Below are 192876 nucleotides of genomic sequence, written 5' to 3'. Positions count from 1 at the left end.
TGGTGGACCGGGCCCGTAAGGCGGGTGTGGTGATCACGCCCGCGCAGTTCATCGCGCACCCCACCATCGCCGGCCTCGCGTCCGTGGCCGGTGGGTCGACGACCGCCGGTGCGGGTGGTGACGGAAGCCGGCGTACGGACACCGGTGTGGTGCCGCTCGTCGCGTCGCACGTGGCCTTCGCCGAGCGGAACTTCGCCGACCCGCACAAGTACACGCACATCTTCATGTTCGAGGCGATGCGGTCACTCGACCCGGCGGTGCTGGAGCGGGCCGTGGCGGCGGTCATCACCCATCACGACTCGCTGCGGATCGCCTTCCCCCGGGCCGGGGGCCGGTTGTCGGTCCGGGTCAACGAGCCGTACCAGCCCACGCCGTTCACCAGCGTGGACCTGTCCGCCCTCGACCCGGCGGACCAGGAGGTCGCCTTCCGGCGCCTCGATCGCACCCTGCACCGCAAGCTCGACATCGAGAACGGGCCGCTGCTCCAGGTCGCCCTGGTCCGCTTCGGGGCCGACCGTCCCGAGCTGCTCGTGGTGATCGTCCACCACCAGTTGATGGACAACAGCTCCTGGGACGTCCTGATGGCGGATCTCCAGACCGCATACCAGGCGGTGGAGGCCGGCGAGGAGCCGCGCCTGCCGCTGCCGACGGCGTCGTTCGCCGAATGGTCCCGCAACCTGGACGCGCTCGCCCGTGGCACGGAGTTGACCGAGGACATCGCTTACTGGACGGCGCTGGCCAAGGAACCTGTCCCGACCTGGCCGCTGGACCACCCCGACGGAGACGACTGCATGTCGTCGGAGGAGACGGTGGTGGTCGGGCTCGACGCGGAGGAGACCGCCGCGCTGCGCCGGCTGGTGCCGCAGGAGTACGGCCTGAGCGTCAACGACGCGCTGCTGGCCGCCACCCTCCAGGGCTTCACCGACTGGTCCGGTCAGTCGTCGATCCTGGTCGACCTCGTCGCCCGGGGTCGGGAGATGGGCGGTCAGGACCTCGACCTGTCCCGTGCCATCGGCCGGTTCTCGATGACCTCACCCCGGCTCGTCCGCCGACCCGAGAAGCCCGGCCCGAGGGCGCTGCTGGAGTCGGTCCGCGAGCAGGTCGAGGCGGTGCCCCGGCGCGGCCTCGCCTTCGGCCTGCTGCGCTACCTCGGCGGGCATCCGGAGGTGGCGGACGCGCTCGCCCCGCTCGGCAAGCCGGACATCCTGCTCAACAACTGGGGCGAGTTCGCCCACGAGCCCGAGGAGTCGCCGCTGCTCGGGCCGGCCATGGACGACGTCTGGCCGATGCCGAAGCTGCAACGCATGCACCGGCTCCAGGTGTTCGCGCGGTTCGCCGACGGTGAGCTCAGCCTGCACCTGAAGTACAGCAGCAACCTCAACGAGCGGACGAGCATCGAGCGGCTCGCCGCCCTGACCCTGGCCGCCCTCCGGTCGTTCGTCCGGCCGGACGCCGACTGACCCGGACCACGACCCGACGTACGCGGAAGGACCTCCGACATGGACCACGTGAAAGAGAGCTGCCTGTTCCCGGAGCGCAACCGGGTGGCCTGCATCGAGGCCACCTCGCCCGGCATCTCGCCGGCGGAATGGGCCACCGAGCACCTCGACCTGATCAACGACCGACTGGACAGCCACGGCGCTGTCCTGCTGCGCGGGTTCGACGCCCCGGACGCGCCGGCCTTCTCCGCCTTCGTCAAGGTCTTCGGCGAGGAGATGGCCGAGTACACCTACCGGTCCACGCCGCGCAGCAAGGTCGGCGACGTGTACACCTCGACCGAGTACCCGGCCAGCGAGGTCATCCCGCTGCACAACGAGATGGCGTACACCAGCGTGTGGCCCCGGCGGTTGTTCTTCTACTCGAACATCCCGGCCCAGACCGGCGGGGAGACCCCGCTCGCCGACAGCCACGCCGTCTGGCAGCGCATCCCCGCCGAGGTGCGCGAGCGCTTCGAGCGGCACGGTGTGCGGTACGTGCGCAACTACCGGGTCGGTCTCGGGGTGTCCTGGCAGGAGACGTTCCCCGGGATGGACCGGGAGGCCGTGCAGGAGTTCTGCCGCGAGCGGGGCATCACCTACGAGTGGTTCGACGACGGCGCGCTGCGGACCACCGAGACCTGCCAGGCCGTCACCGTGCACCCGGTGTCCGGGCGGACGGTCTGGATGAACCAAGCCCACCTGTTCCACGTCTCCAACCTGCCCGAGGCCACCCGGGAGGCGCTGCTGGAACTGCTGGCCGAGGAGGACCTGCCGCGTAACGCGTACCTCGGCGACGGCAGCCCGATCACCGACGCCGACCTCGCGGCCATCCGCGCCGCGTTCGACGCGGAGTCCCTGGCCTTCCCCTGGCAGCAGGGTGACCTGCTGGTCGTCGACAACATGGCGATGGCGCACGGCCGGTCCAGCTTCACCGGGCCGCGCAAGACGTTGGTGGCGATGACCGGGTCGTACGGCAGTCGGGAGGCGGCGTGAGCGGGCTCGCCGAGAAGATCGCCTTCCTGGAGTCGCACGGGGTGGCCGAGTTGGCGCACTCGGAGGCCAACCTGCTGGCGCACCTGCGCGGCGTGCACGACCTGCTGGCCCAGTGGGGGTCGCGGCAGGAGCTGTGCGACGCGGGGTTGTTCCACTCGGTGTACGGCACGGAGATCTTCCCGACCGGCGCGATCCCGCACGAGCTGCGGCCCGCCGTGCGGGAGCTGATCGGTGCGGAGGCGGAGACGCTGGCGTACCTGTTCGGCACCGTCACCCGCAGCGCCCTCTTCGACGCCGCCTTCGACGGCCCGCCGTTCCTGCTCGAGGACCGCTCAGGCGGTTGCGTCGGCGTCAGCGCCGGCCAGTACGCCGACCTCGCCGCCCTGACGGTGGCGAACTGGCTGGAGCAACGTCCCCGGTTCGCCGAGTCCAGCAAGTTCAGCCGCGCCCGCGAGTTCGACGCCATGCGCCGCTATCTGCCGGACAGTGTCCGTACCGCCCTGGAGCGCGCCTACGGGTTCGCTCCGCTCGCCCTCGCTGGAAACGAGTAGACGCACCGTGTCGACAACCACCACACCGGTCCGCCCGAGTGCCGAACAGGACGCGGGAGTGCTGTCCCGACTCTTCGTCCAATGGCCCTCGATCCTGGTGAAGGCGTCCCTGCGCCGACCACTGAAGCTGTCGGACAGCCTGACGCCGCCCCGGTACGACCACCTGGAGCGGGTGACCCCGGTCTTCGAGCGTGCCTGGGCCGCCCGGCGCGACCATCCGGACGGGCTGCGGCGGGCCCTCTACCAGACCTACCGTCGGCGGTTCTGGTGGGCGGGCCTGATCTTCCTGGCCTACCAGACCTGCGCGACCGTCGGGCCGCTGCTGGTGCGGGAGCTGATCGCCTGGTTCGAGGGCGACGGCCGGGGCCCGGTGGTGGAGGGTCTGCTGATCGCCGCCGGCCTGGCCGGCTTCTACGTGTTGGACGCGTTGAGCCACAAGCACCAGTGGTCCGAGGTGTGGAAGACCGCGCACTCGATCACCGCGCTGCTGCGGACCGAGATCCTGCGCAAGTACCTGCGGATGGATCGCGGTGCCCGACTGGCCCACCCCTCCGGGGAGGTCATCACCCTCGCCTCGTCCGACGCCCGGAGGGTCGGGCGGGTCGCTTTCACGCACATGGCGTGGGCGGTCCCGCTGGGCATCGCCGGCTCCTGCGTGGTCCTCTGGGTGCTGCTGGGCTGGGCGGCGCTGGTGGGCATCGTCATCCTCATCGCCGGGCTGTGGCTGTCGCACGTGGCCAACGAGAGGGTCTTCGCGCTGGTGCCGGCGATCCGGGACGCGAACGGCGTCCGGATCGGGCTGGTCGGCGAGTATCTGGGGGCCATGCGGACGCTGCGCACCCACGGCTGGGAGGACGTCGCCGAGCGGGCTGTCGGCCGGGAACGCGCGACGCTCAACGCGTTGCTGGTCCGCCGGCAGAAGCGGCTCGCCACGCTCTACCTGGTGAACGCCGCCGCGCCGGTGCTGATGGTGATGGCCACCCTGGTCACGTACGCGGCGCTGGGCAACGAACTGAAGGCAGCGGACGTGTTCGCGGCGATCGCCGTGCTGACCGTCCTCCGGTCCCAACTGCCCGAGCTGGTGCGCTACCTGGACATGCGCAACGAGTGGCGGGTGGCGTTCGGGAAGGTGACGACCTTCCTGCGGGCCCCGGACACCGCCGAGGCGTCGACCGACGGCGACGCGCCGGCCGGGGCGGTCGACCTCGACGGCGCGTCGTTCACCTGGCCCGGGGCCGACGCGGACGCCCGGCCGGTCCTGACCGGCGTCGACCTGCGGGTCGCGCCCGGTGAGTTGATCTGCGTGCTGGGTCGGGTCGGCAGCGGCAAGTCCGCGCTGCTCGCGGCGCTGGCCGGGGCGCTGCCGACGGTCGCGGGTACCGCACGGGTCGGCGGCAGCGCCGTCTACCTGCCGCAGCGCCCCTGGATCATGCAGGGCAGCGTCGTCGACAACATCCGCTGCTTCTCGCCCGACGATCCGGACCGGTACGCGGCGGTCGTCCGCGCCACCGCCCTGGAGGCGGACCTGGCGGCGATGCCGGCTCGCGACGGCACGGCCATCGGCGAGCGGGGCGTGAACCTCTCCGGCGGGCAACGGCAGCGCATCGCGTTGGCCCGCGCCGCCTACGAGGACGCCGACGTCTACCTCTTCGACGACCCGACCAGCGCCGTCGACGACGCGGTCGCCGGCACCATCCTGGAGGCGCTGTTCGACGGGGTGCTGGCCGGGCGTACCCGGATCGTTGCCACCCACCGCCTCGACGTGGCCCGGCGGGCCGACCGGGTGGTGGTCCTCGACGGCGGCCGGGTGGTCGCGGCGGGCCGGTTCGCCGACGTCGCCGCGCAGATGCCCGACCTGCTGCCGGCCGTGGCCGCCGAGGCCGCGACGCCGTCCGATCCGGACGGCGCCGGGCTGGACGAGGTGGCCGAGGAGGTGGCCGCCGAGGAGGAGGAGACGGTCCGTGCCGGTCAGGTCGGTTCCGCCACCTACCGCCGTTACCTGCAGGTACTGACCCCGGGCCTCCTCGCTGTCGTTCTGCTCGGCCTGGCCGTCGGCGGGCAGGCCGTCCTGGGCGGCTCGTCGTTCTGGCTCGGCCACTGGACCGAGCACGCCGGGCAGGACACGCTGTACTACGCGGGGGTGTTCGCCGCCATCGGTCTGTTGGCGCTCGTGCTGGATCGCGGGCTGTTCAGCTTCGCCTTCGCCCGGGGTGTGTCCGCTGGCCAGAACCTGCACGCGTCGATGTTGCACCGGGTCTTCCGGGCCCCGCTGTCGTTCTTCGACCGCAACTCCTCCGGACGCGTCCTGGCGCGGTTCTCCGGTGACATGGAGACCATCGACCTGGAGTTGCCGGAGACCACCATGGACACCCTCCGGGTCGCCGTCGGCCTGGTCGTGCCGTTGGCGGCGCTGGCCTTCACCAGTCCACTGATGCTGGTGGCGGCCCCGCTGCTGCTGGTGGTCTACCTCCGCTGGCAGCGGCTCACCAGGGCCAGCACGGTCGAGGCGTCCCGGCTGTCGAAGCAGGCGAACGAGCCGATGCTCGCGCTGCTCAACGAGGCGGTCGACGGGGTGACCTCGATCGAGGGCCGGAACAGCCGGGTGCGCGGCTACCAGGCTGCGTTCGGTGAGCGGGTCCGCGTCGCGCACCACGCCGACTACACGGTCAACGCGCTGTCGCGGCACTTCAACCTGAAGCTCGACATGCTCGGCGCGGTCGTCCTGCTGACGTACGGGGTGCTGATCGTCGCCGTGGGCGGGATCGGCGCCGGGCTGGCCGGTGTCGGGGTCAGTTTCGTGTACGCGCTGATGGAGGCGCTGGCCATGAGCCTGATGACGGTGCAGATGATGGACCTGTCGCTGGCGAGCTTCGAACGTGTCGACGACTACACCCGGCTGCCGGTCGAGCCGACCGACGGGCGACCGGCCCCGGCCGGCTGGCCCACCGCCGGCGAGGTCCACTTCGAGAACGTCACCCTGCGCTATGCCGAGGGCGGCCCGGCCGCGCTGAACGGCGTGTCGTTCGACGCCCCGGCGGGCAGCAAGATCGGCATCGTCGGCCGGACCGGCAGCGGCAAGTCCAGCCTGTTCACCGCGCTGCTGCGGTTCGTGCCGGCCGAGCAGGGGCGCATCCTCGTCGACGGGGTGGACACCGCCACGCTGCGGCTGGCCGACCTGCGGGCCGCCGTCGAGGTGGTACCGCAGGATCCGGTGCTGCTGCCCGGCACCCTGCGGGACAACATCGACCCGACCGGTGCGTACCCCGACGCGGCGGTCACCGCCGTCCTCACCAAGGTGGGCCTCGCCGACCGGCTGCTCGGCGTGGGCGGTGGCGGTCTCGACGCGGCCCTGTCCGCCGACGGCGGGCAGCTCAGCGCCGGTGAACGGCAGCTGCTCTGCCTCGCCCGGGCGTTGCTGCGGGACGCGAAGCTGGTCCTCATCGACGAGGCCACGTCGAGCCTCGACGCCGAGACCGACGCCCGCATCCAGCGGCTGCTGGCGGTGGACCTCGCCGGCGCGACGGTGCTCACCATCGCCCACCGCCGGGAGACCCTGGCCGGCGCCGACCGGGTGGTGACGCTCGACGGTGGGCTGGTGGCCCGGGTAACCGACCGCGATCCGGCCGGGGTGCTGGCCGGGGCGATGAACCCGGTCGGGCAGCGTGCCGGCCAGCCGAGTCTCGGGGAGCCGGTCCAGTGACCGGATCGCGTGCGGTGGCCCAGGAGATGGACGCGCTCGTCCACTGGCGGGCCAGGCTGGCCGGCGTACCCACCCTGGACCTGGTCACCGACCGGGTCCGCCCGGCCCGTCGACGCCAGCACACCGACCGGGTGACGCTCACCGTCGGCCCGGACACCACCCGACGGCTGCACGCGGTGAGCGCGGCGTTGGGCGTCGCACCCTCCGTGCCGTTGCTCGCCGTGGGGCAGGTGGTGCTGGGCCGGCACGCCGGCACCCGGGACCTGGCCACCGCGACGCCGCTGGACGGCGCCCTGGTGCCGTTGCGCGGCAGGTGGGACGACGACCCGTCGGCCGCCGACCTGTTCGCGCGGGTCGACGCCGAATTGCGGGCGGCCTCGCCGTACACCGGCGTCCCGCTGCACCGGGTGGCCGAGGCGCTCGGCCTACCCCGCGACCCGAGTCGTGCCGCGCTCTGCCCGGTCGTGCTGGGGGTGGGAGCGGCCCCCGCCACCACCGGGGCGGTGCCGCCCGACCTGAGCGTGCTCTGGGACGAGCCGCGGCCCGACGGGGCGTTCGGCGTCCTCGCCTACGACCCGGACCTGTTCGACAGCGCGACGGTGCGCCGGTTCGCCGACCACTACCTGATGTTGCTCGACAACGCCCTGACCGACCCCGAGGCGCCGATCTCCACCCTCGCGCACACGTCGGCGCAGGAGCGCGCGCTGATCGTCCGGTGGGGCACCGGCGGCGGTACGGCAGGTCCGCCGAGTGTGCCGGCGGCGTTCCTCAGCCAGGCCGAGGCGACACCGGACGCCGTCGCTCTGGAGTACGACGGCACCACCCTCACGTACGCCGAGGTGCGCGCCCGGGCCGACGCCCTGGCGACCGTCCTGACCGGACGCGGGGTCACCCCGGGCAGTGCCGTCGGCCTGGCGATGGGCTCGTCCGCCCAGTTCGTCGTGGCGATGCTCGCGGTGCTCGCCACCGGGGCGGCGTACCTGCCCCTGGACCCGTCCTACCCCGAGGCACGGCGGGAGTTCATGCTGCGCGACAGCGGGGCGCGGCTGCTGCTCGCCGACGGTCCGGTGGCCGTCGTCGACGACCTGCCGGTGCTGCGGCTCGACCGGCTGGTGCTGCCCTCGGGACGGTCCGCGCCGACGTGGCCGCTGACGTACCCGACCCAGCGGGCCTGCGTCCTGTACACCTCCGGGTCGACAGGGCGGCCGAAGGGGGTCGAGACCACCCACGGCGGGATCGTCCGGCTGGTTCACCGCGCCGACTACTTCCCCGTCGGGCCGGCCGACGCGGTCGCACAGGCGGCCAACGTGTCGTTCGACGCCGCGAGCTTCGAGGTGTGGGGTGCGCTGCTCAACGGCGCGCGCCTGGTGGGCATCCCCAAGGACGACGTGCTCACGCCGTCCCGGCTGGGTCACCGACTCGCCGAGCACGGCGTCACGGTGCTGATGCTCACCACCGCCCTGTTCCACAGGTGCGTGGACGCCGACCCGGCGATGTTCGCCCCGCTGCGCGCCCTCTACTTCGGCGGCGAGCCGGCCGACGCCCGCCGGGTCGCCACGCTGGCCGCCGCCCTGCCGGGGTTGCGCCTCGTCAACGGGTACGGCCCGACCGAGTGCACCACGTTCTCCAGCACCTGGGACGTGACCGACCTGCCCGGCGACGCGGCGCGGACCCCGATCGGTCGACCGATCGGTGGGGAGCTGCTCTACGTCCTCGACGACCACGGCCGGCTGACCGGCATCGGCGCTCCGGGGGAGCTGTTCATCGGCGGCGCCGGTCTCGCGCACGGGTACGTCGGCAGGCCCGACCTGACCGCCGAGCGGTTCGTGCCGAGCCCCTTCGAGCCCGGCGCCCGCGTCTACCGCACGGGTGACGTGGTGCGGTGGCGCGAGGACGGTCAACTGGAGTGCCTGGGCCGGGCCGACCAGCAGGTCAAGATCCGCGGTGTCCGGATCGAGCCGGACGAGATCGCCAGCACCCTCACCACCTGCCCGGGCGTCCGGGCCGCCGCCGTCACGGTGCACGAGGACGGCGACGAACGTCGGCTCGTCGCCTACGTCGTCCCGGACGACGCCCCGGTCCCGGCGGGTGAGCTGCGCGCCCACCTCGCGGCCCGGCTGCCCGAGGCGATGGTGCCGACCTGGTACGTGCCGCTGGCGGCGTTGCCGGTCACCCCCAACGGCAAGGTGGACCGCCGAGCGCTGCCCGCGCCCGACGCGCACCACGGCGTCCGGGCCGCCGACGGCGCGCCGCCCAGCGGCACGATCGAGGAACTTGTCGCACGGACCTGGCAGGACCTGCTCGGCGTGCCGGTGGTGTCCGCCGCCGACGACTTCTTCGCCCTCGGCGGCCACTCGTTGCTCGCGGCGCAGATGGTGGCGCGGATCGCCGCCGCCGCCGGCGTACGGCTGGGCGTCCGCGCCGCCTTCGAGGCGCCCACCGTCGCCGCGCTCGCGGCACGCGTCGCCGACGCCGGCCCGGACGACGCCCGCCCGCCGGTGCCGGCCGCCGGCCCCGGGCCGCACCCCCTGTCGTACGCCCAGCAGCGGCTGTGGTTCCTCGACCAGCTCGATGCTGGTCAGGCGGTCTACTCGGTGCCGCTGGTGCTCACCGTGGACGGCCCGCTCGACGTCGACGCCCTCGACGCCGGCCTGCGGGGGCTGGTGACGCGGCACGCGGCGCTGCGGACCCGGCTGGTGACGATCGACGGCGAGCCCCGGCAGGTAGTGGACGACGAGCCACCGGTCGTCCTCACCGTGGACGACCTGCGCGACCGGGCCGACCGTGACGAGCAGGCCGACGCCCTGCTGCGCCACGCCGCCGCCCGACCCTTCGACCTCGCCACCGGGCCGCTGGCTCGCTGGCATCTGATCCGGCTGACCGACGAGCACGCGATGCTCCTGATGACGTTGCACCACGCGGTCTGTGACGGCTGGTCGATCGGTGTGCTGATCCGTGACCTCGGCGCGTTCTACGCCGCCCGGACCATCGGCACGCCCGCACCGGTCCCGCTCACCGTCGAGTACGTCGACTACACCCTGTGGCAGCGCGCGCTGCTGGCCGGCGACGCGCGGACGACCCAGCTCGCGTACTGGGTGGACCGGCTCGCGGGCGCGCCCGCGGCACTGGACCTCCCGACCGACCGTCCCCGCCCGGCCACCGCCCGGCACCGGGGGGAGACGTTCGACGTACGGCTGCCCGCCGCCCTGGTCGAACGCCTCGACGCGGTGGGACGGCGGCACGGCGTCACCCGGTTCATGGTGCTGCTCGCCGTGTTCCAGCTGGTGCTGGGCCGGTACGCGGACGTCCGCGACGTCAGTGTCGGCAGCCCGGTGTCCGGGCGCACCCGCTCCGAGTTCGACGACCTGGTGGGTTTCTTCGTCAACACCGTCGTGCTGCGGACCCGTTGGCAGGACACCGAGACGTTCGTCGACGTGCTGGCCCGGGTGCGGGACGCGGTGCTCGGCGCGTACGAGCACCAGGACGTTCCGTTCGAGCAGGTCGTCGAGGCGGTCCGGCCACCACGCGACCCCAGTCGTACCCCGCTGTTCCAGGTCATGCTGTCGGCACAGAACCTGCCCGAGCGGACCGACGCGGTGCCCGGTCTGTCGGTCGGGGTGACCGAGCCACCCGGCCGGGTGGCGAAGTTCGACCTCACGGTGGCCTGGGACGAGGTGCCCAGCGCCACGGGCGAGCTGCGCGGCACCGTGGAGTACGACGTCGACCTGTTCGACAGGGACACCGCCGAGCGGCTGGCGCACAGTTACCGCACCCTGCTGGAGTCGGCGCTGAGCACCCCGGACGCCCCGGTGTCCACACTGGACCTGCTGCCCGGCCCCGAGCTGGTCCCGCCGGTCGGCGGGGCGACCGACGCGCCGACCGCGTCGACTCTGCACGGCCTGGTCGCCGCCGCCGCGGCGCGCTGGCAGCAGCGCCCGGCGCTGGTGCAGGGCGACCGGCAGGTCAGCCACGCCGAGCTGGACAGCCGTGCCGCCGCGGTGCACGCCCACCTGACCGCCCGGGGCGTACGCCCCGGTGACACCGTCGCCGTCCTGCTGGAGCGCAGCCCTGACTGGCCGGCGGCGCTGCTCGGCGTCCTGCGCGCCGGGGCCGCGTACGTGCCACTGGACCCGGCGATCCCGCCGAAGCGGTTGGCGCACATCCTCGCTGACTCGTCGGCAGTGCTGCTGCTCGGCTCCCGCGAGAACTACCCGCCCGCCGCCGACCTGCCGTTCGTCGCGATCGAGGATGCGTTGCTCGCCGCCCCGGCCGCCGCCGGCACGCCGGTGCACCCGTCGGCGCCGGCGTACGTGCTCTACACCTCGGGCACCACCGGGCAGCCCAAGGGCGTCCGCGTCAGCCACGGCAACCTGGTGCACACCCTGGAGGCGGTCGCTGGGCACTACGCGCTCACCCCCGCCGACCGGGTGCTCCAGTTCGCCGCGCTCGGCTTCGACGTGGCCGCCGAGGAGCTGTTCGGGACGCTGATCCGGGGCGGGGCCGTGGTGTTGCCGCCGGCCGGGCCGGTGCCCGGTCTCGACGAGTTCACCGCGCTGATCCGCCGGGAGCGACTCACAGTGCTCAACCTGCCGGCGTCGTACTGGCACGAGTGGGTGGCGGTGCTGGACCGTCACCCGCCCGCCTCCTGTCCGGACCTGCGGCTCGTCGTGGTCGGCAGCGAGCGGGTCGACGCGGGGCGGCTCGCCCAGTGGCGCGCCGCCGCGCCGGAGGTGCGCTGGCTCAACGCGTACGGCCCGACCGAGGCCACCATCACCGCCACCGTGCACGAGCCGGGCGGCGACCGGGAGCCGGTCACCGGCAGCGTCCCGGTGGGGCTGCCGCTGCCGGGCGTGCGGGCGTACGTCCTCGATCGTGGACTGCGGCCGGTGCCGCGCGGGGTCCCGGGGGACCTGTGGCTCGGCGGACCGGGGGTGGCGCAGGGCTACGTCGGGGACCCGGCCCGCACCGCCGTCAGCTTCCTCCCCGACCCGTGGGGCCCGCCCGGCGGCCGCATGTACGGCACCCGGGACCGGGTCCGGCTCGGTGTCGGTGGGGTGCTCGAGTTCCTCGGCCGGGAGGACGGTCAGGTCAAGGTGCGCGGATTCCGGATCGAGTTGGGCGAGATCGAGGCGGCGCTCGGTGCCCACCCAACGGTAGGAGAGGCGGCTGCGGTGCTGCGCGAGGACGTGCCGGGCCGACCCACGCTGGTCGGCTACGTGACGCCCAGCGACGTGGACGTGGCGCTGCTGCGCGCGCACCTGGCCGACCGGCTGCCCGGGTACATGGTGCCGGCCACGATCGTCACGCTGGACCGGCTGCCACGCAGCGACCGCGGCAAGGTCGACCGGGACGCCCTCGCGCCACCCGCCGCCCCGACCCCTGCCGGGGTGGGTGTGCCCGGCAGCGAGTTGGAGCGCGCGGTGGCGGCGATCTGGCGCGACGTGCTGGTGGTCGACGAGGTGGGCGTCGACGACAACTTCTTCGACATCGGTGGGCACTCGCTGCTCGTGATGCGGGTGCAGACGCACCTGTCCGAGCGGCTGGGTCGCACGGTGCCGGTGGTGGAGCTGTTCCGCCACCCCACCGTGCGGGCACTCGCCCGGCACCTGGCGTCCGGGGACCGGACGCCAGCGATGTCCGCGGGGCACCACCGCGCCGAGACACGCGCCGCCATCCAACGGGTGCGCATACCGCGACGTCGGCCGGGCCGGCATCACGACAGGGGGGACGCATGATGACCGAGGAACGTACGCTGCCCGACACCGCCATCGCCGTCGTCGGAATGGCGCTCCGGGTTCCCGGGGCCGCCACCCTCGACGCCTTCTGGAGCAACCTGCGCGACGGGGTCGAATCGCTCACCACCCTCGACGACGCCGACCTGATCGCCGACGGCGTCGCACCCGAGGAGTTCAACCACCCCGACTACGTCCGTGCCCTCGGCGTCCTCGACGACCCGGCCGGCTTCGACGCCCGCTTCTTCGGGTTCTCGGCCCGTGAGGCGCAGCTGCTCGACCCGCAGCACCGGATCTTCCTGGAGTGCGCCTGGGAGGCGTTGGAGCACGCCGGTCACCCGTTCGACTCCACGACACCCGTGACAGGTGTCTACGCCGGGGTGGGGGAGAGCTCCTACCTGCTGCACAATCTGCTGCCCAACGCGGACCTGGTGGCCCGGGTCGGGGCGTTCCAGACCTCCATCGGCAACGACAAGGACTTCCTGCCGACCCGGGTGTCGTACAAGGTCAACCTGCGGGGCCCCAGCATCAGCGTGCAGACCGGCTGCTCCACCTCCCTGGTCGCTGTGCACATGGCCGCGCAGGCGCTGCTGGCCGGCGAGTGCGACGTCGCGCTGGCCGGCGGCGCGACGGTCATCGCCCGCCGCCGTGGCTACCGGCACACCCAGGGCGGCATCCTCTCCGCCGACGGCCACTGCCGGGCGTTCGACGCCGAGGCGACCGGCGCGGTGGCCGGCAGCGGCGCCGGCGTCGTCGTGCTCAAGCGGCTCGCCGACGCGATGACGGACGGCGACCTGGTGCACGCCGTGATCCGGGGCTCGGCCGTGAACAACGACGGCGACCGCAAGGTCGGCTTCACCGCCCCGAGCGTGGACGGGCAGGCCGACGTCATCGCCGAGGCGCTCGCCGTCGCCGGGGTCGACCCCGCCACGATCGGTTACGTCGAGGCGCACGGCACCGGCACCCCGCTCGGTGACCCGATCGAGGTGGCCGCGTTGACGAGTGCCTTCGGTGACCTGCCGCCGGGCCGCATCGGGCTCGGCTCGGTCAAGACGAACATCGGGCACCTCGACACCGCCGCCGGGGTCGTCGGTCTGATCAAGACGGTGCTGGCACTGCGGGCCGGCGAGATCCCACCGTCGCTGCACTTCCGCACCGCCAACCCCGAGCTGGCTCTGGACGCGAGTCCCTTCCACGTCGTCGCGGCCCGCACCCCATGGCCCGGCGGGGTGCGCCGTGCCGGGGTCAGCTCGTTCGGCATCGGCGGCACCAACGCGCACGTCGTCGTGGAGGAGGCCCCGACCCGCGCGGCGGGCCAGGAGAGCCGCCGGCAGCACCTGCTGCCCCTGTCCGCCGCCACACCCACCGCCCTCGACACGGCTGCCGACCGACTCGCCGCGCACCTGAGCGCCCACCCGGACACGCCGCTGGCCGAGGTGGCGTACACCCTGCAACGCGGCCGGCGGACCCTGCCGTACCGCCGGACGGTCGTCGGCGGCAGCCCCATCGAGGTGGTCGAGGCGTTGCGGCGACCGGCGGCCCGGTCGGCCGAGACCGCCACCGACCGCGCGGTGCTGTTCACCTTCCCCGGTCAGGGCGCGCAGCGCACCGGCATGGCGCACGCCCTCTACGTCGCTGAGCCGGTGTTCCGCTCCGAGGTGGACCGGGCCGCGGACCTCCTGACGCCGTTGCTCGACACGGACATCCGGGACCTCCTGTTCCCCGCCGACGACCAGCGGGAGACCGCTGCGGAACAGCTCCAGCAGACCCGGTACGCGCAGCCGGCGCTGTTCGTCGTCGAGTACGCGCTGGCGAAGCTCTGGGCGCACTGGGGCGTACGACCGGCGGGGCTGCTCGGGCACAGTGTGGGTGAGCTGGTGGCCGCCTGCCTGGCCGGGGTGTTTGCGCTGCCCGACGCGGTGCGCCTGGTCGCGGCACGCGGTCGGCTCATGCAGGCGGCGGAGCCGGGCGTGATGCTCGCGGTGCCGCTGGCCGAGACCGAGTTGCTGCCGCTGCTCGACGATGTGCTGGACCTCGCCGCCGTCAACGGCCCCCGGCAGTGCACCGCCTCCGGGCCGCCCGAGGCCGTGGCGGCTCTCGAGGCCCGGCTGCGCGAGCGGGGGGTGGCCTCGACCAGGCTGGCCACCTCGCACGCGTTCCACTCCCGGGCCATGGCCGCCGCCGGGTCGGCGTTCGAGGCGGAGGTGGCCCAGGTGCCGCGCTCGGCGCCGGAGATCCCCTTCGTGTCGAACGTGACAGGTGCCTGGATCACCGCCGAGTCGGCCACCAGCCCCGCGTACTGGTCCCGGCAACTGCGGTCGACCGTCCGCTTCGGCGACGGTTTGGCGGCGCTGCGCGACGCTGACGCCGACGCCGTGGTGCTGGAGATCGGCCCCGGGCGGGTGTTGACCCGCCTCGCCGGTGGGTCGGCCGCCCGCGCGGTGGCGTCGCTGCCGTCGGCCGGTCGAGACGCCGACGCCGAGACGGAGCTCCTCGCCGCCGCCGGTGCGCTGTGGCGGATGGGCGTCGCGATCGGGTGGGAGGCGCTGCACGGTGACGTGCCGCCCCGGCGGACCGTCCTGCCGGCCTACCCGTTCGAGCGGGAACGCTGCTGGGTCGATCCTCCCCGCGACGCGGTGACGAGCCGGGCGGGTGCCGACGGGCTCGTCGTGCGCGGCTACCGCCGGGCCGGCGGTGCCGGGCCGGCGACCACCGGGACCGGTGCCTGGCTGGCCGTCGACGCCGGTCTGCCGGACGGCGTCGTCGACGAGCTACGCGCGGCGGGGGGCCGGATGGTCGCCGCTGACCTCGATCCGGCGACCGGCGCGCTCCACACGTCGCTGTCGCCGCAGGAGCGGATCAGCGGGGTGCTGCTGGCGGTTCCACAGGGCGACCCGGCACCTACGCTCACGGCCCTGGGTGACGCGCTCACCAGGCGCGGCGACGCGTACGCCCGGGTGGTCGTCGTCACCGACGGCGCGCTCGACGTGACCGGCACCGAGACGCTGGTGCCGCCGCGCGGCGTGCTCGCCGGTTGGGCGACCGGCGGCGCGCCCGGCACCCGGACGCTGCTCGACGTGCTCCCGGCCACGACGCCGGTGGCCGCCCGCCGCCTCGCCGCCTCGGTGGTGCGGGAGGTCAGGTGCGCGCACCCCGAGCCGGTGGTGGCCCTGCGTGGCGGGCACCGCTTCCTGCCGCACGTCACCGCAGCTCCGGCTGCCGCCCCCGAGCGGCACACCGGCGCCCGATACCAGGTCGCCGGCGACACGGGGGTCGGTGCCGCGTTCCGGCGGGCCCTCACCACCGCCGGTGCGAGCGTCGACGACCCGGGGGGTGCCGGTCAGCCCGGTCCGGTGACCGTGCTGGTGCCGGTGGACGTCCGCACGTCCGCCGACGAGGCCCTGGCCACGCTGGCCGCCGTGGGCGTCGGCGCGCGGGAGCCGGTCACCGCCGTCGAGGTGCACCTGCTCGGCGGTACGCCGGACAATCCGCTCGCCGGGCACCTCGTGGCGCAGGCGGCGGCGCTGGGCCGGGAGTCCGACGCGGAGTGGGTGACCTACGGGTGGCCGGTGGCGGACCTGTCGGCCGTCGAACGGACAGCCGCCCGGGTGGTGGGCGCGGCGGCCTCCACCGGGCACGTGGTGGTCACCGTGCTCGACGAGACCGAAAGCGGCGCGGCGGAGGACCCCGCCGGGGTCCACGCGGTCGAGGACCCCACCGAGCGCGAGGTGGCGGCGATCTTCGCCGACCTGCTCGGCGAACGGGACGTCGCGCCCACCGTCGGCTTCTTCGAGCTGGGTGGGCACTCCCTGCTCGCCGCTCAGCTCGTCGCCCAGGTCGGCCGGGTGTGCGAGGCGGACGTCCCGCTGCGCGCCTTCGTCGCCGACCCGACGGTCCGTGGTCTCGCCGCCGCGGTACGCGCGGCCCGCGCCGAGGCCGGTGTCAGCGGCCCCGAGCCGTTGCCGGCCGTCGTGCCGGACCCGGCGTCGGCGCACCTGCCGTTCCCGCTGACCGATGTGCAGCAGGCGTACTGGATCGGACGCACCGGCGTGTTCGAGCTGGGCAACGTCGGCATGCACGGCTACGAGGAGTTCGACGTCCCCGAGCTGGACGTGTCGCGGTTGCAGCGGGCGCTGCGCCGGCTGATCCGGCGGCACGGGTCGCTGCGTACCGTCGTGCTGCCGCACGGCGAGCAGCAGGTCCTCGACGAGGTACCGGACTACGTCGTCGTCACCGAGGACGTGCGGGGTCGCCCGGCCGCCGAGGTGAACGCGAGCTTCGAGCGGACCCGCGCCGCCATGTCGCACCAGGTGTTCGTGCCGGACCGGTGGCCGCTGTTCGAACTGCGCGCCACACTGCTCGACGAGGGTCGGGGGCGGGTGCACTACAGCATCGACGGCCTGATCACCGACGCCTGGGCGTCGAGCATCGTGATGCGTGAGTTGACCCTGCTCTACCACGAGCCGGACGCGACCCTGCCCGAGCTGGAGTTGAGCTTCCGCGACTATGTGCTCGCCGCGCGGGCCACGGAGTCGACCGAGCGGTACCAGCGCGCCGCCGCGTACTGGCAGGAGCGGGTGCCGACACTGGCCCTCGCCCCGGAGTTGCCGCTGGCGGCCGACCCGCACACCATCGCCGCGCCCCGCTTCGCCCGGCTCACCGGGCAGGTGCCGGCGGACGAGTGGGACACAGTCAAGGCCGCCGCGTCCCGGCGCGGCCTCACTCCGACCGCGCTGCTGCTGGCCGCGTACGGCGAGGTGGTCGCCACCTGGTCGAAGAACCAGCGGTTCAGCCTCAACCTGCCGATGGCGCACCGGTTGCCGCTGCACCCGCAGGTCGACGCGATCCTGGGTGACTTCACCTCGGTGACGCTGTTGGAGATCGACGCGGGCGGTGCGGCGTCGTTCGAGAACCGCGCCCGGACCATCCGGGACCAACTCCTCGCCGACCTCGACCACGGACTGTTCAGCGGTGTGCGGGTCGCGCGGGAGCTGAAGCGGGTACGCGGTGACGCCGCCGCCGTCATGCCCGTCGTGTTCACCAGCCTGTTCCAGGGAATCGGCGGGCACCCGCAGATCGGCGAGGTGGTCTACTCCATCTCCCAGACACCGCAGATCTGGATCGACACCCAGGTGTACGAGATGAACGGTGCCCTGGTGCTGGACATCGACGCCGTCGAGGGTCTCTTCCCCGAGGGCATGGTCGCTGCCATGCACGCGGCGACGCTGTCGGTGCTGCACTGGCTCGCCGCCGACGAGGCGCACTGGGCCGACCCGGTGCCGTCGCTGGTGCCCCGCGCGGAGCTGGCCGCCCAGGCGGCGTACAACCGCACGGAGGCGCCGTTGCCGGTGGGCATGCTGCACGAGCCGTTCTTCGCCACCGCCGCCCGGGTGCCCGAGCGCCCGGCCGTGATCACGCCGACCCGGACGCTCACCTACGGCGAGCTGGCGGACCGCGCCCGCACGATCGCCGCCCACCTCGTCGGTTTGCGGGTACGCCCCGACGAGCTCGTCGCGGTGGTGATGGACAAGGGCTGGGAGCAGTGCGCCGCCGTCCTCGGTGTGCTCGCCGCCGGGGCCGCGTACCTGCCGATCGACCCGGACCTGCCGGACGAGCGGGTGCGTTTCCTGCTGACGCACGGCCGGGTGCGTGTGGTGCTGACCCAGGGGCGTCTGGCCGGTCCCGGGGCGCAACGGTTCGGCGACGTCGAGGTGTTGCGGGTGGACGAGCTGCGGGTCCTCCCGGCGGGCGCGCTGCCGGCGATCGACACCACGCCCAACAACCTCGCGTACGTCATCTTCACCTCCGGGTCCACCGGCCTGCCCAAGGGCGTGATGATCGAACACGAGGGTGCGTTGAACACCGTCGTCGACATCAACGAGCGCTTCCGGGTGGGCGAGGACGACCGGGTCCTGGCGCTGTCGTCGCTGAGCTTCGACCTGTCCGTGTACGACGTCTTCGGTCCGCTCGCCGTCGGCGGCGCGGTGGTGCTCCCGGAGGCGGCGGCACACCGCGATCCGGCCGCCTGGCTCGACCTGCTCACCAAGGCCAACGTGACGATCTGGAACTCGGTGCCGGCCCTCATGGAGCTGTTCGTCGAGCACCTCACCGTCCGGGAGGCCACCGGCGGCCTGCGACTGGTCATGCTCAGCGGTGACTGGATCCCGGTCGCCCTGCCGGACCGGATCCGGCAGACGCTCGGCGGGCCCGAGGTGGTCAGCCTCGGCGGCGCGACGGAGGCGTCGATCTGGTCCATCCTCTACCCGATCGGGGCGGTCCCGGCGGAGTGGACGAGCATCCCGTACGGGCGGCCCATGGTGAACCAGACCTTTCACGTCCTCGACGACGCGTTGCGACCCCGACCCACCGGGGTTCCCGGGCACCTGCACATCGGTGGTGTCGGCCTGGCCCGCGGCTACCTGCACGACGAGGCGCGGACGGCGGCGAGCTTCGTTGCGGACCCGGCCACCGGAACCCGTCTGTACCGCACCGGTGACCTCGGCCGGTTCCTGCCGAACGGGGAGATCGAGTTCCTGGGCCGGGAGGACTTCCAGGTCAAGGTGCAGGGTTACCGCATCGAGCTGGGCGAGATCGAGACCGCCCTCGCCCAGCACCCCGAGGTGCGCGGCGCGGTGGTGGTGGCGCAGGGCGAGCCGCGTGGCGCGAAGCGTCTCGTCGCCTTCGTCGTCCCCCGGGTCGCCGGTGCCGTGCCGACGGACGTGCGCGAGTTCCTCGCGGGCAAGCTGCCGGGGTACATGGTGCCGGCGGCGTTCCATGAGATCGACGAGCTGCCGCTGACCGCCAACGGGAAGGTCGACAGGCGGCCACTGTTGGAGTTGGCCGACGCGGTAGAGGCGGATGACGTGCCGTACGTGGCACCCCGCTCCACCCTGGAGGAGACCATCGCCGAGGTCTGGGGCGGCATCCTGCGGGTCGACCGGATCGGCGTGCACGACAACTTCTTCGCCCTCGGCGGAGACTCGTTGCTGGCGATGCGGGCGGTGGTGCACCTGCGCAAGGCGTTCGACGTGCAGGTGCCGATCCGGGTGCTGTTCGACAGCCCCACCCTGGAGGCCGCCGCGTTCGCCATCGAGGACCACCTGCTCAGTGAGCTGGAGGAGATGTCCGACGAGGAGGCCAGCGCCCTGCTGGCCGACGAGCCGACGTACTAGGAGAGCCGTTCCGTGAACCGCCTCACCACCCACCCGCCCGGCCGCGCCCAGGGCTGGCTGGTCGCCGGGCCGCGCCGCCGCGTCACCCCCGCCGTCCGACTGATCTGCCTGCCGTACGCCGGTGGTGGGTCCTCGGCGTACCACGGGTGGCAGGAGCTGCTCGGCGACGACGTCGAGGTCTGCCCCGTCGAGCTGCCCGGGCGGCAGTCCCGCTGGCGTGAGCCGGCGTACACCGGGGTGCGGCAGCTGGTGGAGGCCCTCGCCCCGGCGCTGGCACCCGAGCTGGGGGTGCCCTACGCCCTGTTCGGGCACAGTATGGGGGCGCTGGTCTCCTTCGAGCTGGCCCGCGAACTGCGCCGCCGCGCGGTGCCGCCGCCCCGGGTTCTCTTCGCCGCCGGTGGCCTCGCGCCGACGCTGCGGCGTACCTCGCCGAACATTCACGACCAACCGGACGCGGTGGTCGTCGAACGGCTGCGTGAGCTGGGCGGTCTGGACGAGGAGATCCTGGCCGAACCCGAACTGCTCGACCTGCTCCTGCCCGCCATCCGCGCCGACTTCGCGGTCTGCGAAACCTACGAGTACCGGCCGGAGCCGCCGCTGAGCTGCCCGATCGTCGCCTTCGCGGGGGACCGGGACCGGGAGGTGCCGCCGGATCGGGTCGCGCCGTGGCGGGAGCAGACGTCGGCCGGGTCCACCCTGCACGTGCTGCCGGGCGGGCACTTCTTCCCGATGACGGCCCGGGACGCCCTGCTGGGCACCGTCCGGGCCACCCTGGCGGCGGGGAGTTAGACGGAGGGCGGGCCGGTCACCCGGCCCGCCCCGGCGATCAGCGGATCTCGGTGGTGTCCTCGGGGCGCGGTTGGCCGCGCGGTGGGGCGGACCAGGGTGATTCGCCACCCACCCGGCGGGGCAGCGGCTCGGTCGGTGTCGATTCCGCCGGGTAACCCAGAGTGAGGGGCGCGGCGTCGCGCTCCGCGGGCGCGGGGGCCGGCCAGTCGGTCAGCGTGAAGTCGTCGTCGCGGGGGCCTCCGTCCGACGCGGGGGTGGGTGCCGCGGCCGGTTCGGTCGCCGGGCTCGGCCACTGCCGCCAACGCTGTTGGCTGAAGGTCGCCATCAGCAGCAGCAGGCCGAGCAGGAAGAGCGTGCCGTTTTCCACGGGCAGTCGCAGCGGCAGAGGATCGCCGAACACCTTCCACTCGTGCGGGATCGCGTCCCGCACCGAGAAGGGCGCCACGAACATCCCGATGTACGGGGTGACCAGCAGCGCACCGGCCACCAACGGGCCCAGTGGCGAGACGCGCAGCGTGCCGAGCAGGCCCAGCAGGACACCGCCGACACCGAGGTACACGGCCGGCTCGATCAGGTTGGCGGTGTTGAACGTGCCGATCTCCACCCAGCGGTCGACCGTCCGGCTCGACCCGTCCTGCCCCAGTGTCACCAGCACCCAGGTGATGGGCGCCACCACCAGCCCGGCGAGGAAGCTCCAGAGATGTCGCATCCGCGCACCGTACCGTTTTCGACATGACTGAGCACCTCTCCGCCGCTCCAACCGGCAAGCCGACGTCGTACTCGCGCGTCACTCTCAGCAAGATCATGACCGCGGTGGACGTCAACCTCTACGGCACCGTGCACGGCGGGGTTCTGATGAAGTTCGTCGACGACGTGGCCGGGGCCGCTGCCGCCCGACACAGCGGCGGGACCGCGGTGACCGCGGCGATCGACGAGATCGTCTTCTCCGAGGCGGTCCGGGTCGGCGATCTGGTGCACGCGCACGCCCAGGTGAACTGGACCGGCCAGACCTCCATGGAGGTGGGCGTGCGGGTGGTCGCCGAACGGTGGGACTCGGCCGAGGACGCACCGGTCCGGGTGGCCACCGCGTACCTGGTGTTCGTCGGCGTGGACGTGGGTGGGGCGCCGCGGGCGGTCCGCCCGGTGCTGCCGGAGACGGCGGAGGACGAGCGCCGGTACAAGGAGGCGGAGATCCGCCGTGCGCACCGGTTGGCCCGCCGCCGCGCCATCCAGGCCCACCGCGCCGGCTGACCCACATGAGGTGGCGGGTTGGAGTGTGGGACGGGCACGCGTCGGTTGGCCTACCCGGTGCGCAGAATGGCGCTTCGAGGTAGGGCAAGATGGCGCCACGGCCCAGTCACAGTGTCGTGTCGGGCCAGGGGGAGGGTGGAGCAGTGGGTGACATGCTGTGGACGCCGCCGGCGGACGTACGTGAGCGGTCCCGGATCGGCGCCTACCTGCGCTGGCTGCGGGAGCACCGCGGGTTGGACTTCGCCGACTACGACGCGCTGTGGCGCTGGTCCACCACCGATCTGGACGGGTTCTGGCGCTCGATCTGGGACCACTTCGAGGTGATCGCGCACACCCCGCCGACCGCCACCCTGGCCGAGCGGGGGATGCCCGGCGCCCGTTGGTTCCCCGACGCCACGCTCAACTACGCGGAGAACGTGCTGCGGATGCCGGGGCGGGCCGACGACGACCCGGTGGTGATCTCCCACGGGCAGACCCGCTCGCCTGTCACGTTGACCGCCGGTGAGCTGCGCGAGCAGGTCCGCCGGGTGTCGGCCGGGCTGCGCCGGCTCGGCGTCACCGCCGGTGACCGGGTGGCGGCGTACGCCCCGAACATCGCCGAGACGTACGTCCTGCTGCTGGCCACCGCCAGCCTGGGCGCGATCTTCTCGTCCTGCGCGCCCGAGTTCGGCACCCGTAGCGTCACCGACCGTTGGCAGCAGATCGAACCGACGGTGCTGGTCGCCGTGGACGGCTACCGGTACGGCGACAAGCCGGTGGACCGGCGTGCCGAGGTCGCGGCGATCCGGGCCGCCCTGCCGTCGCTGCGCCACACCGTCAGCATCGGCTACCTCGACCCGACGGGACCCGCCCCCGAGGGCGCGCTGGGCTGGGCCGAGCTGGCCGCACCCACCGACGAGCCGTTGACGTTCACGCCGGTGCCGTTCGACCACCCGCTCTACGTGCTGTACTCCTCGGGCACCACCGGGCTGCCGAAGCCGATCGTGCACGGCCACGGCGGCATCCTGCTGGAGCACCTGAAGATGCTCGCCCTGCACCACGATCTGGGCCCGGCCGACCGGTTCTTCTGGTTCACCACCACCGGCTGGATGATGTGGAACTTCCTGGTCTCCGGCCCGGCGGTGGGGGCGGCCATCGTGCTCTTCGACGGCAACCCCGGGGTCCGGGCGGAGCCCGGCCGGCCGGCTGAGCCTGACCTCGGCGGGCTGTGGCGGCTGGCGGCGGAGACCGGTACGACGTACTTCGGTACCTCCGCGCCGTACCTGCTGGCCTGCCGTAAGGCCGGGTTGGTCCCCCGGGACGTCGCCGACCTGTCGGCGCTGCGCGGCGTGGGTTCCACCGGTGCGCCGCTGCCCGCCGAGGGCTTCCGCTGGGTGTACGAGACCGTCGGCGACCACGTCCAGCTCCAGTCGCTCTCCGGTGGCACCGACGTGTGCACCGGTTTCGTCGGCGGGGTGCCGCTGCTGCCGGTGTACGCCGGTGAGATCGCCTGCCGGGCGTTGGGCGCCAAGGTGGAGGCCCGTTCCGCGGACGGCACGCCGGTCATCGGCGAGCTCGGCGAGCTGGTGATCACCGAACCGATGCCGAGCATGCCGGTGGGCTTCTGGAACGACCCGGACGGCACCCGCTACGCGGAGGCGTACTTCGACGTCTACCCGGGCGTCTGGCGGCACGGTGACTGGATCACCATCAACGAGCGGGGTGGCTGTGTGATCACCGGCCGCTCCGACGCCACCCTCAACCGCGGTGGGGTGCGCCTCGGCACCGCCGAGTTCTACTCGGTAGTGGAAGGGCTCGACGAGGTGCTCGACTCGGTCGTCGTGCACCTGGAGGACGACGAGGGCGGCGCAGGTGAGCTGCTGCTCTTCGTGGTGCTGGCCGAGGGCCTGGAGCTGGACGACCCGATGCGCGCGAAGATCTGCCGTGAACTGCGCACGGCGCTCTCACCCCGGCACGTGCCCGACGAGATCCACCAGGTGCGTTCGGTGCCCCGCACCCTCTCGGCGAAGAAGCTGGAGGTGCCGGTCAAGAAGATCCTCACCGGCACCCCGGTCGACCAGGCCGCAGCGAAGGGTGCCCTGGTCAACCCCGAGTCCCTCACCGCCTTCGCCGCCCTGGCCCAGTCCCGTACGACGTCCTGACCCCTTTCCCCGGCGATCTTGCACTTTCTGTCCCGACTTAAGGGGCATCCCACCCATCGCGACAACCGAAACTGCAAGATCGCCGGGGCGGGGCGGGGCGGGGCGGGGCGGGGCGGGGCGGGGTGGGGTGGGGTGGGACGGCGGGTGGTTAGGGGAGGGAGTGCGTGACTCTCTCGGTGGCCAGCCTGTCGGCCAGGCGGGCGGGGTCCTGATTGGCGCAGAGGACCACGGTGGCGGCCCGGGTCAGCGGGGCCAGCAGCCAGTCGACCGGGTCGGGGTGCCGGGCGGCGTCGATGAGGACCCGGGCGCCGGGAAGGATGCCCAACTCGGTGGCGCGAACCTCGGCACGACCCAGCAGGTGCGCGTCGGTGGGGCCAGGGCCGGATTGCGGCGTGAAGTGGTCACCGTGTGCGCGTACCTCGACGACGTAGTCGGCGAACCCGGGCGGCACCTGCCGAAGCGGGGCGGCGAGCGGGGCCAGCCCGAGGGCGTACCGCTCGTCGGCGGACCAGGACTGCGCCTCGTCGAACTGGTCGGCGGCGGCGAAGAGCACCCCGACGTCGCCCGGCGTGTCGACGACGCTCAGCTTGGCCGACCAGCAGGCCAGCAGCACCGCAGCGGTCTGCCAGTGTGGCGGCAGCAGCACGCCGGCCGGGGTGCCCGGCGCGAGGCCGACCTCGTCGACCAGGAGGTTGGCGGTCTTCGCCACCCAGTTCGCCAAGGTGACGCCGGAAAGTTCGGTGCGGTCGCCGCTGGCGTCGTCGTACCAGGTGAGCAGCGGTCGGGTCGGGTCGGTCGCGATCGCGTCGGCGAACACCCGGGCAATGTTGTCGGCCATCGGCGCGAACGATACGCCCCTGCGGGCCGTACTCGATGACGATGACAAGTCGGCGTACCGTCGGGTCGCAGTCAGCGTCGGCCCCGCGCCCCGGCGTAGGCTTTACCCCCGGAGTGTTGTTCCCCACAGCCCGCCAGTACAAGGAGTCGCCCCGTGACCGCCGGTCGCCCGCCCCGCGTGCTCATCGACGCCACGAGTGTCCCCACCGACCGTGGTGGTGTCGGTCGATACGTCGACGGTCTGCTCGGTGCCCTCGGCAAGGTGTGCGGGTCGGGGGTGGAACTGGCGGTGGTCAGTCTCCGCACCGATCTCGAGCGTTACACCCGCATGCTGCCCGGCGCGGAGATCATCCCGGCCCCGGCCGCCGTGGCGCACCGCCCGGCCCGGCTCGCCTGGGAGCAGACCGGCCTGCCGCTGCTCGCCCAGCAGGTGGGCGCAGAGGTGCTGCACTCGCCCTTCTACACCTGCCCGCTGCGGGCCGGGTGTCCGGTCACGGTCACCGTGCACGATGCGACGTTCTTCACCGAGCCGGAACATTACGACAAGTCGCGCCGCACGTTCTTCCGCAGCGCCATCAAGACCTCGTTGCGCCGCGCCGACCGGGTGATCGTGCCCAGCAAGGCCACCCGGGACGAGCTGATCCGGCTGCTCGACGCCGACCCGACCCGGATCGACGTGGCCTACCACGGCGTCGATCAGGCTGCCTTCCACGCTCCCACCGAGGAGGAGAAGGCCCGGGTACGCGCCCGTCTGGGGCTGGGCAACAGCAGCTACGTCGCCTTCCTCGGTGCCAAGGAGCCTCGGAAGAACGTGCCCAACCTGATCCGTGGGTGGGCGCGGGCCGTGGCTGACCGGGTCGATCCGCCGGCCCTGGTGATCGCCGGTGGGCAGGGGCACGACGAAGACATCGACCGGGCGGTTGCCGAGGTGCCGTCGCACCTGCGTCTGCTGCGCCCCGGCTACCTGCGCTACGCCGACCTGCCGGGTTTCCTCGGCGGTGCCCTGGTCGCCGCGTACCCGTCCTACGGCGAGGGGTTCGGGCTGCCGATCCTGGAGGCGATGGCGTGCGCCGCCCCGGTGCTGACCACGCCCCGGCTCTCGCTGCCCGAGGTGGGCGGCGACGCGGTCGCGTACACCTCGGAGGACCCGGAGCAGATCGGCACCGACCTGGCCGCCCTGCTCGACGACGAGCAGCGGCGGCTGTCGCTTGCGAAGGCGGGGTTCGACCGGGCCAAGGAGTTCACCTGGGAGTCCAGCGCCGAGGTGCACATCGCGGCGTGGAGCCGCGCCCGTTCCTGATCCTCCACGCACTGCGGGTGACCCGTGCCACTTTGGGCAGGTACGTCGGGCATGATGTGCGGATGCTCTATGCGGTCATTCCGGCAGGTGGCAGTGGCACGAGGTTGTGGCCGTTGTCCCGCGCTGGCCATCCCAAGTTCCTCCACCCGCTGACCGGCACCAGCGCCTCGCTGCTGCAGGCGACCGTGGAACGGCTCGCGCCGCTGACCACACCGGATCGGACCCTTGTGGTCACCGGTGCCGCGCACGTCGCGGCGGTGGCACGGCAGCTGACCGTGCTGCCGGAGGAGAACATCCTGGTCGAGCCCTCCCCCCGGGATTCCTGCGCGGCGATCGCGTTGGCCGCCGCGGTGATCGCGGCGCGTGACCCGAACGCGGTGATGGGCAGCTTCGCGGCCGACCACCTGATCCGCGACACGGACAGCTGGGTCTGCACGGTCCAGGAGGCGGTCCGCGGGGCCGAGCAGGGCCTGCTGATGACCGTCGGGATCACTCCGACCCGTGCGGAGACCGGCTACGGCTACCTGGAGACCGGCGATCCGACCGAGGGTGTGCCGTGGCGGCCGGTGGCCGAGTTCAAGGAGAAGCCGGCCGCCGAGGTCGCCGAGGCGTACGTCCGTTCGGGCCGGCACCTGTGGAACGCGAGCATGTTCGTGTGGCGGGTGGACGTCTTCCTCGCCGAGCTGGCCCGCCAGCAGCCGGCGCTGCACGCCGGCGTCGCCGCGATCGCCGCCGCCTGGGGCACCCCGGAGCAGGACGACGTCCTGGGCGCGATCTGGCCGACCCTGCCGAAGATCTCCGTCGACTACGCGGTGATGGAGGGCGCGGCCACGGCGGGTCGGGTCGCGACGGTGCCGGGCGACTTCGGCTGGAACGACGTCGGTGACTTCCACACCCTGGGCGATGTGCTGCCGACCGACGACGCCGGCAACGTGGTGCTCGGCACGGAGGCCAAGCCGGGCGTGCTGCTGCGGGACAGCAGCAATCTCGTGGTCGTGCCGCAGTCGGGTCGGTTGGTGGCCGTCCTCGGCCTGCGCGACCTGATCGTGGTGGACACCCCGGACGCGGTGCTGGTCTGCCCGCGCGACCGGGCGCAGGACGTCAAGACCCTGGTCGACGAGCTCAAGGAGCGAGGCGAAGAGGGCTACGTCTGAGGGCGGCCAGGGCCGGTGCGACCAGTTGGACGGTCCCGCCGGCCAGCGGCTCGGGCAGCTGGTCTGGTGGGAACCAGCCCAGCTCCTCGGCCTCGTCGCTGACCTGCTCCACCGCCGAGGGCGGGGCGATCACCGCGAACCGGACGTCGTGGTGCGCCGAGCCGCCCTGGCACTGCACCTGGTGCACGTCCACGTCGATCGGCACCGGGTCGATGCGCAGGCCGGCGATCCCGGACTCCTCGGTAGCCTCGCGCAGCGCGGCGGCGACCAGGGTCTGGTCGACCGGCTCGCAGTGCCCGCCGAGCTGCACCCAACGCCCGAACTTGACGTGCAGGCAGAGCAGCACCCGGGAGCCGGTGGAGTCCAGCACCAACGCGCTGGCGGTGACGTGCCCCGGGCGGTGCTGCCGGCTCATCGCGACCGGGCCGGCGGCGAGCAGGGCGAGGGTGCGGTCCCGCGCGCTGGCCGCGTCCGGGCTGGTGGGCTGCCAGCCCTCCAGCAACGCGGTGGCGTCGGCGTGCAGCGCCTTGTACGTCTCGGGGTCGGTCGTCTGGGCGGTCGGGCCGGTAATCACGGTGTCGGGCACCCCGCCACTGTACGAGCGTGTGCTCCGTACGCTGGCTCGGTGACCCTGCGACTCGTCGAATTCGTGGTGGCCGGTAACGAGGCCAGCGATCTGTTGCCGGTGCGGTCGGCGGCGCTGCTGCGCGCGTACGGTGCCCGGCGAGGCTTCTGGACGGTGCTGGACGAGGGGCCGGTGGAGCGTTGCCTCGCGCTGCTGCTGGAGCGCGACGACGGGGAGTGGACGGCCCTGCACGTGCTGGCGGATGCCGGTGTGGAGAACGGGCGAACCGAGGACGGTGAGGCGCTCGCCCACCACGACGGCTGGGTGTACGTCTTCGGCTCCCACTTCGGCTCGAAGACTGGCCCGCTGCGACCTCGGCGCGCCTTCGTGGCCCGCTTCCGCGAGGACGACGCGACGGCCGGGCCGGTGCCGGTGCACGTGGTGCGCAACTCGTTTCGACTGCACCGGGCGGTGAACGATGCTCTCGCCGCGTCGCCGTTGACCCTCCTGCCGCCCGGGGAGCGGGTGCGGGAACGCTTCATCGTGGAGACGCTGGCCCGGGGGACCGTCCGGGAGAAGAGCTGGGTGAGCCGGTTGGCCCCGGACGACCTGCCGTTGAACGTGGAGGCGGCGGCGTTCACCCCGGCCGGGACGGTGCTGCTCGGGCTGCGTTTTCCGGTCACCGACGCCGGTGAGCCGATCCTGGTCGAGGTGGCCGGTGTGCCGGGCATGTTCACCGCCGAGCGGGCGTGGCCGCGGGCGTTGGGCGCGTACGTGTTGACCGGGGTCACCCCGCCGGGGCAGCTGACCGGCTTCCGCGCGATCACCCCGACTGTGGACGGCGGGTACGCGGCCGTGATCGGCTCGATCGACGCGCTGGGCAAGGGGTCGGTCCTGCTCGACGACCATCCCGGTGGGGGTGAGGTCATGTCCCGGCACGTCCGCTTCCGGCTTGCCGGTGGCGGGGAGGGCGACGGGCGGCGGCTGGTGGGGGAGCAGGTGGCGGACCTGGCCCCGTTCCACAACGTCGAGGGGGTGGCGGAGCTGGACGGACTGTCGTTCTACGCCACGGACGAGGACCATCGGGTCGCGCTCTGGGTCGGCTGAGCCGGCGCGGGAGCGGGATGACCGGACGGCACCTCTGCGGAGCAAGGGCCGCAGACCCTCGTGGTGCCGTCCGATCACCGGGGCCTCCCCGGTCCCGGTGCCCCGGCAGCACGGGCGTCACTGACGCGCGGTGCCGTGTTCGGGCATGGGAAGCATGCCGAACCGGCCCCGGAGGCGTCGAGGTTTTTCAGTCCAGGCTTAAAGATGGAGATTACTGCCGGCCAGGTAGAGTCGAACGGTCATCCGGCATCCCCCTGCCGGCGACACAGGAGCGCTCCATGCTGAAGATCCACTTTTCTGGGGAGGACATCCTCCGGACCCGGGTGGCGCCGGCGGCGGACCCGGTCTGGGAGCTGGTCCTCAGCCTGCACGTGCTGCGCGGCCGCACCCGCGATCCGCTGACGGCCAACTGGCGGCGCAGCGTGGCCCGGGATCTGCGCCAGGACTCCGCCTCCGAGCAGCTCCGCCTGCTCTTCGCGTTGAACCCGCCGCGTGGCTACTTCCCCGACTTCCTCACCCCGTACGCCAGCGTCGAGGGCTTCGAGGCCGGGCTGGACGCGCTCCGCCGTACCCCCACCGAATTGCTGCACCGGGACCTGAGCGTGCTGGCCGCCGAGAATCAGCTGCCCTCCTCGGCGGCCGCGCTCGCTCGGGGTGAGGTGTCGGCACTGCACCACCTGGCCGAGTCGATGGAGCAGTACCGGTCGCTGGCGATCAGCCCGTACTGGAGCCGGATCCAGGCCGCGGTCGCGGCGGACCGCACGCGGCGGGCGCGGGCGCTGCTCGACGGCGGCGTCGAGGGCCTGCTCACCAGCCTCCGGCCAGCGATGCGCTGGGAGAGCGGGGTGCTGGAGGTCCGCAGCTACCCGCACAGCCGGGAGCTGCACCTGGACGGCCGCGGGCTGCTGCTGGTGCCGTCGTTCTTCTGCGCGGCCACCCCTGTCGCACTGCTCGATCCGGCGCTGCCACCGGTGCTGGTCTACCCGGTGGACCGGCTGGGGGCGCTGGTCTCCGCCGACGCCAACGCCGCGTCCGGTGCCGCGCGCGAATCACTCGCCGCGCTGCTGGGTCGCACCAGGGCGGCGGTGTTGCAGGCCACCGACGAGGGCTGCACCACCGGCGAGGTCGCCCGCCAGCTCAACATCTCACCGGCGGCGGCGAGCCAGCACGCCACTGTGCTGCGCAAAGCTGGTCTGCTGGTCAGCCACCGCGAACGCAACAGCGTGCTGCACACGTTGACCCCGCTGGGCCGGGCCATGCTGGACGCGTGACCCGGCCGTTCGCCGGCACTACAGCTGAGGACCGCGCTACAGGGCGAGAGCGGCGCTCGCCGGGCTGCCGGGCGGTGGCGGCAACAGGGTCGACCCGACGCCCTGGGCGGCCAGGGCGACACGCAGTCGGTGCAGGTCGGCGCCGAAGCGGACCAGACCCATCGGCTCGACCGGCGTCGGGGCCGAGCCGAGCAGCAGGTCGGCGCCGTCCGGCCACCCGGGCATCTCAGCGACCAGGCCGGCGCGTACCTCGGCCTCGTCGACCACTGTGAAGACCGTGCCGGGGGCAACCACCCCGGCGACCGCGTCGATCGCCCGTCGCACCGCGGTCAGGTCTGCCGGTGTCGGGCCGGGACCGTCGGTCAGGGTGGCGGCGTCGGAGAGCCCGGCGGTGCGGGCCTCGGCGGTACCGAGCGAGAACAGGTCCTGTGCCGCGTCGCGGATCAGCGCCCGCGCGCCACCGGCATCGTCCGGGTTGGTGGCGGGCAGGTAGCCCCGCACCACCGCGACGGGCACCTGATCGCACTTGCCCTTGATCAGTTCGCCGGCACCGGCCAGCTCGTCCACCACGGCCATCTGGGTCAACTGCAACTCATTGCCGTACGGGTCGACCTCGCCCCGGTGGTCGCGGATCGCCGGCATTCCGGCCACCCCGAGCGCCACGTCGGTGAGCCCGTTGCGCCAGGGCCGGCCCATCGTGTCGCTGATGATCACGGCCAGGTCCAGGTCGTAGCGCTCCCGCAGCGCGTCCCGCAGAGCCCGCGCCGAGGCGTCCGGGTCGACCGGCAGCAGCACCAGTTGGGTCTTGTCCACGTTCGACGCGTCGATCCCGGCCGAGGCCATGACGAAGCCGTGGTGGGTCTGCACGATCCGGGTCGCCCCACGGCTGGCGACCACCCGGGCGGTCTCACCGGCCAGGACCTCGTCCCGGGCGGCCAGCCGTTCCGGTCCGTCCGCCGGCACGTCGACGAGCCGCCCCTCCGCCTTGGAAACGATCTTGCTGGTCACCACCAGCACGTCGCCGTTGCGCAGCCACGGCGCGGCGGTCGCGATCATCGCGGCAAGGTCGTCACCTTCGGTCACGTGGCCGATGCCGAGCACCGGCAGAATCTCCAGCCTCACGTCAACTCCACCGCGGCGCGGATCATGGCCGCCGTCGCCGCCTCGTCGGTCATCCGCAGCGGCACCGCGCGGACCGTCACCTCGGGCACCACAGTGCCCGCGTCCTCCTCGGCCACCAGCCAACCGTCGAGCAGGCCACCGCTCGCCCGGCCGCCGTAGAGCCGACCCACCCCCGCCGCGCTGCACTCCACACCGAGCACGGCCAGGCAACGGTCGGCCATTCCCCGCACCGGCGCGCCGCCGATGATCGGGGAGACACCCACCACCGGCGCCGGGCCGTCCGCCACCGCCGCACGCATCCCGGGTACGGCCAGCACCGGCGCGACGCTCACCACCGGGTTGCTCGGCGCGATCAGCACCAGGTCGGCCGAGGCGATCGCGTCCAGCACCCCGGGGGCCGGCTTCGCCGTCTCCGCGCCGACGAACACGAAACGGTGCGTGAGGATGTCGGCGCGGTACCGCACCCACCACTCCTGGAAGTGGATCGCCCGCTGACCCTGGTCGTCCTCCACCACGGCATGGGTCTCCAGGCGGTCGTCCGTCGCAGGCAACAGGCGTACGCCCGGCTCCCAGCGGCTGGCCAGCGCCTCGGTGACCGCGCTCAACGGGTAACCGCCGTTGAGCATGGTGCTGCGGACCAGGTGGGTGGCGATGTCCTTGTCGCCGAGGCCGAACCAGCTCGGCTCCGCCCCGTACGCGGCCAACTCCTGTTTGACAGTCCAGCTCTCGCCGACCCGACCCCAGCCCCGTTCCGGGTCGGCGCCCCCGCCGAGGGTGTACATGACGCTGTCCAGGTCGGGGCAGATCTTCAACCCGTGTAACCACAGGTCGTCGCCGACGTTGACCACGGCGGTCACCTCCGCGCCGACGTCACGGGCGTACGCCCGGACCCCGAGCAGGAACCGGGCGCCGCCGATGCCGCCGGCCAGAACCACGATGCGCATGTCGACCATCCTCGCGCACGTGACGCCTCCGATCCGTCGGTGGTCCCAGAGACTAGGCTCACGTGCGCCCTGTCCGTTGATGCCCCGAGGGGGAGCTCGTGACCAGCCCCGCCGAGCCCGCGTCCGCCGACGCGACGCAGGCCCGCCAGCTGACCAAGCCGCTACGGGAGCTCGCCGCGCTCGCGCTGCTTGGCGCCAACGCCGTGTTCCTCTTCGTGGGCCTCCTCCGGCTCATCGCCCCGAACGACTACAGCTCCTTCACCGACCGCGCGGGCAGCGCCTTCTACGCGTTCGTCGGGGTGGAGGCGGTGGGCCTCCCACTGCTGGCGGTGCTGCTGGCCACGCACATCTCGCCGGTGTTGGCGAAGGCGAAGCTGATCACGCAGGCAGCTGTCATCGAGTACGCGGTCAGCGCCCTGTTCGGCACGCTGACCATGCTGATCTGGACGGTGGGCCGGCTGGCCGAGGCTGAGGTGCTCGACGCGCTGCTCGGTGTGCTCACTCGGTTCGCCTGGATGGTGATCTTCGCGATCGCCGCCTGGGTGGTCTACACAATCTGGCGCGCCCACTACTACGTGCCGCGACCCAAGCCGCAGCCGGGCGTCTACGGCCAGCCCCAGCCGGGCTGGCCGCAGCAGCAGGGCGGTTGGCCGGCCCCGGGTCAGCCCGGCGGCCAGCCGCAGGGCGGATGGCCCGCTCCCGGCCAGCCCGGCGGATACCCGCAGGCCGGTCAGCCGGGTGGTTACCCGCAGGCGGGCCAGCCGGGTGGTTACCCGCAGGCCGGCCAGTACGGCCAACAGTCACCGCCGTTCCAGGCCCCGCAGTCGGCCCCGCCGGTCCCGCAGTCCGCGCCGCCGCACCCGCAGTCGGCCCCGCCGTTCCAGGCACCGCAGTCCGCGCCGCCGGCGAACCCCGCTCCCCAGTCGGCGCCGCCGTCTCCGGCCGCGCCGCCGCCGTTCGGGCAGCCGCCGTCGGCCGACCCCACTCAGGCGATTCCGCGCCAGTCCGCCGACCCGACCGAGGTCATCTCCCACCCCGCCGACCCGGACACCGACCGCACCCAACACATCAGGCCCAACGACCACCCCGACCAGCCCCGCTGAGCCCCAACCTGTCCGCCCCCGTCACCTCCATCACCCTCGTCGGCCTCGTCGATCATGAAGTTGTTGCCCGATCACACGGCGTGTCGTGGCGATAACTTCATGATCAACCGGGTGGACGGCCGGGGGAGGCCGGGTGGTGCGCTTTCCCACGGTGGGGCTGGGCGTGGCGGGACAGGCTCGGGCTGCGCATAGGGTGAGTGGATGGTTGATCGCACCCACTCCGGCCCGAGCGATGCGAGCGTGCGGCGGGCCCTGGGCCGGGCCGCGAACGGGCGGGCTCTGGATGTCGACGAGGCGACCGCGCTGCTGTCCGCTCGTGGCGACGCGCTCGACGAGCTGCTCCGGCTCGCCGGGGGGATCCGCGACGCGGGGCTGCGGGACGCCGGGCGGCCGGGTGTGGTCACGTACTCCAAGAAGGTCTTCATTCCGCTGACCCGGCTCTGCCGGGACCGCTGCCACTACTGCACCTTCGCGACAGTGCCGCACCGGCTGCCGGCGCCGTTCCTGGACCGCGACGAGGTCCTCGCGATCGCCCGGGCCGGTGCCGCGCAGGGCTGCAAGGAGGCGCTGTTCACCCTGGGTGACCGGCCGGAGGAGCGCTGGCCGGCGGCCCGGACCTGGTTGGACGAACGCGGTTACGACTCGACCCTTGACTACCTGCGCGCCTGCGCGGTGGCCGTGCTGGAGGAGACCGGCCTGCTGCCGCACCTCAACCCCGGCGTGCTGTCCTGGTCGGAGCTGCAACGGCTCAAGCCGGTCGCGCCGAGCATGGGCATGATGCTGGAGACGACAGCGACCCGGCTCTGGTCCGAGCCGGGTGGCCCGCACTTCGGCTCACCGGACAAGGAGCCGGCGGTCCGGTTGCGGGTGCTCGAGGACGCGGGGCGGGTCGGGGTGCCGTTCACCACCGGCATCCTGATCGGCATCGGGGAGACCCCGGCCGAGCGGGTGGACGCGCTCTTCGCGATCCGCCGCGCTCACCGGGAGTACGGGCACCTCCAGGAGGTGATCGTGCAGAACTTCCGCGCCAAGCCGGACACGGCGATGCGCGGCATGCCCGATGCGGAGCTGCACGACCTGGCCGCCACGGTGGCGGTGGCCCGGCTGCTGCTCGGCCCGAAGGCCCGGATCCAGGCCCCGCCGAACCTTATCGCCGGCGAGTACGACCTGCTGCTGCGCGCCGGCATCGACGACTGGGGTGGCGTCTCCCCGCTCACCCCCGACCACGTCAACCCGGAACGTCCCTGGCCGCAGATCGATGAGCTGGCCCGGCACACCGAGCTGGCCGGGTTCACGTTGCGGGAGCGGTTGACGATCTACCCCGAGTACGTGCGCGCTGGTGACCCGTGGCTCGACCCACGGCTGCTGCCGCACGTCGGTGCTCTGGCCGATCCGTCGACGGGCATGGCGGTCGAGTCGGCGATGCCGCAGGGACGACCGTGGCAGGAGCCGGAGGAGGTGTTCGGCGGGCGGGTCGACCTGCACGCCACCATCGACACCACCGGCCGCACCGACGACCGGCGCGGCGACTTCGACAGCGTCTACGGCGACTGGTCCGAGGTCGCTGGCAAGGTCACCCCGGAGGCGACCGCCCGCCGGGAGGGCGTACCCGTGGCACCGGCCGGAAGTGGTGCGGACCGTGACCTGGCGGCCGGCCTGCGGCTCGCCGCAGACGACCCGGCGGCGCTGCTCGACCCCGGGCACACCGATGCCGCGCTGGCGCTGTTCGGCGCGGACGGGCCGGCGCTCGACGAGCTGTGCCGCCTCGCCGACGACGTGCGCCGCTCGGCGGTCGGCGACGACGTCACCTACGTGGTCAACCGCAACATCAACTTCAGCAACGTCTGCTACGTGGGCTGCCGCTTCTGCGCGTTCGCGCAGCGTGAGCGGGACGCCGACGCGTACCGGCTCTCCGTCGACCAGGTCGCGGACCGGGCCGAGCAGGCATGGGCCCTCGGCGCCAGCGAGGTGTGCCTCCAGGGCGGCATCGACCCGAAGATGCCGGTCACCGGGTACGCCGACATCGTGCGCGCGATCAAGGCCCGGGTGCCCGAGATGCACGTGCACGCGTTCTCGCCCATGGAGATCGTCACCGCCGCCGCGAAGGCCGGGGTGCCGGTCCGTGAGTGGCTGCTCCAGCTGCGCGAGGCCGGGCTTGACACCATCCCGGGCACCGCCGCGGAGATCCTCGACGACGACGTGCGTTGGGTGCTGACCAAGGGCAAACTCCCGGCCGCCGCCTGGGTCGAGGTGGTCAGCACCGCCCACGAGCTGGGCATCCGCTCCAGCTCCACGATGATGTACGGCCACGTCGACCACCCCGGGCAGTGGCTGGCGCACTTCCGGGTGCTGGCCGGGGTGCAGGACCGAACCGGCGGGTTCACCGAGTTCGTGGCGCTGCCGTTCGTGCACACGAATGCTCCGATCTATCTGGCGGGTATCGCCCGACCCGGCCCGACCTGGCGGGAGAACCGGGTGGTGCACGCCATGTCCCGGCTGCTGCTGCACGGCCGGATCGACAACATTCAGTGCTCCTGGGTGAAGCTCGGTGACGAGGGCACTGTCGCGATGCTTCAGGGCGGCTGCAACGACCTCGGCGGCACGCTGATGGAGGAGACCATCTCCCGGATGGCCGGCTCCGACAACGGTTCGGCGCGTACCGAGGAGCAGTTGCGGGCCATCGCGAAGGCTGCCGGCCGTCCGGCGCGCAAGCGGTCGACTGCGTACGGTCACGCTCGGCCCTGACGTCGAACCTTTCCCCGCCACCGGCCGTACCACGCGATGCCGGTGGCGGTCGCGGCGAGGACCGCCGCCGGTGTCCCCTCAGGGGCCCGGCGGCGTCGCGAGACGGCACCGGACCCGTCCGTCTCCGCGGGCGCGCTCGCGCCACCGCCGGAAAGGTTGCCCATGACCAGTGATCAGCGGAAGCGGCAGTGGCCGCGACTGACTCGCAGGCAGACGTTGACCGCCGCGGCCAGCGCCACCCTCGGCGCCGCCGCGCTCACCGTGCCGGGCCTGTCGGCCGCGCAGAACGCCCCCGGCGCGGCCGGACGAGCCGACGAACCGATCGTCGTGCACCTGCGTGACGCCGCCTCCGGAACGATGGACGTCTTCGTCGGTGAGACGCGCATCGAGGTACGCGACCGTGGCCTGGCGGACCGGCTGCGGCGCGCCGCCCGGCGCTGAACCGACCCTCCGCCCCGCCATCCTGTCCCCGCCCAGTGAAGTTGGTCCGTCATGTCTTCCCACCGCGAGGCCCCGGAGATAGCCAAGGATCCGGTCGCCGACAGCTCCGACCTGTACGCGTTCGTCAGCCCCGACAAACGCGACACGGTCACGTTGATCGCCAACTATGTGCCGTTGCAGCTCCCCTCCGGGGGACCGAACTTCTTCGAGTTCGGCGACGACGTGCGCTACGAGATCCATATCGACAACGACGGCGACGGTCGTCCGGATGTCACCTACCGGTTCGAATTCACCACCGAGATCACCAACCCGAACAGTTTTCTCTACAACACCGGTCCGATCGATTCGCTGGACAGCAAGAACTGGAACCGGCGGCAGTTCTACAGCCTGACCCGGGTGGCGGACGGCCGCGAGCACCGGCTGGCGCACAAGCTGCAGTGTCCGCCGTGCAACGTCGGCCCGCTGTCCACCCCGAAGTACGCCGACCTGGTGCGGCAGGCCACCTACTCGCTCTCCACCGGGGAGCGGGTCTTCGCCGGGCAGCGCGCCGACGGGTTCTTCGTGGACCTCGGGGCGATCTTCGACCTCGGTACGCTGCGGCCGTTCCAGCAACTGCACGTGGCCGGGAAGAAGGTCTTCAAGGCCGAGGGGGAACCGGTCAACGCCACCGACCGGATGAACGTGCACAGCATCGCGGTGCAGGTGCCGCTGGAGCGGGTGCGTCGGCGTGCCAACCGGTACGGTGCCGCCGATCGGGCGTCGGTGATCGGGGTGTGGACGTCGGCGTCGCGCCGGCAGGTGCGGGTGCTCGGCGACCGGGGAGGGGCGGACACCAGCACCGGCCCGTTCACCCAGGTCTCGCGGTTGGGCAATCCACTGTTCAACGAGGTCATCGTGCCGATGTCCAAGAAGGACCTGTGGAACTCGCTGCCGCCGTCGGAGGACAAGCGGTTCGCCCAGTTCGTCGAGCAGCCCGAGCTGGCCGCGTTGCTGCCGGCGCTCTACCCGGATGTCTTCCCCAACCTGGACAAGCTCACCAAGGCGAAGAAGGCCCGAGCCGACCTGGTGGCCATCCTGCTCACCGGGGTGCCGGCCGGGCTGATCGACGGCTTCACCAACACCACTGGTGAGGTGCAGGCCGACATGCTGCGACTGAACACGGCGATCCCGCCGACCAGGCGTCCGGACCGGTTCGGGGTGCTCGGTGGCGACCTGGCCGGGTTCCCGAACGGGCGGCGGGTGGGCGACGACGTGGTCAGCATCGCGTTGCGGGCCATCGCCGGGGTCACCGTCCCGCTGGTGGACAAGACGTTCCAACCGGACGCGGCGGCCGCCGCGGTCACCCCGGGGCTGAGCGCCGCCGACGTGACCGCGCCGTTCCTCGGAAACTTCCCCTACCTGGGTACGCCGTACGACGGGTTCAACAACCCGCCGGCGGCGTCCTGATCGGGCGGGGGCGAGCGGATGCACGAGCACGCGTACGGGCCGTCGGAGACCGGGACCGTCGTCCTCGATCTGGGCGGCGACACCGGTGCCCTGATCATCTACACGGGTCGGGATCTGCACGGCCGGGAGATTGAGATCAGTCGCGACGACGAACGGCGGGTCCACTCGGCGGTGCGTGAGCGTCGGGTGCGGGACGGCTCGTTCCACAGTGCGGTCTACCCCGATCTGCCGAGCGGAATTTATACCGTCTGGTGGGACGAGCGTACGCCCGCCGGCACGATTTCTGTCCATGGTGGAGAGATAGCCGAGTTTGCCTGGCCCAGCAGCGGTTTTGGGGCCGCCGGCTGACCTCGCCGCATCGGTTTCACCACCGCGCCCCGTCCACACTGTGGACGGGGCGCGAGTGCTGTCCGCAGCTCGACGGGCGGTCTGCGCCGCACCGCGTTAACCTGTCCCCCACCAAGATCAGCTTAGGGGTGGAGGTCTCTGGTGCCGTCCGTTCGACGACTCGTCGGAGAAGCGCCACGGCAGAAAAGTCGGGCAACTCGCCGGAGAGGGCGTTACTCGGCCGGGGTCTGAATCGATAGGGCAGGTTGCGAGGCTGGACGGCCCGAGTGGCCGACCGGGGGTGTCGGGAGGGCGACTCCATTATCAAGTTTGGCTTGACGGCGCACGCATTACACGCGTGTAATTTGAATGGGGTTGTTCGCACGGAACGCAACAAAACGGGACCGGACGGACAAGCACGCCTTTCGCGTGGGGGGTTGCAGCGGCGATGACGCCGGTGCGCGACAAGGAGGCATTTGATGGACGGCCAGCTTGAGGTGGCCGACCTGCTCGGAAACGCGCCGGAGTGGCAGGAGCGGGCGTTGTGCTCGCAGACCGACCCCGAGGCGTTCTTTCCCGAGAAGGGCGGCTCGACCCGCGAGGCGAAGCGGATCTGCTCGCGTTGCGAGGTCAAGACCGAGTGCCTCGAATACGCACTGGGTCACGACGAGCGGTTCGGCATCTGGGGTGGGCTCTCCGAGCGGGAGCGGCGCAAGTTGAAGCGGCGGGCCGCCTGATCGGTGTGAGACCGGTGCGGTGGGCCGCCTGAGCGGTGCAGGTCTGGGCTGGGGCTGCCTGAGCGGTGTGAGGTCGAGGCGGTGGGGGCCGCCCGACTCCCCGGCTCGGGGGTTGGCTCAGGCGAGCTCGTCCGGGTCCACCCCGAGAAGGTTCGCCACCTGTTCGATGATCACGTCGTGGACGAGATCGGCGAGGTCCTCACGGTCCATCGCCCGGAACTCCAGGGGCCGCCGGTACAGCACGATCCGCGGCGGCACCTCCTGCCGGCCCGGGCGGCCGGGCAGCAGCCGGGCCAGCGGGACCTCGCCGTCCTCCAGCACATCGGAGTCGTAGACGTTCAGGTCCGGCGGGACGTCCTCGACCGCGAACTCGACTCCGGCCAGCTCCTTGGCGAACCGACGCTCCAGCGTCTCGACGGTGTCCAGGACCAGGTCGTCGAAGACCTCGGCCTTGGTCCGCGCCAGCGGCACGGTGGCCGGAACCAGCCGTCCGCGCAGGCCGCGCCCGTGCCGGTCACGATGCACACGCCGGCCAGAGCCGGGGCGGCGGTGTTCCGGGCTCGTCATGAGGCAAAGGGTAGCGCCCGTCTCGGGCTGGTCAGCGGCAGCGCCGCTCCCGTGGCGCGGCGCGCCCACGACGGTCGACTGTGATCACCATGACGGGCGTGTCGCAACGCGAAGCGATGCGCCGGACCCGGTAATGGAGATACCCTGCCGCACGTGAGGTCACCACGGCGCTGCTCCCGTAACGGCTGCCCCCGGCAAGCGGTCGCCACATTGACCTATGTCTACAACGAGTCGACAGCGGTGGTGGGGCCGCTGGCGGCGTTCGCCGAGCCGCACACGTACGACCTGTGCGAGCCGCACGCCCGCAGCCTGACCGCGCCGCGGGGCTGGGACGTCGTCCGGCACGAGGGCGAGTTCGAGCCGCCGCCGCCCACCACTGACGACCTGGTCGCGCTGGCCGAAGCCGTCCGCGAAGCCGCCCGCCCGGCCCCCCGCCCCCCGGAGCCGGACCAGAACCGTCCCGAGAACCCCCACCAGACCGGCCGCCGAGGCCACCTCCGAGTAATCCCCCCCAACCACTAACCCCGCACCCGGCGCCCGGCCCCCGTCCCGCCCTGGCCCGCCCCCTCCCCGGGGTTGATCAAGAGGTTTCGGTCATCGGCCAGCGCGTTTTTGACGCAAACCTCTTGATCAACAGCGGTGGGTGGTGAGGTTCGTGGGGTTAGAGCTTGGTCCAGGCCTCGGTTAGGACTGTGCGGAGGATCTGCTCGATCTCGTCGAAGTGTTGCTGCTCGGCGATCAGGGGTGGGGCCAGTTGGATGACCGGGTCGCCCCGGTCGTCGGCCCGGCAGTAGAGGCCCGCCTGGAACAGGGCGGTCGAGAGGAAGCCCCGCAGCAGACGCTCCGACTCGGCCTCGGTGAAGGTCTCCCGGGTGGTCTTGTCCTTGACCAGTTCAATGCCGTAGAAGTAGCCGTCGCCGCGGACGTCGCCGACGATCGGCAGGTCGTACAGCTTCTCCAGGGTGGCCCGGAAGGCGTTCTCGTTGGCGCGTACGTGCCCGACCAGGTCCTCGCGGGCGAACACCTCCAGGTTGGCCAGGGCCACCGCGCAGGAGACCGGGTGGCCACCGAAGGTCACTCCGTGGGCGAACATGCCGGTCTCGGTGAGGAACGGCTCCATCAGCCGGTCGCTGGCGATCATCGCGCCGAGTGGGGCGTAGCCGGAGGTGATGCCCTTGGCGGTGGTGATGATGTCCGGCTGGTAGCCGTAGCGCACCGCGCCGAAGTACTCGCCCAACCGCCCCCACGAGCAGATCACCTCGTCCGAGACGAGCAGCACGTCGTACGTGTCGCAGATCTCCCGTACCCGCTCGAAGTAGCCGGGCGGCGGGGGGAAGCACCCGCCGGAGTTCTGCACGGGCTCCAGGAAGACCGCAGCGACCGTGTCCGGCCCCTCGCGCTCGATGGCCCGACCGATCTCGTCGGCGGCCCAGCGGCCGAACGCCTCGGGGTCGTCGCCGTGCTCGGGTGCCCGGTAGAAGTTCGTGTTCGGCACCTTGATCGCGCCCGGCACCAGTGGCTCGAAGTCGCTCTTGATGCCGGGCAGGCCGGTGATCGACAGGGCGCCCATGGAGGTGCCGTGGTAGGCGATGTACCGGCTGATCACCTTGTACTTGTTGGGCTTTCCGGTGCGCTTGAAGTACGCGCGGGCCAGCTTCCACGCCGCCTCGACGGCCTCGGAGCCGCCGGTGGTGAAGAAGATCCGGTTGAGGTCGCCGGGGGTGAGCGCGGCGATCCTCTCGGCCAGCTCGATGGCCTTCGGGTGCGCGTACGACCAGAGCGGGAAGTAGGCAAGCTCGCCGGCCTGCTTGGCGGCGGCCTCGGCCAGCTCGGTGCGGCCGTGGCCGGCGTTGACCACGAAGAGCCCGGCGAGGCCGTCCAGGTAGCGGCGACCCTGCGCGTCCCACACGTACGCTCCCTCGCCGCGCACGATGGTCGGCACCTCACCGGCGGAGTAGCTCGCCATCCGGGTGAAGTGCATCCAGAGGTGGTCGGTGGCGTTGGCCATGTCAGCCCCATCGGTCGTCGGGCCGGTCAAAGGGGTGAGGCCGGCCGCTCTGCCAACGGTTATCGCACAGTTTCAACCTTCGAAGCAAGTGTTATCGGCGGTATCACGGTCTGTCGGCGACGGATTTAGCGCAGAGGTGTCACAGATGCAACGGAATCCGCACCGCTGTTGGCCGCTTGAGCGGCGGTCGGCAGGAGTCGGAGGTGTGCTGGTGACTGCCTTTGGAGCTGAATCGTTTGCGGCATCACGGCTGCCCTGTGGGGCCGCGCCACGAGCCTTCCCGGATCCGCGCCTTGTCGTCGGCCCGGGGCAGACCGGCTCGTCGCCGGATTCTGCTGTGCGCCGAATCGTTTGCGACATCAGCTCCAAAGGGCCCGTCCGGTGGTAGCGCCTCCATCGCCCGCCGGCTCGATCCACTCCAGTTCGCTGAAATCGCGGTGTCCGGGCGTGGTGGATACCGCGACTTCGGTGAAGTCGAGTGGATCAAGCGCGGGGGCGGGACGCGCGGGCCGGAGACCGGGGAGGGCGGTCCGGGGTCGGGAGGCGCGGACCGGGGACCGGGGAGGGCGGTCCGGGGTCGGGGCGGCGCGGGTCTTGGGACGCTGGTGGGGCACTTCGGGGACGGTCAGGGGGCGTCCTGGTTGCGCGCCAACACGTCCCACCGCAACACGCCGGTAGGTCGCAGACGTGGACACACAGCGTGGCTATCGTCCGCCGCAACGTGCATCGAGCGGCGTCGCAGCGCGCCTGCTGGGCGAACGATCCCGGATCGTCCGCCACGGCACGGAGGAGCGGCGGGAGGTCGGATGGCGAACGAGGCGTTGCGGGTGGCGATGGCCGAGGCGGGGGAGACGGTCGAGTCGTTGGCCGAGAAGGTTGGCGTCGACCCGAAGACGGCGGCGCGGTGGCTCGCTTCGGGGCGCATCCCGCATCCGCGTACCCGGGTGGCGGTGGCCGAGGTTCTGCGCCGGGACGCGGCCGATCTCTGGCCGGAGCCGTTCCGCCGTCGTGACCTGCCGTGGTTCCGGCCGTGGGCCGAGCTGGAACAGGACGCCACGTCACTCCGGTCCTACCAGCCGCTGCTCGTGCCGGGTCTGCTCCAGACCGAGGGGTACGCCCGGGCGATCCTGGGCACCGGTGGGCTGGTCGCACCGTCCGAGGTGGACCAGATCGTGGCGGGCCGCCTCGAACGGCAGGCGGTCCTGTGCCGCGATGTTCCACCGCAGCTCGTGGCGGTGATCGACGAGGTGGTGCTGCGCCGGCCGGTCGGCGACCGCGCCGTGATGGCCGGCCAGTTGGCCCACCTCGCGAGAGTGGCCGAGTGGGAGCACGTGCAGGTCAGGGTCATCCCGGCCGAGAGCCCGTGGCACACCGGGCTGGCCGGCCCCTTCGTGCTGGGCCGGCTGCCCGACGGGACCGAATTGGCGTATCTCGACAACCAGCTCCGCGGTCAGGTCGTGACCGATCCCCTCGACGTCGCTAGCCTGGGACGCAGGTGGGAGAGCGTCACCGGCGAGGCGTTCCCCCAACGCCGGTCGATCGAGCTGATCAGGGAAGTGGCCACGACATGGACATGACCGACGCCCGCTGGCACACCGCGACCCGCAGCAGCAACAACGGTGGCGACTGCGTTGAGGTGGCCGACAACCTGCCCGGCCGGGTGCTGGTGCGCGACAGCAAGGACCGCGACGGAGGCACCCTGACCTTCGCGCCGACCGCCTGGGCGTCGTTCGTTCAAGAGGTCCACACAACGCACCGCTGATCCACTCGGGATCACGGAAACCGGGGCATCAGGGCGGCCCGGACACCCCGACTTCCGGAAAGCCGAGTCGATCAACAGCCGATCACCGACCTCAGGCCGTGCCCCAGGTGTAGGTCTGCTTGCGCAGCTTGAGATAGACGAACGCCTCGGTGGAGAGCACCCCGGGCACCGCCCGCAGCCGTTGCAGGATCTCCAGCAGGTGGTCGTCGTTGCGGCAGACCACCTCGGTGAGCAGGTCGAACGACCCGGCGGTGATCACCACGTAGTCGACCTCGTCCAACTCGGCCAGCCGGTCGGCTACCGCTTCCAGGTCGCCGTCGGTACGCAGGCCGATCATCGCCTGCCGGTTGAAGCCGAGCTGGAGCGGATCGGTCACCGCCACGATCTGCATCACGCCGGAGTCGAGCAGCCGCTGCACCCGCTGGCGGACCGCCGCCTCGGACAGCCCCACCGCCTTGCCGATCGTCGCGTACGGGCGGCGGCCGTCCTCCTGGAGCTGCTCAATGATCTGCTTGGCCACGTCATCCAGCAGAGCGTGATTGGCACCGTCACGGACAGCGACGCGTCGACCGCCATTGCTGTTCTCGTGCTGCCGGTTTGTCATTGCCCGCTCCCCATGTCCCGAATCGTGATGTCGCGCGTGTATCACCGCGTAGTCTGGCGTATTTCGTCGTGCATCGCTATTCCGGCAACGGAATCCCTTGTAAGGGAGGTCACCTCATGTCAGGATCAGTCGTCCATGGCACTTGACCCTCCCGACATTCCCGCCGGCGTGCCTCCCCGTCCCGCCCGCCGACGATGACCCCCTAGGAGTCGTCATGCGTACTCCCCTCCGGCCCCTCTCCCGGCGTGGACTGCTCACCGGCACTCTCGGTTCGGCCGCCCTGCTCACCATGGGTGGCAGCCTCGCGGGCTGCGGCACCAAGGGCGCGCAACAGACCGAAGCTGGCTGCGTCAGCGAGGACCTCTCCGGCACCGAGAAGAAACTGGCCTTCGCCAACTGGCCGCAGTACATGGACGTCGACGAGAAGGACGAGTCCAAGCGGCCGAGCCTCGACGAGTTCATCACGAAGACCGGCATTCAGGTGACCTACACCGAGGACATCAACGACAACAACGAATTCTTCGGCAAGGTGCAGAACCAGCTCGCCGCCTGCCAGAGCACCGACCGGGACATCATCGTGCTGACCGACTGGATGGCCGCCCGGATGATCCGGCTCGGCTGGATCCAGAAGCTGGACCCGGCGAAGATCCCGAACGTGCAGGCCAACCTGCTTCCATCGTTGCTCAACCGCCCCTTCGACGCCGAGAACCGGATCTCCATTCCGTGGCAGTCCGGCCTCGCTGGCCTTGCCTACAACGGCAACGTCACCAAGGAACTGCGGACGGTCGACGAACTGCTCACCCGCCCCGACCTCAAGGGCAAGGTGACAGCGCTCAGCGAGATGCGCGACACCATGGGCCTGCTGCTCGGGTCGAACGGGCACGACCCGGCGAACTTCACCGCCGCCCAGTTCGACGACGCCCTCAACAAGCTCAAGAAGGCCGTCGACTCCGGGCAGATCCGCAAGTTCACCGGTAACGACTACGCGCCCGACCTGGCCAAGGGCGACATCGCCGCGTGCATCGGTTGGTCCGGCGACGTCATCCAACTGTCCGGTGAGGACGAGAAGGTGCGGTTCGTCGCGCCGGACTCGGGCGTGATGCTCTACAGCGACAACATGATGGTCCCCAACAAGGCCACCCACAAGGGCAACGCCGAAGCGCTGATCAACTATTACTACGAGCCGGCGGTCGCGGCGAAGCTGGCCGCGTACGTCAACTACATCTGCCCGGTCAAGGGCGCTCAGGCCGAGATGGAGAAGATCGACCCCGAGTTGGCCGCCAACCCGCTGATCTTCCCCGACGACGCGCTGCTGTCGAAGTCCAAGGTGTTCATGGCCCTGGACGAGAAGCAGGAGAAGGAGTACGAGGGCAAGTTCCAACAGGTCATCGGGGCGTGACGAGGATGGCGCGCGAGACACCCGCCGGCGACCTGCGCCTGGCCGACCTCACCAAACGGTTCGGCGTCTTCACAGCTGTCGACGACCTGAGCCTGACCATCGAGCAGGGCTCGTTCTTCGCGTTGCTCGGCGCGTCCGGCTGCGGCAAGACCACCACGTTGCGGATGATCGCCGGCCTGGAGGAGCCGACCAGCGGCCAGGTGCTGCTCGGTGACCGGGACATCGCCCGGCTGCGGCCGTACAAGCGGCCGGTCAACACCGTCTTCCAGAGCTACGCGCTCTTCCCGCACCTCAACATCTTCGAGAACGTCGCCTTCGGGCTGCGCCGACGCGGCATCCGCTCGGTCGACGACGAGGTCACCAGGATGCTGTCGCTGGTGCAACTCGACGGGTACGGCAACCGCCGCCCCGCCCAGCTCTCCGGCGGTCAGCAGCAGCGGGTAGCGCTGGCCCGCGCCCTGATCAACAGGCCGCAGGTGCTGCTGCTCGACGAACCACTGGGCGCACTCGACCTCAAGCTGCGCCGACAGATGCAGATCGAGCTGAAGCGCATTCAGACCGAGGTCGGCATCACCTTCGTGCACGTCACCCACGACCAGGAGGAGGCCATGACCATGGCCGACACCGTCGCGGTGATGAACGCCGGCCGGATCGAGCAGTTGGGTGCCCCGGCCGACATCTACGAGTTTCCCGCCACCGCCTTCGTGGCGAACTTCCTCGGCCAGTCGAACCTGCTCGCCGGCGAGGCCACCGGCGCCAGTGGCGGCGACGTCGCGGTGACGGCGCACGGCACGCGCCTCTCGGTGCCCGCCGGCCGGGCGCGGGCCGACCACGGCCCGGTCCACCTGGGGGTACGCCCCGAGAAGCTGATTCTGGTCGGCTCCGCCGACCAGGTGCCCGCCGGGCATCAGCACGTCACCGGAGTCGTCACCGACGCCTCCTACGTGGGAGTCAGCACGCAGTACCTGCTGCGCACCGGCTGGGGCACCGAGTTGTCGGTCTTCGCCGCCAACAGCGGGACGTCGACGCCCGTGGCGGTCGGCAGCGAGGCCGTGGCGTACTGGGATCCGCGGCACGCGTTCCTGCTGCCCCGCGACGCCGCCGACACCGACCGGACGTCGCCGGTGCTCGACGAGCCGGTGGGTGCGTCGTCGTGACCCTGCTGGCCCCCACCAGGGCGGGGCACCCACCACCCGCGCCACCGGCAGCCCGGTCCGGGCGACGCCGACTCCTGCCGTACCTCCTGTTGTTGCCCGGTGCGGCCTGGCTGCTCATCTTCTTCGGTGTGCCGCTGCTGCAGTTGGCGGCGGCCAGCCTGTACGACCCCAGCGGCTCGCTCTCCACCGGGTACGCGATGACCTGGGCGGTCAGCAACTACCCGGACGTGCTGCAGGCGTACTGGCCGCAGTTCCTGCGCTCGTTCGGCTACGCCGGGCTGGCCCTGGTGCTGGCGTTGCTGCTGGGCTATCCACTCGCGTACGCCATCGCGCAGAAGGCTGGCCGCTGGAAGAACCTGCTGCTGGTTTGCGTCGTCGCGCCGATGTTCACCAGCTTCCTGGTCCGCACGCTGGCCTGGAAGACGATCCTGTCGGACAACGGCGCGCTCGTCGGTCTGCTGCGCGACGTGCACCTGCTCGCCCCGGACGGTCGGCTGCTGGCCACCCCGTTCGCTGTGGTGCTCGGCCTGACGTACAACTTCCTGCCGTTCCTGGTGCTGCCGCTGTACGCGAGCCTGGAGCGGCTGGATCCCCGGTTGCTGGAGGCGGCCACCGACCTGTACGCGAGCCCGGTGCAGGCGTTCCGTCGGGTGACGCTGCCGCTGTCCATGCCCGGTCTGGTCGCCGGCACGCTGCTGTTCTTCATCCCGGCCAGCGGCGACTACATCAACGCCGAACTGCTCGGCACCCCGAACGAATACATGATCGGCAACGTCATCGACTCGGCGTTCCTGGTCCGACTGGACTACCCGCAGGGCGCCGCGCTGTCGTTCCTGCTGATGGCGGCGATCCTCGCGGTGGTCTTCGGCTACCTCCGTCGAGCCGGCACGGAGGAGGTCCTGTGAGCGCGAGGAGTGCAGCGCAGCGGAGCCCCGCAGTCGCGAACGAAAGGCTGCTCTGATGAGGGTTTCCCGTTGGCTCGCGGACCGCTGGGTGATGATCGTGGCGTTGCTGGTGCTCGGCTACCTGGCGCTGCCGATCCTGGTGGTGGCCGCGTTGTCGTTCAACAGGCCGTCGAGCCGACTGTCGTACGACTTCAACGAGTTCACACTGGACAACTGGCGGCAGCCGTGTGCCACCTCGGACATGTGCGACGCGGTGGTCCGCAGCGTGCAGATCGGCTTTCTCGCCACAGTGGTCGCCACAGTGCTCGGCACCCTGATGGCGTTCGCGCTGGTCCGGCACCGCTTCCGTGGCCGATCCGGGATCAACGTACTGATCTTCCTGCCGATGGCCACGCCGGAGCTGGTGATGGGCACATCGTTGCTGGCCCTGTTCGTGTCGGCGGGCGTACCGCAGGGTTTCTGGACCATCGTGATCGCGCACGTGATGTTCTGCGTGTCGTTCGTGGTGGTGACAGTGAAGGCGCGGCTCGCCGGGATGGACCGACGGCTGGAGGAGGCCGCCATGGACCTCTACGCCAACGAGTGGCAGACCTTCCGGCGGATCACCCTGCCGCTGGTGCTGCCCGGCATCGTGGCCGCCGCGTTGCTGGCCTTCTCGCTGAGCTTCGACGACTTCATCATCACCAACTTCAACGCCGGCACCACTGTCACGTTCCCGATGTACGTCTGGGGCGCTGCCCAGCGCGGCATCCCACCGCAGGTCAACGTGATCGGCACCGCGATGTTCGCTGTCGCGCTGCTGCTCGTGGGGCTCAGTTCGCTGCGCGGTCGACGGGCCCGCCGCGCCAACCTGCTGGCCGGGCCGTCAGGTCACCTGCGTCGGTCGTCATGACCCTCCCGGATGCGGTTCTTCCGACCGGTGTGGCCTCATGACGCTCCCGCATACCGGCCGGGCGTTGGCCGACGCGGCACCCGTGCCGTACTGGCTCGATCGCCCGGACCGCCCCGACCCGCTACCGCCACTGAGCGGTCGGCACTCCGCCGACCTGCTGGTGATCGGCGGCGGTTACAGCGGACTGTGGGCCGCGCTGTTGGCGAAGCAGGCGGACCCGGACCGGGACGTGCTGCTCGTCGACGCCGGGACCTGCGGTTGGGCCGCGTCCGGGCGCAACGGCGGGTTCTGCGCCGCCACGCTGACCCACGGCCTCGCCAACGGCGTCGACCGGTTCCCCGACGAGGTCGGCGAGCTGGAACGCCTCGGCCGGGACAACCTGGACGCCATCGCCGCCACCGTCGCGGCGTTCGACATCGACTGCGACTTCGAGCGCACCGGTGAGCTGGCCGTCGCCGTCGAGCCGTACCAACTCGACGGGCTGGCCGCCGACGCGGACCTGGCCCGCCGGTACGGCCACCGAGTGCGGCTGCTCGACCGGGACGAGGTGCGCGCCGAGGTGCACTCACCGACGTACCTGGGTGGGATGTTCGACGCCGACCGGGTGGCCATGGTGGACCCGGCGAAGTTGGCTTGGGGTCTGCGCCGCGCCTGCCTCGACCTCGGCGTACGCGTGCACGAACACACCCGGGTCACCGGCCTGCGCGCCGACAACGCCGCGGTGCACGCCAGCACGCTGGGCACCGATCCCACCGCCCAGCCGGCCGATTCTGGTCGAGCCGACACCCGGGCCGCCGGCCTGCCCGGCTCGATCCGGGCGCGCCGGGTCGTGCTGGCCACCAACGCGTTCCCGCCGCTGCTGCGTCGGCTGCGGGCGTACCTGGTGCCGGTCTACGACCACGTGCTGATGACCGAGCCGCTCACCCCGGCCCAGCGTGACGCCATCGGTTGGCGCAACCGGCAGGGGCTCGCCGACACCGCCAACCAGTTCCACTACTACCGGATCACCACCGACGGGCGGATCCTCTTCGGCGGTTACGACGCCGTCTACCACTACGGCAATCGGGTCGCGCCCGAGTTGGAGCAACGCCCGGCCACCTTCACCACCCTCGCCCGCCACTTCTTCACCACGTTCCCGCAGCTCGCCGACGTGCGGTTCAGCCACCGCTGGGGCGGGGTCATCGACACCTGCACCCGGTTCTGCCCGTTCTTCGGCACCGCCTACGGCGGTCGGCTGGCGTACGCGGCCGGCTACACCGGCCTCGGCGTCGGGGCCACCCGCTTCGGGGCCCGGGTGCTGCTCGACCTGCTCGACGGCGGGAACACCCCGCTGACCCGGCTCGACCTGGTTCGCCGCAAGCCACTGCCGTTCCCGCCGGAACCCGTCCGCGCGGTCGGCATCAATCTCACCCGCTGGTCACTGGCCCGCGCCGACGCGCGTGAGGGTCGGCGCGACCTCTGGCTCCGTACTCTCGATCGTTTCGGTTTGGGGTTTGATTCCTGATGCGTGTCCTCCTCGTCGGCGCCGGTGGCGTCGGCTCCGCCGCCGTAGCCATCGCCGCCCGACGGACCTTCTTCGAGACCATTGTGGTCGCCGACCACGACCCCGTTCGGGCCGAGCGAGCGGTCGCCGGGCACGGTGACCGGTTCGTCGCCGCCCAGGTGGACGCCGCCTCGGCCGACGCGGTCACCGCGCTGTGCCGGGAGCACCGGATCACGCACGTGCTCAACGCCGTGGACCCGCGGTTCGTCATGCCGATCTTCGAGGGCGCGTTCGCGGCCGGCGCGGACTACCTGGACATGGCGATGTCGCTGTCGCACGTCGAGACCGGCGTGAGGCTCGGCGACGAACAGTTCGCGCTGGCGGACACCTGGTCGGCGGCCGGTCGGTTGGCGCTGTGCGGCATCGGGGTCGAGCCCGGCCTCTCCGACGTGTTCGCCCGTTACGCCGCCGACGAACTGTTCAGTGAGATCGACGAGATCGGTGTCCGGGACGGGGCGAACCTCACCGTCGACGGGTACGACTTCGCGCCCTCGTTCTCCATCTGGACCACCATCGAGGAGTGCCTCAACCCGCCGGTCATCTGGGAGAGGGACCGGGGCTGGTTCACCACCGAACCGTTCTCGGAGCCGGAGGTCTTCCACTTTCCGGAGGGGATCGGGCCGGTCGAGTGCGTCAACGTCGAGCACGAGGAGGTGCTGCTCATCCCGCGCTGGGTCAAGGCCCGGCGGGTCACCTTCAAGTACGGCCTCGGCGACGAGTTCATCGAGGTGCTCAAGACGCTGCACAAGCTCGGTCTGGACGCGGTCTCCCCGGTGCGGGTACGTGGCGTCGAGGTCTCCCCGCGTGACGTGGTGGCCGCGAGCCTGCCCGACCCGGCCACGCTCGGTGCCCGGATGCGCGGCAAGACCTGCGCCGGCACCTGGGTACGCGGCCTCGGCCCGGACGGGCAACCCCGCGAGGTGTACCTGTACCACGTGGTCGACAACGAGTGGTCGATGCGGGAGTACGGGCACCAGGCGGTGGTCTGGCAGACCGCCGTCAACCCGGTCGTCGCGTTGGAGTTGCTCGCCAGCGGTGCGTGGGCCGGTGTCGGGGTTCTCGGGCCCGAGGCGCTGCCCCCGATGCCCTTCCTCGACCTGCTGAACGGTTACGGGTCACCATGGGCGATGGAGGAGCGGTGAGCCTGCCCCGCTGACGGCATCGCGACAGTTCCGTCGTCGCCGTTGGCCTCCGATCCTTGTCGATTCGGTGCGTGGTGATCTGCGGCTTTTGTTGGTGCTGACACCCGCACGATCGGCCCTGCCGTGCCGACCTGGAGGTGTGCCGCACCTGCCGACTCGGCGCCCGCGAGCGCGCCCACCGATCTTTTCCGGGAAGCGAAAGGCGCAGGTGACGAACGCGACGGGGGATATTGCAGACTGTGTTTGCGACGACACTCATCGCCGTGACGATGCAACCACCACAGAACCCGGGGCCGCCGTACCCGCCGTCGTTCGGCCAGACGCCCCGACCGAACTGGTTCCGCCGGGCCACTCCCGCCGGCCAGGTCGCCGTGATCCTCGGCTCGGTGACGCTGTCGCTCCTGCTGCTCTGCTGCACCGGCACCGCCATCGTCGGCGCGTTGACCGGCGAACCGGAACCGACCAAGACCGGCGGCACTGCCGCCGAGCAGCCGCAGCAGCCGATCCTGGCCGCACCCGGCGAGCCGACCGAAGAGGTCCCGGCCCAGGAGGAGTCGCCGATCGCCGCGCCCTCGTCGGTGCCCGCCACTGCGCCCTCGTCGGCGGCAGTCGTGCCAGTGGTGCAGGTGACGACAGTGACGGAGCGGGCCACCATCCGGTACGGCGAGCGGACCGTCAAGGACTCGTCACTGGCCGAGGGCAAGCGGGTCGTCCGGACCAAGGGCGTGAACGGCGTCCGGACCCTGACCTACGAGGTGACCAGCACCGACGGCGTGCGGACGAACAAGAAGCTGGTCAAATCCGCCGTGACGAAGCAACCGGTGACCCAGGTCGTGGCCGTCGGCACCAAGAAGCCGCAGTCGTCAAAGTGCGACCCGAACTACAGCGGCTGCGTCCCGATCGCCAGCGACGTCGACTGCGCGGGTGGCAGTGGCAACGGTCCCGCCTACGTCAGCGGGCCGATCAGGGTGATCGGCGACGACATCTACGACCTGGACCGAGACGGCGACGGCATAGCCTGCGACTAACCCCGCCCCCCCGTCCCCGCCCCCGGTCCCGCCCGCCCCGCCCCGCCCCCGCGATCTTGCATTTTCTGTGCTCACCTTTCGCTGCATATAGGGCGTATCGGCGACAGGAAGTGCAAGATCGCGGGATGGAGGTCGCGGGGCGGACAGTCTGGGGCGTGAGGCGCTAGCACGGCACGAGGTGGGGTTGGGAGTTGTCCACAGGGGGGAGTGTTTTCCACAGGTCGGCGTCGCGGGACCTTTCTGGGGTCCTGGGTTGGTCAGCCTGCTCCCATGGCTACTCAGTTGTGGCGTACCGACGCACTCATGCGGCAGCTCACCGTTGGTCGGATCCGTAGTCGCCTCGACCGCGAGGAACTGCACCGCGTACGCAGAGGGGTCTACGCCGATCAACCCTGCAGCGACGATGACGAACTGCGTGCACTGATGCTCAGGCTGCCCGACGGGGCGATGTTGGCGAGGCAGAGTGCCGCCCGCCGACACGGCTTCGCGGTGCTGCGTGACGATCTGATCCACGTTCATCTGCCCGCCGAGGTGCCGAAGCCGCGTCTACCCGGGGTGGTCGTTCACCGGACGGTTCTACCCGCTCACCCGGTCTTCGTCGACGGTCTGCCCTGTGTGCCGGCGGCTCGCTGTGCAGTCGACCTGGCTCGTGCCGTTCGGCGACTCGACGCACTCCCGGTACTCGATGCTGCGCTCCGGTCGGGCTTGGTCACCCAGGATGACCTGCTGGCCGAGGTCGCAGCCCACAATGCGTTGCGTGGTGTCCGCCAAGCCCGCCAACTCATACCGCTGGCGGACGGCAGGGCGGAGTGCCGACAGGAGAGCCAGTTGCGACTGATTTTGATCGATGGGGGATTGCCTCCACCGGAGCCGCAACTATGGGTGGCCGACCGTTACGGCATACCTGTCTACCGGCTCGATCTGGATAACCGCGAACGCCGGATCGGTATCGAGTACGACGGACTGTCGCACCTGGACCGTGACAGGCTCAGGCATGACCGAGAGCGGGTCAACTGGCTGGATGGAGCAGGTTGGCGGATGCGCTATTTCACCGATCGTGACCTCTACCGCCGTCCCCAATACATCAAAGCCACCATCCGCGCCGCCCTCTCCTAACCAACCTCACCCACCCTCCTCACCCACCCGCCCCCGCCCTGCCCCCTCCCCGCGCCAAGTGGGTAACCCGACAGGGTGGGCAGTGATCGAAGTGTGATGCGGGTGCTGCTCGCCCCGCTGCGCCCCGCTGCGCCCCGCTGCGCCCCGCTGCGCCCCGCTGCGCCCCGCTGCGCTGTGCTCCGCTCTCACTCCCGCCCCCGTCGATCTTGCACTTTCCGTCCCGACAAATAACTCATCAAGGGCATTGCGGCAACGCAAAGTGCAAGATCGGCGGGGCGGGAGGGCGGGGCGGGCGGAGTGCGGGCGGAGTGCGGGCGGAGGGCGGGCGGAGCGGGGCGGGGGTGGGGCTGGGTAGGTGCCGCCGGATCTGTGGCGCCGGGCTCAGGGGGCTAGGTGGGAGCGGATGAGGAAGCGGACGCCTTCGGGGGCCTCCAGAGAGAAGCCGCTGCCTCTGCCGGGCACCACGTCGACGGTCAACGTGGTGTGTTTCCACAGCTCCCACTGGGACTTCGACATCCAGAACTCGACCGGCTCGGTCACCCCGTCGACCGCGAGGGCGGCGAGCAGCACGTCGGACGAGCCGGTGCGGAACTCGCCCGCCGGGAAGCACATCGGGGCACTGCCGTCGCAGCAGCCGCCGGACTGGTGGAACATCAGCGGGCCGTGCCGCCCCCGCAGCGACCGGATCAACTCGGCCGCTGCGGGGGTGACGGAAACGACCGGCATCAGAAGAAGCCGAGCTTCTTGGTGGAGTAGCTGACCAGGAGATTCTTGGTCTGCTGGTAGTGCTCCAGCATCATCTTGTGGTTCTCCCGACCGATGCCGGACTGCTTGTACCCGCCGAACGCGGCGTGCGCCGGGTACGCGTGGTAGCAGTTGGTCCACACCCGCCCGGCCTGGATGGCCCGCCCGGCCCGGTACGCGGTGTTCATGTCCCGACTCCACACGCCCGCGCCCAGCCCGTAAAGGGTGTCGTTGGCGATCTTCACGGCGTCGTCGAGGTCGGCGAAGGAGGTTACCGAGACGACCGGCCCGAAGATCTCCTCCTGGAAGATCCGCATGGAGTTGTCGCCCTCGAAGATGGTCGGCTCGACGTAGTACCCGCCCGACAGCTCGCCGCCCAGATCCGCGCGTGACCCTCCGGTCAGCACCTTGGCGCCCTCTTTCCGGCCGATGTCGAGATAGGACAGGATCTTCTCCAACTGGTCGTTGGAGGCCTGCGCCCCGATCATCGTGTCGGTGTCCAGGGGATGCCCCTGCACGATCTGCTCGGTGCGGGCGACCCCCGCGGCCAGGAAGTCGCTGTAGTGGCCCTGCTGGATCAGCGCCCGGGACGGGCAGGTGCAAACCTCGCCCTGGTTGAGCGCGAACATGGTGAAGCCTTCCAGGGCCTTGTCCAGGAAGTCGTCGGATGCGGCGCTGACGTCGTCGAAGAAGATGTTCGGGCTCTTGCCCCCCAGCTCCAGCGTGACGGGTTTGATGTTCTCACTGGCGTACTGCATGATCAGCCGCCCGGTGGTCGTCTCGCCGGTGAAGGCCACCTTCGCGACCCGGGCCGAGGACGCCAGCGGTTTGCCGGCCTCCACGCCGAAACCGTTGACGATGTTCAGCACTCCCGGCGGCAGCAGGTCCGCCACCAGCGACAGCCAGTAGTGGATGGACGCCGGTGTCTGCTCGGCCGGTTTGAGCACCACGGCGTTGCCGGCGGCGAGCGCGGGCGCGAGCTTCCAGGTCGCCATCAGGATCGGGAAGTTCCACGGGATGATCTGCCCGACCACGCCGAGCGGCTCGTGGAAGTGGTACGCCACTGTGTCGTCGTCGAGTTCGCCCAGGGAGCCCTCCTGGGCCCGGATCGCCCCGGCGAAGTAGCGGAAGTGGTCGATGGCGAGCGGGATGTCGGCGGCCAGTGTCTCCCGGACCGGCTTGCCGTTCTCCCAGCTCTCGGCAATGGCCAGGGATTCCAGGTTCTCCTGCATCCGGTCGGCGATCCGGTTGAGGATCAGCGCCCGTTCGGCCACCGAGGTGCGGCCCCAGGCGTCGGCGGCGCCATGGGCGGCGTCGAGGGCCTTCTCCACGTCGGGTGCGGTGCCGCGGGCGACCTCGGTGAAGGTCTGCCCGGTGACCGGCGTCGGGTTCTCGAAGTAAGCGCCGCCCTGCGGCTTGACGTACTCGCCGCCGATGTAGTGGTCGTAACGGGACTGCCAGTGGGTGGGCGCGTCGTAGCGCGTCATGGTTACCTCCGCCGTCGTTGTGCGGGTGTGCCGACGGCGACGGTAGTTTCAGTGACGTTGCAGCCACGTTGCGCGCGGTAGGTCGTACTCCCCGGCGAGCTGGTCGATGCGCGCGAGGGCGAGGGGCCGACGCGGTGCGCCCACCGGCAGCGCCCGTGCCAGGGCCTGCCAGGCGGCCAGGTCGTCGGCACCGGCCGGCGTCGCGGTCCAGGCCGCGAGCAGCGCCGGGTCCGCGGCGGCCAGCACTGCCGCGCGGAGGTGGCCGTCGATCAGCCGGCGCAGTCGCGCCACCCCCGGCGCGTCCGAGCCGGGCAGCAACGACCCGGGGTACGCGTCGAGCGCGCCCGCCGGATCGCCCTGGTCCAGCCGGTCGGCGACTGTGGTGAAGTCGGCGCGGACGGTCCCGCGTAGCCGGTACGGGCGGGAATCGAGCAGCTCTGGGCCGAGCACCCGGCGTAACCGGGACAGCTCGGCGCGCAGGGTGACCGGGTGCAGTCGGTCGTCGCCGTACAGGTCGAGGCCGAGCTGAACGCCGGTGCGCCCCTCGGGGTGCTGGAGCAGCAGCACCAGCAGTTCGCTGTGCCGTCGACCCAGCCGGATCCGTCGGCCCTCGAACCGCAGCTCCGCCTCGTCCCGGCCGAGCGCGGTCACCGTGGCGACGCCGGGTTCCGGTGGTCGGTCGGCGGCGAGCTGCGACTCGGCGGCCCGGGCGGTGGCCCGGACCAGCGCCAGGCTCTGCGGGGTCGCCAGATGGTCCCCGCCGGTGATGTCGATCGCGCCGAGCAGCCGCCCGGTGGCCGGGTCGTGGATCGGCGCGGCGGCGCAGGTCCACCGCTGGACCGGGCGGCTGAAGTGCTCCGTGGCGAAGATCTGCACGCTGTGGTCCACGGCCAGCGCGGTGCCGGGGGCATTGGTGCCGGCGTGCGTCTCGTCCCAACGGGCGCCGGGCATGAAGTTCATCCGCTCGGCGTGCCGCAGCACACCCGGATGTCCCTCGACCCAGAGCAGTCGCCCGTGTGCGTCGCAGACCGCCATCAGGTGCGCGCCGTCCTGCGCGATGCCGCCGAGCAGGTCCCGGAACAGCGGCAGGACCCGGGCCAACGGGTGAACCGCCCGGTACGCGGCCAGAACGTCGTCGGCCAGGTCGACCGGCGGGGTGGCCTCCGGGTCGAGCCGTGCCGAACGCTCCCAGGAGCGGCGGACCACCTCCCGCACCCGGTGCGGCGCCGCACCGGCGGTCAGGAAGGCCTCGTGGGCGGCACCGACCTGCGCGATCCGCTCCGCCGGATCGACGCCGAACTCCAGGGCGAGCCACGGGTCAGCCATCGGGCGACCTCCTCGGCCCCCATCGTGACGCAGCTCACCCCCGCACGCCAACCGCCGGGCCCTTCGGGGACGAACGACCCAGATGACGCGAGACGGGCACCAAGTCGACTGGGACTGGCTTGCGGTGGTTTGCCCGCTGGACACCCGCGTGGAGGATGGCTGCGGCGGGTGCTTACAGAACCCTTAACCCGGGCCTGCGACGGTATGCGGGGCAAGCCGAACTGGGGGAGCGGAAAAACGTGCGGGTGCTGGTGGCGGACGACGAGCGGTTGTTGGCGGACACGGTGGCCGAAGGGCTGCGCCGCCTCTCGATGGCTGTCGACGTCTGCTACGACGGTGACGGTGCGCTGGAACGGGTCGGGGTGAACCGGTACGACGTCGCGGTGCTGGACCGGGACATGCCCGGACACACCGGCGACGAGGTGTGCCGCAGCATCGCCGACTCACAGGTCGGCACCCGGGTGCTGCTGCTCACGGCGGCGGCCGGCATCCGGGACCGGGTGGAGGGCCTCGGCCTCGGCGCGGACGACTACCTGACCAAGCCGTTCGCCTTCGCCGAACTGGTGGCCCGGGTGCAGGCCCTCGGGCGACGGTCCACGCCGGCGCTGCCACCGGTGCTCGCCCAGGACGGCCTGGCGCTGGACGTGGGCCGACACCTGGCCACCCGGGACGGCCGCCCCCTCGCGTTGAGCCCCAAGGAGTTCGCGGTGCTGCACGTGCTGCTGCGCGCGGACGGCCAGGTGGTCAGCGCAGAGGAGTTGCTGGAGCAGGCCTGGGACGAGTTCGCCGATCCGTTCACCAACGCCGTACGGGTCACCGTGATGACCCTGCGCAAGAAGCTCGGCGATCCCGCGATCATCCACACCGTTCCGAAGGCCGGCTACCGCATCGGCGGCACGGCGTGAGCTGGACGCCCCGACGTCGGGTGCTGCTGGTGGGGCTGTTGGCGCTGCTGGCCGGCCCGATACTGCCGGCGATGGGCAAGTGGCTGTCGGGGGTGACCTGGACCTGGGGGCAGCAGTTCTGTGACGTGCCCATGCCCGGGTTGTCGACGGTGTGCCGCAACGTACGGCCGGGGGCGTTCATGCTGCCCCTGGTGGCCGTCCTGCTCGTGACAGTGGCCGTCCTGGTGGGGCTCTGGTTCGCCGCGGTGTGGTGCCTGCGCCCGGTCGCTGACCTGGCCGGGCCGATCGGGCACCTCGGCCCGCAGAACCTCGGTCACCGGATCCGGCCTCGGGGCAGCGACGAGTTGGCCCGGCTGTCCCGAGCGATCGACGAGATGATGGAACGCGTCTCCGCCGGGTATGAGGGGCAGCGGCGGTTCGCAGCGAACGCCTCGCACGAGCTGCGGACGCCCCTCGCCGTGCAGCGGACGCTCATCGAGGTCGGCATGGCCAGGGCGCTCACCGGCGAGCAGTTGGAGCTGTTGACCAGTCAGCTGTTGGAGACCAACGAGCGCAACGAACGACTGATCGAGGGCCTGCTCGCGCTCAGTGAGAGCGACCAGGGCCTCCGTTCGCGGATACCGCAGCGGTTGGACACGATCGTCGAGGCGGTGCTGGCCGGTTACGTGGACCGGGCCCGGGAGGCCGGGGTCACAGTGGAGACCCATCTCGTACCCCGGGGCGTCGTCGGCGAACGGGTGCTGCTGGAACGCCTGGTCACCAACCTGGTGGAGAACGGGATCAAGTACAACCGGCCGGGCGGCTCACTGACAGTCGTGGTGAGCGGCGTGCCCGCGCTGTCAGTGGTCAACACCGGCCAGCCCGTGCCGGCCGAGGCGGTGGCCGGTCTGTTCGAGCCGTTCCGCCGGCTCGCCCGGGACCGGACCTCACAGGGCGGCGGGGCCGGCCTGGGCCTGGCCATCGCCCGCTCGATCACCCAGGCCCACGACGGCATCATCGCGGCCCGGCCCGCCGAGTACGGCGGCCTACGGGTCGACGTCCAGCTACCCACAGTGAACTGACACTTCCACCCACCTTCACCGGGGTCCACGTACCGCTGGACCCCGCCTCTGGTGTGCCCGAAAAGGAGAGACGATGACACGCACCGTTGGCCAGCTCCGGGCCGATGTCGAGGAGGCCAGCCGCTGGCTTGCCGGCCGCGTGGTCCGTACCCCCGTGCTGCGCTCCCCGGTGATCGACGAGCTTGCCGGGGCACGGGTCCTGCTCAAGGCGGAGAATCTCCAGCACGGCGGCTCGTACAAGATGCGCGGCGCGCTGCGCGCGGTCGGCCGCCTCGCGGTGGCCGGCCACACCGGGGTGATCGCGCAGAGCACCGGCAACCACGCGGTGGCGGTGGCGTTGGCGGCCCGGCAGCACGGGCTCGCGGTGACAGTGGTGCTGCCGGTCGACGCGGCATCGACGAAGGTCGACCGGGCGCGCGCGGCGGGAGCGCGGGTGGTGTTCGCCGGCACCGGCGTCGAGGAGCGGGTGGCGGTGGCCAACGGGCTCAGCGACGAGAGCGGTCACCCAGTCGTCGACGCGTACGACCACCCGGACGTGATCGCCGGGCAGGGCACCGCGAGCCTGGAGCTGATCGAGGACGCCGAGCGCGCGGGGACGCCGTTGGACGCGTTGGTCGTACCGGTGGGTGGTGGTGGCGGGGTGGCCGGCGCGTGCCTGGCCGCCGTCGGCTCCGACATCGAGGTGTACGGCGTGGAGCCGGTGGGCTGCGACTCGCTCGCCCGCAGCCTGGCGGCAGGTGTACGCGTGCCGGTCGCGCCGGCGCCCACCATCGCGGACGGGCTGCGGCCGTCCTGCGTGGGGGAGCTGCCGTTCGCCATCGTGCGGGGCACGCTGCGCGGCGTCGTCCGGGTCGACGACGGCGAGATCGCGGCGGCGTTCCGGCTGATCCTGACGGAGCTCAAGGTGCTCGCCGAGCCCTCCGGGGCGGCGGGCCTGGCCGGCGCCCTCCGGCTTCCGCCGGACAGGGACCGGCAGCGGACGGTCGGCGTGGTGCTGACCGGCGGAAACGTGGAGGAGTCGCTGGTGGCCCGGTTGATGGCCCCGCGATCCGCCGACCTGGCTCAGGAAGGGGCGGCGGCGTGAGCGCGCCAGTCCGGATCGGAATCCTGTTCGGTGGACCGTCGGCGGAGCACGAGGTCTCCTGTGCCTCCGCGCTCGGGGTGGCCCGGGCGCTCGCCGGTGGCGGCTACCGCACTGTCGCCATCGGCGTCACCCGCAGCGGCGGGTTCCGGCTGATGCCCGACGCGCTGCTGGCCGAGTTGCGCGACCGACCGGCCGGCGAGCGGGCCATCGACGACCAGTTGGTGGTGACCGGGCCGGCCGTCGAGTTGCGGGCCGGTCCGCGTCCGGGTGTCGTGCAGGTGTCCGCCGGTAACGCCCCCGGCGCTGTGCACGCCGAGCTGGACGTGGTCTTCCCGGTGCTGCACGGCCCGTACGGCGAGGACGGTGTGGTGCAGGGGCTGCTGGAGTCTTTGAACGTGCCGTACGTCGGGTGCGGCATCCTGGCCTCGGCGGTCGGCATGAACAAGGTGGCGATGAAGCGGGCGCTGCGCGCCGAGGGCATCCCCGTCACCCCGTACGTGTCGTTCGACGCGCACACCTACCGGGCGGTCGACGATCCGGAGAAGTTGGTGACCGGGCTCAGCCGGCCACTCTTCGTCAAGCCGGCCAGCATGGGTTCGTCGATCGGCATATCCCGCGTCGGCGAGGGTGACGACCTGGCCGCCGCCGTGGAGGAGGCGCTTCGCCACGACCAACTCGTCATGGTCGAGCAGGGGGTCGCCGGCCGGGAGCTGGAGTGCGCGGTGCTCGGTGGCTGGCGTCCCGAGGCGTCGGTGGTGGGCGAGGTGCAGGTCAGCGGCGGCTGGTTCGACTACCAGCAGAAGTACTTCGGCGACGCCGACCCGATGATCGTCCCCGCCGTGCTGCCGGACGAGGTGACCGCGCGGGTCCGCGAGCTGTCGCTGCGCGCGTTCGCCGCGATCGGCGGTTGGGGTCTGGCCCGGGTCGACTTCTTCTACGACGAGACGGCCGGTGAGCTGTACGTCAACGAGCTGAACACGATGCCCGGCTTCACCGCGCACTCGATGTACCCGAAGGTGTGGGCCGCCGTCGGGGTCGGCTACCGGGAGGTGGTGGACCGACTCGTCGAGCTGGCCCGGCTCCGGCACGCGGAACGGTCCGCGAGCACGGCGGGGAGCATCCGATGATCCTGCTCTCCGACCCCCGGGTGGCGGCGGTGCCCAGCGCCGACGACGGCGAGGAGTTCGTGGACCTGCGTGAGCTGTCGGAGCTGCGGCTCGACGGCCGGGCCGCCGACCCGGCCGGGGCGTACGCCCGGTTGCGCGCCGGTGTCGTGGACCGCCTGCTGGCCGCGCAGCGTGCCCTGCCCGGTGGGCTGCGGCTGCTGGTGGTCGAGGGCTACCGGCCGTACCAGGCGCAACTGGCCATCTTCACCGGCTACCGCGACGAGTTGCGCCGACGGCACCCGGACTGGTCGCCGCAGCGGCTGCACCGGGAGACCACGAAGTTCGTCTCACCGGTCGAGGTGGCCCCGCACAGCACCGGTGGCGCGGTGGACCTGACGCTCTGCACCGACGACGGTGCGGAGCTGGACCTGGGCACGGCCATCGACGCCACCCCGGAGGACAGCGCCGACGCCTGCTTCACCGACGCGCCGGCGATCGGCGGCACCGCCCGTCGGCACCGGCAGATCATGGTGGACGCCCTCGGCGGCGCGGGGATGGTGAACTACCCGACCGAGTGGTGGCACTGGTCGTACGGCGACCGTTACTGGGCGCTGATCACCGGGGCCCCGCGCACCCGCTACGGGCCGGTGGACCTGGCCGCCGCACGATCGATACCCGTGCCGGCTGAACGGTAGGACGCTCCGGTCCGTACCGGTGGGTGAAGGACACCACCGAGGACGGGAGTGACGGCGATGAGGGTGCAGCGCAGGCACGTGCTGGCAGCGAGCGTGGCGGTGCTCGCCGCGGTGGGCGTGTCGGTGGGGACCAGCTTCGGGTTCGCCGACACGGCCCCGGCACGGTCGTCGGTCTGCTCCGGCTCGGTCACCTTCTCCGCGGAGGGCGGGGCGCCGGCGGCGACCAGCGACCGGTTTCCGGTGGGTACCCGGCTGCGGGTGACGAACCTGGACAACAACCGGGCGGCCACTGTGACGGTGACCGGCCCGTCGGGCAGTTGCGTGCTGCTCAACGCGGCGGCCATGGAGCTGGTCCGCGAGCCGGGGAAGAACGTGATCCGCCGCAACGTGGTGGAACGCGTCGACGGCGCGGCCCCGCCCGCCGGCGCTCCGGCCCCCGGCACCGTCCGCCCCGGCGCCGCTTCTCCCGGCGCGCCCGGCCCGGCGCCCCGGTCGGCGTGCTCCGGGGCGATCACCTTCTTCGAGGAGGCGGCCGGACCGGCGGCGACCAGTGGGCAGTTCCCGGTCGGGACCCGGCTGCGGGTGACCAACCTGGACAACAACCGGGCGACCACTGTGACGGTGACCGGCCCGTCGGGCAGTTGCGTGCTGCTCAACTCCGCCGCGATGGAGCAGATCCGCGAGCCGGGCAAGAACCTGGTGCGCCGCAACACTGTCGAGGTGCTTCGCTGACGTCGGCGGAGGGGCCCGCGCACCGGGCCCCTCCACCGCTCAGCCTGCTCCGCCGCTCAGCCTGCTCCGCCGAAGGCGGCGTCGAGGAGGTCGGCACCCCGACCGAGGTGCCCGTCGGAGATCACCAGCGGGGGCAGGAAGCGCAGCACGTTGCCGTACGTGCCGCAGGTCAGGGTGAGCAGGCCGGCGGCGTGACAGGCCGCCGAGATCGCCGCGGTGGCGACCGGGTCGGGGGTGAGGGTGCCCGGCAGCACCAGCTCCACGGCGAGCATCGCCCCCCGGCCGCGTACCTCGGCGACCCGGGGATCCCGCTCGGCGATGGCCCGGAGCCGGGGGACCAGCACCGACTCGATCCGTCGGGCCGCACCGGCCAGGTCCAGCTCGTGCATGGTCTCGATGGTGGCCAGCGCGGCGGCGCAGGCGATCGGGTTGCCGCCGTACGTGCCGCCGAGCCCACCCACGTGCACCGCGTCCATCAACTCGGCCCGACCGGTCACCGCAGCCAACGGCAGGCCACCGGCGATGCCCTTGGCCACTGTCACCAGGTCGGGTTCGACGCCCTCGTGCTGACAGGCGAACCAGTCACCGGTACGGCAGAAACCGGTCTGGATCTCGTCGGCGACGAAGACCACCCCGGCCGCCGTCGCCCAGGCTCGCAGCGCGGGCAGGAAACCCGGCGCGGGTACGACGAAGCCACCCTCGCCCTGGATCGGTTCGATGAGCAGCGCGGCGACGTTCTCCGCGCCGACCTGCTTCTCGATCATCTCGACGGCCCGGGCCGCCGCCTCCGCACCGGAGAGCCCGCCATCGCGCAGCGGGTACGACATCGGCACCCGGTAGATCTCCCCGGCGAACGGCCCGAACCGGTGCTTGTACGGCATGTTCTTCGCGGTCAACGCCATGGTCAGGTTGGTCCGGCCGTGGTACGCGTGGTCGAACACCACTACCGCCGGCCGCCCGGTGGCGTGCCGGGCGACCTTGACGGCGTTCTCCACCGCCTCCGCGCCGGAGTTGAACAACGCCGAGCGTTTCGCGAACCCGCCGGGCGTCAACGCGTTGAGCTGCTCGCACACCGCCACGTACGACTCGTAGGGCGCGACCATGAAGCAGGTGTGGGTGAATCGTTCCACCTGCGCCCGGACCGCCTCGACCACCTTGGGGGCCGAGTTGCCCACGCTGGTCACGGCGATGCCGGCGGCGAAGTCGATCCACTCCCGGCCGTCCACGTCGGTGATCGTCCCGCCCGACGCGTGGTCCACGTAGGACAGGATCACACTGCCGACACCACGAGCCACCGCACCGCCGCGCCGCTTGTGCAGCTCCTCGCTCGACGGCATGGCTCAGCTCCCCAGGTTGTGCATGACGTGCTTGATCCGGGTGTAGTCCTCCAGGCTGTAGACTGAGAGGTCCTTGCCGTGCCCGGAGTGCTTGAAGCCACCGTGCGGCATCTCGGAGACGAACGGGATGTGCGTGTTGACCCAGACGCAGCCGAAGTCCAGTCGGCGGGTCATCCGCATGGCCCGGCCGTGGTCGCGCGTCCAGACCGACGCGGACAGGCCGTAGTCGACGCCGTTGGCCCAGCGCACCGCCTCGTCCTCGTCGGAGAAGCGCTGCACGGTGATGACCGGCCCGAACACCTCGTCCTGGATGATCTCGTCGGCCTGACGCAGCCCGGAGACCACCGTCGGGGCGTAGAAGTAGCCGCGTTCGCCCTGCCGGGACCCGCCGGTCTGGATCGCCGCGTGGTCCGGCAGGCGGTCCACGAAACCACTGACCCGGGTCAGCTGGTTGGCGTTGTTCAGCGGGCCGTAGAGCACGTCGGCGTCGTCCGGCGCGCCGGTTTTCGTGTTGCGGGCCTGCTCGGCGAGCGCCGCCACGAAGTCGTCGTGGATGCCGGGGCCGGCGAGCACCCTGGTGGCAGCCGTGCAGTCCTGCCCGGCGTTGAAGTAGCCGCCCAGCGCGATGGCCTCGGCGGCCGCCGCCACGTCCGCGTCGTCGAAGATCACCACCGGGGCCTTGCCGCCCAACTCCAGGTGGGTCCGCTTCAGGTCGGGGGCCGCTGCGGCGGCTACCTCCATGCCCGCGCGGGTCGAGCCGGTGATCGACACCAGCTGCGGGGTCGGGTGCGACACGAGGGTACGACCGGTGTCCCGGTCGCCGCAGACCACGTTGAACACCCCCGGTGGGAAGAACTCGGCGGCGATCTCGGCGAGCAGCAGCGTCGACACCGGCGTGGTGTCCGACGGCTTGAGCACCACCGTGTTGCCGGCGGCGAGCGCGGGGGCGATCTTCCAGACCGCCATCATCAGCGGGTAGTTCCAGGGGGTGACCTGCGCGCAGACGCCGATCGGCTCACGCCGCACATAGGAGGTGTGCCCGGCCAGGTACTCCCCGGCGGACCGTCCCTCCAACATCCGGGCGGCACCGGCGAAGAACCGGAACTGGTCCACCGCCGGGGGAAGCTCCTCCTCGGCGGTGAGCTGGCGGGGCTTGCCGGTGTTGCGGACCTCGGCGTCGACCAGCTCGGCGGCGCGCGCCTCCACGGCGTCGGCGAGCTTGAGCAGTGCCCGCTGCCGCTCGGCGGGCGTGACTTCACGCCAGCCCTCGAACGCGGTGGCGGCGGCGCTCATCGCCGCGTCCACGTCGGCGGCGCCGGAGACCGGGGCCTGGGCGAAGACCTCACCCGTGCAGGGGTCGACCAGGTCGGCGTAACCGCCATCGGACGGGTCGACGTAGGAGCCGTTGACGAAGTTGCGCAGCTGCTGCTGGTCGCTCATGAGGGATCACTCCGAGGGGGCCGGGGGCGCGGTTCTGCGGCGGTTATCGCAATCTCTCTGCCATCTTCGCTACTGAATTCGCGGCAGACAAGGGTTATCGCGACTGTTTCCGTCGACTGGTCGCTCGGCTACGCTGCTCGGCGTGGAGCCCGCAGCCTTCTTCGTCGCCTCCCGCCCCGCCACCGGCGAGGGTGAGTTGACCGTCCACCACCCGTACGACGGCCGCCCGGTGGGGCGTACCACAGTCGCCACGCCCGCCCAGGTCGACGCCGCCGTCGCCGCGGCGGCCGGGGTGGCCGCGCAGGCCGCGGCCCTGCCCGCGCACGCCCGCGCGGCGGCCCTCGACCACGTGTCCCGGCGGCTCGCCGAGCGCGCGGGCGAGATCGCCGCCCTGATCACCGCGGAGAACGGCAAGCCGCTCAAGTGGGCCCGCGCCGAGGTCGGGCGTGCGGTGTCGACCTTCCGCTGGGCCGCCGAGGAGGCCCGCCGCTTCTCCGGCGAGTTGCAACGACTCGACACCGACCCGGCCGCCGACGGGCGGATCGCCCTGGTCCGCAGGGTGCCGCGCGGGCCGGTGCTGGGCATCACGCCGTTCAACTTCCCGCTCAACCTCGTCGCCCACAAGGTGGCGCCGGCCATCGCCGTCGGCGCGCCGATCATCGTCAAGCCCGCGCCCGCGACGCCACTGACCGCGCTGCTGCTCGGCGAGTTGCTGGCCGAGACCGACCTCCCGGCCGGGATGTTCTCGGTGCTGCCGCTGCCCAACGACCGCGCCGCCGAGCTGGTCGCCGACCCCCGGCTGCCTGTGGTGTCGTTCACCGGCTCCGGACCGGTCGGCGCGGCCATCCGCCGCGCCGCGCCGGAGAAGCACGTGACGCTGGAGTTGGGCGGCAACGCTGCCGCGGTGCTCTGCGCGGACTGGACCGCCGACGAGGACCTGGACTTCGCCGCGCAGCGCATCGCGACGTTCGCCAACTACCAGGCCGGCCAGTCGTGCATCGCCGTCCAGCGGGTGTACGTGCACCACGCCCTGCACGCCGACTTCCTGCCCCGGCTGGTGGCGGCGGTGCGAGGGCTGCGGACCGGAGACCCCACGTCCGAGCTGACCGACGTCGGGCCGATGGTGTCCGAGGACGCGGCCCGCCGGGTCGAGACGTGGGTGGCCGAGGCCGTCGCCGCAGGCGGCACCGTCGAGGTGGGTGGCCTCCGCGACGGCGCGACCTACCCCCCGACAGTGCTCACCGGCGTGCCGGCGAACGCCAAGGTCGTGGCCGAGGAGGTGTTCGGGCCGGTGCTGGTGGTCGCCCCGGTCGCCGACGACCAGGCCGCGTTCACAGCGGTCAACGACTCGGCGTACGGCTTGCAGGCCGGCGTCTTCACCCGACGCCTGGACGTGGCCTTCGCCGCCGCCCGCGCGCTGGAGGTGGGCGGGGTGATCGTCGGCGACGTGCCGTCGTACCGCGCCGACCAGATGCCCTACGGCGGGGTGAAGGGCAGCGGCGTGGGCCGGGAGGGTCTGCGCAGCGCGATGGACGACTACACCGAGCCCCGGGTCATGGTGCTGACCGGCCTCGCGCTCTAGGCCGGCAACGCTGCCGGGCTAGTCGGCCTGCCAGGTGCCGTCGTCGCGAACCCGGGCGGGCGCGCGGCCGAGCAGCAGGGTGGTCAGCGCGGCGTCGATGGTGTCGCCGAGGAACCACTCGCCGGCCTGGTCGAGCGCGAAGACCCGGCCACGCTCGTCCACCGCCAGGATGCTGTCCTGCTGCTCGGTGCCGATCGGAAAGAGGCGTACGCCGAGCACCGCGCCGAAGTCCGCGAGGGTGTCGGCGGTGTGCGCGATGGTGTGCGGGCGGATGTCGAAACGGGAGACCCACACCTGCTCGCCCCGGCCGCGCCGCGCACCGACCAGGCTGGGGAACGCGGTGAGCGCCTCCACGGCGGCGGGAAAGACCTCGTGCCGATGGTTGCGCCCCGGCACCGACGTGACGTCCCGTACGGCGGCGGCCGCCATGATCTGATCCCCGATGTGTGGCCGCCAACCGGCCGCGACCAGCGCGTTCGCGACCTCCGCCGGGAACCGCCCAGGATCGGGGTCGGGCGCCTCCGGCGCGTTCCAGGTCTCGGTGTAGGCGCGAGCCGACTCCGGCAGGACGTTCGCCCGCACCAGGAAGGCGATGCACGAGTCGCAGGGCCGCTCGGCGGGCCCACCAGCGGGATCGCCCGGCTCACGGATTCGGAAGATCTCGAAGCGGGCGCCCTCCAGCAGCGCCGCTGCCTCGGCCCGCCCCATCGGCGCGATGCCCTCGGCGGCGCGGCGGTGGTCGTACTCGTGCAGGACGTCGGAGACCACGATCAGCTCGGCGTGCGCCTCCCCGCCGCGAACCAGCTCGCCGGGCGGCAACTGGTCGAGATAGTCGCGGACCAGCGGGTGATGGTTGAGTGGCACGTCGGCCTTCGTGCCCTGGGCCGTCCAGATCCGTCCGCCGATGGTCAGGTGCGCGGCGGTGTTCGGGGTGGCACCCCGATGGATTTCCCGGACCAGCAGGCTCGACGGGTCGAGAGTGCGGGGAGCTGTCGGCCCCGCGGGCTGGCTACGCCGGTACAGCTCCGCCACCACAGTGCTCGGCACCCGGGGCCAGGTGGTGACCGTGCCGGTCTGCTTGTCGATGACTGTCGTCGGCAGGTCACCCGGCACCGTGCGCACCTCGGTGGGCACGACGGACGTGATGACCCACCCCAGGTCGAACTCGTCGACCATCGCGGTGCACTCGTGGCCGAGACGCTGCGAGTCACGGCGGGCCCAGGTGGCCGCGAGCTGCTCGGCTTGTTGACGGTCGATCACACATTGAAACTACCGGACTACACGGATCGATGGCGGCCGGTATTGTCTCGCTCTACCGACGGTGACGGGAGGGCGGCGGTGGACGAACAGGCGGACCGGGGCGTCAATCGCGAGCTACGGGCCCGATTCGACGACGTTTATGGGCAATACCAGCAGCTCAGATCCGGTTTGGACACCCTTCAGACGCGACTCGCCGCGCTGCGGGTGACCCGCCGGTCGGCCGACGGGCAGGTGACGGCGACAGTGGGTGCGCAGGGCCAGTTGATCGAGGTCGAGCTGACGCCGGCCATCTACCGGGACCGCGACGCTGACGTGCTCGGCCGAAAGGTCACCGAAACGATCCGGGCCGCCGCGACCGCCGCCGCCGACGCCACTCGCGACCTCGTCGCCGAGAGCATGCCGGCCGGCTCCGGGGCGACGGACTTCCTCAAGAACGGTGATTACTCCACGCTGCTCGGTCGGGCCGACGCCGTACTCGGCACAGGTGAGGCGAAGCCGTGACCGACGGGCAGCTCTGGCTTGATCCGTCCCGGGCCCGCCGGGGCGGCGCCGACCTGGCGCTCGTCGGCGAGGCGGTGACGGCCCGTCGTGCGGCGGAGGGGGGCGCGATCGAGGCCGCCAGCGGTGCCCGGCCCTGGGGTCGCGACGACATCGGCGCCGCCTTCGAGCGCAACTACCGCGGGTTCGAGCAGACAGTGCTGCGGGCCTGGGCCGGCGTCGGGCACCGGCTCACCGAACTGGGCAGCGACGTGGTCGAGGCGGTCGACGCGAGCGTGCAGACCGACGGGGCCAGCGCCGCCCGGGTCGGTCGGGCCGCCGACCGGCGCTGACGGCCGACGATTCCGATGAGCGTGCTGCCGAGCCCCATCCCGCACCCCCTGGACTACGCGCCGTGGGACGTGCCCGGCTGGATCTACGAGGCCCTCGACTGGGTGGTCGGCGTGCAGTGGCCGGAGGGCAACGAGCGGGCCGTCTGGGACGTCGCCGACCAGTGGTACGCGGTCGCCTCCGTGCTCGCCGGGCCGCACGCCGACGCCGCCGCGGCCGCCGTCGAGGTGCACAACGGGTACGGCGGCGTCGGGGCTGTCGACGCGGCGTTCGAGGCGGCCTGGCGGGGGATCGCCGAGGGCGCCGACGCCCCGCTGCCCGTGCTGCTCGCGGTCACGGCCGACCTGGGCCGACTGGTCGAGGAGTGCGGTTGCGACATCGAGGGCGCCAAGCTGGAAGTCTGGATCGAGCTGGGCATCCTGGTCATCGAGCTGCTCACCGTGGCGGTGGCGGCGGTGTTGACCGCCGGTGCGGCAACTCCGGCCGCCGGGGCGGCGATCACCGCGACGCGGCTGCTGGTTCAACAGATCTTCAAGCGGCTGATGGGCCAACTGGCCAGCAAGTCCCTCAAGCACGGGCTCAAGGAGGCCGGCGAGCGGGCCGCCAAGGAGGTCGCCCGAGGTGGTGCGCGCGGGCTCGCCAAGCGGGCCGCCCGGGGAGGGCTGGAGGAGGCCACCGAGGAGGCCGGGGTCACCCTGGCCACCCAGGCGTACCAGAACTCCACCGGGCGGGCACACGGCCTGGACCTGACCGATCTCGGTGCTTCGGCGGTCGGCGGGCTGGCCGGCGGGGCGGTGGCGCCGCTGGCCGGCCTGGGCCGGCACGCGTCCGGGCGAGCGGCGAAGGTCGGGGAGCACCTGGGGCGGGAGATGACCGGCGAGGTGCTCGCCGACAGCGCGGCGAGCTTGGCCACCGGTCAGGGCCTGACCTCGATGGAGGACGTGGCGCGCGCCGCCGCGTCCGGGGCCACCGGTTCGGCGACCGGGCAGACCGACCACGCGCTACGCGCCCGGCTCGACGCGCAGGCCAACGCCCTCGCCGGAGCATCGTTCACGGGTCCCTCCCTCCCGGCTGTGCTGCCTGTCACGGGAGATGCGGCCTCTGCGGGGGCGTCTCCTTCCCTCGGGGACTCGTCTGCTGCGGCCTCGGCCGCTGCTTCCGCGGGGGCTGTCGGTGGTGTGGCTTCGGGTGGTCTGGTTACGGCTGCCGGCATTCCGGTGCAGACGACGGAGGCCGTTGCCACCACGGCGCCGAACCAGTCGGCTGCGCCGACGCCACCGGTTGTCGACCAGTCACGGGGAGCCGGGCTGGGGTCTCCGGCCACGCCCGACGTGCACACGGCGTCGCCGATGCCGGTCGCTGCGGTGTCCGACGTGGACGTGGTGGACCGCTCGGTAGGCGCTTCCGAGGCGACACCGTCGACGGGTGGGTCGTTCGGCGACAGAGCGGGCGTCCCGCACCCGGTCACGGCCGACCCCGTGCTCTCGGCGACGACCACCGACCCGGCCATGTCGGCGACGACCACCGACCCGGCCACCTCGGCGGTGGCTGATCCGAGTCGGTCAGCGGTGGGTGCTGATCCGAGGCTTTCGTCGGCGTCCGCGCCGGTGGCCGGCCCTCTCGAATCGAGCAGCGGGCCGGCTGCCACCGGTGTGCCGCCGGCCCACCCCGGCAGCTCGCCGCACGCCACCACCGCCGGACCGACCGCCTGGTCTCCGACGACCGGACCCTCCGCACCGACGATCAGCCCCGGCCCGGCGGCACCGGTCACCTTCGGCGTCCCGACCACCACCAACGGCCCGCTGCCGGTCGCCTCCACCCCACCTGCGGTGGGTCGGTTCGCCGTGCCGTCGCGTGTCCCGACCCGGGAGACGCCCGCACCGGTGCGAGCGCCCGACCATCCCGCCCGGGGAAGGGCGTCGATCCCCGTCGACGTGGCCGCGTTCGGTGCCCCGTCGGTGCGCGAGCCCGAAACCAACGACGCGTACGCGGCGCAGTGGGCCGCAGCGGCGGAAGCCGCCGAGCGGCGGCGCTACCAGGACCACTACGAATCGCTGCGGATCGGGTTCGAGAACAACCGCCGGCAGGCCGAGGCCGCCCGACTGCGCACCCGTGCCGTGGAGCACGATCGCCGAGCCGTCGAGTACGCCACCTACGCCCGACAACTGCACCAGGCCGGCAACCGGCAGTGGGCCGACGGCTGGCAGCGCGTCGCGAACGAGGAAGCTCGCGCGTACGCCGAATGGCGTGACCTGGCAGACGCGGTGCTGGTCGGCGCCACGGCCCCGCCGGTCGTGGACATCAGCGCCACATTCGAGCACGCCAACCGGGACGTGGGTGCCCTCGCGCTCGGCGCGGTGGAGACTGCCGGCCCGTCCAGGCTCACCGGCGACGACGATCCGCCGCCGATCGACGACTCCCGGCCGTACGGGCAGCCCGGGGGACTCCGGCCACCGCTCGCCCTGCACCAGGTCGACGTCGAACGACAGATGCCCCGCGATCCAGACGGCACAGTCACCCGCACCGCAGACCCGCGCCACGGCGGCTGGTTCGGGCTGCTCAACGACGGCGGTCCCGCGGCCGACGCGACCCGGGGCATCAACTGCCTGGACTGCACGCTGTCCCTGTTCGAGACGTGGGTGCACGGGCGCCCCCGCGTGTCGGCGCCCCGAACCTTCGACGGCTACCTCGACGGTGACATCCGCCGTCCCATCCGCGGCGAGGCAGGCGGCCCAGGTCGGGTGGAGGACGTGACCGGCGGGCGCTTCCAGCAACTCCTCGCCCCGGGGTCCGGTCAACGTACGGACTCCGCGCAGGCGCGGCAGGCCGCCGACCGGGGCTACCGCAACCTGCACGACCAACTGCTGCTGGGCGGCCACGGCAGCTACTCGTTCCTGGTCACCGAGTGGGCGCACGGTGGTTCGCACGCCTGGGTGGCGCTCAACCAGAACGGCACGGTGCTCTACGTGGACCCGCAGAACGGCGTGGTCCGGGACCGGCCGCTCTACCCCAACGTGGTCGGCATCGACGCGCTGGTGCTGAGCGGAGACGGCCGACCGATGCCGCTCGGCGGACTACCCCGGGGCCGGTTCAGCGAACGGCCCGACCTGCCGGATCACCCGCCGACGCATGACGACGGCGGCCACGGCGACCCGTACATCAACCGGATGTACCTGCTCCTCGACGGCCCGGGCTCGGCCCCCGATGCCGACGCCAACGTTCCAGCGAGCGCCGATCCCGACCAGCCCACACCGGGTGGCGGTCCTTCCCGTGCCGTTCTGTTGGCCAGCAGCGTGGACGACGTCTTCGCCGCAGGGGTGACTCCCGTTGAGTTCGCGACGGCGGCCGACCCGCCCACCCTTCGTCGGCTGGTGCCGGACCTGGACGAAGCGTCGGCACGTGACCTCGTGCGACTGTTCGCCGACGACCGGGTCCGGGACATGCTCGACAGCGCCCGGCGAGAGCCGCCCCCTAACGAGCCGGACCTGGCCGAGCGGCTGGTGCGGCAGTTGGTGCAGCATCCGGACGTGGCCCGCATGATCCAGTCCACTCCTGAACTCGCGAAGTCGCTGACGGCCCGTCCGCTGACCCTGTATCACCTGGCCAGCCATCAACAGGCCATCGACGTCCTCGCCGAGGTGCTGGAGGACGTCGCCCAACAGCAGGCAGCGGGGCCCGGCGTGTTGGGACAGACAATCGGGACCGGTAACGATGTGGATCAACCGCAACCAACGCCACTCACGGACGACCAGCGGCGGATGAGCGCGAGTATTCGGCTTCCGGATGATCCACCTGCCCAACCGGGATTCGAGAAGCGCCGTCAGTCTGACCCCTCCTATCGGCAGCATTACCTCGACGATCTCTACGCAGCAGCAGTTGTTGCCCAGGCGGAGCTGAATCAGTTGGCGACGTCCCTGGCCCTTGTCGGTGATCGTCGGGTCGGTGAGCCTGGCTGGCGTGAGCAGCCCAAGGATCGCCGTCGAGCCGAGGACAAGGTGACCAAACACCAGGGCGATGCGTCCAAGCTGCTCGACCTGGCCGCCGCGAAGGTCGAATTCCGCAACCTCGACGACCTCTACGCGGCACTCGGGCGGATACGCGACCACCCTGACGTCGTCATCGTGGGTCGTGACGATCGCTTCATCTCGCCCAGGGACAGCGGCTACCGAGACGTGCAACTCGTGCTGCAGATGAGGAATGGTCATCTTGCAGAGTTCCGGCTGCACCTGGCCGCCTTGGATGCGGTCGCGGTTTGGGAGCATGTGCTCTATGAGGTGCGCCGCGACGTGGAGGCCCTTGCCGAGGCGGATGGTCGAGCCTTGACGGCGAGCGAACGAACGATCACGGCGGGCATCCGCCGCCGCGAGCAGCAGCTCTTCTGGCAGGCTTTGCAGTCAACTTTCGAGGGGAATGCCTGATGGCCGAGGGTCTATTGCTTCCCTCCTATTACCTCTATTACCAGTCCCCGGTCAAGATCGTGGAAACCCTGGATGGAGGTGCCAAGGTCTGGCGTGTGTCCATCGATACAGGCGGCTGGCACGAGAAGAACGACATTTTCACGGAGATCACCCTCGGTGTTGGGGGCGATATCTTCCGACGCTCTCCTGAGGACTTCGTGCAGGAGGTGGAGCGCTTCCGGGCTCACTATCTCGAGGGCGAAGGTCCGATCTTCGCTCTCTACGAGACGGTGCAGGCGGTCAGGGACGTGGCGAAGGCCGAAGATCGTCACCTGACGCCCAAGGAGCAGGCGCTCATTCGTGGGATTCGGCAGCGGACGTTCGTCATGTTCGAGGAGCAGCTTCGCGCGGCCGGTGATCCTGGCGCGGACCCGGACATAGCGAGAGTGCAGTAGGCATGCTCCGCGGATGGACAGACGGAGGGACGGGTCGGTGGCGGGGCCGAATAAGATCGACGCATGGCGAAATCCGGTACGCAGAGCGTCAGGTCCACCGTCTGGGCCTGGCCGGTCGGCATCCTGATCGGTCTGGCGGTCGGCATTCCCGTGTTCGGTGCGAAGGGTGGCGTGGCCTTCGGTGTCGCCCTCGGCATTGCCTTCGCGCTCGGGCTGGGTGCGATCAGGGGCCGGGCCGACGGTGACCCCGCTCGGGGTGGCCCGGACGGTAGGGCCGCCGGGGACGGTGCCGACGCCCCGGGCCGAGGGTGATCGACTCGGGTTCATTGAAGTCGGGGCATCCAGGGCCGTGGGATAGCCCGACTTCCGTGAAGCCGAGTGGATCATCGCCAGCGCCGGACGCGGCGGGCGCGGGGACGACCGGGCCGGGCAGTGTTGCCGAGGCGGTGGCCGTACAGGAGGAGTTGCGGCCGCTGGTGGACCTGGTCGGGCCGGGGCCGAGCGCGCCCGCGACGGTGGCCGGCCTGGACGTCGCGTACGCCGAGGGTGGTGACCTGCTGGCGGCGGCCGTGACGGTCCTGGACGCCCGGACCCTGGCGGTGGTGGACTCCGCTGTCGGTGTGGGGCGACCCGCGTTCGACTATGTGCCGGGGTTGTTCGCCTTCCGTGAGTTGCCCGCGTTGCTCGCTGCGCTCGACCGGCTGACCACCATCCCGGACCTGTTGGTCTGCGACGGGCACGGGCTGGCCCATCCGCGCCGATTCGGGCTCGCCTGCCACCTGGGGGTGGTCACCGGGTTGCCCGCGATCGGGGTGGCGAAGACGCCACTGGTCGGGGTGTGGGATCCGCCGTCCGCCGAGCGGGGTTCCTGGTCGTCGTTGCGCGACGGTGATGAGGTCGTCGGTCGGGTGCTGCGGACCCGCGACGGGGTGAAGCCGGTCTTCGTCAGCGTCGGCCATCGGGTGAGCTTGGAGAACGCGACCGCGCAGGTGCTCGCGTTGACTCCGCGCTACCGGCTGCCGGAGACCACCCGCACCGCCGACCGGCTGTGCCGTGACGCCCTCGCGGAGGCGGAGCAGGCCCGCTGATTGGCTGGTCAACCCGCCATCAGGAGGTCGGCGGGAGGAGCCGTAAACCGTAACGCCGCACACATGCGGGGCGCTCTATGACCGGTGGTACAGGTGGGCCGGTAGTAGCCTGACCCGCGGACCCCACCCGGGGAGAACGGCGAGGTAATCATGACAGTGCGTCGACGCGTGGCACGGCTCGCGGCGGTCTGCGGTCTTGCGGGCGGCCTGGTGATGCTCGGTGCGTCACCGGCGCTGGCCGATCAGGACTCGGTCCGGGTGGGCGCGGCCAGTAGCTTCGCCGCCGGTGGTTCCGCGCAGGGGGTGAACGTCGCTGTGCGCAAGCGCACCGACGGGTGCGTCCTGCTGCGTACCGCGCTGGGCTTCAGCCTGGAGGGTCTCCAGCCGAACCAGGTGACGGTCGAGGTCAACGCGGGCGGGCGCTGGTTCCCGGTGGCCGTCACCGGCGGTGCCGGCACCGTGTCGACCGCGCAGACGTCACCCTTGAAGCCGACGCTGTGCAAGGGCAAGGGCATCACGGTGCGGTACCGGGTGGCGTTCGCGGCGGGTTCCCCGGGCGGCCGTCTCGTGGTCACCGGCGCGGGCATCAGCGCCGCCGGCCAGACGCTGGGTCACGCCACCGACGCGGCGCGGCTGACCGGAGGGCGGGTCACTCCGTCGCCGACTCCGTCGCGGTCGAAGAAGCCGACGCCGACTCCGAGCCCGACCGAGGTCGCGACCGTCGATGAGGCGGTGAACCCGGCGGCGCAGGGTGGGGTTTCCGCGGCGCCGAACACCACAGCGACGGCCGCCGAGTCGTCCGGAGGATCACCGGTGATGTACTTCGGCATTGTGCTGGTGGCGGTCGGACTGCTGCTCATCGTGCTGCTGTTCCGTCGCTCGCGGCAGGACCGGAAGCCGTCCGACGACGCTCCCGGCACCCTGCCGGGCAACCCCGGCGGCACCACCTACCGCGCGGGGGGTGGGTTGCCGGCCGCGCCCGGTCGCCCCGGTCAGGTGTACGGCCAGCAGCCGCCGGCCGCCGCCTGGGGTGGTGCGGTGCCGTCACCGCGTCCCGCCACCGGCGGGGTTTACGGTGCCCGGCCGGACACCCCGGCGCCGGAGGCCACCCAGCCGATGCCGGGCCGGCCCGACGGTCGCCCGAAGCCCGGTGACCCGCCCACCGACGGCGGCGGCCACACCGTGTTCATTCCCCGCCTCCCCGGCTGAGCGGAGTACGGCCCGGCCCTCCGTTAGGCTCAGGATCGGTGTCTAACCCGCGGCCAAGGAGTGGAACACGTGTCTGATCTGTCCCAGATTGTGAAGGCGTACGACGTCCGCGGGACGGTGCCGGACCAGTGGGACGAACGGGTCGCCGAGGCACTGGGCGCCGCCTTCACCCAACTGCTCAACTCCACCGACGAGCCGGGCGACGCCGTCGTCGTCGGGTACGACATGCGGGCCACCTCGCCCGGCCTGGCCGCCGCGTTCGCCGCCGGCGTACGCGCCGAGGGCCGCTCGGTGATCGAGATCGGCCTCGCCTCCACCGACCTGCTCTACTACGCGTCCGGCTCGCTCGACCTGCCCGGTGCGATGTTCACCGCCAGCCACAACCCCGCGCAGTACAACGGCATCAAGATGTGCCGCTCCGGTGCCCGCCCGATCGGGCAGGAGAGCGGCCTGGCCGAGATCCGGGAGCGGGCCCAGGCCCTCCTGGACTCGGGCGACGCTCGTCCCGCCGGTGCGCCGACCCGGCCCGCCGAGCGGCGCGACCTGCTCCCCGACTACGCCGGCTACCTGCGCAAGCTGGTCGACCTCTCGGGCATCCGGCCGTTGAAGGTGGTTGTCGACGCCGGCAACGGCATGGGTGGCTTCACCGTTCCGACAGTGCTGGGCGACGCGGCCCTGTCGCCGCTGCCGCTGGAGATCGTGCCCCTCTACTTCGAGTTGGACGGCAGCTTCCCCAACCACGAGGCCAACCCGCTTGACCCGGCGAACCTGGTCGACCTCCAGCGCGCGGTGGTCGAGCACGGGGCCGACATCGGGTTGGCCTTCGACGGTGACGCCGACCGGTGCTTCGTGGTGGACGAGCGCGGCGAGCCGGTCTCACCGTCGGCGATCACCGCACTCGTCGCCGCCCGTGAGCTGGCCAAGCACCCGGGTTCCACGGTGATCCACGGCCTGATCACCTCCAGCGCCGTCGCGGAGATCATCCGGGAGCACGGTGGGCAGCCGGTCGTCGCCCGGGTCGGGCACTCCTTCATCAAGGCGGAGATGGCCCGCACCAACGCCGTCTTCGGCGGCGAGCACTCCGCGCACTACTACTTCCGGGACTTCTGGTTCGCCGACACCGGGATGCTCGCGGCGATGCACACGTTGGCCGCGCTGGGCGAGCAGTCGCTGCCGCTGTCCGTGTTGGCTGGTGAGTACGAGCGCTACATCGCCTCCGGCGAGATCAACTCAACGGTGACCGACCAGGCGGCAGCGGTGGCCGAGGTGCGCGCCGCGTACCCCGACGCGGTGGCCGACGAGATGGACGGGCTCACCCTGCGTTTCCCCGACGGCGCCTGGTTCAACCTGCGCGCCTCCAACACCGAGCCGCTGCTGCGACTCAACGTCGAGGCGCCCACCCGGGATCGGATGGTCTCGCTCCGGGACGACGTGCTCGACCGCGTTCGCCGATAAGATCGCCTGCGCCGGTCGGCACCGCCGTCGGTCAAGCCGTACACGTGGAAGGAGCCGCGCCATGGCCCTGGATCCGCAGTTGCTCGAGATCCTTGCCTGTCCGGACACGCACCACGCCCCGCTCACCTATGACGCCGAGGCGCAGACGTTGACCTGTACGGAGTGCGGCCGGATCTTCGAGGTCCGAGACGACGTGCCGGTGCTGCTGCTCGACGAGGCGCGCGGCGGCCCCGGGCAGTCCTCATGATCGACGGTACGGCCGGGGTCAGCGGGCGCCGTGACGCCGACGAGGCCCTGCTCGACAACCCGCAGGCGTTGGCCGAGGCCGACCCGGGCGGCATGCTCCGGCACACGGCGTCGGCCGGTGCGCAGGTTCGCGAGAGCGCCGCGCTGGCAGCCGAGGCGAACCTCGCGGTGCTCGCCGACGACGGGCGGCCCCGAGCCGTCGTGATCGCCGGCATCGGCACCGCCGGGCGTACCGGGGACGTGCTGGCCACTGTCGCCGGGCCACGCTGCCCCGTCCCGATCATCGGGCACCGCTCCGCCGGCGTACCCGGTTGGGTGGGCGCGGCCGACGTGGTGATCGCGGTGAGCGCGTCCGGACGTAGCCCGGAGGCGCTCGGCGCCGCCGAGGCGGCCCACCGCCGTGGTGCCCGACTCGTCGCCGTGGGTGCCCCGGACTCGCAGTTGCAGTCGATCGCCGAGCAGGCCCGGGCGCCGTTCATCCCGGTTCCCCGGCGTGCCCCGGCCCGGGCCAGCCTCTGGGCGCTCACCGTGCCGGTCCTGCTCGCCGCCCGTTCCCTCGGGCTCGTGAAGGTCAACGAGGCGGACCTGGCGGAGACCGCGGCCCGGCTCGACGCGGACGCCGACCGCTGCCGGTCCGCCGCCGAGTCCTTCGTCAACCCGGCGAAGTCACTGGCGTTGGCCCTGGCTGGCTCGATCCCGATCGTCTGGGGTTCGTCTCCGCTCGCGACGGTGGCGGCCCGCCGGTTCGGCGACACCCTGTCGGCCAACGCCCGCTACCCGGTGGTCACCGGAGCGTTGGGTGAGGCCGGGCGGGGCCGGGTCGGGCTGCTCGACGGCGTCTTCGGCGGCCTGGCCGAGGGGGAGCGGGACATCTTCGCCGACCCGGCCGAGGACGACGGCGAGGGCACCCGGCTGCGGCTGGTGCTGCTGCGCGACGGCGGGCTCAACGCCGAGGACGACACCGACGAGCCGCTCGCCGTCGAGGAGCGCCGTGCTGACGCGGTGCAGACCCTCGCGGAGCGCCGTGGCGTGCGGTGCGACGTGGTGACCGCTGAGGGCGGCTCCGCCCTGGAGCGGCTGGCGTCGCTGATCGCCGTTCCGGATTTCGCCTCGATCTACCTTGCTCTGGCACACGGGCTGGACCCGATGGCCGTTCCGGCCATCACCGAGATGAAGGAGCTGTCGAACCAGTGAACGAACGTAGGGGGCGGCGCGTCATGCGCGGACCGGGCGGCTTCGTGCGGCGAAGCGGAGCGGTGGCATGAGCGCCAACGGTGGGACGAAGGCGATTGTCGCCGCCCTGCTGGCCAACATCGGCATCGCCGTCACCAAGTTCATCGCGTTCCTGCTCTCCGGCTCGTCGTCGATGCTGGCCGAGGCGGTCCACTCGGTCGCCGACTCCGGTAACCAGGGCCTGCTGCTGCTCGGTGGCAAGCGGGCGAAGCGCGCGGCCACCCCGGAACACCCGTTCGGGTACGGCCGGGAGCGCTACATCTACGCGTTCATCGTGTCCATCGTGCTGTTCAGCATCGGTGGTCTGTTCGCGCTCTACGAGGCGTACCACAAGTGGCATCACAAGGGCGGCATCGAGTCCTGGCACTGGCTGCCGGTGGTCGTGCTGGTGTCGGCGATCATCATGGAGTCGTTCTCCTTCCGGACCGCCATCAAGGAGTCCAACCACGTCCGGGGCAACCAGTCCTGGGTGCGTTTCATCCGCCGGGCCAAGGCGCCGGAGCTGCCGGTGGTCCTCCTGGAGGACTTCGGCGCGCTGGTCGGTCTGGTGTTCGCCCTGTTCGGCGTCACCATGACGCTGATCACCGGCAACGGCGAGTGGGACGCCGCCGGCACCGCGATGATCGGCATCCTGCTGGTCGTCATCGCCGTCGTGCTGGCCATCGAGACGAAGAGCCTGCTGCTCGGTGAGGGCGCCGAGGCGTCCGAGCTGGCTGCCATCGAGCGGGCCGTCACCGACGGCCCCGAGGTGGAGCGGATCATCCACATGAAGACGCTCTACCTGGGCCCGGAAGAGCTGATGGTGGCCGCCAAGATCGCCGTTCCGGAGTGGGAGAGTGCCCACGACCTGGCCCGTGGCATCAACGCCGTCGAGGCGCGGATCCGCGCCGCGGTGCCGATCGCCCGGGTGATCTATCTGGAGCCGGACGTCTACAGCGCCGCTGCCGCCGAGGCCGGCACCGGTGCCGCGGCCGACACCGCCGTGCCGCAGCCGCAGGACACGTCGGGCGAGCCGGCCGGGCGGCCCGGGGGCTGACGGGTGGAGCCACTGTACGGGCCGATCCGGGACTACGCCTGGGGCTCGCGCTCGGCCATCGCCCTTCTCCAGGGGCGATCGGTGCCGAGCGCGGGTCCGGAGGCGGAGCTGTGGTTGGGGGCCCACCCGGGCGCCCCGGCCCACGTGGATCGCGCCGGTCTGCGGGTGAGCCTCTGCGACCTGGTACGGGACGAACCAGGGCAGTGGCTCGGCCAGCGGGTGTCCGAGCGGTTCGGCAGTCGACTGCCGTTCCTGCTCAAGGTGCTCGCGGCCGACGCTCCGCTGAGCCTGCAGGCCCACCCGGACGCCGAGCAGGCGCAGGCCGGCTACGCGGCGGAGGCGGGGCGCCCCGAGGGGCAGCGCAACTACTCCGACCCGCACCACAAGCCGGAATTGCTGGTCGCGCTCACCCCGTTCGAGGCGCTGTGCGGTTTCCGGGATCCGGCGGAGTCGGCCGAGGCGCTCGCCGCGTTCGGCGTACCGGCGTTGGCGCCGGTGGTCGCCGCGTTGCGGGCCGGGCCGGCAGGGTTGCGGACGGCGGTGCGGACGCTGCTCGGCTGGCCGGTCGCGAGGCGTCACGACCTGCTGGCCGCGGTGGTGGCAGCGCCGGCCGACGGCCCGGACGCGGAGCTGACCCGCCGGCTGGCCAAGGCGTACCCGGGGGATCCGGGTGCGCTGGTCGCGCTGCTGTTGCACCACCTGCGGCTGGAGGCGGGGGAGGCGATCTGGATGCCCGCCGGCAACCTGCACGCCTACCTGAGCGGCTGCGGCGTGGAGATCATGGCGGCCAGCGACAACGTGCTACGCGGCGGCCTGACCCCGAAGCGGGTGGACGTCGACGAGTTGTTGCGGGTGCTGCGCTTCGAGGTGCTCCACGATCCGGTGCGGGCCGCGCAGCCGGTCGGCCCGGGCGTGGACTGGTGGCCCGTGCCGGTGGACGATTTCGCGCTGCACCGGGTGCGGGTCGACGCGGCGGTGCCCTCGGTGACGCTGCCGCTGCCCGGCCCCCGGGTGGTGCTCTGCGCTGGCGGTTCGATCACCGTGGACGACGGTGCCGGCGCGTTGACGCTGGTCTCGGGCGAGGCGGCGATCGGTACGGCGTTGGGAGCGCCGCTGCGGATCGACGGCGCCGGTGTGGCGTACGTGGCGACGTCCGGGCTGCGCTGACCTCGACTCGGGCCAACGACACAAGTCCGACTTTCCCGGAATAGCTTGACGTCACCTTGCCCGAGTGTGACTCTATGAGTACGCAGCGTTATCGCGACGACGGTCCGAGAACGTGCGGGGGAACCAAACCGGGGGGATGCACGGGGCGGGCGGGACGTGGGCGGGAAGGTCCGTCCATCACCGACCGCCCCGTGCGCTGTCCGCCGACCGTGCCTGATGCCCGTCGCCGACGCGCGTAAGGTGGAGGGTCGGCGCAGACATCGTTCGACAGGAGCTTTCATGACCAGCACCCTCCCGGCGTCCGCCAGCGGCACGCCGTCCGAGGCCCGGCCGAGCACGCTCGCCGACGGCGACTTCAAGGTGGCGGATCTGTCGCTCGCCGAGTTCGGGCGTAAAGAGATCCAGCTCGCCGAGCACGAGATGCCCGGCCTGATGGCGATCCGGCGTGAGTTCGCCGAGGCGCAGCCGCTCGCCGGCGCGCGGATCACCGGCTCCCTGCACATGACCATCCAGACCGCCGTCCTGATCGAGACGTTGGTCGCGCTCGGCGCGCAGGTCCGCTGGGCGTCCTGCAACATCTTCTCCACGCAGGACCACGCCGCCGCGGCGATCGTCGTCGGCCCGGACGGCACCCCCGAGGCTCCGGCCGGGGTTCCGGTGTACGCCTGGAAGGGCGAGACCCTGCCGGAGTACTGGTGGTGCACCGAGCAGGTGCTCGCCTGGCCCGACGGCCAGGGCCCCAACATGATCCTCGACGACGGCGGCGACGCCACCCTGCTCGTACACAAGGGTGCCGAGTTCGAACGGGCCGGGGCGGTCCCGCCGGTCGAGTCCGCCGACTCCGAGGAGTACGCGGTCATCCTCGAGTTGCTGCACCGCTCGCTCGGCGAGGACGGCCAGCGTTGGACCCGGATCTCCGCCGGCATCAAGGGCGTGACCGAGGAGACCACCACCGGCGTGCACCGGCTCTACGAGATGCACCGGGCTGGCACGCTGCTCTTCCCGGCCATCAACGTCAACGACTCGGTGACCAAGAGCAAGTTCGACAACAAGTACGGCTGCCGGCACTCGCTCATCGACGGCATCAACCGCGCCACCGACGTGCTGATCGGCGGCAAGATGGCGGTCGTCATGGGCTACGGCGACGTGGGCAAGGGCTGCGCCGAGTCGCTGCGCGGTCAGGGCGCCCGGGTCGTGGTGACCGAGGTGGACCCGATCTGCGCGTTGCAGGCCGCGATGGACGGCTACCAGGTCGCCACCCTGGACGACGTTGTCGAGCAGGCCGACATCTTCATCACCGCCACCGGCTGCTTCGACGTCATCACCAACGAGCACATGGCCCGGATGAAGCACCAGGCCATCGTCGGCAACATCGGCCACTTCGACAACGAGATCGACATGGCCGGGCTGGCCAAGCGGTCCGACGTCGAGCGGATCAACATCAAGCCGCAGGTCGACCTGTGGCGCTTCGCCGACGGGCACGCCATCATCGTGCTCTCCGAGGGCCGCCTGCTGAACCTGGGCAACGCGACCGGGCACCCGAGCTTCGTCATGTCGAACTCGTTCGCCAACCAGACGATCGCCCAGATCGAGCTCTTCACCAAGACCGAGGAGTACCCGATCGGCGTCTACGTGCTGCCCAAGCACCTGGACGAGAAGGTGGCCCGGCTGCACCTCGGCGCGCTCGGCGCCAAGCTGAGCACGCTGACCAAGGAGCAGGCCGCCTACCTCGGCGTCTCCACCGAGGGTCCGTTCAAGCCGGACCACTACCGCTACTGATCGACATCTCCGGACCGGGTCGGCTGTTCGCAGCCGGCCCGGTTCGTCGTCTCCGCCGCCGGCTCGGCGGGCTCAGCGTCTCCGGCTCAGCCCGAACGGGGGCCGCGTCGGGTGGGTCGGAACCACGTCCAGACGCACCAGATCAGCCAGCCGACCGACACGACGGTGGCCAGCGCCCGCAGGCGTAGCGCGCTGAGCAGCAGCACCACGGCCAGCACCATCAACCACGGCAGGAATCCCCTCACGGCGGGGATCCTTCCACAGCCGACCGCCGACAGGCCGGCTGCCGGCGGCCGTCGGTCTTCGTCACCGGCCCAGTGAGCTTGTCGTGAACGACTTGACGAGCACCCTGAGCAGGGAGGAAGGTATGCCTGCCCTAAGTCAGCCAAGGCGTGCCTAACCTACTCGGAGCCCGGATGTTCGCCACCTACCTGATCGGCCTGAGGGAAGGGCTGGAAGCGACCCTGGTGGTCAGCATCCTGGTCGCCTTCCTGGTGAAGTCGCAGCGCCGGGACCGGCTGCCGCAGGTCTGGGCCGGCGTCGGCCTGGCCGTGGCGCTCTCGGTGCTCTTCGGCTGGCTGATCGAGTACACGTCGACCTCGCTGCTGTCCCGTTCCGAGGATCGTGAGTTGTTCGAGGCGATCACCTCTGTCGCCGCCGTGGTCTTCGTGACCTGGATGATCTTCTGGATGCGCCGGGCCGCCCGGACCATCGCCGGTGAACTGCGGGGCAAGCTCACCGAGGCGCTGGCCGTCGGGTCCCTCGCCGTCGCCGGTATGGCCTTCCTCGCGGTGATCCGCGAGGGCCTGGAGACCGCGCTGATCTTCTACTCGGCCGCCCAGGGCGCGGCCGGCGACAGCGGCCCGCTGCTCGCGTTGATCGGCGGCATCGTCACCGCAGTGGCCCTCGGCGTGCTGCTCTACGCCAGCGCCCTGCGGATCAACCTCGGCAAGTTCTTCACCTGGACCGGCGCGCTGCTGATCCTGGTCGCCGCCGGCATCCTCAAGTACGGCGTGCACGACTTCCAGGAGGCCGGCGTCCTGCCCGGCCTGAACGACCTGGCCTTCGACATCACCGGCGCGCTCGACCCGAGCACCTGGTACGCGGCCCTGCTCGCCGGCATGTTCAACGTGACTCCCGCGCCCACCGTGCTGGAGACGATCGCCTGGGTCGCGTACGCCGTACCGGTGCTCCTGCTCTTCCTGCGACCGGCCCGGCGCAAGCCGGCACCCACAGCGACCACCACCACCGTCACCGAGCGCGGGGCCGACACCGGCGCCGAGGCCGAGGCGGCGTCCACGCCGCAGCGTGCCTGACCCACGAGGAGAGACAGCCCAGATGCGTACCACCCAGTTCTTCGCGCTGGCCGCCGCCGGCGTGCTGGCGACGGCCGGTCTGGCCGCCTGCTCCGACTCCGACAAGGGTGACTCGGCCGCGTCCGGCGGACCGATCGTGGTCACGGCCAGCGACACCGCCTGTGAGGTCGGCTCGACCGACCTGGGCGCCGGCACCGCCACCTTCAAGATCACCAATTCGGGTGCGAAGGTGACCGAGTTCTACGTGTACGCCGACGGCGACCGCGTGATGGGCGAGGTGGAGAACATCGCCCCCGGGTTGAGCCGCGAGCTGCACGTGGAGTTGCCGGCCGGCACGTACCAGACGGCCTGCAAGCCAGGGATGAGTGGCAAGGGCATCCGGGGTGCGCTCAAGGTCAGCGGGTCCGCCCAGCCGCTCACCGCGGACGCCGCGCTGGCTGACGCCACCGACAACTACCAGCGCTACGTCAAGAGCCAGACCGCCGCGCTGCTGGACAAGACCGAGGAGTTCGTCGGCGCGGTCAAGGCCGGCGACGTGGCGAAGTCCAAGGCGCTCTACCCGGTCGCCCGCACCTACTGGGAGCGGATCGAGCCGGTTGCCGAGATCTTCGGTGACCTCGACCCCAAGATCGACGGCCGCGAGGAGGTCATCGAGGAGGGGATGGAGTTCACCGGCTTCCACCGGATCGAGAAGGACCTCTGGCAGTCCGGTGACATCAGCAAGGACGGCCCGATCGCCGACCGGCTGCTCGTCGACGTCAAGGAGATCGTGGCCAAGGCGAACGCCGAGAAGCTCTCCCCGCTCCAGCTCGCCAACGGTGCCAAGGAGCTGCTCGACGAGGTGGCCAGCGGCAAGATCACCGGCGAGGAGGACCGCTACTCGCACACCGACCTGTGGGACTTCGCCGCCAACCTCGAAGGTTCCAAGGCCGCCGTGTCCGCCCTGCGGCCCGCGTTGCAGCAGCGCTCGCCGGAGCTGGTTACGCAGCTGGACACCGAGTTCACCAACGTCGAGGGACTGCTCGGCAAGCACCGCGACGGCGACGGGTGGAAGCTGCACACCGCGCTGAGCAAGGCCGAGCTCAAGGAGCTCTCCGACGGGATCAACGCGCTCGCCGAGCCGATCAGCAAGGTCGCCGCGGCCGTCGCGAAGTGACCACCTGGCAGAAAGAGTCGAGTCGATGAGCGGGAGCAGGTTCACCCGGCGCCGGGCCATCACCCTGGCCGGGGCCGGGGTGGCCGGGGTCGCCGGGGTGGCGGCCGGCGCGGGAGCACTGCTGAACGGCTCCCATGGCCCGGCCGCGGCGAACGACCACCCGGCCGGGGCCGTGCCGTTCCACGGTGAGCACCAGGCCGGCATCGTCACCCCGGCGCAGGACCGGCTGCACTTCGTGGCCTTCGACGTGATCACCAAGGACCGGGCCCGACTCGTCGAACTGCTGGAGGAGTGGACGGCCGCCGCCGCCCGGATGACCGCGGGGCGCGACGCCGGGATCCTGGGTGCGGTCGGCGGGATGCCGGAGGCCCCACCGGACGACACCGGTGAAGCGCTCGGCCTGCCTCCCTCGCAGCTCACCCTCACCATCGGCTTCGGGCCGACGCTGTTCCGCGACGCCGACGGGCGGGACCGCTTCGGTATCGCCGACCGGCGGCCCGCCGCCCTTGCCGAGCTGCCGAAGTTCCCGGGTGACGCGTTGCAGCCGCAGCTCTCCGGCGGTGACCTCTGCGTGCAGGCGTGCGCCAACGACCCGCAGGTGGCGGTGCACGCGATCCGCAACCTGGCCCGGCTCGGCATGGGCGTGGTGAGCGTCCGCTGGTCGCAGTTGGGCTTCGGCCGAACCTCGTCGACCTCGCGGGAGCAGGCCACCGCGCGCAACCTCTTTGGGTTCAAGGACGGCACGGCCAACCTCAAGGCCGAGGACACCGACCTGCTGCGCGACCAGTTGTGGGCGCAGCCGGGCGACGGACCGGACTGGATGGCCGGGGGCTCGTACCTGGTCACCCGCAAGATCCGGATGCTCGTGGAGACCTGGGACCGGACCTCACTCGCTGAGCAGGAGGAGATCGTCGGCCGGACCAAGGGCAGCGGCGCGCCACTGGGTCGCACCGACGAGTTCGATGAGCCCGACTTCGCCGCCCGTGGCGCGGACGGGAAGCCGGTGATCGCCGAGCACGCTCATGTCACGCTGGCCCACCCGAGTCGGAACGGCGGCGCTCAGCTGCTGCGCCGGGGTTACAACTTCGTCGACGGCTCGGACGGCCTCGGCCGACTCGACGCGGGCCTCTTCTTCATCGCCTACCAGCGCGATCCACGCCGTCAGTTCGTGCCGATCCAGACGCAGTTGGCCCGACACGACGTGATGAACGAGTACCTGCGACACGTCTCCAGCGGGGTGTTCGCCTGTCCTCCCGGGGTACGCGACGGCGGGGATCACTGGGGGCGTGGGCTGTTCGGCTGACTGTCGTCCGGATGGCGACAACCGGTTCGGCCCAGCCTGCTGTGGCGCCAGGCGGCGCCGAAGGGGGATCATGGAAGCGTTACCGGCGGACGCCGGTCCCACCGAACTGAATGAGGATGCAATATTAATCCCATGAGAGCCCGCGTACTGGTGGTCGACGATGACCCCGCGCTCGCCGAGATGCTCGGCATCGTGCTGCGCAGTGAGGGTTTCCTGCCCTCGTTTGTGGCGGACGGCGAGCGGGCGTTGGCCGCCTTTCGCGACAGTCGTCCCGATATCGTGCTGCTTGACCTGATGCTTCCCGGTATGAGCGGTATCGACGTGGCCCGGTCGATCCGGGCAGAGTCCGGCGTGCCCATCGTCATGTTGACCGCAAAGAGCGACACCGTGGACGTCGTGCTCGGCCTGGAGTCCGGCGCCGACGACTACGTGGTCAAGCCATTCAAGCCCAAGGAGCTGGTGGCCCGGATGCGGGCCCGACTGCGCCGAGGCGAGGACGTGGCCCCGGAGATGCTCACCATCGGGCCGCCGGACAACCAGATCACCATCGACGTTCCCGCGCACACAGTGAGTCGCAACGACGAGGAGGTGAAGCTGACGCCGCTGGAGTTCGACCTGCTGGTCGCGCTCGCCCGCAAGCCACGTCAGGTCTTCACCCGCGAGGTGCTGCTCGAACAGGTCTGGGGCTACCGGCACGCCGCCGACACCCGTCTGGTCAACGTGCACGTCCAGCGGTTGCGGGCCAAGATCGAGCCAGACCCGGAGCGACCGGAAATCATCCTCACCGTGCGGGGCGTGGGCTACAAGGCAGGGACCGGATAGCCTGGTCGCACTGTGTCGACCTCGCCGCCCCCACCCTCCCCGAGTACGGCTGCCCGCCGGCCCAGCGCCGGCGGGGAGCTCTGGCGTGCGGTGAGCGGTCGGGTCGCTCGTGCGGTGGGTCGGGCACACCAGACCTGGCGCCGTTCGCTCCAGGTCCGGGTCGTGACCATCACGCTGGTCGCGTCCAGCCTGCTGGTCGGCGGGTTCGCGTTCCTGATCGCTGACAAGATCACCACCATCCTGCTCGACAGCGCTCGCAGCGACGTCCGGCAGCGGGTGACCAGCGGTGCCAGCTACGCGGCCAAGCAGGTCTCCTTCTACGGGCAGCCGCAGGAGGCGCAGCTCCAGGAGACCATCGACGGCACTGTCAACTACCTGGCCGGCGGCGACCCCCAGCAGACCAGCGGGGTGGTGGTGGCGATCACCGCCGACGACTATCCCAACGACATCCAGACGCGCACCTCCCCGTCCGCGAACGTGCAGTCGCTGATCAGCCCCGAGCTGCGGGCCGCGATCGCCGACGGCAAGGTGGCCAGTCAGATCCGCACCGGGCGACTCACCGGCGAGAGCACCAAATACCTGGTCTACGGCTCACCGGTGCCCACCCGCTTCGGCCAGATCGAGCTCTACTATCTGGTCCCGCTGGGCCGGCAGGACGTCACCGCCGCCGACGCCCGCGCCACAGTGGTGGCCACCGGGGTCGCGCTGGTGATCCTGCTCGGGTTGCTCGCGGCGCTGGTCACCCGGCTGGTGGTCAACCCGGTCCGGGTTGCCGCACGAACCGCCCAGCGGCTCTCCGCGGGCCTGCTCGACCAGCGGATGGTGGTCAACGGCGAGGACGACCTGGCCCTGCTCGCCGCGTCGTTCAACCAGATGGCCACCAACCTGCAACGGCAGATCCTGCGCCTGGAAGAGATGTCCCGGTTGCAGCGCCGCTTCACGTCAGACGTCTCCCACGAGCTGCGTACCCCGCTGACCACGGTCCGGATGGCCGCCGACCTGATCTTCGCTGAGCGCGACGAGTTCGATCCGGCGGTCGCCCGCAGCGCCGAGCTGCTCCAGGCCGAGTTGGATCGATTCGAGGAGCTGCTCACCGACCTGCTGGAGATCAGTCGGTTCGACGCGGGCTTCGCCATGCTGGATTCCGAGCCGACCGACCTGGTGCCGGTGGTGCACCGGGTGGTCGACCGGCTGGCTGGCCTGGCCGAGCGGGTGGGTGTACCGATCGAACTCGACCTGCCGGGCACGCCCGTGATCGCCGAGGTCGACCCGCGCCGGGTCGAGCGGGTGTTGCGCAACCTGGTCGGCAACGCCGTCGAGCACGGTGAGGCCCGCCCGGTGCTGATCACCCTCGGCATCGACGAGACCGCCGTGGCGATCACCGTCCGCGACCACGGTGTGGGGCTGAAAGTGGGCGAGGAGAAGCTGGTGTTCAACCGGTTCTGGCGGGCGGACCCGTCCCGGGCCCGGCAGACCGGGGGCACCGGGCTGGGCCTGTCGATCAGCCTGGAGGACGCGCGGCTGCACGGCGGCTGGTTGGAGGCGTGGGGTGCTCCCGGGCAGGGCGCGCAGTTCCGGCTCACCCTGCCGGCCCGTGCGGGCGATCGCCTGACCACCTCACCGCTGCGGCTGGTGCCGGCCGACGCCACACTGCCGTTCGGCGGCCCGCGCGACGGCGGCCCACTGGCAATCGGTCCCGGCGCGGGCGGGGCGCTGGCAATCGGCCCGGCTCCAGCCGGAGACGGACAGCGGACGGAGGTGCGCTCGTGAGACGGCCGACTCTGCTCGGGACCCTCGGCGTGATGGTGCTGCTGGGCGCCGGCTGTGGCATCCCGGCGGCATCCGACGTGCGGGTGGACGGCAAGGGCGGCGCCGCGACCGAGGCCGGTGTGATCAGTCGGGGCAGTGAGCCACCGACGCGGACGGCCAGCGGCAGCGTCAACGAGACGTTCGTCCGCAACTTCCTGTCCGCCGCCGCCGGCGAGCCGGATCGGGCGTACGAGCGGGTCAAGGCGTTCATCGCCCCGGAGGACAAGACCCGTCTACAGGACAAGAAGGGCAGCGAGGTCGCGCTGAACGTGGTCCGGCTGCGCGAGGCGGTCTACACCCTCAACAGCGACTCGACCACGACCGTGAAGATCGCCGTGCAGCAGATCGGGGTGCTGCGGACCAACGGCACCCTGGCTCCACCGGTGGCGACCGAGACGGAGTACGAGTTCGGCCTGCGCAGCGCGTCCTTCAACGGCGGCGTCAACGATGACCGGGCCGGCCTCTACATCATCAACCCGCCCAACGTGCTGCTGCTCAGCGACACCGCCCTTCGCGAGTATTACCAGGACGAGACGATTTACTTCTGGAGTTCGGACCGCAGCCGCCTGGTGCCCGACCAGCGCTACCGGCCGCAGGCGGTGCCGGTCGAGCGGCAGGTGAACGAGGTGGTGAAGTGGCTGGTCGGCGGCCCCTCCGACTGGTTGCGCCCGGGAGTCGTCGGGCTGCCCGACCGCACCGAGCTGATCAACAACGCCACCGGCGGCAACGGTCGGTGGGAGGTCAACCTGGACATGTCCGGTGACGACCAGAGCGGGATCGACCAATTGATCACGCAGATTGCCTGGTCATTGGGCGACCTCACCGGTCAGCTGGAGTTGAAGATCCGCAACAACGCGCAGCCCGTGGTGGACCTGGGCGAGCGACGAGACTCCCGGGTGCTCTATCCGTATGCCGCCAGCCCGCAGCGGTTCGGCGTGTACGACGGCGCGATCCACCCACTCGACTTCGACGGCGAGCCCAGCGGCACGGTGCCGCTGACACCCGAGGCCAACCGTAACGTCGTTTCCGCCAGCCTCGGGCTGGCCAAGGACCGCCGGATCCTCGCCGCGATGGTGGTCACCGGCAGCGGCAAGAACCGGTACCGACTCGCCGTGGGCACGGGCGCCGACCCGGTCTCCGTCATCAGCCGCAGCGGCACCGAATACTCCTCGATCGGCCGACCGGTGTGGCTGCGTACTGTCGACAACCGCCCCAGCCGCGGCCTGGTGGTGGCCGACGGGCAGCTCTACCGGTTCGACGAGGCGGCCCGGATGTATCTGGTGCCGCTCAACCTGCCCTCCGCCGCGGTCACCGCGGTGGCCGCCGCGTTGGACGGCCAGCGGGTGGCGCTGATCGCCGGGGGCCGTCTCTACGTCGCCGCGGTCAACCTCGACGGCGGCGGGGCCTCCATCGGCCCGCCCCGAGAGTTGGTCACCTCGCTGACCAACCCGACGGCGGTCGACTGGGGCAGGGAGGACCAGCTTGTGGTGGCGGGGTCGGTCGGCCAGCCGGCGATCTACGAGATCAGTGTCGACGGCGCCCTGGAGACGCCGCTGCGTACCGACCTCGGCGCCAAGGTCACCCACCTGACCGCGTACCCGACAAATCGCAGTGTGCGGGCGCCCAGCGGGGCGTACATGTACGAGGCGAACGGGGTGGCCTACCGCAGCAGCCCGTTCGAACGGATCGAGCCCGGGCGGGTACGCGACATCGCCCCGGTGCCGACCGGCGTCCGGCCGAGCAACCCGTCGGCGCCGTTCTTCCTCTACTGACACGGTGAGCGGGCTCTGGGCGGACCTCGCCGACCTGGTGCTGCCCGCCGACTGCGCCGGTTGTCGGGAGCGCCGACCCGGCCTGCGGCACGGGGTCTGCCCCGCCTGCGTCGCGGCGCTGGGCGAACTGCGGCCACGGGCGGTCCGCCCCACCCCCGCACCGCCGGGCCTGCCGTCCTGCGTCGCCCTCGGCCCGTACGCGGGTCCGCTGCGCGAGGCCCTGCTGGCGTACAAGGAACACGGCCGACACGGGCTGGCCCGCCCACTCGGCGCGCTGCTCGCCGAGGTCGTCGCGGCGGCCGTCGGTGCGGCCCGTCCGCTGGTGTTGGTTCCGGTACCGGACACCGCGGCGGCGGCCCGGTCCCGTTACGGGGACCACCTCGACCGGCTGGCCCGGCACTGCGCGGCCCGGCTCAACCGGAGCGGTTGGGCGGTGCGGGTGCACCGTCCGCTGCGGGCGTCGCCCCGGCCCGACTCGGTCACCCTGGACAGCGCCGGGCGCGCGGCGGCGGCCGAGGCGGCCTTCCAGCCCCGCTCGACCGGGTCGGTCCGGGGTCGTGCCGGGGGTGCGGCGCCGGTCGTGGTGCTGCTCGACGACATCGTCACCACCGGCGTGACCCTCGCCGCCGCGAGCCGGGTGCTGACCGCGACAGGGTGGGCACCGAGTGTCGCGGCGGTGCTCGCGGCGACCGAGAAAAGACACCAGTCGTAACCGATAGTGTTTCCGTTTCACCCGTTGGTGTATGAGGTGCGAAAAATCCTGGGCCGTCTCGGCAACATGGGGTGACTGCCGGGCAAACAGGAGTTAGCGTTTCGCTGTCGGGGGTAGGAGGTCTTTCCCACCACCCTCGGCGGTGAGAGGAGGCGTAGCCGTACCAACCGGTCGACGCCAGCGGGTCTCCCCACGGCGCGCGGCCGGGTAACCGGATCGAAGACCGTCCGAACAAGGGAGGTCACGTGGACATCGTGGTCAAGGGCCGAAACGTCGAAGTGCCGGACCATTACCGGGTACACGTAGCCGAGAAACTCGCGAAGATCGAACGCTACGACCACAAACTTATTCGCGTTGATGTCGAGCTGTTTCACGAGCGCAATCCGCGCCAGGCCGACCACTGCCAGCGGGTGGAGATCACCTGTGTTTCCCGGGGCCCGGTGATTCGGGCCGAAGCCTGCACGAACGACTTCTACAGCGCGCTCGACGCGGCCATCGCGAAGCTCGACACCCGGCTGCGCCGCGCGGCCGACCGCCGCCGCGTACACCGGGGCCGGCACGCGCCGATCTCCGTCGCCGAGGCCACAGCGGGCCTTCCGGTCGCGGACCTGGTGCCCAACGCGCTGAGCGCGCCGAGCGACGGCGCCCGCGCCGGCACCGCGGTCGCGGAGCGGGTCGAAGAGGAGCACGACGACCAGCCGTGGCACATCGCCCGGGAGAAGGTCCACCCGGCCGAGCCGATGACCATCGACGACGCGCTGTTCGAGATGGAACTGGTCGGGCACGACTTCTACCTTTTCCAGGACAAGGAGTCCGGCCGCCCCAGCGTCGTCTACCGGCGCCACGCGTACGACTACGGCATCATCTCCCTCGCCACCTGACCGGTAGCCGATCCGCGTCGATCATGGGGTTGTGGTGGGGAAACGTCCACCACAACCCCATGATCCGTCAGCGGAGGTCGGCGGGGAGCAGCGCAAAGGTCAGGTCGTCCAGGCGGGTGCCGTTCAGCCCGGGCAGCCGGCCGCGCTGAACGGACTCGCGCCGAAAACCGACCCGCTCCAGCACCCGGTGCGACGCGGTGTTGTCCGGCACAGTGCCGGCCGACAGCCGGGCGATACCGGCCGAGCCGAACGCCCAGCCCGCGAGCAACCGGACCGCCCGCGTCGCGTACCCCCGGCCGCGCCAGTCCGGCAGCAACGCGTAGCCGACCGACGCCTCGCCGGCGGCCACGTCGGTGTACGACAAGCCGCAACTGCCCACGGGCTCGCCGCTGGCCATGTCCGTGATCATCAGCCGGGCGATCTCGCCGGTCAGCCAGCCACTCTGCGCGAGACGACAACGCCGCTCCATCGCCTCGCGCGTCGGCGGCACCGGCGGCGCCTGGTTCGCCACCACCTCGGGTCGGCTGTGCAGCCGGTACATCAGCGCCGCGTCGTCCGGTGCGAGTGGGCGCAGCGCCACCACATCGTCGGTGAGCACCCCGCCGGGCAGGTCGGGCAGCAGCCGGGCGGCCGGGCCGGGCGGATCACCGGCGACGCGTACCCAGGCCAGCAGGTCGTGCCGGCCCGCGTCGCGGGACGCACCTGCCGAACGGCGCAGACCCTCGTAGCGGAAGCCGGCGGCCAGCGCGACCCGCTGGCTCGGGCCGTTCTCCGGTTCGGTGAGCAACTCCAGTCGGGCCGCCCCGGCGGCGAACGCGTGCTCGCTCAGCGCGCTGGTCGCCGCGGTGGCCAGCCCGCGACCGCGCGCCGCCGGTCGCATCCAGTAGCCGATCTCCAGCTGACCCCGCGCGGGCACCGGGTTGTTCAGCCCCACCGCGCCGAGCAGACGATCGGTAGCGGGGTCCGCGACGGCGTACGCCGTGCCGCCGCCGGTCCAGGCCGCCGGGGCGCCGACATCGATCCACCAGCGGGCGTCGGTCTCGGTGTACGGCGTTGGCAGGTTCGACACGAACCGTTGAGTCAGCGGGTCCGCGCAGCCGTCCACCACGTCGACGCTGTCCTGCGCGCGAAACGGGCGCAGCCGCACCCCGTGCGCCTCGACGACCGGCCGCAGATTCATCCCAGATCCTTCGCGAGAAGCGCCCCGACCCACACGTCCACCCGCTCGCCCCGGTGCTGTACGCCGCCCCGGGTGATCCCCTCGACCAGGAAGCCCGCCTTCTCCGCCGCCCGGCGGGAGGCGGTGTTGCCCACATTCGCCTTCCACTCGATCCGCGCCAGGCCCAACGTGCTGAAGCCCCAGGCGCTGAGAGCGACCAGCGCGGCGGGCAGGTAGCCCCGACCCCGGGCCGCCGGCGCGGTCATGAAGCCGACGTCGGCCACCAGCGGGTCGGCGGGGGAGAGCCGCAGGTCGAGCGTGCCCGCGTACCGGTCGTCGGAGTCGGCGATCACGAAGCAGGCGGCGTCCCCCCGAGCCCAGGCGTCCCGGCCGTAAGCCTGGTAGCCCTGCGCGTCGGCGCGCTCGTACGGGTCCGGCACTGTCGTCCAGCGGATGCTCTCCGGGTCCCGGCAGGTCTGCACCACGGCGTCCAGGTCCTTCTCCTCCATGGGCCGCAGCCGCAGCTCGCCGGCCCCGGTCTCGGCGAACAGAACGGGCTGCGGGCGGCCGAAGACGGCGGCCCGCCGGGCGGCGAGGGTGCCCGGACCGGCCGGACCGGTCGACCCGGCGGCCGGTACCTCGCCGGGCAGCAGTGAGCCGATCCAGCCGTCCGCACTGCCGGGCAGCGCCGGGTTGGCCAGCCGCAACCTGCCGTCGATCCGGAAACCGGCCCGGAGGGCCACCAGCCGGGAGGCGTGGTTGCCCACCTCGGCCTGCCAGATGAGCCGGCGAAGCCCGAGGGTGTCGAAGGACCAGCGGGCCACCGCCCGGGTGGCCCGGACCATCACGCCCCGGCCACGCGCCCAGGGTGCCGTCCAGTAGCCGATCTCACCGGTGCCGTCCTTGTCGATCGAGATCAGCCCGCTGGAACCCAGCAGTTCCCCGGTGTCCGGGTCGCAGACAGCGAACGGTGCCCCGGTGCCCTCGGCCCAGGCCTTCCGGCTCATCTCGGTGACAAATCCGTGGGCGTGTTCCGGCCGGTACGGGCGCGGTACGGTGGTCCAACGCTGAATGTCCGGGTCCTGGCAGGCTCGGTGCACGGCCTCGGCATCCGTTTCTCGCCAGGGCCGTAGCAGCGCGCCATCCTCGATGATCTCCACGGGCTCCACTCGTGCATCCTGCCGTAGCGTTCGCCGACGGCGTAACCGGATAACGTTTGGGGCGTGTGCAGGACGCGAGTTATGTCGGGTTCGGCGGGGTCGAGCACCGCCACCAGTGACCATCGCGCCGATGGAGCGCCTACGATGGTTCGAGACTGTCTAGGGGAGCGTTGATCCGTGTCGATTCTGGAAAAGGTCCTTAACGCGGGCGAGGGCCGCATGGTGCGCCGGCTCAAGGCCATCGCCGCCGCCGTCACCTCGATCGAGGACGACTACGTCAACCTCACCGACGAGGAACTGGCCGGCATGACCGAACAGTTCCGGGAGCGGCTCGACGAGGGTGAGACCCTCGACGACCTGCTGCCGGAGGCGTTCGCGGTGGCCCGCGAGGCGGCCGCCAGGGTGCTCGGCCAGCGCCCGTACGACGTCCAGGTGATGGGCGGCGCGGCACTGCACTTCGGCAACATCGCCGAGATGAAGACCGGTGAGGGCAAGACGCTGACCTCGGTCATGGCCGTCTACCTCAACGCGCTCTCCGGCAAGGGCGTCCACGTGATCACCGTCAACGACTACCTCGCCCAGCGTGACGCGGCGTGGATGGGTCGGGTGCACGAGTTCCTCGGGCTGACCGTCGGCGTGGTGCTGCCCAACCGGCCGGCCAGTGAGCACAAGGCCGCCTATGAGTGCGACATCACCTACGGCACCAACAACGAGTTCGGCTTCGACTACCTGCGCGACAACATGGCCTGGTCGAAGGACGAGCTGGTGCAGCGTGGGCACAACTTCGCGGTGGTCGACGAGGTCGACTCCATCCTGATCGACGAGGCCCGCACCCCGCTGATCATCTCCGGCCCCGCCGAGCACTCCGCCCGCTGGTACGGCGAGTTCGCCGGCGTGGTGGCCCGGCTCCAGCCCGGCACCGACGGCGAGGGCGACTACGAGGTCGACCACTCCAAGCGCACCATCGCGGTGACCGAGCGGGGCGTTGCCAAGGTCGAGGACCGGCTCGGCATCGACAACCTGTACGAGTCGGTGAACACCCCGCTGGTCGGTTACCTCAACAACGCCATCAAGGCCAAGGAGCTCTACAAGCGCGACAAGGACTACATCGTCAGCGACGGTGAGGTCCTGATCGTCGACGAGTTCACCGGTCGCATCCTGCACGGCCGTCGCTACAACGAGGGCATGCACCAGGCGATCGAGGCCAAGGAGGGGGTGGAGATCAAGCAGGAGAACCAGACCCTGGCCACCATCACCCTCCAGAACTACTTCCGCCTCTACGAGAAGCTGTCCGGGATGACCGGTACGGCGCAGACCGAGGCGAGCGAGTTCAACAAGGTCTACAAGGTCGGCGTCGTGACCATCCCGACCCACCGCCCGATGGTTCGCGAGGACCGGCCGGACGTCATCTACAAGACGGAAAAGGCCAAGTTCAACGCCGTCATCGAGGACATCGCCGAGCGGCACCAGATGGGTCAGCCGGTGCTGGTGGGCACCGTCTCGGTGGAAAACTCCGAGATCCTCTCCCAGCTGCTGCGCCGCCGTGGCATCCCGCACAACGTGCTGAACGCCAAGTTCCACGCCCGGGAGGCCGAGATCGTCGCCCAGGCCGGGCGTAAGGGCGCGGTCACCGTGGCCACCAACATGGCCGGCCGCGGCACCGACATCCTGCTCGGTGGCAACCCGGAGTTCCTCGCCGCGAACGAGCTGCGCCAGCGCGGCCTCGACCCGCTGGAGAACGAGGAAGAGTACGCCAAGGCGATGGAGGAGGTCCTTCCCACCTGGAAGCAGGCCTGCGACGCCGAGGCGGAAGAGGTCTCGGCCGCTGGCGGCCTCTACGTGCTGGGCACCGAGCGGCACGAGTCCCGGCGGATCGACAACCAGCTGCGTGGTCGCGCCGGCCGGCAGGGCGACCCGGGCGAGTCCCGCTTCTACCTGTCCCTTCAGGACGAGCTGATGCGGCGCTTCCGGGCCGGAGCGGTCGAGGCGGTGATGGAGCGCTTCAACATCCCGGAGGACGTGCCCATCGAGTCGAAGATGGTCACCCGGCAGATCAAGAGCGCCCAGGCCCAGATCGAGGGCCAGAACGCCGAGATCCGCAAGAACGTGCTCAAGTACGACGAGGTGCTCAACAAGCAGCGCCAGGTCGTCTACGCCGAGCGGCTCCGGGTGCTCAACGGTGAAGACCTCTCCGACCAGGTCCGCAACATGATCGACGACACCGTCGAGGCGTACGTGCGTGGCGCCACCTCCGACGGCTACGGCGAAGACTGGGACCTTGAGCAGCTCTGGTCCAGCCTCAAGCAGCTCTACCCGGTCGGCGTGACGATTGAGGAGTTGGAAGAGGAGGCCGGCGGTTCCCGGGCCGGCATGGACGCCGACTTCCTGGTCGCCCGCCTCAAGGAGGACGCCAACGCCGCGTACGACCGGCGTGAGGAGCAGCTCGGCACCGAGGGGGTGCGCCAGCTCGAGCGGATGGTGCTGCTCCAGGTCATCGACCGCAAGTGGCGCGAGCACCTCTACGAGATGGACTACCTCCAGGAGGGCATCAACCTCCGGGCGTACGCCCAGCGCGACCCGGTGGTGGAATACCAGCGCGAGGGCTTCGACATGTTCGCCACCATGATGGACGGCATCAAGGAGGAGACCGTCGGTTTCCTCTACAACGTCGACGTCCAGGTGACCGAACCGGAGCCGGAGGAGGGGGCCGACGAGGTCACCCTGCTCGACAAGCCGGTGGAGATCCGGGCCAAGGGCCTCAACCAGGCGCCGCGGCGGCAGGGCCTGCAATACTCCGCCCCCACCATCGACGGTGAGGCCAGCCCGGGCGCGGTCGCCGTGGAGCAGGCCCAGCAGCAGGCTCCGGCGCTCGGTGTGGGCCGACCGGCTCCGGGTGCTCCGGCGGCACCGGGGCAGAGCGCGCCGTCCGCGCCGCAGCGGCCGGCATCCGGGCTGCGTGGCCCGGCAGTTCCGTCGGCTGCCGCCCGTCGGCCGGCACCGAACCAGGCGGAGGCGAGCAACGGCCCGTCCCGCAACGCGCCGTGCCCGTGTGGCTCGGGCCGCAAGTACAAGCGCTGCCACGGCGCCCCCAACGGCGGCAACTGACCAACAGCAGCTGCACCGACAGCGTCTGACCGACGGGTCCCGGCCAACCAGGCCGGGGCCCGTCGGTGTCTTTGAGCCTCGCCGACGACCGGGGCCGGTGCGGTCAGAGCACGTGGAGGGCAACGCAGAGCCAGCGGCCCCGGCGATGTTCGAGGCGCAGCGCCATCGCCCAACTTCGGCCGCCCGCGCCGGTGAGGACGGCTGCCGCCTCCACCGCGGCCTCCCGGGGCTCGCAGACTCGCAGGCGTAGCAGCCGAACCAGTGGTCGGCCGCTACGGCGGCGGGATGCCCCGGCCCGGCCGGATGCGCGGGCGAGTTCGGTCAGCAGGTCGCCCGCTCGGGCCGGGTCGAGCAGCGCTCGTACCTGGGCCGGCGAACGGTAGCCGTTGACCACCTCCAGGCAGGTGCCGACGAAGCGGTGCGCGGCTCGGGTGGTTTCCGGTGCGGTCGACGTCGGCAACGACGCGACCGGGTGGGTGGTGGTGGACCTGCTGGGCACCGGGCGCACTGCTGCTCGCCGCTCCGCCGGCCGGACCGGGCTGGGCCGGGTGGAGGCGAACAGGTCGAGGGCTAGTTGGCCGTCGGTCATCGGCGGCCAGCACGACCCGTCGGCCTCGTCAACGTACGGCGGGTCGAAGGGCGGGACGGGGCGCAGTCGCACGGGTGGTCGGGAAGGACCGGGTCGCGCTCCGCTCATCATGGGCCCCCTTGATCTTGTGTTTGCCTTCGTTTGCCTCCGACAAGCTAGATTCTGAGCGACAAAATCGCCTCGGTCAATGGCTTCGTGGCGCCCTCTGCCCGACAACGCCCATGATCCACTCGGGTTCCTTGAAATCGTGTGGTCCCAGCGGCCCAGACACCCCGACTTCCGTAAAAGCGAGTGGATCATGCCCAGGGACGGGCGGGCGGACGGGCCGGGCAGGCGGGCGGGGACGGGCCGGGCCGGGCAGGCGGGCCGAGCTGAGCGGCGCAGGCTGAGCGGCGCAGGCGGGTCAGGCTGGAGAACGGGTCGGGCTTCTACTACTCGGCGTCGCGGTCGATCAGCGGGTTGCTCTGCACCCAGTCTGCCGTCTCGTCGTATTTGCGCGCTATGTACTCCTCCAGTCGAGCGCGCTCGACGCGCCACTGGCCGCGTCCGCCGATCTTGATCGCCGGCAGTTCGCCGCTGCGCACCATGTGGTAGACCTGCGAGTCCGACACGTTGAGCTCGGCGGCCACGTCGGAGAGCAGCAGGAACCTCGGCTCCACAGAAACTCCCGGGGTTGATGTCGTTTGGCTCAGTTTGCCACCGACAGCCCCTGCCGCCCAGCACCGGACCGGGTCGGTGGCGGACCAACCACGCGGGACACACCGGCTGGGAACTTCCTCCGGCCGGAGGCGGGGTGTATGACGGTCACGGCGTGCGGCATGATCTGCGCCCGTGCCGGCGGCCGCCGGTGGAGGACGACGCGGGGAGACGACCGGTGACCGACGAGCTTGTCCGGGTGTACGTGCCGGCGACCGTACCGATGCTGGCCCGGCTGCGTGTGGAGGGCCTGGCCGCCGACCAGGCGCACGCCGTGACCCCGGCGCTGCGCGAGTGGTACGCCGAGGGTGACGAGGAGGAGTTGGAGTACGTCGCCTTCACCCGCGCTGCCCAGGACGCCCTGCACCTGCTCCGGACCGACCCGACCGCTCCCCGCCGTCGCGTCGTCATCTCGGTCGACCTGCCGTCGGCATCGATCGGTCGCGGCGACGGCGAGCTGGGCTCCAGCGCGGTGACGTTGACCGACGCCGTGCCGGTGGGCGCCGTCGCGGCCATCCACGTGGACAGCGCGGACGCGGCCGAGGAGGTCGGCGCGGCGGCCGACGTCGTGGCCGAGGCGGCGGCTGGTGACCCGGACGCCCAGTTCACCGTCGACGGCGCCGAGGACCACGAGCTGGAGTGGTACGACGTGACGGAGCTGGACCAGCTGCTGAGCGCGACCGACTGAGCCGGGCAGCGCCCCGACAGCAGCCGGAACACCGGATTCGCCCGCCTGCGCCGAACGCGGCCCCGGCCGCCGCACCGGGCACGCCCGCCTGCGCCGGCCACCTTCCTCGAACGCCGGCCCCGGTGAGGCGTCAGCGAGCGGGGTCCGCCTTCGCCGGGTCCGTGTCGGACGTCTCAGCTGCGTCGAACGTCTCGGCCGGGTCCGCGTCGAACGCCTTGGCGTAGCCCGGCTTGTCGTCCGCCGGGTCGACCTGCTCCGCGACGGGGTTCGGGCCGTGGGCCGGTTCGTCGTCGTCGCTGTGGGCCGGGCTGAGCGTGCGGCCGAATGCGATGAGCGCAGTCAGCGCCCCCACGAAGAGCACCCAGATGCCGTTGTCCACCCGGGAGGTGCCCAGCGAGGTCTGCGCCACCGCGTCCGCCTCACTGAGCGCGCTGGCAAGGTCGAGCAGCGACCGGCCGCCAACCCTGATGATCACTTCGGCGAGCAGCAGGAGGAGCCCCGGCCCGGCGCCGGCGAGCAGGTACGCCGGCCAGCGCAGCGCCGGGGCGTCGGGATCGCGGCGGACGGCTCGACGCCGTGCCCAGGTCAGGTAGCCGAAGGCCAGAAGCCCGGCGAGCAGCCCGGCGACGAGCGATTCGGTACGGGACACCCACTTGGCTGCGTTGATCAACGATTCCTGGCTGTCGCCGGAGCCGAAGAGGTCGAACAGCGGGTCCCGGGCGCGGCTGAACGCGACAACGAAGATCAACGTGCCCAGCGCGGCGGTGACCACGGCACCGACCGCCGGGGCGGTCCGCGCGCCGGCCAGCGCGCCCCCGATGATCGCCGCGGCAGCCGTGGTGCCGGCGATCACGTTGGTGGTGGACGTGTCGAAGTAGGTGAGGTTGATGGCCACGGCGGCAGCGAGCCCGACCAGCATTCCGCCGCCGATCGCCCCGGCGAAGCGCAGGGTGGCCCAGTCGCCGTACCGGCGGGCCAGCAGGTTGCCACCGGCCAGCGCGACGGCGGCCCCGGCCACCAGCGCGGCCGAGATCACGCCGGGCAGGGCGAACGCGGAGAGGCTGATCGCGGTGACCCCGGCTGCGGCCGAGGTGATGGCCTCCCGGGTGGACCAGAGCATGGCGGTCAGCCAACCGAGCGCCAGCAGCGCGAGCACTGCGGCGCCGGGCGCGGGCAGCGGACGACTGCCGGCGCTGGCCGCGTCGACCGCCGGCTCGTCCGACTCAGGGGCCGGGACGCGGCCGGGCTGCTTGGTCATCGTCTCCCCTTCGAGGCGGCAGGTCACCGACCATTCAGGGTACGCGGGCCCGCTGGGCTGCCTGTCGCCCCGGGACAGCGGGACGGATCGAGGCCGGTCGGTAAGGGGAGGAAGGGTAGGCCGGTCCTTGGCGCGGGGCGGTGGCCAAGGTGGGTCGCGCGGCCCGTCGTGGGAGAATCAGGGGAGGTCCCGCCGCTGCCCGGCCTCCGGTGCGGCGTCCGGTGTCCGGCCATCCGGTCGGTGCCCGCGGGTCCGGTTTCGCCACTGCTGTCGAGATCGCCAGGAGCCTTGATGGATGCCGTGTTCTCCGTTCCCGAGCCGCGCAACGAGCCGGTTCGCAACTACGAGCCGGGCAGCCCCGACCGGGACCGGCTCCAGCGGCGGCTGACCGAGCTCGCCGCCGAGCGCATCGACCTGCCGATGACCATCGGCGGTGAGCAGCGGATGGCCGGCGGTGACCCGATCAACGTGGTGCAGCCGCACAAGCACGCCCACGTGCTGGGGGTGACCGCGCACGCCACCCACGACGACGCGCGCGCCGCGACCAAGGCGGCCAAGGACGCCGCGCCGATGTGGCGGGCGCTGCCCTTCGAGGAGCGCGCCGCGATCTTCCTGCGCGCCGCCGAACTGCTCGCCGGTCCCTGGCGGGACACGCTCAACGCCGCCACCATGCTCGGTCAGTCGAAGACCGCGATCCAGGCGGAGATCGACGCGGCGTGCGAGTTCATCGACTTCCTGCGGTTCAACGTGCACTTCGCGCGTCGCCTGCTCGAGGAGCAGCCGGCGTCCTCGCCCGGCGTCTGGAACCGCTTCGACCACCGCCCGCTGGAGGGCTTCGTCTACGCGGTCACCCCGTTCAACTTCACCGCCATCGCCGGCAACCTACCGTCGGCGCCGGCCCTGCTGGGCAACACGGTGGTCTGGAAGCCGGGCCCGACCCAGCAGTTCGCCGCGCACTTCACCATGCGGCTGTTCGAGGCCGCCGGCCTGCCGCCCGGCGTGATCAACATGGTCACCGGCCGGGGCGAGGAGGTCTCCGACGTCGTGCTCGCCGACCCGGATCTGGCCGGCATCCACTTCACCGGTTCGACAAAGGTCTTCCAGCAGTTGTGGCGGACCGTGGGCGACAACATCTCCCGTTACCGGGGCTACCCGCGCCTGGTCGGCGAGACCGGCGGCAAGGACTTCGTCGTCGCGCACACCAGCGCCGACGTGGACGCGCTGCACACCGCGCTGATCCGTGGCGCGTACGAGTACCAGGGCCAGAAGTGCTCGGCGGCCTCGCGGGCGTACGTGCCGCGCTCGATCTGGGAGGGTGGGCTGCGGGACCGGCTGGCCGCCACCACCGACTCGCTGACCTACGGTGACGTGGCCGACTTCGGCAACTTCGGCGGTGCAGTGATCGACGACAAGGCGTTCTCCCGGCACACCGCTGCCCTGGAGCTGATCGCCGGTGACGACAGCTGCCGGGTGCTGGCCGGTGGCACCGCCGACGACTCGGTCGGCTACTTCGTGCGACCGACGCTCTTCGAGTGCGGCGACGCCGCTCACGAGACCTTCACCACCGAGTACTTCGGGCCGATCCTGGGCGTGCACGTGTTCGACGACGCCCGGTTCGACGAGGTGGTCGCGCAGGCGGAGTCGATCGCCCCGTACGCGCTGACCGGCTCGGTGTTCGCCACCGACCGTCGGGTCGTCGAGTCGGTCGGCGAGCGCATGCGGTACGCGGCCGGCAACTTCTACATCAACGACAAGCCGACCGGCGCGGTGGTCGGGCAGCAGCCCTTCGGTGGCGCCCGCGCCAGCGGCACCAACGACAAGGCCGGCTCCTGGCTGAACCTGGTCCGTTGGATCTCCCCGCGGACGATCAAGGAGACCTTCGTGCCGCCGACCGACCACACGTACCCCCACATGGGCTGACAGGCGACGACCCGCCGGCGGCGCGCGTGCGACGCCGCCGGCGGACGCCCGGAATGTGGCAATCCATCGATAGTCCTCAACGGACAGTCTGCCGCCGACAGTGCACTTAGGAAGTCCTGTTGGGTGGCAAACCGGCAAATCCTGGACGCCGGGTGCGCAAAGTGGCAGCGTAGTGGGCATGGCGGATTCCGGAGTCAACCCTACGGCGGCGGCCCTGCTCGGCCTCCTCCACGAGGGCCCGATGACAGGCGGTCAGTTGATGGCCGCCGCTGAGCGCCGTCTGGCGCCGTACTGGTCGATGACCCGCAGTCAGGTGTACCGCGAGTTGCCGGTGCTGGCTGAGCGGGGTTTCGTGCGGCTCGGCAAGCCGGGCCCGCGGATGAGCCAGCCCTACGCACTCACCGCCAGCGGAAAACGGACGTTTTCCCGCTGGCTCGCGGAGAACCCGGGGCGGGACACCATCCGCAACCCGATAGCTCTCCGGATGGCTTTCGGCAACCTGCACTCCGCCAGCCAGCTGAAGGGCCTGTACGCCTCGGCCAACGAATACCACACCGAGGCCCTCGCCCAGGTCCGGGAGCAGGTGAAGAACGCCAAACGGGACGGCGAGACGTACGACGCCAGCGCGCTGGAGTTCGCCGTCGCCTACCACCGGGCGGCCCTGTCGTGGTTGAAGTCCGCCCCCGTCGGGTGACGGTCAGCGGGTTCGCGCATAGGGAACGAGCTGCTCCGCTCCCGGCACAGTACGCTTGTCTGTCGTGACCGCTGCCGATTACGCCGAACAGCTCAAGGAACTCGACGCGACCCTGCGAAACATCGAGGCCGTCCTCAACCTCGACCGGCTCCACGAGGACAAGGCCCGCCTGGAGCAGGAGGCCTCCGCCCCCGACCTGTGGGACGACCAGGCCAAGGCCCAGCAGGTGACCTCGCAGCTGTCGTACGTCAACGGCGAGATCAGCAAGCTGGGCAGCCTGCGTTCCGGGCTCGACGACGCCCAGGTGCTGCTGGAGCTGGCCGAGGCCGAGGCCGACCCGGGTGTGCTGACCGAGGTCGAGTCGGAGATCACCGGGCTGACCAAGGCCATCCAGGAGATGGAGGTCCGCACCCTGCTCTCCGGCGAGTACGACTCCCGGGAGGCGCTGGTCGCCATCCGGGCTGGCGCGGGTGGCGTGGACGCCGCGGACTTCGCCGAGATGCTGCTGCGGATGTACCTGCGCTGGGCGGAGCGGCACGGCTACCCGACCGAGGTCTACGAGACCTCGTACGCCGAGGAGGCGGGCCTGAAGTCGGCCACCTTCGCGGTCAAGGTGCCGTACGCGTACGGCACGCTCAGCGTCGAGTCGGGCACGCACCGGCTGGTCCGGATCAGCCCGTTCGACAACCAGGGTCGTCGGCAGACCAGCTTCGCGGGTGTGGAGGTTCTGCCGGTCACCGAGCAGACCGACCACATCGACATCCCGGAGAACGAGGTTCGCGTCGACGTCTACCGTTCCTCCGGCCCGGGTGGGCAGAGCGTCAACACCACAGACTCGGCGGTGCGCCTGACGCACATCCCGACCGGCATCGTGGTGACCTGCCAGAACGAGAAGTCCCAGTTGCAGAACAAGGCCTCCGCGCTGCGGGTGCTGCAGGCCCGGCTCCTGGAGCGCAAGCGCCAGGAGGAGGAAGAGAAGATGGCCGGCCTCAAGAGCGGCGGCACGAGCTCGTGGGGCGACCAGATGCGCTCCTACGTCCTGCACCCGTATCAGATGGTGAAGGATCTCCGAACCGAGCAGGAGACCGGCAATCCGAGCGGGGTCTTCGACGGCGACCTCGACGATTTCATCGAGGCCGGCATCCGTTGGCGCAAGCAGCGTCAGCTCGCTGGCGACGGTGCGTGACGGCGCGCGGGCGGAGCGCGTCATCGATCTCCAGGTAGAAGCCTGATTCGACGACTCGTGCCGGATCGGCGGGGCGTGGGGCTTGGCTCAGTTGTTACACCGCGTAGACTCACCACCCGTGATTCAGCTTGAGCAAGTGACGAAGACGTACCCGAAGGCGTCCCGGCCTTCGCTCGACAACGTGTCCGTCTCGATCGAGAAGGGCGAGTTCGTCTTCTTCATCGGTCCATCCGGCTCCGGCAAGTCCACGATCATCAAAATGCTGCTGCACGAGGTGGCCCCCAACAAGGGGCGCGTCGTCGTCAACGGCAAGGACGTCACGTCGATGCGTTCCTGGAAGCGACCCCACTTCCGGCGCTCGATCGGCTGCGTCTTCCAGGACTTCCGGCTGCTGCCCAACCGCACCGCGTACGAGAACGTGGCGTTCGCCCTCGAGGTGATCGGCAAGACGAAGGCGGTTGCCCGCCGGGTCGTGCCGGAGGTGCTGGAGCTGGTCGGGCTCGGTGGCAAGGAGCACCGCTACCCGCACGAGCTCTCCGGTGGTGAGCAGCAGCGGGTCGCCGTCGCCCGGGCGTTCGTGAACCGTCCGCTGATCCTGCTGGCGGACGAGCCCACCGGAAACCTGGACCCGGACACCTCGATTGAGATCATGCGCCTGCTGGACCGGATCAATCGCACCGGCACGACCGTCGTGATGGTCACCCACGACTCCAACATCGTGAACCAGATGCGCCGCCGCGTCGTTGAGATTGAGAGCGGTCGCATCGTGCGTGACCAGGCCCGCGGCGTCTACGGGTGAGCCGGCGCTCCACCCCTGCGCAGCCTGACGACGAACACCTCATGCCGGAGACCCGGAGGAAATCCCGATGCGCGTGAAATACGTCCTGTCCGAGGTACTGGTCGGACTGTGGCGCAACGTGACCATGTCCATCGCGATGATCATCACGATGGCGGTCTCGCTGACCATGCTCGGCGCCAGCGGTCTCATGTACCGCCAGGTCGACGACATGAAGGACCTCTACTACAAGAACATCCAGGTCTCGATCTTCATGGAGCAGGAGGTGAGCGAGCAGCAGCGCACCGACCTGCAGACCAAGCTCGACGGCGACCCCCTGGTCAAGGAGGTCATCTACGTCGACAAGGCCCAGGCGTACGAGCGCTTCAAGTCGATGTACCAGGACGCGCCGGACCTGGTGAACGCGGTCAAGCCGGACCAGCTGCCCGAGTCGTTCCGGCTCACACTGAACAACCCGGAGCAGTACAAGAACGTCTACGACCAGTACAAGGACACTGAGGGTGTCGAGGAGATCGTCGACCAGAGTCGACTGCTCGACAAGATCTTCAACATCCTCACCGCGATCCAGAACATCGCTCTGGCCGCCGCCATCGTGATGGCGGTCGCCGCCCTGCTGCTGGTCGCGAACACCATTCAGGTGGCCGCGTACAGCAAGCGGCGTGAGGTTGCGGTCATGAAGCTGGTCGGCGCGTCCAACTGGTTCATCCAGGCGCCGTTCGTGCTGGAGGCCGTGGTGGCCGGCCTGATCGGTTCACTGCTCGGTCTGGTGGCCCTGGTAGCGGCGAAGTATCTGCTCTTCGACGGGTCGTTGAGCGCGTTGCAGGGTCTGCTCTCGCCGATCACCTGGGGCGACATCCTGTTCATCTTCCCGCTGATGGCCGGCGTCGGTGGTCTGGTCAGCGCGGGCACCGCCTGGATCACCCTGCGCTTCTACCTGCGGGTCTAGGCACCGTACGGGTCGTCCCGTCGTCTCCCGAGGACCCTCCCGCAGCCGGAAATAAACGGCGCGGGAGGGTCCTTGCATTCGGGTAGCATGATCGGTTGTCCGGCCGGGGTGAGCCCGGCCACGGACGCCAGGAGAGGGGGTGGCACCGATGCCACGGGAAAAGGGGCGCAAGGTGGTCGCCTCCAACAAGAAGGCGCGCCACGACTACGCCGTCCTCGACACGTACGAGGCGGGCATGGCGTTGACCGGCACCGAGGTCAAGTCGCTGCGGGCCGGGCGAGCGTCGCTTGTTGACGCGTTCGCGCAGGAACGTGACGGCGAGCTCTATCTGCACTCGATGCACATCCCGGAGTACACCCAGGGCACCTGGACCAACCATGAGCCCCGGCGTACCCGCAAGCTGCTGCTCAACCGGGCCGAGATCGACAAGCTCCTCGGCAAGACCCGCGAGGGCGGTTACACCATCGTCCCGTTGCAGGTCTACTTCTCGGACGGCTGGGCCAAGGTCGAGATCGCCCTGGCCAAGGGCAAGAAGTCGTACGACAAGCGTCAGGACCTCGCCAAGCGGGACGCGGACCGGGAGATCGCCCGGGTGTCCGGTCGACGCGGCAAGGGAATGGACGACTAGTTCATCCTGTTTGTCCGGGTCGGCGTGCCGGCCCGGGGCTCGGGATGAAACCGGTTGCGGCAGGCGTTAGTCTTGTCAGTGCCGCCACATCGGCGGCCTGTCGAGGGGGTGACTGGTTTCGACTTCGTACGCAGCGACAGGGGAAGCGAGCCGAGGAAGCCGACGTCGTCTCGAGAATCGGTCGTCGGAAACTTATAAGCGCCAAGCAAAATCGCGCTGACTTCGCTCTCGCCGCCTGAGGCGAGTAGCTAAGTCTGTCGGCCTGGGAACGCCTTCGTCCCAGTAGCCGGCATCAGCTAGGAGGCTGGCCAATCGGACCCGGTCGCGGGGTCCGTGCGGCGAGATTAATCAGCGACTGGGCCCGTCACACCAACTTGCTCGCGTGAGCGGTGGGGCCGAGTAGAGGCACAGCGAGCTGCGCTCGGAGAAGCCCTGACAAACCGGCGAAGGACCCGGGTTCGATTCCCGGCACCTCCACCACCTCGAACGAAGCGCCCCGGCCCACCAGCCGGGGCGCTTCGTTGTTCGCGGGGTCTTACGCTGCCCCCTGTGACCAACCAGGAGCTGCGCCTGTCGGTCGGCGCGTCACCCGGCCAGCGCGTCGTGGCGTTGGTGTTCGGCGTCCTGCTCACGGCCGTGGGCGCGGCGTTCGTGGCACTGCCCCTCGTCGCCGACGGGCTGTTGCGCCGGCTGACCGGCCCGGGTGACGCGTTCGCCTCCTATGAGGAGGCTCGGGACCTGCCACCGGGGCTGCTGCCGCCCGGCCTACGCGACTCCGCCGACCCGAACCAGTCCGGTCCCAGCCCGTTCGTCGGGCTGTGTGGCCTGCCCTTCGTCCTGCTCGGCCTCTACCTGGTGCTGCGGGTGCTCCGCACGGCTGCCTGGCTGGACGGCAGCCGGGCGCGGGTACGCGGTGCGCTGCGCACGCGCACCGTCGACCTCGCCACCGCCCGGATCGAGTCCGGCGCGGTGTCGTACCGCGAGGCGGTCGACGACGGTCCGGCCGGCGAACCACAGGTACGGGCCATCCTCGCGACCGATCCGGGGAGCGCCCGGGGGGTCACCATCCCACTGCGCGGCATGGGGCTGACCGTCCTGCCGCCGTCCGAGCTGCGGGCGCTGGCCGAGGCGATCACGACGCGTCGACCGGGCGACGAGCGGGCCGGTGACGCGCGCGCTGTGGCCGACCACCTGCGCCGGCTGGCAGAGCCTCCGTCGACCGACTGAGGCGGTCGTACGTCCCCCAGGAGGCCTGTGCGGCGCTCCAGGGCCACCAACGTGGCTGGTGGGGTCGCTGGGTCCAACGGGGCAGATGAGACGGCTCAGGGCCCTGGACAGGGCGGGCCGGGCGGCCTCACCATCGCGGTATGGGGTAGCAGCGCCGCCGCGCGGGAGGTGCCATGGTCACCGGTCCGGTCCAGCAGCCGTCACTCGTCGCCCGACCGCGCGTCGCGCATCCGGCGGGGCTCCCCGCCGATCCACATTCCAGCGGTCTACCCGGCGCGCCGCGCCCGGCCGGCCTCGCCGGTGACGTGCACGCCCTCGGCCGGGCCGTCGCCGTCGCCAGCACCGAGCCGTGCTGGCGCGAAGAGGTTCTCCTTCGGCTGCGTCCGGTGCGCCAGGGCTTCGCCGAGCACGTCCGGGTCACCGAAGGCCCCACCGGCCTCTACCGGGAGTTGCTCACCCAGTCACCGCGACTGGACCACGGCGTGCGGCTGCTGACCCGGGAGCACGTGGCGATCGTCGCCGCGATCCTGGCGGTTCAGCAGATCGCTGAGCGGCCCGAGTCGCACCCCGATGAGCTGCGACACCGGGCCGGGCACCTGCTGCGGCGGTTGGCCCGGCATCGCCGGCGCGGCGCCGACCTGCTCTGGGAGGCGTACCAGACGGATCTGGGTGGCGAGACCTGAGCCCAGGGCGGGAACCGGCCGGTCGGCGGAGGCGTCGAACCGTACATGAATCGGCCTGCCCTGCTGCTCGTACTCCCGTTGCTGCTCTTGACGGGCTGTGCCGCGACCGACGCCGGCCCGGCCGACGGCCCGCCCGGCCCGACGCACGGGGCGGAGGCGTTCGACCGGCGGGCCGCTCAGGTCGCCGAGGCGTGGCGGCCCGGCCCCGACTGGCGCACGGGCTACGTGCCGTTGGAGGGGCCGACAGTGCTCACCGGTGACCCGGGTTTCACCCCCGAGACCGAGGCGGCCTTCCGGGCCGGGTGGTACCGCGCGCAGGTCGGGATACCGCCCACCCGGGTCGGCGGCGAGATCCAATTCCCGGACGGGCGGCTGACGCTGCCGTTGGTCAGCGCCGCCGAGGCGTACCGGCAGCTCGACCAGGGTGACCCACTGCCCTGCCCGGGGCGGCCGAAGCGGCCTGGGCGCCCCACCCCCGGCGGCCCCACAGTCGAACCGGGGCCCGACGGGTGGAGCACGAGCAGCACGCAGACCGCCTGTCTTCCGCTCACCGTCACCGCTGTCACGTTCGGTGCCGTGCCGGTGCGCACGAGCCGGGGCGTGGCACAGGTCCCGGCCTGGCTGTTCACCATCAAGGAGCTGGCCACCCCGGTGGTCCGGCTCGCCGTCGCGCCGACGGCGGTCACCCCCGTCCCCGAGCCGACCACGCCGGCCCGGCCACTGCCGGACGGGTTGGTGGCGGCCCAGAACCTGGCCGCCGTCGACGACGCCCGGCTGACCGTGCGGCTCGGCGTCGGCGCGTGCGACACCGGGATCACACCGTTGGTGTGGGAACGGCCGGACGTCGTGGTGGTCGGTGGCGGCGTCACCCGGGCCACCGGCGAATGTATCGCCCTGCTGAAACTGGAGCCGGTCACCGTGACCCTCGCGGCGCCGCTGGGCAGCCGGCCGGTGCTGGACGTCTTCACCGGTGCCCCGCTGGCGATCGCACCGCGCTGACTCGGCTCAGAGGATGCTGGGCACGTCGGTGCTGATCGGCACCGGCAACACAGTGGGCCGGTCGGCGCGCAGCCCGGCGGAGAGCGCCGCGCCGAGCTGATCGGGGGCCTCCACCACCTGCGTGGCACAGCCGTAGCCGGCCGCGATCGCGATGACGTCCAACCCCGGCAGGTCCAGGCCGGGCACACCGGGAGTGTGCTTCAGCTCGGCGAACGCCTTGAGGATCGCGTACTGCTGGTTGACCGGGACGACGACCACCACCGGTAGTGCCAGGCGCGCGGCCGTCCAGAGCGCCTGCACCGAGTAGTGGAAGGAGCCGTCGCCGATCACCGCCACCACCGGGCGAGCGCGCCCGGTGTCCCGCTCAGCCAGTGCGATGCCGATCGCCGCCGGCAGGCCGTAGCCGAGGCCGCCGCTGGCCATCGTGAAGTACGACGCCGGGCGGGTGATCCGCAGCTGACGACGCAGCGCGGACAGGTTGGATGGTGACTCCTGGACCAGTACGCCGTCGGTCGGCCAGTGTGCGGCCAGCGCGGCGAACATGGCGTCGGCGCTCAGTGGGGTGCCGACCTCCGGCGGTGGCGGTGCGTCCCGTCGCGTGGGTGCGGGCCGGTCGCTCGGCGGCACCCGTTCGACCAGCGCGGCCAGGGCCAGCCCCGGGTCGCTGAGCAGACTGTCACCGACCGGGGCTCGCGCTGCCTCGTCGGGGTCGTCCGTGATGTGCAGCAGTCGAGCGCCGTCGGGCAGGTGCCCGCCCGGCACGTACGGGTAGTAGCGGAACACCGGGGCGCCGACGACCAGCACCGTGTCGTGCCCGCGCAGTGCCTCGGCGAGCGGACCGATCGCGTACGGCAGCACGCCGCGAAAGTGCGGGTGGTCCTCGGGGAACACCGCCCGCTCGGGGGCGGGTGCCGACCAGACCGGCGCGGCGAGCCGCTCCGCCAGCGCGACCGCTGTCGGCCAGCTCGCGGAGCGGTCCACACCCGGCCCGTACACGAGCGCGGGGTTGCGGCTGCCGGCCAGCACCCGGACGAACTCCTCCAACCGCTCGGGGTCCGGCGCGAACCGGGTGGCCACCGTTCGCTGCGCGGGCGGCGGGTCGGCTGGCTGGGCCCAGTCGTCCATCGGCAGGGAGAGGAAGACCGGCCCGGCCGGTGGCTGCACCGCCGTCGCGTACGCCCGCAGCATCGCCGCGGGGATGTCCTGCGGCCGGGCCGGCTCGTAGGCCCACTTCACGTAGGGCTGCGGAAGCTCAGTGGGTCGGCGGCTGGCCAGCCGGGGTTCCAGGAGCAGCATCTCCCGGGTCTGCTGGCCGGCGGTGACGATCAGCGGGGTCTTGTTGTGCCAGGCGGTGACCAGGTTGCCCATGCCGTTGCCGGTGCCCGGTGCGGTGTGCAGGTTGACGTGGGCGGGCACCCCGCTGGCCTGTGCGTAGCCGTCGGCCATCGCGACGGCCGTCGCCTCCTGCAGCGCGTGGACGTAGTGGAAGTCGGCCGGGAAGTCCTGGAGGAACGGCTCCTCGGTGGAGCCGGGGTTACCGAAGACAGTGGTCATACCGAGGGTGCGGAGCACGTCGTACGTCGCGTCCCGGACAGTTGCCATCGCCACCCGCCTCCGTGTCGCGGGCAGGGGCAACCGCGGTCGCCCTCCCGATCAGCCGAATCTATCGGGATGTGACGGACGTTTCGGGCGTTTCTCGGCCGTCGGTGGCCGCGATCGGTCGATCATCGGGAGGTCCACCGTCGGGTGCGTCGGCCCTTCGTCTTAACTGTCCGATCACCCGCCGGTCAGACCTTAGCCAGCACCCAGCACGCAGGCTATGGTGCCAGGCATGGCGTTGACAGGGCGGCTGAACCCGATGCGGCGGGCGGATCCGGTCGATGACCGGCCCCCGGCGCGGGCTCACGGTTGACGGGTGTGTGGCATGCAGGGAGAGGGCCAGGCGATCGGCGGACGAGCGATGGAGTCGATGACCGGGCGACTGCTGGTCGCGACTCCGGCGCTCAAGGACCCGAACTTCGACCGTACGGTCGTGCTGCTGGTCGCCCACGAGCCGGGCGGCGCGCTCGGCGTGGTGCTGAACCGGGCCACCGAGGTGCCGGTGGCCGAGGTGCTCGGCGACTGGAGTGACCTGGCCCGCCACCCGGCGGTGCTCTTCGAGGGTGGCCCGGTGCAGCCCGACTCGGCCATCTGCCTCGCCCGGATGCGGCACCCGATGCGCCGGGTGAAGGGCTTTCACCAGGTTTCCGGGGCGGTCGGCACGATCGACCTCTCGGTCGACCCGGAGCGGCTGCGGGAGAGCATCGGCGGCATCCGGGTCTTCGCCGGCTACTCCGGCTGGGGCAGCGGCCAGTTGGAGCAGGAGATCGCCGACGGATCCTGGTTCGTGCTGGACGGGCTGCCCGGGGATGCCTTCGTCGACCGGCCCGACGACCTGTGGCCGATGGTGCTGCGCCGGCAGGGCGGGATGATGGCCGCAGTCGCGCACTTCCCGCCGGACGTGGCGCTCAACTGACCCGGCCCGGCGGGGGACCCCGCGAGATGACCATGCGGGCCGGTCTGTGTATAGTTTCCCAGTGCCCGGGCGACCGGGACGACAGCAAGGGGCCGTGGCGCAGCTGGTAGCGCACCACACTGGCAGTGTGGGGGTCAGGGGTTCGAGTCCCCTCGGCTCCACCCTTGAGAAACGCCCTGGTCGGGATAATCCGACCAGGGCGTTCTGCTGTTGCTGGCGGTCCCGCCGCAGTCAGCCGGCCACCCGGACAGTGGCAGCCAGGACATTGTCGAAGCCCTGGCTAACGAACGATCGGTGACCACTCCCGCTGGCTGGCGATCGTCACCCCGGGGGTTCGGTAATAGGGGTCCTCGGCGACGATCGTGGCGAACGCTTCGGCGTCGGGGACGTCGAAGATCAGCAGTGCTCCGGAGTCGTCGGCGAACGGCCCGGCCATGACCAGCCGGCCCTCCTGGTGCAGAGCCTGGAGGCGCTCCCGGTGCGCCGGCCGGGCGGCGAGCCGGTCGGGTTCGTCGCCGAAGGACAGCTCCAAGATGAACACCGGTTCCTCCTCATCGGGGCGACCTTTCGAAGCACCCTAGTCGATCCGCCGAACCGCTTCAGCACGCAAAACGCCCCGACCGGATGACCCGGTCAGGGCGTTGGCGACTAGATGTCCGGTAAGGGCTAAATCAGCCCTGACGGCTCTTCCACTGCGGGTTGGCGCGGTTCACCACGACCACCCGGCCGCGACGGCGGACCACCACCGAACCCGGCTTCTGCTTCAGTGCACGCAACGAGCTACGTACCTTCATCTCTGCCTCCTCGGTGCAAGCGGTTCCGAGTATCGAAACGCCACACCCACCCGCAGGATTCCCGGCCGGTCAGCGTCGAACCTTTGCCGTCTCCCGGCCGTACCAGTGGCTGGAGGTCATCCTCATGCCCGTACGCCGGCTCCTCGCCACGGTGCTGGTCGCTGCCGCGACCCTGCCCGTGGGCGCCACGCCCGCCGCCGCCCACGGCGCCCCGACCGACCCGATCAGTCGCGCGGCGGCCTGCGGCCCCGAGGGGCGGTACGCGGCCACCAGCGCCTGCCGGGCGGCGATCCAGGCCGGCGCGGCGGTGCGCGAATGGGACAACGTGCGCGTTTCCACGATCAATGGGCGAGATCGGGAAAGGATCCCGGACGGTGAGCTGTGCAGCGGCGGGCTGTCCGCGTACCGGGGATTGGACCTGCCTCGCACGGACTGGCCCAGCACCACGCTGACCGCCGGCGCAAAGTTCACCTTCCGGTACCGGACCACCATCGAGCACCGGGGCACCTTCCGGCTCTACGTCACCACGCCCGACTACGACCCCCGCAAGAAGCTGACCTGGGGGGATCTGGAATCGCGCCCGTTTCTGACGCTGACCGACCCGCCGGTGCGGGCCGGGGCGTACCAGTTGGCGGGCAGGCTGCCGGCGGGCCGCAGCGGCCGACACCTGATCTACACGATCTGGCAGAACTCCAACACCCCGGACACCTACTACTCCTGCTCCGACGTGGTGTTCCGTGCTGCCAAGGTCGCCGGTGCCACGGCCACCGCCACCCCGGCGAAAGCTGGCGCGACGAAGAGCGCGCCGGCTGCGCCGCGTACCGCTGCGAGTGGGCCGGCCACCACCGAGCCGGCGGTGGCGGCGGCCGACCCGGGCGTGCCGGTGGCGTCGGTGACCAACCTCGGTGGCCGGTGGCCGATGCTGGCCGGTGCCGCCGCCGTGCTGGTCCTGGCGCTGCTGCTGATCGGTGCCGGACGGCGACGTCGCAGCGCCGCCGCACCGGTGGGCCGGCAGTGCGAGGTGCGCAACCACCGGGCCGGGCGGCGCCGGATCTGGTGATCCGACCCGCCCGGGAGCCGACGGCGTTCAGCCCAGGTGGCGCTCGATCTCGGCCAACTCGTCGGCGGTGAAGTCAAGGTTGTCCAGCGCGGCGATGTTCGTCTCCAACTGCTCGACGCTGCTCGCCCCGATGATCAGGCTGGTCATCCGCGGGTCACGCAGCGCCCAGGCCAACGCGAGCTGAGCGAGGGACTGCCCGCGCCGCTCGGCGACCGCGCCGAGCCCACGGATGGTGGCCATCTTCTCCTCGCTGAGGTCGCTCTCGTTGAGGAAGACGCTGGTGCGAACCCGCGAGTCGGCCGGGATGCCGCCCAGGTAACGGTCGGTCAGCAGGCCCTGGGCCAACGGGCTGTACGCGATGCAGCCCGCACCGACCTGCTCCAGCGTGTCGAGCAGGCCGTCGGACTCGGTCCAGCGGTTGAGCATCGAGTACGACGGCTGGTTGATCAGCAGCGGCGTACCCAGCTCGCGCAGGATGGCGGCGGCCCGCGTGGTCTGCTCCGAGTTGTAGTTCGAGATGCCGACGTAGAGCGCCTTGCCGGAGCGGACGATGGCGTCGAGCGCCCCCATCGTTTCCTCAAGCGGGGTGTCCGGGTCGAACCGGTGCGAGTAGAAGATGTCGACGTAGTCCAGCCCCATCCGGCCCAGCGACTGGTCCAGCGAGGAGATCAAATTCTTGCGCGAGCCCCACTCGCCGTACGGGCCGGGCCACATCAGGTACCCGGCCTTGCTGGAGATGACCAGCTCATCCCGGTACGGCTTCAGGTCGGTGGCGAGCATCCGGCCGAAGTTCTCCTCTGCCGAACCGGGCGGTGGGCCGTAGTTGTTGGCCAGGTCGAAGTGGGTGACACCCAGGTCGAAGGCGCGGCGCACGATGTCGCGCTGCCGTTCGAACGGGCGGTCCGGACCGAAGTTGTGCCACAGCCCGAGCGAGACGGCGGGCAGCCGCAGGCCACTGCGTCCGCTGCGCCGGTAGGTCATGGTGTCGTAGCGGTCATCCGCGGCGAGGTAAGTCACGATCATGAGCCTAGCTCCGGCTCAGCCTGGTGCGGATCGGGCGTGGAAACCGGGACATCGGGGTAGTTTCGACGCCATGCGTTTCATTGCGCTCGACACCCCGAAACCGCTGTCCAAGATCGGGTTGGGCACCTGGCAGTTCGGCTCCCGGGAATGGGGGTACGGCCCGGACTTCGAGAAGCAGGCGGCGCAGATCGTCCGACGGGCCGTGGAGTTGGGCGTGACGGTCTTCGACAGCGCGGAGATCTACGGCTTCGGGCGCAGCGAACGCATCCTCGGCGCGGCCCTCGGCGACGACCGGCCGAAGGTCGTGGTCGCCAGCAAGATCCTGCCGGTGCTGCCGGTGGCAGCTGTGGTGCAGCAACGGGCGGTCGCCTCGGCGGCCCGGCTCGGCGTCACCAGCATCGACCTCTACCAGGTGCACCAGCCCAACCCGCTGGTCGCCGACCACACCACAATGCGCGGCATGCGGACCCTGCAGGACGTCGGGCTCGTCGGCGAGGTCGGCGTGAGCAACTACGGGCTGCGCCGCTGGCAGGTCGCCGAAGCGGCGCTCGGCCGGCGGGTGCTCAGCAACCAGGTCCGCTACAGCATGCTGGACCGTGCACCCGAGCAGGACCTGCTGCCGTACGCACGGCAGGCCGGGCGGGTGGTCATCGCGTACAGCCCGCTGGCGCAGGGCTTCCTCTCCGGCCGCTACGACGCCAGGAACCCGCCGACCGGTGCGGTCCGGCGCACCAACCCGTACTTCCTGCCGGAGAACCTGGAGCGCGGCGCGGCCCTGATCGACACAGTGCGCCAGGTCGCTGACGCCCACGACGCCACCCCCAGCCAGATCGCGCTGGCCTACCTGCTGCGCCACCCGAACGTGCTCGCCATCCCCGGGGCGTCCGGGGTCGAGCAGATGGAACGCAACGCCGCCGCCGCCGACATCGACCTCGCTGAGGACGAGTACACGGCGCTGGCCGAGGCCGCGAAACGCTTCCGCCCGATCACCGGACTCGCCGCGATGCCGGCGATGCTGCGTGCCCGGATCGGCAAACCAACCGGAAAGTGAGCACAGTGGACGACATCACCGCGCTGATCCTGGACGATCACGCCGCCTTCCGGCGTGGCTTCGCCCGCCTCGACGACGCCCGCGACGAGCAGGAGATGCTCGCCATCTGGGACGCCCTCGCCCTGCACCTGGACATCCACGCCGAGGCGGAAGAGGCGATCCTCTACCCGCACCTGGTCAAGCACGGCGACGACGGCGAGGACGAGACCGCCGACGCGATCGGCGACCACAACAAGATCCGCGACGCCATCGCCGAGGCGAAACTGCACCCGGTCGGCTCGGATCAGTGGTGGGAGGCGGTCGGCACAGCCCGCCGGGAGAACAGCGAACACCTCGCCGAAGAGGAGGACGAGGCGCTGCCCGACTTCCGCCGGCACGCCAGCACCGAACTCCGCGCCGAGCTGGGCCAACGCTGGCTGACCTTCTACGGCGAGCACAAGAACGGTCGCAACCTTCCGTTCCGCGACAAGGACCCGCAGCAGTACGTCGCCGACCACCGCTGAGATCTCCCCGGCACGGGGGAGTTGCCGGCACCGTCCGGGCAGCAGAATGACGAGGTGACCCTCCGAGCGGCGCTGGCCCCGCTGGTCGCCGGCACCACCTGGCGACGCGGCGTGTTCCTGCTGCTCGGCGGCGTGCTGGCGCTGCCGTACGGGCTGCTCGCGGTGACCTTCGCGCAACTGCTCGCCGACTCGGCGATCCCGCGCCCACTGGTCTACGTCCTACTGGTCATCGCCGTGCTGATCGCCGTCGTCCCGTTGCTGGTGGACGGCAGCCGGGCCTTGGAGATCGCCGCCGTCCGGGCGCTGCTCGGCGTCGACCTGCCCGAACCCGCGCCCGGGCATCACGGCGACCGGGAGACCCGGCTGCGTAGCGCTCTCTGGATCGCCACCCACCTCATCGTCGGCGCCCTGGTGATGATCGCGCTGTTCAGCGCCCTGCCGATGGCGCTGGCGTTCATCGCCCAACAGTTCGGCATTGGCACCGAGCTGACCAGCCGGGAACAGTTCGGGCCACTGGACGGGCAGGACAGCGGCTGGCTGACAGTGACCGGGGTGCTCCTGCTGGTCGGCCTCGGCTACGCCGTCGCCGGGCTCGGCGCGCTCGCCGGATCCATGGCGCCGGTCCTGCTCGGGCCGGCTCAGGCGGAGCGGATCGCCGCTCTCGAAGCACGGGCCGCCCGGCTCGCCGAACGCAACCGGCTGGCCCGGGAGCTGCACGACTCGGTCGGTCACGCGCTGACAGTGGCCACCCTCCAGGCCGGGGCCGCCCGCGAGGTCCTCGACACCGACCCGGAGTTCGTCCGGCGGGCGCTCACCGCCATCGAGGACGTCGGGCGGACCGCGATGGACGACCTCGACCACGTGCTCGGGCTGCTCCGGGAGAACGGACGCGACCGGCCCGTGGTGGCGCCGCAGCGTACCCTCGCCGACCTGGACCGGTTGGTCACCGACGCCCGCGCGGCCGGCCTGGCCGTGCACGCGCAACGTGCCGGCGACCCGACCCGGGTGCCGGCTGTGGTCTCCAGGGAGGGCTACCGGATCGTCCAGGAAGGACTGACCAACGCGGCCCGGCACGGCCACGGGCCGGTGACGGTACGCCTGGACCTGCACAGCGACGCGCTGGAGCTGGAGCTGGTCAACGCGGTGCGCCACCCCGACAGAGGCCAGCGGGGGCGCGGCGGTCGAGGCCTGGACGGCATGCGGGAGCGGGTGCTGCTGCTCGGCGGCCGGATCACAGTGGGCCCGGACGGCGACCGGTGGCTGATCCGAGCCCGCCTGCCCTACGAGGAGACCCGATGACCACTGGGGTACTCATCGTCGACGACGACGAGCTGATCCGCATCGGGCTGCGGGCCATCATCGACGCCCAACCCGACCTGCACGTGCTCGCCGAGGCCGCGGACGGCGCCGAGGTGCCGCCGCTGGTCGCCCGGCACCGGCCCGACGTGGTGCTGATGGACGTGCGGATGCCCGGCATCGACGGCATCCAGGCCACCCGGCACCTGCTGGCCACCTCCGCCGACCCGCCCCGGGTGCTGGTGGTCACCACCTTCGCCAACGACGAGTACGTCTACGAGGCGCTGCGCGCCGGCGCCTCGGGGTTCCTGCTCAAACGGGCCCGGCCCGCCGAGGTGGTGGAGGCGGTCCGGGTGGTCGCGGCCGGCGAGTCACTGCTCTTCCCAGCTGCGATCCGCCAACTGGTCGGCGCGTACGGGCCGACGGGCGGCGACCGGTTGAGCGCCGCCCGGCTCACCGAACGCGAGGCCGAGGTGCTGCGGTTGATGACCACCGGCCGGTCCAACCCGGAGATCGCCGCGCACCTGGTGGTCGGGGTGGAGACGGTCAAGACGCACGTCGGCAACGTGCTGGCCAAGCTGGGCGTCCGCGACCGTACGCAGGCGGTCATCGCCGCCTACGAGTCCGGCTTCGTCACCCCGTCCGGCTGATCGGTCCCTCCACCGGGGGAGCGGGTTCACCGCCGGCCGGGAGGGAATCCGGCGGCTGTCCGCCGAGGCTGAGAGCATGACAACGATCACTGCCTCCCCGCCCCGTACCGACTCCCGCTGGCCGGACCGGCTCGCCCCACTGGCCGCCGGTTGGCTCGGCCTGTGGGGCGTGCTCGCCCTGATCGGCACGCTCACCGGCGCCGGCTACCCGTTCGGCCCGAACGACCCCCACGGCGGCGACGTCAGCCTGCTCCGCCTGGTGCCGGTGGAGGTGGCCACCCCGCTCTTCGCCGGCGTGCTGCTCACCGCCGCGGTGGCCGCCCTGGCGATGAGCCGCCCGGCGGCGCGGCCACCCGGCCCGCTGCGGGCTCTGCTCGCCGGCTACGGCTGGGCGGTCGCGTTCGTGCTCGTCCTGGTCGTGCCGGATGTCCGAGTGCTGATCGTTCTCGGCTACCTGCCGATACTGATCGTCGGGGCGCCGTTCGGCTGGCCACCGATCGACTACTCCGACGTCTTCAACTGGGCGCTGTTCGGCCGGTTCGCGGCGCTGGCCGGCGGGCTGCTGCTGGTCGGGGCGGTGCTCACCTGGCAGCGGCGTACCGCCAGGGCCTGCGTCGGCTGCGGCCGCGCCGAGACCGGGCAGCGGTGGACCACCCCGGCCGGCGCCAGCCGCTGGGGCCGGTGGGCCGCCGGCATCGCCGCGGCCATCCCATTCACGTACGCGTTGACCCGGTTCGCCTGTGGGCGGCCGGCTTCCCGCTGGGTATCTCCCGCGAGTTCCTGACCGAGATGCAGGACAGCGGGCTGGTCTGGGCCGGGTTCGGGCTGGCCGCGTTCGCCACCGTCGGCGCGATCCTCACTCTCGGCCTGGTGCAACGTTGGGGCGAGCGGTTCCCGCGCTGGATGCTCGGGCTCGCCGGCCTGCGGGTGCCGGTGAAGCTGGCCGTGGTGCCGGCCACCCTGGTCGCCATCTCCGTGACCGCGGCCTCGCTGGGGCTGCTCAGCAACCCGAAGTTCTGGGAACTCACCGGCGGGCTCAGCATTACCGGGGCGCCGATGCTGCTCTGGCCGGTGTGGGGCGTGGCGCTCGGCGCGGCCACCTACGCGTACCACCTGCGCCGCCGCGGCACCTGCCAGCGGTGCGACCGGGGCTGAGCGGGAGCGGGGGTGCCCTCTGATGCCAGGGGCACCCCTGCGAAGGTGAGCTAGCGTGGGTCGGGTGACTGCGCCTACCCCGGTAATCCCGGTTCCACCGGCCGACCTGCCCGGCACGCTCGGCGCGCTACGGGCGGCCGGTCACCAGTACCGCACCGTCAAGCAGGAACTCCGCGACAACCTCCTCGCCCGGATGCGCTCCGGCGAGACCCGTTTCCCCGGCATCGTCGGCTACGACGACACAGTGCTGCCCGAGGTCGAGCGGGCCCTGCTCGCCGGGCACGACATGGTGCTGCTCGGCGAGCGCGGCCAGGGCAAGACCCGGCTGATCCGCTCGCTGGGCGCGTTGCTCGACGAGTGGACCCCCGTTCTGCCCGGCTCGGTGCTCAACGAGCACCCGATGCACCCGCTCACCCCGGCGTCCCGCGCCCAGGTGGCCGAGGCCGGCGACGAGCTGCCGATCGGCTGGCTGCACCGCTCGATGCGGTACGGCGAGAAGTTGGCCACCCCGGACACCAGCGTCGGCGACCTGATCGGTGACGTCGACCCGATCCGGATCGCCCAGGGTCGTACCCTCGGTGACCCGGAGACCATCCACTTCGGGTTGGTGCCGCGCACCAACCGGGGCATCTTCGCCGTCAACGAGCTGCCCGACCTGGCCGAACGCATCCAGGTGGCGCTGCTCAACGTGCTTGAGGAACGGGACATCCAGGTCCGCGGCTACCAGCTGCGCCTGCCACTGGACCTGCTCCTGGTGGCCAGCGCCAACCCGGAGGACTACACCAACCGGGGCCGGATCATCACCCCACTCAAGGACCGGTTCGGCGCGGAGATCCGCACCCACTACCCGGTCGACCTGGAGTTGGAGCTGGCGCTGATCCGCCAGGAGGCCGACCTGGTCGCCGAGGTGCCGGAGCACGTCCTGGAGGTGCTGGCCCGCTTCGCCCGCGCCGTGCGGGAGTCGCCGTCGGTGGACCCGCGCTCCGGTGTCTCCGCCCGATTCGCCATCGCCGCCGCCGAGACGGTCGCCGGTGCCGCGCTGCGTCGCGCCGGTCTGCTCGCCGCGTCCGACACGCCGGACGGACGCCCCGAGGCCGCCGTCGCCCGCGTCGGTGACGCGGTGTCGGTGACCAGCACGCTGCGCGGCAAGGTCGAGTTCGAGAGCGGCGAGGAGGGCCGGGAGACCGAGATCCTCGCGCACCTGCTGCGTACCGCGACCGCCGAGACGTTCCGGGCCCACCTGGCCGGGCTGGACCTGTCCGGGTTCACCGCCCTGGTCGAGGACGGCGCCGCCATCGAGACTGGCGAGTTGGTCAGCGCAGCCGAGCTGCTGCGCCAGGTCGGCACCGTACCCGGGTTGGCGAAGGTTCTGGACCGGCTCGACCTGGGCGACGCGCCCACCTCCGAGGAGGCTGCCGCCGCCGTCGAGTTCGTGCTGGAAGGGCTGCACCTGACCCGCCGGCTCGGCAAGGACGTCACCGACTCGGGGCGCACCGTCTACGGCGGCCGGGGCTGACCATGGCCGGCAACCGGTTCCGTTACGGGCAGTGGAACGGCGGGCCCGACCCGCTCGCACCCCCGTACGACGTGCGTGAGGCGGTGGACGCGGTCGGTGCCGAGGTGCTGGCCGGCGGCAGCCTGCGGGAGGCGCTGCGTGACCTGCTGCGCCGTGGCCCGCAGGGACGGGGTGGTCTGGACGACCTGGCGGCCCGGGCTCGGCGGCTGCGCCGGGAGGCGCTGCGCAGGGGCGACCTGGACGGGGCGGTGACCCGGGCCCAGGCCCTGCTCGACCAGGCCCTCGCCGCCGAGCGGGACGAGCTGCGGGGTCGCGACGACGACGCCGCGCGGTTCGCCGAGGCGGTGCTGGACAATCTGCCGCGCTCGACGGCGCGGGCGGTGGAGGAGCTTTCCGGCTACCAGTGGGCCAGCGACGACGCCCGCCGCTCGTACCAGCAGATCCTCGACCAACTCCGCGACGACGTGCTCGGTCAGCGCTTCGCCGGGCTGCGCGACGCGGTGCGCGCCTCCGCCGATCCGGCCGCCCAGCAGCGGCTCGCCGAGATGATGGGCGACCTGAACGACCTGCTCGCCCGGCACGGTCGCGCGGAGGACACCACCGACGCGTTCGCCGAGTTCATGCGCCGACATGGCGACTTCTTCCCGGAGAAGCCGGAGAGCGTCGACGAGTTGATCGACGTGCTGGCCCGCCGGGCGGCGGCCGGTGAGCGGCTGATGAACTCGCTATCCGAGCGGCAGCGCGCCGAGCTGGCCGGCCTCATGCAGCAGTCGCTCGGCGCCCGCCTCGCGGGGGAGTTGTCAGCGCTCGACGCGAACCTGCGCGCGCTGCGACCCGATCTGCGTTGGGGGCGGGGTGAGCGGGTCCGCGGCGACCAGCCGCTGGACTACGCCGACGCGGCCGGCGCGCTGGGTGAGATCGGCGACCTGGACGACCTGCTGGACCAGCTCGACCAGGAACACCCGGGGGCGACCCTCGACGACGTGGACGTCGACGCGGTGGCGCGCACGTTGGGCCGGGACGCGGCCGATGACGTTCGCCGGCTGCGCGATCTGGAGCGGGAGCTGCGCCGCCAGGGTTGGGTCAGCCGGGACGCGGAGGGGCTCACACTGAGCCCGAAGGCGCTGCGCCGGCTCGGCGGGACCGCGCTGCGGCAGGTCTTCGCGGAGCTGACCGCCGGGCCACGCGGCCAGCACGACCTGCGCTCGGCCGGTGCGGCGGGCGAGGTCAGCGGCGCGTCCAGGCCCTGGCAGTACGGCGATGAGCAACCGTTGGACGTGGTCCGCACGTTGACCCGGGCGGTCAGTCGGGCCGGGCCGACGGTCCCGGTGCAGCTCGTGGTGGACGACTTCGAGGTGGTGGAGACCGAGAGGCGCGCTTCGGCCGCTGTGGTGCTCTGCGTCGACCTGTCGTACTCGATGATCTCTCAGGGTCGTTGGGGGCCGATGAAGCAGACGGCGCTGGCGCTGGCACACCTGATGGAGACCCGCTTTCCACAGGACGCCCTGCAGATCGTGGGCTTCGGCCGGGAGGCGATGACGCTCACCCAGCAGGAGTTGGCGGCCGTGGAGCCGGACATGGAGCAGGGCACCAACCTCCAGCACGCGCTGCGGTTGGCGGGCCGGCACCTGCGCCGACACCCGGACGCGGAGCCGATCGTGCTGGTGGTCACCGACGGGGAGCCGACCGCCCACCTGGACCCGGACGACGGGGAGGCGCTGTTCCACTGGCCGCCGCTGCCGGAAACGATCGAGGCGACGGTCCGCGAGGTGGACCGGCTGAGCCGTTACGGTGCCACGCTCAACCTGTTCATGCTCGGCGACGACCCGGGCCTGCGCCGCTTCGTCGACGCGGTGGCCCGCCGCAGCCGGGGCCGCATGTTCACCCCGGACACCGACGACCTGGGCGAGTACGTGGTCAGCGACTACCTCCGCTCCCGCCAATCCCGCCGCTAACTCCCGCTGCGGCGGGTTGACTGGGGGGATGGAGAGCGGGGGATTGCGGCGGGCTTACGGTGCCCTGTTCGCAGAGGTCGACGCTGGCGGGTTCGGTCCGGCTCCGGAGGGGCAGCTCAGTGCCGAGCAGATCGTCGCGCATCTGGTCGCCAACGACGAGCTGATGATCCAGGCCACCGAGGCGTTGCTGGCCGGGTCGCCGTTCGCCTACTACGAGTTGGCGGAGGACATGCACCGCCCGCAGCTCGACGCGCTCGCCGCCGAGCAGGGTGGTCTGCGTGGCCTGACCGCGCTGCTGCACGGCACCAGCGACCGGCTGTGCGGGCTGGTCGACCAGCTCGGCCTGGCAGCGGAGACCCCGGTCGAGACGCACCTACGCGAGGGCTTCGACCTCATCGTCGACGAGCCACTGCCCTGGTCCCGAACCCTGGACCTGCACACCCGGGTGCACCTGCCCAAGCACCAGTCCCAACTGCACCTGCTCCGCGCGTGAGAGTGCCGGCCTCCGGCATGGGCCCACAGGTATATCGCTCATCGCAGTGATGCCTCCGGCAGGCGTCGGATCAGCTTTCGACCAGCTCGGGGCGGGGGTGGAAGGTGCGGCGGTAGGTGGAGGGGGCCACTCCGATGCGTTGGTGGAGTTGCTGGCGTAGGGCGGCGGTGGTGCCGAAACCGCAGCGGTGGGCGATCTGGTCGACGGTGAGGTCGGTCGTCTCCAGCAGCAGTCTCGCGTGGTCGGTGCGCTGTTGCAGCAGCCACTGGGCCGGGCTCAGGCCGGTCTCTGACCGGAAGCGTCGGGTGAAGGTGCGCACGCTCATCCGCGCCTGCTCGGCCAGGTCGCGCAGCGCGATCGGTTCGTGCAGCCGCTGCCGCGCCCACTCCCGGGCTCCCGCCGTGCTGGTGTCGGTCGCCTTCGGCACCGGCTGCTCGATGTACTGCGCCTGACCGCCGTCGCGCCACGGTGGCATCACGCAGCGGCGGGCCGCCCGGTTGGCCACCTCGCTGCCGTGGTCGAGGCGGATGACGTGCAGGCAGAGGTCGATGCCGGCGGCGACTCCGGCCGAGGTGAGCACCCGGTCGTCGGCGATGAAGAGCACGCCCGGATCGAGGTCCACCCGGTCGTGTAGGCGGCGGAACCGCTCGGTGTACGCCCAGTGGGTGGTCGCCCGCCGCCCGTCGAGGAGCCCGGCGGCGGCGAGCACGAACGCTCCGGTGCAGATCGACATGATCCGAGCACCCCGCTCGTACGCCGCGCGCAGCGCCTCGGTCACCTCCGGCTCGACGGTGCCCGCTGTCAACGCGGTGCCGTCGTGGATGCCCGGGACGATCACCGTTTCCGCTGTGTCGAGCAGCTCCAGACCGTGGTCGGGGACCACCTGAAAGCCGGCGGTACTGCGCACCGGCCGCCCGCCCGGGGTGCACACCCGGACGTCGTAGAAGGGTGTCCCGTCGGCGGCCCGGGCCGTGCTGAAGACCTGGGACGGGGTGCCGAGGTCCAGGCCGACCACCTGGTGCAGGGCGAGTACGGCGATCCGGTGCGGGCCAGCGCTCATGGCCCGATTATTGCGCATGATGGCTTTCCGGCCACTCGTCGAGGTGTGTGGCCCGGCTCAGACTTGTCCCGTGACCAAGAACCGCCGTCTGCATCCCGCCTGGCTGGTCGCCGCCGTCGCCTTCGTGGCGCTGGTCGGCGCGGCCGGCTTCCGCGCCACCCCGTCGGTGCTGCTGCACCCGCTGCACGAGGAGTTCGACTGGCCGCTGGCCACGATCTCCGCGGCCGTCTCGGTCAATCTTCTGCTCTACGGGCTCACCGCGCCGTTCGCCGCCGCCCTGATGGACCGGTTCGGCATCCGCCGGGTGGTCTCGGTGGCGTTGCTGCTGGTCGCCGCGGGCAGCGGGTTGACGGTCTTCATGACCGCCAGCTGGCAGCTCCTGCTCTGCTGGGGTGTGCTGGTGGGGCTGGGCACCGGCTCGATGGCGCTGGCGTTCGTGGCCACCGTCACCGGCCGTTGGTTCGTGCACCGACGGGGCCTGGTCACCGGGGTGCTGACCGCCGGCGGGGCGGCCGGGCAACTGGTGTTCCTGCCACTGGTCGCCATCCTGGTACGCGACCACGGCTGGCGTAGCGCCGCACTCGTGGTGGCCGGAGCGGCGCTGGCGGTCGTACCCCTGGTGGTGTGGCTGCTGCGCGAGCACCCGGCGGATCTCGGCCTGCCCGCCTACGGGGCGACCGAGGTCGTCCCGGCGCCGCCGGCGACCGGCGGCGCGGCGACCCGGGCGCTCGGCGCGCTGGCCACCGCGGCCCGGACCCGACCGTTCTGGCTGCTGGCCGGAGGTTTCGCGATCTGCGGGGCGACCACCAACGGCCTGGTCGGTACGCACTTCGTGCCGGCCGCGCACGACCACGGCATGGCTCAGACCACCGCGGCCGGGTTGCTCGCCCTGGTGGGGCTCTTCGACATCGTCGGCACGATCGCGTCCGGCTGGCTCACCGACCGGGTGGACAGCCGGTTGCTGCTCGGCATGTACTACGCGCTGCGCGGGTTGTCCCTGCTGGTGCTGCCGAGCCTCTTCTCCGGCACCGCCGAGCCGAGCATGCTGGTGTTCATCGTCTTCTACGGCCTGGACTGGGTGGCCACAGTGCCGCCGACGGTGGCGCTGTGCCGGGAGTACTTCGGTGGCGCCGCAGCGGTGGTGTTCGGCTGGGTGTTCGCCGCGCATCAGCTCGGCGCGGCGGTCGCCGCGACCGGCGCGGGGCTGGTCCGGGACCGGCTGGGCGACTACGCGATGGCCTGGTACGTGGCGGGCGCGCTGTCGATCGGCGCCGCCGGGCTGTCGTTGCTGCTGCGCCGCCGACCGGGCCGAGGAGTGCCGGAGGCCGTGCTGGTCGCCGCGACCGCCCCCAGGGCGTGGAGCTTCCGGGGCTGAACCGCGACGCGTCGGCCGGTCAGCTCACTGTCCACTGCTGGGCCGGCCGGCCGTCGCACTGTCGCTGCCGGATGTCATCGCCGGCCTCGACGGCGTCGTCGTCGGCCTGGGCGCACTTGTTGCTGTGCGCGGCGATGAGCAGCACCGCGCTGGTGCCGGTCCCGCCGAACCGCCACTGCTGGTTGGCCCCACCGTGGCAGGGGAACTGGAGCAACCGCGCGCCGTCGTCCCGACTGCCACCCTCGACGTCGAGGCACTGCCCGTACGCGGCGTTGGTCAACGTCAGTACGCCCGTGCCGGCCGGGCTGACCACCCACTGCTGCTCCGGGGCGCCGGTGCACACGGCCAACTCGGCCTCGGCCTCCTTACCGTCACCGTCGAGGCCCAGGCAGAGGCCCGAGGCGGCGCGCAGCACCCGGGGCCCGGTGGGCGGGGCGGCCGGCGTGCTGGCCGACGGGGTCGGTGACGGCTCGGCCGGTGCGGTAGGGCTCGGCTCGCCGGCCGGCTCGCTGGGCTGCGCCGCACTGGACGGCGTACCGACCGACGCCGGCACCGACGGCTCGTCGTCACCGTCGAGCAGCCCGGTGGCGAAGACGACCCCCAGGAGTACGCCGACGGCCCCGACCGCCACCGCGACCCGCAGCAACGGATCGGCCAGCGGCCCGGAGCGCGGTGCCCGGTGACCGCCGTAGACGGTGCCGGCGGGGTCGGGGCGTTCCTCGGGCGCTGACATACGCGCCATCCTCACCCACGACGTCGCGCCGGAGCCAGCCCGGTGGTGCGGGGGTCGGTGAGGCTCAGCGGGTGGGCTGCGGGTCGGTGACGTCGGCGACTGTGGCGTCGAGGGCGGCGATCGCGGCGTCGGCGTCGATCGCGATGGCGAGACCGCGCTCGCCGGCTCCCAGGGTGATCTCCCGGCCGCGCAGTCGCTCGTCGGCGACCACCGGCCAGGCCGTGCTCGCGCCGAACGGGGTGATGGTGCCGCGTTCGTAGCCGGTGGCGGCCAGGGCGCCCGCCGCGTCCGGCATGGAGAGTCGGTGCACCCCGAGCATTGCGCGCAGCTTGGGCCAGGAGATGACCCGGTCGCCGGGGGTGAGCACGAACAGGTGATCGTCTTCACCACGGCGAACCACGATCGTCTTGACCACGTCGGGAACGGCCACACCGCGGACGGCGGCTGCCTCCGCGAGACTGCCGACCGCACCGTGCCTGACCAGCCGATACGGCAGTTGGGCGGCGTCCAGGGCGGTGATCGCTGGCGATGGCATGCCCGCCACGGTAGCCGCCGGGCCTGGCACCGGACGGGAAACTGCCACCGCCGACATCCCACGGTTTATAAACGGCGAGCGTAAGGTGATCACATGCGCGCTGAGCGTGTGAATCAACCGATTGACCATGATCAAGCGGTGGACACGCTGCGGCGGTCGTACGCCGCGGTGCCCACGGGCGAGCCTGTCCGGCTGGCCAAACGCACCTCCAACCTGTTTCGCCCCCGGTCCGCTCCCCGGACTCCGGGGCTCGACGTGAGTGGCCTGAACGGCGTGCTGTCGGTCGACCCGGCCGGCCGCACCGCCGACGTGCAGGGCATGTGCACCTACGAGGACATGGTCGACGCGACGCTGCCGCACGGCCTGATGCCGCTTGTGGTGCCGCAGTTGCGCACCATCACGCTGGGCGGCGCGGTCACCGGCCTCGGGATCGAGTCGACCTCGTTCCGCAACGGCCTGCCGCACGAGTCCGTCCAGGAGCTGGACGTGCTCACCGGCTCCGGCGAGATCATCACCGCCCGACCCGACGGCGAGCACGCCGACCTGTTCACCGCGTTCCCCAACTCGCTGGGCAGCCTCGGCTACGCCACCCGGCTGCGCATCGAGCTGCAACCGGTCGGCCGGTACGTGTCGTTGCGCAACGTCCGGTTCACCCAACTGGAGGCGCTGACCGACGCGATCGCGGAGGTGACCGCCACCCGGTCCTGGGCCGGCGAGCCGGTGGACGCGATGGACGGGGTGATGTTCAGCCCCGGCGAGGCGTACCTGGTCTTCGCCACGTTCACCGACGCGGCCGGCCCGCCCAGCGACTACACCGGTCAGGCGATCTACTACCGGTCGCTGCGCCAGCGCACCCGCGACGTGCTCACCGCGTACGACTATCTGTGGCGCTGGGACACCGACTGGTTCTGGTGCTCGTCGGCGTTCGGCGCGCAGCACCCGGTCGTGCGCAGGCTCTGGCCGGCGCGTTACCGGCGCAGCGACTTCTACCACCGACTGGTCCGGCTGGAGCACCGCCACCAGGTGGCGTCCCGGATCGACCGGCTGCGCGGGCAACCGGCCCGGGAGCGGGTCGTGCAGGACGTGGAGATCCCGCTGGACCGTACGGCCGACTTCCTGCGCTGGTTCGCCGGCGCTGTGGGAATGAACCCGGTGTGGCTGTGTCCGTTGCGACTGCGTGAGCCGGCGGGGCCCGGTTCGGCGCGGTCCTGGCCGCTGTATCCGCTGCGGCCCGGGCAGGACTACGTCAACATCGGGTTCTGGGGGAGCGTGCCGATCGCGCCGGGCGCCGCCGACGGCGACGTCAACCGCACGATCGAACGCAGGGTGTCGGAGTCGGGCGGGCACAAGTCGCTCTACTCCGACGCGTACTACGACCGGGACGCCTTCGATCGCCTCTACGGCGGCGACACGTGGCGCGCGGTGAAAGACCGCTACGACCCGGACCACCGGCTGACGGGACTGTACGAAAAGGCGGTAGCACGAGCATGAGCCTGACCGACAGAGATCAGGGGGCGGCGAGCGTCCCCGCCACCCCACCGGCGGGGGGCCGGCACACGGGTCCGACCGTCGCGGATGTCATCCGCGCGGTCACCACGGGGCCGTTGCCGGTGCGGATCACCGGGTACGACGGCAGCGCCGTCGGCCCGTCCGACGCCGGCATCACCCTGGCGATCCATTCCGAGCGTGGGCTGTCGTACCTGCTCACCGCACCCGGCGACCTGGGCATGGCCCGGGCGTACGTCAGTGGTGACCTGGCGTTGCAGGGCGTGCACCCGGGTGACCCGTACGAGGCGTTGCGGGTGCTCAAGGACGAGCTGCGGTTACGCCCACCGTCGCTGGCCGAGGGGCTGGCGCTGGTCCGTGGGCTGGGCTGGGAGCGGCTGATGCCGCCACCGGCACCGCCGCAGGAGGCGCACCCCCGCTGGAAGCGGGTGATGAACGGGCTGCGGCACTCGCGGGTGCGTGACAGCACCGCCATCTCGCACCACTACGACGTCTCCAACGCCTTCTACGAGAAGGTGCTCGGCCCGTCGATGACGTACACCTGCGCGGTTTTCCGGTCTCCCGACGACACGCTGGAACAGGCCCAGGCGGCGAAGTACGACCTGGTCGCCGGCAAGCTGGCGCTGAAGAAGGGGATGCGACTGCTGGATGTCGGGTGCGGCTGGGGTGGCATGGTGCGCCACGCCGCCCGCGAGTACGGCGTCAAGGCGCTCGGGGTGACCCTGTCGAAGGCGCAGGCGCAGTGGGCGCAGGCCGCGATCGAGCGGGAGGGGTTGACCGAGCTGGCGGAGGTGCGATACCTCGACTACCGGGACGCGCCGGCCGAGCAGTTCGACGCCATCTCCTCGATCGGGTTGACCGAGCACATCGGAGTGCGCAACTACCCGGCCTACTTCGGGTCGCTGCGCAGTCGGCTGCGGCAGGGCGGGCGACTGCTCAACCACTGCATCACCCGCGCGGACAACCGGGCGCCGCACCGCTCGGGCGCGTTCATCGACCGGTACGTCTTCCCGGACGGTGAGCTGGCCGGTCCGGGCCGGTTGATCAGTGAGGTGCACGATGCCGGGTTCGAGGTGCACCACGAGGAGAACCTGCGCCAGCACTACGCGCTGACGTTGGCCGCCTGGTGTCGCAACCTGGTCGAGCACTGGGACTTCTGCGTGTCGGAGGTGGGCGCGGGCACCGCCCGGGTGTGGGGGCTCTACATGGCCGGGTCGCGGATGGCCTTCGAACGCAACGGCATCCAGCTGCACCAGGTGTTGGCCACCCACAACGGCCCGAACGGCGTGAGCGGCTACCCGCTGCGACCGGACTGGTTGCCCTGATCACCTGCTGACCGCCGCCTGAAGCCGCGTCGAAAAAGTCGGCGCGGCTTCTCGCGAAGCGATTGACAAATAAGTTTTGTACGTACAAACTGATTTTGCCATGAGAGATGTCCTGTACCTGGAGCAGATCGAGCAGGCCGAAGTCCTGCTCAAGCCGCAGCGCGTCGAGGTGCTGCGGCAACTGGCCGAGCCGCGCACCTGCACCGAAGTCGCGGCCCGACTCGACCAGACGCCGCAGCGCGTCTACTACCACGTCAAGCAGCTCGTCGCGGCTGGCCTCGTCGAGCTGGTCAACGAACGCAAGGTCCGCGGCATCACCGAAGGCATCTACCAGGCCGCCGCCCGCTCCTACTGGCTCTCCCCGCGGCTCGTCGGCCGGATCGGCCTGCGCCGGGCCCGCGACGAGCTGAGCCTGGGCTACCTGCTCGACCTGATGGAGGAGGTCCAGGCCGACATCGCCGGCCTGGACCGGGCGGCACCCGAGCTGCCCTCGATCGGGGTCTCCGGCGAGATCCGGGTGCCGGCCGAGCAGCGCCAGCAGTTCCTGCACGACCTGCAAACCGCACTTCAGGACCTGTTCACCCGCTACGGCGGCAGCGAAGGAGATGCCTTCAAGCTGGCCGTCGCCTGCTATCCGAAAGGGAACGACAATGAGTGAGCCGATGAAGGTCCAGGCCCGTCTCTCCGCGCCCGTCGGGCGCGTACGCCAGGCCCTGACCGACCCGGCCGAGCTGCGTCTCTGGCTGGCCGAGCACGCCGAGGTCGAGCTGCCCCAGCGGTACGAGTTCTGGGGTCGCTACACGCCCGAGGGCGACGCCCCGCACCAGCGGCTGCTGCACGCCGACGACGACACCCTGCGGTTCGGCTGGCTGCTCGACGGCGTGGAGACCACCACCGAGTTCCAGTTGACCGCCGAGGGCACCGACAGCACAGTGCTGACGCTGATCCAGAGCCACTTCGACTTCGCCGAGGCGATGAGCGGCTCCACCATCCGGGGCGTGCTCCAGACGTTCTGGGCGCTGTCCATCGCCAACCTGGCCGCCCACGTGGAGGGCAAGCCACTGCTGCCCCGCACCGACTTCACCTCCGCCGACATGCGCGGTGAGCTGGTCATCGCCGCCCCCGCCGACAAGGTGTGGGAGTCGCTGACCGACTCCGAGCAGGCCAGCGCCTGGTTCGGCTACCCGATCGGCATCGAGCCCTGGGTCGGCGGTCGATACGCGATGGGCGGCTTCGAGACCGGTTACGCGGCCAAGGTCGTCGACCTGGAGCCCGGCCGCCGGATGTCCGTCGACTGGGGGCCGACCGGCGTGACGAGCTGGGAGCTGGCCGAGTCCGGTGGCCGCACCACGCTGACCTTCGTGCAGAGCGGCTTCGACGAGGCCAACCCGCCGTACGGGGCCTGGAGCGGGTCGGTTGCCGGGCTGTTCGAGCTGCGCCGCTTCCACGAGGTGCCGAACTGGCAGCCAATCTGGATCTCCGAGGAGATCCCCGGCCTGGAGCCCGCGCCGGCCAGCTGAAGCCTTGATCGTCTCGCCTTGATCGTGCTCGATCAGGGATCTAGTGGCCTCGTTCACCCAGGAGGCCATTACATCCTGGATCGAGCACGATCTTGTGTGCGGGGCGGCGTCCGGGGGATCCGATGGCGGGATCTGGTGACTTTTCGCGGTTGAGTGGGTACTGCCGGGCGATGTTCTTCATCTTTGGTCTGCGTACCAAGGTCGACCGGTCCGGTGTCGTGCAGCAGGTCTGCCGCCACTGCGGCAACCAGGCCGCGCAGGTGATCACCCGCCGCTCGACGAAATTCACAATCTTCTTCATTCCTCTCATTCCGATCCGCACCCGGTACGCGCAGCAGTGCACGTTCTGCGGGGCGGAGTACGAGATCTCCAAGTCCGACGCCGAGCGCCTCCCGGTCGGCTGATCCGACGATGGAACGCTTCCTCTGCTGGCTGATCGGCCGACCGACGCCCTCGGCCGACGTGGCCGTGCACACCGTTGCCCGCCCGCCCTGCACCCCGGGCCGGCGCAGACGCCGCCGCAAACGCCGTCCGTTGGCCGGCACCGCACTGCCCCGTTCACCCTGGAACCGATCCGCGGGCCGCTGACCAGAGGCGCAAGCCGCAGCGGGGTGCACGTTCGGCTCTGGCGGCGTTTCTGAGCGCTGGTTAGGCTTTCGGGGTTTGCCGTGGACCGGCGCCGCCGAGGGTGCACGCACGACGAAAGAGCCGGAGCGACCGTGTCCCGACAGGACGGAAAGCAGGCTGCGGGGACACTCAACCCCGCCGGCGCGTTCGTCGCGGCTGCGGTCATCCTGCTGGAGGCGGGCTGGCTGGTCGCGGGGTTGCCCGGCGCCGCGCTGGTCAGTGACATCGGCGCGATGCTGGTCGCCGGTTGGGCGACGCTCGCGTGCGTCGGGGTGGCCCGTCGACATCCGGCGCCGCTGCGCCGGTTCTGGACGCTGCTCGCCCTCACCATGGCGCTCGCCGCGATCGGCCGGGCGATCTGGACGGCGCAGCGGCTCGTCGGCGGCGACCTGCCGCACACGCCGGTGGTCGGGGTGGTCTTCACCGCCGGCATCCTCACCGGCACTGCCGCGCTGCTCAGCTCGCCGTCCGCACCGAGGACCGCGGTCGGGCGGGCCCGTACGTTGCTGGACGGGGTGATCGTCGCCCTGGCCCTGGTGCCGATCGGTTGGGTGCTGGTCTTCCGCGGGGTCGCCGCCGCCGAGCTGGCCGACCCGGCGCGCACGCTGGGGCTGCTCTTCCCGATGTTCGACCTGATGCAGCTCACCATCCTGGTCGCGGTCTCCGGGCCGGCCCGGCCGATATGGCGGCCGATGACCGTCCTGGCGGCGAGCCTCACCCTGCGGGTCGTCGCCGACGTCGTCTACGTGTCGCTGGTCGCCCGCGACGACTACAGCGCCGGTCACCCGATCGACCTGTGCTGGCCGTTGAGCTACCTGCTGATCGGCCTGGCCACCCGGAACCCGCCGCCACCGGACTGCGACGGCACCGACGACACCGCCGAGTCGCCGCTGCCGCCCTGGTGGCGGGTGGCGCTGCCGTACCTGCCGGTGGGTGGGGCGATCATCGCGGTGGTGCTGGCCCGTCGGCCCACCGGGCAGACCCCGCAGCTGGTGTTCGTGACCATGATGGTGTTGCTGGCCGCCCTCGCCGTCCGGCAGGGGCTGGCGGCCAACGAGAACCTTCGGCTGGTGGCCCGGCTGCGCCTGCTCGCGTACGGGGACCAGCTCACCGGGCTGCCCAACCGGCTGTTGTTCAACCGGCGGCTGCGCCTGGCACTGCGCGACGGACGGCCGGTGGCCGTGCTGCTGCTCGACCTGGACGGGTTCAAGCAGGTCAACGACCGGTTCGGGCACGCCACCGGTGACACCCTGCTGACCGGGCTCGCCGCCCGGATGCACACCGCCGTGAACGGCGACGGCACCATCGCCCGGCTCGGCGGTGACGAGTTCGCCGTGCTGGTCGACGGCGGCCGGCCGGTGTCACCCGAACGGCTCGCCGAGCGGCTGCTGGACGCGTTGCGGCCCTCCGACGACGAGGAGGACGTCGGGGTGCACCCGTCGGCGAGCATCGGTATCGCCGAGTACGGCCCGCAGCACGCCTCCCACAGCGACCTGCTGCGCGACGCCGACATCGCCATGTACGCGGCGAAGGCGGCCGGGAAGTCCGCGTACCGCACGTGCACGGCGGCGTTGCGCGAGTCGGCCGTCTCCCGCGCCGAGTTGATCGCCGACCTGCGCCGGGCGGTCGACGAGGACCAGCTGCACCTGGAGTTCCAACCCATCGTCGACCTGACCACCGGCGCGGTGCGCAGCGCCGAGGCGCTGGTGCGCTGGCGGCACCCCCGGCTGGGGATGTTGCCACCGGCGAAGTTCCTGCCGCTGGCCGAGGAGACCGGGCTGATCCTGCCGATCGACCGCTGGGTGATCCACGAGGCGTGCCGGGCCGCCGCGACCTGGCGGGGCCGGGTGCCGGAGGCGACAGTCGCGGTGAACATCGCCGCCGCGCACCTGCGTCGGCCGGACCTGATCGCCACTGTCACCGCGGCGACCAGCGCCGCCGGCTTGGCACCACGGGCGTTGACACTGGAGTTGACCGAGTCGGCGTTGATCGAGGGCACCGAGGCGGTGCTGGAGCGGCTGCACCAACTCCGAGAGCTGGGCATCCGGATCGCCATCGACGACTTCGGCACCGGCTACTCGTCGCTGAGCTACCTGCACCGCATCCCGGCCACCGAGCTGAAGATCGACAGGTCGTTCGTGGCCCGGCTGGGCACCGACGAGCGGGCGTACGCCACGGTGGAGATGGTCACCCGCCTGGCCGGCGCGTTCGACCTGGCGGTCGTCGCCGAGGGGGTGGAGACCGAGCGTCAGCACGAGGCGGTCACCGCGATCGGCTGCCCACGAGGCCAGGGCTATCTGTACGGGCGGCCGGACGCCCCCGCCATGGTGGGCCAGAATCGGAGTTGACTCTCACGTAACGGCAGGCAGGAGCCTGGTTCCCGGAAGGGAGGGGGACCATGGCGTACACGGTGGGTCAGGTCGCGAAGGTGGCCGGCGTGACGGTGCGGACGCTGCACCACTACGACGAGATCGGGTTGCTCTCGCCCAGCGGGCGCACCTCGGCCGGTTACCGCCGCTACGACGACGCGGACCTGCAACGGCTGCAGCTCGTCCTGTACTACCGGGAGCTTGGTTTCCCGCTTGAGGAGATCACCGCGATCATCGACGACCCGGCGGCCGATCCGGCCGCGCACCTGCGCCGGCAGCACGAACTGCTGACGGTACGGCTCAAACGGTTGCAGGAGATGGTCGCGGCGATCGAGTTCGCGATGGAGGCGAGCAAGATGGGCATTCAACTCACGCCGGAGGAGCGGTTCGAGGTCTTCGGTGACTTCGATCCGGAGGAGCACAAGGCCGAGGCGGAGCAGCGGTGGGGTGACACCGACGCGTACCGGGAGTCGAACCGGCGGGTCTCGCGCTACAGCAAGGAGGACTGGCTGCGGAACAAGGCGGAGAACGAGGACTGGGGTCGGCGGATGGTCGCCGTGCTGGCCTCGGGCGTGCCGGCGGACAGCCCGGAGGCGATGGACCTGGCCGAGGAGCACCGGCAGCTCATCAGCCGCTGGTTCTACGAGTGCTCGTACGAGATGCAGACCGGGTTGGCCGACATGTACCTGGCCGACGAGCGGTTCACCGCGTACTACGAGAACATCGCGCCGGGGCTGGCCGCCTATCTGCACGAGGCGATCCACGCCAACGCGATCAGCCGGGCGTGACACGGTGCGGTCCGGCTAGTCTGGCCGGACCGCACCGCCCGGGGGAGATGACAGTGCAAAAACCGAAGCTGATCGCCGCTGTCGCCGTGCTCGTGGTGGCGGTCGGTGGCGGGGCGTGGGCGCTGGTCGCCGCCGGCGACGACGAACCGGACGCGGGTCGTCCGGCGGCGTCGGCGGGCCCGGCCGACCCGGTCGGGGTGCTGAAGGCCGCCGCCGCGAAGGCCGACGAGCAGCCGTACAAGCTGACAGTTGGCACCGGCGGCGCGGACGGCGACGCCACGGTGCTGCTCTGGGACCCGAAGGCGAAGCGTGGTCTGGAGACCACCTCGCTGAAGGTGCCCTCCGGTGTGGTGAAGATCGAGCGGTTGACCACCGGCCCGGACGTGTACGTGCGGGTCACCGCCCCGGACCGCCGCGTCCCGGTCTGGGACGGTAAGACCTGGTGGCACGTCGGCGCCCCGGGTGCCCCGGCGGCCAAGCAGGGCCTGGACAACACCCGCCTGGCCAGCACGCTGGGCGCGCCGACAGGGGTCCGGCTGACCGCCGAGCGGGAGTACGCGGGCACGCTGGACCTGCGCCAGAGCGGCGCGGTGCTGGGCAGCGGCGTCGGCAGCGTGCTCGGTGACCGGGCCGCGGCGGTGCCGTTCACCGCGGCAGTGGACGAGCAGGGTCGGCTGGTCCGCTACCGCATCGAGTTGGCCAGCGAGCAGTCGCAGACCGCCCAGCTCGACCTGACGTACTCGGACTTCGGGCTGCCGGTGTCGGCGGACCCGCCGGCTGCCGACCTGGTGGGCGAGGACCCGCCGGCGAACATTCCCGGCGCCTGAGGTCGGCTCACTCCTCGACCGCTCCCTCGACCGGGGTGACCAGGAAGTCGTAGACGGTTCGGGCCATCCGCCGGACCGTCTCGTCGCCGGTGGCCATGGGTCCGGCGGTGAGGAACGCGACGGCGGTCTCGGTGCCGGGGATCAGGTAGTAGCCGACGTCGTGTGAGGCGTCCGGCAGGTCACCGGTCTTGTGGGCCACCGGCACGCCAGGGGGCAACGCCGCCGGGATCTTCGTGTTCAGGGTCTGTTCCCGCATGAAGCCGATCATCAGGTCGCGGGAGGCGGGGGCGAGGATCTCGCCGTCCCAGACCGCGCCGAGCAGTGACACCACGTCGTCCGGGCTGGTGTAGTTCTCCTCGCCGCGTTGCGCCGCCGCGCTGTCGAGCATCCGGCGGGCCAGGATGGTGGAGCGCTGGTTCATCGAGTCGATCAGCGCGTTGACCGGGGCGAACCCACCCAGGTAGGTGATCAGCACGTTCGCGGCCACGTTGTCGCTGTACTTGATCAGGTACTGGGCGAGCCGGCGCACTGTGACCACCTGCGGGAACGTCTCGAACTGCAGTTGGCCGGTGCCGCCGACCACGTCCTCCGGAGTGACCAGCACCCCGTCGTCGAGGAAGACCTGTCCACAGTCGACCCGGCGCAGCAGCTCGACGAGGATCCACAGCTTGATGACGCTGGCCGCCTTGGGGCGCAGCGATCCGTTGACGGCGATCTGCTGGTCGCCGTAGCGGCCGGACAGGTCGCGGACGGTGACCCCGGCCGGGTTGAGGCTCGCGTCGGCGACCACCCGGGCGAGCTGCCCGCTGAGCGGGAACAGCCGGGCCCCGGCGACCGGGTCGGTGGGCGGCTGCGGGCTGGTGACCACCACGCCGGTCAGCGTCGTCGGCGGGCGGTGCCGTTGGATCACCTCCAGCGTGCCCTCGCTGCGCCCGACCAGCGGCACCCGGTAGCGGTAGGCGGTGCCTCCGACGACGACCGCGCCGCTGGCCACCCCGGCGGCGACCCGCATGGTCGGGTCGGCGACCCGGCCGGTGTCGCCGTCGCAGGCGCGGTAGCGCACTGTGTGCCCGAGCGAGTCCACAGCGAACACCCCGCCGGGAAACGACAGCCAGGACACCTCGCTGGTCGGCGGGCGCTCCGGCGTCGGGTCCACCCCGGGCTCGTGGCTCTGACCGTCGCCGGGCTCAACTCCGTACCCCGGCTCGGTCGTCTGCGCCGGGTCCGCGACGGGCGCGCGGCCCGGGCCGTCCGCGGTGGCCGGCCCGGTCGTCGCGAGCACCGCGAGCGCGACCGCCGTCGTCAGCACCTTCAGGGGTACGCGGGCAGAGTTCCCCAGCAGGGAAGATGAGCGCCTCTTGTCGCTTTTTCTCACGTTTGCACGATATGAAGCGCCGGAGGCTGGTGAGACCGACGGGACCGGCGTCACCCGTCCGGGCGGCAATGTCCCGGCGAGCGTCATGCCCCACAGGTATAAATACGACCCACAGGTATCAGGCTTCCCAGCCACTCACCCCGGAGGACCCTTTGCTGATCATCGCCGGCAGTCTGCAGGTCGAACCGGCCACCCGCGAGGCGTACCTGTCCGACTGCGAACAGGTCATCGCGCGGGCGCGCGCCACCGCCGGCTGTCTCGACTTCCTGCTGGCGGCCGACCCGTTGGAGCCCGGCCAGATCCACGTCTACGAACGCTGGGAGTCGCCGGAGCAGTTGGCCGCGTTCCGTGGCTCCGGGCCGGACGACGCGCAGGAAGTGGCGATCCTCGACGCCGACGTGCAGCGCTACCTGATCGCCGGCGTCGAAGCGCCCTGACCCGGCGCGAGCCGGCACCGCTCACGCCTGTGGTTCGGGGCCGGTGGGCAGGCCGGGCGCCATCCGGCGGATCGAGGCGAAGGCGGGCGCGAGGGCCTCGTACAGCTCGGCGAAGAGCGGCAGCAGCGCCGCGTAGGTGGCGGCGGCGGCCGGGTCCGGACGGACCGTCTCCTCGATGCGCACCAGGTCGGCCGCGACGTCGATGCTGGGGATCAGCCCGAGCGCCTCCATGCCGAGCAGCGCCGCTCCGAAGCTCGACCCCTCGTGCGCGGCCGGGAAGCTCACCGGCAGGCCGAGGGCATCGGCCAGCATCTGCCGCCACAGGCCGCTGCGGGCGAAGCCGCCACCGGCCCGGACCTCCCGGACCTCGTTGCCGGCCGCGCGCACCGAGCTGAGCACCAGCGCGAGCTGTTGGCAGACGCCCTCCAACGCGGCCCGCACCAGATGCTCGCGGCGGTGTGCGTGGGTCAACCCCACGTACGCGCCGCGCGGCAAGGCGCTCCAGTGTGGTGCCCGTTCGCTGTGCAGGTACGGCAGCATGATGAGCCCGCCCGAACCGACCGGCGCGCGGGCTGCCAGGGCGACCAGGTCCTCCTCGGAGTGCTCGCCCAGGTCCGGGGCGAGCGCCGCGCCGGCCCACTTGAGCACGATGCCGCCGTTGTTGATCGCGCCACCGACCGCCCAGCGATGCTCGGTCAGCGCGTAGCAGAACACCCCGCCGAGCGGGTCCACGCCGGGCCGCTCGACCATCACCCGCATCGCGCCGCTGGTGCCGATCGAGCAGGCCACCATGCCGGGGTGCACCGCGCCCAGGCCCAGGTTCGCCAGCGGTCCGTCGCCTGCGCCGACCACCACGGGGGTGCGCTCCGGCAGGCCGGTCTGGGCGGCGGCCTGCGGGGTGAGGTTGGGCAGCACGGCGGTGGTGGCGACCAGCTGCGGGAGCTGCTCCGGGGTGATGCCGGCGATGGTCAGCGCCTCGGGGTCCCACTCCAGCTTGTGGATGTCGAGCAGGCCGGTGGCCGAGGCGATCGAGTGGTCGGTGACCAGCGTGCCGCAGAGCCGCAGCAGCACCCATTCCTTGATGCCCACCCAGTGCGCCACCCGCTCGAAGAGTTTCGGCTCCTGCTCGGCGAACCAGAGCAGCTTGGGCAGCGGCGACATCGGATGCATCGGCGTGCCGGTACGTCGGTGCAGGGCCAGCCCCGACGGGACCGCCCGCAACCGCTCGGCCTGCCGAGTGGACCGCGAGTCGGCCCAGGTCACCGACGGGGTCAGCGGATTGCCGTCAGGGTCCAACCCGATCAGGCTGTGCATGGCGGAGCCGAACGACAGCCCGGCCACCGGCTGGACCAGCTCGGCCACGACGATGCTGACCGACTTGAGCACCGCTTCGAGGATGAGTTGCGGGTCCTGCTCGGCGTAGCCGGGTTGAGGGTTGTTCAGCGGGTAGCCGACCAGGTGACTCCCGAGCTGCCGCCCGTCGGTGTCGTACGCGACGGCCTTCGTGCTGGTGGTGCCGATGTCGACCCCGATCACGACCCCGGGCAGCGTGACTGCCGGCACGACCGCCACCCCCTCGGAGAACATGAACGTCGGCACCAGTATCCCCCTATCGTGCTGGTTGCTCCGCCGATCGGCTAGTTCGCCCGTTTCGGCGTGTCCGGGCGCCGCGCCGGACCTGTTAAACCTCGTGACACCCCAGATTGGTGGCCAGCGCGGCGAAGGAGTCGGCGTGGCGAAGACTGATTCGACGGGTTCCACATGGCGGTACCGGTGGGCGCACCGGCAGAACGTGCGGCGGGTCAGCACGTTCCGCGGCGCTGAGGCGGCGTGGCGACGACGCGACGACGAGTTACGGCGGCTGCGCGCCCTGGCCGCCGATTTCCAGGGCTCGGCGGCCGCCGGCGCGGGGCTGGCGTTGGAGCTGGCCGCCGACGAGGTGGTGCTCTGGGCACTGCCCGCCGCACAACTGGTCGAGGTGCGGCACACCACAGTGCTGCCCGCGCCCGACCTCACTGTCGCCCCGGGAACCGGGCCACTGCGTCCGCGCCGCCCGGACGGCGTACGCGTCACCGACGCCGGCATGGCCGTGATCACCAGCCGTCGACTCGTGCTGCTCGGCGGGCGGGGCCGGCGTGACTGGGCGTACGGGCGGATAACCGGCCTGGCCCACGACCCGGCGGCGCCGGTCACAGTGATCCAGGTGCTGGACCGGCGGCGTACCTCCGGGTTGTTGCTGCCCACCGCCGCCGCGGCGGACTTCCGGTTCAAGCTCACGCTGGCCTTCGCCGACGCGATCGAACAGCGCACCGCGGTGATCACCCAAATCGACGAGCTGATCTCCGAGCACGCCCAGCTCAAGCCGTTCCGGCCGGCCGCGGCCACCCCCGGGCAGGCCCGGCTGTCGTCGTTCGTGCCAGGTGGCCGCAGGACCATCGCGGTGGCGGCGGCCATCGCGCTGCTGGTGCCGGCGGCGCTGATCGAGTCGGACCCGTCCGACCCGACCGGTGGCGCGGAGGTCGCCGCCGCAGCCACCCCGGCACCCACCACCAGCGTGGCACCGGCGCTCGTCCGCCCGGCCGGCCCGGCGCTCGCGCTGAAGAACCCGCCACCCAAGCCGACAAAGTCGCCACGCCCGTCACCCAGCGCGACCCAGGGCACGCGCTGCGGGGCACCAGAGAACCCACTGGGGTACGGCTTCTGTGGCGGCACGCGCATCCGCAAGCCGGCCGCCGAGGTGTGCGACTGGTTCGACTGCGTACCGCAGTTCTGGGCCGGACGCGGTTACCTCGTGCAGTGCCGCGACGGTTCGGTCAGCCTGGCCGGCGGCCGGTCCAACGCCTGCGCCGAGCACCGAGGCGTGCGGCGGACCATCACGAAGTGACCGATTCGGTGCCTGAAGTCCGCTTCGCTCGGCCACAATGATCGAGTGGAGATCCGGTCTGACGATGGCGCTCGGGTGCGGGTACGCCCCGTCGGCTACCAGCCCGGCATCGACCCGCCCGACGACCTCGACGGGGCCACGCCCGGCTGGCACGACTGGCTGCTCATCGAGGTGGACGCCCGCACCGCCGACGGCCAGACCTGGTCGCACCACTACCCGAGCCTCATGGTCGAGGAGGCCCGCGCGCTCGGCGGCTGGCTGCACGGGCAGGCCACCGCCGCCCTCGGGCTCAGCGCGCCACCGGCGATGGTCCGCTTCACCGAACCCAACCTGGCCCTGCGCAGTCGGGTACTGCGCCGCCGTCGGCTGGAGCTGATCGTGGAGTTCTCCGCCGAGTCACTGCCACCGTGGATGCGCCGCCCGTCCAGCGCGATCTACCCGCTGATCCTCACCGTCTCCGCGGACGCCCTGGCCACCGCCGCCCAGCACTGGGCCGAGCACTGCGAGGCGTACCCGCCGCGTACCCAGTCGCGGTTCCCGACCCGGGGCCGGCTCCCCGACCCACTCGGCTAGAGTGATCTTCGTCAGCCACGAGAGGAGGTGAGCCCGGTGACCACCCATCGTCATTCCTGGGCGCTCCTCTCGGCCGTCCCCCTCAGCTGACCTCTCGCGTCGGGGAGCGCCCTCCTTATCGGAGGACCAATGTCTTTCTCTTCCTTCCACATCGACGTTCCCGATGCGGTCCTCGACGACCTACGGGCCCGACTGGCCCGCACCCGATTCACCGACCGCAGCGGCAACCAGCCGTGGCAGGGCGGCGTCGACCCCGACTACCTGCGGGACCTGGTGTCCTACTGGCACGACGGATACGACTGGCGAGCCCGCGAGGCCGAACTCAACGCGTACCCCCAGCACCTGGCCGTCGTCGGCGGCCGGAAGCTGCACTTCCTGCACGTCCGGGCCACGCGCCCGGCGGGCACACCCGCGCCGTTGCCGTTGATCCTCAGCCACGGCTGGCCCAGCAGCTTCGTCGAGATGCTGCCGCTGGTCGACCGGCTGACCAGCCCCGCCGGCGGCGGTTTCGACGTGGTGGTGCCCTCGCTGCCCGGCTTCGGCTTCTCGGAGGTCCCGGACGAGCCGGTCACCCGCGCGTTGTTGGCCCGGACCCTGCACGAGCTGATGACCGGCGTGCTCGGCTACGAGCGGTACGGCGCCTTCGGCGGCGACGTCGGGGGAGTGGTCACCGGCTGGCTGGGTGCCGTCTATCCGGAGCAGGTAGCCGGCATCCACATGATCCATCCACCGTTCCCGGCCAGCTTCGACGCCCGACCACTGTCGGCGGCCGAGCAGGCGTACCTGGACGCCGAAGCCGCGTACGACGAGACCGACGGCGGCTACAGCGCCATCATGGGCACCCGCCCGGACACCCTGGCGGCGGCGCTCGCCGACTCGCCCGCCGGGCTGGCCGCCTGGCTCGTCGACAAGTACCGCGACTGGAGCGACAACCACGGGGACCTGGCGAACAGCATCGACACCGACACCCTGCTCACCATCATCACGCTCTACTGGGCGACCGGCACGATCGGCTCGTCGTTCCGGCAGTACGCCGACTTCGACCACAACACGCCCACGACCCGACATCACCGTGCCGGCCGCGTTCACGGTGAGCACCGAACCCTCGATGGCCAACTTCCCCCGGGAGATCGCCGAGCGGGCCTGCACCGACATCCGGCACTGGAGCGAGCCGGGACGGGGCGGGCATTTCATGCCGTTGGAGGAGCCGGATCTGCTGGCCAGTGAGATGAGGCAGTTCTTCACCTCGCTGCGCCCGTAGTTGCTGTAGTTCGCCTTTCCTGTCCTGCCCGGCGGCTGCTCTGATTTCCCTGAGCGGCCGCCGGCCCCGGGCTACGCGCTGCCGAGCGACGCCTTGACGGCGTCGATGGCGTCGGACAGCTCCTCGTTGTACGGGAAGCCGTCCTCGACGATGCCCATGTCGACCCCGCATTCGCGCTGCCGCGCCCGCAGCAGGGTCTCCTCCACCGGGGCTACCGGGAAGGCCAGCGGGTCGAGACCTTGCGCGGAGCCCAGGTCCTCGATCTGAAGCCACTTGTTGTACTCGCCCTCGTAGACGATCACACCGGCCTCGATGCCCCGGGTCCACTGGTCGAAGAGCGTGGCCAGGCTGGTGGCGGCACGCACCGAGTCCCACGCGTCGGGCGAGATCTCGTAGCGCCAGATCTCACCCTCGTGCTCGCCCGCCAGGACGAAGGTGAAGATGGCGTACTCGAAATGGAACAGCGGCAGTTGCTGCTGCCAGGGAAACGGCGTGCCGATCGCCAGCCACAGATAGTCCAGCACGTCCGGGCCTTCCGGCCAGGACATCAGCCATCCGCCGTTGGGCAGCAACCGCCGCTCGGGCCAGCGCTGCGACTGAAACCAGGTGAGCTGCTCCGCGATGTGATCCACACCGAAGATACGGTGGACCACGTCCGGCGCCTGCCCGGTCGGCGACTCGTCCTGGTCGGGCCAGTCGAGGCCGGCGGCCGTCGCCGCGAGGCGATAGTCGCGTACCGCGTCGCGCAGCACGGGCAGGTCATCAAGCATCGGGAAGCTCCTCGGCCCCAGGGGTCCTGGGCAGGCTAGCTTCGCCGCACCGACTCTGGTGTCCGTCAATACTCTTCTTTCGGGCGCAACGGGATACATCGATCCCGGTCGCGTTGCCTGTCACGTACGTGAGCGGTTGTACCGCGTGTGACAGTGACCTCTGTGTCCTGCGCCCCCTGGCGGATCGCCTGGGCCGAGCGCGAGAACGAGCGCCGGCAGCGCGCGTACCGCGACGCCACCGACGCCTGGCGGCACCGCGACGACCACCTGGCCCGACTCCGCATCGAAGCCGCCAGCTTCCTCGGGTGTACGCAGCCCCGCTCGGGCCTGCCGGTGGAGCTCGACGACGACGAACTCGTCTTCCGCGTCCTCCCCGTCGCCCAGCTCGTCGAGGCCGAGGCGCGACACATCCCCGGTCTGCCCAGGCCGGGTGGCGTCTGTTCCTTCGCTGAGGCTTCTTCGGAGGCGCTGCCTGCGGGCCTGCGGGTCGTCGACACCGGCATGGCCGTGGTGACCAGCCACCGGGTGGTCTTCGGCGGCCGGGAGTACAGGCGCGAGTGGCGGTACGCGGACCTGGTCGGCCCCGCCCACCACCCCGACGTGCCGGTCACCCTGCTGCCCGACCGCTGTCGACTACAGGGGCTGCTGGTACCGGCCAACGCCGTGGTGAACTTCCGCTTCTATCTCACACTCGCGGCTGCCGATCGCGGTGCCGTCATCGCGCAGGTCGACGAGCTGCTGGCCGCGCACCGGGCCGCCCCGCCCGCGCCTCTTCTGTTGGTGGACCCCGACGACGCACCGCTGACGGCGGTACGCCCCGACCGGCGGGCGCTCGGCGCAGCCGCCGTCGCGGCCATGGTGTTCGTGACGCTCGGCCCGGGCGCTCTGGGGCCTGGCGCGTGGGGTCCTCGCGGGCCGGTGTCCTCGGCGGAGGTCGTCGCCTTGGACCTGCCGAGGGCCGGGACGGCCCTTGTTCCGATCGGTCCCGTCGGGCCGGTGGCGCCCAGGTCGCGGGTCGGCTCGGCCGACAGTGCCGTATGGAGCCCGCCGGATGTCTCGGCTGTACGGCCGTCTGCTGTCTCAACAGTGGAAGCCGCTGTTGCGGTGGCCCTGCCGCCGGCTGCTCCGCCGTCCGTCGCTCCCGCGCCGTCGGCCAGTTCGGTGCCGACGCCTGGTCCGGTCCCCACTACCGACCCGCCCGCGTCGACCCTGCCGACGCCGCCCGTTGTGTCGGCCTCACCAACGCCGACGCCGACCCCGATTGTTACGGCGACGCCCTCGCCGGATCCGGGACTGCTGGCGATCTGCCTGGATCCTCTTCAACTGCCGTTGCTGGACCCGCTGCTCTGCCCGTCTCCGGCGCCCTGAACTGGGTTTTCTCTCTCCTGCCCGGCTCGGCTCGGCTCAGTTCGTGGCGCTGAAATCGGGGACAGTGATGGTGCCGTCCTCGGCGAGGGTGAAGCCGGGGTTCCAGGCGATCTCCCAGAGGTGACCGTCCGGGTCGGCGAAGTAGCCGGCGTAGCCGCCGTAGAAGGTTTCCCGGGCCGGCTTGGTCACCTTGGCACCGGCCTTGGTTGCTGTGGCGATGACCTCGTCGACCTCGGCCCGGGAGCGGACGTTTTGGGCCAGGGTCATCGCGCCGGTGCCCGGCCCTTCGATACCGGCGTCGTCGGCCAGCTTGTCGCGGCCCCAGAGGACGACGGCCAGGCCGCCGGCCTGGAAGAAGACCGTCTCCTCGACCTCCTGGCCCTGCCAGCCCAGCTGCTCGTAGAACGCCTTCGCGCGGGCTACGTCCGCGACTCCCAGAGTGATCAGGCTGATGCGCTGCTCCATGGTCTTCAACTTAGCGCCAAGCGAACCTCCGCAACCCTCAACCCATAGCATTGATGCTATGAGGTGGAGCGATGAGTGATCGCCTGGACTGGAATGACCTGCGCGAGCGCCGGATGACGGAGCCGGGGGCGGCCGAGACCTACGAGGCCACTCGGATCGCCTTCGAGCTTGGGCAGGAGGTGCGCCACCTGCGCGAGGGGCACGGTTGGAGTCAGAGCCAGTTGGCCCACGCCGCCGGCATGACTCAGTCCGCGGTGGCTCGCTTCGAGGCAGGCGGGACCGTGCCGACCTTGCCGGTCCTGGGACGGCTAGCCCGGGCCCTGGACCGAAGGCTGGACGTCAGGTTCGCCTCGAACGCGGACGGGGCTTGACCGCATCCGCCACGCCTTGCAGCGCCAACGGGCAAGGGCGCCGCAACCGGTCAGCAAGATTGCATCACCCGCGACGGCTCATCGGCTTTTTCTGATGCGCCTCGCCAGCGCAGCCAGGTCAACGCCTACCTGTTCACTCAGACCGCGCAACTCGGCCGGAGGCGATGAGAGTGGGGCGGTACGAGCGCCCGGCGGCGGTCCGGGGCACTCAGCGGTCATCGACAGCGGCGTCCGGGTATTGGACAGCTGATAGAACCGCCAAACAGCCATCCGCGAGTCGACCAGAATCATCGCCCGATCGACGCGCGCGATGAGCACGGTGCACCGGGGATTGCGGGCCACCGCGACGACGCGGTCGGCTGTCCGTCCGAGTTCCGTCGCCACCCGAGCTGCCGCGCGGTACGCGTTACCGAATTCACCCTCTACCCACCAGGCGCCCTCGTCGAGACGGACGGCTAGACCGGCCTCCATAAGCATCGCCCGGGCCTCGGCGTAGGGATCCTGCTTGGACTCCTTGGCCAGCACGATGGTGTCCCAAAGCTCCCGGGCGCTGACGACGCGGGCAAAGGGCTGGCTGGCGGGGAGGAGTTGATGCTCGGCCAGTTCGGCGTCAGTCTCTGCGACCCACTCGGACGCGTCCCGCCAGGCGTCGCTAGCGAGCACGTCCGCCTCCCGGCCGCCCTCAAGGCGCGCGTCTTGGCGGAGCGTCGCCATGGCGACCGCCAGCAGGGAGTAGAGGTGGTTGAAGGCCTCGGCCGGAAGCTCGTCGAGCATGGCGTCGTCGGGCACCAGCGCCCAAACGAGCCACCGGAGGCCGTGACGCCAGTCCTCATCCTCCTGCCACACGCCGGCCGCAAGTAGCGTTAGGTACAGCGCGGTGACTGTCATCCGCAGATGCACCGGCGGCAGGGTCGACCAGTCGTCCTCGACCGCAGGCTCGGTCACCGAGGCGACCCAGCGGGCCGCGAATCGGCGATACCGGACGCGGTCGTCGGGGCGGACTTCGGGCACGGACCTGGCCGAGACGGTCTCCGGCTCGTCTACCAGGCCATCGAGCACACCCTCGTCCTCGTCTTCGGTGAGCTCGCTTTCGTCAATGTCGTCAATGGACCACCCGGCCGCTGTGACGTGATTCTTGGCCGACGTGCGCGGGAAGATGAGCCCGGCTAGCCCCGGCCCGAGCAGCTGGTCGCAGTCTTCGAGGTAGTCCGCCCAGCGGTCACCCGGCGGCACCCCATTGCTTACCGGCGGTGTCCGGGATGCGGGCGCGGGCCCGCCCACCCCGCCGACCAACTCCACTAGTCGAGCCAGGTCTGCGGTAAAACGCTGGGCGATCAGCGGATCGGTGAAGAGTTCGTTCGGCTCGTACGCGCGCGATAGCCGCGGTTCGTCAGAGACGTCTCGACGGGGCCGGCATCGGGATGGGTCGGTGATGAAGACGGCAGCCGACTCCCAGCGCACGCCGTCGAGCTCGATGACCGCGCGAACTGCGCCCCCGGTGAGCTCCGGGACCAGAAAGCGCGCGCTTTGTTGCCCGACAGGCACGGCACCCACGGCAAGCCAGCTGCCGGGCACCGCCGTCGGCGATGTCTCCACGACCATCCGCTGCACCGCCGCAGCGGCCAGCTCGACGACGAGCATGCCGTCGGTCAGCGCGCAACCGAGGAGCACCGGCGCGGCACCGGCGGAATCGGTCGCCGTGGGCGGGGCAGACGCCAGCTGCCGGAACGTCGTAATGGACTGCGGCTCGCCCTCCGGAAATAGCAGGTCGGTGTGCGGCGCGATCACGGCCAGCTCGCAGTTGCCACCCTGCGCGGTGCTAAGCAGCAGCGCCGAAGTGGTGACGTTCGCACTGCCGGTCATTCCGGCAGTCGTGCCGTCGGTGTTGTCCCACTCGATCAACTTGCCGTGTCGGGCCGGTCCCGGACCCAGCAGCCGGAACTCCTGATCAACGGTTGACCCGGTGGCCCGGACCAGTGCGGCGCCGTCGAACATGGCGATCGAGGGCTGCACGGCCACGCGCACCGAGCGTGGTTTGGTCCGGTTAACCAGGGCGCTCACCGCGCGGGCGGGCGGATCGAAGAAGGGGGCGGCCAGACGCAGCTCCTCAACGGGATCGGAGGGCAGCCGTTCCAGCAGCGGTCGCCGCAGGTTGCCGTATGCGCGTACCGGCAACCAGCGCTCGTCGACCGTGGCCGGCCGCATCCGTTCAGCCACTTGTCGCAGCGTCGCCGCAATCCAACTCGCCATCCCGACCACAGCAGGCAGGTCGTGCAGCCAATCCGCCACGTCCTCGATGAGCTGGGGCCCATGCTCCCGGGTGCCGTGGGCGGTCACCCATAGCTCACGGTTGTAGCCCCAGCCCGACAGCGTTGGATTGCCCGATCCGACCGTTAGCCAGACATCGTCGTCGCCGAGCAGCGCGACGAGCTTCGGATGGAATGCTCGCGAGCAGACCGCATGGCCATGCTGGTAGGCCAAGCCGGCCCGTCGCACGTCCACTGGATCGTGCACAGCTTGTCCGGCGTCGCCGAGTACGGTGATTCGCGCTCCGAGCGCCCGCGCCGTTGGGATGGCGAACTTCTCCAGGAACCCGAGGTCGACCGTGTAGCCGGTGATGACGACCTCGCGCAGCCGGGCACCGTCGGCCCGGTCGCGCCACTGTTCCAGCAATGTAAGAGGTGAACGGAAGGACCGTGACACGTCGCTCATGCCGGTACCTCCAGCAGTTGCTGCCCCCACGGGGTCACCGGTTCCTCGCGTTTTGGCGAGAGCAAGCCAACTTGAACCGCGATCTCGGCGAGCTGATGGACGCGCAGGCCGATATTGCCGCTGCCCTCCGATGAGTCGGCGAAGTAAACGCCATTGCGCTCGTGTAGGCGACTGAACAGCGAGATGGTCCCGTCCGGGTTGAACGCGACCTTGCGCAGCGCTACTCGCCGCGATTGCGCGAGCATGTCGTTGACGAGCTGCCGGCCCAACTCGCTGATCGGGCGCCGGGCGAACTCGCGCCGCAGCTGGGCGACCCAACTTGGGTCGAGATATGTGGGCCGCCGCCCCTTGAAGGTGCGCAGGGTGAGGCCGCTTAGCGAGTCGAGTCTGCGGGCTCCCAGCAGCAGCAATGCCACGTCGGTGACCACGCCACGGTCGTCATCCAGTATCACGTCCTCCGCCGGCATCGGATCACCGTGTCCGTCGATGACGGGAGGTAGGTCTGCCTCGAAGTCGGCGACGCTACCGGCGGGCAGCTGAGCGGTGATCCATTCGTGTAGGTGGCCCCGCGAAGCGTGCTCCGCATCGCGAACCTCGTTGACCAGAGCTGCCCAGAGGTGCCGCCATGCACCGACGGAATGGTGCCGGAGTACCACGCCCCGCCAGGCGGCGGTGCGCTCCTCGCTGGCAAGGAGCGGGTCCTCGCGGGCCGCCGACCCATATGCAACGCCCGCGGCAAACGCCTCCCGCCACGTCTCCGCGTCGGGGTTGAGCTGCCAAGATCGAGCCAGGATGCGCAGTGTCGCACGTCTGGTTCGATCGTCCCCCGTCCACGCCTCGGGATCGTGGCGGCCGTCGACGGTCGCGCTGAACACCTCGCTCAGCGGCTCCAGGTCGGGAGTGACCTCGTCGTGTTGCAGGCTCAGCCGGCCAAGGGCCGCCGATGGGAGGGGCAGGCCGGATCGACGGTCGGCGGCCTCGATGAGCGGGGCATACATCTCTGTGATCTGAGGTGGACAGGGGTGGCGGCTGGTGCGCAACGCGCCGCCATCCACCGCTACGGTGCCGAGTGCAACGCTGGGGCCGTTGTACTGCGACCAGAAGCCCCATGATCGCGGCGAGTAGGAGCGGGTGCCGGAGGCATCGGCCACCGAAAATTCGGCGCCGTCGTCGGGGGCTAGTCGCGCTAAGGCGTCAACGCCGTGAGCCAGGCCGCGAGGATGATCTGTCGTGTCGTACTCCTGCGAAATCCGTGCCATCCCGACCTCTGCGCGACGAACGAGACGTTGGCACGCGGCCCGGCTCAGGCCGGCGAGATCGGCGTGGGCCGCGAGTGCCCAGTAGAGGCTGTAGTAACGGGCGAAGCGGGTTACCGTCGAAACGCCGGGGACAAGCATGTCGACGGCGGCCATCACCGGCGCTTCCACGGCGAGCGGATACCGGCCGGCGCGAGCGAGCAGCCCCGGGTCACACCAAGCCGGCCCCACGACGAGCGATCGTGAGGCGGCGGATCCGACCATTGCATCGATCGGTGCACTCGTCATGGCGGCCATCCTGGCTCACTGCAAGCGCGCGGGGAATGCACCATCCAGGCTTATCGGGAACCATTCGGGCCGGTATGAAGTGACAGATCGGGTCGATTGCTGGCCGTCAACCGGAGTTGATCGCAGCCGTGCTGAGGGGCACGTTCCGTTTGGCGGCCTCGGGGCACCCCACGCTTAAGCGGCGATCGTTCGGGCGGTGGCGTACACGTCGGCGGGTAGGGGGTGGCAGAGCTGCCACAGGACGCGCATGGGCCGATCACCGGTGTGCGACTCGTAGTTCATGGTGCCGGCGTAGAGGTACGGCGGTGCGCCCAGGTCGCGGTCGGCGATGCGGGTCTCCCGCACGAAGAGGTGCACGGTCGAGCCGCCCGACGTGTAGCGCTGCCCGGTCGCCGACGCCGCAGAGGTGGTGCTCTGCGACTCCCACTGGAACAGGGTGTCGGTGATGGCGCGGTCGGCGTACATGGTGGTGGGGGAGTAGTGGGCCTCTGACTTGACCAGGGTGACGAAGAAGAGGTCGGCCTGGGCGTCCGGCAGCCATTTCACCCCCTCGCGCAGTGACCCCGGGTTGGTCATCCCAAAGGCGGCGCATGCCTCGTTGCGGCTGTAGCGGGCGTGCACCCGCAACGGCACCGCACCGGACGCGACGGTCGGCGTGACCCGGTGGATGCGGTCCCGCAGCACCTCGGCGACCTGCCGCAGCTCGGCGCAGCGGGCCGGCTCCTTCCATAGCCGCGCCAGCCGCTCGTCGCGTGTCGCGAGGGGGGCGTTCGGTCCCCAGAGGCTGAAGTGCAGCATGTCCAGCAGTCGGCTGTTGCCCGCGTACACCTGCTGACCTGGCGCGGGCGGTCCGGCCGCGACCCTCGTGAGCAGCTCTAGCCGGTCGATGTCGTCGGTGTGCAGCATGCGACCAACGGCGCGGCCCAACTCGCGGTCATCGGGGCCGGGTGTGGACGTCTCGATGCCGGCGAGCCGCCGCAGCCCGGTCCAGCCGCCGAAGCTGGCCGATCGGTATACGTCCTCGATCTCCAGGCCGGTCTCGCGGAGGAACGTGGCCAGGCTGACGTCGCCGAGCTGCCGCAGCTCAGAAACGAGACCAGCCTTCGAGGTGGGCAGCGCCGATCGCAGGTTGGCGAGCACCACCTCCTTCGCCACCCGATCCAGTTCGACGTGGCAGCCGCTCGGCAGGCTCGGGAAGTCGTCGCGGACCGCCTCGGTGATCGCCCGTCGGGTGACCCCAGTCAGGGCACGCCAGCGTAGGTCGAAGCGGAAGTTGGCATGCTGCCCGCCGATGAAGTCGAGCACCGTGAGGCAGGGCTTGTCGTCGTCGAGGCGCAGGCCACGGCCGAGCTGTTGCAGGAAGATCGTGGCGCTCTCGGTGGGTCGCAGCATCAGGATCGTGTCGACCATCGGCAGGTCGACGCCCTCGTTGAACAGGTCCACTGTGAAGAGCACTCGCAGCTTGCCGGCCTTGAAGTCCCGCAACAGCCCCGCCCGATCGGTGCCGGCCTTTGAGGTCACCGCCGCCGCCTCGACACCGTGCTTTCTGAACCGGGCGGCCATGAACTCGGCGTGCCCGATGCTCACGCAGAACCCGAGCGCCCGCATCCGCCCGACGTCCACCTTCTCGCGGACCGCCCGCAGCACCGTCCGCGCCCGAGCATCGTTGCCGGTGTAGATGGTGCTTAGCTGCGTCGGGTCGTAACCCTGGCCGCGCTTCCAGGTGACGTGCGACAGGTCCACGTCGTCGTGCAGCCCGAAATACTGGAACGGCGCCAGCAACTGCCGCTCCAACGCGTCCCACAGGTGCAGCTCGACGGCCGCGCGCCCGTCGAACCACCGGCGCACGTCGCCGCCGTCGGCCCGGTCGGGGGTCGCGGTGAGGCCCAGGAGTACGCGGGGACGCAGCCGCTCCAACAGTCGCGTGTACGTCGGCGCTTCCGCGTGGTGGAACTCGTCCACGATCACCATGTCGTACGCCTCGGGGTCGACCTCGCGGCGGTGCAGCGACTGGATGGAGGCGAAGACGTGCTTCCAACCGTTCGGCTTCTCGCCCGCGACCAGCGTCTCGCCGAAGCTGCCGTCGCCCATGACCTGCCGGAACGTCGACAGGCTCTGCCGCAGGATCTGCTCCTGATGAGCGACGAAGAGCAGCGAGTCAGCTCGTTTCGCCTTGTGCAGCCGGCGGTAGTCGAGGGCGGCCACCACCGTCTTGCCGGTGCCGGTCGCCATCACCACCAGGTTGCGCCAGCGCCCGTGCACCAGCCGCTCGGCGTCAAGGTCGGCGAGGATCTCTGCCTGGTACGGGTACGGGCGCACGTCCAGATTCGAGATCGCGGTTGGTGCTTCGTCGCGGCGCTCCCCGCTCAACGCGTGCCGCAGGCGGTCGGCATCCCGGGTCGCGTCGTACGCCTCGAACGCCGGATCGTTCCAGTAGTCCTCGAACGTCGCCGCGAACGTGTCGATGACGTGCGGCTGTTCCATGTTCGAGATGCGCACGTTCCACTCCACGCCGTCCACGAGCGCCGTCTTCGACAGGTTCGACGAGCCGACGTAGGCGGTAGTGGTGCCGTTGTCGCGGCGGAAGAGCCACGCCTTGGCGTGCAGGCGGGTGGTCCTCGTCTCGTACGACACCTTGATGTCTGCGCCCAGCTCGGCGAGCCGGTCTAGCGCCCGCTGATCGGTTGCGCCGAGGTAGGTGGTGGTAATGACGCGGACCTTGCCGCCTCGGGCAATCAGCTCGCGGATGGCTGGCTCGACGATGCGCAGGCCGTACCACTTGATGAACGCGCAGAGCAGATCCACATGGTCGGCGGAGGCCATCTCGTGATTGACCTCGTGGCCGATGCGGGGCTGGTGACGGCCGTTGACGAGTAGCGCGCCGGTGGAGAGGGGAGTGGTGGGGCGTTGCGGAAAGGTGGGCTCCGCCGGTGGGGTTGGTGGGGCGGCGATGGCGTGGATCAGGTGCTTGGCGTCGGTTACCTGATCCTGTTCGGTCGCTGCCTTCGGGCTCAGGATGGCGATGGCTTCGGCGATCTGGTTCGCCATTGCGATCTGGTGGTGGAGCTTGTCGTCGCCGCTGGGGACGGAGTGGAGGGCTCGGGCGGCCAGGGTGGCGATGTGCCGGGCGAGGGCGTGGTGGGCGTCGGCAGGGTCGAGTTTGTGGTGCTGGATCAGGGCGGGGTCGACCTGCTCGAGCCGGTCGGCAAGCTCGCGAGTGATGAGGTGCTCGTAAACACCCCGCTCAAGATCCGTCATCCCGGCACGTTAACGGACTTGCGTACGGAGACGCGGCCCGACATGCCGTTCTGCGGATCTTGCCTAGCCGATTAAGTCCGATGAGAGGTCTGCCCGCTCATCTGCCGCTTGCTGTGGGTGTTCCCCAGAACCTCGGTGCCCCTTGCAATCAACCGGCATAAATAGCGAACGCAGGATTCTCGGCAAATCCGTCAATCAGGATAGTACGCTACGTTTCGTGCTTGAAGATGACTTGGTTCGTATGCCCCGGAACTCCGATTCGGCAGGGTATGGATGGTCGCCTTCGAGTGTGCTCGAGTATCGGGGTCACTGACTGGCTAAGGTGAGAAATGTTCACACAGGAGCCGCTACTGAACAACGCGGTAGCTGATCTCGGCAGGTTGGGGGATCCCGCACTTGGACTCAAGCCGCTACTGTTGCGATCGTGGACGGGGCAGCCGCGGGCACATCGGGGGAACGATACGGCCAGGGGCAGCTCGAGCCCATGGAGCGACAATGCAAACGGGTCAGCGCGAATTCTTCGGGGATCCTATTCACGTCGTGTTCCGAGACCGCCTACCTCTCTTTGGACGTGCATCGAGCCGCTAGTGGGACCCGGCATCCGAAATCCCTCTGGGCTATCGAGCGTCCAGATGAATGTCACGTTTTTTGCGAGGCGGAGTACCAAGATTGGCTTGACGCGGCCGGCCAATATTGGGCCGTGGCTCGAGAAGACTCCGAAGCCTTCGGTACCCGCGGGGAGCGGATGGCGTTTTTTTCGACCCCGGTCAATCATACAGATCCGTGGCATGGCTTCCCGGTTGGGGGGCGACGCGGAATGAAGTTCCGGAGCCCGCCACCTGATGAATTGGTCGAGCGCTGGCACAAGGAAGGCCTAATTTCTTACACAACCTATACTCGTATTCTAACGAGGCGGTTGTAATGAGCAAAATATTCGTTGCGAGGGTCAGGGTTGCTGGCGAATATCGCGACGCATGGCTTTACAAGCGGCGACTGTACGTGTGGGACCGATTAGGGGTGCTGAGATTTGCCGACCTTGAATCTGTGGGAAAGTATCTGACGAAGGCGTACGGCGCTTCGATTAGCAATGTCATCCAGACTCTAATCTTCCGAAATGACTGGAAGGTTGGTGAGCAGTTTCGCGCGATGATGCGTGTTCCTGATATGGAATCGGCGTTCTTGCTGCCCTATCGTGACTCCGACTCTTTAACAGTCGATCTGCCGCATTGGCTGTTTAGTCGCAGCGAGTCTGAATCCTACGGCGGACTGGTTCTGGATACGCAGATCTACGCTGATCGCGTATATTTGGCGACACCTGAAGGCCTTTTGGAGAGTTACGTTAATGCCAGTCACCCGGATCGCGGCTACCCTTTGAATCAACAGACTGACTTCCGTGTTTCCAAAGTCTCAGTTCGTTACGCTGCAATCAACCTGTCGGCGGAAGAGCGGGGGCTTTACTTTGCGCGGGTGCGATTCGCTGCCGGAGGAATCCCGGGTTTCCGCCAGTCTAACTGGACTAAAGTTGCTGATTCGTCGATGTCGACATCGCATTCGCACCGCAATCTCTTAAACTATACGGGCGATGCGGTCCCTGGCTTCCTGGCGGCGAAGATTGAAGAGTCAAAGACTCACGAGGCTGCCCGCTATGAAGAGAGTCAAGTTGTTGGTTATAAGGGCGAGGCGGATCTCAGTTCGGTAGTCTACTCAGCGGCGACCAGTGCCAACAAAGTTTCAACCAAGAGTCACTCCCAGTACCAGGTCGCTGGGGAATTCGAAGTCCTGGGTAACACTAATAATCATCTGCTTGTAGGCTGGAACGGCAAGATGCGGGTCATCGACATTCGGACGAGGGAGGGAGACGAGATAGAGGCTAAGCCAAGCTCGAGGTACCAGGGTGCGTCGTTCGACAGCATAAACCCTGAAGACGTACTACAGACCTATCCCGTCAGCAGCGGTTTCGTCGTCGAGCTCTACGACTCGCTTCGCTTGATTGTGAGAGATGGTAGCTTTGAGCTTTCGGAAGGGCAAGCGGCTCGTGTCCGGACCTTCGCTAGCTCACTACGGCATCGAGAGGCAGTCGCGGTAGTCAACGAACGCGATGTCGTGCTAGTCGGCTACTACATGGTCAATGAAACGCTCTTTTAGGCCGCTGGGCGAGATCAGCGAGCGGTACCCACCGCGCCTTCGAATCATCATCCCGAACTGACCGCAGACGATTCTTGAACTCGGTCGCGACATCCGGCGAGCTGCATAGCAGCGGCACGGCCGCAATAATCATCTTTAACTCGCGTGCCTGCCTCAAGGTTGTCCATGATGGGTCTGTGATGACGTCGGATCCGTAGGCGATGGCTAAGGCGGGGTACGCTCCCGAACCTCTAAACCGAACCTCGCCAACTGCGACTGCTGCGAAGTCAACCTGCCAGGGGCCAACGCAGGTAGCGTCAAAGTCACACAAGACCGCCCGGTTCGGTGACATCCGCAGTAGGTTTCCGGCATGGGCATCCCCGTGAATGAGCTGCGGTTCCGTCAGACGGGTGAGCGCAACGATCTGCGGCTCGAGGCGGTCGCACCATTCCACGAGGAAATCGCAATCATCCGGATCGAGGCCGTCGGCGTCGGCCAAACGTCGTCGTGCGTCACCGATCGGATCCCAGAACGGCAGGCTGAAAGCTGGCAGGTCGAGTGCATGGAACTTGCGTAGCACAAAGCCGAGATCTTCCGCCGTTGGAGCAGGTGGTTGCGACGGGATATAGCGCCAAACTGACGCCGCCAAGTCGCCGACTTGGACCGGCTGCTCGACGTTGGGTGCCAGCCGGATCGTTGGTGCATCGATTTCGGCGAACCAACGCCCGAGCTGAACAACCTTGCTAACCCGATCCAGGAGCTGATGAGTTCGCGCGATCCGGATGACGATCCCGGGTCGAGGAAGGGCGAAGACGGCGTTGTTAGTCAACTGCAGCAGCCGAGCGCCCTCCGCAGAGACGTCCAGGGCAGCAGCGATGTCCCGCATGGCCGCCGTCATTGCCTCCTCAGAGAACCGCCCGCTCACGAAGCCACCGCAGCCTGGGCGGCGAGGACCCGCTCGAATGCGGCGACCTCCGGAAGCTGCCGGTGCCGAGCGAGATCACGACGCAGATTGACCACCCGGTCGATCACCCGCCTGGAACTCATCGCCTGCGCCTGCGTTAGCACGCGCGCCCCAAGGGCGAGCGCCTGCTCGGGCTCATCAGCTAAGAACAGCGCGCTACACAACCCGACCTCGTTCAGCACGATGCTACGCACGTTCGCCACGCCGAACGCGGCGATGGAATCCCTGCCCCAGCGCACCGCCTCCGCCGCGTGCCTACGGTCTCGTCGTGCCATGTCCCGATACACCCGCCCGTACTGAGCGAACAACTCGCCGCGGTCGTAGAAGCCCATCCAGTCAGGCTCGCGGTCCTTGTTGATGCGCTCGAACTGGTCGCTCGCCTTCCCGAGGGCTTGCAAGGCGGTCTGGTGGTCCCCAAGTGCCGCAACTGAGGCGGCCTCCGCGCCCCACAGCAGGGCTTTGGCCGCCGGGCTCGCGTGTGACCCGAGCTGCGCGTACGTGAGTTGCAGTGTCGCGAGGGCATCCCGGTTGTGCCGAAGGTGTTGAAGCTGCTTGGCCTGCGCGTACCGAATCATCGCGACCAGCGGTGCGTTATCAGCAGTCAACGCGGCGCGCTCCCCGGCGACGAAGTGCCGCTGCGCGTCGTCGTGCCTTCCCGCGTCGAGCGCGGTCCAGCCGGCCAGTTGCCGGGCTGTCGCGACCGCCGTGATGAGGGGCGGTGTGAGCCCGGTCGGATGCGACCAATCAAGCATCCGATATACCGACTCGGCGAACCGGGCCACCTCCCGATAGAGCAGGCCACCACCCGATTCCCGGTCCACCGACCGGTACAGCTCCAGCACCGCGTTCAGCCGAGCGATATCCGCAGTGCCGATTCGCCGGGGCTGGACAAGCTCGCTGCCGCCGAGCAGACCCGCGCCCGCAGCGACGGCGGCGATACCGGCCAACAAGGCTCGCCGACCCTCGTCCGGCGCAGCACCCTGTGTGTCGGTTGACGCGCGGGCGCTCCCGCGTCTCTCGGCCGACCGCTGAGGCTGTCCAGGGAGGGCGAACCAGAGACAAGATGCGGGTATACCGAGAAGCTTCGCCCAATGCGCCAGTCGGTCCAGGTGCACCAGCGGCGGCCCGTTCTCCACCCGGCTCAACTGTGCCTGCGTGATCCCCAACCACCCCGCCACCACGGACTGCGGCAAGGCGACCCGCCCGTGGTACGGATGGCAGCGGTACGCCCGGATCACCCGCCCGAGATGCCGCTCGATCAGCGCAAGTCGCACCGGCTCGTGGTCCCAGAATCTCGCCGGCACCACCGGCGGCACGCTCAACCGGTCCCGTTCGGCGGCCTGGCACGGCGTACACCGTCCGCTGTCGTTGTCCCGGGCCAGCCGTCCGCCGCACCGAGGGCAGTTTGCATGTGTCACCGGCGGCTCCGTCCATCTCGCCTCATCGAGCTTATCCATTGAACACGCTGCGTGGAGCGCTGGTATACGCGCGACGCATATCGTCAAGGACCGTCGGGCAAGCGAACGAACTGCAATTGCCTAGGACGGGCGCGCCGCCCGCAGCGCCTCGACGACCACGCTCCAACGCTCCGGCCCGTTCACCGAGTTCAGCGGCTCTCCGTCAGCCACGACCACGCCGGCAGCGCGCAGCACCGCCAGGTGACCCGCGTACGCCGGATGAGCGGCCAACTCCGCCTTGGTGTGCGGAAAAGCAATGATCGGCAACCCCGCCCCCATCGACTCGTTGAGGACACCGAGCGCCAGTGTGTCGTTGATGCCCAACGCCCACTTCGTCACCGTGTTGAACGTGACCGGCGCGGCCACCACCACATCAGCCGGCGGGTGCGGCTCCGGGTCGCCGGGCATCCGCCACTCCACGCGTACGAGATAGCCGGTCTTGTCTTGCAGCGCCGCCCGGTCGAGCCACGGCGCGGCGGTGGGGCTGACGATCATGCACACCTGCCACCCATCGGCGATCAGGAGGTCGACCAGCTCGTCGATGTGTTCCGCCGGACCCGCGGCGCAGACGACCAGGTACAGCACCGGGCGTTCCGTCATGCCCGCAGTCTGCCCGATTCGACAGTCGCGACGTCGAGCGCATACCGATCGTGCATGCCGCCAACGATCACTGTGACATGCCGTCGTCCCTGGTCAGCCGCGACAGTCGACGCATGGCCCGGGGCGGGTGACTTGTCCCGGAGCTGCGCCGGCCCTCAACGGCGCAGCTCCGTCCCGCCCGCCCCGGTGCCAGCCCATGAATCAACGACCTGGAGCCGGCATGCCCACCGTGAACGACGACCACCCGGCTCACGCGGACCTGGCTGCCGCCTGGGAGTCGGTCGACGTGCGGGCCGCCGGTGACTTCTGGTGCACCCTGGAAGACCGCCGACCCGGGCTGCTCCCACACCGCGACGCGCCGCTGTTCTTCACCGCGCTGGGCCGCCTCCTGGTCAGCGGCGACGACCCGGCGAATCGGGCTGCGCTGCTCCGGGTACTCGGCCACGCGTACCGTCATCTCGACCTGCTCCCGCACGCCACCACCATCGGCGACGCGCTGCTCGCCACCGTTGCCCGCCACGCCCGCCCACTGTGGACGCCGCAGCTCACCATCGTCGCCGAGCGCGCCCTGTGCCGTGCCACGCACGCCATCCGCCGCGCCGCCGCGCAGGCCGGCGACGGCCGGGCCTGGTGGCACGTCGAGGTGATCGGCCACGATCGGCCGTCGCCCGACATCGCCATCCTGACGGTACGTCCCTGGCGGCGACTGCCCTTCCAGCCAGGTCAGGCCGTGCCGGTCTGCACGCCGCGCCTGCCTGGGCACTGGCGCTGGCTCTCACCGGCCAACGCCCCACGCGCGGACGGCACCGTCGAGCTGCACGTCCGCGCCGTACCCGCCGGCACCGTCTCCCACCGACTGGTCCATGAGGTACGCCCCGGCGAGCTGCTCTGGCTCGGCCCGCCCGTCGACAACGGTCTGAGCCTCGACCCGACGAGCACGAGCGATCTGCTCCTCGTCGCCGGTGGCACCGGCCTGGCGCCGCTGCGCGCCCTGGTCGAGCAGGTCGCCGCCGCACCGGACGGCCGGCGGGTGACGCTGATCGTCGGCGCGCGCACCTTCACCGACCTGTACGACGCGATCGCCCTCGACAAGCTGCAATGCGCCCACGACTGGCTGACCATCGTGCCTGCCCTCTCCGACGACCCCTGCGCGGAGCCGGCCGAGCAGGGCGACGCCCTGACCATCGCCCTCGACCATCACCAGCCCGGCCAGGACGTCTACCTCTGCGGCCCACCCGCGATGCTGGCCGGCGCGCGGCCACGGCTGTGCGCACTCGGCATCCCCGCCGCACGCATCCACCTGCCCAAAGGCTTCACTTGCTGACGGCTTGCCTGCCGGACGAACTCTGATCGGCCCGCGTACGCGCGATCATGATCCTCGACGATCGACTACCAGTTGGAACTGAGCTGCTTGACGGCCTGGCGGAAACGCCGCGGCGGCAGGACGGCCCGGAGCTTGTCGGCAGCGTCAGCGAAGTCCGAGATCGTGGTGACGCAGCCGTGGCCGAGGTGGGCGAGCCGGATGACACCAAACCGCTCGACCACGAGTGCCTGGGACAGCGGGACGGTGTGCACGTTCCCGTCGCCATCCACAGTGGAAATCGCGTCGATGCCGATGACCAGCTTGCCCTTGTTGTGGAACCGCTTGGAGAACGGCGGCCTGACGACCTCACCTGCGGGCACGAAGCGGGTGGTCGGGCAGGAATCCTCGGTGGCGCGAGGGAGGTCGGGTTTCGACCCGTACGGCACGACGATCATGGCGCTTGAGAGCCAGCCCGACACGATGTCCCGTGTCGCGTCCGGAGTAAGCCCAGTCAGCTCGCTGAGTGATTCCGAGCCGTAGATCTCAGCCGTGCCGAGCAGCTCCTGGTGGGCCAAGGGTTGAAGCTCGCTAATCGACTGCATCCATTCGATGTCGCCCTCCATGGTCATGCGCTGCGTTGGCACCCGGTCGGCGATCTCCACTCGATCGATCCCATCGGCGGCAAGCCGTTGCAGCTCGGCCCAGAGCAGCTCCGCCGCGACGGTGGCGTCGAAATTCTTGCCCTTTTTGCCGAAGTCTGGTGTGACCCTCAACCCGAGCTCGTGCCGCGTACTGTCGACGACCTCGCACATGAATTCCGCACCGATGGCCACCCCGGCCTCGTCTACTGCCTCAGCGACTCGCGACCGCAGTGCCCACATCAGAACGACAGCTTCCGCGCTGGGTTCGACACCGACCGTCAGCGCGACGCCGCGGACCTCGTCGGCGTACCAGATCGGCCCCATTTGGTTGTTGACGAGTGGCGTGCTGCGGGTGACTCGCGGGCCGGCGGGCAATAGCAGTCGCATCGCCTGAGGCGGTTCGCCCGTCAGGGTGAGAACCGCGTTGCCGCTGGTGAAAAACCTTTCGACATACCGTCGGATCTCGTCCGCTGTGAAGAGCTTGTAGTCCACTGCGGGCCAGCGCGACAGGCCGTATCCGCTCGGCCCGAAACGCCGCGACAGCAGCGCTCCCCACGGGTCGCGCAGACCTTCTTCGATGTTCGAGACGTACCGGCTGTCCGCATTGAGGTCCGCGACCGCGTCGGACAGATCCTCGGGCGGAAGATTGCTGATGGCCGAGCAGATGGTGGCGAGGTGCTCCGCTACCTGACCCGGTGGGCCGCCTGCGAGGAATGACGTGTTGTTCATCCAGATGTTGTCCTCGTGCTTCTCCGCGACGTGATCCTCCGTCCAGTCCACCAGGTGCTGCACGAGATGGGTCAGGCCGATGGAGTCGATCTCTTCGTCGCGGGCACCGCACCCAAACGTCAGCGACGCGGCCAAGGTGCCAGGCACATCGCGTTGGATGACAGCAACTCCGTCTATCTCCTCGCGCCGCATGAGCGGATCGTAAGGTGACCGGTCAAGCCAGGGGCTGAGGCGTTCGACAGTCAGAGGACGCGGTGCCGTTGGTGCGTCAACTGATGGTGTCGCCGAACTCGCGGACCCCGTCGACGTCCAGCGTGATCCGGTCGTTCTCGGTCCACTGGCCAGTGGCGGCGGCCCAGCTCGGGTCGTCGCGTTCGTCGATGTCGCTCCAGCTGTGCCGGTGGTGCCGTAGCTGGATCGGCCCGGTCGACTGACCCGGCGCGAGCGTCCCGTCGGTAAAGGTCAGCTCCACCCAGCCGGGGACCGGCGTTCCCGGGATCGGGTAACCCGGCGGCGCCGGCGTCGTCATCCCGCCGGGCGGCCCGCCCGGTGGGATGAAGAACTGCACGGTCTGCCGGATCCGGTCACAACCCAGCGCGGCCCAGTCGCAGTTCGGCACCAGCGACGTGTTGGCGCCCTCGAAGCGCAGGTGGTAGCGCACCCGTACCGTGCTCAGGTCAAGCGGCGCGGTGCCGGTGTTCGTCACCTTCAGCAGATGCTGGATCTGGTTGTTCGTGGGGGACCAGTCCAGGTTGAGGTAGCTGACCGTCGCGCGGCCGGCCGCGGTCCGCACTGTGGTGGTGGGCGAGGTGTCCGAGTAGCCGCCGAGCGCGCGGGCGGCAACCCCGATCCGGTACGTCGTGCCAGGTGCGAGGTCGGTCAGCGTGATCGTGGTGTCGGTAGTGGAGCCGAGGAAGCGGTACGTGTTCGGACCCAGCGGCACCTGCACCTCGTAGTTGATCGGCTGCTCCGCACCGGGCTCGACCCAGGCGGAGGGCGCCCAGCTGAGGGTGAGCTGATGCGGTTCGTTGGCCACCACAGTGGGGGTGCCCGGGGTGCTGATCGCCGGCCCGTCGGCGCGGGCGGCGTTGACGGCGAGCAGGCTCGCCAGCGCGGCGAGGGCGATGGTGGCGGTGACACGGCGAGCAGGCATGAACGAATCGTAACCACCATGCATCGAAGTCAATGCATTGTCCCACTTGCTGGCCGAGGTGCGCCGGAATTGCGCATTGTCAAAATTCTGCACTGCCTCCGCCTGGCGATCAATCAATCCGGCTCAATACGCTGACCAGGCGGCGTATCCATCGGTTCTCCGCGCACGCCGCCCAGCTGACCTGGCCGGTGCTGCCGCCCGTCCGTCCCTGCGCGCCCACATCGCGAGGTGTCGAATGGTCATTCCACGTCCGGTTCTTGCCGTTCTTGCGGCCGTGCTCTGCTGGCTTTTGATCGTCTTTCCGGTATCTGGTCCGGCCGATGCTGAGGCCGCCGAAAGTCAGGAAATAGCGGATTATCTGTCAACCCACCCCGGTGGGAAGGCGCTCAACGACAACGAGATCAGCTACGGCGGCGGGGCGCTCATCGTGACCCTGCGGCGACCGATCGGGACGCTCGCCGCCGCCGACTGTCCCTCGGGCTGGTACTGCTTCTACGAGTGGCCCAACTACGGCTACCCCCGGGGCCGGCTCTCCGACTGCGGCCGGCAGAGCCTCGCCACCTGGCACTGGCAGTTCCGGGTCGAGTCGGCGCACTACAACCTCGGCAGTGGCACGGTGTCGTTCTACTACTACGACACCCGGCTCTTCGACATCGGGGCGGGCAACCGGGTCCGCAGCGACGCGTCCCCGTACCGGAACTGGCCGAACTACGTGGACCGTCGCTGCCGATGACCCGCGCGGCGTGATTGTTTCAGGCGCAGTCGGGCGGGATGATCCGGTCGGTCCGCCGCTTCGGCAGGAACAGCACGTAGTCGAGGATCTGCTCATCGGCCACAGTGGTCGTCTGGTGGCTGAACAACTCGCCGGTGAGCGGGTTGAACTGCAACGTCTCCCGACGGCCCTGGGTGTCGTCGGCGCTGAAAGCCAGCCCGGAACGGCCGTCCCAATCTGGGTACGCGCCCCGGTCCTGGATGCCCGGCGTCGCCGCCAGCTCGAACAGCAGCGCCGATACCTGACCCGGATTCAACAGGTGGTAGCGGAAGATGCGGCTGACCACGGTCAGCATCCCGGCCGCCGTGCGCATCTCTGGCGGTAGCTCGCCCAGCTGCGCAGCCAGCTGTTGCCGCAGCTCCTGCGGGTCCACCGACGGCGCTGGCGGAATCTCGGACAGGTCGCCCGGGAGATATTGGAACGCCGCCGGTGTGCCCGATCGACGTCCCTTGGTGACTGGGGTGACGACCCGGCGGCCGGACAGCTCCGGGGTCCACCACAGCCTCTCGTCCCGGTAGCTGTTCCGATCGATCCCGGGCGCGAGGTCCGCCGGTGCCCAGACCCGAAGACAGGAGACGGTGTACGCCCCGACAGCGGCGGTCGGCGCGATTCCCGCGACGGCCAGCGCGAGATCGGTGAGGCGGCCCGACCTGCCGACGACCGCCGGGGTGCTGCCCGTCGACGGCTGGGTGCCAGGTGTCGCCTCGGTCGTCGGTACGACAGGGGCCTCGTCGCGCCCCCTGATCGCGGTGGCCCCGATCGCCACCAGCGGTGTCAGGGACACCCCACCGAGCAGGATCGCCAGGACCGCCCGCGCCTTCGGTGGCAGCCGGCTGAACCGGCTGGTGGCGGTCGGGGCCCGGATGGCTTCCTCGACCGCTGGGCGGCGAGGCCGCGGGATTCTGGTCGTCCGGGTGGCGTCGGTGTGTCGTGGGGCTGGCCGATTCACCCGTCGACCTGCGTCCCGCGCCGAGGGCCAACCCGACGTGCTGCTGCGGGCGACGGGCGAGGTCGTCGTTCGGTGGGGCAGCGCGTGCCAGCCGGCCGAGGTTTGCCGCGGAGGGATCGGCACCGGGCCCCGCTGCCGCGCCGGTGCCTCCACCTCCAGCGCGCGAGGCATCTGCTCGAAGGGCAGCCGGTCCAGCGGGGCGCCCCGGTTCTGCTGGCTCGGTTGCGGTCCGACCGCGTTGAACCGGGCCGACTGATCGTTGCCCGGAAACGCCAGCTGCGGAAGCGGGTCGGCCTGCGGCAGGGTCGGCAGGCCGGCCGCCGCCGGCGGCACGACATCGCGACGGAACTCACGCTGATAGGCGTGTGCGGCGTAGGCGGCCAGCTGGAAGTACCAGGCCCGCCCGGCGCGGCCGGCGTCCTCGTAGGTGCAGCAGATCAGCGCCTGGCTCAACAGGGAAAGCAGGTACTGCGCCCGCCAGCTCACCCCCCAGTTGCCCGTCCTGGCCACCGTCAACCCGACCGAGTAGCTGGCCTTGATCGCCTTGACCTGCCGCGCGGACAGCCGGTCCGAAGGGCGTTCCTCCGGGTCGATCAGCAGGGTGCGAAGGGCGTCCGTGTCGACGCTGCGGGGGCTGTTCGCCACGTCCGGGCGGACGGCGTCCAGGAGCAGGGTGGCCTGGTCGCGGGTGAGTGGCGCGTCCACGGCGAACCGGTCCGTGTCCACCAGGCAGAACTTCTTGACGTGTACCTGGCCGGCCCGGGAGCAGGCATAGAGGACGTTGCGTGCGTGCAGGTCGCCGTGCGATGCCCCGCAGAGCTGGTCGAGCTGGTCGTCGTCGAAGAGCGAGCCGGTCTCGGTGAATCGCAATGGGTGCGGCAGCACCGCCCCGGTCGCGACGTCGTGCAGCCAGTCGCCCTGGACGGCGCCGAGATTGAGCGAATTCATGGCTTCGGACAGCTCGTCCCGGGCCCCGGCGTCGGCCAGCTCCCGGCGCACGAATCGGCCGACGCTGGTGCGGCTGGTTCGCCGTCCCTGGCGGTACCAGTGGTTCCACACCCCGTCGAGCAGGGCCTTGTAGGCGTCCTTGCGCTGGTCGTCGCGGACCTCGGCCAGTGGAACGAGCTGCTCGGCACCGTGCGCGATGTCCTGGAACATCAGGTACCGGCCGTCTCCGACCGGGTATGGCGGGTACGGCTGACCGACCAGGTGGCGCTCCGCAAAGCCGGGATCGAGAGTGACAGCCCTGGCGTGCCGGGCAGCCTCCTCGGCCGCCTGCGCGGCGGGCAGCACCTTGACGTACAGCTGCTCGGCGTTCCGGCCGTCACGCCGCTCGGCGATCACCGGGATCAGCTCGGCCTCGCTGTGCCCACGTCGTCGGCCGGGATGGCACGGGGGGCGAACGACGGCGTCGCGCCCGGCCGCCCAGTCCCGCAGCGCGGCCGTGACTGTCACATCCGCTATGTACCGTTCGAACTCGTCAACGAGACCGTCGCCCATGTCCGCCGTTGGACCTTCCACGAGTGGTGAAAGTGGACGCGGACGGGCAGGGGTGGCACGTCCGAGTGAGGGATGCGCGGGTAAACGCGAAGGTCAAGCTACCTCAATTTTAGGGCGAACGCGGCATTAATTCGCAGCCGACCCCGCACCTACCTAAAGGTAATAAAGGGTCACTTTACGCTCCCGGGAAAATGCAATCCGTGACATGTGGATGAATGGATATACGATCGTCACGGAACGGGAGGTTGAGGTGACAGAGCGCACGGAAACCCTGCTCCAGCGGCAGCGCCGGCCCGAAATGATGGCGTTGCTGCACGCGATGTCGGTCTGCCACCGCAGGGCCCAACGCCTCGACAGCCTCCGAATGGCGCTCTCCGTCGCCATTGGCGTCGCCGGGGCGGTGGTCGCCTTCACCGGCCTTTCCGCCAACGCCGTCACCGCCGTGGGTGCCCTCTGGGCGGTGGTCAACGCGATCGGGCTGGGCTCCTGGTCGACCGGGCAGCTCCGCCGGGCCGCCGTGCTCCAGGAGATGTTCGACGTACGACTCTTCCGGCTGCCCTGGAACGCGGTCGCGGCCGGCGACCCGGTCGGCCCGCCGGAGGTCAGCCGCCTCGACCGCGCCTATCTGGGCGACGAGCAGTACCTCCGGGACTACTACGAGGTCCCCGACCTGCCCCGCCCGTACGACGTGCTCGCCTGCCAGCAGCAGAACCTCGGGTGGGGTGCCCGGGTGCGCCGACGGTACGCGTACACCGTGCTCGCCGGGGTGGCGCTCTGGGCGACGGTGGGGGTCGTCTTCGCGGTGACTGCCAACCTGACCGTCTCGGCCCTGCTGACGCAGTGGTTCGTGCCGTCGCTCGGCGTTCTGCTGCTCGGTTTGGAGATCTACCGGGGCCAGCGCGGGGTGGCCACCGAGCGGGACCGGGCCCTCACGCTCCTCCAGCAGCAGGTCGCCGCCGCCGCCCGGCACGACGCCGACCCGGCGACCGAGGCGGAGCTGCTGACCCTCGCCCGGCAGACCCAGGACCTGATCTTCCACAGTAGGCAGGGGCAGGCCCGCGTCCCGGACTGGTTCTTCCGGCGGTTCCACGCCGCCGACCGCACCGACTTCGAGGCGGCGATGGACGACCTCGCGAACCTGCTACGGGCCGGCACGCCCGCCGCCCATCCCGACTGAACTCCGCCGCAGCCGCTGGAGCCGCACGCGTGATCCGATCGTGAACCGTCAGGCCTGATGGTCCGTTACGCGACGTAGTCGGCTTGGAGATAACGCCTGGTCAGATGGCTACCTAGCGTGAACCCGTCATCACGAACGGCCTGGACGTCGGCGTCTCACCTGCCGCCCGTCTGGGCCTCAGACGGGAGAAACACATGCGTGCTCAGAACGAAACCCGCCGGTTCGGCGACCGAGTGTCCGTACTCGTGCTCGGTCTTGTCGCGACCGGAGCGGTGCTCGCCCCGGCGAGCCCGGCGTCTGCCGCGGTCCCCGGTCTGGTGCGGGTCGCCGCGACCAGCGTCAACAACTCGGCCGACTACCACAGCGTCACGGCGACCTGCCCGGTCGGGAAGGTGCTCACCGGCACCGGCTACGAACTCAACGGCGTCACCGGCGAGGGCGTTGTCGACGACCTGCGCCCCAACGGCGGCGTCGCCACGGCACCGACCGCTGTCACCGTCGGCGCCTACGAGACCGAGGCGTTCGCGGGGAACTGGTCGGTGACGGCGTACGCGATCTGCGCCAACCCGGTGGCCGGCCTGGTCCGGGTGGCCACGACCAGCGTCAGCAACTCGGTCGACTTCCGCAGCGTCACGGCGACCTGCCCGGTCGGGAAGGTGCTGACCGGCACCGGCTACGAGCTGAACGGCGTGACCGGCGAAGGTGTGGTCGACGACTTCCGGCCCAACGGTGGCGTCGCCACGGCGCCGACCGCGGTCACCGTCGGCGCGTACGAGTCGGACGCCACGGCCCTGAACTGGTCCGCCACCGCGTACGCGATCTGCGCCAACCCCCTCGCGGGCCTGGTGCGCACCTCGGCCGTGGGGGCCAGCACCTCCCTCGACTTCCGCAGCGTCACGGCCACCTGCCCGGTCGGGAAGGTGCTGACCGGCGCCGGCTACGAGCTGAACGGGGTGACCGGCGAGGGCATCGTGGACGACTTCCGCCCCAACGGTGGCCCCGCCACCGCCCCGACGTCCGCAGCGTCCGGCGCCTACGAGGAGGACGCCTTCGCCGGAAACTGGTCCGACACGGCGTACGCCATCTGCGCCACGCCGTAGAACCCAGTCAGCCGGTGCAGCCGCCCTGCGTGCGAACGCGCGAGCCGCTGCACCGGCTGAGTGGTCGGCTTAGGAGCCGCCCTGACGCTGGATCCGCCCGTCGCCCGAGACCTTGGCCCGGCCCAGGTCGCGTTCGGTGCCGGCCGGGCCGGTAGCGGTACGGCGGTGCCGTTGGTCGGGCGAGTGCTCCACGGGCGAGCCCTGGCGGCCCCGAGCGCCGCTGCCCGGATGCCGCCGGCCTCGCGCCGACTCGCCGCCGTTGTCGTGTTTGTTCTGCTTGTGGCTACCCATGGACCGCGCGTACCCGGTCACTGTGCGGCTAGTCCTGACCCCCGTCAGCGCCAGTGCCGTCCCGACCGGCTCGGTCCACTGGCTGGCAGCGATCGGCCCGGTCGACGCTCACGGGAGCGAGCGGAGTCACGGATTCCAGTAGACGAGGACGCTGGCCTGGTCGAAGCGTCGGTCCTTCAGGTCGGCACGCTGGATCACCCAGTGGATGCTCGCGCCGCCCTGTCTGCCGCCGTGGAACTCGGCCAGCACAACCCAGTCACCGTGGTCCGACTCGTCGTGGCCGGACCGGCCCGAGGGGTTGGCGCCCAACCATGCGGGGTTGAAACCGTTGCAGTCAGTGCCGTAGCCGCCCAACAGCAGCGGCGTCGTCCCGTCTTCATAGGAGAACGGGCCGTCCGGCACCTCGTCCAGGACTTCCTTCCACACCTCGGTCAGCTCTTCGAACGGGGGATCCCCCGGCAGCGGCGGAGACCACGGGGGCCCCGGGATCGTCTTGACGTAGGGCAGAGAGATGTCGACAGTGAGGTGCAGATCGCCCTGCGGGATCTCCGCGTAGACCTCGGCGCACTCCTCGTCGTCCGGAGAGAAGCCCGGCGGATACTGCAGTCGCTCCTCGACCGCCACGCCTGCCGGCACGTGCATCACCTGGCCGTAACCGTGCTCTTCGGGCCAGCCGAACAGCAGCAGTTGGCCGTCGGACGGTAGCGGAAGGTCGGTCACGTCTGCCGGAAGGGCAGCGCAGTCGATGGTGGCGATCAAGGGGAACTTCGGGTCCTCGGCGTCGGCCGGAAGCATCACGGGCCCACGGATGGCTCCCACGACCGGCCCGTCACCCCCCCTGTGTCAGGAGGGCAGACGGGCGGGCGAGCTCCAGCCAGCGCTCCACGTCGACAGCGGGGATGTCGCGGCGCAGCGCCTCGGCGCGGACCTGATCGAGGATCTTCACGTTTCGGGGAAGCACTGGAGCACCGTAGGTCAACAGTGCGACGTTCACGACCCCGCCGGATGCTGGCCGCCCGGAAGGCAGGCGCCCTCGCGGTTCGATACCGCGATTTGCTGTCGGCGGGCGGCAGGCAAAAGCGCCCGACCATAGCGTCCGAACCACGGAGTTCCGCGAGCGCGCGATCTGTGGGAGGCGACGATGCAGGCGACCGAGGGTCTGGTGTTACCGGGCGAGCGGGCTCCGGTCAGGTTCAACATGGACAGGTGGCGGGCCGGGCTACCACCGGATGCGTGGCCCGACACGCTGCCAGCGAGCGGGGAGCTCTGGCGGCGGGACGTCTTCGCGGTGGCCGACGCGTACCGGGCGGGGTCCGCGAGCCCACGGCACCTACTGGCGGCCGTGCTGGCCTGGGCTTACGGCCCCATCGGGTACGGCCCGTGGCGCGCCGCCAGGTCGCTCGACGCCGATCCGCACGGCAAGCGCCTGGCGTACGCGCTGGAGGAAGTGTCCACGCCCGCGCCCGACGAGGACGCGCTGCGTACGGCGTACCGCCGCTTCCGCGACCCGGACCACGCTCGCCTGCCCTGGTTGGGGCCGGGCCTGTGCACGAAGGTCCTCTACTTCGTCGGCTACCGGCGCGGGGTGGGCGGCGTGCAGCCCCTGATCCTCGACCGTGTCGTGGCCGGTCAACTCCCCGCCGAGGCGGGTGTCGGCCGGCGCAACGGGTGGTCGTCCGAGGAGTGGCTGGCCTATCTGCGGTGGGCGGCCGGGCAGGCTCGGATCAGGGGAGTGGAGCCGGACGCGGTGGAGATGACGGTCGTGCCCGACCGGTGAGGTGGCTATCGGGCGGTGCGGAGGCGGGTGTCGAGCGCGTCGAGGTCGGGGACGAACCAGATCTGCCCACCCTGGTTCGACTCGTGCACCAGCGCGCGCAACGCGGAGCTCTCCGCGAGCTGCGCCGAGATGTCGCCGACGACCGCCAGCCGCACCCGGTAGTTGACGAACTTCTGCATCACGTCGCCGGCGAAGCGGGTGCCCAGCGAGAAGAAGCGTTCGTCGAGTCGGTTGGCCGGCACGGCGACCACCTGGGCGCCGAGGAACGCCGCCCCGATCAGGTCCAGCGCGTCCTGCTCGGTGGCCACCGGCGGCCCTGCCGGGTCGCAGACCAGCACCGGCACTCCGGCGCGTTCCTGGATCTGGTCAGACATCGTGGACCTCCCGGTCGAGCAGGCCGTTGTCGGCGTTGAGTACGGCGTCGAGCAGGTGCAGCAACTCGGCGGTGGCGGCCGGGTCACCCAGGATGATGATCTTCAGACGGTGGCGTTCCTCGTCGTGCACCGTCTGCACCCGCAGCGGGTTGGCCTGGTCGTGGCCAGTGTTGGCGCTGGTGAGCACGAGCGTGCCGAGCCGGTCGGCGGCGGCTCTGTCGACACCGTCGATCTGGACGATGCTCGACACCTCCGCCTGCCTGGCGACGCTGGGCGCGGTCGGGGCCTGTCCGGTGAGGGCGTCGAGATCGCTGGCGGCGATCCGGTACTGCTTGCCGATCCGCACCGCGCGCAGCCGGCCCGAGCGGATGTAGCCGCGCACGGTGCGTACGTGCAGGTTGAGCCGGTCGGCCACCTGCTCAACTGAGTACATTTCTTCCGTCATCGCTCCCTATGCTACCCGAATAGGGAAGCATAGGGAGCGATGAGGCTGACTCGTTGGCGACATCAACTCCAAAGGATCCGAACTCACCTGGACCGGTGAGGCTCCGCGAGGCTTATGGCCGGCTAACTCGCTCGCGCTGTCGGACGGGTCCAGTACCGTCTGGAAACCATGGACGCCCTCGGCGACGCCATCATCGGGCGGGATCACCCCGCGGGTCTGCTGCGCGCCGAGTTGGACCGCGCCACCACCAGCCACGGCGGTCTCGCCCTGGTCACCGGCGAGCCGGGCATCGGCAAGACGACCCTCGTCACGTCGGCGGCCCGGGAGGCCCGGCAGCGAGGCGCGCTGGTGCTCGGCGCCGCCTGCTGGGATTCCGACAGCGCTCCCGGCTACTGGCCGTGGTTGCAGGTGCTGCGTGCCCTGCGGCGCTCCGCCGACGACTGGGCGGTGGCGCGGCAGTCCGCCGAGCCGGCCCTCGCGGCCCTGCTCGGCCAGTCCGGTGCCGGCGGCGAGCAGGCCGGTCGCCTCGTCAGTTGGGCCGGCGTCGACAGCGGCCCGGACGCCGCCGACCAGGAGGCGTTCGCTCTGTACGACGCGGTGACCGCCGCCCTGGTCGCCGTCTCCCAGCACCGGCCGGTCGTGGTCGTCCTCGACGATCTGCACTGGGCCGACCCGGCCTCACTGCGGTTGCTGAGCTTCGCCGCCCAGCACACCTGGTTCGAGCGGCTCCTGCTGATCGGCACCTACCGCGACGCCGAGGTCGAGTCGGGCGAGCATCCGCTGCGCCCACTGCTGATGCCGCTGGTCGCGAAGGCCACCACGATCACCCTCACCGGTTTCACCCGCGACGAGGTGGCCGCACTGATGACCCGGACCGCCGGCCGGGAGCCCGAGTCCAGCCTGGTCGACGAGGTGCACCGGCGCACCGGCGGCAACCCGTTCTTCGTCGAGCAGACCGCGCGGCTGTGGCACGCCGACGACGCGGTCGGCACGATCGCACCCGGCGTACGGGAGGCGGTGCGCCGCCGCCTGGCCCAACTGCCCGCCGCCGTGGTGGAGGCGCTGACCGTCGCCGCCGTACTGGGTCGCGAGTTCCACCGTCAGGTCCTCGCGGCCTGCGCGGCCGCACCGGCGGCGCAGGTCGATCGGCTGCTCGACCGGGCGGTGACCGCTCGACTGGTGGTCGCCCGGGGCGGTGGCCGGTTCGCCTTCGCCCACGACCTGGTCCGCGAAACCCTCTACGACGGGCTGACCGAGGACGACCGGCGGGCCCGCCACGGCGCGGTCGTCCGGGCGGTCGACGACCTGCGGGAGCTGACCGACCGGCTGATCCCGGCCGACCTGGCCCGCCACGCCTACCTGGCCGGCCCCGCGCTCGACCGGGGCCGGGTGGCCACGCTGCTGGTCGCCGCCGGGCGGGACGCGTTCGCGCGGCTGGCCGGCGACGAGGCGGCGGTGCACTTCCGCCGAGCCCTCGAGGTCGTCGAAGACCCGGCACAACGTGTGCGGATCCTCGTCGAGTTCGCCGAGTCGCACTATCACCACGCCGGCCGGGAAGAGGTCACGCGACTACTGGCCGAGGCCGCCATGCTGGCCCGTTCCCTCGACGACCCGGTGCTGCTGGCCCGGGTCGCGCTCACAGTCAACCGCTCCCGCCAGGTGGAAACCGCCCAGTCGATCGAGGCGGCGGAGTTGGTGCGCGAGGCGTACCGCCGGTTGATCGGCGAACCGGACGCCACCGCGACTGTCGGCGTCCTGGTCGCCGACCTGATCACCGCCAGCGAGACGATCGCCCGTCGAGGGCAGGACGACGAGGCGCTCACCTTCAGCCTCTGGGCCCGCCACGACACGACCTGGGGGCTCGGCACCGCCGCGACCCGAGCCGCGCTCACCGCCGAGATCCGGGACGTGGCTCGTCGGACGGGCGACCGGGAGACCGAGCTGTGGGCCACCTCGCTGCGCTGGGTGGCGCTGCTGGAGCTGGGCGACCCTCGTTTCACCGAGGAGCTGACCACCTTCGTCGACGCCGAACGGCAGGGCGACTTCGCCCGGCACCGGATGGCCGCGGCCGTCGACAGCGGGATCATCGCGGCGTTCCAGGGTGACTTCGCCACTGCCGACGAGCGGTTCGCCGTCCTCACCGACCAGACCGACCCGGGCCACACCGAGTTCGGGTTCATGGGCCACCACCTGCGCTGGTCCCGTCTGCTGCTCCAGGGCCGGGTCGCCGAGGCCGCCGCGCTGGTGGACGGGCTGGCCCCGATCGACTACCCCTACCGGGAGCTGCTGCGGGCGATCACCGCGGCCGAGCGGGGCGACGGCGAGACGGCGGTCCGGCTGACCGCCGGCATCGAGGCCGGTGGCATCCGGTACCCGCGCCCGGTGTCACCGCTCTGGCTACGGCTACGCGCGCAGGCCGCCGCCGCGTCCGCCGACCCGCAGCGCTGCGACGCCGCGCGGGCCGCGCTGGCCCCGCACCGTGGAGAGTGGACGGTAGGGCTCTTCGGCTGCGATATCAGTGGCCCCGTCGACCACTGGCTGGCGCTGATCGACGCCGCCCAGGCACGCTGGGACGACGCCATCGCCGGCTTCACCGCCGCTCGGGACTCCGCCGACCGGCTGGGCTCCCGCCCCTGGTCGCTGCTCGCCCGCACCGGCCTCGCGAACGCCCTCGCCGGCCGAGGCCACCCGGGCGACACCGCGACGTTGACCGCGCTGCGTGCCGCCGCCGTCCAGGAGGCGACAGCCCTCGGCATGACGCAGGTGCTGCACCGGCTCGCCGCCCCGACGGCTCCCGACGCCGACCTCCCGGACCAGGCCGTCGCGTCGGGCCAGGTTGCTGATTCGGGCCGGGCCGTCGGGTCAGGTCAGGTCGTCGCGCCCGGCCAGGCCGCGCCCGTCGCGACTGCGATCGAGGGGTACGAGTTTCGGCGCGACGGGCCGGTCTGGCAGCTCGCGTACGACGGTGTCGTGGTGCACCTGCCCGACGCCAAGGGCCTGCACGATCTGCACCTGCTGCTCAGCCGCCCGGGCAGCGACGTACCGGCGGTCGAACTGCTCGACCCGGCGGCCGGGCCGGAGCTGGTCGCCGCCCGCCGGATGGGCGCCGACCCGGTCCTCGACGACGAGGCGAAGGCCCGCTACCGGCGGCACCTGGCCCGCCTCGACGAGGAGATCGACCGGGCCGCCGCCCGCGACGACGACCGGAAGGTGTCCAAGCTGGACGTCGAACGGGGTGCCTTGCTCGACGAGCTGCGTGCCGCGGCGGGCCTCGCCGGCCGGAGCCGCCGCCTGGGCGACGAGGCCGAACGCGCCCGCAAGACGGTGACCGCGCGAATCCGCGACACGCTACGCAAGCTCGACGACCGGCACCCGGCACTGGCGAGCCACCTGCGCGACGCCGTCTCCACCGGCACCACCTGCCGCTACCTGCCCCCCAACCCCCTGCCCTGGCGGCTCTAACCCCACCCCAGCCCTCCGCGATCTTGCACTTTCGGTCGCCGGTTTAGGTGGACTTGCCACCTTTGTCGGGACAGTAAGTGCAAGATCGCGGGGGCGGGCGGGCGGGCGGGCGGGTGGGGTGGGGTGGGGTGGGGTGGGGTGGGGTGGGTGGGGATCAGGGTTAGCGGCGGTTGTACCTGTACATGGTCAGGGTGCCGAAGACCAGGACGAAGCCGGCGCTCCAGAGCAGCAGCCACATCGTTGCCGACGGGTCCGACTCGCCGCTCATCGCTCCCCGGATCGCGGCCACCAGCTGCGTCACCGGGTTGACCTTCACGAACGCCTGGAGCCAGCCGGGCATGGTGCTCGGCTCGACGAAGACGTTGCTGAGGAACGTCAGCGGGAACAGCACCATCATGCTGACTCCCATCACCGACTTCTCGCTGCGCAGGATGAGCCCGAAGAACGTCCACACCCAGGAGAACGCGAACGAGAAGATGACCAGCAGCCCGATCCCGGTGACAACCCCGACCACCCCGCCTTCGGGGCGGAACCCGAGCACCAGCCCGAGGCCCAGGATCACCACGGCGGCGAGGATGTAGCGCAGCACGTCGCCGAAGATCATGCCGACCAGGGCGGCCGGGCGCCAGACGGGCAGCGTCCGGAACCGGTCGAAGATGCCCTTCTCGATGTCGGTGTTGAGGCCGATGCCGGTGTACATGGTGATCATGACGACGCTGGTCACCATGATGCCGGGCAGGAAGAACTGCAGGTATTCGCGCGGACTGCCGGCGAGGGCGCCACCGAACAGGTACGTGAACATCAGCACCATGATGATCGGGAACGCGGTCACGTCGAAGAGCTGCTCCGGCACGTGCTTGATCTTCAGCATGGCCCGCCAGCCGAAGGTGAGCGACGCGCCCAGCGCGCTCGGCCGGGGCGGTCGGGCACCTGGCGCGAGCACTGTCGCCAGCGCCTCGGCGGACGGAACGTAGACGGACGGCGCCCGTTCGGCGGTGGTGGTCGTGGTGTCGCTCATCGGGCTGCCTCCAGCTCGTCGTCGCGCTCGTCGGCCGGCACGGCGGGGTGGTCGGTCAGGGCCAGGAAGACCTCGTCCAGGCTCGGCTGGCCGAGGGAGAAGTTGTCGACAGCGATGCCGGCGCGGGCCAGGTCGCTGAGCACGCGAGCGGCCTGGGCGCTGGCGTCGAGGTCGGTGCCGGCCTCGCCGACGCGGGCGGTCAACGCCACCGGATCGGCGGCGAGCTGCACCGGCACGTCGAGCGCCTCCCGGAGCACCCGCTCCGCCTCGGGGCGCTGAGCGGGGTCGCGCAGTCGCAGGTGGACGGTGCCGGAGCCGATCGACGACTTCAATTCACCAGGGGTGCCCTCCGCGATCACCCGGCCGTGGTCGACGACCGCGATCCGCCCGGCGAGCTGGTCGGCCTCGTCGAGGTACTGGGTGGTCAGCAGCACCGTCGTGCCGTGCGACACCACCGCCCGGACGATTTCCCACACCTGGTTGCGGCTGCGCGGGTCGAGGCCGGTCGTCGGTTCGTCGAGGAAGAGCAGATCCGGGGTGTTCAGGATGCTGGCGGCGATGTCGATGCGTCGCCGCATCCCGCCCGAGTACTTCTTCACCTGGCGGTCGCTCGCGTCGGTCAGACCGAACGCGGCGAGCAGGGCCGCGGCGCGCTCCCGAGCGGCCGGCTTGCGCAGGCCGAGCAGGCGGGCGAGGAGCACCAGGTTCTCCGTGCCGGTCAGGTCCTCGTCGACGGAGGCGTACTGGCCGGTGAGGCTGACCCGGGAACGCACCTTGTCGGCCTCGGTGACCACGTCGTGCCCGAATACCCTGGCGGAACCGCCGTCGGGTCGCAGCAACGTGGCGAGCACCCGGACCGCTGTGGTCTTGCCCGCGCCGTTCGGGCCGAGCAGACCGTAGACGGTGCCGGCGGGCACCTGGAGGTCGATGCCGGCCAGCGCCCGGGTGTCCCCGAACGAGCGGGTGAGCCCCTCGGCCTCGATGGCCAGGCCGGTGGTGCGTCTACTCATGATCCTTACCTTTCGTGTTGGACGTGTTCAGGAGACGTAGGGTCGGGCCGCCCGGCCGTCGCGCAGTGCCAGACCCCACCAGCGCAGCTGGTCGAGCAGGACGCCGACGTCGCGTTGCAGCTCGTCGGTGCACTGGGCGGTCGGCTCGCCGGCGAGCAGGTCGATCCCGACGACGTCGCGCACGGTCATCGCGTGCAGTGCGGTGAAGACGGTACGGAGCTGGTCGACCGCGTGCAGGCCGGTGGACCGACAGCCGTACGACACGAAGCCGACCGCTTTGGCCTGCCACTCGTCGTACGCGTAGTCGATGGCTTGTTTCAAGGGTGCCGGGAAGCTGTGGTTGTACTCGGGGGTGACCACGACGAACGCGTCCGCCCGGCCCACCTCGCGGACGAACGCCCGGATGGACGCTGTCGGCTCGGCGGGGTAGGTGGCCGGGAAGTCGTACTCGGTCAGGTCAACGACCGTCACCGCCAGGTCGTCGTGCCGCGCGGCCTGCTCGACGAACCAGTGGGCCAGCCGGTCGCCGACCCGCCCCTCCCGGGTGCTGCCGACGATCACGGCGATCCGCAACGGTGCCATGGCCACCCCCCTTCCACACTGAAGGCGCGAGGTGACGACACGCGCCCGCTAGATCCGATCTAGCGGGCCCGGTTCGGGGGCGAAGTGTCGGTGGGATCGGCTTGACTGGGGGTCGACGAACGGGGGCGGAATGGCACAGGTACGCATCGAGCAGTGGCACGAGGACGACCTCGACCTGCTGCGGCAGCTCAACTCACCGGACACCCGCAAGCACACCGGCGGCCCGGAGACCGACGAGCAGGTGCTCGCCCGGCACGACCGGTACGTGCACTTCTCCGGCACCGAGCAGGGCTGCATGTTCACGCTGGTGCTGCCGGACGGGGCACGGGCGGGCAGCGTCGGCTACTGGGCCCGCGAGTGGCGCGAGCAGCCGGTGTACGAGCTGGGCTGGGCGGTGCTGCCCGCGTACCGGGGGCAGGGGCTGGCGACCGCGGCGGTGCGCGCGGTGGTGGACGTGGCCCGCGCTCGACGGGACCGGCACTACGCCCACGCCTACCCCTCGGTCGACAATCCGGCTTCGAACGCGGTGTGCCGCAAGGCCGGCTTCACGTTGCTCGGCGAGACCGGTTTCGAATACCCGCCGGGGCGGATGATGCGGGCCAACGACTGGCAGCTCGACCTGACCGCCCCACCGACCGCAAGCTGAGGTCGGCGGGGCGGTCGGTGACAGGTCACCAGGTGGTGTCGAGGCGGTGCCGTTGCTCGGCGGTCAGCTCCAGGTCGACCGCTGCCAGGCTCTCCTCCAGTTGCGCCACCGACGAGGCGCCCACCAGCGGGATGGACGGCAGCTCGCCGCCCAGCAGCCAGGCGAGCACCACCTGGTTGACAGTCGCGCCGCTCTGCCCGGCGACCTCCCGCAGCGCGGCCAGACGCCGGGGCGCGCTCGGCAGGTCGTACGCCGAGCTGAGCGGCTTGTCCGCCCGGGTGAACGCCCCCTTGAGCAGCGGCGAGTACGCCACCAGGGTCAGCTCGGGCTCGGCACGCAGGTAACTGAGCAGGTCACCGCTGACGCCACCCGGCTCGCCGTCCGGGTCCAGTTCGCTGATCAGGTCGGTGCGGTTCGGCAGGTAACTGCGGTGGTACTGGAGCACCTCGTACCCCGGCAGGCCGGCGGCGGCGGCCAACGCGCGGGCCCGCTCCACCCGCCAGGCCCGGTGGTTGCTGGCGCCCAGCAGACCCACAGTGCCCTCGGCGACCAGCTCGGCGAAGCCCTCCACGGTCTCCTGGAGCGGCACAGTCCGGTCCTCGATGTGCGCGTAGAGCAGGTCCAGCCGCTCCACCCCGAGCCGTTCCCGGCTGCGTTCCGCGGACTCGCGGATCACCTTGGCGGAGAGGCCCTCGGCGTTGTCCAGGTAGCTGGTCCCCGGGGCCAGCGGTCGGGCACCCAGCTTGGTGGCGATGACGATCTCGGCGCCGACGCCCCGGCTGCGCCGCCACCGGCCGAGCAACTCCTCACTCTGCCCGCCCTGGCCGCCGTCCACCCAGAACGCGTAGTTGTCCGACGTGTCGATGAACGTGCCGCCAGCCTCGACGTACCGGTCCAGGATCGCGTACGAGGTGGCCTCGTCGGTGGCGCTGCCGAAGAGCATCGCGCCGAGGCTGAGCACGCTGACCTCGCGCCGGGTCGCCGGGTCGGCGCCGATCGTGCGGTACCGCATGGGGTCTCCTCTCGTGCGCCCTACCGGTGGGCGCACGAGTCACACTGCCGGCTGGAGCGCACTCCAGGTCAAGCGCTCAGTCACCACTGCAGCACGCCGTACCCACCGCCGGCGTCCATCTGGAAGCCCCACAGCAGCCCGCTCGGGCCGTCGGCGGGCAGGGTCGCCAGGTGCACGCTCACCTCGGCGCCCTGCTCGGCCGTGCGGAAGCCGCTGTTGCCGTTGAGGTCGGTGGCGCAGTAGCCCGGGTTCGCCGCGTTCACAGTGATCGGCGTGTCCCGCAGCTCCTTGGCGTACATGGCGGTGAGCATGTTCAGCGCCGCCTTCGACGACGGGTACGGCACGGAGGTCAGCTCGAACAGCGCACCGTTCGGGTCGGTCATCACCGCGATCGAGCCGACCTCGCTGGAGACGTTGACGATCCGGGCGGCCGGTGCCCGGCGCAGCAGCGGCAGCAGCGCGTTGGTCACCGTCACCACCCCGAAGACGTTCGTCTCGTACAGCCGGCGCAGCGTCGCCACTGTCGTCTCGCTGGGCAGCCCCCGTGCGCCGTCGGCGAGGAGGATGCCGGCGTTGTTGACCAGCACGTCCAGCCGGCCGTACTCCGCCTCCACCCGCTTCGCGGCGGCCGTCACCGACTCGGCGTCGGTGATGTCGAGTGGCAGGAACACGGCGTCCGCACCGCCGTCGCGCAGCTCCCGCTCCGCCGCTTGCCCCCGCTCGGCGTCCCGCGCCCCCACCAGCACTGTCATCCCGAGGGCGCCGAGCTGGCGGGCGGTGGCGAAGCCGATGCCCTTGTTGGCCCCGGTGATCAGGGCGGTCATGTTCGTCATACCGTCGAGCCTCGCCGGGCTGGCCGCGCCCGGGGAGAGCCGGGCCGAGGCTGGGACCGGTGGTACCACCCTCGCCGGCCCGGCCCGGGGCATGCTGGGGGCATGACGAGCAGCGGCCTGCAGCGTGACGAACTGGCGGCGTTCCTGCGCACCCGCCGCGCCCGCCTGAGTCCCGCCGCGGTCGGGCTCCCCGAGGGCGAACGCCGACGGACCCCCGGGCTGCGCCGACAGGAGGTCGCCCAGCTCGCCGGGATGTCGATCGACTACTACATCCGGCTGGAGCAGGGTCGCGGGCCGCACCCGTCCCGGCAGGTGCTCGCCGCGATGGCCCGGGCGCTGATGTTGAGTCGGGACGAGCGCGAGTACCTGTTCCGGATCGCCGGGGAGAACCCGCCGCGCACCGTCGGCCCGAGCCGGGAGGTCACCCCAGGGCTGCGGCACCTGCTCGACGCCATGACCGAAACCCCGGCGTACCTCGTCGACGCCGCGTACCACGTGCTGGCCTGGAACCGGCTGGCCACGTACTTCATGGGCGACCTCTCGGCCGTGCCGGACGAGGACCGCAACATGATCCGCTGGACCTTCCGGCGTCCGGCGACCGACAGCCACTGGACCGACCCCGAGACCATCTGCTTCGTCCGCAGCACGGTGGCGGACCTGCGGGCCGCCTACGGCCGTTACCCGGCCGACCCGGCGATCCGCGAGCTGGTCACCGAGCTGCTCGGTACCTCGCCCCGGTTCGCGCGGCTCTGGGCGGAGCACGATGTCGAGGAGCGCCGCCCCATCGTCAAGCGGGTGCCGCACCCCGAGCTGGGATCGTTGGAGTTCGAGTGCCGGGTGCTGCAGGTTCCGGAGACCGAGCAGCGGATGATCGTTTACGTCCCCGAGCCGGGCTCGCCCACTCAGGCGGTGTTCCGCCAGCTCGCCGAGCGCGTCGCAACCTGACCTGCCCGGCACCCGACCAGCCCGTCCCCGTGGTCGGACCGCCGGTAGAGCACGCTGTGCCGCTCCCGAGTGCGCACCACCAGGCCGGAGCGCAGCAGCACCCCCAGGTGGTAGGAGACGGTGGCCGGGGCCAGTCGGTGTCGCTCGCTGAGCTGCCCGGTGGACCGGGGAACGTCCAGGTCCGCCAGGATCGCCGCCCGGCTCGCACCGACCAGGTCACCGAGCCGATCCGCCCGGCGCTGGACTGTCGGCCCGACGCCGACCGGGTAGACCAGCACGGCGTTGCCCTCGTCGCACAGCTGGGTGGAGAGCTGAGGCCAGGCCAGCGCCGACGGCGCGAGCACCAGCTCCGCTCCGGTCAGCGCGGTGGTGATCCGGTACGAGCTGTCGATGGTCAGCGACCTGCCGGTCCAGCCGATCTTCGGGTGCAGGCTGTTGAGCATGCTGCCCACTCCGGCGGTGGCCATCGTGGTGGCTCGCAGGGCCAGCTCGGCCTCCAGCGTGGTCCGCACAGTTGGCCACTGCTCGGCGAGTGCGGCCCCCCAAAAGTGGCGCAGCCCGTTGGTGACCCGCCGGGCCAGGGTGCCGTCCTCGACCGCCGTGCGGATCCGCGCCGGGATCCCGCCCGCCGGAAACCGCTCGTTCACCTGCGCCGTCACCTCGTCGGCGGGCGTCGCGGCCGTGGCCGCCAACTGCTGCTCGAAGGCCGCGTCGAGCGGACCCAGCGGCGGCTTCGGCGTGAGCAGGTCCGGCGTGTAGCCGAGCCGGCCGGGCGGCGTCACCAACTCCGCGACCAGGGCCACGTCGGGGTGCCGCAGCGCGGCGCGGGCGGCCGGACCGGGATCGCCGTGCACCGGGTGACCGAAGCGCGACAGCGCGGCCCGCAGCCAGGACGTCACCTCCGACGCTGGCGAGATCGCCAACCGGAGCCGCGCGAGGCTCGAACCGTCCAGGTGAGCGACCATCACACGGCGGATCGTACAAGCGGCGACATCGATGTGTGGTCCGCATTCGAGCTGGTTCGAATCACTGGCCGACCGCGTGACGGGCCGGGTTGGCTGCGACGGCACAACCACTCGTCCGAAGGAGAACCCGATGCGTCCACCCGCCTCCGCCCGTCCCGCCGGCCGGCTCGGCCGCACGATCGCCCTGCTCGGGCTCACCGCCGGCCTGCTCGCCGCCGCTCCGGCCGCGGTGTCGGCCGCCACCCCAGGCGCGGGCGACGCCACAACCGGGGACGCGGCGGCCCGCGGCTGCGAGCGCGCCTTCGACCGCGCCGTCCGGGCGTACGTGGAGACCACCGCCCGGCGCGACCTGGACGGCTTCGCCGCGCTGCTGCACCCCGATGTCACCTCCGTCTTCGCCTCCGACGGGGAGGTGCTCGACGGCAAGCGAGCCACAGTGGACTGGCTGCGCGGGTTCTTCGCCGACGACTCGTGGACCCAGTCCTTCAGCGTGGCGAAGCAGACTGTGGTGGGCTGCCGGACGGGCTTCGTGCTGTTCGACTCCGTCTACGCGGTGCCGGCCACCGGCACCAGGGTGCCGCTGTTGATCGGGGTCAGCTACACCTACCAGCACGGCCGGTGGCTGGTGCTGCAGAACCAGGACTCCGTGGGCCGGATCTGACCACGGAGGCTGGCAAGGGGTCGCCAGCCGGGGGCAGGGGCGGGCGCGCCAGCAGCGGCGCCCGCCCCACGGCGGCGTTCAGGCAGCCTTCTCGAAGGCGGCCACCGCCAGCGGCGCAATCTTCGCGATCAGCGCGCTGCCGGCCGCCAGGTCACCGTTGCTCGCCGCGGCGTCCACCTGCATGACGAAGTTGCCGCGCACCAGGACGAGAGTGCACTGGTGTCGGATCGCCTTCCCGCTCAGCCGCTCGCAGAAGGTGATCACGTCCGGGCCGTCAGGCAGCGGCGGGGGCGACGGCCGCAGGATCGTCGACGTGCGCCCGTCGTCGGGCACCTCGTACTCCTTGCACGTCGACAGGACCGACCGCAATTCGTCGGCGAGCTTGCGCCCCGGCACCTTCAGGTAGCCGACCACGTACTGCCGGACCCACACGGACTCGCCGTCCCAGATCCGCTCCCGGTACGCGGTGCGTTTGATGTCCGACGGCAGACTCGCCTTGCAAAGGGAGATCAGCTTCCACGCCTCGGTGTTCTCGTCGGTGTACTGCGCCGTCTCCGGATGGAACTTTGCGTCCAGGTTCAGCATCGCTGCGGTGACCCGGCTGCGGACCTCGGCTGTGGAGGTCGGCGCCGGACGTGGCTTTGGCGGGGTCGGCGAGGCCGATACCGAAGGCTCGGACCAGCGGGGAGCCTCGGCGGCCTGGCTCGGCGCGCAGGCCACTGGCCCGAGTAGAAGCAACGACAGCAGAGCCGGGGTGGTGCGGCGGAACGACATTGCCGGGGACGGTCCTTTCACGGCGAAAGGGGGCCCGTCCGGACCCCCTTTCGCTGAGCGCCGCCACCGGCTCAGGCGTTACGCGGGCAGGTAGGCGAAGGTGTCCGGGTTCGGGCCCTGCCGGCCGGCCTCGCCCTTGTTCAGCGCGGTGATCCGCTCCATCGCCGCGTCGTCCAACTCGAAGTCGAAGATCCGGGTGTTCTCCTCGATCCGCTTCGGGGTGGTTGACTTCGGGAAGATGATGTCGCCGCGCTGCACGTGCCAGCGGAGCACCACCTGCGCCGGGGTCCGGTCGAGCTGCCCGGCGATGTCGACGACCGTCGGGTCGTCGAGCACCTTGCCCTGGGCGATCGGCGACCACGCCTCGGTGAGAATGTTGTGCTCACGGCCGTAGGCGCGGACCTCGTCGTTGGTGAAGTACGGGTGCGCCTCGATCTGGTTGACCGCCGGCACGACGGTCGCCTCGTCGGCCAGCCGCTGCAGGTGCGACACCTGGAAGTTCGACACGCCGATCGAGCGGGCCCGGCCGTCGCGCTGGAACTCCTCCAGCACCTTCCAGGTCGAGACGTAGTCGCCGTCGTACAGGGTCGGCAGCGGCCAGTGGATCAGGAACAGGTCGATGTAGTCCATCTTCAGCGCCGCCAGCGTCGAGTCGAACGCCCTGCGGGCGTCGTCGGGGCGGTGGAAGCCGTTGTTCAGCTTGCTGGTCACGTAGACCGAAGCCCGGTCGAGGCCGGACACGCGTACCGCCTCGCCGACCTCGGCCTCGTTGCCGTACATCTCAGCGGTGTCGATGTGCCGGTAGCCCACCTCCAGGGCGGTGGTCACCGCCGCGACGGTGTCCTTCGGCTCGATCTGGAACACCCCGAAGCCGAGCTGCGGAATGGTGGTGCCGTCGTTCAGGCTGATGTCGGGAATCGTGATTGCCACTGCGGCTCCTTCTCGTCTTCGTTTCCTGTCATCCATACCCGGATGGGTGGACGATCCACCGCCCAATCGGTGGTGACGAACGCAACGGCGGATCGGTTCACCCGGTCGTGTCGAACAGCACCGGCCACGGCCGTGCCGCCGGCACCGACGTCGAGGGCTGCGCGGGTGCGGTGGGCTCGGCGTCGGCCAGCACCTCCGCGGCGAGTTGGCCGAACATCGCCGCCGCCGGGTGCGCCGACCGATCCGGCCAGGCCGCCGAGGTGCGCTTGGCCAGCGGTGCGTCGGTGATCGGCCGCCAGGCCATCCGAGGTTCCCGGCGGGCCACCGCCGCCGGCTCCACGGCCACCCCGCCGCCGGCCAGCACCAGCCCGCAAAGGAACTCCGGGTTGCGGGCGGGGCGCACCCGCCCCGGGCGCCAACCATGCTGCCGGCACACCGCCAGCAGGTGGTCGTGCCAGCCGGGGGCGGTGGCGCGGGGCGCGGCCACCAGATCCAGACCGGCCAGCGACGCGAGCGTCACCTCGCGGCCGCGGGCCAGCGGCGAGGTGCGCGGCAGCAGCACCCCCAGGGGTACGTCGACCGGGGCGCCGAAGCGCAGCCCGTCCGCCGCCACCGGGTGATGCACGAGCCCCACGTCCAGGGTCCGCTCGGTGAGCATCCGCACCTGCTCGGCAGTGGTCAGCTCGTGCAACTCCACGTCCAGGCCGGGCGCCCGGGTGGTGAGCCCGTCCAGCAGCGAGCGCAGCGTCACGGCGGGCGTCTCCGGTGGCACCCCGGCTCGGAGTACGCCCAGCTCACCGGCGCGGATCTGCCCCATCAGGCTGCGGAGTCGACCCTCACCGGCGAGCAGTTCCTCCGCCTCGCCGAGCAGCAGCTCACCGGCGGTGGTGAGGCGTACCTGGCGGCGGGACCTGTCGAACAGTTCGACCGTCAGCTCCCGTTCCAGCCGCTGGATCGACTGGCTCAGCGGCGGCTGGGCCATCCCGAGCAGCTCCGCGGCCCGCCCGAAGTGCAGTTCGTGTGCGACCACCACGAAGTGCCGCAGGTGCCGGAGCAGATCCACGGCCGGGACCCTACGCCAGCGCCACCACGGCGACGCTGGATACCGTGCTGGCGTGGACGTGGAGGAACGTATCGAGGCCATCTTCGCTGCCGTCGGGGTGACGGCCAGCCTGCACGTCGTGGACCTGGACGCCGTCGACCTGAGCGCCGTCGAGGGCGGCGGCCCGGCCGGCGGCGGTCGCGAGGTCGGGGTGCGGGCCGACGAGCAGGTGGTGATCGCCTCGATCTTCAAGATCCTTCTGGTGCTGGAGTTCGCCCGGCAGGTCGAGGCCGGTCAGCTGGACCCGACCGAGCGGGTCCTGGTCACCGCCGCCGACCGGCTCGGTGGGTGGGGTCTGGCCGGCTGCGACGACGACGCCGAGGTGTCGCTGCGCGACCTCGCGTACTTCGCCATGTCGGTCACCGACAACACGGCCGCCGACCTGCTGCTGCGCCGGGTCGGCCCGGACCTGCTGCCGATGCTCGCCGTCGAGCTGGGGTTGACCCGTACCCGCGTCCTCGGTGGCCCTCGGGAACTGGTCGAGATGATGCTCGCCGACGTGGGCGCCCGGACCGAGGCGGAGTTCGCCCGGATCTTCCCCACGCTGCCTGCGGACCGGGTCCGGGCCATGCGGGTGTTCGACCCCGCGCACACCACGTCCAGCACCGCCCGGGAGATCACCCGGCTGCTCACGCTGATCTGGCGGGACGAGGCCGGGCCGGCGGCGGCCTGTGCGATGGTCCGCACCTGGATGGCCCGGCAGATCTTCTGGACCCGGCTGGCCGCTGGTTTCCCGCCCGGCGTGCGGGTCTCCGGAAAGACCGGCACCCTGCCCGGGTTCCACCTGGAGGCCGGGGTCGCCGAATACCCCGACGGCGGCCGGTACGCGATCGCCGTCTTCGCCCGCGCCGAACAGTTGACCCCGCGCCGCATCGACGTGGACCTGGCCATGGGGGAGGCTGCCCGGACGGCCGTCGAGGCGCTGCGCGGCGACTGATTTCGCGCCCCTCCGAGCGCCGCCGCACCCCGGCCGAGCAGGACCGATATCCGCCGGCGTATCGAAGCCGACGGCCCTTGATCTTGGACCGCGGCCCGGTGCCGCTGGTTGGCTCGTGGTCGACACATCACCCGACCACGGGGAGTAGATCCGCATGCCCAGTCTCGACCGCCGACGCTTCCTGCGCGACGCCGCCGCCACCACCGCCCTGGTCTCCGCCGGTGGCCTCGCCGCCGGCGTCGCCACCCCGGCCCAGGCCGCGCCCTCGACCGCCGCGCCGACGCCCACCGCTCGCCGTAAGGGCGCGGTCAGCTTCCGCTGGTGGGGCACGGCCGGCTGGCGCGTCGACATCGGCGACCGCACCGTTCTCGTCGACCCGTTCCTCAGCCGGATCGACACCGGGCTGTTCACCGGAGCGTTCAAGACCGATACCGCGTTGACAGTGCGCACCGACGTGATCGACCCGCGGGTCGACCGGGCCACGACGGTGCTGGTCACGCACACCCACTGGGACCACTTCATGGACGTGCCGTACATCGCCAAGCGCACCGGCGCGCGGGTGTTCGGCACGCTGACCGCATACCACCTGGGATTGGCCTACGGGTTGCCGTCGACGCAGCTCAGCGCCGTGAAGGGTGGGGAGGTGCTGGACTTCGGCGACCACAGCGTCGAGGTGGTCGGCTCGCTGCACAGCCGCAACCCGTCGTACTCGGTGGCCTTTCCCGGGGTGCGGGTGAGCCCGCCGCCGCAGCCGGCCACCATCGCCGACCTGCCGGAGGGTGACACGCTGGGCTACCTGCTGCGGGTCGAGGGCGGACCGTCGGTCTACTTCACCGGGGCCAGCGACGTCGCCGAGCGGAACCTCACCGGCCTCGCGCCGGACGTGGCGATGGTGGCCATGCAGAACGCCACCACCACCGGCGACTACCTGCCCCGGCTGCTGGCCGGCCTCGACTACCCGAAGGTCGTGGTGCCGGTGCACTACGACAACTTCGAGACGGCGTTGCAGAACCCGCCGCCGGTCGCCCCGACCGACCGCACCCGCCTGAACGAGATGATCGCGGCGGTGCGCCGGATCTCGCCGCGCAGCCGGGTGCTGGTGCCCGAGTACGAGACCGCCTACCACTTCTGAGCACCTCCGGTGGGGGTCGCCGAGCCGCGGCCCCCACCCCGGTCAGGAGGCGGTCAGCTCAGCCAGGGCCCGCACCGACTTCCAGTTGCGGGAGGTGGCCACCACGCCGAGCTTCTTCTCCAGATACGCGTTTGTGAACTTCGACCGCCCGTAACCGCCGTCGACGTAGTGCAGGAACACCTCCCGGCCGGTCACCGTGAACGACACGTTCTCGCCACCGGGCACGGCCAGCGAGTCCACAGTGGACTTCTTCGGTGCGGTGGCGAGGAAGGCCACCAGCAGTCGCGTCGGGTCGTCCTCCCGGTCGGCGTACGGGTTGCCGCCGGCGATCGCCGCCAACTCCCGGCCGCTGCGCACCAGCACCGGCACTGTCAACGCCAGCTCGTCAGTGAGCGCCCGCGCGATGCCGGCGGCCAGCTTCTCCGCGTCGCGCACGGTGCTGCCGAAGGTCACGTTGCCGCTCTGCAGGTACGTTTTGACGTCCTGGTGCCCGAGGTCGGTGACGATCCGGCGCAGGTCGGCCATCGCCAGCCGGGTGGTGCCGACGTTGACCCCGCGCAGCAGGGCGACGTACCGGGTCATGGCTCCTCCTCGGGTGCGGACAACCCGCTCAGCGTAGGCCGCCCGGCCCCACCAGGCCCGTCTCGTACGCGACGATGACCAGTTGCGCCCGGTCGCGTACCGCCAGCTTGGTCAGCAGCCGCCCGACGTGCGTCTTGACGGTGGCCTGGCTCAGGTTGAGGTGCGCGGCCAACTCCGCGTTGGACAGGCCCCGGGCGATCAGCGCGAGGACCTCCCGTTCCCGTTCGGTCACCCCGTCGAGCTGCCGGGGCAGCGGCCGGGTCGGCTCCGGCTGCCGGGCGAACTCGTCGATCAGCCGGCGGGTCACCGTCGGCGCGAGCAGCCCCTCCCCGGCCGCGACCACCCGGATCCCGGTCAGCAGGTCCGCCGGTGGGGTGTCCTTGAGCAGGAACCCGCTGGCTCCGGCGCGCAGCGCCCCGTAGACGTACTCGTCGAGGTCGAACGTGGTCAGGATGATGACCCGGGTGGCGGCCGTCGCCGGGTCGGCGCAGATCCGCCGGGTCGCCTCGATGCCGTCCATCTCCGGCATCCGCACGTCCATCAGCACCACATCCGGCCGGTGCTGCTCGGTCAACGCGACAGCCTCCACTCCGGTGCCCGCCTCACCGACAGTGGTGCAGTCCGGGCTGAGATCGACCAGCAGCCGGAAACTGCCGCGCAGCAACGCCTGGTCGTCGGCGATCAGCACGCGGATCACGCGGCCACCCGGTAGGGGAGGCTGGCCGTCACCGCGAAGCCACCGTCGGAGCGGGGGCCGGCACGGAACTCCCCGCCGTGCAACGCCACCCGTTCCCGCATGCCGATCAACCCGTGCCCCTCCCCGCCGAGCAGGACCGGCCGCCGGCCGTCGTCGGTCACCTCCACCCGCACCTCGTCGTGCAGGACGGTCACCGTAGCCCGGCAGGCGGCCGGCGCCGCGTGCTTCACCACGTTCGTCACCGCCTCCTGCACGATGCGGTACACCGCGAGGCCCACCGACTCCGGCACCGCGCCGGCCGGCTCGTCCCGCCGCACGTCGAGCTGCACGTCGACGCCGCCGATCGCCGCCTGCCGGGCGAGGAGGGGCAACTCGTCCAGCCCGGGCGTCGGCGCGTACGGGCTGTCCTCGCGCAACACGCCGAGCACCCGACGTACGTCGGTCAGCGCGGTGCGGCCGGTCTCCTCGATGACCCGGAGCGCGGCGCCCGCCTCGCGCGGGTCGGCCTCGGCGACGTGATTGGCGACGGCCGCCTTCACCACGATGAGACTCAGCGTGTGCGCGACCACGTCGTGCAGCTCACGCGCCACCCGCAACCGCTCCTCGGTGGCAGCCTGACGGACCAGCTGATCACTCTGCCGGGTGGCGAGGGCGCGTCGCTCCCGGATCAGCCAACCGATCATCCAGGCGGGCGCGACCATGACGGCGGCGTAGACGACAGCGCCGGTCCGCGACCAGAGGTCGCCCGAGGTCAGCACCAGGCCGACGCTCACCAGCGCGAGACAACCGGCGGCGCAGAGCATCGACCGGCGGGTGGGCGTCGCCACGGCCACCGTGTAGAAGGACAGGCCGATGGCGAACGCCGGGGCGGCGGCCGCGAAGTTGGGTATCACCCCGGTGATCAGAGCGACGGTGGCGATCGAGCTGATCACGACGGCCACCGTCATCGGCCACCGTCGCCGGACGGCCAACGGCAGCCCGAGGGCCATCCCGACCAGCACCGACACCCAGAGCGGCTCGCGTACGCCGCCGTGCAGCGGCGACTCCAGCGCCGCGTACGGGCAGAGCAGCCCACCGACGGCCACCGCCAGCAGGGCGTCCACGGTGTAGAGATCCACCGGCCGCATCCGTCGGGTCAGCAGGAGAGCGGTCACCCGTCGAACGGTAACGGCCGGCCGGGTCGGCCGCGTCCGCCTACGGGTGGTCATCCCGCAGGACGACGCGCCGGCGTTTGTGGGCCCCGGACTCCACCCGGGGGAGGGCCGGAAAGTGCCCGCCCCGGCCCGACGCGCCGCACCCCCGGCATTCGGCACCGTAACGGTCATGACCACAGACACGGTGACCCTGACGGGGCTGCGCGCGGTGTACGGCACCGGGACCCGGCGGGTGACGGCGCTCGACGGCGTGACCACCGGCTTCGCGAGCGGCACGTTCACGGCGGTGATGGGCCCCTCCGGCTCGGGGAAGTCCACCCTGCTGCACTGCGCGGCGGGGCTGGACCGTCCGACCGAGGGGACCGTCACGATCGACGGCACCAACCTCAGCGACCTCGGTGAGGACGAGCTGACCCGACTGCGGCGGGACCGGATCGGCTTCGTCTTCCAGGCGTTCAACCTCGTGTCCACGCTGACCGCGGCGCAGAACGTCGAGTTGCCGTCGCGCCTGGCCCGTCGCCGCCCGCCGGCCGGGGACGCCGCCGCCGCCCTCGACGCCGTCGGCCTCGCCGACCGGGCCGGGCACCGGCCGAGTGAGCTGTCCGGCGGGGAGCAGCAGCGCGTCGCCGTGGCCCGAGCGTTGATCACCCGTCCGGCGGTGGTCTTCGCCGACGAGCCGACCGGGGCGTTGGACAGCGCCTCCTCCCGGCAGGTGCTCCGGCTGCTGCGGGCGCTCGTCGACGACCACGGGCAGACCGTCGTGATGGTGACCCACGATCCCGCCGCCGCCGCGTACGCCGATCGGGTCCTCCTGCTGGCCGACGGGCGCGTCGTCGACGAGCTGACCGGCGGGATCACCGCCGCCACCGTCGCCGCCCGGATCGCCGAGCGGGAAACCGTAGCGGAGTCGTCGTGCTGAGCGTCCGGCGGTCGGCAAGCGCATTCGTGGCCGTCGCTATCGGGGTCACGCTGGTCGCGGCGGCAACCCTGCTGCTCGCTTCCGGCCGCCCGCAGGTGCCGGACCGGCTGGCGCGGGCGGCGGTCGTGGTGCAGAGCCCCGAGGCGGGTGCGTCCGCCGACGAGTTCGTGCCGACCCGGCCCTGGTCCGCCACCACGGCGGCGGAGTTGGTCGGCAGGCTGGCCGGTCTGCCGGACGTGGTGGCGGCGGTGCCGGACCGCACCTTCTACGCGCAGCCGCTCGTCGACGGCCGACCCTCGGCCGCCGAAACCCGGCGCGAGGACGCCTACCAGGGGCACGGCTGGTCCAGCGCCCAGCTGGGTGGGCTGCGACTCACGGCCGGCGAGCCACCCCGCCGGCCCGGCGAGGTGGTCGTCGACCGCGCGCTCGGACTGCGCGCCGGCGCACCGGTCACCCTGCTGACCGCTGTGGGCCCGGAGTCGTACACCGTCAGCGGCCTGGTCGACGGACCGGGCGTCCATGTCGCGGACGCTGTCGCCGCCACGCTCGCGCCCGGCGTGCGGGCCATCGGGCTGGTGCTCGCGCCGGACGCCGACGCCGAGCGGGTCGCCACGGCGGCTCGCGGATTCGTCGGCGTTGACGGACGGGTGCTCACCGGTGACGCCCGCGGTGCGTTGGAGCCGCGCGGCGACGCCCGTACCCGGTGGATCGGCATGCAGGTGCTCACCGCCACGGCGGCCCTCGCCGGCTTCGTCACGGTGTTCGTGGTCGCCTCCACCTTCGCGTTCACCATCGCGCAGCGCCGCCGTGAGCTGGGCCTGCTGCGCGCCGTCGGCGCCACCGGGCGCCAGGTCCGCCGCATGGTCCACGCCGAGGCGCTCGCCGTCGGCGTCTCGGCGGGACTCGTCGGCCTGCTGGTGGGCGCGGCGCTCGCCCCGTTGCTGGGTCGGCTGCTGGTCGACGTCGGCTACGAACCGTCGACCTTCCGGGTCCGCTACGAACTCTGGCCGGTCGCGGTCTCGCTCGCCGCCGGGCCGGTGATCGCGTTGCTGGCCGTCTGGTCGGCGTCCCGCCGAGCGGCGCGGGTCCGCCCGCTGGAGGCGTTACGCGATGCCGCTGTGGAACAGCGACCGATCGGCCGGCTGCGTGCCGTCACCGGGGTGCTGCTCCTCGCGACGGGGGCCGCTCTCAGTCTGGGCACAGCGACCGCCGACGAGGCGCGGGTGGGGGCGCAGTACGCGCTCTACGCGGTGATGGCGCTGGTGGCCGGCACGACCGTGCTCGCCCCGGTGGTGGTCGGACCGCTGGTGTGGCTGCTGCGTTCTCCGGTGCGTCGGCCCGGTGGCGCGATCGGGATGCTGGTCCGGGGCGGGGCGTTGACAGCGACCCGGCGGACCGCCGCCATCGCCGCGCCGGTGCTGCTCACTGTCGCGTTCGCGGTGCTGGTGTCCGGGATGGTGCGCACCAGCACCGCCGCGTACGCGGCCGGTCGGGCGGACAACGTGAACGCCGGCTGGATCGTCGTGCCGGACCGCGCGCCCGGCCTGTCCGACCGGGCCGTCGCCGCGACCGGTGGCACCGCGCTGCTGCCGACCACCGTCTACCGCACCGACCCCGGAACGTCGCCACCGGACCGGCCGATGACCGCGCTCGGCGTGGATCCGGAGGGCTTCGCCGCCGCGAACCGGGTGCTCACCGTCGTCGCCGGTTCGTTGAACGACCTGAGGGGCGACGACACGGTGGTGGTCAGCGCCTCGGCGAACCGGCTGCCGTCCGAGCCGTACCCGGTGGTCTTCGCCGACGGGACGACGGTGTCGTTGCGCGTCGTCGCCGTGGTCGACGACACCTCGATCCCCGGCGACCTGCTCGTGCCGCGGGCCGTGGTGCGGACGCACGACCCGTCGGCGCTGACGTCCACGGTGTACGTCCGGGACCGCATCGATCCACCGGTCGGCGCGCGGATCCTCGACGTCCCGGGCTGGGCGGCCGAGGCGGACGCCGCCGAGGACCGCCTCGTCTGGCTCTTCACAGTGCTGCTGATCGGGGTGTCCGCCGGCTACGGGGCCATCGCGGTGGCCAACACGCTGCTGCTGGCCGCAGCCGGCCGCGCCGCGGACCTGCGGCTGATCCGGATGGCCGGGGCGACCCGACGGCAGGTCATCTGGCTGGTCACGGCGGAGTCCGCCCTGGTGGTCCTGATCGGCGCGCTGCTGGGTGGGGCTGTCGCGTTCGTTGGTCTGCTCAGCATCAGCGCCGGCCTCGCCGAGCAGGTCGGTGCC

166 protein-coding genes, 1 tRNA gene and 1 other RNA gene (1 of these 168 running past the window's edge) are annotated in these 192876 nt (G+C 71.2%); 111 read left to right on the top strand and 57 right to left on the bottom strand.

Annotated elements, in window-relative coordinates; genetic code table 11:
* From FB453_RS02725 to FB453_RS02695, 7 genes are all read left to right on the top strand, one after another.
* Positions 1–1460, top strand: a 1460-nt coding sequence (locus tag FB453_RS02725; protein WP_222431300.1) for a condensation domain-containing protein, incomplete at its 5' end; no start/stop codon positions are given.
* A 39-nt stretch (positions 1461–1499) separates the two neighbouring features.
* Complete coding sequence (locus tag FB453_RS02720; RefSeq protein ID WP_112582444.1) at positions 1500–2471, top strand: TauD/TfdA family dioxygenase; 972 nt, start codon at positions 1500–1502, stop codon at positions 2469–2471.
* On the top strand, positions 2468–3022 hold the full coding sequence (locus FB453_RS02715) for a DUF6817 domain-containing protein (RefSeq protein ID WP_112582443.1): 555 nt from the start codon (positions 2468–2470) through the stop codon (positions 3020–3022). Before FB453_RS02720 ends, FB453_RS02715 begins: the two co-directional genes overlap by 4 nt.
* 7 nt (positions 3023–3029) lie before the next feature.
* Positions 3030–6722, top strand: coding sequence for an ATP-binding cassette domain-containing protein (locus tag FB453_RS02710; protein ID WP_145787243.1), 3693 nt, complete (start codon positions 3030–3032; stop codon positions 6720–6722).
* On the top strand, positions 6719–12457 hold the full coding sequence (locus tag FB453_RS02705; protein WP_145787241.1) for a non-ribosomal peptide synthetase: 5739 nt from the start codon (positions 6719–6721) through the stop codon (positions 12455–12457). The genes FB453_RS02710 and FB453_RS02705 overlap by 4 nt, the downstream gene beginning before the upstream one ends.
* Complete coding sequence (locus FB453_RS02700) at positions 12457–19626, top strand: non-ribosomal peptide synthetase/type I polyketide synthase (protein ID WP_186718016.1); 7170 nt, start codon at positions 12457–12459, stop codon at positions 19624–19626. Before FB453_RS02705 ends, FB453_RS02700 begins: the two co-directional genes overlap by 1 nt.
* Before the next feature lie 12 nt (positions 19627–19638).
* On the top strand, positions 19639–20415 hold the full coding sequence (locus tag FB453_RS02695) for an alpha/beta fold hydrolase (RefSeq protein ID WP_145787238.1): 777 nt from the start codon (positions 19639–19641) through the stop codon (positions 20413–20415).
* 37 nt (positions 20416–20452) lie between these two features.
* Here FB453_RS02695 and FB453_RS02690 read toward each other — a convergent pair whose 3' ends face one another.
* A complete protein-coding gene (locus FB453_RS02690; RefSeq protein WP_145787236.1) occupies positions 20453–21124 on the bottom strand; it encodes a hypothetical protein in 672 nt (223 codons plus the stop codon).
* A gap of 23 nt (positions 21125–21147) precedes the next feature.
* Here FB453_RS02690 and FB453_RS02685 point away from each other — a divergent pair, with 23 nt between their 5' ends.
* Positions 21148–21666 (top strand): acyl-CoA thioesterase, encoded by a 519-nt coding sequence (locus tag FB453_RS02685; protein ID WP_091394150.1) that lies wholly within the window; start codon positions 21148–21150, stop codon positions 21664–21666.
* Positions 21667–21809: 143 nt separating this feature from the next.
* The gene (locus tag FB453_RS02680) at positions 21810–23807 is read left to right on the top strand and encodes an acetoacetate--CoA ligase (protein WP_145787234.1); all 1998 of its coding nucleotides are present in this window, start codon (positions 21810–21812) and stop codon (positions 23805–23807) included.
* A gap of 148 nt (positions 23808–23955) precedes the next feature.
* On the opposite strand, the gene FB453_RS02675 is transcribed toward FB453_RS02680, so the two are convergent.
* On the bottom strand, positions 23956–24645 hold the full coding sequence (locus tag FB453_RS02675; RefSeq protein ID WP_145787233.1) for a TIGR03089 family protein: 690 nt from the start codon (positions 24643–24645) through the stop codon (positions 23956–23958).
* A gap of 153 nt (positions 24646–24798) precedes the next feature.
* Between FB453_RS02675 and FB453_RS02670 the strand changes: the two genes are divergently transcribed.
* Entirely contained in the window at positions 24799–25944 is a 1146-nt protein-coding gene (locus tag FB453_RS02670; RefSeq protein WP_112582435.1) for a glycosyltransferase family 4 protein, read from the top strand.
* A 62-nt stretch (positions 25945–26006) separates the two neighbouring features.
* Complete coding sequence (locus FB453_RS02665) at positions 26007–27098, top strand: mannose-1-phosphate guanylyltransferase (protein ID WP_124854753.1); 1092 nt, start codon at positions 26007–26009, stop codon at positions 27096–27098.
* Here the strand turns inward: FB453_RS02665 and FB453_RS02660 are convergent.
* Positions 27067–27684, bottom strand: coding sequence for an NUDIX hydrolase (locus FB453_RS02660; protein ID WP_181518483.1), 618 nt, complete (start codon positions 27682–27684; stop codon positions 27067–27069). The two genes, FB453_RS02665 and FB453_RS02660, sit on opposite strands and share 32 nt — an antisense overlap.
* A 39-nt stretch (positions 27685–27723) precedes the next feature.
* Here FB453_RS02660 and FB453_RS02655 point away from each other — a divergent pair, with 39 nt between their 5' ends.
* A complete protein-coding gene (locus tag FB453_RS02655) occupies positions 27724–28770 on the top strand; it encodes a glycoside hydrolase family 183 protein (RefSeq protein ID WP_145787231.1) in 1047 nt (348 codons plus the stop codon).
* 278 nt (positions 28771–29048) lie between these two features.
* Positions 29049–30041 carry a winged helix-turn-helix domain-containing protein gene (locus FB453_RS02650; protein ID WP_145787229.1) on the top strand — a complete coding sequence of 331 codons (993 nt, stop codon included), beginning with the start codon at positions 29049–29051 and terminating at the stop codon, positions 30039–30041.
* 36 nt (positions 30042–30077) lie between these two features.
* Here FB453_RS02650 and FB453_RS02645 read toward each other — a convergent pair whose 3' ends face one another.
* Positions 30078–31163, bottom strand: a complete 1086-nt coding sequence (locus FB453_RS02645) for a coenzyme F420-0:L-glutamate ligase (RefSeq protein ID WP_145787227.1) — start codon at positions 31161–31163, stop codon at positions 30078–30080.
* Positions 31160–32107: a 2-phospho-L-lactate transferase gene (cofD, locus tag FB453_RS02640; RefSeq protein ID WP_145787225.1), complete on the bottom strand. Its 948-nt coding sequence runs from the start codon at positions 32105–32107 to the stop codon at positions 31160–31162. Before cofD ends, FB453_RS02645 begins: the two co-directional genes overlap by 4 nt.
* Before the next feature lie 98 nt (positions 32108–32205).
* On the opposite strand from cofD, the gene FB453_RS02635 reads away from it, so the two are divergent.
* The 6 genes from FB453_RS02635 to FB453_RS02610 all read left to right on the top strand — a co-directional run bounded on the left by FB453_RS02635 (position 32206) and on the right by FB453_RS02610 (position 38906).
* Positions 32206–33210 carry a hypothetical protein gene (locus FB453_RS02635; protein ID WP_145787223.1) on the top strand — a complete coding sequence of 335 codons (1005 nt, stop codon included), beginning with the start codon at positions 32206–32208 and terminating at the stop codon, positions 33208–33210.
* Positions 33211–33411: 201 nt separating this feature from the next.
* Positions 33412–35955, top strand: coding sequence for a bifunctional FO biosynthesis protein CofGH (locus FB453_RS02630; RefSeq protein ID WP_145787221.1), 2544 nt, complete (start codon positions 33412–33414; stop codon positions 35953–35955).
* A 162-nt stretch (positions 35956–36117) separates the two neighbouring features.
* Positions 36118–36396, top strand: a complete 279-nt coding sequence (locus FB453_RS02625; RefSeq protein WP_030486799.1) for a hypothetical protein — start codon at positions 36118–36120, stop codon at positions 36394–36396.
* Between the two features lie 51 nt (positions 36397–36447).
* Entirely contained in the window at positions 36448–37842 is a 1395-nt protein-coding gene (locus tag FB453_RS02620; protein ID WP_145787219.1) for a DUF4331 domain-containing protein, read from the top strand.
* 18 nt (positions 37843–37860) lie between these two features.
* The gene (locus tag FB453_RS02615) at positions 37861–38190 is read left to right on the top strand and encodes a phospholipase (RefSeq protein WP_112601889.1); all 330 of its coding nucleotides are present in this window, start codon (positions 37861–37863) and stop codon (positions 38188–38190) included.
* 458 nt (positions 38191–38648) lie between these two features.
* Positions 38649–38906: a WhiB family transcriptional regulator gene (locus FB453_RS02610; RefSeq protein ID WP_007455784.1), complete on the top strand. Its 258-nt coding sequence runs from the start codon at positions 38649–38651 to the stop codon at positions 38904–38906.
* A 117-nt stretch (positions 38907–39023) separates the two neighbouring features.
* On the opposite strand, the gene FB453_RS02605 is transcribed toward FB453_RS02610, so the two are convergent.
* A complete protein-coding gene (locus FB453_RS02605) occupies positions 39024–39473 on the bottom strand; it encodes a metallopeptidase family protein (protein WP_091394113.1) in 450 nt (149 codons plus the stop codon).
* Positions 39474–39626: 153 nt separating this feature from the next.
* Here FB453_RS02605 and FB453_RS02600 point away from each other — a divergent pair, with 153 nt between their 5' ends.
* The gene (locus FB453_RS02600) at positions 39627–39995 is read left to right on the top strand and encodes a DUF3499 domain-containing protein (protein ID WP_091394110.1); all 369 of its coding nucleotides are present in this window, start codon (positions 39627–39629) and stop codon (positions 39993–39995) included.
* 139 nt (positions 39996–40134) lie between these two features.
* Here the strand turns inward: FB453_RS02600 and FB453_RS02595 are convergent, their stop codons facing one another.
* On the bottom strand, positions 40135–41481 hold the full coding sequence (locus FB453_RS02595; protein WP_145787217.1) for an aspartate aminotransferase family protein: 1347 nt from the start codon (positions 41479–41481) through the stop codon (positions 40135–40137).
* 806 nt (positions 41482–42287) lie between these two features.
* On the opposite strand from FB453_RS02595, the gene FB453_RS02590 reads away from it, so the two are divergent.
* Positions 42288–43058: a Scr1 family TA system antitoxin-like transcriptional regulator gene (locus FB453_RS02590; protein WP_145787215.1), complete on the top strand. Its 771-nt coding sequence runs from the start codon at positions 42288–42290 to the stop codon at positions 43056–43058.
* Entirely contained in the window at positions 43055–43243 is a 189-nt protein-coding gene (locus tag FB453_RS02585; RefSeq protein ID WP_145787838.1) for a DUF397 domain-containing protein, read from the top strand. The genes FB453_RS02590 and FB453_RS02585 overlap by 4 nt, the downstream gene beginning before the upstream one ends.
* A 91-nt stretch (positions 43244–43334) precedes the next feature.
* Here the strand turns inward: FB453_RS02585 and FB453_RS02580 are convergent, their stop codons facing one another.
* Positions 43335–43847, bottom strand: a complete 513-nt coding sequence (locus FB453_RS02580; RefSeq protein ID WP_091394101.1) for an Lrp/AsnC family transcriptional regulator — start codon at positions 43845–43847, stop codon at positions 43335–43337.
* 214 nt (positions 43848–44061) lie between these two features.
* Between FB453_RS02580 and FB453_RS02575 the strand changes: the two genes are divergently transcribed.
* The 8 genes from FB453_RS02575 (at position 44062) to FB453_RS02540 (ending at position 53029) form a co-directional block, all read left to right on the top strand.
* Complete coding sequence (locus FB453_RS02575; RefSeq protein WP_091394098.1) at positions 44062–45246, top strand: polyamine ABC transporter substrate-binding protein; 1185 nt, start codon at positions 44062–44064, stop codon at positions 45244–45246.
* Positions 45247–45251: 5 nt separating this feature from the next.
* Positions 45252–46403: an ABC transporter ATP-binding protein gene (locus tag FB453_RS02570; RefSeq protein ID WP_145787213.1), complete on the top strand. Its 1152-nt coding sequence runs from the start codon at positions 45252–45254 to the stop codon at positions 46401–46403.
* On the top strand, positions 46400–47308 hold the full coding sequence (locus tag FB453_RS02565; RefSeq protein ID WP_091394093.1) for an ABC transporter permease: 909 nt from the start codon (positions 46400–46402) through the stop codon (positions 47306–47308). Before FB453_RS02570 ends, FB453_RS02565 begins: the two co-directional genes overlap by 4 nt.
* Positions 47309–47363: 55 nt before the next feature.
* On the top strand, positions 47364–48200 hold the full coding sequence (locus FB453_RS02560; RefSeq protein WP_186718014.1) for an ABC transporter permease: 837 nt from the start codon (positions 47364–47366) through the stop codon (positions 48198–48200).
* A gap of 37 nt (positions 48201–48237) precedes the next feature.
* Positions 48238–49704, top strand: coding sequence for an FAD-dependent oxidoreductase (locus FB453_RS02555; protein ID WP_145787210.1), 1467 nt, complete (start codon positions 48238–48240; stop codon positions 49702–49704).
* Positions 49704–50885, top strand: coding sequence for a saccharopine dehydrogenase family protein (locus FB453_RS02550; RefSeq protein WP_112731256.1), 1182 nt, complete (start codon positions 49704–49706; stop codon positions 50883–50885). Before FB453_RS02555 ends, FB453_RS02550 begins: the two co-directional genes overlap by 1 nt.
* 269 nt (positions 50886–51154) lie before the next feature.
* The gene (locus FB453_RS02545; protein ID WP_486480158.1) at positions 51155–51913 is read left to right on the top strand and encodes a G5 domain-containing protein; all 759 of its coding nucleotides are present in this window, start codon (positions 51155–51157) and stop codon (positions 51911–51913) included.
* Between the two features lie 270 nt (positions 51914–52183).
* Positions 52184–53029: a hypothetical protein gene (locus tag FB453_RS02540; protein WP_145787206.1), complete on the top strand. Its 846-nt coding sequence runs from the start codon at positions 52184–52186 to the stop codon at positions 53027–53029.
* A 381-nt stretch (positions 53030–53410) separates the two neighbouring features.
* Here FB453_RS02540 and FB453_RS02535 read toward each other — a convergent pair whose 3' ends face one another.
* From FB453_RS02535 to FB453_RS02525, 3 genes are read right to left on the bottom strand one after another with little or no spacing between them, the layout of a single operon-like run.
* Entirely contained in the window at positions 53411–53755 is a 345-nt protein-coding gene (locus tag FB453_RS02535; protein ID WP_486480136.1) for a DUF779 domain-containing protein, read from the bottom strand.
* Positions 53755–55260, bottom strand: a complete 1506-nt coding sequence (adh, locus tag FB453_RS02530; protein ID WP_112698504.1) for an aldehyde dehydrogenase — start codon at positions 55258–55260, stop codon at positions 53755–53757. The genes FB453_RS02535 and adh overlap by 1 nt, the downstream gene beginning before the upstream one ends.
* 48 nt (positions 55261–55308) lie before the next feature.
* On the bottom strand, positions 55309–56586 hold the full coding sequence (locus FB453_RS02525) for a GAF domain-containing protein (protein ID WP_145787204.1): 1278 nt from the start codon (positions 56584–56586) through the stop codon (positions 55309–55311).
* A gap of 239 nt (positions 56587–56825) precedes the next feature.
* Here FB453_RS02525 and FB453_RS02520 point away from each other — a divergent pair, with 239 nt between their 5' ends.
* From FB453_RS02520 to FB453_RS02495, 6 genes are all read left to right on the top strand, one after another.
* Positions 56826–57491, top strand: a complete 666-nt coding sequence (locus FB453_RS02520; RefSeq protein WP_091394074.1) for a response regulator transcription factor — start codon at positions 56826–56828, stop codon at positions 57489–57491.
* Complete coding sequence (locus FB453_RS02515) at positions 57488–58552, top strand: sensor histidine kinase (protein WP_486480135.1); 1065 nt, start codon at positions 57488–57490, stop codon at positions 58550–58552. Before FB453_RS02520 ends, FB453_RS02515 begins: the two co-directional genes overlap by 4 nt.
* Before the next feature lie 73 nt (positions 58553–58625).
* Positions 58626–59636, top strand: a complete 1011-nt coding sequence (locus FB453_RS02510) for a pyridoxal-phosphate dependent enzyme (RefSeq protein ID WP_145787202.1) — start codon at positions 58626–58628, stop codon at positions 59634–59636.
* On the top strand, positions 59633–60763 hold the full coding sequence (locus FB453_RS02505; protein ID WP_145787200.1) for a D-alanine--D-alanine ligase family protein: 1131 nt from the start codon (positions 59633–59635) through the stop codon (positions 60761–60763). The genes FB453_RS02510 and FB453_RS02505 overlap by 4 nt, the downstream gene beginning before the upstream one ends.
* Positions 60760–61437, top strand: a complete 678-nt coding sequence (locus FB453_RS02500; protein ID WP_145787198.1) for a M15 family metallopeptidase — start codon at positions 60760–60762, stop codon at positions 61435–61437. The genes FB453_RS02505 and FB453_RS02500 overlap by 4 nt, the downstream gene beginning before the upstream one ends.
* 57 nt (positions 61438–61494) lie before the next feature.
* Positions 61495–62169, top strand: a complete 675-nt coding sequence (locus tag FB453_RS02495; protein WP_112622053.1) for an RlpA-like double-psi beta-barrel domain-containing protein — start codon at positions 61495–61497, stop codon at positions 62167–62169.
* A 56-nt stretch (positions 62170–62225) separates the two neighbouring features.
* Here FB453_RS02495 and gabT read toward each other — a convergent pair whose 3' ends face one another.
* Together gabT and FB453_RS02485 are read right to left on the bottom strand one after the other, a co-directional pair.
* Positions 62226–63506 carry a 4-aminobutyrate--2-oxoglutarate transaminase gene (gene gabT, locus FB453_RS02490; protein ID WP_145787196.1) on the bottom strand — a complete coding sequence of 427 codons (1281 nt, stop codon included), beginning with the start codon at positions 63504–63506 and terminating at the stop codon, positions 62226–62228.
* Between the two features lie 3 nt (positions 63507–63509).
* Positions 63510–64946 (bottom strand): gamma-aminobutyraldehyde dehydrogenase, encoded by a 1437-nt coding sequence (locus FB453_RS02485; protein ID WP_145787194.1) that lies wholly within the window; start codon positions 64944–64946, stop codon positions 63510–63512.
* Positions 64947–65088: 142 nt separating this feature from the next.
* Here FB453_RS02485 and FB453_RS02480 point away from each other — a divergent pair, with 142 nt between their 5' ends.
* The gene (locus FB453_RS02480; RefSeq protein ID WP_145787192.1) at positions 65089–66528 is read left to right on the top strand and encodes an aldehyde dehydrogenase family protein; all 1440 of its coding nucleotides are present in this window, start codon (positions 65089–65091) and stop codon (positions 66526–66528) included.
* Positions 66529–66546: 18 nt separating this feature from the next.
* Here FB453_RS02480 and FB453_RS02475 read toward each other — a convergent pair whose 3' ends face one another.
* Complete coding sequence (locus FB453_RS02475; protein WP_145787190.1) at positions 66547–67788, bottom strand: SUKH-3 domain-containing protein; 1242 nt, start codon at positions 67786–67788, stop codon at positions 66547–66549.
* Positions 67789–67866: 78 nt separating this feature from the next.
* Here FB453_RS02475 and FB453_RS02470 point away from each other — a divergent pair, with 78 nt between their 5' ends.
* From FB453_RS02470 to ahcY, 13 genes are all read left to right on the top strand, one after another.
* The gene (locus FB453_RS02470) at positions 67867–68289 is read left to right on the top strand and encodes a YbaB/EbfC family nucleoid-associated protein (protein WP_145787188.1); all 423 of its coding nucleotides are present in this window, start codon (positions 67867–67869) and stop codon (positions 68287–68289) included.
* Positions 68286–68618 (top strand): hypothetical protein, encoded by a 333-nt coding sequence (locus FB453_RS02465; protein ID WP_145787186.1) that lies wholly within the window; start codon positions 68286–68288, stop codon positions 68616–68618. Before FB453_RS02470 ends, FB453_RS02465 begins: the two co-directional genes overlap by 4 nt.
* 15 nt (positions 68619–68633) lie before the next feature.
* On the top strand, positions 68634–73034 hold the full coding sequence (locus FB453_RS02460) for a toxin glutamine deamidase domain-containing protein (RefSeq protein ID WP_145787184.1): 4401 nt from the start codon (positions 68634–68636) through the stop codon (positions 73032–73034).
* Positions 73034–73468 carry a pseudouridine synthase family protein gene (locus tag FB453_RS02455; protein WP_145787182.1) on the top strand — a complete coding sequence of 145 codons (435 nt, stop codon included), beginning with the start codon at positions 73034–73036 and terminating at the stop codon, positions 73466–73468. Before FB453_RS02460 ends, FB453_RS02455 begins: the two co-directional genes overlap by 1 nt.
* A 63-nt stretch (positions 73469–73531) precedes the next feature.
* Complete coding sequence (locus tag FB453_RS02450; protein WP_145787180.1) at positions 73532–73780, top strand: hypothetical protein; 249 nt, start codon at positions 73532–73534, stop codon at positions 73778–73780.
* A 56-nt stretch (positions 73781–73836) separates the two neighbouring features.
* Entirely contained in the window at positions 73837–74556 is a 720-nt protein-coding gene (nfi, locus tag FB453_RS02445; protein WP_486480134.1) for an endonuclease V, read from the top strand.
* A 150-nt stretch (positions 74557–74706) separates the two neighbouring features.
* Positions 74707–75765 (top strand): hypothetical protein, encoded by a 1059-nt coding sequence (locus FB453_RS02440; protein ID WP_186718012.1) that lies wholly within the window; start codon positions 74707–74709, stop codon positions 75763–75765.
* A 69-nt stretch (positions 75766–75834) separates the two neighbouring features.
* A complete protein-coding gene (locus tag FB453_RS02435; RefSeq protein ID WP_112582400.1) occupies positions 75835–77220 on the top strand; it encodes a phosphomannomutase/phosphoglucomutase in 1386 nt (461 codons plus the stop codon).
* Between the two features lie 61 nt (positions 77221–77281).
* Positions 77282–77467 (top strand): Trm112 family protein, encoded by a 186-nt coding sequence (locus tag FB453_RS02430; protein WP_091394023.1) that lies wholly within the window; start codon positions 77282–77284, stop codon positions 77465–77467.
* Positions 77464–78660, top strand: coding sequence for an SIS domain-containing protein (locus tag FB453_RS02425; protein ID WP_145787176.1), 1197 nt, complete (start codon positions 77464–77466; stop codon positions 78658–78660). The genes FB453_RS02430 and FB453_RS02425 overlap by 4 nt, the downstream gene beginning before the upstream one ends.
* Before the next feature lie 67 nt (positions 78661–78727).
* On the top strand, positions 78728–79735 hold the full coding sequence (locus FB453_RS02420; protein WP_091394017.1) for a cation diffusion facilitator family transporter: 1008 nt from the start codon (positions 78728–78730) through the stop codon (positions 79733–79735).
* A 3-nt stretch (positions 79736–79738) separates the two neighbouring features.
* Positions 79739–80902, top strand: a complete 1164-nt coding sequence (manA, locus tag FB453_RS02415) for a mannose-6-phosphate isomerase, class I (protein WP_112736010.1) — start codon at positions 79739–79741, stop codon at positions 80900–80902.
* Positions 80903–81181: 279 nt separating this feature from the next.
* Entirely contained in the window at positions 81182–82681 is a 1500-nt protein-coding gene (gene ahcY, locus FB453_RS02410; protein WP_091394012.1) for an adenosylhomocysteinase, read from the top strand.
* A gap of 86 nt (positions 82682–82767) precedes the next feature.
* On the opposite strand, the gene FB453_RS33990 is transcribed toward ahcY, so the two are convergent.
* On the bottom strand, positions 82768–82926 hold the full coding sequence (locus tag FB453_RS33990) for a hypothetical protein (protein WP_186718010.1): 159 nt from the start codon (positions 82924–82926) through the stop codon (positions 82768–82770).
* Between the two features lie 171 nt (positions 82927–83097).
* Between FB453_RS33990 and efeU the strand changes: the two genes are divergently transcribed.
* From efeU to hpf, 8 genes are all read left to right on the top strand, one after another.
* Positions 83098–83997, top strand: a complete 900-nt coding sequence (efeU, locus tag FB453_RS02405) for an iron uptake transporter permease EfeU (protein ID WP_145787174.1) — start codon at positions 83098–83100, stop codon at positions 83995–83997.
* A gap of 22 nt (positions 83998–84019) precedes the next feature.
* Positions 84020–85153 carry an iron uptake system protein EfeO gene (gene efeO, locus FB453_RS02400; protein ID WP_145787172.1) on the top strand — a complete coding sequence of 378 codons (1134 nt, stop codon included), beginning with the start codon at positions 84020–84022 and terminating at the stop codon, positions 85151–85153.
* Positions 85154–85178: 25 nt separating this feature from the next.
* The gene (gene efeB / locus FB453_RS02395) at positions 85179–86456 is read left to right on the top strand and encodes an iron uptake transporter deferrochelatase/peroxidase subunit (protein ID WP_145787170.1); all 1278 of its coding nucleotides are present in this window, start codon (positions 85179–85181) and stop codon (positions 86454–86456) included.
* A gap of 132 nt (positions 86457–86588) precedes the next feature.
* Complete coding sequence (gene mtrA, locus FB453_RS02390; RefSeq protein ID WP_030331519.1) at positions 86589–87278, top strand: MtrAB system response regulator MtrA; 690 nt, start codon at positions 86589–86591, stop codon at positions 87276–87278.
* A 12-nt stretch (positions 87279–87290) separates the two neighbouring features.
* Entirely contained in the window at positions 87291–89048 is a 1758-nt protein-coding gene (mtrB, locus tag FB453_RS02385; RefSeq protein WP_112582391.1) for an MtrAB system histidine kinase MtrB, read from the top strand.
* 32 nt (positions 89049–89080) lie between these two features.
* A complete protein-coding gene (locus FB453_RS02380) occupies positions 89081–90859 on the top strand; it encodes an LpqB family beta-propeller domain-containing protein (protein WP_145787832.1) in 1779 nt (592 codons plus the stop codon).
* 4 nt (positions 90860–90863) lie between these two features.
* The gene (locus FB453_RS02375; RefSeq protein ID WP_145787168.1) at positions 90864–91571 is read left to right on the top strand and encodes a type I phosphoribosyltransferase; all 708 of its coding nucleotides are present in this window, start codon (positions 90864–90866) and stop codon (positions 91569–91571) included.
* A gap of 245 nt (positions 91572–91816) precedes the next feature.
* On the top strand, positions 91817–92452 hold the full coding sequence (gene hpf / locus FB453_RS02370; RefSeq protein WP_091393991.1) for a ribosome hibernation-promoting factor, HPF/YfiA family: 636 nt from the start codon (positions 91817–91819) through the stop codon (positions 92450–92452).
* A 67-nt stretch (positions 92453–92519) separates the two neighbouring features.
* Here hpf and FB453_RS02365 read toward each other — a convergent pair whose 3' ends face one another.
* Entirely contained in the window at positions 92520–93632 is a 1113-nt protein-coding gene (locus FB453_RS02365; protein ID WP_145787167.1) for a GNAT family N-acetyltransferase, read from the bottom strand.
* Entirely contained in the window at positions 93629–94780 is a 1152-nt protein-coding gene (locus FB453_RS02360) for a GNAT family N-acetyltransferase (protein ID WP_145787165.1), read from the bottom strand. The genes FB453_RS02365 and FB453_RS02360 overlap by 4 nt, the downstream gene beginning before the upstream one ends.
* A gap of 168 nt (positions 94781–94948) precedes the next feature.
* On the opposite strand from FB453_RS02360, the gene secA reads away from it, so the two are divergent.
* Positions 94949–97876, top strand: coding sequence for a preprotein translocase subunit SecA (secA, locus tag FB453_RS02355; RefSeq protein ID WP_112582384.1), 2928 nt, complete (start codon positions 94949–94951; stop codon positions 97874–97876).
* A gap of 103 nt (positions 97877–97979) precedes the next feature.
* Here secA and FB453_RS02350 read toward each other — a convergent pair whose 3' ends face one another.
* A complete protein-coding gene (locus FB453_RS02350; protein WP_112582383.1) occupies positions 97980–98576 on the bottom strand; it encodes an Rv3235 family protein in 597 nt (198 codons plus the stop codon).
* Between the two features lie 320 nt (positions 98577–98896).
* Positions 98897–99124, bottom strand: a complete 228-nt coding sequence (locus FB453_RS02345; RefSeq protein ID WP_145787163.1) for a helix-turn-helix domain-containing protein — start codon at positions 99122–99124, stop codon at positions 98897–98899.
* Positions 99125–99339: 215 nt separating this feature from the next.
* Here FB453_RS02345 and FB453_RS02340 point away from each other — a divergent pair, with 215 nt between their 5' ends.
* On the top strand, positions 99340–99849 hold the full coding sequence (locus FB453_RS02340; protein WP_145787161.1) for a DUF6912 family protein: 510 nt from the start codon (positions 99340–99342) through the stop codon (positions 99847–99849).
* 130 nt (positions 99850–99979) lie between these two features.
* On the opposite strand, the gene FB453_RS02335 is transcribed toward FB453_RS02340, so the two are convergent.
* A complete protein-coding gene (locus FB453_RS02335) occupies positions 99980–101107 on the bottom strand; it encodes a hypothetical protein (RefSeq protein WP_486480133.1) in 1128 nt (375 codons plus the stop codon).
* Between the two features lie 291 nt (positions 101108–101398).
* Here FB453_RS02335 and pruA point away from each other — a divergent pair, with 291 nt between their 5' ends.
* The 10 genes from pruA to FB453_RS02285 all read left to right on the top strand — a co-directional run bounded on the left by pruA (position 101399) and on the right by FB453_RS02285 (position 110186).
* Complete coding sequence (pruA, locus tag FB453_RS02330) at positions 101399–103027, top strand: L-glutamate gamma-semialdehyde dehydrogenase (protein ID WP_112601859.1); 1629 nt, start codon at positions 101399–101401, stop codon at positions 103025–103027.
* 178 nt (positions 103028–103205) lie between these two features.
* Positions 103206–103721, top strand: coding sequence for a PadR family transcriptional regulator (locus tag FB453_RS02325; RefSeq protein ID WP_091393967.1), 516 nt, complete (start codon positions 103206–103208; stop codon positions 103719–103721).
* A 64-nt stretch (positions 103722–103785) separates the two neighbouring features.
* A complete protein-coding gene (gene prfB, locus FB453_RS02320) occupies positions 103786–104907 on the top strand; it encodes a peptide chain release factor 2 (protein ID WP_091393964.1) in 1122 nt (373 codons plus the stop codon).
* 118 nt (positions 104908–105025) lie between these two features.
* Positions 105026–105706, top strand: coding sequence for a cell division ATP-binding protein FtsE (gene ftsE / locus FB453_RS02315; protein WP_030331491.1), 681 nt, complete (start codon positions 105026–105028; stop codon positions 105704–105706).
* Positions 105707–105773: 67 nt separating this feature from the next.
* Positions 105774–106649, top strand: a complete 876-nt coding sequence (ftsX, locus tag FB453_RS02310) for a permease-like cell division protein FtsX (protein WP_112582377.1) — start codon at positions 105774–105776, stop codon at positions 106647–106649.
* A 148-nt stretch (positions 106650–106797) separates the two neighbouring features.
* The gene (smpB, locus tag FB453_RS02305) at positions 106798–107277 is read left to right on the top strand and encodes an SsrA-binding protein SmpB (protein ID WP_112582503.1); all 480 of its coding nucleotides are present in this window, start codon (positions 106798–106800) and stop codon (positions 107275–107277) included.
* Between the two features lie 104 nt (positions 107278–107381).
* Positions 107382–107757: a transfer-messenger RNA gene (gene ssrA / locus FB453_RS02300) on the top strand.
* A gap of 69 nt (positions 107758–107826) precedes the next feature.
* Complete coding sequence (locus tag FB453_RS02295) at positions 107827–108504, top strand: hypothetical protein (RefSeq protein ID WP_145787159.1); 678 nt, start codon at positions 107827–107829, stop codon at positions 108502–108504.
* Between the two features lie 173 nt (positions 108505–108677).
* A complete protein-coding gene (locus FB453_RS02290) occupies positions 108678–109187 on the top strand; it encodes a hypothetical protein (protein ID WP_145787157.1) in 510 nt (169 codons plus the stop codon).
* Positions 109188–109232: 45 nt separating this feature from the next.
* Complete coding sequence (locus FB453_RS02285; RefSeq protein ID WP_112582372.1) at positions 109233–110186, top strand: hypothetical protein; 954 nt, start codon at positions 109233–109235, stop codon at positions 110184–110186.
* Positions 110187–110192: 6 nt separating this feature from the next.
* Here FB453_RS02285 and mdlC read toward each other — a convergent pair whose 3' ends face one another.
* Positions 110193–111788 (bottom strand): benzoylformate decarboxylase, encoded by a 1596-nt coding sequence (gene mdlC, locus FB453_RS02280; RefSeq protein WP_145787155.1) that lies wholly within the window; start codon positions 111786–111788, stop codon positions 110193–110195.
* Between the two features lie 322 nt (positions 111789–112110).
* Here mdlC and FB453_RS02275 point away from each other — a divergent pair, with 322 nt between their 5' ends.
* Both FB453_RS02275 and FB453_RS02270 read left to right on the top strand, forming a co-directional pair.
* Positions 112111–112701, top strand: coding sequence for a YqgE/AlgH family protein (locus FB453_RS02275; RefSeq protein ID WP_112582369.1), 591 nt, complete (start codon positions 112111–112113; stop codon positions 112699–112701).
* Positions 112702–112789: 88 nt separating this feature from the next.
* A tRNA-Ala gene (locus FB453_RS02270) sits at positions 112790–112862 on the top strand.
* 119 nt (positions 112863–112981) lie between these two features.
* Here the strand turns inward: FB453_RS02270 and FB453_RS02265 are convergent.
* Complete coding sequence (locus tag FB453_RS02265) at positions 112982–113242, bottom strand: YciI family protein (protein ID WP_112698679.1); 261 nt, start codon at positions 113240–113242, stop codon at positions 112982–112984.
* A gap of 130 nt (positions 113243–113372) precedes the next feature.
* On the bottom strand, positions 113373–113495 hold the full coding sequence (locus FB453_RS02260; RefSeq protein WP_030490864.1) for a 50S ribosomal protein L36: 123 nt from the start codon (positions 113493–113495) through the stop codon (positions 113373–113375).
* 124 nt (positions 113496–113619) lie between these two features.
* Between FB453_RS02260 and FB453_RS02255 the strand changes: the two genes are divergently transcribed.
* Entirely contained in the window at positions 113620–114555 is a 936-nt protein-coding gene (locus tag FB453_RS02255) for a lytic polysaccharide monooxygenase (protein WP_145787153.1), read from the top strand.
* 27 nt (positions 114556–114582) lie between these two features.
* Here FB453_RS02255 and mgrA read toward each other — a convergent pair whose 3' ends face one another.
* On the bottom strand, positions 114583–115578 hold the full coding sequence (mgrA, locus tag FB453_RS02250) for an L-glyceraldehyde 3-phosphate reductase (protein ID WP_091393918.1): 996 nt from the start codon (positions 115576–115578) through the stop codon (positions 114583–114585).
* Between the two features lie 70 nt (positions 115579–115648).
* Between mgrA and FB453_RS02245 the strand changes: the two genes are divergently transcribed.
* From FB453_RS02245 to FB453_RS02210, 9 genes are all read left to right on the top strand, one after another.
* Positions 115649–116629 (top strand): aldo/keto reductase, encoded by a 981-nt coding sequence (locus FB453_RS02245; protein WP_145787151.1) that lies wholly within the window; start codon positions 115649–115651, stop codon positions 116627–116629.
* Positions 116630–116634: 5 nt separating this feature from the next.
* Positions 116635–117132: a hemerythrin domain-containing protein gene (locus FB453_RS02240; protein ID WP_030331463.1), complete on the top strand. Its 498-nt coding sequence runs from the start codon at positions 116635–116637 to the stop codon at positions 117130–117132.
* Positions 117133–117186: 54 nt separating this feature from the next.
* Positions 117187–118431 (top strand): histidine kinase, encoded by a 1245-nt coding sequence (locus FB453_RS02235; protein WP_145787149.1) that lies wholly within the window; start codon positions 117187–117189, stop codon positions 118429–118431.
* A complete protein-coding gene (locus FB453_RS02230; RefSeq protein WP_145787147.1) occupies positions 118428–119078 on the top strand; it encodes a response regulator transcription factor in 651 nt (216 codons plus the stop codon). Before FB453_RS02235 ends, FB453_RS02230 begins: the two co-directional genes overlap by 4 nt.
* 76 nt (positions 119079–119154) lie before the next feature.
* Positions 119155–119862 (top strand): hypothetical protein, encoded by a 708-nt coding sequence (locus FB453_RS02225; RefSeq protein ID WP_486480132.1) that lies wholly within the window; start codon positions 119155–119157, stop codon positions 119860–119862.
* 5 nt (positions 119863–119867) lie between these two features.
* Positions 119868–120233 (top strand): hypothetical protein, encoded by a 366-nt coding sequence (locus FB453_RS34750; RefSeq protein WP_486480131.1) that lies wholly within the window; start codon positions 119868–119870, stop codon positions 120231–120233.
* Positions 120234–120288: 55 nt separating this feature from the next.
* Positions 120289–121749 (top strand): magnesium chelatase ATPase subunit I, encoded by a 1461-nt coding sequence (locus FB453_RS02220; protein ID WP_145787144.1) that lies wholly within the window; start codon positions 120289–120291, stop codon positions 121747–121749.
* Positions 121750–121751: 2 nt separating this feature from the next.
* A complete protein-coding gene (locus FB453_RS02215; protein ID WP_145787142.1) occupies positions 121752–123704 on the top strand; it encodes a VWA domain-containing protein in 1953 nt (650 codons plus the stop codon).
* A gap of 28 nt (positions 123705–123732) precedes the next feature.
* Complete coding sequence (locus FB453_RS02210; protein WP_145787140.1) at positions 123733–124197, top strand: hypothetical protein; 465 nt, start codon at positions 123733–123735, stop codon at positions 124195–124197.
* A gap of 70 nt (positions 124198–124267) precedes the next feature.
* On the opposite strand, the gene FB453_RS02205 is transcribed toward FB453_RS02210, so the two are convergent.
* Positions 124268–125257, bottom strand: a complete 990-nt coding sequence (locus tag FB453_RS02205) for a GlxA family transcriptional regulator (RefSeq protein WP_486480130.1) — start codon at positions 125255–125257, stop codon at positions 124268–124270.
* Positions 125258–125276: 19 nt separating this feature from the next.
* Here FB453_RS02205 and FB453_RS02200 point away from each other — a divergent pair, with 19 nt between their 5' ends.
* Entirely contained in the window at positions 125277–126632 is a 1356-nt protein-coding gene (locus FB453_RS02200) for an MFS transporter (protein WP_486480129.1), read from the top strand.
* A gap of 19 nt (positions 126633–126651) precedes the next feature.
* On the opposite strand, the gene FB453_RS02195 is transcribed toward FB453_RS02200, so the two are convergent.
* Positions 126652–127365, bottom strand: coding sequence for an RICIN domain-containing protein (locus tag FB453_RS02195; RefSeq protein ID WP_145787134.1), 714 nt, complete (start codon positions 127363–127365; stop codon positions 126652–126654).
* Positions 127366–127429: 64 nt separating this feature from the next.
* Entirely contained in the window at positions 127430–127900 is a 471-nt protein-coding gene (locus FB453_RS02190) for a YbaK/EbsC family protein (protein WP_186718008.1), read from the bottom strand.
* A gap of 93 nt (positions 127901–127993) precedes the next feature.
* Between FB453_RS02190 and FB453_RS02185 the strand changes: the two genes are divergently transcribed.
* The 8 genes from FB453_RS02185 (at position 127994) to FB453_RS02150 (ending at position 136862) form a co-directional block, all read left to right on the top strand.
* Entirely contained in the window at positions 127994–129391 is a 1398-nt protein-coding gene (locus FB453_RS02185) for an FAD-binding oxidoreductase (protein ID WP_145787129.1), read from the top strand.
* Positions 129388–130731 carry a class I SAM-dependent methyltransferase gene (locus tag FB453_RS02180; RefSeq protein ID WP_112736035.1) on the top strand — a complete coding sequence of 448 codons (1344 nt, stop codon included), beginning with the start codon at positions 129388–129390 and terminating at the stop codon, positions 130729–130731. Before FB453_RS02185 ends, FB453_RS02180 begins: the two co-directional genes overlap by 4 nt.
* 100 nt (positions 130732–130831) lie before the next feature.
* Positions 130832–131389: a winged helix-turn-helix domain-containing protein gene (locus tag FB453_RS02175; protein WP_030490876.1), complete on the top strand. Its 558-nt coding sequence runs from the start codon at positions 130832–130834 to the stop codon at positions 131387–131389.
* Positions 131382–132251, top strand: coding sequence for an SRPBCC family protein (locus tag FB453_RS02170; RefSeq protein ID WP_145787127.1), 870 nt, complete (start codon positions 131382–131384; stop codon positions 132249–132251). The genes FB453_RS02175 and FB453_RS02170 overlap by 8 nt, the downstream gene beginning before the upstream one ends.
* Before the next feature lie 170 nt (positions 132252–132421).
* Positions 132422–132655, top strand: a complete 234-nt coding sequence (locus tag FB453_RS02165; RefSeq protein WP_145787125.1) for a zinc-ribbon domain-containing protein — start codon at positions 132422–132424, stop codon at positions 132653–132655.
* Positions 132656–132970: 315 nt separating this feature from the next.
* On the top strand, positions 132971–135226 hold the full coding sequence (locus FB453_RS02160; RefSeq protein ID WP_186718006.1) for an EAL domain-containing protein: 2256 nt from the start codon (positions 132971–132973) through the stop codon (positions 135224–135226).
* A gap of 50 nt (positions 135227–135276) precedes the next feature.
* Positions 135277–136035 carry a MerR family transcriptional regulator gene (locus FB453_RS02155; protein WP_145787123.1) on the top strand — a complete coding sequence of 253 codons (759 nt, stop codon included), beginning with the start codon at positions 135277–135279 and terminating at the stop codon, positions 136033–136035.
* Between the two features lie 53 nt (positions 136036–136088).
* The gene (locus FB453_RS02150; protein WP_145787121.1) at positions 136089–136862 is read left to right on the top strand and encodes a hypothetical protein; all 774 of its coding nucleotides are present in this window, start codon (positions 136089–136091) and stop codon (positions 136860–136862) included.
* Between the two features lie 7 nt (positions 136863–136869).
* Here FB453_RS02150 and FB453_RS02145 read toward each other — a convergent pair whose 3' ends face one another.
* Positions 136870–138237 carry a serine hydrolase gene (locus FB453_RS02145; RefSeq protein ID WP_186718004.1) on the bottom strand — a complete coding sequence of 456 codons (1368 nt, stop codon included), beginning with the start codon at positions 138235–138237 and terminating at the stop codon, positions 136870–136872.
* 152 nt (positions 138238–138389) lie between these two features.
* On the opposite strand from FB453_RS02145, the gene FB453_RS02140 reads away from it, so the two are divergent.
* Positions 138390–138674, top strand: a complete 285-nt coding sequence (locus FB453_RS02140) for an antibiotic biosynthesis monooxygenase (protein WP_145787117.1) — start codon at positions 138390–138392, stop codon at positions 138672–138674.
* Positions 138675–138695: 21 nt separating this feature from the next.
* On the opposite strand, the gene FB453_RS02135 is transcribed toward FB453_RS02140, so the two are convergent.
* On the bottom strand, positions 138696–140273 hold the full coding sequence (locus tag FB453_RS02135) for a gluconokinase (protein WP_486480128.1): 1578 nt from the start codon (positions 140271–140273) through the stop codon (positions 138696–138698).
* Between the two features lie 133 nt (positions 140274–140406).
* Between FB453_RS02135 and FB453_RS02130 the strand changes: the two genes are divergently transcribed.
* The 3 genes from FB453_RS02130 to FB453_RS02120 all read left to right on the top strand — a co-directional run bounded on the left by FB453_RS02130 (position 140407) and on the right by FB453_RS02120 (position 143358).
* Entirely contained in the window at positions 140407–141558 is a 1152-nt protein-coding gene (locus FB453_RS02130; RefSeq protein ID WP_145787115.1) for a hypothetical protein, read from the top strand.
* 45 nt (positions 141559–141603) lie between these two features.
* Positions 141604–142131: a WapI family immunity protein gene (locus tag FB453_RS02125; protein WP_145787113.1), complete on the top strand. Its 528-nt coding sequence runs from the start codon at positions 141604–141606 to the stop codon at positions 142129–142131.
* Positions 142132–142260: 129 nt separating this feature from the next.
* Positions 142261–143358 (top strand): epoxide hydrolase family protein, encoded by a 1098-nt coding sequence (locus FB453_RS02120; RefSeq protein ID WP_486480127.1) that lies wholly within the window; start codon positions 142261–142263, stop codon positions 143356–143358.
* A 105-nt stretch (positions 143359–143463) separates the two neighbouring features.
* Here the strand turns inward: FB453_RS02120 and FB453_RS02115 are convergent, their stop codons facing one another.
* Positions 143464–144162: a hypothetical protein gene (locus tag FB453_RS02115; RefSeq protein WP_145787111.1), complete on the bottom strand. Its 699-nt coding sequence runs from the start codon at positions 144160–144162 to the stop codon at positions 143464–143466.
* A gap of 153 nt (positions 144163–144315) precedes the next feature.
* On the opposite strand from FB453_RS02115, the gene FB453_RS02110 reads away from it, so the two are divergent.
* Positions 144316–145530, top strand: coding sequence for a hypothetical protein (locus FB453_RS02110; RefSeq protein WP_145787109.1), 1215 nt, complete (start codon positions 144316–144318; stop codon positions 145528–145530).
* Positions 145531–145566: 36 nt separating this feature from the next.
* Here FB453_RS02110 and FB453_RS02105 read toward each other — a convergent pair whose 3' ends face one another.
* Positions 145567–145995, bottom strand: coding sequence for a VOC family protein (locus FB453_RS02105; protein WP_145787107.1), 429 nt, complete (start codon positions 145993–145995; stop codon positions 145567–145569).
* 71 nt (positions 145996–146066) lie between these two features.
* On the opposite strand from FB453_RS02105, the gene FB453_RS02100 reads away from it, so the two are divergent.
* Positions 146067–146366 carry a helix-turn-helix domain-containing protein gene (locus FB453_RS02100; protein ID WP_145787105.1) on the top strand — a complete coding sequence of 100 codons (300 nt, stop codon included), beginning with the start codon at positions 146067–146069 and terminating at the stop codon, positions 146364–146366.
* Positions 146367–146444: 78 nt separating this feature from the next.
* Here the strand turns inward: FB453_RS02100 and FB453_RS02095 are convergent, their stop codons facing one another.
* The 3 genes from FB453_RS02095 to FB453_RS02085 form a co-directional block, all read right to left on the bottom strand.
* Positions 146445–149078, bottom strand: a complete 2634-nt coding sequence (locus FB453_RS02095) for a phospholipase D-like domain-containing protein (RefSeq protein ID WP_145787103.1) — start codon at positions 149076–149078, stop codon at positions 146445–146447.
* Positions 149075–150622: a hypothetical protein gene (locus tag FB453_RS02090; RefSeq protein ID WP_222431299.1), complete on the bottom strand. Its 1548-nt coding sequence runs from the start codon at positions 150620–150622 to the stop codon at positions 149075–149077. Before FB453_RS02090 ends, FB453_RS02095 begins: the two co-directional genes overlap by 4 nt.
* A 174-nt stretch (positions 150623–150796) precedes the next feature.
* Positions 150797–153880 carry a DEAD/DEAH box helicase gene (locus FB453_RS02085; protein ID WP_145787101.1) on the bottom strand — a complete coding sequence of 1028 codons (3084 nt, stop codon included), beginning with the start codon at positions 153878–153880 and terminating at the stop codon, positions 150797–150799.
* A gap of 921 nt (positions 153881–154801) precedes the next feature.
* Between FB453_RS02085 and FB453_RS02080 the strand changes: the two genes are divergently transcribed.
* The gene (locus FB453_RS02080) at positions 154802–156025 is read left to right on the top strand and encodes a hypothetical protein (RefSeq protein WP_145787099.1); all 1224 of its coding nucleotides are present in this window, start codon (positions 154802–154804) and stop codon (positions 156023–156025) included.
* On the opposite strand, the gene FB453_RS02075 is transcribed toward FB453_RS02080, so the two are convergent.
* The 3 genes from FB453_RS02075 to FB453_RS02065 all read right to left on the bottom strand — a co-directional run bounded on the left by FB453_RS02075 (position 156006) and on the right by FB453_RS02065 (position 159025).
* Positions 156006–156902 carry an aminoglycoside phosphotransferase family protein gene (locus FB453_RS02075; protein WP_486480157.1) on the bottom strand — a complete coding sequence of 299 codons (897 nt, stop codon included), beginning with the start codon at positions 156900–156902 and terminating at the stop codon, positions 156006–156008. The genes FB453_RS02080 and FB453_RS02075 overlap by 20 nt on opposite strands.
* 23 nt (positions 156903–156925) lie before the next feature.
* Positions 156926–158284: a helix-turn-helix domain-containing protein gene (locus FB453_RS02070; protein WP_486480156.1), complete on the bottom strand. Its 1359-nt coding sequence runs from the start codon at positions 158282–158284 to the stop codon at positions 156926–156928.
* Positions 158285–158506: 222 nt separating this feature from the next.
* Positions 158507–159025, bottom strand: coding sequence for a flavoprotein (locus FB453_RS02065; RefSeq protein WP_145787095.1), 519 nt, complete (start codon positions 159023–159025; stop codon positions 158507–158509).
* A 220-nt stretch (positions 159026–159245) separates the two neighbouring features.
* Between FB453_RS02065 and FB453_RS02060 the strand changes: the two genes are divergently transcribed.
* Complete coding sequence (locus FB453_RS02060; RefSeq protein ID WP_145787093.1) at positions 159246–160349, top strand: FAD-binding oxidoreductase; 1104 nt, start codon at positions 159246–159248, stop codon at positions 160347–160349.
* Positions 160350–160414: 65 nt separating this feature from the next.
* Here FB453_RS02060 and FB453_RS02055 read toward each other — a convergent pair whose 3' ends face one another.
* Together FB453_RS02055 and FB453_RS02050 are read right to left on the bottom strand one after the other, a co-directional pair.
* Positions 160415–161890 (bottom strand): hypothetical protein, encoded by a 1476-nt coding sequence (locus FB453_RS02055; RefSeq protein WP_145787092.1) that lies wholly within the window; start codon positions 161888–161890, stop codon positions 160415–160417.
* Positions 161891–161966: 76 nt separating this feature from the next.
* Entirely contained in the window at positions 161967–162851 is an 885-nt protein-coding gene (locus FB453_RS02050; protein WP_145787090.1) for a fibronectin type III domain-containing protein, read from the bottom strand.
* A gap of 235 nt (positions 162852–163086) precedes the next feature.
* On the opposite strand from FB453_RS02050, the gene FB453_RS02045 reads away from it, so the two are divergent.
* Positions 163087–163584 carry a peptidase inhibitor family I36 protein gene (locus FB453_RS02045; RefSeq protein ID WP_145787088.1) on the top strand — a complete coding sequence of 166 codons (498 nt, stop codon included), beginning with the start codon at positions 163087–163089 and terminating at the stop codon, positions 163582–163584.
* 19 nt (positions 163585–163603) lie between these two features.
* On the opposite strand, the gene FB453_RS02040 is transcribed toward FB453_RS02045, so the two are convergent.
* On the bottom strand, positions 163604–166072 hold the full coding sequence (locus tag FB453_RS02040; RefSeq protein ID WP_145787087.1) for a hypothetical protein: 2469 nt from the start codon (positions 166070–166072) through the stop codon (positions 163604–163606).
* Positions 166073–166322: 250 nt separating this feature from the next.
* On the opposite strand from FB453_RS02040, the gene FB453_RS02035 reads away from it, so the two are divergent.
* Together FB453_RS02035 and FB453_RS02030 are read left to right on the top strand one after the other, a co-directional pair.
* Positions 166323–167249, top strand: a complete 927-nt coding sequence (locus tag FB453_RS02035) for an S-4TM family putative pore-forming effector (RefSeq protein WP_145787085.1) — start codon at positions 166323–166325, stop codon at positions 167247–167249.
* A 194-nt stretch (positions 167250–167443) separates the two neighbouring features.
* Complete coding sequence (locus tag FB453_RS02030) at positions 167444–168349, top strand: hypothetical protein (RefSeq protein WP_145787083.1); 906 nt, start codon at positions 167444–167446, stop codon at positions 168347–168349.
* 69 nt (positions 168350–168418) lie between these two features.
* On the opposite strand, the gene FB453_RS02025 is transcribed toward FB453_RS02030, so the two are convergent.
* The 3 genes from FB453_RS02025 to FB453_RS34745 all read right to left on the bottom strand — a co-directional run bounded on the left by FB453_RS02025 (position 168419) and on the right by FB453_RS34745 (position 169601).
* Positions 168419–168640: a hypothetical protein gene (locus FB453_RS02025; RefSeq protein WP_145787082.1), complete on the bottom strand. Its 222-nt coding sequence runs from the start codon at positions 168638–168640 to the stop codon at positions 168419–168421.
* Between the two features lie 126 nt (positions 168641–168766).
* Complete coding sequence (locus FB453_RS02020; RefSeq protein WP_145787080.1) at positions 168767–169459, bottom strand: YwqG family protein; 693 nt, start codon at positions 169457–169459, stop codon at positions 168767–168769.
* A gap of 10 nt (positions 169460–169469) precedes the next feature.
* On the bottom strand, positions 169470–169601 hold the full coding sequence (locus FB453_RS34745) for a hypothetical protein (RefSeq protein WP_486480126.1): 132 nt from the start codon (positions 169599–169601) through the stop codon (positions 169470–169472).
* A 180-nt stretch (positions 169602–169781) separates the two neighbouring features.
* Here FB453_RS34745 and FB453_RS02015 point away from each other — a divergent pair, with 180 nt between their 5' ends.
* Positions 169782–170417: an 8-oxoguanine DNA glycosylase OGG fold protein gene (locus FB453_RS02015; RefSeq protein ID WP_145787078.1), complete on the top strand. Its 636-nt coding sequence runs from the start codon at positions 169782–169784 to the stop codon at positions 170415–170417.
* A 5-nt stretch (positions 170418–170422) separates the two neighbouring features.
* On the opposite strand, the gene FB453_RS02010 is transcribed toward FB453_RS02015, so the two are convergent.
* Both FB453_RS02010 and FB453_RS02005 read right to left on the bottom strand, forming a co-directional pair.
* Positions 170423–170791, bottom strand: a complete 369-nt coding sequence (locus FB453_RS02010; RefSeq protein WP_145787076.1) for a DUF4180 domain-containing protein — start codon at positions 170789–170791, stop codon at positions 170423–170425.
* Positions 170784–171236 (bottom strand): helix-turn-helix domain-containing protein, encoded by a 453-nt coding sequence (locus FB453_RS02005; protein ID WP_145787074.1) that lies wholly within the window; start codon positions 171234–171236, stop codon positions 170784–170786. Before FB453_RS02005 ends, FB453_RS02010 begins: the two co-directional genes overlap by 8 nt.
* 168 nt (positions 171237–171404) lie before the next feature.
* On the opposite strand from FB453_RS02005, the gene FB453_RS02000 reads away from it, so the two are divergent.
* Entirely contained in the window at positions 171405–174698 is a 3294-nt protein-coding gene (locus FB453_RS02000) for an AAA family ATPase (protein WP_145787072.1), read from the top strand.
* 160 nt (positions 174699–174858) lie between these two features.
* On the opposite strand, the gene FB453_RS01995 is transcribed toward FB453_RS02000, so the two are convergent.
* From FB453_RS01995 to FB453_RS01985, 3 genes are read right to left on the bottom strand one after another with little or no spacing between them, the layout of a single operon-like run.
* On the bottom strand, positions 174859–175716 hold the full coding sequence (locus tag FB453_RS01995; RefSeq protein ID WP_145787070.1) for an ABC transporter permease: 858 nt from the start codon (positions 175714–175716) through the stop codon (positions 174859–174861).
* A complete protein-coding gene (locus tag FB453_RS01990) occupies positions 175713–176726 on the bottom strand; it encodes an ATP-binding cassette domain-containing protein (RefSeq protein ID WP_145787068.1) in 1014 nt (337 codons plus the stop codon). The genes FB453_RS01995 and FB453_RS01990 overlap by 4 nt, the downstream gene beginning before the upstream one ends.
* 27 nt (positions 176727–176753) lie before the next feature.
* Complete coding sequence (locus tag FB453_RS01985; protein WP_145787066.1) at positions 176754–177308, bottom strand: NAD(P)H-dependent oxidoreductase; 555 nt, start codon at positions 177306–177308, stop codon at positions 176754–176756.
* Between the two features lie 130 nt (positions 177309–177438).
* Here FB453_RS01985 and FB453_RS01980 point away from each other — a divergent pair, with 130 nt between their 5' ends.
* Positions 177439–177954 (top strand): GNAT family N-acetyltransferase, encoded by a 516-nt coding sequence (locus tag FB453_RS01980; RefSeq protein ID WP_145787064.1) that lies wholly within the window; start codon positions 177439–177441, stop codon positions 177952–177954.
* A 25-nt stretch (positions 177955–177979) separates the two neighbouring features.
* Here FB453_RS01980 and FB453_RS01975 read toward each other — a convergent pair whose 3' ends face one another.
* Positions 177980–178966, bottom strand: a complete 987-nt coding sequence (locus FB453_RS01975) for an aldo/keto reductase (RefSeq protein ID WP_112680430.1) — start codon at positions 178964–178966, stop codon at positions 177980–177982.
* Positions 178967–179046: 80 nt separating this feature from the next.
* A complete protein-coding gene (locus FB453_RS01970; protein ID WP_112582296.1) occupies positions 179047–179799 on the bottom strand; it encodes an SDR family oxidoreductase in 753 nt (250 codons plus the stop codon).
* Positions 179800–179901: 102 nt separating this feature from the next.
* Between FB453_RS01970 and FB453_RS01965 the strand changes: the two genes are divergently transcribed.
* On the top strand, positions 179902–180744 hold the full coding sequence (locus FB453_RS01965; protein ID WP_145787062.1) for an MmyB family transcriptional regulator: 843 nt from the start codon (positions 179902–179904) through the stop codon (positions 180742–180744).
* On the opposite strand, the gene FB453_RS01960 is transcribed toward FB453_RS01965, so the two are convergent.
* The gene (locus tag FB453_RS01960) at positions 180702–181709 is read right to left on the bottom strand and encodes a winged helix-turn-helix domain-containing protein (protein ID WP_486480155.1); all 1008 of its coding nucleotides are present in this window, start codon (positions 181707–181709) and stop codon (positions 180702–180704) included. The genes FB453_RS01965 and FB453_RS01960 overlap by 43 nt on opposite strands.
* 130 nt (positions 181710–181839) lie before the next feature.
* On the opposite strand from FB453_RS01960, the gene FB453_RS01955 reads away from it, so the two are divergent.
* Positions 181840–182370, top strand: a complete 531-nt coding sequence (locus FB453_RS01955; RefSeq protein ID WP_186718001.1) for a nuclear transport factor 2 family protein — start codon at positions 181840–181842, stop codon at positions 182368–182370.
* A gap of 78 nt (positions 182371–182448) precedes the next feature.
* Here the strand turns inward: FB453_RS01955 and FB453_RS01950 are convergent, their stop codons facing one another.
* The 3 genes from FB453_RS01950 to FB453_RS01940 all read right to left on the bottom strand — a co-directional run bounded on the left by FB453_RS01950 (position 182449) and on the right by FB453_RS01940 (position 185137).
* Positions 182449–183144 carry a hypothetical protein gene (locus tag FB453_RS01950; protein ID WP_112623626.1) on the bottom strand — a complete coding sequence of 232 codons (696 nt, stop codon included), beginning with the start codon at positions 183142–183144 and terminating at the stop codon, positions 182449–182451.
* A gap of 78 nt (positions 183145–183222) precedes the next feature.
* Positions 183223–184074 carry an aldo/keto reductase gene (locus tag FB453_RS01945; RefSeq protein WP_486480125.1) on the bottom strand — a complete coding sequence of 284 codons (852 nt, stop codon included), beginning with the start codon at positions 184072–184074 and terminating at the stop codon, positions 183223–183225.
* 97 nt (positions 184075–184171) lie between these two features.
* The gene (locus FB453_RS01940) at positions 184172–185137 is read right to left on the bottom strand and encodes a LysR family transcriptional regulator (RefSeq protein ID WP_112582287.1); all 966 of its coding nucleotides are present in this window, start codon (positions 185135–185137) and stop codon (positions 184172–184174) included.
* 52 nt (positions 185138–185189) lie between these two features.
* Between FB453_RS01940 and FB453_RS01935 the strand changes: the two genes are divergently transcribed.
* Together FB453_RS01935 and FB453_RS01930 are read left to right on the top strand one after the other, a co-directional pair.
* Complete coding sequence (locus FB453_RS01935) at positions 185190–186113, top strand: serine hydrolase (RefSeq protein ID WP_145787054.1); 924 nt, start codon at positions 185190–185192, stop codon at positions 186111–186113.
* A gap of 154 nt (positions 186114–186267) precedes the next feature.
* A complete protein-coding gene (locus FB453_RS01930; protein WP_145787052.1) occupies positions 186268–187245 on the top strand; it encodes an MBL fold metallo-hydrolase in 978 nt (325 codons plus the stop codon).
* A 42-nt stretch (positions 187246–187287) separates the two neighbouring features.
* On the opposite strand, the gene FB453_RS01925 is transcribed toward FB453_RS01930, so the two are convergent.
* The 3 genes from FB453_RS01925 to FB453_RS01915 are packed head-to-tail and all read right to left on the bottom strand — an operon-like array spanning position 187288 to position 189678.
* Positions 187288–187827: a DUF1697 domain-containing protein gene (locus FB453_RS01925; protein WP_145787051.1), complete on the bottom strand. Its 540-nt coding sequence runs from the start codon at positions 187825–187827 to the stop codon at positions 187288–187290.
* A 28-nt stretch (positions 187828–187855) separates the two neighbouring features.
* Positions 187856–188524: a response regulator transcription factor gene (locus FB453_RS01920; RefSeq protein ID WP_145787049.1), complete on the bottom strand. Its 669-nt coding sequence runs from the start codon at positions 188522–188524 to the stop codon at positions 187856–187858.
* Positions 188521–189678 (bottom strand): sensor histidine kinase, encoded by a 1158-nt coding sequence (locus FB453_RS01915; protein WP_486480124.1) that lies wholly within the window; start codon positions 189676–189678, stop codon positions 188521–188523. The genes FB453_RS01920 and FB453_RS01915 overlap by 4 nt, the downstream gene beginning before the upstream one ends.
* 169 nt (positions 189679–189847) lie before the next feature.
* Here FB453_RS01915 and FB453_RS01910 point away from each other — a divergent pair, with 169 nt between their 5' ends.
* Together FB453_RS01910 and FB453_RS01905 are read left to right on the top strand one after the other, a co-directional pair.
* Entirely contained in the window at positions 189848–190597 is a 750-nt protein-coding gene (locus FB453_RS01910; RefSeq protein WP_186717999.1) for an ABC transporter ATP-binding protein, read from the top strand.
* A protein-coding gene (locus FB453_RS01905; RefSeq protein WP_486480123.1) for an ABC transporter permease crosses the window boundary here: on the top strand, positions 190591–192876 show its 5' portion. Its footprint extends 138 nt past the window's final position; the window shows 2286 of its 2424 coding nt (coding positions 1–2286); its start codon is at positions 190591–190593; its stop codon lies off the right edge, out of view. Before FB453_RS01910 ends, FB453_RS01905 begins: the two co-directional genes overlap by 7 nt.

The organism is Micromonospora sp. CNZ322, from assembly GCF_007827755.1.
This window is presented reverse-complemented; position numbering and strand designations above follow the sequence as displayed.

Coding starts and splice junctions, on each gene's coding strand:
- FB453_RS02010 (WP_145787076.1), bottom strand. CDS start 170,791: ATGTCTGACCAGATCCAGGAACGCGCCGGAGTGCCGGTGCTGGTCTGC.
- adh (WP_112698504.1), bottom strand. CDS start 55,260: ATGACGCGCTACGACGCGCCCACCCACTGGCAGTCCCGTTACGACCAC.
- FB453_RS02175 (WP_030490876.1), top strand. CDS start 130,832: ATGAGAGATGTCCTGTACCTGGAGCAGATCGAGCAGGCCGAAGTCCTG.
- FB453_RS02065 (WP_145787095.1), bottom strand. CDS start 159,025: ATGACGGAACGCCCGGTGCTGTACCTGGTCGTCTGCGCCGCGGGTCCG.
- FB453_RS02455 (WP_145787182.1), top strand. CDS start 73,034: ATGGCCGAGGGTCTATTGCTTCCCTCCTATTACCTCTATTACCAGTCC.
- FB453_RS02580 (WP_091394101.1), bottom strand. CDS start 43,847: ATGACAAACCGGCAGCACGAGAACAGCAATGGCGGTCGACGCGTCGCT.
- FB453_RS02610 (WP_007455784.1), top strand. CDS start 38,649: ATGGACGGCCAGCTTGAGGTGGCCGACCTGCTCGGAAACGCGCCGGAG.
- FB453_RS01970 (WP_112582296.1), bottom strand. CDS start 179,799: ATGACGAACATGACCGCCCTGATCACCGGGGCCAACAAGGGCATCGGC.
- FB453_RS02615 (WP_112601889.1), top strand. CDS start 37,861: ATGCACGAGCACGCGTACGGGCCGTCGGAGACCGGGACCGTCGTCCTC.
- FB453_RS02665 (WP_124854753.1), top strand. CDS start 26,007: ATGCTCTATGCGGTCATTCCGGCAGGTGGCAGTGGCACGAGGTTGTGG.
- FB453_RS02045 (WP_145787088.1), top strand. CDS start 163,087: ATGGTCATTCCACGTCCGGTTCTTGCCGTTCTTGCGGCCGTGCTCTGC.
- cofD (WP_145787225.1), bottom strand. CDS start 32,107: ATGCGCATCGTGGTTCTGGCCGGCGGCATCGGCGGCGCCCGGTTCCTG.
- FB453_RS02025 (WP_145787082.1), bottom strand. CDS start 168,640: ATGGGTAGCCACAAGCAGAACAAACACGACAACGGCGGCGAGTCGGCG.
- FB453_RS02380 (WP_145787832.1), top strand. CDS start 89,081: ATGGTGCTGCTGGGCGCCGGCTGTGGCATCCCGGCGGCATCCGACGTG.
- FB453_RS02460 (WP_145787184.1), top strand. CDS start 68,634: ATGAGCGTGCTGCCGAGCCCCATCCCGCACCCCCTGGACTACGCGCCG.
- FB453_RS01960 (WP_486480155.1), bottom strand. CDS start 181,709: ATGGTCGCTCACCTGGACGGTTCGAGCCTCGCGCGGCTCCGGTTGGCG.
- FB453_RS02090 (WP_222431299.1), bottom strand. CDS start 150,622: ATGACGAGTGCACCGATCGATGCAATGGTCGGATCCGCCGCCTCACGA.
- FB453_RS02215 (WP_145787142.1), top strand. CDS start 121,752: ATGGCCGGCAACCGGTTCCGTTACGGGCAGTGGAACGGCGGGCCCGAC.
- FB453_RS01965 (WP_145787062.1), top strand. CDS start 179,902: ATGACGAGCAGCGGCCTGCAGCGTGACGAACTGGCGGCGTTCCTGCGC.
- FB453_RS02055 (WP_145787092.1), bottom strand. CDS start 161,890: ATGCGGCGCGAGGAGATAGACGGAGTTGCTGTCATCCAACGCGATGTG.
- FB453_RS02050 (WP_145787090.1), bottom strand. CDS start 162,851: ATGCCTGCTCGCCGTGTCACCGCCACCATCGCCCTCGCCGCGCTGGCG.
- mgrA (WP_091393918.1), bottom strand. CDS start 115,578: ATGATCGTGACTTACCTCGCCGCGGATGACCGCTACGACACCATGACC.
- FB453_RS02675 (WP_145787233.1), bottom strand. CDS start 24,645: ATGGCCGACAACATTGCCCGGGTGTTCGCCGACGCGATCGCGACCGAC.
- FB453_RS02180 (WP_112736035.1), top strand. CDS start 129,388: ATGAGCCTGACCGACAGAGATCAGGGGGCGGCGAGCGTCCCCGCCACC.
- efeU (WP_145787174.1), top strand. CDS start 83,098: ATGTTCGCCACCTACCTGATCGGCCTGAGGGAAGGGCTGGAAGCGACC.
- ftsX (WP_112582377.1), top strand. CDS start 105,774: ATGCGCGTGAAATACGTCCTGTCCGAGGTACTGGTCGGACTGTGGCGC.
- FB453_RS01990 (WP_145787068.1), bottom strand. CDS start 176,726: ATGAGTAGACGCACCACCGGCCTGGCCATCGAGGCCGAGGGGCTCACC.
- mdlC (WP_145787155.1), bottom strand. CDS start 111,788: ATGGCAACTGTCCGGGACGCGACGTACGACGTGCTCCGCACCCTCGGT.
- pruA (WP_112601859.1), top strand. CDS start 101,399: ATGGATGCCGTGTTCTCCGTTCCCGAGCCGCGCAACGAGCCGGTTCGC.
- FB453_RS01925 (WP_145787051.1), bottom strand. CDS start 187,827: ATGACCCGGTACGTCGCCCTGCTGCGCGGGGTCAACGTCGGCACCACC.
- FB453_RS02115 (WP_145787111.1), bottom strand. CDS start 144,162: ATGCTTGATGACCTGCCCGTGCTGCGCGACGCGGTACGCGACTATCGC.
- FB453_RS02430 (WP_091394023.1), top strand. CDS start 77,282: ATGGCCCTGGATCCGCAGTTGCTCGAGATCCTTGCCTGTCCGGACACG.
- FB453_RS02245 (WP_145787151.1), top strand. CDS start 115,649: ATGCGTTTCATTGCGCTCGACACCCCGAAACCGCTGTCCAAGATCGGG.
- FB453_RS02700 (WP_186718016.1), top strand. CDS start 12,457: ATGACCGAGGAACGTACGCTGCCCGACACCGCCATCGCCGTCGTCGGA.
- mtrA (WP_030331519.1), top strand. CDS start 86,589: ATGAGAGCCCGCGTACTGGTGGTCGACGATGACCCCGCGCTCGCCGAG.
- FB453_RS02450 (WP_145787180.1), top strand. CDS start 73,532: ATGGCGAAATCCGGTACGCAGAGCGTCAGGTCCACCGTCTGGGCCTGG.
- FB453_RS02030 (WP_145787083.1), top strand. CDS start 167,444: ATGCGTGCTCAGAACGAAACCCGCCGGTTCGGCGACCGAGTGTCCGTA.
- FB453_RS02620 (WP_145787219.1), top strand. CDS start 36,448: ATGTCTTCCCACCGCGAGGCCCCGGAGATAGCCAAGGATCCGGTCGCC.
- FB453_RS02190 (WP_186718008.1), bottom strand. CDS start 127,900: ATGCCATCGCCAGCGATCACCGCCCTGGACGCCGCCCAACTGCCGTAT.
- gabT (WP_145787196.1), bottom strand. CDS start 63,506: ATGCCGTCGAGCGAGGAGCTGCACAAGCGGCGCGGCGGTGCGGTGGCT.
- FB453_RS02075 (WP_486480157.1), bottom strand. CDS start 156,902: ATGACGGCGGCCATGCGGGACATCGCTGCTGCCCTGGACGTCTCTGCG.
- FB453_RS02595 (WP_145787217.1), bottom strand. CDS start 41,481: ATGGCCAACGCCACCGACCACCTCTGGATGCACTTCACCCGGATGGCG.
- FB453_RS01930 (WP_145787052.1), top strand. CDS start 186,268: ATGCCCAGTCTCGACCGCCGACGCTTCCTGCGCGACGCCGCCGCCACC.
- FB453_RS02095 (WP_145787103.1), bottom strand. CDS start 149,078: ATGAGCGACGTGTCACGGTCCTTCCGTTCACCTCTTACATTGCTGGAA.
- FB453_RS02230 (WP_145787147.1), top strand. CDS start 118,428: ATGACCACTGGGGTACTCATCGTCGACGACGACGAGCTGATCCGCATC.
- FB453_RS02560 (WP_186718014.1), top strand. CDS start 47,364: ATGAGGGTTTCCCGTTGGCTCGCGGACCGCTGGGTGATGATCGTGGCG.
- FB453_RS01955 (WP_186718001.1), top strand. CDS start 181,840: ATGCGTCCACCCGCCTCCGCCCGTCCCGCCGGCCGGCTCGGCCGCACG.
- FB453_RS02630 (WP_145787221.1), top strand. CDS start 33,412: ATGGTTGATCGCACCCACTCCGGCCCGAGCGATGCGAGCGTGCGGCGG.
- FB453_RS02225 (WP_486480132.1), top strand. CDS start 119,155: ATGACAACGATCACTGCCTCCCCGCCCCGTACCGACTCCCGCTGGCCG.
- FB453_RS02535 (WP_486480136.1), bottom strand. CDS start 53,755: ATGCCGGTCGTTTCCGTCACCCCCGCAGCGGCCGAGTTGATCCGGTCG.
- FB453_RS02545 (WP_486480158.1), top strand. CDS start 51,155: ATGCAACCACCACAGAACCCGGGGCCGCCGTACCCGCCGTCGTTCGGC.
- smpB (WP_112582503.1), top strand. CDS start 106,798: ATGCCACGGGAAAAGGGGCGCAAGGTGGTCGCCTCCAACAAGAAGGCG.
- FB453_RS02205 (WP_486480130.1), bottom strand. CDS start 125,257: ATGAGCGCTGGCCCGCACCGGATCGCCGTACTCGCCCTGCACCAGGTG.
- FB453_RS02285 (WP_112582372.1), top strand. CDS start 109,233: ATGAATCGGCCTGCCCTGCTGCTCGTACTCCCGTTGCTGCTCTTGACG.
- FB453_RS02540 (WP_145787206.1), top strand. CDS start 52,184: ATGGCTACTCAGTTGTGGCGTACCGACGCACTCATGCGGCAGCTCACC.
- FB453_RS02570 (WP_145787213.1), top strand. CDS start 45,252: ATGGCGCGCGAGACACCCGCCGGCGACCTGCGCCTGGCCGACCTCACC.
- ahcY (WP_091394012.1), top strand. CDS start 81,182: ATGACCAGCACCCTCCCGGCGTCCGCCAGCGGCACGCCGTCCGAGGCC.
- FB453_RS02420 (WP_091394017.1), top strand. CDS start 78,728: ATGAGCGCCAACGGTGGGACGAAGGCGATTGTCGCCGCCCTGCTGGCC.
- FB453_RS02325 (WP_091393967.1), top strand. CDS start 103,206: ATGGCGGATTCCGGAGTCAACCCTACGGCGGCGGCCCTGCTCGGCCTC.
- FB453_RS02690 (WP_145787236.1), bottom strand. CDS start 21,124: ATGCGACATCTCTGGAGCTTCCTCGCCGGGCTGGTGGTGGCGCCCATC.
- FB453_RS02525 (WP_145787204.1), bottom strand. CDS start 56,586: ATGGCTGACCCGTGGCTCGCCCTGGAGTTCGGCGTCGATCCGGCGGAG.
- FB453_RS02060 (WP_145787093.1), top strand. CDS start 159,246: ATGCCCACCGTGAACGACGACCACCCGGCTCACGCGGACCTGGCTGCC.
- FB453_RS01980 (WP_145787064.1), top strand. CDS start 177,439: ATGGCACAGGTACGCATCGAGCAGTGGCACGAGGACGACCTCGACCTG.
- FB453_RS02275 (WP_112582369.1), top strand. CDS start 112,111: ATGCAGGGAGAGGGCCAGGCGATCGGCGGACGAGCGATGGAGTCGATG.
- FB453_RS02085 (WP_145787101.1), bottom strand. CDS start 153,880: ATGACGGATCTTGAGCGGGGTGTTTACGAGCACCTCATCACTCGCGAG.
- FB453_RS02210 (WP_145787140.1), top strand. CDS start 123,733: ATGGAGAGCGGGGGATTGCGGCGGGCTTACGGTGCCCTGTTCGCAGAG.
- efeB (WP_145787170.1), top strand. CDS start 85,179: ATGAGCGGGAGCAGGTTCACCCGGCGCCGGGCCATCACCCTGGCCGGG.
- FB453_RS01910 (WP_186717999.1), top strand. CDS start 189,848: ATGACCACAGACACGGTGACCCTGACGGGGCTGCGCGCGGTGTACGGC.
- FB453_RS02155 (WP_145787123.1), top strand. CDS start 135,277: ATGGCGTACACGGTGGGTCAGGTCGCGAAGGTGGCCGGCGTGACGGTG.
- FB453_RS01985 (WP_145787066.1), bottom strand. CDS start 177,308: ATGGCACCGTTGCGGATCGCCGTGATCGTCGGCAGCACCCGGGAGGGG.
- FB453_RS01995 (WP_145787070.1), bottom strand. CDS start 175,716: ATGAGCGACACCACGACCACCACCGCCGAACGGGCGCCGTCCGTCTAC.
- FB453_RS02015 (WP_145787078.1), top strand. CDS start 169,782: ATGCAGGCGACCGAGGGTCTGGTGTTACCGGGCGAGCGGGCTCCGGTC.
- FB453_RS02575 (WP_091394098.1), top strand. CDS start 44,062: ATGCGTACTCCCCTCCGGCCCCTCTCCCGGCGTGGACTGCTCACCGGC.
- FB453_RS02165 (WP_145787125.1), top strand. CDS start 132,422: ATGTTCTTCATCTTTGGTCTGCGTACCAAGGTCGACCGGTCCGGTGTC.
- FB453_RS02485 (WP_145787194.1), bottom strand. CDS start 64,946: ATGAGCGACCAGCAGCAGCTGCGCAACTTCGTCAACGGCTCCTACGTC.
- FB453_RS02555 (WP_145787210.1), top strand. CDS start 48,238: ATGACGCTCCCGCATACCGGCCGGGCGTTGGCCGACGCGGCACCCGTG.
- FB453_RS02720 (WP_112582444.1), top strand. CDS start 1,500: ATGGACCACGTGAAAGAGAGCTGCCTGTTCCCGGAGCGCAACCGGGTG.
- FB453_RS02335 (WP_486480133.1), bottom strand. CDS start 101,107: ATGACCAAGCAGCCCGGCCGCGTCCCGGCCCCTGAGTCGGACGAGCCG.
- FB453_RS02495 (WP_112622053.1), top strand. CDS start 61,495: ATGAGGGTGCAGCGCAGGCACGTGCTGGCAGCGAGCGTGGCGGTGCTC.
- FB453_RS02440 (WP_186718012.1), top strand. CDS start 74,707: ATGACAGTGCGTCGACGCGTGGCACGGCTCGCGGCGGTCTGCGGTCTT.
- efeO (WP_145787172.1), top strand. CDS start 84,020: ATGCGTACCACCCAGTTCTTCGCGCTGGCCGCCGCCGGCGTGCTGGCG.
- FB453_RS02005 (WP_145787074.1), bottom strand. CDS start 171,236: ATGACGGAAGAAATGTACTCAGTTGAGCAGGTGGCCGACCGGCTCAAC.
- FB453_RS02550 (WP_112731256.1), top strand. CDS start 49,704: ATGCGTGTCCTCCTCGTCGGCGCCGGTGGCGTCGGCTCCGCCGCCGTA.
- FB453_RS02290 (WP_145787157.1), top strand. CDS start 108,678: ATGGTCACCGGTCCGGTCCAGCAGCCGTCACTCGTCGCCCGACCGCGC.
- FB453_RS02080 (WP_145787099.1), top strand. CDS start 154,802: ATGAGCAAAATATTCGTTGCGAGGGTCAGGGTTGCTGGCGAATATCGC.
- FB453_RS01975 (WP_112680430.1), bottom strand. CDS start 178,966: ATGCGGTACCGCACGATCGGCGCCGACCCGGCGACCCGGCGCGAGGTC.
- FB453_RS02170 (WP_145787127.1), top strand. CDS start 131,382: ATGAGTGAGCCGATGAAGGTCCAGGCCCGTCTCTCCGCGCCCGTCGGG.
- FB453_RS02120 (WP_486480127.1), top strand. CDS start 142,261: ATGTCTTTCTCTTCCTTCCACATCGACGTTCCCGATGCGGTCCTCGAC.
- FB453_RS02365 (WP_145787167.1), bottom strand. CDS start 93,632: ATGAATCTGCGGCCGGTCGTCGAGGCGCACGGGGTGCGGCTGCGCCCG.
- FB453_RS02510 (WP_145787202.1), top strand. CDS start 58,626: ATGACACGCACCGTTGGCCAGCTCCGGGCCGATGTCGAGGAGGCCAGC.
- FB453_RS02625 (WP_030486799.1), top strand. CDS start 36,118: ATGACCAGTGATCAGCGGAAGCGGCAGTGGCCGCGACTGACTCGCAGG.
- FB453_RS02260 (WP_030490864.1), bottom strand. CDS start 113,495: ATGAAGGTACGTAGCTCGTTGCGTGCACTGAAGCAGAAGCCGGGTTCG.
- FB453_RS02605 (WP_091394113.1), bottom strand. CDS start 39,473: ATGACGAGCCCGGAACACCGCCGCCCCGGCTCTGGCCGGCGTGTGCAT.
- FB453_RS02195 (WP_145787134.1), bottom strand. CDS start 127,365: ATGTCAGCGCCCGAGGAACGCCCCGACCCCGCCGGCACCGTCTACGGC.
- FB453_RS02685 (WP_091394150.1), top strand. CDS start 21,148: ATGACTGAGCACCTCTCCGCCGCTCCAACCGGCAAGCCGACGTCGTAC.
- FB453_RS34750 (WP_486480131.1), top strand. CDS start 119,868: ATGCAGGACAGCGGGCTGGTCTGGGCCGGGTTCGGGCTGGCCGCGTTC.
- FB453_RS02590 (WP_145787215.1), top strand. CDS start 42,288: ATGGCGAACGAGGCGTTGCGGGTGGCGATGGCCGAGGCGGGGGAGACG.
- FB453_RS02100 (WP_145787105.1), top strand. CDS start 146,067: ATGAGTGATCGCCTGGACTGGAATGACCTGCGCGAGCGCCGGATGACG.
- FB453_RS02585 (WP_145787838.1), top strand. CDS start 43,055: ATGACCGACGCCCGCTGGCACACCGCGACCCGCAGCAGCAACAACGGT.
- FB453_RS02185 (WP_145787129.1), top strand. CDS start 127,994: ATGCGCGCTGAGCGTGTGAATCAACCGATTGACCATGATCAAGCGGTG.
- FB453_RS02500 (WP_145787198.1), top strand. CDS start 60,760: ATGATCCTGCTCTCCGACCCCCGGGTGGCGGCGGTGCCCAGCGCCGAC.
- FB453_RS02000 (WP_145787072.1), top strand. CDS start 171,405: ATGGACGCCCTCGGCGACGCCATCATCGGGCGGGATCACCCCGCGGGT.
- FB453_RS02040 (WP_145787087.1), bottom strand. CDS start 166,072: ATGGGCGACGGTCTCGTTGACGAGTTCGAACGGTACATAGCGGATGTG.
- FB453_RS02105 (WP_145787107.1), bottom strand. CDS start 145,995: ATGGAGCAGCGCATCAGCCTGATCACTCTGGGAGTCGCGGACGTAGCC.
- FB453_RS02650 (WP_145787229.1), top strand. CDS start 29,049: ATGCTGAAGATCCACTTTTCTGGGGAGGACATCCTCCGGACCCGGGTG.
- FB453_RS02425 (WP_145787176.1), top strand. CDS start 77,464: ATGATCGACGGTACGGCCGGGGTCAGCGGGCGCCGTGACGCCGACGAG.
- FB453_RS02350 (WP_112582383.1), bottom strand. CDS start 98,576: ATGATGAGCGGAGCGCGACCCGGTCCTTCCCGACCACCCGTGCGACTG.
- FB453_RS01950 (WP_112623626.1), bottom strand. CDS start 183,144: ATGTCGTTCCGCCGCACCACCCCGGCTCTGCTGTCGTTGCTTCTACTC.
- FB453_RS02255 (WP_145787153.1), top strand. CDS start 113,620: ATGCCCGTACGCCGGCTCCTCGCCACGGTGCTGGTCGCTGCCGCGACC.
- FB453_RS02200 (WP_486480129.1), top strand. CDS start 125,277: ATGGCTTTCCGGCCACTCGTCGAGGTGTGTGGCCCGGCTCAGACTTGT.